A 229,560-nucleotide genomic window follows, 5' to 3' on the forward strand; every position below is an offset into this window, starting at 1 on the left:
ACCGCGGCCGGCCGCAGACCCGCGGCCGCCTGATCATCAACTGACGCTGAATCCCCAAAGAGAGCCGGCCTTCGCCGGCTCTCTTTGCTTTAGCGCTCTGGCATATTCGACGGAGCTGGCTGGCTCATAGGCTGTGCCAATGCCGGCGGCATAGTCGAGCCATAAGGGGACGAAGCAGGGCCGATGGTGGACCAACCGCCGCGTCCCGCCTCGCAGCAAAAGGTGGAGTGCTTCCATGTCAGTGGCTCTTGAGAAGCAGGACGCTTCGGCCGACCAGCGGTCGCGGCGATCCGGCGGGCGTGAAGCGCGCCGTGCGATGCGGGCGGCACCGCTTGCCGACGACATCAGGCCGGTGCGGCCGGGCCTCGAAGGCGGCAGCTATGGGCCGCTCAGCGAAAACGACCGAGAGCGCATCCATGAGGCGGTGCTGACGCTGCTGGAAACGGTCGGCTTCGCCAACGCGATACCCTCCTGCATCGAGGCGCTGACCAGGATTGGCGCGACCTATGGCGACGATGGCCGCATCCGCCTGCCGCGGGCGCTCGTCCTCGACACGATCAAGAATGCGGCCCGGCATTTCACGCTGCACGGCCAGGACCCCAAGCACGACATGGTGATCCAGGGCAAACGCGTGCATTACGGCACGGCGGGCGCGGCCGTGCATCTGGTCGACGTCGAGAAGCGCGAATACCGCGAGTCCCAATTGCAGGACATCTACGACGCCGCGCGCCTGGTCGACGGCCTCGACAACATCCATTTCTTCCAGCGCACCATGGTGCCGCGCGACATTCCCGATCCGCTGGAGATGGACTTCAACACGCTCTACGCCTGCGTGATGGGGACCGCCAAGCATGTCGGCACCTCGTTCACGGTGCGCGAGAACGTCAAGCCGGCGCTGGAGATGCTCTATGCGATCGCCGGCGGCGAGGAAAATTTCCGCGCACGCCCCTTTGTGTCGAATTCCAACTGCTTCGTCGTGCCGCCGATGAAGTTCGCCGAGGACGCCTGCGGCGTGCTCGAGGCCTGCGTCGAAGGCGGCATCCCGATCCTGCTTCTGTCGGCTGGCCAGGCCGGCGCCACGGCGCCGGCGGCGATTGCCGGGGCGGTGGTGCAGGCGGTCGCGGAAGTGCTGATGGGCCTGGTTTATGTCAACGCCATCAAGCCCGGCCATCCGGCGATCTTCGGGACCTGGCCGTTCGTCTCCGACCTTCGGACCGGCGCCATGTCCGGCGGCTCGGCCGAGCAGGCCGTGCTGACCGCCGCCTGCGCCCAGATGGCGCAATATTACGACCTGCCGGGCGGCTCGGCGGCCGGCATGACGGATTCGAAACTGCCCGACATCCAGTCCGGCTACGAGAAGGGCATCACCAATGTGATGGCCGGCCTCTCCGGCCTCAACCTGGTCTATGAGTCGGCCGGCATGCATGCCTCGCTGCTCGGCTTCTGCCTGGAAAGCCTGATCATCGACAACGACATGCTCGGCCACTGCCTGCGCTGCGTGCGCGGCATCGAGGTGACCGACGAGGCGCTGTCGATCGACACCATCGCCGATGTCTGCCTGAAGGGCCCCGGCCACTATCTCGGCAACGAGCAGACGCTGAAACTGATGCAGACCGAATATTTCTATCCGGCCATCGGCGACCGCTTCTCGCCCAAGGAATGGAACGAGAAGGGCCGGCCCGACATCCTGCAAAGGGCGATCGCCGAGAAGAAGCGCGTGCTTGCCGAGCGCTTCCCGCGCCACGTGCCGAAAACGGTCGACGACAAATTGCGCGCCCGCTTCGGCGATATGATCAAGCTGCCGCGCGGCGGCATGGGCGGCTAGGCTGGGTAGAGCATCCTATTCGGCGCTTAGGCCGAAGCGCTCCACCACCTCGGCGCTGATCAGCTTTGCATGCAGCGCCATCAGCACGATCTGCGCATCGAGGCTGTCGCCGGCCTCGAGCGCTTCCTCGATGCGGCGCTCCGCGTCCAGCCTGCGCTCGCGGCCATTGGCCTGTTCGAACGTCTCTGGCCCGGCAACGCAATAGACGAACAGCTGCGCTAGCGAGGCGTAGGCCTGGGCCGGCGGCTCGTCCGGCCAGTGATCCTTCATCAGATTGACGATGGTGAGCTTGACGCCCTCCGGCACGAGCGCGGGATGGAGGTCGGCGCCGCGCAAGGCGGCATCGAGCGTCCGCAGATCGCCCGAGCGGCCGAACATGCCGAGGAAGCCTAGGGAAGAGCGCCGCTTCGTCATGGATGGTCCTGTCCGTTTGCCAGCATATGGCATCGCGCGCGCCGTTTTGCACAAGACGACGTATTGCCCAGAAGAGCCGGGCGCCTATCTGGCGGGGCTATGGTCACAATCTGATCTGGTTTCGCGGAGGCCACAGAGGGACCAGAGCAAATTCTGCGAGGAGTGCCATGAAGAAGACCTATCACGGCAGTTGCCATTGCGGCGCGGTGCATTTCCAGGCCGATCTCGACCTCGCCGAGGGCATTCGCAAATGCAATTGCAGCTTCTGCTGGAGACTTGGCTACCGCAAATCCTTTACCGCCTACCAGGCGCTCAGGGTGACGGAAGGCAGTGACCGGATGCGGGACTACAAGGCAAGCCCGTCCAACTGGCCGGAAGGCGACATCAACCACTATATGTGCCCGAACTGCGGCGCGAATGTCTTTTCGCGCGGCTATCTCGATTTCATGGGCGGGAATTTCTGGGCTGTGAACGTCGCCTGCCTCGACGACGTCAGCGAGGAGGAACTCGCTTCCGCACCGATCATCTACGAGGACGGTAAACGCAACAGGCAGGACCAGGCGCCGGAGATCACCGGTTACCTGTAAGCGCAGCCGGACAGCAGCCCTGGGTCAGCAAAAACGGCGGCTTGATCCACGATCAAGCCGCCGTTCGCGCGAGCGAGGTTGCCGGCGCTCAGTGGTTGTCGCGGGGCACACCCCTGGTGTGCGCGACATCCTGGTACTTCACTGCCGGCTTCAGCACCATGCCGGCGTCAAACTGGTCGACGATGCCGCGCTGGATCTCCTGCCACGGCGTCTGGTGCTGGGGATAATGGAAGCCGCCATTGCCCTGGAGTGCTGCGCGCCGCCTCGCGATCTCCTCGTCGCTGACGAGGATGTTGGCCGAGCCCTTCTTCAGGTCGATGCGGACGCGGTCACCGCTCTTGAGCAGCGCCAGGCCACCGCCTATAGCCGCCTCCGGCGAAGCGTTGAGGATCGAGGGCGAGCCCGACGTGCCCGACTGGCGGCCGTCGCCGATGCAGGCCAGCGAATGGATGCCCTTCTTGATGAGGTAGGCCGGCGGCTGCATGTTGACCACCTCGGCGCCGCCGGGATAGCCGACTGGGCCGGCGCCGCGCATGAACAGAATGGTGTGCTCGTCGATGCCTTGCGCCGGATCGTCGATGCGGGCGTGGTAGTCCTCCGGCCCGTCGAAGACCATGGCGTTGCCCTCGAAGGCTTCGGGATCCTTCGGGTTGGACAGATAGCGCTGGCGGAATTCCGGCGAGATGCCGCTGGTCTTCATGATCGCGGAGTCGAACAGGTTGCCCTTCAGGTTGATGAAGCCGGCATTGGCCTTCAGCGGCTTGTCGACGCTGTGGATGACCTCCGGGTTTTCGTTGGCGGCATCGCGGCAATTGTCGCCGATCGACTTGCCGTTGGCGGTGACCGCATCCGGATGCGGCAAAAGCCCGCCCTTCAACAGTTCGGCGACGACCGCCGGAACGCCGCCGGCGTGGTGATAGTCCTCGCCGAGATATTCGCCCGTTGGCTGCAAATTGACGATGAGCGGCACGTTGAGGCCGACCTTCTGCCAGTCGTCATTGTCGAGCGGCACGCCGAGATGGCGGGCAATGGCGTTGAGGTGGATCGGCGCATTGGTCGAGCCGCCGATGGCCGAGTTGACGACGATGGCGTTCTCGAACGCCTGGCGCGTCATGATGTCGGACGGCTTCAGGTCCTCATGAACCATGTCGACGATGCGCTTGCCGGTCTCGTAGGCGATCTGGCCACGCTCGCGATAGGGCGCGGGGATGGCGGCCGAGCCCGGCAGCTGCATGCCGAGCGCCTCGGCCAGCGAGTTCATGGTGGTGGCGGTGCCCATGGTGTTGCAGTAGCCGGTCGACGGCGCCGAGGAGGCGACGATGTCCATGAACTCGTCGTAATTGATCTCGCCCGCCGACAGGCGCTGGCGCGATTCCCACACGATGGTGCCGGAGCCGGTGCGCTTGCCCTTGTGCCAGCCATTCAGCATCGGGCCGACCGACAGCGCGATGGCCGGGATGTTGACGGTGGCGGCGGCCATCAGCAGCGCCGGCGTTGTCTTGTCGCAGCCGATGGTCAGCACGACGCCGTCGAGCGGATAGCCGTAGAGCACCTCGACAAGGCCGAGATAGGCAAGGTTGCGGTCGAGCGCCGCGGTCGGGCGCTTGCCGGTCTCCTGGATCGGATGGCACGGGAACTCGAAGGGAATGCCGCCCATCGAGACGATGCCCTCGCGCACGCGCTTGGCGAGCTCGAGATGATGCCGGTTGCAGGGCGACAGATCCGAGCCGGTCTGGGCGATGCCGATCAGCGGCTTGCCCGACATCAGCTCGGCGCGCGTCAGTCCGTAGTTCAGGTAGCGCTCGAGATAGAGCGCCGTCATGCCCGGATTGTCGGGATTGTCGAACCACTCCTGCGAGCGAAATTTTTTCTTCTTGGTGGGGGCGCCGGCCATCGTGGTCTCCGTATTTGTATGACAAATCGATATGACAATGCGCGGATGCAGGCAAGGGGCACGCGCCATCCGAACCCGCACTTTGGTGCGATAGACATAAGTCTGCCCCTGCGCTAGGGCTTCCGGGCAGTCTTTCCGGGAGGTTCTTGATGGCTTTGGTGATCGAAGGCGAGGAACGGATTGCCGCACCCCTGCAAAAAGTATGGGAAGCGCTGAACGACCCGGACATTCTGAGGGGCAGCATCCCCGGCTGCCAGAGCCTGGAAAAGAAATCCGACACCGAAATGGCGGCAACCGTCGTGCTGAAGATCGGGCCGATCAAGGCGACGTTCAACGGCGAGGTCGTGCTCAAGAACCTCAAGCCTCCGCATTCCTACACCATCCAGGGCGAAGGCAAGGGCGGCATTGCCGGCTTCGCCAAGGGCGGCGCCGACGTGACGCTGACCGCCGACGGCGCCGACACGACGGTGCTCAAATATGCGGCCAAGGCCGATGTCGGCGGCAAGATCGCCCAACTCGGCAGCCGCCTGATCGAATCGACGTCGAAGAAGCTCGCCGGGCAGTTCTTCTCGACGTTCGGCGAGAAGGTCGGCGGCTGACCCTCGCGCCGAGGGATCACTCGAACACGATCGAGGGCACCGCGGCTTCCGCCGCGCCACGCTCCTCATTGACCCTGTCCCAGACCTTTGCCGCAATGTCGCGGTAGATCTTCGCCTCGGCGCCTTCCGGCTTCGAGACCACCACCGGCGCGCCGGCATCCGAGCTTTCGCGAATGCCCATTTCCAGCGGCACCTCGCCGAGGAAGGTGACGCCCAGCCGCTCGGCCTCGCGCCGCGCCCCGCCATGGCCGAAGATGTCGTAGCGCTTGCCGGTGTCGGGGGCGAGGAAATAGCTCATGTTCTCGACGATGCCGAGCAGCGGCACGTCGACCTTCCTGAACATGTTGAGGCCCTTGCGGGCATCGATCAGCGCCAGGTCCTGCGGCGTCGAGACAATGACGGCGCCGGCGAGCGGCACCTGCTGGGCCATGGTCAACTGGGCATCGCCGGTGCCGGGCGGCATGTCGACGACCAGCACGTCGAGCGGGCCCCATTCGACCTCGCGCAGCATCTGGGTCAGCGCCGACATCACCATCGGGCCGCGCCAGATCATCGGCGTTTCCTCATCGACGAGGAAGCCCATCGACATCACCTTCAGCCCATAGTTCTGCATCGGCTTCAGGATCTTGCCGTCGACCGTCTGCGGCCGGCCGTGGATGTTGAGCAGCCTTGGCATGGACGGGCCGTAAATATCGGCGTCGAGGACGCCGACCTTGAGGCCGTTGGCGGCAAGACCGAGCGCCAGGTTGACCGCTGTGGTCGACTTGCCGACGCCGCCCTTGCCGGAGGCCACCGCGATGATCGCGTCGATGCCGGGCACGCCGCGCTTGCCGTGGCTGTGCGATGCCGGCGCCTGCGGCACGGGGCGCTGCGGCGCGGCAGCCGGCGCCGGCCTCGGCGCGGGACGCGGCGGCACCGGCGCTTCCATGCCGCCGCCCTTCTTCTCCGCCGTCAGCGCCACGACGGCGCCGGCGACGCCCGGAATGGCCTTCACCACGCGCTCGGCGGCGGCGCGCAGCGGCTCCATCTCCTGGGCGCGGGCGGCTGGCACGGTGATCGAGAAGAACACCTTCGAATCGGCAATGAAAATCTCCGAGACCAGGCCTAGGTCGACGATGTTGCCGGTGAAATCCGGCCCGTTGACCGTTTTCAGGCGCTCGATGACGGTTTCCTTGGTGACGGCCATGGTGTTTCCTCGGGGTTTTGGCGATGCAGATAGTGCAGTTTCCGGCAAGAACCAAGCCGTGGAGCAAAGGCTTGCCCGGCGTGCCACCGAAAACGACCGGCAGTGTCGGATTTGCCCGATGACGTTTCCGGTCGGCCGGCAGTTGACCGCCTGCCCATGGCCAATCGATCCGCGGGCCCTATCTCGGTTGCCACGAGCGGCGACACAACAAATCGGGAAGGAGACTGTCATGCTCGCAAACAGCAATGCAGCAGCCAATCTGGCGGTGAAAGACCTGGCGAGAGCCAAGACCTTTTATGAGGGAACGCTGGGTCTCAGGCAGGTGGACGACATGGCTGGCGAACTGGTCGTCTACAAAAGCGGCGACACGGTCATCAACGTCTATCATTCGGAATTCGCCGGAACCAACAAGGCAACGGCTGTGACCTGGAACGTCGGCGATGAAATCGCTCCTGTCGTCAAGTCGCTGAAATCGAAGGGCGTCGCCTTCGAGCACTATGAGATGCCCGGCCTGTCGCTGGACGGCGACATCCATGTCGGCGACGGCATGAAGGTCGCCTGGTTCAAGGATCCGGACGGCAACATACTGTGCCTCGCGGGCGAATAGGTCTTTGCGCCCCGCTCCGCGTCAGCCCACCAGGCGCGTGGCGAAATAGGTGAGCGCCGAAATGGCGGCGGTGGCCGGGAGTGTGACGACCCAGGCGACGACGATGTTGCCGGCAATGCCCCAGCGCACGGCTGAGACGCGGCGGGCAGCGCCGACGCCGATGATGGCGCCGGTAATGGTGTGCGTGGTCGATACCGGAACGCCGAGCCAGGTGGCGGCGAACAGCGTGATGGCGCCGCCGGTCTCGGCGCAAAAGCCCTGCATCGGATTCAGCCGGGTGATCTTCGAGCCCATCGTGTGGACGATGCGCCAGCCGCCGAACAAGGTGCCTAGCGCCAGCGCCGACTGACAGGTGATGACCACCCATAGCGGCACGTGGAAGGTGCCGCCGAGCATGCCTTGCGAATAGAGCAGCACGGCGATGATGCCCATAGTCTTTTGCGCGTCATTGCCGCCGTGGCCGAGCGAATAGAGCGAGGCGGAGAAGAACTGCAGGACACGGAAGCTGTTGTCGACGGCGAATGGCGTCTGGCGCACGAACAGCCAAGAGACGATGAGGACGAGCAGGAGCGCCAGCACGAAACCCGTCGCCGGCGAGAGCACGATGGCCGCGACGGTCTTGCCGAGGCCCGACCAGACGATGGCGCTTGTGCCCGCCTTGGCGACGCCGGCGCCGACCAGCCCGCCGATAAGCGCATGCGAGCTGCTGGAGGGAATGCCGGCGATCCAGGTGACGATGTTCCAGACGATGGCGCCGACCAGCGCGGCAAAGATCACGGCCGGCGTGACGATGCTGGCGTCGACTATGCCCTTGCCCACCGTCTCGGCGACATGCAGGCCGAAGAACATGAAGGCGATGAAGTTGAAGAAGGCCGCCCAGAACACCGCATAGTGCGGCCTCAGGACGCGCGTTGAGACGATGGTGGCGATCGAATTGGCGGCGTCGTGCAGGCCGTTCAGGAAATCGAAGAACAGCGCCACGGCAACGAGGCCAACCAGCAGGGGAAAGGTGATAGTGGCGTCCATCGCCTAAACGTTCTCGATCACGATGCCGCTGATCTCGTTGGCGACGTCCTCGAACCGGTCGACAACCTTCTCCAGCTCACCATAGATCTCGGAGCCGATCAGATAGGCCATCGGATCGCTGCGGCCGTGCCGTTTGAACAGATCCTTCAGCCCCTGCTCGTGCAGGTCGTCGGCGCGGCCCTCGGCGCGCATGACCTCCTCGGCAATGGCGTTGAGGCGAATGCTGTGGGCGCCGACCTTGCCGAGCAGCGGGATCGCCTCGGCGACCAGCTTGGCGGCGTCGACGATGACGGCGCCCATCTCCTGCATCAGCGGGTCGAACTCGGTCTTCTCGAACAGCTTCACCGTCTTGACGGTCTTGTGCATCATGTCGATGGCGTCATCCATCGACTGGATCAGGTCCTTGATGTCGCCGCGATCGAAGGGGGTGATGAAGGAGCGGCGCACGGCCAAAAGCACCTCGGCAGTGATGCGATCGGCCTCGTCCTCGAGATCGATGATCTTCTGGCTCCAGCGGTCGATGTCCTTGCCCTGCAGGAGCTGCTGCAGCGCCTCGGCGCCGCCGACCACCGTGCGGGAATGGCGTTCGAACAGGTCGAAGAAGCGATCTTCGCGCGGCAGCAGCTTGCGGAACCAGCCCAGCATGTCGATCTCCCGTCGTGTCTACACCTGTCACTGACATAACGCCGCAAGGCGCCCCGGGAAACAGTAAGCCGGCTGAAAAGATGTGGATGCCGGGCGACGGCAGATGCGACTTGCGGCGCAGGACAATTTCCCCGACCCTGCGCGGAACGCGCGGACAGAAGGTCCGCAACAGGCATCAAAGGCATGATCGACAAGCTGGAATTCTTCATCGCGCTCGCCAGGGAGGAACATTTCGGCCGGGCGGCGGAAGTGTGCGGCGTCACCCAGCCGACGCTGTCGGCGGGGATCAAGCAGCTTGAGGAGCAGCTCGGCGTCATGCTGGTGCTGCGCGGCTCGCGCTTCCAGGGGCTGACGCCGGAAGGCAAGCAGGTGCTGGTGTGGGCGCGCCGCATCGTCGGCGACAGCCGCACCATGCGCGAGGAGATGCGCGCGGCCCGGCACGGCCTGTCCGGCCGCATCCGCATCGCCGCCATCCCGACAGCGCTCGCCATGGTGGCGCGGCTGACGACGCCATTCCGGGCCAAGCATCCCGGCGTCACCTTCTCGGTGCTGTCGCGCACCTCGATCGAGGTGCTGTCGCTGCTCGGCAATTTCGACGTCGATGCCGGCATCACCTATCTCGACAACGAACCGCTCGGACGCGTGGTGAGCGTGCCGCTCTATGACGAGCGCTATCAGCTGATCACCGCGGTCGGAAATCCCTTTTCCGACCGCGACAAAGTGACGTGGGCGGAGATCAGCCAGCTGCCGCTCTGCCTGTTGACGCCCGACATGCAGAACCGCCGCATCATCGACCAGCATCTGGCAGAGGCCGGAGTGCAGGTGCGGCCGACGCTGGAATCGAATTCGATGATCGTGCTGTTTTCGCACATCCGGACCGGCAAATGGTCGTCCATCATGCCGCTCAACCTTGCGGAAACATTCGGCTTTTCCGAACCGATCAGGGCCATTCCGATCGTCGATCCGGACGCCAGCCACACGGTCGGCCTGGTGGCGGCGCCCGGCGAGCCGCACACGCCCCTGGTGCAGGCGCTGCTGGACGAGGCGATGACGCTTGCGGACGATTTCCGCGCCCATCGCTAGGCTAGACAATGCAGGTCGAGCGCGCTTGATAGAAAATTTCTATCAAGCAACGGGACAGCTTTATTGATTTCGGAGGTTTCCTCTGATTTCGTAAGGACTTAGCGATATTGCGCCGGGTGCGTGTCGTTGCCCCAAAACCGCTCTATATTTTGGGTGACACACATCGGGTCGCCACGACCAGGGAGGGCGCTGCATGCCAATGCAGCCTGCAAGTACCGAGATCGCATCGCGCGCAGCCGCGATCATAGATGAATTGAAGGACCTCGAAGGTCCGCTGCTGCCGATCCTGCACGAGATCCAGGAAGAATTCGGCCATGTGCCGCAGGCAGCGCTGCCGGTCATCGCCGACGGGCTGAACCTTTCCAGGGCCGAAGTGCACGGTGTCGTCACCTTCTACCATGATTTCCGCGCCCGCCCGGCCGGCCGGCATGTGCTCAAGCTGTGCCAGGCGGAAGCCTGCCAGTCGATGGGCTCGGATGCGGTCGCCGCCAAGGTCAAGCAATTGCTCGGCATCGGTTTCCACGAGACCACCCGCGACGGATCGGTTACACTGGAGCCGGTCTATTGCCTCGGGCTTTGCGCCTGTTCGCCGTCGGCGATGCTGGACGGCGAGGTGATCGGGCGGCTCGATGACGAGAAGATCGAAGAGATCGTCGCGGAGGTACGCTCATGATCCCGCGCATCTATATCCCCGGAGATTCCGGCGCGCTGGCACTCGGCGCCGAAAAGGTCGCCAAGGCGATCGAGAAGGAACTCGCGGAGCGCGGCGTCGAGGCCAAGATCGTGCGCAACGGCTCGCGCGGCGCCTATTTCCTGGAGCCGATGGTCGAGGTTGCGACGGCCGAGGGCCGCGTCGCCTACGGGCCGGTCAAGCCTTCCGACGTCAAGAGCCTGTTCGACAGCGGCTTCCTCAAGGGCGCGCCCCATAAGCGCTGGCTTGGCGCGCCGGACAAGATCCCCTTCCTCGCCAAGCAGACGCGGCTGACCTTCGCGCGCTGCGGCGTCATCGATCCGCTGTCGCTCGACAATTACAAGGCGCATGGCGGGCTGAAGGGCCTGCACAACGCCGTCGCCATGGCGCCCGCGGACATCGTCAAGCAGGTCACCGAATCCGGGCTGCGCGGCCGCGGCGGCGCCGGCTTCCCGACCGGCATCAAGTGGAAGACGGTGCTCGATACCGCTTCGGACCGCAAATACATCGTCTGCAACGCCGACGAGGGCGACAGCGCCACCTTCGCCGACCGCATGATCATGGAGGGTGACCCCTTCGTGCTGATCGAGGGCATGGCGATCGCCGGCATCGCCACCGGCGCGACCAAGGGTTTCGTCTATATCCGCTCGGAGTATCCGCATGCGGTGGCGACGATGAACAAGGCCGTCGAGATCGCCCGCAAGCACGGCGTGCTCGGCGTCAATGTGCTGGGCTCGCCCAACGCCTTCGACATGGAAATCCGCGTCGGCGCCGGCGCCTATGTCTGCGGCGAGGAAACCTCGCTTCTGAACAGCCTGGAAGGCAAGCGCGGCGTGGTGCGCGCCAAGCCGCCGCTGCCGGCAATCCAGGGCCTGTTCGGCAAGCCGACGGTGATCAACAACGTGATCAGCCTGGCCTCTGTGCCGATCATCATGGACAAGGGTGCCGCCTTCTACAAGGATTTCGGCATGGGCCGCTCGCGCGGCACGATCCCGATCCAGATTGCCGGCAACGTCAAGCATGGCGGCCTGTTCGAGACGGCCTTCGGCCTGACGCTGGGCGAGATCGTCGACGACATCGGCGGCGGCACGGCTTCCGGGCGTCCGGTGAAGGCGGTGCAGGTCGGCGGACCGCTCGGCGCCTATTTCCCGCGCGCGCTGTTCGACACGCCGTTCGACTATGAGGCCTTCGCCGCCAAGGACGGGCTGATCGGCCATGCCGGCCTCACCGTGTTCGACGACACCGCCGACATGCTGAAGCAGGCGCGCTTCGCCATGGAGTTCTGCGCCATCGAGAGCTGCGGCAAGTGCACGCCGTGCCGCATCGGATCGACGCGCGGAGTGGAGGTTCTCGACAAGGTCGCCTCCGGCATCGAGGCGGAGAAGAACCTCGCTCTGGTCACCGACCTCTGCAACACGATGAAGTTCGGATCGCTGTGCGCGCTGGGCGGCTTCACGCCCTACCCGGTGATGAGCTCGATCACGCATTTCCCCGAGGATTTCAAGCCGGCGCCGACGCGCGTGGCGGCTGAATAGGAGCTGGCAGATGAACATCAAGGCCGACTTCCCATCGCTCATCGAAGAGATCGACTACGGCACCCCGGAGTCGAGGGCGGAGAAACAGATCACGCTGATCGTCGACGGCCGCAGCATCACGGTGCCGGAAGGCACCTCGATCATGCGCGCGGCGATGGAGGGCGGGGTCGAGATCCCGAAGCTCTGCGCCACCGACATGCTGGATTCGTTCGGCTCATGCCGCGTCTGCCTGGTCGAGATCGATGGACGCGGCGGCACGCCGGCTTCCTGCACGACGCCGGTCGGCGAAGGCATGGTGGTGCGCACGCAGTCCGAGCGGCTCGATGCGATCCGCCGCGGCGTGATGGAGCTCTACGTCTCCGACCACCCGACCGGCTGGAACGAGACGGCCGGCACCGGCGCCAGCGAATTCGACGTGGTGGCGAAGTCGGTCGGCCTGAGCGAGAACCGCTACGGCGTCGAGGGCCGCAACCATGTCAAGGAAGAGAACGGCGTGGCGCCAGGCCATGGCTCGCTGGCCGTCGACTACATCGCCCGCGACGAATCCAACCCCTATTTCACCTATGATCCGGCGCAGTGCATCGTCTGCTCGCGCTGCGTACGGGCGTGCGAGGAGGTGCAAGGCACCTTCGCGCTGACCATCGAGGGCCGCGGCTTCGAGTCGCGCATGGTCGCCGGCATGCACGAGGATTTCATCGCCTCCGAATGCGTGTCCTGCGGCGCCTGCGTGCAGGCTTGCCCGACCGACGCGCTGCGCGAGAAGACGGTGCTCGAGAAGGGCATGCCGGAGCGCTCGGCGGTCACCACCTGCGCCTACTGCGGCGTCGGCTGCTCGTTCAAGGCCGAAGTGAAGGGTGACGAGGTCATCCGCATGATGCCCTACAAGGACGGCAAAGCGAACCACGGCCATAGCTGCGTGAAGGGCCGCTTCGCCTATGGCTACGCCACCCACAAGGACCGCATCCTGTCGCCGATGATCCGCGACAAGATCTCCGATCCGTGGCGCGAGGTGAGCTGGGAAGAGGCGATCGCCCACACGGCCAAGGAATTCCGTCGCATCCAGTATCAGTACGGACGCACCGCGATCGGCGGCATCACCTCCTCGCGCTGCACCAACGAGGAGACCTATCTCGTCCAGAAGCTGGTGCGGCAGGGCTTCCGCAACAACAATGTCGACACCTGCGCGCGCGTCTGCCACTCGCCGACCGGCTACGGGCTCGGCCAGACCTACGGCACCTCGGCCGGCACGCAGGATTTCGACTCGGTCGAATTCACCGACGTCGCCGTCGTCATCGGCGCCAATCCGGTTTCCGCCCACCCGGTGTTTGCCTCGCGGCTGAAGAAGCGGCTGCGCCAGGGCGCCAAGCTGATCGTGCTCGATCCGCGCCGCACCGAGATGGTCAAGTCAGCGCATATCGAGGCGGACTATCACCTGCCGCTGAAGCCCGGCACCAACGTTGCGGTGCTGACGGCGCTGGCGCATGTCATCGTCACCGAGGGCCTGTTCGACGAAGCCTTCATCCGCGAGCGCTGCGACTGGGCCGAGTTCCAGGACTGGGCGTCCTTCGTCGCCCTGCCGGAAAACAGCCCCGAGACCGTCGGCAAGCTGTCCGGCGTCGATCCCGAGTTGATCCGGGGTGCGGCGCGGCTCTACGCCAAGGGCGGCAATGGCGCGATCTACTACGGCCTCGGCGTCACCGAACACAGCCAGGGCTCGACCACGGTGATGGCGATCGCCAACCTCGCCATGGCCACCGGCAATATCGGCCGTCCGGGCGTCGGCGTGAACCCGCTGCGTGGTCAGAACAACGTGCAGGGCTCGTGCGACATGGGCTCCTTCCCGCATGAGTTGCCGGGCTATCGCCACATCTCAGGCGAGGCGGTGCGCGACATCTATGAGAGCCTGTGGGGCGTCAAGCTCGACGACGAACCCGGCCTGCGCATCCCCAACATGCTGGACGCCGCCGTCGACGGCTCGTTCAAGGGCATCTACATCCAGGGCGAGGACATCCTGCAGTCCGATCCCGATACCAAGCATGTCGCCGCCGGTCTCGCCGCGATGGAATGCGTCGTCGTGCACGACCTCTTCCTCAACGAGACGGCGAACTACGCGCATGTCTTCCTGCCGGGCTCGACCTTCCTCGAGAAGGACGGCACCTTCACCAACGCCGAGCGCCGCATCAACATGGTGCGCAAGGTGCTGGAGCCGAAGGCGCGCTACGCCGACTGGGAGGCGACGCAGGAGCTTGCCCGCGCCATCGGGCTCGACTGGAACTACCAGCATCCGTCCGAGATCATGGACGAGATCGCCAAGACGACGCCGAGCTTCGCCAACGTCTCCTTCGAGATGCTCGACCGCGTCGGATCGGTGCAGTGGCCCTGCAACGACAAGGCGCCGCTCGGCACCCCGATCATGCATGTCGATGGCTTCGTGCGCGGCAAGGGCAAGTTCATCCGCACCGAATATGTGGCGACGGACGAACGGACCGGCCCGCGCTACCCGCTGCTGCTCACCACCGGCCGCATCCTGTCGCAGTACAATGTCGGCGCGCAGACCAGGCGCACCGAGAACGTGATGTGGCATGCCGAGGACCGGCTGGAAATCCACCCGCACGACGCCGAGAACCGCGGCATCCGCGAGGGCGACTGGGTGCGGCTGGTGAGCCGTTCGGGCGAAACGACGCTGCGCGCGCTGATCACCGACCGCGTCTCGCCGGGCGTCGTCTACACGACCTTCCACCACCCGGACACCCAGGCGAACGTCATCACCACCGACTTCTCGGACTGGGCGACCAACTGTCCGGAATACAAGGTCACGGCCGTGCAGGTGGCGCCGTCCAATGGCCCGACCGACTGGCAGAAGGACTATAACGAGCAGGCGCGGCAGAGCCGCCGCATCGCTCCGCTGGAAGCGGCGGAGTAATTGTGTCGAGACATGGTCGACCCCCACTCCGTCGAGCTTCGCTCGACACCTCTCCCCCGATCGACGGGGGAGAGGAAAGGCGCGAGCCTTGGTCGGGAGTCGCCCTTCCTCTCCCTCCGGAGGGGGGAGAGGTGGCGCTGCGAAGCAGCGACGGAGTGGGGGAAGGCCCGGAAGAGCCATCGCCCGTTGAAGCAAGGTGCTTCCTAAGTGAGATAGCTGGCAGGCCAGAGGTTGGCGCCTCGTGACCCGCCCTCCTGTCTCTCAGACCTCTCGTCTCGCGCACCGCGCCAGCGGCACGACTGCGGCGAACCGCATGGTGCCGGAGGAGACGCCGGTGGCGTTCTCCTATGCCGGCACCACCCATGCGGTGATGATGGCGAGCCCCGCCGATTTCGAGGATTTCGCGCTCGGCTTCTCGCTGACCGAAGGCATCGTTGCCGATCCGCAAGAGATCGAGGCGATCGAGGTCGAGGATCTCGGCGCCGGCATCGACATCCAGATCAGGCTGAAGGACAAGGCCAACACGCGCTTCCAGGCAAGGCGGCGCAGGCTCGCCGGGCCGGTCGGCTGCGGGCTGTGCGGCATCGAATCCATCGAGGAGGCGATGCGTTCGGTCGACGCGGTCGGTTCGTCGAAGCTTACGCTTGACGCCGACGACATCACCCGCTCGGTCAAGCTCCTGTCGAAGGTGCAGCCGCTGCATACCGAGACCGGTGCCGTGCACGCCGCCGGCTTCTACGTGCCGGGCCAGGGCGTCGTCATGGCGCGCGAGGATGTCGGCCGCCACAATGCGCTGGACAAGCTGGCCGGCGCGCTTGCCAAGGCCGGCATCGACGGCGCGACGGGCGCCGTCGTGGTCACGTCGCGCGTGTCGGTCGAGATGGTGCAGAAGACGGCCGCCATCGGTGCGGCCATCATCATCGCCGTTTCGGCGCCGACCGCACTTGCCATCCGCACGGCCGAGGCCGCCGGCATGACGCTGGTGGCGCTGGTGCGCGGCGAAGATTTCGATATTTTCACCCACCCCGACCGGGTGGTTTCCGGAGTTGCCAAGCATGTCGCATGACGAAGACCACATCACGAGCACCAGGGAAAAGCTGGTGCGCATGGCCAACCAGATCGCAACCTTCTTCGATTCCAAGCCGCGCGAGGAAGGCATCACCGGCGTCGCCGAGCACATCAACAAGTTCTGGGAACCGAGGATGCGGCGGCAGCTGTTCGAGATGCTCGACGACGGCACCGAGACGTTCAACGAGCTGGTAGTGGCCGCCTCGGCAAAGATCAAGCGGCCCAAGACGTCCGAACAGGCCGACACGAGCATCGGTTACACCGGACCTGCGCAAGGCGAGAACAGTGCCTTGCACAAGTAACGCGGCCGTCGCTCCCGTTCACCAAAGACCTTATATTTTAGCTCTCTAAAGTTTGTCTGCCGCGGACGGCATAGCTCTGCTATGGTCGACGACAAGAAGTCGTCTGGCCGGCGGGGTGTTGCGTGAGGCCGATCGAGACCCGGTACGCCCGTAGCGGCGATGTGCGGATCGCCTATCAGGTGGTCGGCCAGGGCTCGTTCGATCTCGTCTTCGTGCCGGGCTTCATATCCAACCTCGACCTGCAGTGGGAGGATGAGGGCTACAGCCGTCTGCTGAAACGGCTTTCGGCATTCTCGCGGCTGATCCTGTTCGACAAGCGCGGCACTGGTCTCTCCGACCGCGTCGACAGCCGCCACCTGCCCAGCCTCGAGACCCGCATGGACGACGTGCGCGCGGTGATGGATGCCGCCGGCAGTGGCCGCGCGGCGATCCTCGGCGCCTCGGAAGGGGCGCCGATGGCGATGCTGTTCGCGGCCACCTATCCGGAGCGGACACGGTCGCTGGTGCTTTATGGCGGCTATGCGAATTTCCACAGATGGGTGATGCCGCCAGAGCGTCTCGAGGCCTTCATCGAGACCGCGGAAACGGCGTGGGGGACCGGCGCCACGCTGCCCAATTTCGCGCCGGGCCGGATCGACGACCCGCATTTCTCGCAATGGTGGGCGCGCTTCGAGCGGCTGTCGGCGAGCCCGACGGCGGCGGCAGCGCTGGCCCGCATGAATGCCGATGTCGACGTGCGCGGCATCCTCAGCACGACCAGCGCGCCGACGCTCCTGATCCATCGCCGCAACGATGTGCGGGTCGACCCCGAGGCGAGCCGCTTCCTTGCCCGCAAGATCCCCGGCGCCCGACTGGTCGAGATAGCCGGGCGCGACCATCCGGTGTGGACCGGCGACGTCGACCGCGTGGCCGACCTGATCGAGGAGTTCCTGACCGGCGAACCGGCAGTGGCCGACACCGAGCGCGTGCTTGCCGCACTGCTGGTGACGCGCATCTACGACACCGCCAAGCTCGGCGACCGCATGTGGAGCGAGCGCAGCCAGCGCTTCCAGGAAACCTGGCGGCTGCTGGTTGGCCGCCATGGCGGGCGCGCCGCCGGCACGCATGGCGAGTTGATGGTCTCGCGCTTCGACGGGCCGGGGCGCGCCATACGCTGCGCGGCGGCGCTGCGCGAGGCGGCGCAGCAGATCGGCGTGGCGAGCGCGCAAGGGGCGCATGTCGGCGAGATCGAGCTGCGCGGCCAGCCGGTCGGGCTCACGGCGCGCGTGACCCTGCAGCTTGCCAGCCATGCCGGGCGCGGCGACATCCTTGCCTCCCGGCTGGTTGCCGACCTCACCGTCGGCTCGGGGCTGCATTTCACTGAGGCCGGCCGCATCAGCCTCGACGAGCTGGACGAGCCGCTGCCGGTGGTGCACGCGACCTCGGAACAGCATCTGGAACCGGCCGGCCGGCCGAAGGCCAGGCCAGCCGAGCCGGCGACGCTGACGGCGCGGGAAAGCGAGGTGGTGAACCTGATCGCCGACGGCAAGAGCAACGCCGCGATCGCCGCAGAGCTCAGCCTCAGCGAACACACGGTCAAGCGTCACGTCGCCAACATCCTGCTCAAGCTCGACCTGCCGTCGCGGGCGGCGGCGGCGGCGTTTTCGGCCAGGCACACTGGCCCGTGCGGGCCATGAGAGCCATGGCGCTTTTGGGCGAAGCGGCGCAGCGCGGCAGAGCGCTAGGATTTTCTCCATGCAGGCCAGGCGGATTTCGCCGCGAAGCACCTGCCAATGGAGGATGAGATGGAGAAGTCGAACCGGACACTCAAATCGCTGGTGATCGCGGCAGGCGTTGGCGCGATCTTCACGCTTGCTCCCGCCAAAGCCGAAGACGCCTCGGCCACCGCTGCCTACAAAGACATCCAGGCGACGCTCGGTTCAGTGCCCGCCATGTTCAAGACGCTGCCTGACGTGGCGGTCGCCGGCGCCTGGGCCGAGATCAAGGGCGTGCAGCTCAATCCCAACACCGCTCTCGACGGCAAGACCAAGGAGCTGATGGGGCTTGCGGTGGCGGCGCAGATCCCCTGCCAATACTGCATCTACTTCCACACCGAGGCGGCCAGGCTCAACGGCGCGAGCGACGAGGAGATCAAGGAGGCGATCGCGATGGCGGCCATCGTGCGCCACTGGTCGACGATGCTCAATGGCAGCCAGGTCGATCTCGCCACCTTCAAGAAGCAGACCGACGACGTATTCGCCGCCGTCAAGGCGAAGTCGCAGTGAGGAATGCGTCTGCCCGGCGCTTGAGCCGGGCAGCGCCCCCGATCAATCGAACGTCCCGCCTTGCGGCGGGCCATGGAGGAGAAAATGTTGACCAAGACTCAACTGGTGGACGGCGCTGCCATCAAGAAGGCAATCGAGGGCCGTGACGGCAAGCTGCTGGCGAGCTTCTACACCGACGACGCGCTGGAAGGTGATCGACCGCAACAATCCGCCGAGCAAGCCGCGCGAAATCCGCGGCCGCGCGGCGATCACCACCTTCTGGGACGACATCTGCAGCCGTGCGATGACCCATAAGGTCGACACCACCATCGCCGATGGCGACAACCTCGCCTTCACCCAGGCCTGCGCCTATCCCGACGGCACCAAGGTGTTCTGCGCGGCGATGCTGGAGCTCAAGGCCGGCAGGATCGCGCGGCAGACCGTGGTGCAAGCCTGGGACGAGTAGCAAGCAGATCAACAGCGGCTGGGCCGCAAACTCGCAGGAGAACGACAATGTTCAGCGCCAGATGGCAGATCGACGCCAAGTTCGGCCACAAGCAGACCGTGCTCGACATGATGCGGCAATGGGAACGCGACGTCGGCTCGCAGGTCGGCATCTCAGATCTGAACTTCCAGATCATGACCGGATCGATCGGCGCGCATGAATCGAGGATCGAGTCGCATCACCAGGTGGAAAGCCTGGCCCAGCTGGAAGCGTTCTTCGCCAAGCTCGGCAAGATCGAAGCGCACGCCAAATGGGGCAAGGCGCTGGAGCCCTATGTCGTGTCGGGCACCAATGTCTGGCAGATCTTCCGGATCGTCGAATAGCGGCGGCCCCAATCGGCATGCCTGTCGCCCGCAACCGCTCCGGGGCGACAGACGTTGGTCCGGCCGTCAGCCCTTGCGGCCGAAACTGGTGCGCTGCCCCGAAAAGCGCGCCTCCCTGGCCAGCCCCGCTGCCGCCTGGCGGCCGGCCGGGCCCTGATTGGGCAGGGTGGCCTGCTTGGCCAACGCCGCAGCGATCATGGCGTCCGCCTGGCGGGCGCGCTCGGCGGCATTGCCTCCCGGCAAGCCTGCGGCCGCGGCATTGGCGCGCGACGGCCGCGGGCGCCTGAACGCGAGGAACAGGAGCAGAGTGCCGAGCGCCGCCGCGCCGGCGGCCAGCATGACACGCGTGCCGGTCATTCCGGCCCGCTCGATCTGTGTCGCCTTGGCGGGATTCTGAACAACCACGAGCTTATCGCCAACCTGTGGCTCACGGCCTCCGCTCTTGTTCAAGTCCATGGTCGCCTCGACGGCGTCCGCGCCGGCGCCGACGCGCAAGATGCCGGTGAATTTCTGTTTCACCGTCCATTCCTTGTCGGCATGGACCGACTTGAATGCTTCAACCAATTCGCATGGGATCGAGGCGCTGCTGACTGTCTTGTAGACGATCCTGTGCTGGGTCGATTCCATCAGGCATTCGACCGTGACCGCCGTGATTTCGGCCGGCACCTGCGGCCAGCCGCTCTTGGCGATGATGTCCTTGGCGCAGAAGAAGGCGACCAGCAGGCAGAAGCCGCCGATCATTGTCAGCTTGATCTTCGAGACAGTCATGCGCGAACCCCCTCGCCGCGTGGTTTCCCGTCAGCGAAGCTGCTCGCACAGGTTGAATATTCAGTAAATCGGCAACCGTCGCCATGCGGCGGCAGTTCAACAGACTTAACGGATGACAACCGGTGAGCTGAATACTTTAAGGATGGCAGTCCCGCCGCCATCCTTTTTTGCCCGAAGCCGCAACCTACATCAGGCCAAGCTGCTTGTAGAAACCGAGCGCATCGTAATAGTCGCTCTGGGTTGCGATCTTGCCGTCCTTGAGTGAAAACATCGAGGCCCCGGTGAAGGAGAACTTCTTGCCGGTTGCGGCGGTGCCGTCGGCCCAGGGGCCGGTGTTGGTGCCGGAAAACTCCCATTCGAAGGAGGCGCGGTCGCCCTCGATCACAGGCGCGCCCTTCATCGTCCAGACGGCGTCGGGGACGGCCTTGAGGAAATTGTCGATGACGCCGGCCTTGGCCGCTTCCTTGCCCTTGACCGGGGTGCCGACCGACGCGTCGTAGTAGGTGACGTCGTCGGCGAAATAGCCCGCGGCCTTGGCGGAATCATGGGCGTTCCACGCGGCGAGGTATGCCTCGATAACCGACTTCGCGCTGTCGTCGGCAAAGGCCGGCGCGACGGCAAGGAGCGTGGCGGCAATGGCTGCTGATGTCAGAAACTGGCGGCGATGCATCTTCTTCCTCCCTGGTTTTGAATGGTAGGTTCCCTGCGAATGGCGCTAGCCGTGGGCCACCATGACATGGCGGACGGCGGTGTAGTCCTCCAGCGCGTAGAGCGACATGTCCTTGCCGTAGCCGGACTGCTTCAATCCGCCATGCGGCATCTCGTTGGTCAGCATGAAGTGGGTGTTGATCCAGGTGCAGCCATATTGCAGGCGGGCAGCCGTCGCCATGGCGCGCGACACGTCCCTGGTCCACACCGACGAGGCCAGCCCATAATCGCTGTCGTTCGCCCAGTTCACCGCTTCGTCGACCTCCGAGAAGCGCGTGACCGAGACAACCGGGCCGAACACCTCGCGGCGCACGATCTCGTCCTCCTGCAGCGCGCCGGCAACGACCGTCGGCTGGTAGTAGAAGCCCGAGCCCTCGCCCGGCTTGCCGCCGGTGGTGATCTCGATGTGCTTCAGTTCCGAGGCGCGCTCGACGAAGCTCGACACGCGGTCGCGCTGGCGGCGCGAGATCAGCGGGCCAATCTCGTTCTCGGTGTCGTCCGGCCGGTTGTACTTGATGGTCGAGACGGCGGAGGAGAGGTCGGCGACCAGCTTGTCGTAGACCTTCCTGCCGGCATAGATGCGGCAGGCGGCGGTGCAGTCCTGGCCGGCATTGTAGTAGCCGAAGGCGCGCAGGCCGCTGACCACGGCGCCGAGATCGGCGTCGTCGAAGACGATGACCGGCGCCTTGCCGCCGAGCTCGAGATGCGTGCGCTTGACCGACTTGGCGGCCGCCTGCAGCACCTTCTTGCCGGTGGCGACATCGCCAGTAATCGAGATCATGTTGACCTTGGCATGGTTGATCAGCGCGTTGCCGACGCTTTCGCCACGGCCGAGCACGACATTGACGACACCTTCCGGCAGGATCTCGGCCAGGATCCTGGCCAGCTTCAGCGCCGTCAGCGGCGTCTGCTCGGACGGCTTGAAGACGACGGTGTTGCCGCCGCCGATCGCCGGCGCCAGTTTCCAGGCCATCATCATCAGCGGATAGTTCCACGGCGCGATCGAGGCGACGATGCCGATCGGGTCGCGCCGAACCATCGAGGTGTGGCCGGGCAGGTATTCACCGGCGACCTGGCCGGGCATCGAACGGACGGCGCCGGCAAAGAAGCGGTAGCAGTCGACGATCGCCGGGATCTCGTCATTGAGCACGGAGTTGATCGGCTTGCCGCAGTTCAGCGCCTCCAGTGCTGCAAACTCCTTGGCCTCGGCCTCGATGCGGTCGGCGATCTTCAGCAGATAGCCGGAGCGCTGCGCCGGCGTGGTGCGCGACCAACTGACGAACGCTTGTTCGGCGGCACTGACAGCAGCCTCGATCTGCGCCGGGCTGGCTTCGGGCAGGCTTAGAATGGTCGCCCCGGTCTTTGGATTGAGGATCGGCTCCTCGGTCTCGGTGCCCTTCTCGAAGGTCGAGCCGATCAGCATCTGGGTGTCCATAAGATTTCTCCTTGATCAGGAGCGAGTAGCGAATAGCGAGTAGCGAATTGGGTTGGCGGTCGACTTTTCCCTTATTCGCTATTGGCTATTCCCTATTCGCTGTTCTTCATTTGCCCGAACCAGCGATCTGGTCGCCGTCGCGGGTCAGGTAATAGGCAAAGAGGATCGGCAGCAGCGTCACCAGAACCACGACCATGGCCACGACATTGGTGACCGGGCGCTGGCGCGGGCGGATCAGCTCTTCCAGCATCCAGATCGGCACGGTCTGCTGCTGGCCGGCGGTGAATGTGGTGACGATGACCTCGTCGAAGGACAGCGCGAAGGCGAGCATGCCTCCTGCAAGCAGCGCGGTGGCGATGTTGGGCAGCACGACATGCCTGAAGGTCTGGAAGCCGTCGGCGCCGAGATCCATCGAGGCCTCGATCATCGAGCCGGAGGTGCGGCGGAAGCGGGCGACGGCATTGTTGTAGACGACGACGACGCAGAAGGTGGCGTGGCCGAGCACGATCGTCCAGAACGAGAAGGGGATGTCGGCCAGCGCGAAGGCCGAGCGCAGCGCGATGCCGGTGATGATGCCGGGCAGCGCGATCGGCAGGATGACCAGCAAGGAGATGGTCTCGCGGCCGAAGAAGCGCGTGCGCGAGACGGCGGCGGCGCACAGCGTGCCGAGCACCAGCGCGATCGCCGTCGAGATGGCGGCGACGCGGATCGACAGCGACAGCGCCTCCCACACATCCGGCCGGTTCCAGGTGACGGCGAACCATTGCGTGGTCAGCCCCGGCGGCGGCCAGACGAAGCTCTTTTCCTCCGTCGTGAAGGCGTAGACGAAGATCAGCAGGATCGGCAGGTGCAGGAAGAGCAGGCCGCAGGCGGCGGCGATCTTCAGGCCGAGCGGGGCGGAAGGCGAGCCGTCAGAGCGCATCGAAGGCCCCCATGCGCTTGGCGCCCCAGAGGTAGAAGCCCATGATGACGATGGGCACCACGGTGAAGGCGGCGGCGAGCGGGATGTTGCCGGCCGTGCCCTGCTGCGAATAGACGGCCTGGCCGATGAACAGGCGCGAGGTGCCGATGATCTGCGGGATGATGTAGTCGCCCAATGTCAGCGAAAAGGTAAAGATCGAGCCGGCGACGATGCCGGGCAGCGCCAGCGGGAACAGCACGTTGCGGAAGGTCTGGCCGGGCGAGGCGCCGAGATCGGACGAGGCCTCGACCAGATTGCCCGGCACGCGCTCGAGCGCCGCCTGGACGGGCAGGATCATGAACGGCAGCCAGACATAGACGAAGGCGATGAAGGTGCCGGTGAAGGACACCGACAGCGAGTTGCCGCCGACGATCGGCAGCGACAGCCAGGCATCGAGCAACCACAGAAGGTTCAGCTTGCCGAGCAGCCAGGTGAGGATGCCCTCCTTGGCGAGGATGAGCTTCCAGGCATAGACCTTGACCAGGTAGCTCGACCACAGCGGCAGCATGACGCCAAGATAGAACAGCGCCTTCCAGCGGCCGCGCGCGTAGCGCGCCGCGTAGTAGGCGATCGGGAAGGCGATGATCGCCGAGGCCAGCGTGACGAGCGCGGCCATCGTCACCGTGCGCAGGATGATGTCGAGATTGGCGGCCTGGAGCAGGTCGCCATAGGTCTTGAGCGTGAACTCGCGGTTGATGAGGCCCGAGAACTCGTCGATGGAGAAAAAACTCTGCGCCAGCAGGGCGAACAGCGAGCCGATATAGACGATGCCGAGCCACAGCACCGGCGGCAGCAGCATGAGGAGCAGCAACAGCTTCGGCCGGCGCCAGAACAGGTCGGAGAGCGCGCCGCGCAGGCCGCCGGTGCCCGGCAGGATGGCAGGGGCGGCGGGGTTGGAGTTGAGGGCGGCGATGGTCATGGGGCCACCGTTTGTTGTTGACTAATTGAGAGGTTGAGTTCCCGCCCACCCCCCTCTGTCCTGCCGGACATCTCCCCCGCAAGGGGGGAGATCAGCAGCTTGTCTGTCCTGCCGGTTCTGACGCGTTGCAAATTGGCGAAGCCGGTGGCGATAGCAAATCTCCCCCCGTGCGGGGGAGATGTCCGGCAGGACAGAGGGGGGTGCTTCGCGCAGACCTCAATCATGCCGGCTCGTCCATCAGATGCAGGTGGTCACGGTTGAAGGTGAGCAGCACCGCCTCGCCTTCCTCAGGCACCCCCATGCCGGCGGGCACCACGGCGTGAAGCCTTAGTCCATCGGCATCGAGCGCCAGCCTGGTGGTGGCACCGAGATAGTTGGTCGAGACCAGGCGGGCGGCAACGCCGTCGCCGCTCGCGTCGCGCGCGACACGGATGGATTCGGGGCGCAGACTCCCCCAGCGATGCTGGCCGCAATAGCGCTGGACGAAATCCGGCGGCAGCACGTTGGACGAGCCGACGAAGTCGGCGACGAAGCGTGTCCTCGGGCGCTGGTAGATGTCTTCAGGCGTGCCGATCTGCATGATCCTGCCGTCGTTGAAGACGGCGACGCGGTCGGCCATCGACAGCGCCTCGCCCTGATCGTGGGTGACGAAGACGAAGGTGATGCCGAGCGCCTTCTGCAGCGACTTCAACTCCTCCTGCATGTTCTCGCGCAGCTTGAGGTCGAGCGCGCCGAGCGGTTCGTCGAGCAGGAGCACCTTGGGCTGGTTGACGAGCGCGCGGGCGAGCGCGACGCGCTGGCGCTGGCCGCCGGAGAGCTGGCCGGGACGGCGGGCGCCATAGCCAGGAAGCCTGACCAGCGACAGCGCCTCTTCCGCCGCCTTATGGCGCTCCGGCTTGCCGACGCCCTTGACCATCAGCCCGTAGGCGACGTTGTCGAGGACGTTCAGATGCGGAAAGAGCGCGTAGTCCTGGAAGACGGTGTTGACGTTGCGGCGGTAGGGCGGGACGCCCTCGGCGCGCTCGCCGAAAATGGAGATCGAGCCCGAGGTCGGCTGCTCGAAGCCGGCGATCAGGCGCAGGCAGGTGGTCTTGCCGGAGCCCGACGGGCCGAGCATGGCGAAGAACTCGCCGGGCGCGATGTCGAGATCGACGGCGTCGACGGCGCGAACGCTGCCGAAATGGCGGGAGACTTTTTGAAAGGATACGGCCGAGGTCATGGGCTGTCAGTCAGTTGCCGATTTGGTTCTGTCGGATCGCGATAGCGCGCTGCTTCACCTCCCCCTCGATAGGGAAGGTCGCGGCGAAGCCGCGGGTGGGGTGGCTGGCACAGACCCCCACCCCGACGCTGCGCGTTTACCCTCCCCACAAGGGGGAGGGTAAAGCATCACCGTCCGCCGATGACGCCGATATAGTCAGACACCCAGCGGTAATAGGGAACGCACTGGTTGTTCTCGCTGGCGCATTTCGACACCGGCGTCTTCCAGAACTTGATCTTGTCGAAATTGTCGTAGCCGTTGGTCTTGCAGCCTTCGTCGCCTAGCAGTTCATTGCCCTTGCAGGCGGCGGGCACCACCGGCAGCGAGCCGAACCAGGCCGAGACATCGCCCTGAACCTTGGGCGACAGCGAGTGCTCAAGCCACATATAGGCGCAGTTCGGATGGGCGGCGTCGGCCTCCATCATGGTGGTGTCGGCCCAGCCGGTGACGCCTTCCTCCGGCACGGTCGAGGAGACCGGCTTCTTGGCGGCGACCAGCGTGTTGACCTGGTACGGCCACGAGCCCGAGGCGACGACGCCCTCGTTCTGGAAATCGTCGACCTGGATCGCGGCATCGTGCCAGTAGCGGCCGACAAGCGTGCGCTGGACGCGCAGCAGGTCGAGCGCAGCCTTGTACTGGTCTTCGGTCAATTCGTAGGGATCCTTGATGCCGAGCTCCGGCTTGTGGAACATCAGGTAGTTGGCGGCGTCGGCGATGTGGATCGGACCGTCATAGGCCTGGACGCGGCCCTTGTTCGACTTGCCGTCCGGCAGCTTCATCTCCTCGAAGACGACATTCCAGCTCTTGGGCGCTTCCTTGAAGACGTCGGTGTTGTACATCAGCACGTTCGGGCCCCACTGATAGGGAACGCCGTAGTGCACCTTGTCGACCGTAAACCAGGGGGCGTCTTTCAGCCGGTCGTCGACACTCTTCCAGCTCGGGACGAGATCGGTGTTGATCGGCTGCACGCGCTTGCCGGCGACGAGGCGCAACGAAGCATCGCCCGACGCGGTGACGAGGTCGAAGCCGCCCTCGTTCATCAACGAGACCATCTCGTCCGACGTGTTGGCGGTCTTGACGTTGACCTTGCAGCCGCTCTCCTTCTCGAAGGAGGTGACCCAGTCATAGCCCTTGTCGGTTTCGCCGCGCTCGATGTAGCCCGGCCAGGCGACGATGTTGACCTCGCCCTCGCCCTTGCCGAGTTCCTTGACCTGGGCGACGGCCTGGCCGGAGAAGGTCAGCGCGACCGTCAATGCAGTGCACGACTTCAGGAATGAATTCATCATCGATCTCCCATTTTGGCGCATGTCTCCGATAAGATCACGCGCACCCTCAAAACATTGAAGCGTCCACCGACCAGGAAAATGGGCGGCGCTCCAAGGGGCCGCACTCAGCGGCGGCTTTGGTTCCCTAACCGGAGGTTGCTGCGAAATTCCCGGTTTCGCAAATTCATTTATCAGAAAGCCGATATCGGTTTTTCCGATAGATAAATGCGCGAGCTTGTCAGGGGCGCTGGCGGACCATGCGCTGCGACTGGGCAAGGCCGATGAAGTCGCGCGCGGCCTGCGGCAGGCTGGAGCCGCGGCGCCAGACCATGCCGACCTGGACGACCGGCAAGGCGCCGGAAATATCGCGCGATTCGATGCGGTCGCCTTCCAGCGACCATGGCCGGTAGACGAGGTCGGGCAACAGCGCCACGCCGGCGCCGGTGGCGACGAGGCTGCGCACCGCCTCGACCGAGCGGGTGCGGAAGGCGACATGCGGCCTGGCGCCGAGCGCGGCGAGCAACTTGCCGGTGTTCTCCTCGATCTCGTCGACGGTCAGCATGATCAGCGGCTCCGACACGATGTCGCTGAGATCGATGATGTCGGCGCTGGCGAGTTTGTGGCTGAGCGGCACCCACAGGCGATAGGCCGAGACCTCGAGGATTTCCGACTGCAGCGCGGTGCGGTCGCGCAGGTTCGAGGTGACCATGACGGCGATATCGAGCTTGCCGCCGATCAAGAGGTGCTCGAGATAGTCGCCATTGTCCTCGATGGCCGAGACCTCGACACCGGGATAGGCACGACGGTAACGGGCGAGAAGATCGGACAGCACATAGCCGGCGACCAGCGAGGTGACGCCGAGCTGGAGGCGGCCGCCGGCCACCAGCTGGTCGCCGAAGAAGGCGCGGCGGGCGTCCGACACATCGGCGAGGATCTTGGTCGCGTGGCGCAGGAACTGGTGGCCCTTGTGGGTGATGTTGAGGCCGCGCGGATGGCGCTCGAACAGTTCGACGCCGAGGTCGCTTTCCAGTTCTTTGATCGCCTCGGTGACCGAGGATTGGGAGATGGAGAGGTTCTGCGCGGCGCCGGACACGGTGCCTTGCTCGGCGACGGCGACGAAGAATTGCAGCTGGCGGATGGTGAAAGCCATGGCGGGACTAAACACTGGCGCAGGGCGGAAGGAAAGCGGGCCACTTGGCGGCCCACACCATCGCTGTCGCGGTCTTAGCTGCCGTCGCCACCGGCTATGCTGATCCGCCCGCCGGCCTCGGCGAGCGCGGCGGCGATGTCGCGCGGCGGCGGCAGGTCGGTGGCGAGTTCGGAAAAGCCGTCGAAGCCGCAGACCCGGACCAGACCCTGGCGGCCGAACTTGCTTTGATCGGTGACCACCACCGAGCGCTGGCCGCGCGACAGCACCATGCGGGCGAACTCCGCCTCTTCCAGATCGTAGTCCATCAGGCCGGCAATGGCGTCGACCGCGCCGATGGAGATCACCGCGTGGCTGACGGAGAAGCGGCTGACGAAGTCGATGGCCGAGACGCCGAAGGCGGCGCCGGAATCGCTGCGCAACTCGCCGCCGGCCATGTAGACCTTGTTGCCGTTGACGGTGGCCAGCGTGCGGGCGATGTCGGACGAATTGGTGACAACGGTGAGCCGCCGGTGGCCGAGCAGCTCGCGGGCGAGGAACGAGGTGGTCGTGCCGGTATCGAGCATGACCGACTCGCCGTCGCGTATGGTGGCGGCGACCATGCGGGCGATGGCGCGCTTGGCGTCGGCATTCTCGCGCATGCGCCGCTCGAACGGCGCTTCGCCCGCCATTGCCGGCAGACTGACGGCGCCGTGCATCTTCAGGATCGAGCCGTCATTGGTGAGCGGCTTGACGTCGCGGCGCACGGTCTCCAGCGAGACTCCCAGCCGGTCGGCCAGGCTGGCGATGGTGATGGTGCCCTCCTCGTTGAGGAGCCGCAAAATCTCGCCATGCCGTTTCGAATGGATCATACGGGCTTCCAGGATTTTGACCGATTCTAAGGCAATCCTGCCGTTTTTAAAGGAAGCGCTTATACTTTCGGGCAAAACACCCAAAAAAAGTCACGGCTTTTGATTGACAGCCGACCAACACTGGCGTGAGATCGAAGAAAGGTGACAGGCTCGAAAGCGCCACGGGAAGGTGATGGCAGAGCCGCAATTCACGGACCAGATCGCCCGGAACGGGCCTGGTGCAAGGAATTTTCAGATCCGCGGGGGCGGATGCCGGGATCACAAACCTGGCCAAGGGGCTCGTCGGTGCGGTGCGGGATACCGGTCCTGGCGTCCCGCACCGACGAGATTTTCCCACTCCCCTCCGCCGTCGCCGCCCTGTCCGTGGCGCTTTGTCGAAGCTCAGCCTAACCAGGGATAGACCGTGACCGTCGAAGACCGCATCCGCGCCCTGCCCTGCTGGACCGGCACGATCGAGATTGAGCCGCTGCCGGGCGGCCTGAGCAACGCCAACTACCTGGTCCAGGACGCGGCCGGACGGCATGTGGTGCGCTTCGGCCAGGATTTTCCGTTCCACCACGTCTTTCGCGAGCGCGAGGTGATGACCTCGCGCGCGGCGCATGCCGCGGGCTTCGCGCCGGCCGTCCGCTATGCCGAGCCGGGCATCATGGTGACGCAGTATCTCGGCGCCAGGACCTATACCGCCGAGGACGTGCGCGCCAACATCGGCCGCGTCGCCGCCCTGATGCGCGGCTTCCACCGCGAAATGCCCAATCACGTCTCCGGCGCCGGTTTCATGTTCTGGGTGTTCCACGTCATCCGCGACTATGCGCGCACGCTGGATGAAGGCGGCAGCCGCAAGCGGGACGAATTGCCCCGCTACCTGACGCTCGCCGATGAACTGGAACGCGCGCAAAAACTGCTGCCGATCGTCTTCGGCCACAACGATCTTTTGCCGGCCAATATTCTCGACGACGGCAACAGGCTGTGGCTGATCGACTTCGAATATGCGGGCTTCAACACGGCGATGTTCGACCTTGCCGGCTCGGCCTCCAACGCCGGCCTGAGCGACGAGGAATCCTTCGCCCTGCTCACCGCCTATTTCATGAAGGAGCCCGACGATGCCATCCGCCGCTCGCATGCGGCGATGCAATGCGCCTCGCTGCTGCGCGAGGCGATGTGGAGCATGGTCTCCGAACTCTATCTCGACGCGCCCGGCATCGACTACGTCGCCTACACCGAGGAGAACCTGACGCGGCTCGACGCGGCGCTGGACCACTACCAGACCAAATACGGAAGGCTGAGCCCATGACCTTGCCCAGCCAGGCCGGGATCGTCGTCATCGGCGGCGGCATCATCGGCTGCTCGACGGCCTATCATCTGGCGCGCGACCACAAGGCCGATGTCGTGCTCCTGGAGCAGGGCAGACTGACCTCGGGCTCGACCTGGCACGCGGCCGGGCTGGTCGGCCAGCTGCGTTCGTCGGCCTCGATCACGCGCGTGCTGAAATACTCCGTCGAGCTCTACAAGGGGCTGGAGGCTGAGACCGGGCTCGCCACCGGCTGGAAGATGACCGGGTGCCTCAGGCTGGCCACCAATGCCGACCGCTGGACCGAGTTCAGGCGGCTGGCGACGACGGCGAAAAGCTTCGGCATGGATATGCAATTGCTGTCGCCGGACGAAGTGAAAAAGATGTGGCCGCTGATGGAGACCGGCGACCTCGTCGGCGCCTCCTGGCTGCCGACCGACGGCCAGGCGAGCCCCTCCGACATCACCCAGTCGCTGGCCAAGGGCGCGCGCATGCATGGCGCCAAACTGTTCGAGGAGGTGCGCGTCATCGGCTTCGCGATGAAGGACGGCCGCATCACCGCGGTGAAGACCGACAAGGGCGACATCGCCAGCGACAAGGTGGTGAACTGCGCCGGGCAATGGGCCCGCCAGGTCGGCGCGATGGCCGGCATCAACGTTCCGCTGCAGCCGGTCAAGCACCAGTACATCATCACCGAGAAGATCGACGGGCTGGCGACCGACGCGCCGACGATCCGCGACCCCGACCGCCGCACCTATTTCAAGGAAGAGGTCGGCGGGCTGGTGATGGGCGGCTATGAGCCGAACCCGCAGGCCTGGACGACGGGCGACGTTCCCAACGACTGGGAATTCCGGCTGTTCGACGACGACTACGATCATTTCGAGCAGCATATGGCGCAGGCGATCGAGCGCGTGCCGGCGCTGGCCCATGCCGGCGTCAAGCAGATGATCAACGGGCCGGAAAGTTTTACGCCGGACGGCAATTTCATCCTCGGCGTGGCACCCGAATGCGCCAACATGTTCGTCGGCGCCGGCTTCAACGCCTTCGGCATCGCGTCTGGCGGCGGCGCCGGCTGGGTGCTGGCGCAATGGGTGGTCGACGGCGAGGCGCCGCTCGACCTCGGGGTGGTCGACATCAGGCGCTTTTCCAACCTGCATCGCGACCGGCAATGGGTCTGCGACCGCACGCTGGAGGCTTACGGCAAGCACTACACGATCGGCTTCCCGCATGAGGAATATCTCTCCGGCCGGCCGCGCATCGTGTCGCCGCTCTATGAACGGCTGAGAGAGCATCGCGCCGTGTTCGGCTCGAAGCTCGGCTGGGAGCGGCCGAACTGGTTCGCGCCCCACGGCGTCGAGCCGGAGGACGTCTATTCGATGGGCCGGCAGAACTGGTTCCAGGCAGTCGGCGAGGAACATCGGCATGTTCGCGAGAAGGTCGGCATCTTCGACCAGTCGTCCTTCGCCAAGTACGAGATGACCGGCGCGGATGCCTTGAAAGCGCTCGACTGGATCTGCGCCAACGACGTCAACAAGCCGGTCGGCCGGCTGACCTATACGCAGCTTCTCAACACGCGCGGCGGCATCGAGGCTGACCTGACCGTGTCGCGGCTTGGCGAGGACAGGTTCTACATCGTCACCGGCACCGGCTTCCGCACGCACGATCTGTCGTGGATCGAGGACCATGTCGGCAAGGGGCTCGACGTGGCGCTGAATGATGTCACGGAGGATTTCGGCACGCTGACGCTGATGGGGCCGCGCGCCCGCGACGTGCTGTCGGCGGTGACGGACGCGGATGTCTCCAACACCGCCTTCCCGTTCGGCCATGCGCGCGAGATCCAGATCGCCGGCCATACGGTGAAGGCGCTGCGCGTCACCTATGTCGGCGAGCTCGGCTGGGAACTGCATGTGCCGATCGCGGCGACTGGCGAGGTGTTCGACGCGCTGATGGCGGCGGGCGAGGCGCACGGCATCCGCCCGATCGGCTACCGGGCGCTGGAATCGCTGCGGCTGGAGAAAGGCTACCGCGCCTGGGGTTCCGACATCACGCCCAACGACACGCCGCAGGAGGCTGGCCTCGGCTGGGCGGTGAAGCTTCGCAAGAACACCGACTTCGTCGGCCGAAGGGCACTAGAGGACGCCGCCGGCGAGGCGCTGAAGAAACGCTTTGCCGGCTTTACTGTCGACGACCCCGCGATCGTGCTGGTCGGACGCGAGACCATCCTGCGCAATGGCGAGCCGGTCGGCTACCTCACCAGCGGCGGCTATGGCTACACACTGGGCAAGAACATCGGCTACGGCTATGTGCGCAACGCGGCCGGCGTCGGCAACGATTTTCTCGCTTCCGGCGACTATGAGCTGGTGGTGGCGATGGAGCGGACGCCGGCAAAGATCCATCTCGAGCCGATGTACGATCCGGCCGGGGAAAAAATCAAAGCCTAGGGCCTCAGATCACGCGCAGGACCAGGCCGCGGCTGGGCACGGTGTCGGCCTCGCCGGGCATCGAGACATAGGGCGCGGTCTCTTCGACGCGGACGACCGTGCGCCCTGCCTCGAGCGCGGCGACGCGCTGGGCAAAGCCGGCCTCCCACAGCGTGTTCTTGACCGTGAGCACGATCACCCCGCCCGGCCGGCAGATGCGGATCAACTCGTCCAGACCCTCGGCCCCGACATGGCCTGAAGTGAAGACGCCTGCCGAGACGATGCCGGCATAGGCATTGTCCGCGAAGGGCAATGGCCCACCCATCGCCAGGCAGTGAAGCGCCGTGTAGACCCCTTTGGCGGCAGCCTTGTCCAGCATGCCTTGCGAAATATCGAGCGCCTCGACCTTGGGATAGCCGGTGATGGCGAGCCATTCGCCGATCAGGCCGGTGCCGGCGCCGGCATCCAGCAGCGGCGCGGCGCCGCGCGGCAGATGGCGGGCGATCAGCGCCAGGCAGATCGTCGGATGGCGATAACCGGCCGCCGACATGTCGGCGTCGTAGGTCTCGGACCAGCGGTCGTAAAGCGCTGCCACCTCTTCCGGCCGCTTCGCCGCGTAGGCCGCGGTGAGCGGTCCAAGAGGCTTGCTGTCTGCCATCTTTCTGTTGCCGCCGCCTGATCGAGTCGACTTTGATCGGATGATAGCCAAATGGCGAAAATTGTGGAACCGTTCCTCCATAAACAAGGTGAGAAGGTAAACACGGGGGCATAATGACGGACGAGGCACGCGCGGCATTGGCCGCGATTCCGGTGCTGGCGGGCTACCAGGGACCGCTGGAACGGCTCGGCGGCCTGACCAATCTCGTCTACAGGGCCGGCGATCTTTGCCTGCGCATCCCCGGCAAGGGCACCGAGGAGTATATCAACCGCGCCAATGAGGCGGTGGCGGCGCGCGAGGCGGCCAAGGCCGGTGTCAGCCCCGAGGTGCTGCATGCCGACGCCGGGACGGGCGTGCTGGTGAGCCGTTATGTCGCCGGCGCCGAAACGATGTCGCCGGAGAAGTTCAAGACGAGGGCCGGCAGCCCGGCGCGCGCCGGCGAGGCCTTCCGCAAGCTGCATTCATCCGGCGCGGTGTTTCCGTTCCGCTTCGAGCTGTTTGCGATGATCGACGACTATCTCAGGGTGCTGTCGACCAAGGATGTGGCGCTGCCCGCCGGCTATCACGACGTGGTGCGCGAGGCCGACAGCGTGCGCGCGGCGCTTGCAACCCACCCCATTCCAATTGTCGCCTGCCACTGCGATCCGCTGTGCGAGAATTTTCTCGATACCGGCGACAGGATGTGGATCGTCGACTGGGAATATTCGGGCATGAACGATCCGCTCTGGGACCTCGGCGATCTCTCCGTCGAAGGCAAGTTCGACGCCGCGCAGGACGAGGAATTGATGCTCGCCTATTTCGGCCGCGCGCCGAAGCCCGCCGAGCGCGGCCGCGTCGTCATCTACAAGGCGATGTGCGACCTTCTGTGGACGCTGTGGGGGCTGATCCAGCTCGCCAACAACAATCCGGTCGACGATTTCCGCGCCTATGCCGACGGCCGCTTCGCCCGCTGCAAGGCGTTGATGGAGACGGCGGAGTTCTCGCTGCACCTAGCGGCGATACGCAAGGGCTAGCCGCCCGAACTGCGAGCCCTAGTTCACGCTCTTCGGCACGTTCTCCGGGGGAACCACTGTCTCCACCACCTTCTGGCGATGGAAGATGAAGATGCCGGCGAGCACGACGATCGCCGAGCCGACCAGGATGCGAAGGCTCGGCACGTCGCCGAAGAAGGCCAGACCAAAGACGATCGCCCACAGAAGCAAGCTGTAGTGCAGCGGCGCCAGCGTCGAGGCGGGCGCCAGCTTCAGCGCCCTGGTGATCATCAGATGGGCGGCGCAGGAGACGACGCCGAGCAACAGCATGGCGCCGAAATCGAGCGCGGACGGTGTGCGCCAGGCCCCGATGGTCAAGACCCCGCCGACAACCAGCGTGCCGATGGTCTGCCAGGTGACGAGCGTTGTGTCGCTGGTGCCGCGCAGACGACGGCCAAGGATGATGGCGAAGCCGAAAGCGATGCTGCCGACCAGCGCAAAGCCGGAAGACATTGAGAAGGCGGCAGAGGACGGCTTCAGGATGATGAGCACGCCGCAGAAGCCTACCAGGATCGCCAGCCATCGCCGCCAGCCGACCTTCTCACCGAGCAGCAGGTGCGACAGCGCCGCGACATAGATCGGGCCGGCCATGTAGAAGCTCATCACGTCGGCGAGCGGCAAATAGACGACCGCGGCGTAGAAGAACCCGGTATCGAGCGTGGTCGCCACGACGCGCAGGACCTGCAGCATCGGCCGGTCGAGACTGAACAGCCTGCCCGTACCCTGGTTGGCGATCATCGGACCGAGCACGATGAAGGCGCCGATCGAGCGGATCAGCACCACCTGACCGACCGAGAAGGAGGCGACCAGCCATTTGCCCATCGCGTCGTTCAACGCGAACATGAAATCGCCGGCCAGCATCAGGAGGATGCCGGCGAGAAGCATGTTCTTGATCGTAAAGCCACGGGCGAAAGACTGAGCCATGGCGGGCGTCCTAGCTTCAAGCCGGGGATTTGACGAGCAAAATCCCGGCAATCCGTAAGACCAGCGGCGAAAATCGGCTGGTTCTAGCTGGATTTATGCCTTCGGTTGACATTTTGCGGCCTACCCGCGATCGACACGCGCGTTTCCTGCTTTGTCCGCTCCGCCACCACCTTGCCCCGGGCGATGACGCAGAGTCGTTCAGCGCGCAGGCGCACCGCCTCGATCGCATTGCCGGCATCGAGGACGACGAGGCTGGCGCGCTTGCCGACGGCCAGCCCGAGGTGGTCGAGGCCCATGATGGCGGCGTTGACGTTGGTGACCATGTCGAAACAGCGCGCCATGTCGGCCGGGCTCGACATCTGGGCGACATGCAGGCCCATGAAGGCGACGTCGAGCATGTCGGCGGTGCCCAGCGAATACCAGGGGTCGAGCACGCAGTCCTGGCCCCAGCCGACGCGGATGCCGAGCGCCAGCATCTCCTTCACCCGGGTCAGGCCGCGTCGCTTGGGGAACGTGTCGTGGCGGCCCTGCAGCATGATGTTGATCAGCGGATTGGGGATCGCCGACACGCCGGCCTCGGCGATCAGCGGCAACAGCTTGGAGACGTAGTAATTGTCCATCGAATGCATGGAGGTGAGGTGCGAGCCGGCCACCCTGCCCTGCAGGCCGAGCCGCTCGGTCTCATAGGCAAGCTGCTCGATGTGGCGCGACAGCGGATCGTCGGTCTCGTCGCAGTGCAGGTCGACCATGAGGCCGCGTTTGGCGGCGATTTCGCAGAGCTCGGTTACTGAGCGCGTGCCGTCGGCCATGGTGCGCTCGAAATGCGGGATGCCGCCGACAATGTCGACGCCGAGATCGAGCGCGCGGATGGTGTTTTGACGCGCCGTCGGCGAGCGGTAGAGCCCGTCCTGCGGGAAGGCGACAAGCTGCAGGTCGATATAGGGCGCGACGGTCTTCTTGACCTCGAGCAGCGCTTCGACCGCCAGCAGCCGGTCGTCGCAGACATCGACATGGGTGCGGATGGCAAGCAGCCCCATCGACACCGCCCAGTCGCAATAGGCGAGCGCACGCTCGCGCACCGCCTCATGCGTCAGCAGCGGCTTCAGTTCGCCCCACAGCGCGATGCCTTCGAGCAGCGTGCCGGAGGCGTTGATGCGCGGAATGCCGTAGGAGAGCGTGGCGTCCATATGGAAATGCGGATCGACGAAGGGCGGCGAGACCAGATTGCCACGCGCGTCGATCACCGTGCCCGCGGCGGCGGTCAGTTCGGGCTCGATCGCGGCGATCGTCTCGCCGGCGATGCCGATGTCGGCAACCCTTCCGTCCGGCAGCGTGCCGCCGCGCACGATCAGGTCGAAATCCATCTTCCGTCATCCCCTTGGTAGAATCAGCGCCATCCTGGCGCAAAAGAGGGTCTGCCGCAGCCGTTTCGTTCCGCAAGTGCGAAAGGTTCCATCCGGCGGCAACTCGCTCTATAAGCCGCCTCTCGCCCTCGTGGCGAATCCGAAATTCGCTCAGAGACTCCAGCTAGGCACGGGATCAGCCGTTTGTTTCGTTTCTTCCGTTCGTCGGAAAACCAGAGCCTCATCGCGAGGTTGGTGAGGGAATCCTTTCACCAACACAAGTTCGGCTATGGCGCCGCCATAGTTTCAATGCTGGTGGTGGCCGCCACGACCGCCGCCAGCGCCTGGATCCTCAGCGTAATCACCAATGAATTCGTGATCTACAAGAGAGTCGAACGCGTTAACTGGATAGCCTTTGCGGTCGCCGCAATCTTCATCGCCAAGGGCATCGCCAACTTCGTCCAGGCCTATTTCATGAGCCGGGTCGGCAACGCCATCATCGCCGACCGCCAGCGCAAGATCTATGACCGGATCCTGGCGCAAGGCATCGAGTTCTACCATTCGACCTCGTCATCCGACCTGATCACGCGCATGACCAACAACGCGCAGGCCGCACGCAGCGTCCTCGACCTCGTCGTCACATCCTATGTGCGGGATCTGGTGACCTTGATTGCCTTGGTGGCCGTCATGGTCTGGAAGCAACCGGCGTTGTCCCTGATCTGCTTCGTCGTCGGGCCGGTCGCGATCTACGGCGTCAACCGCATCCTGAAGCGCATCCGCAAGATTGCGTCGATGGAATTTCGCTCGCTCGGCCAGATCGTGCATGTGATGCAGGAAACGGCGATCGGGGTGCGTGTCGTCAAATCCTTCAACCTCGAAGGCGCGATGCGCAAGCGCATGTACAAGGCGGTCTCCGACGTCGAGAACCGCGCCAACAACATCGCCACACTGGAAGCCGCCACCAGTCCGGTGATGGAAACGCTTGCCGGGCTGGCGATCGCCGGTGCGATCTTTGTGAGCGGTTTCCTGGTTTTGCAGGGCGGTCAGATGCCGGGCAACATCATGGCCTTCATCGGGGCACTGCTGCTGGCCTATGAGCCGGCCAAGCGTCTGGCACGCGTGCGCATTTCGCTTGAGACCGGCATCGTCGGCGTGCGCATGATGTTCCAACTCGCCGATCGGCCGCTGACACTTGCCGAAAAGCCGGACGCCACACCGCTGCGACCGGGGCCCGGCGAGATCAGGTTCGAAGACGTAACTTTCGCCTATCCCGAGAGCGCGCCGGTCTTCAAAGACTTGAACCTCACCCTGGCGCCCGGCAAGATGACGGCGCTGGTCGGGCCGTCGGGCGGCGGCAAGTCGACGATCCTCAATCTGATCATGCGCATGTACGACCCGCAGAGCGGCAAGGTGGCGTTCGACGGTCAGGACATCTCGCATGCCACGCTCGCCTCTCTCAGGCAGAAGATCGCCTATGTCAGCCAGGACACGTTCCTGTTTGCCGGCACCGTCATGCACAACATCCGCCTCGGCCGTCAGGATGCGACCGAAGCGGAGGTGATCGCCGCCGCCAAGGCCGCCAACGCCCATGACTTCATCAGCGCCATGGCCAAGGGCTACGAGACAGAGGTAGGTGAGAACGGCTCGCTACTGTCCGGCGGCCAGCGCCAGCGTATCTCGATCGCGCGCGCCATGCTGCGCAATGCCGAAATCCTGCTGCTCGACGAGGCGACCAGCGCGCTCGATGCCGAGTCGGAAGCGCTGTTCCGCGACGCGCTGCAGCAGCTCACGGTCGGGCGCACAACCATCGTCATCGCGCACCGGCTGTCGACCGTGCATCAGGCCGACACGATCGTGGTGCTGGAGAACGGCAAGGTGCAGGAAAGCGGCCCGCACAAGACCCTGCTCAAGCAGGGCGGGCTGTATCAGAAGCTCTATGAGTATCAGCTGATGCCGTGAGCTTACCCTCCCCCTTGTGGGGAGGGTCGCTGCGAAGCAGCGGGGCGGGGGTCGGCGCCGCCCCTCACCCGGACCTTCGGTCCGACCTCCCCATAGGGGGAGGTAGGGGTCGCAGCTTAACCCTACTCCGGCACTTTCCGCACCGCACCCTTGTCGGCGCTGGTGGCGAAGGCGGCGTAGGCGCGCAGCGCGGTCGTCACCTTGCGCTTGCGCTTTTCCTCCGGCTTCCAGGCATCCGCGCCCTTGACCGCCATGGCCGAGCGGCGGGAATCGAGCTCGGCCTCGCTGACCGCGAGATGAATCTTGCGGTTGGGGATATCGATCTCGATCGTGTCGCCTTCCCGGACCAGGCCGATCAGCCCGCCTTCGGCGGCTTCCGGTGAGACATGGCCGATCGACAGACCCGACGTGCCGCCGGAGAAGCGGCCGTCGGTGATCAGCGCGCAGGCCTTGCCGAGGCCTTTCGACTTCAGATAGCTGGTCGGATAGAGCATCTCCTGCATGCCGGGGCCGCCCCGCGGACCCTCATAGCGGATGACGACGACATCGCCGGCCTTGATCTCATTGCCGAGGATCGCCTTGACGGAAGCGTCCTGGCTTTCGAACACCCTGGCCGGACCGGTGAACTTCAGGATCGACTCGTCGACGCCGGCGGTCTTCACGATGCAGCCGTCGAGCGCCAGATTGCCCTTCAGCACGGCAAGGCCGCCATCCTTGGAGAAAGGCGTCTGAGCCGAGCGGATGACGCCCGTCTCGCGGTTCGTGTCGAGGTCGTCCCAGCGGCGGTCCTGGCTGAAGGCGACCTGCGTCGGCACGCCGCCGGGGGCGGCGAGGAAGAAGTCGCGCACGTTCTGGCTGGAGGTGCGGGAAATGTCCCAATGGTCGAGCGCCTCTCCAAGCGTCGCCGTATGCACGGTCGGCAGGTCGCGGTTGATCAGCCCGGCATTGTCCAACTGGCCGAGGATGGCCATGATGCCGCCGGCGCGGTGGACGTCCTCCATGTGCACGTCGGACTTGGCCGGCGCCACCTTGCAGAGCACCGGCACCTTGCGCGACAGCCGGTCGATGTCTTCCATCGTGAAGTCGACCTCGCCCTCGTGCGCCGCGGCCAGGATATGCAGAACCGTGTTGGTCGAGCCGCCCATGGCGATGTCGAGCGCCATGGCGTTCTCGAAAGCGCCCTTGGAGGCGATGCTGCGCGGCAGGGCGCTTTCGTCCTCCTGCTCGTAATAGCGCTGGGCGAGATCGACGACGAGATGGCCGGCCTCGACGAACAGGCGCTTGCGCTCGGCGTGCGTTGCCAGCGTCGAGCCATTGCCGGGCAGCGACAGGCCGAGCGCCTCGGTCAGGCAGTTCATCGAATTGGCGGTGAACATGCCCGAGCACGAGCCGCAGGTCGGGCAGGCCGAGCGCTCGATGACCTTGACGTCCTCGTCGGAGATCTTGTCGTCGGCGGCTGCGACCATGGCGTCGACGAGGTCGAGCGCCTGCGTCTTGCCGGCCAGCACCACCTTGCCGGCCTCCATCGGTCCGCCGGAGACGAAGACGGTCGGGATGTTGAGGCGCAGCGAGGCCATCAGCATGCCGGGGGTGATCTTGTCGCAATTGGAGATGCAGACCATGGCGTCGGCGCAATGGGCGTTGACCATGTATTCGACGGAGTCGGCGATCAGCTCGCGCGACGGCAGCGAATAGAGCATGCCGTCATGGCCCATGGCGATGCCGTCATCGACGGCGATGGTGTTGAATTCCTTGGCGACGCCGCCCGCCTTCTCGATCTCGCGCGCCACCAGCTGGCCGAGATCCTTCAAATGGACATGGCCGGGCACGAACTGGGTGAAGGAGTTGACCACCGCGATGATCGGCTTGCCGAAATCCGAATCCTTCATGCCGGTGGCACGCCACAGGCCGCGGGCGCCGGCCATGTTGCGGCCGTGGGTGGTGGTGCGGGAACGATAGGCGGGCATGCAATTTTCCTTAGCTGGCTGGCCACGCTCGATGCGGAGCGCGGCGGCGCTGAATTCAGGTCGCAGGCGTTATAGACGCCGAAGCCTGGTCTGGCCACAATTTTGCGGCGCGCCAGATTTTCCAGGAAAATTCGATGCCATTGTCGGATCGCGCGCCGCGCGGCCGTCCTTGGACAGACGGCACGGAATGGCACCATTCCCGGAGTCAGCCGTTTCATCGTAAGAAGCAACCCGAGGAGCACGAGATGCAAAAGATCACCACCTGCCTGTGGTTCGACGATCAGGCCGAAGAGGCGATGAATTTCTACGTGTCCATCTTCAAGAATTCGAAGGTGCTGAGCGTGATGCGTTGGCCCGAAGGCCACGCCGATGAAGGCAAGGCGCTGGTGACCACGTTCGAACTCGACGGCGTGCAGTTCCAGGCGCTCAACGGCGGACCGCAATTCAAGTTCAACGAGGCGATGTCACAGTCGATCGACTGCAAGACGCAGGAAGAGGTGGACTATTTCTGGGACAGGCTCATCGAAGGCGGAGGCGAACCGTCGCAATGCAGCTGGCTCAAGGACAAGTTCGGAGTGTCCTGGCAGGTCGTGCCGGAGCAGTTGCCGCGGCTGCTTCTGGACCCGGACCGGGCCAAGGCCGGCCGCGTGATGTCGGCGATGATGGAGATGAGCAAGATCGACATCGCCAAGATCGAGGAAGCGGCGCGAGGCTGAGTGAAATCTCAAACGCCGGCGCCGCCCCTCAACCGCCCTTCGGGCACCTTCTCCCCGTGAACGGGGAGAAGGAAAAAGGAGTAACTACGCCGCCTTGTCGCGGACCTGGTAGTCCTTCACCGCGGCGAAGCGGATCGCCTTCCAGCGCTCGGCTTCGTAGTTGAGCGAAAAGGCGTGCTGGGCGAGGAACACAGGATCGTTGTCGAGATCGCGGGCGATGTCGCCGCGATGCGCTTCGATGAAGCGCTGCACCTCGGCCCTGTCGTCGGCCGAGATCCAGCGGCAGACGGAAAAGCGCGACATTTCGAAATCGACCGGCAGCGTGTACTCGATGTTCAGCCGTTCCTTGAGCACGTCGAGCTGCAGGGCGCCGACGACACCGACGATGGCAGGCGAGCCGTCCTCGGGCGAGAACAGCTGCACCACGCCTTCCTCGGCCATCTGGTGCAGGGCTTCCTTCAGCTTCTTGGCCTTCATGGCATCGCCGAGGCGGACGCGGCGCAGGATTTCCGGGGCGAAGTTCGGCACGCCGCGGAACAGGATCTCCTCGCCCTCGGTCAGCGTGTCGCCGATGCGCAGCGTGCCGTGGTTGGGGATGCCGACGACGTCGCCGGCGAACGCCTCGTCGGCGGTGACGCGGGTGCGGGCGAAGAAGAACTGCGGCGCCGACAGGCTCATCGGCTTGCCGGTGCGCACCAGCTTGGCCTTCATGCCGCGCTCGAGCTTGCCCGAACAGACGCGCACGAAGGCGATGCGGTCGCGGTGGTTGGGGTCCATGTTGGCCTGGATCTTGAAGACGAAGGAGGTCATCTTCTCCTCGGTCGCCTCGACCTTGCGGCTGTCGGCCTCCTGCGCGCGCGGCGGCGGCCCGAAGGCGCCGAGCGCCTCGATCAGGTCGCGCACGCCGAAATTGCGCAGCGCCGAGCCGAAATAGACCGGCGTCAGATGGCCCTCGCGGAAGGCGTCGATGTCGAGGGGTCTGCACGCTTCCCGCGCGAGTTCCAGCTCCTCGATGAAGGCTTCCCGCTCATTGTCGGGCAGCAGCCCGGCAACGCGGTTGGAATCGGGACCGTTGACCGGCGTGCGCTCCTTCTCGTCATCGCTCTTGCGCACGGCGTTCAGCGCCAGATGGTAGGTGCCCGAAAAGGTCTTGCCGCGGCCGATCGGCCAGGTGACAGGCGCGGTGTCCAGCGCCAGCTTCTGCTCGATCTCGTCAAGGATCTCGAAGGGATCGCGGCTCTCGCGGTCCATCTTGTTGACGAAGGTGATGATCGGGATGTCGCGCAGCCGGCAGACCTCGAACAGCTTCAGCGTGCGCGGCTCGATGCCCTTGGCGGCATCGATGACCATGACGGCCGAGTCGACCGCCGAGAGCGTGCGATAGGTGTCGTCGGCGAAATCCTCGTGGCCGGGCGTGTCGAGCAGGTTGAAGACATTGTCGTCATACTCGAAGGTCATCACCGAGGTGACGACCGAAATGCCGCGCTCGCGCTCGATCTTCATCCAGTCGGACCGGGTCTGGATGCGGTCCTTCTTGGCCTTGACCTCGCCGGCAAGCTGGATCGCGCCGCCGAACAAAAGCAGCTTCTCGGTGAGCGTGGTCTTGCCGGCGTCGGGGTGGGCGATGATCGCGAAGGTGCGACGGCGCGATACCGCGTTTTCGATGTCTTCTGCCAAGTCGTGGAATCCTGTCTGTGGCGCGGGCTTCTAGCAGCGCTTTTCCGGCCTGTCGACAGTTTCGGGCCGATCGGTCCGAGACGACCGGAAATCGGCCGCGCAGATCAGTTCCACAGCCAGCCGCGACCATTCTTGCTGCCGTAGCGGGTGACCAACGCGATCTCGGAGCGATCAATGCCGATGTCGCGCAGCAGGTGATCCGGAAATTCGTGAAGCCGCGCCCGGTCCCTGCGAATGCGGATGATGCGGGCGAAGGCGCCGACGCCGAAACGATCGATGGCCGTCACGAAGAAGCGCCAGCCGAAGGGCCGATCGATGGTGAATTCCAGTTCTTCAAGGGATGACATTGTCGTATTTCCTTCTGTTTGAACGATGGGAGATCGGGAGGGCCATGCAATGACCCTCCCGTTGCGGTGCCGGGTCTTGGCTGCGTCAGGACTGATCGTTGGCGCAGCTCACATAGGGGTTCCAGTCGGCGAACATGCCGGCCGGATTGTGCCGCCAGTGCCAGACATGCAGCTCGTAGTAGGGGTCCACCGGATGGACGCCCACGGTCGTCTTGCGCTGCAGGGTGCGGCCGAGGAACTCGGGAACGCCCTTGCCCTTCCAGTCCTTCTCGAAGACGATGTACTCCATGCCGACGAGCTGCATGGAGCCGTCCGGCTCCGGCTCGTAGGTCAGCACGTCCGGCTCGGCGAGCACGAGCTTGCCATCGCCGGCACGGCCCGGATGGATGAAGTGGACCCCCATCGTGCCGTGCTCGTCATGCCTCGTGCATTCGAAGAGCTGCTGGTAGCCTTCGGCCTTGGCGACCTCGATGTTGACGTACCTGGCCGCCATTTCCCGAGACCGGTTGAGCACCGGATCCGGCGTATCATGGGCATCCGCGGTGCCGCAGGCGAGCGCGGAGGCCCAGATGGCGCCGGACAACGCCGTGCCGAGGACGAGATTTGCGAAGAGTTTCACCACCCGTGCCTCCCCGTCAGGCGCTGGCGTGCGCCGTCGTCGGATCGAACAGGCGCTTCACCTGCGTGATCTTGGTGGCCGGGAAGCCGCTCATCTTGGCGTGGCGCTGGATGATCGCCTCGTCCTTGGCGAGATAGACGCAGAAGGTCTTGTCGTCGGTGACGAACGACTCCACCCACTGGATTTCGGGGCCAAGTTCGGCGAGGACGGCGTTCGAGGCCTTGGACGCGTCGCGGAGCTGCTCGCGCTCAAAGGTGCCGACCTTGGGAATGTCCCGTTCGATGATGTACTTCTGCATTTTCGTAGTCTCCTCATCTTGGCTTCAAAAGCCGGCTGGCGGCCCGACCAGGTCGCTGCCGGTGACATGCCTGGGGTTGCTGGGCTAAAGTGCCGCTTGGCTCGCCAGGCACGGGAAGAATGACAGGAGGGGCGGCCGACAGTCCTTACGCCGCGCTTATCTTCTCCTGATCCTTTGCCCATTGTCGTTGGAGGGAATGCTGCCGATGGGGGTCTATTGCTTCGGCGACTTCGAGCTGAACGAGGAATCCCGCGCCCTTCGCCTCGCCGGCAGGGAGGTCGAGGCGCAGCCGCTGGTCTTCGACTTCCTCGCCATGCTGCTGCGAAATCAGGAGCGGGCGCTGAGCAAGGACGAACTGCTCGAAACGCTGTGGCCGGGCGTCACGGTTACGGAGGCCTCGCTGCAGCGCGTGGCGAGTCTCGCTCGCAGCATCCTTCGCCAGGGCGGAATTGAAACGGCGCTGCGCAACTTGCCCCGGTTTGGCTACCGGATCTACCTGGATTCACCTGCCGCTCCGGAAAACAAGATCGTTCCGGCCGGCGAGGTCAGCAAGCCTTCGAGCCCCGGCTCGCCAATCCTTTTGGCACGCGCGGCCGTTGCGGCCAGAAAATGGCGTGAGGCCGCGGCCTCCTTCGCCGAAGCAGACGCCACCGACGAGTTGTTGACGGCCGATCTCGAAGAATGGGCATTGGCACTGGAGTGCATGGGACGGCCGGCGGAAGCCATTCCGCTCCTGGCGCGCGCGGTGACGGAGTACGGCGTCGCCGGCGAACGCCTGCGCGCGGCTTCTCCGGCAATCACCCTTGCCATGATCCATCTGGAGAGAGGAGAGCTTGCCGCCGCCAATGGCTGGCATAAGCGTGCCGCGCAGTTGATCGATGGCGCCACCGAGAGCAGGGAACATGGCCTCTGGTGCTGGATGGGCGCGCGCATCAAGGGCGCGGAAGCCGAGCCGGAGCACGCGCTTGCGCTCGCCGAGCAGGCTTTCGAGGTCGGCAAGCAGCTCGAGGACCCGGTCGTCGAGTCGCTCGGTCTCATCTATCGCGGCTTCTTTAAGCTTTGCCTTGGGGAAACAAGGTCCGGGCAGGAAGACCAGGATTTTGCCGCAGCGCTTGGTCTCTCCAGCGATGTCGACCCGATCGTCGGCGGTATCCTCTACTGCAACATTCTCTGGGCCTGCCGAAATTTCGGCGACTGGGCGAGAGCCAACCAATGGACCCTCAGCTACGAGGGGTGGTGCAGAGGACACGGGCTGGAGGAACTCACGGGCTCGTGCCGGCTGCATCGGGCCGAGGTGCTCGGCGTCCATGGCACGCTGAAAGAGGCGGAGACGCTGGTGCGTGCCGCGCTCGACCAGCTTGCGCTCGACGCGCCTTGGGCCACTGGCGATGCGCTGCGCGTCCTGGGTGACATTCATCTTGCCGCCGGCGATTTCGCCGAGGCCGAAACAGCCTATCGCGCGTCCCACGCCGCGGGCTGGGACCCGCAGCCCGGCCTTGCGCTGCTGCAGCTCGAGCAGGGACAGGCGGAGGCCGCTTTCAGCGCGCTCGAGCGGTCCCTGGTTGGGAACCGCTGGCCAACCCTGCAGCGGCGCGGCATGGTCCTTGCCACGCTCGCCAAGGTGGCGGCGCGGACCGATCGGCTGGAGCGCGCGAAGCAGGTGATCGCCGAACTGGAAAGCGAGCCCCACCGTTGGCCGATGGCCTCGATCCGGGCGTTGACTGCCGAGGCCAAGGCGGAACTGTTCATGCGGGAAGATCGCCTTGTGGAAGCGGCGTGGGAGCTGCAGACCGCATGCTCGCGCTGGGCCGAGATCGGCTCGCCGACCAGCTGCGCGGATGCCAGGCTTTCGCTCGCGGCGCTGCTCATCCAGCTGGGTGACCGCACCGGCGCGGAGCTGGAGCTCGGCACGGTGCTCGCGGTCGCGAAGAAAGTCGACTCGCCGCGCCTCATGCGGCGGTACGACGAGTTGAAAGGGCTGCTCGCCGGCACCAAGCAAGAGGCGCTTGGGTAGCGCATAGACGCCTTCTCGCTTGAGGTCGGCTCGGTGCGATGGCATGACGGGAAACCCCAATGGAGCCCGGCATGAGCAGCGCGAAAGAAGTCACCGTCATCGGCGCCGGCATCATCGGTGCCTCGATCGCCTGGCATCTGACGGGAGCCGGGGCGCGGGTGACGGTGATTTCGGATAGCGGCGCGGGTGGCGTCGCGACACCCAATTCGTTTGCCTGGATCAATGCCAGCTGGGGCAACCCCGAGACCTATTTCCGGCTGCGCCGGCGCGCCATGGCCGAATGGACAAGGCTGGCGAAGGATCTGCCCGGCCTGCCGCTCGCCTGGTGCGGCGGCCTGTGCTGGGACATGCCGGCGGACGAGCTCGAGGCCTATGCGGCCGAGCATTCCTCCTGGGGCTACGGCATCGAGCGCGTCGGCCGTGATCGGGTGGCCCGCATCGAGCCCAATCTTACCGAGCTTCCGGAGCTTGCGCTCTATGTGGCGGAGGAAGGCGTCGCCGAGCCGGTTGCCGCTACCAGGGCGCTGCTGGCCGATGCCGAGCGGCGCGGCGCGAAGTTGGCAACCGGAACCGTCACCGCCCTGGTGCGATCCAATGGCAAGGTCACGGGCGTGGAGATGTCCGGCGAGCAGCTTACCGCCGACGAGGTGGTGATCGCGGCCGGCGCCGGAGCTCCGGGGATCGCCGAAACAGTCGGGGTCAAGCTGCCGATCGAAACACCGCCCGGCCTGATCGTTCATTCGCGCCCTTACAAGAAGCTGCTCAACGGGCTGGTGCTGGCCGAGCGGCTGCACATGCGCCAGACGGCCGAGGGCCGCATCATCGCCGGCTCGGATTTCGGCGGCGCCGATCCGGGCGAGAATGCGGAGGACACGGCGCGCGAGCTGTTCAAGGCGACGAAGGCGATGCTGGGCGGCGCCGAGGGGCTGGAGCTCGATTTCCACACGGTCGGCTACCGGCCGACCCCGGTCGACGGCTTCCCGATCATCGGCCGCGCCGAGGGGATGGACGGGCTCTATGTCGCCGTCATGCATTCCGGCATCACGCTGGCGCCGGCGGTCGGTCTTTTTGCGGCCCGCGAAATCCTCGACGGCGAGCGCGATCCATTGCTTCAGCCTTACGGGCTTGGCCGCTTCTCTCAATAGCCGGTCGGCCTGCGATAGCCCCCAGCCAGTGGCGCGATCGCTGACGCGATGCCGAGCAGCCGCGTCTCGGACCAGCGCCTGCCAACCAGTTGCAGGCCGATGGGCAGGCCCTCGCTGTCGTACCCGCCGGGTATCGTCAGCGCCGGATGGCCGGAATAATTGAACACCGCGCCATAGGCTGGCAGCATCCAATAGTTCTCCTCTCTGCCGTTGACCTCGATCGCCGTCCCCGGCGCGCAATGCGGGAAGGCGGTGGTCATGGCGACCGGGCAGAGCAGCGCATCGCAGCTTTCGAAGAACCGGTCCCAGGCGAGAATCGAGCGGTCGCGGCGGGCGAGCGCCGCGAACCAGCGCGAGATGGGCGTCGGCTGCTCCGGCGGGTCCGGCTGCGCGGCCTCCAGCATCATGCCGATCAGCGCGCCGCCCTCGGCGAGATCGTCGTGCAGATCGAGCCTGGGCAACTTTGCCTCCTCGACCATGGCGCCTGCCGATCCGAGCTTCTCGCCAAGCTTTTCGACGGCGGCGCTGATCTCGTCAGCCACCGGGAAGCCAGGGAAGGTCGTGGCGACGGCGATGCGCAGCGTGCTGACGTCCGGCGTCTCCGTAGCCTCGACCGGCACCGGCGCAAGGTCGGTGTCGCCTCCGTCCGGTCCGGCGATGATCCGGTAGATCAGTGCCAGGTCCTCGGCGCTGCGCGCCAGCGGGCCGAGGCACGACATCAGCCGGACGCTGCGCGCCGTCCCGCCCGGATCGGGAAAAGCGCCGGCCAGCGAAACTCGGTGCTCGGTCGGCTTCAGGCCGTAGACACCGCAGAAGGCAGCCGGCAGCCGGATGGAATCCTGCATGTCGGTGCCGATCTCGAACGGCGTCATGCCCGCTGCAACCGCCGCCGCCGCGCCGCCGCTGGAGCCGCCGGCGGTGCGCGACAGATTCCAGGGGTTGCCGGTGCGGCCGAACAGTGGATTGTCCGATTGCCAGTCGCCGAGCATAGTCGCGACATTGGTCTTGCCGATCAGTATCGCGCCAGCCGCCTTCAGCCGCGCCACGACCGGGCTGTCCTTTTTCGCCACATAGTCGGCAAACGGCGGGAAGCCGACCGTGGTCTTCATGCCGGCCGTGTCGTGCGTGTCCTTCAGGGTGAAGGGCACGCCGTGCAGCGGACCCAGGGCGTCGCCGCGCGCCAGCGCAACGTCCGCCTGCCTGGCGCGCTCGCGAGCCCCTTCCCTGTCGAGGGTGACGATGGCGTTGACCGCCCCGTTGCTCCTGTCGATCTGCGCAAGATGCGCATCCAGCGCCGCCACGGCCGAGATTCTTCGCGCGGCGATCGCGGTGGCGAGCTCGATGGTCGAGGCGAAGGCGATGTCCATGACGAATGCTCCGGCTTGCTGGCCGCGCCTGCTGATCAAGATGGCGGACTGTGGCGCGGCTTCAAGCCGAGTTCAGCATCCGAGGATCGGCCTCGCTTGATCGGGATTGCGCAGGCATGCGCGGCCGGACGGTTCAACTCGCGAGCGCCAGCTCCGCCAGAGCCGGAGCAAAGGGCCGAACGACCATGCCATCGCGTGTAATCGTGACGAAGCTCGATGGCGGGATCGCCTGCCACTCGCCGCCTTCGCGGTCGAAGGGCTCCGAGACGATGCAGCGGCCCCTGCCAAAGGCCGAGGTGTAAAGCGTCGGCGCATGATCGTCGGTGGCGTAGCGCACGGCGTGCAGTGCCTTGCCGTCCGAGAAGGCGGCGGTGAGCTTCAGCGCCGGGTCCAGACCGGCGCGGCGCGAGGCGTCGAGCACGCGATTGGCGGCGCGCGTTGCCGCGCCATGCGGATTACGCGACAGGCCCTCGTCGATCATCAGCAGGAAGAACAGCTCGGAATCAGTGCTGCCCGAACGCCGGTCGTAGACGGCGTCCGAAAGCGAGTTCTCCAGTCCGCGGCGTATCCTTTCGAAGCCGTGGATCTGGCCGTTATGCATGAACAACCAGCGGCCGGAAATGAACGGGTGGCAGTTCATGCGGCTGGTGCCGCCACCGGTCGAGGCGCGGACATGAGCCAGGAACAGGCCGGATCTGATCTGCTGGCACAGGCTTTTCAGATTAGGGTCTGACCAGGCCGGCAGAATATCGCGATAGAGCCCAGGCTCGGGCCGCCCGCCATACCAGGCGAGACCAAAGCCGTCGGCATTGGTCGGCGATTTCGCCTCCCGCGCGTCGCGGCTCTGAACGATCAGCGAGTGGGAAGGTGCGGTGACGATCTCTTCAAGGAATATCGCTTCGCCGAGATAGGCGGCCCATCTGCACATTGTTGCGTCATCCTCTTTTGCGCATCCAACCGGGGCCGCGAATGAAAACCATTCGCCGCCGGTGAGACGCCAGAGATGACAGGAGGCCGGTTTGGCGTCCTTACGTCGCGCTGATGTTTTGCTGATCCTTTGCCCAAGGCAGGCCGGAAAGATGGCGGCGATCGCCGGGCGATTCCGGCCCGGACCGCACCGGTCTCGACGGATCGAGATCGTGTTTAGCCAACCAGCGCCAGCTTGTTCGCTGCAGGTGCAAAAGGCCGAATGCCCATGCCGTCCGCCGTCATGGTGACGAAGCTCGACGGCGGGATCGCCTGCCACTCGCCGCCGTCGCGGTCGAAGGGTTCGGAAACGATGCAGCGGCCCGCGCCGTTGCGGAAGACGGAGGTGTAGAGCGTCGGCGCATGATCGTCGGTGGCGTAGCGCACGGCATAGAGCGCCTGGCCGTTGGAGAAAGCAGCCGTCAGCTTCAGCGCCGGCTCGAGGCCAGCGCGACGCGAGGCTTCCAGCACGCGACTGGTGGCGCGCGAGACCGCGCCTTGCGGGTCTTCGGACAGACCCTCGTCGATCATCAGGAGAAAAAAGAGCTCGGAATCGGTGGTGCCCTCGCGCTGGTCGAAGACGGCGTCGCAGAGCGAATTCTCCAGCGCGCGGCGGATCTTCTCGAAGCCGCCGATCTGGCCGTTGTGCATGAACGACCAGCGGCCGGAGATGAAGGGATGGCAATTCATGCGGCTGGTAGCACCGCCGGTCGAGGCGCGCACATGGGCGAGGAACAGGCCGGACTTGATCTGCCGGCACAGGCTCTTCAGATTGGGGTCCGACCAGGCCGGCAGGATGTCGCGATAGAGGCCGGGCTCGGGCCGGTCGCCATACCAGGCGAGCCCGAAACCGTCGCCATTGGTCGGCGACTTGGCTTCCTGGGCGCAGTGGCTCTGGGCGATCAGCGAATGGCAGGGCGCGGTGATGATGTCTTCGAGGAAGACCGCTTCACCAAAATAGGCCGCCCACCGGCACATCGCATTCCACCGTTGCTAGGCGCGGTCCATCAGAGCCTTGGGCTCCTTGACCGCGTGTGAGCCTCTGTTGTGCGTCCGCTCATAGAGCTCGCGGACGATTCGGCTGGCGGTAGTCTCGAACAGAAATGGCAAGAAAGCGTGAACGAGCGCTGCGCCCGCGGCCATCGACAGGCGCGAGCAGAACCAGGCGGCGAAGGCCATGTGGCTGAAATAGGTCTCGCCCACCTTGGCCGGGTGAGAGGTGAACAGCTTCGAAAACGTCGTCATGGTGATCCCTCCTGCCGGGATGAGCCCCGATGCTGGGTATCGTGCCACGGGCCAAAGGTTCATCGATCCCAAATTGTCCTTGCGATGAGCAACAATTTGGGACATTCATCCCATGATGAGCATAGAAATCGATGAAATCGATCGAAGATTGCTAGCGGAGCTGCAACGCGACGGCACGTTGTCGGTCGATCAGCTGTCGGAGCGGGTGGCGCTGTCGCGCAATGCCTGCTGGCGGCGGGTCAAGCGACTGGAAGAGGACGGCGTCATCATCGGGCGCGTGGCGCTGGTCGATGCCGACAAGCTCGGGCTCGGCCTCTCCGTGTTCATCCTGGTCCGCACCTCCAACCACGATCCGGACTGGCTGCAGAAATTCCGCGCGGCGGTGACCGGCTTTGCCGAGATCACCGGCGTCTACCGCATGTCGGGCGATCTCGACTATGTGCTGAGAGCCCGCGTCGCCGACGTGAAGGCCTATGACCGGCTCTACCAGCGGCTGATCGCCAAGGTGGCGCTGTCGGATGTCTCGGCCTCCTTCGTCATGGAGGAGATCAAGGAGACGACCGTCGTACCGGTAGAGCTGCGCTGAGCAGGAACCGCCTCGAAAGAAAGGCGTTGATAGCGTTGCTGCCGGGTTGACCTTTCCGGCACTCGCGCCGATAGGAATGGGCTCATGCGCGCAGCTGTCTATCCCTCCTCCGTCATCGGCCCCTCCGTCGGTTTCGTCCGGCTTCCGCATGGCGAAGGCCTGCCACTGCCGGCCTATGAAAGCTCAGGCGCCGCCGGCATGGATTTGCGCGCCGCGGTGCCGGAAGACCGGCCTTTGCTGATCCTGCCCGGCAAACGCGCGCTGGTGCCGACCGGGCTGATCGTGGAAATTCCCGAAGGCATGGAAGGCCAGGTCCGGCCGCGGTCGGGCCTCGCTTTCAAACACGGCCTTACCGTTCTCAATTCACCCGGCACCATCGACAGCGATTATCGCGGCGAGGTGAAGGTGCTGCTGGTCAATCTCGGCGACGAGGACTTTGCGGTGACGCGCGGCATGCGCATCGCCCAGATCGTCTTTGCCGCGGTGACTCAGGTGGCGGTGGAAGAACGTTCCCTGGCTGGCAGCACGACGCGCGGCGGCGGCGGTTTCGGGTCTACCGGCACCGCTTAATGCGTGGGCCCTTTCCAAAGCTGGTCATCTTCGACTGCGACGGGGTCCTGGTCGACACCGAGAACCTTGCCAACCGGCGCCTCGCCGAGTGGCTGAGCGGCGCCGGCTTCGCCACCACCTTCGAATATTGCCGCAAGAACTTCTCCGGCCGCAGCATGGCCTCGGTGCAGAAAGAGATCGAAGCGGCGACCGAGGTCAGGCTCGGCGTCGATTTCGTCGATCGCTGGAACGCCGGCCTGCCGGACCTGTTCGCGCATGGCGTCGAGGCAATCCCTTATGTGCGCGACTTCATCGAGAAGGTGCGGGCCGCCGGTATCGCCTACTGCGTCGCCTCCTCGGCGCGGGTGTCGAAGATGCACATCACCCTCGGCCAGACCGGGCTGTTGCCGCTGTTCGAGCACGCCATGTTCTCTTCGACCATGGTCGGGCGCGGCAAGCCGTTTCCGGACCTGTTCCTCTACGCGGCAAAGACCATGGGCTTCGCGCCGGCCGACTGCATCGTCATCGAGGACAGTGTCGCAGGCACCGAGGCCGGCATCGCCGCCGGGATGCGCGTCTTCTCCTATCACGCGGACCCCTATTCCGATCCGCACGGCCTGGAAGAGGCCGGCGGCATCCTGTTCGACGACATGCGCGAACTGGCCGGGCTGGTGCCGATCCCCTGAGCCTATGTTCGACCTTGCCCCGGCTGTGCGCTGCAAAACTCCGTGCTAGCGTGCGCTCTTTCGAGGGGCACCCGCACATATGATTTCCATTTTGTATCGCTTCATTCTCGCTTGCCTGTTCTTGCCCTGGCTGTGGGCAGCGGCAGGCGCGCAGAACGCCAGCTTCCCGGAACTGAGCAGCGCCGTCCCTGGCCATAACGGCATCACCTATCTCGACCTTGCCAACATGGTCGCTCCAGTCCTCGCCGGCACTTCGCCGATCAAGATCCGCCCCATCAGCGGCGAGGCCGATGACGAGGCGCCGCCTTCGACCGGCGACCTGTCGAGCGCCGCCGTGCTCGACATCAAAGCCGGCGGCGAGGAGCGGCTGACGATGCTGTTCGACCTCGGGCAAGCCTCCGACAGCGCCGAGGGTTTCGCTGTGCTGGCTCTCTACGACCTCGGCAGCAAGCCGAAATTGCTCGACGCGGTCAATGTCGCCACCGATCGGAGCACGTTTTTTCGCGAACCGGCCAGGCTTTCGATCAGCGCCGGCGATAACGCCGTCGTCATCACCAGCACGCATTTCAATTCGAACCAGGGCTATGTCAGCACGTTGCTGCTCATGGTCCGCAACGACCGCTTCGAGCTGGTCGACACCATCAACACGTTCGATGAAAACTACTGCTACAAGCGGACGCAGGATCTTGCCTTCAAGACGCTCGCGGACGGCCGGCGCTATGCGGCGATCAAGGCGACGGTCACAGACGCCACCGTGCCGGGCGAGGACTGCGAGGGCGAGCAGCCCAAGGCCTCGTCGCACAAGATCTCCGTGACCTACCGCTGGAGCAAGAAAGCGTCGCGCTACGTGCCTGGCTCCAAGGCGTTCGAGCGTTTGTCAGCAGAGAACGAGAAACGCTTCTGAGCCAAACGCATTCGTTTGCCCGGCGAAAATCGGCGCGATAGACTTTCCCGGCAATTCGATGTCTGGAGGGAAGCATCCATGGACAAGGGCAAGATCTTTCGCGACCTGCACGCCTCGACCTTCGTCATGCCCAACCCCTGGGACATCGGCACGACGAAGCTTCTCACCTCCTTCGGCTTCAAGGCGCTGGCGACGACGAGCGCCGGCTTTGCCTTCTCGCGCGGCCTGCCCGACGGCGCGGTGACTTTCGACCAGATGATCCATCATTGCCGCGAAGTGACGGCGGCGACCAGCCTGCCGGTCTCGGCCGACCTCGAGCGCGGCAAGGGCGACAGCCCCGAACAGGCCGCCGAGACCATTTTCGCGGCCGAGGCGGCCGGGCTTGCCGGCTGCTCGATCGAGGACCACACCGGCGATCAGGAAAAGCCCATCTATGAATTTTCGCATGCGGTCGAACGCGTCGCCGCCGCTGTCGAGGCGGCGCGGGCGCTGAAGCACGATTTCGTCTTCACCGCGCGGGCCGAGAATTTCCTGTGGGGCCGGACCGATATCGACGATACGATCAAGCGGCTGCAGGCCTTCGAGCAGGCCGGCGCCGACGTGCTCTATGCGCCAGGGTTGAGCGACGTCGAGACGGTGCGGATCGTCTGCTCTGCGGTGAACAAGCCGGTCAACGTCATGGCGCGGCCAGGCTTCACCACCGCCGACCTCGCCCAGGCGGGCGTCAAGCGTATCTCGCTCGGACCGTGGCTGACCAACTTCGCCTTCGGCATGCTGGAGACGGCGGCGCGCGAGATCCAGCAGGACGGCACGTTCGGCTTCACCCGCTCCGCGATGCCGTTCGGCAAATTGCAATCGCTGTTTGGCAAGCCGGGCGACTGACGGCCGGATAGAGTCACGCCTTTTCCCGCGCCGATACCGCCTTGTGCAGGTTGACCATCATGGCGGCGGCGAAGAGCGGGGTCAAAAGATTGAGCAGCGGCACGGCGAGGAAGGCGGCAATGACCAGGCCGGCCAGGAACACCGTGCCGGCATGTTTCCTGCGCAGCGCCTTGGCCTCTGCCTCCGGGCGGAAGCGCATGGCGGCGAATTCGAAGAACTCGCGCCCGAGCAGGTAGCCGTTGACGATGAAGAAGGCGGCGATGTTGATGCCCGGCACGAGGAGCAGCAGCAGGGCGACTATGTTGCCGAGGACAACGACGCCGAAGAATTTTATCGCCAGCACCAGCGCGTGCAGCGCTGGCACGGGACGGCCCGGCGGATCATCCGGATAATCGATACGCTCGACCACTTCGGCGACGTCGTCGAGGAACAGGCCGGCGATCACGGCCGTCACCGGCGCGACAAGAAGAGCCGTCCCCATCGCCAGAAGGATGCCGGCGACAATGGCGCCCAGCCATCCGGCCCAGGACGGCAGGCCGGGCAGAAGCCCCTGCAGCCACGGCCAGGCCAGCCATTCGAGCAGGCTCTCGATGCCGAACCAAAAGGCCACCAGCGCCAGCAGGGTCAGCCCCAATGTCTTAAGGAAGACGGAGCGGAATTCGGGCGAGAACAGCCGGCTGGCGGCGGCGCGGGCAGCGTCGAGGATCACGGCGTCTCCAACCCCTCATCGACAAAGACGCTTCCGAGATAGGCACCCTTGTCGAGCAGCGCAACTATTGCGCAAGCTTCCTCTGCCGCGCGGGGATGGTCATCGCCGCGACGCCGACGACCACGAAACCCATGCCGAGCCAGGCCGTCGGACCGAGGCTCTCGCCCAGGAAGAGCGCGCCGATGCCGACACCGATCGGCACGCGCAGATAGGCCTGCGACGTGGTGCCGACCGAGCCCAGCGTGTGGATGAGGCGGAAGAAGATCGAGAAGGCGAGCGCGGTGGAAAAGACCGAAAGTCCAATCAGCGCAAGGATCGATGCGGTCGATGGCGAGAGCGCCCACGGCCGGTCGAAAACAAGGCTCAGCGGGATCAGGATCGCGGCGCCGCAGATCATCGAGCCGGCGGCCGGCAGCATCGGGTCGAGCCCTCTGAAGTTGCGTCCGAAAATGGCGGCACCCGCATAGCTGACGGTGGCGGCGATGACGGCAAGCTGCGCCCACAGCTGATGGCCGAGGCCGCCGAGCGCCTCCGTGCCGACGATCAGGCAGATGCCGGCAATGCCGGCGCCGACGCCGACCAGCTTGCGCAGCGTAACCGGCTCGTGGCGGGTGATCAGCGCCGTCAGAAGGAAAGTGAAGATCGGCGATGTGGCGTTGAGGATGGTGGCGAGGCCGGCATCGATGGAGCGCTCGGCGGCGGCGATCAGGGTGAAGGGTACGACGCTGTTCAGGCAGGCCTGGAAGGCGAAGCGACGCCAGGTTGCGGCGTCCCTCGGCATGGCGAGACCGCGCCAGCGGATGATGGCGAGCAGGAGGGCGCCGGCGATCAGCGTGCGCGCGGCGATGAAGGTGACCGGCGGGATCGTCTCGACGCCGACCTTGATGAAGCTATAGGACGCGCCCCACAGCACGGCCAGCACGCCAAGAAGAGCCAGTTCGGTGGTCATGTCGGTCTTTGCGGGCATTGCCGGTTCGCGCTTTTCAGAAACTTCGATCGGATCGCTTCTAGCCGACGGCCAGGCGGAAATGTTTCGATCCCGATGCAACCATAGCCGCCATCGTCACGGCCGATATGGTCCAGTTTGATGCGATGGCTGAAGCAGCCGGCGAATAAGCGCAGCCATTGGCCGGCATGGCGGAACCCGATGCCGATTTTCGGGGTAGGCAAAAGGACGGCAACTCGCTAGACCCGCGCCCGGCCGGCATGGCAGAAAGCCGGCAGGTTCCCAGGCGGAGAGATTGATGCCGGATTATGACGTGCTTTGCATCGGCAATGCCATTGTCGATATCATCGCCCAGTGCGACGACGCCTTCCTCGAGACCAACGGCATCATCAAGGGCGCGATGAACCTGATCGACACCAGGCGCGCCGAATTGCTCTACAGCCGCATGGGCCCGGCGATCGAGGCGTCCGGCGGTAGCGCCGGCAACACGGCGGCCGGCATCGCCAGCTTCGGCGGCCGCGCCGCCTTCTTCGGCAAGGTCTCGAACGACCCGCTCGGCGAAATCTACACCCACGACATCCAGGCCCAGGGCGTCGCCTTCGACACCAAGCCACTCCAGGGCCAGCCGCCGACGGCGCGCTCGATGATCTTCGTCACGCCGGACGGCGAGCGCTCGATGAACACCTATCTCGGCGCCTGCGTCGAGCTCGGTCCCGAGGATGTCGAGGCCGACAAGGCCTCCGGCGCCAAGGTTACCTATTTCGAGGGCTATCTGTGGGATCCGCCGCGCGCCAAGGAAGCGATCCGGCAGACGGCGAAACTGGCGCATGAAGCCGGACGCGAAGTGTCGATGACGCTGTCGGACTCGTTCTGCGTCGACCGCTACCGCGACGAGTTCCTCGACCTGATGCGCTCGGGCACCGTCGACATCGTCTTCGCCAACAGCCACGAGATCAAATCGCTCTACCAGACCTCGTCTTTCGAGGACGCGCTGGCGGCGATCCGCAAGGATTGCAAGATCGCAGCCGTCACCCGCTCGGAAAAGGGCTCGGTCATCGTGCGCGGCGACGAGACCGTCACCATCGAGGCAACGACGATCCGCGAACTGGTCGACACCACCGGCGCCGGCGACCTCTATGCCGCCGGTTTCCTCTACGGTTACACTGCTGGACGCAGCCTGAAGGATTGCGGCAACCTCGGCTCGCTGGCGGCCGGGCTGGTGATCCAGCAGATCGGGCCGCGGCCGCGGCAGAATTTGCGCAGCGCGGCCCAGCTGGCGGGGTTGCTTTAGGTCTCTTAGCTCTCCCCTTGTGGAAGAAGTCGGATTGCCCCGATTTATCCTTCACAAATCGGCTGGCAATCCGGGTGAGGTGGATGCTGGCGCCAAGCTGGAACACCCCTCAACCGTCTCGACGCTGCGCGCCGAACCACCTTCTCCAACAGGGGAGAAGGAAGAACGCGATTTGTCGCACGCCTGTCATAGGGCACACCTACACGCAGACTGAGGCGTCCCGTAACTGACATTTCGGGATGTCCAGTTGGGGTGCAAGAAATGCAAGACAGCAACCTGTCGGGTCGCTGTGTTTGTCGTTGCTGCCATTTTCGCTTCCTGCTGTAGCCATTTCAATCGGCCGCAGCTGGGGAGGAGCGCGCGTGGCCTGCAAGACAGATACATGACCAGATTTCAAAATCCGACGGATGCGATATCGCAGGATGCCCTGGCGGGCCTCGTGACCGAGGCGGTGCAACAGGCACTAATCCAGCATGGGGTCGTTCTTGACGCACAGACCCTGGGTTCAACCAGCGCCTTCGCCGGCAATGTTGCCGCAAGCCTGCCTTTCCTTCCGCAGGCACAGCGGCTCGCGATTGGCTCTTTCAAGGGCGAATGGAGCGCCTTGGCCTCGGAGTTGGTCCATGCAGTAACGGCCGCACAGCGCGACATGGCGAATACCTCGGATGACATCGCTGCTTTGGCATCGCCAGGCGACAGCCGGAAACCCGCTTCCCCCGACCCGCGCGAGCGAACCAACGATCTCCAATCGGTGCTGATCGAGGATTGGGCCGGCGAGGTCGCAGGGTCGACCTATCTGGAAGAGAATTTCCGCATACCGCGCTCGACCCTGCATCGCTGGCAACGGCGAAACGAGGTCATTGCCTTGCGCAAGGGTGGCCGCAAGCATGTCTTCCCGCTCGCCCAGTTCGTCGACGGCAGGCCGGCGCCAGGGATCAGCGAGGTGCTTTCGCTAATTGCCAATCCAAGGCTGGCCTGGTTCTGGCTGATCCGCCCTTCGCCCGATCTCGGTGGTCGCACTCCCATTGAAATGCTCAAGCACGACATGGTGCGCGAGGTGGTGCAGGCCGCACGCGAGTTTACATCGGCAGACAGTCTCAGCGGCGCTTCAGTCTGATTTTCGGCCTTCAAATCAAACGGTTGGCCAATTGTTGATGCCTCGTTCGTTAATCGACTAAATTCCTCTCATCAGATAGTCATATTTAAGTTTACTCTAGGTTGTTCAAATCTATCTCAACGTTGCATTTGTACTGTTTGTTCCGTTTGTGCCAAATTCGTTGAGATATTCGTGGTATTTGCGCAACAATACTTTTCGAAGAATCCAAAATCCCTTTTTCAAACATGATCTCTGTTGAATAGCGCTCCCGCTTGCGCCATGTCGGGGACGAAAAGGGCGGCGCGATGCGCGTCATTTTCAACAGTGGGGACGGGGCGGCAACGCTTGCCCTTCAGCAAAGATATCAAACCCGTTTAACTTTTGTCTGGAGATCAGAAAATGAACATCAAGAGCCTTCTTCTCGGCTCAGCTGCGGCCCTGATCGCAGTTTCCGGTGCGCGCGCCGCCGACGCCGTTGTCGTCGCCGAGCCGGAACCGGCTGAATACGTCAAGATCTGCGACGTGTACGGCTCGGGCTACTTCTACATCCCCGGCACCGAAACCTGCCTGCGCATCGGCGGCTATGTCCGCTACGACATCGGCATGGGCGACGTCGGCTCCTTCGACGGCGCGAAGTCCTTCGACCACCAGGACGGTGACCAGCAGGACACCTGGAAGAAGAATGCCCGCTTCACCTTCAAGACCTGGACCGGCCAGGAAACCGAGCTCGGCACCTTGAAGACCTACACCGAAATGCGCTTCAACTTCGGCAACAGCAACGGCTATGGCACCCTCGCCTCCGGCAATCCCGCCGTCGACAAAGGCGTCTCGGTGAAGTTCGCCTGGATCCAGCTCGGTGGTCTGCGCGTCGGTAAGGACGAGTCTGCCTTCGATTCGTTCATCGGCTACGCGGGCGCCGTCATCCAGGATACCCTGGTTCCGTACGGCGATTTCGACACCAACGTCGTCCAGTACTACTTCGACGCTGGCAACGGCTTCTCGGCCGTGGTCTCTCTCGAAGAGGGCTCTGGCGTCGTCGGGACGATCGACAGCTATGTTCCGCATGTCGTCGGCGGCGTGAAGTACACGCAGGGCTGGGGCGCCATCACCGGCGTCGTCGCCTATGACAGCAACTATGAAGAAGTCGCCGGCAAGGTCCGTCTCGACGTCAAGCCGATGGACAACCTGTCGCTGTTCATCATGGGCGGCTACGGCACCGACGACAATCTCAACGACGACGCCGGAAACGTCATCGACGCGCACGGTCGCGGCTTCTACAAGCAGTGGAGCGGCAACTGGGCAATCTGGGGCGGCGGCACCTATACCATCAACGAGAAGACCTCGTTCAACGCCCAGCTCTCCTATGACGAAGGCAAGAACTTCGGCGTCGCGGCCAACATTGCCTATGAAATCGTCAAGGGCTTCAAGATCACGGCCGAAGTCGACTACCTGCATGTCGGCGAGGACACCGTCACCAACTGGACCAAAGCCGACAAGGAAAACAGCGTCGGCGGCATCCTCCGCTTCCAGCGCTCGTTCTGATCGGTCCTACAGTCTCGAAAGAAGGGCCCGCAGCACGTCGCTGCGGGACCTTTCGTTTCAACCCAACCCGGCCTGCCTTAGCGCTGAATAGACCCGCTGGCGCAGATCGTCCGGCACCTGGCCGACGACCGCGTCGAACGAGGCGACCGTCAGCCCCTGGTCCATGCGCCTTGCCTCGGCGATGACGGTCCTGGCTTCCTCCGCGCGGCCGAGCGCGACGAGGGCGGCGGCCAGCCCCAGCCTCGACCAGGTCTCGCGCGCATTGAGCGCGGTGGCGCGCCGGGCGGCGGCCTCGGCGGCGGCGAAATCGTCCAGCCAATAGTGGCAGAACGACTGCAGCGTCATGAACATCGAGCCGAGCGGATCCCTGGGGTTCAGCCGCACCGCCTGGCCGATATGATGCAGCGCCTCGCGCGGCCTGCCCGACCAGAAATGCAATTGCGCCATGCCGAAATAGGCCTGCGCGAAACTCGGGCTGAGATCGATCGCCATCGAAAGATGGTGGGCGGCGCGCGGCCGATCGCCGACGAAGGTCAACAGGCGTCCGAGCACGACATGGCTGAAGGCGTCGCCGGCGTCTAGCGCCAGCGCCTTCTCGGCCTGCGCTATACCGGCGCCGAGCGTCTGCCCGACATCGGTAGTGAAGTGCCAGGTCACCGCCGACAGGCAGACATAGGCGAGGCCGGCATTGGGCAGGCTGAACCCCGGCTCCAGCTCGAGGGCACGCTCAAAATGCCCCTGCGCCAGCTGATGATCGTCCCTGGTGAACCGGTAGGCATGCGACATGCCGCGATGGAACAGTTCCCAGGCATCGAGATTTTCCGGCCGCTTGCGCGCCGCGCTTTCGCGCTCCGCCGCCCGCACCTCGGCGTCGATGTTGGCGATGATGCGCCTCACCACCTCGTCCTGCAGGTCGAAGACGTCCTGCGCCGGCCGGTCATAGCGCTCCGCCCAGACGCAGCGGTCGCCGGACGCATCGATCAGCTGCACGGCAACGCGAAGCTGGTCGCCGCCGCGCCGCACGCTGCCGGCAAGGATGTATCTGACGTCGAGGTCGCGCGCGGCGATGCCGGCCTCGCCGGCGCCGCTGGCATAGCCGACGGTCGACTGCGGCGCGATGACCAGGAAATCGCGCTGCCGCGACAATTCCGTGATGATGTCCTGCGAGATGCCGTTGGCGAGGAAATCCTGCTCGCCATCGCTCTTGCCGGCAAAGGGCAGGACGGCGATCGACAAGCCGCGCGGCCGCTCCGTCGGCCAGCTAGGGGCCGGGGTAGCCTGCTCCATTGGGGAAACAGGGCCGTCCGGCGGACGGACGGCCTCATCCCCCACCGAAGCAGCATCGGACGCGATCTTGCGCGAAAGCCGCACTGTTTCCTGCGACGGCTCGACGCCGAGCTCGCGCTTGAGCAGTTCGCGGCAACCCTGGAACTGGGCCAAGGCACGCGAGCGTTCGCCTGCCCTGGCGTAGAGGCGCATCAGCAGCCGGTGGCTTTCCTCGCGCAGATTGTCGATGGCGAGCAGGCGCTGGCCGACGGACTGTGCCTGCGAAAGGTCGCCGGCATCGGCCAACCGGAGCGCCATGCCTTCGAGAACGGTCTGCGCCAGATTGCGGCAGCGGGTGCGTTCGAAGGTCAGCCAGTCGGAGAACTCGGCGCTGGCCGACGGACGGCTTTCGAGGAATTCGCCGTAGCGCCAGATCGGAGCAGCGCCTTCGTCTATCCCGGCCGGGTTGCTGGCAAGGCTGGCGAGCCGGTCGGCGTCGACGGCAAGCGCGGCCGGATCGAGGGTGACGGCATCGCGGTCTCCGCCGAGCGCCTGCGGCCCGAGCGCGGCGCGCAGCGACGACAGCGCCTTCCTCAGGCTGCCGCGCGCCTGCTCCTCGTCGCGATCGCTCCAGAACAGCGCCGCGAGCTTGTCGCGGCCATGCAGCCGCCCGGCGGGCATGGCCAGATAGGCCAGCAGCAATTCGCATTTGCGTGTCGGCAGTTCGACGGGCTGCCCGGCCGCGTCGCGCAGCGAAAACCCGCCCAGCAGGCACAGTTCGAACGGCCCGCGATCGGTCGTCGGGCTCGCCCTGTCATGCGCCGGGACGCTTTCCCCCACCCGCCACAGCTCCTTTTCGCGACGATTTCCCGAAGATTTCACGCTTCGCGAACGCCGGCTTCCCGGCCGTCGCCGATATCCGGCCCATAGCGATCACGGAGATCGCGCCAAACCGGAGAAGACCAATGACCCTGCATAGCATGAAAGACACCCTGCCCCTAGCCGCGACGCCGGCGCCGGCCGGATGGATGTCCGGCATCCTGCGCCGCACCATCACGCGCTCAGTCAGCGACGCGGCGCGGGATGAAGCCGTTCGCCGCAGCCTGCGCCATGTCGCCGGCTTCGACGACCGTCTGCTCCGCGACATCGGCGTTGGCCGCGACGAGATCTTCAACGTCGTCGCGCTCGGCATCAAGCCGGCCAGTCGCCTCGGCTGAGCCAACCAAACAAACAAATCCAAGGAACGATGAGATGTTCACCAAGACAAATACGTCCAACCTCGCCGGCGCCGTCATCGTGCTGGCGGCGATCGCCGGTGCCGGCGCGCTTACGAGCGGCGCCCATGCCGGAGATTTCAAGGTCAAGCACGGCATCGCGCATGCGGTGACGCAGGGCGGCGGGGTAAACGTGCATGGCCGTCCTGCATCCGGCCCCGGCGGATTCAAGGCGGCGAGCAGGCTGCCGTCGCTGGTCGACAGGGTGCAGCCGCGCATCCACGCCAAGATCGACTGCGTGCCCAACGGCTGCAAGTCGGGTCCGCCCGACCTCTACAAGCACAAGAAACTGCCGTGCGAGCTCTTCGGCTGCAAGCCCGACCATGGTCATCATCACGGCCACCACAAGCACGGCGCCTGGGGCTGGGGCGGAGTTACCATCGTGGCCTCCGACCACGGCGGCTGCGGCTATGAATTCTGGAAATGGAAGGTGACCGGCTGGCGCTTCTGGAAGCACGCCTATCTCGCCTGCCGCGACTGGGAGTAGGGTTTCGCAACGCCTTCAAATGCCTTGCCTTCCCCTCGCCTTGCGGGGGGAAGGTTTTCGGCCGGTCGGTCCTACTCGATGGATGCCCGTCCGTCGGGGCTAGGCGATGCGACGCTGGCGGCGCGACGACTGGCCGCCGCTGGGCCCGGACTGCTCCAGCGCCAATTGGTCGGAAGTGACCAGCCGGCCACGGCCTTCCTTCTTGCCGACATACATCAGCCGGTCGGCGAGCGCGACCAGCGCGTCGGGATCGGCGGCTTCCGTCGGATAGATGGCGACACCGACGGTGCAGCCGACCTGGATGTCGCCGTTCGGGGCCGGAACCTTGATGCGCAGCCGCTCCAGCACGCGCTCCGCTACGCGCACCGCCTTCTCCCTGGCCAGGTCCGGCTTGCCTGAGAACAGGAAGGCGAACTCGTCGCCGCCGAGCCGCGCGACGAAGTCGGCGCTGCGCAGGATCGTGCGCAGCTTGTCCGACACGCGCTGCAAGAGCGCATCGCCGGCCTCGTGGCCAAGCGTGTCGTTGACCTCCTTGAAGCGGTCGAGGTCGATGAACAGCAGGCCCGCCGCATCGCCGGTTGCGGCGCAGCGGCCGATCACCGATTTGAGCTCGTTGTGAAAGGCGCGCCGGTTGGGCAGGTCGGTCAGGAGATCGTGGTTGGCCGAATGGTCGCTCTGCTGCTTGGCCAGCTCGATCTCGCGCTTTTGCACCGACAGTTCCTCGTTGGCGGCCTTGAGGTCGAGCAGCAGCTGGGCGTTGAGGTCCTCGACGACCTTGCGGTCGCTGATGTCGACGACGAAACCCTCGAGGAATTCGAGCTCGCCGGCCTCGTCCCAGACACCGCCGCCGATCTCGCGGACCCAGAGCGGCTCGCCGACCCTGGGTACGATGCGGTAGTCGACGTTCCAGTTGCAGCGCGCCTCGAGCGCGTTGTCGACGGCGGCGTAGACAGCGGCGAGATCGTCAGGATGGATGGCCGAGACGTAGTCGCGCACCGCATTGTGGATGAAATCGCTCGGCCGGTAGCCACTGACGGTGAATATGCCGTCGCTGATGTAGAGCATCGTGTAGGACTGGTCGTTGCGGCAGCGGTAGAGATAGCCGTCCATGCGACCGGTGATACTGAGCAGCGCGTCCAGCCGCTCGTCGTGGTGGCCCCCCTGGCCGACCGCGGATGCAGAAACCCCGTCATGCTTCATGGCCGCACCCCCGAGTTGGCGGTCTGAGCGCGCCGTAGATGCCGTTACGGCAAGTCGGCAAGAGGCCTTCTATATCAGGTGAGTATTATCAATCTGTTATGGCGAGGCGGCTTTAGCGCACCGCTTCTCAGTTGGTCGCCGTGTAGGCCGCGATCGCCGCCATGTTGACGATGTCTGAATCCTTGGCGTTCAGCGAGACGATCTGCACCGGCTTGTTGAGGCCGACCAGCAGCGGGCCGATGACGGTCGAGCCGCCGAGCTCCTGCAGCATCTTGGTCGAGATCGAGGCCGAGTGGAACGCCGGCATGATCAGCACGTTGGCCGGGCCGGTCAGCCGGATGAACGGGTACTGCGCCATGGCGCGGGCGTTGAGCGCCACGTCGGCCGCCATCTCGCCGTCATACTCGAAATCGACGCGGCGCTTGTCGAGGATGCGCACCGCTTCCTGCACGCGCTCGGAGCGCTCGCCCTGCGGATGGCCGAAAGTCGAGTAGGCGAGCATGGCAAGTCTCGGCTCGTAGCCCATGCGGCGGGCGAAGCCGGCCGCCTCCTCGGCGATGTCGGCGATCTGCTCGGCGTTCGGCATGTCGTGCACGGCGGTGTCGGCGACGACGACGGTGCGGCCCCTGGCGAGCACGATCGAGACGCCGATGACGCGGTGGCCGGGCTTGGCGTCGATGACGCGGCGGATGTCGTCGAGCGCAGTCGAATAGTTGCGGGTGACGCCGGTGACGATGCCGTCGGCATCGCCCAGCGCCACCATGCAGGCGGCGAAATGGTTGCGGTCGTTGTTGATCAGGCGCTGGCAGTCGCGGAACAGGAAACCCTTCCGCTGCATGCGCTCATAGAGATAGTCGGTGTAGATGCCGTTGCGGCGCGACAGCCTGGCATTGATGATCTCGATGCCCTGCTTGTTGAGCTCGATGCCGGCGTGCTTGGCGTTTTCCTTGATGACGTCGTCGCGACCGAGCAGGATTGCGGTGCCGAGGTTCTGGTTCACATAGGAGACGGCGGCGCGCATCACCTGCTCCTCCTCGCCCTCGGCGAAGACGATGCGCTTGGGCTGGCGGCGCACGCGGTCGTAGATGCGTTGCAGCGTCGAGGCGATCGGATCGCGGCGGGCGGAAAGCTCCTGCGCGTAGCGGCCGAGATCGAGGATCGGCTTGCGGGCGACACCGGACTCCATCGCGGCCTTGGCGACAGCCAGCGGGATCGCCGCGATGAGGCGCGGGTCGAACGGCACCGGGATGATGTAGTTGGGGCCGAATTTCGGGCGGTTGCCCTGATAGGCGGCGGCGACGTCGTCGGGCACGTCCTTGCGCGCCAGCTCGGCCAGCGCGCGGGCGGCGGCGATCTTCATCTCGTCATTGATGGTGGTGGCCCGGACATCCAGCGCGCCGCGGAAGATGTAGGGGAAGCCGAGCACGTTGTTGACCTGGTTCGGATAGTCCGAACGCCCCGTGGCCATGATGGCGTCGGTGCGGATTTCGGCCACTTCCTCGGGCGTTATCTCGGGATCGGGATTGGCCATGGCGAAGATGATCGGGTTCTTGGCCATCGACTGCACCATGGCGGTGGTCAGCGCGCCCTTGGCGGAGAGGCCGAGGAAGACGTCGGCGCCGTCCAGCGCCTCGGCCAGCGATCGCGCCTCGGTCTTGACGGCATGCGCCGACTTCCACTGGTTCATGCCCTCGGTGCGGCCCTGGAAGACGACGCCCTTGGTGTCGCACAGGATGATGTTTTCCGGCGAAAAGCCCATCGCCTTCATCAGCTCGATACAGGCGATGCCGGCCGCGCCGGCGCCGTTGCAGACCATCTTGGTGGTCTTCATGTCGCGGCCGGTTATCTCCAGCGCGTTGATCAGGCCGGCTGCGGAGATGATCGCGGTGCCGTGCTGGTCGTCGTGGAAGACAGGGATGTCCATCAATTCGCGCAGCCGCTGCTCGATGATGAAGCATTCCGGCGCCTTGATGTCTTCCAGATTGATGCCGCCGAAGGAGGGGCCGAGGAAGCGCACGCAGTTGATGAACTCGTCGGCGTCCTCGGTGTCGACCTCGAGGTCGATGGAATCGACGTCGGCGAAGCGCTTGAACAGCACCGACTTGCCTTCCATCACCGGCTTGGAGGCGAGAGCGCCGAGATTGCCGAGGCCGAGAATGGCGGTGCCGTTGGAGATGACGGCGACCATGTTGCCGCGCGTCGTGTAGTCGAAGGCGCGGCTCGGATCCTCAGCGATGGCGCGAACCGGAACGGCGACGCCCGGCGAATAGGCGAGGCTGAGATCGCGCTGCGTCGCCATCGGCTTGGTGGCGACGATCTCCAGCTTGCCGGGGCGGCCCATGGCGTGGAATTCCAGCGCCTCCTGCGCGCTGACGGACGGACCGCTGTTTTCGGTTTTCCTGGCCATGATCTCTTGATTTCCTCGCCGGTGCGGCGCCCTTGAGATGGGCGCCATGTTATTGAGCTTCCGGATTAAGGCCAGAGGCCGCCGCTGTAAACCGGCAAGCTCGGCAAAGCTCGCCCTACGCCGACGAAGCCGCTCAGGAACGTCCCGCAGCCGCCGCGGGTGCCGCGATCTCGCGCGCATGCTGGCGTACCGTTCCGTAGCGCCGCAACGACCCGGTTCCGGGAAAGGGCCATTGCGAAAGCATTGGCTCGGCGCTTCCCATGCGCTCGCGCAACGCCGACAGGAATTCCATCAGCTCCCGCCGCTGCGGCCACACCTTGGCCATGGTGCGGCTGCGGATCTCGTCGCGCGGTATGGCGCGGTCGCGCAAGGTTTCGACGGCGCGCCTGATGGCCGCCGGTTCGGGCTCGGCGATGATGCAATAGTCCGGATCGAAATAGACATCGCGGCCGCCGACGCTCGGCGTGCTCACCACCGGCAGCCCGGCCATGAGATACTCCATGCTCGAGCACATCGCCCCCTCGACGGCCGACAGGCAGAGCCCGACCGCGGCCTGAGCGTAGACGCGATTGACTTGTTGCGGCGTCAGCCGGCCGGTCCGGCCATCGACGATCGGATTGGCGATCCGGTGCAGCGGCGACTGCGCCTGCAGGCGCCGGATGAAGGCGCGGTCGCCGGCCGGCGGCAGTTCGCCGATCGAGATGGCAATATGGACCAGCCTTTCGATGTCGAAGCCGAGATAGTGGCGCTTGGTGTTCGAGATGCGGCCGTTGTAGACGGCATCGAATTCGACCGGGACATCCGGCAGCGGCCGAAAGATGTCCTCCGAGACCATCAGATTGTGGTTGGAGAAAATCGCCGTGCCCCCGACCGCGGCAACGAGGCGGCGCTCCGCCTCGTTGTTGCAGAGAAAAATCAGCTCGTGAAGCGGGAAGCGCTCGCGATACCAGGCGATGTCCTGGCCGAGCCTGGCGATGACGTGCGGCCGTTCGAGTGTCCAGCTCGGCATCAACAGGAATGCGGCGCGCCGAGAGGCAAGGTGCCTGCCGATCGCCGCAATCAAGCTGAGCGGGCGCTCGCCGCCGATCGGCATGTAGATCAGCAGCGGATCATGGCTGAGCACATAGATCGCGACCTTCATGCCGCCGCCGAGGCCGGACAGCGGGCCGTGGCCGGGAAGCATGAAAGGCAATCGCTTTTGCACCGACTGATTGAGACGGCCAAGCCTGTGGCCGGCGCGCCGCCGCAGGCGGTCGAGCGGCGTGCCGGCCGACCCGACCATCTCCTCGAATGATTCCTGACCGAACCTGTCCATCGACCCCGCCCCCGAGCTCCATGGATGATTATGCCGGCCACCGGCGCGTTGCAATGCCGGCACGCCTTGGCCGCCGCTGGCGGGAGCGACGCGGTCTTCCCCTGCTTTTCGAGCGGCCGGCATTAAACCCGGCAACCACATCTGCTAGCGTGCCCCAATGAACATGCACATGCCGACCGATAACGACGCTCCGGACACGATGGCGCCGGCGCCCGCCCTGGGCGGCGTCACGCCGATGATGGAGCAGTATATCGAGATCAAGGCGGCGAACCCGGATTCGCTCCTGTTCTACCGCATGGGCGATTTCTACGAGCTGTTCTTCGACGATGCCGAGAAGGCAAGCCGCGCGCTCGGCATCGTCCTGACCCGGCGCGGCAAGCACCAGGGCCACGACATTCCGATGTGCGGCGTGCCGGTGCATGCGGCGGATGACTATCTGCAGAAGCTGATCGCGCAAGGCTTCCGCGTCGCCGTCTGCGAGCAGACCGAGGACCCGGCGGAGGCCAAGAAGCGCGGCTCGAAATCGGTGGTGCGGCGCGACGTGGTGCGGCTGGTGACGCCCGGCACCATCACCGAGGACAAATTGCTGGCGCCGTCCGAATCGAGCTTCCTGATGGCGCTCGGGCGGGTGAAGGGAGGCAGCAACGATCATGCCTTCGCACTGGCCTGGATCGAGATCTCGACCGGGGTCTTCCGCGTCGCCGAGACCACCGCCGACCGGCTGCTCGCCGACATCTTCCGCGTCGACCCGCGCGAGCTGATCGTCGCCGAGCCGGTGTTTTACGACCCCGAGCTGAAGCCGCTGTTCGACGTCATCGGCCGCGTCGCCAGCCCGCAGCCGCCGTCGCTGTTCGATTCGGCCTCGGCCGCGGGACGCATCGCACGCTTCTTCGCGGTGGCGACGCCGGACAGTTTCGGGACGTTTTCGCGCGCCGAACTGTCGGCCATCTCAGGCACTATTGCCTATGTCGAGAAGACGCAGAAGGCCGAGCGGCCGCCGCTGTCGCGACCGGAGCGCGAGGAGAGCGGCTCGACGCTGTTCATCGACCCGGCGACGCGCGCCAATCTGGAGCTCTTACGCACGCTTTCGGGCAGCCGCGACGGCTCGCTGTTCAAGGCGATCGACCGCACGGTGACCGGCGGCGGCGCGAGGCTCTTGGCCGACCGGCTGATGGCGCCGCTGACCGATCCGGCGGCGATCGGCGCCAGGCTCGATTCGGTGTCGTTCTTCCGCGCCGAAACGCGGCTCTGCCAGGCGGCGCGGACGAGCCTGAAGAGCGTCGCCGACATGCCGCGCGCGCTGTCCAGGCTGGCGCTCAATCGCGGTGGTCCGCGCGATCTCGGCGCGTTGCGCGCCGGCTTCGAGGCGGCCGACGCAATCGTGCATCTGTTTGCGGCGACCACCCTGCCGCGGGAACTTGCGGCGGCGCTGGCCTCGATCAAGGCCTTGCCGCGCGATCTGCGCGACCATCTCAGCCAGGCGCTGGACGAGGAATTGCCGCTGTTGAAGCGCGACGGCGGCTTCGTGCGGTCGAGTTACAATGCCGAGCTCGACGAGATGCGGGCGCTGCGTGACGAGTCGCGCAAAGTGATCGCCGGGCTGGAGCGCTCGCTGATCGAGGTGACCGGCATCCGCTCGCTGAAAATCCGGCACAACAACGTGCTCGGCTACTACATCGAGGTCACCGCCAATCACCATGCAGCGATGACCGGCAGCGACGAGGCCAAGGGGCGCTTCATCCACCGCCAGACCATGGCCAACGCCATGCGCTTCACCACGACGGAGCTGGCCGAGCTGGAATCGAAGATCGCCAACGCCGCCGACCGGGCGCTGAGCATCGAGCTCGCCGCCTTCGACCGGCTGACGGCCGAGGTGGTCGGCGAAGCTGACAGCATCCGCGCCGGCGCCGAGGCGCTTGCCGCGCTCGACGTGTCGGCAGCGCTTGCGCTGCTTTCGGCAAGCGAGGCCTGGTGCCGGCCGGAAGTCGATTCCAGCCTCGCCTTCGAGATCCAAGGCGGCCGGCATCCGGTGGTCGAGCAGGCGCTGCGGCGATCGGGCGAAGGCCCGTTCGTCGCCAACGACTGCGACCTTTCGCCGGAAGGCGGCGCCAAGGCCGGCGCCATCTGGCTGCTGACCGGTCCCAACATGGGCGGCAAGTCGACCTTCCTCAGGCAGAACGCGCTGATCGCCATCCTTGCCCAGACCGGCTCCTTCGTGCCGGCCGAGCGCGCCCATATCGGCGTCGTCGACCGGCTGTTCTCGCGCGTCGGCGCCTCCGACGACCTGGCGCGCGGCCGCTCGACCTTCATGGTCGAGATGGTCGAGACGGCGGCGATCCTCAACCAGGCCGGCGAGCGGGCGCTGGTCATCCTCGACGAGATCGGCCGCGGCACGGCGACCTTCGACGGCCTGTCGATCGCCTGGGCGGCGGTCGAATATCTGCACGAGAAGAACCGCTGCCGCGCGATCTTCGCCACCCATTTCCACGAGATGACGGCGCTGGCCGGCAAGCTCCCGCGCCTCTCCAATGTCACCATGCGGGTCAAGGAATGGGAAGGCGAGGTGGTGTTCCTGCACGAGGTCGGCAAGGGCGCGGCGGACCGTTCCTATGGCGTGCAGGTGGCGCGGCTCGCCGGCCTTCCGGAAGCCGTGGTCGCCCGCGCCAAGGAGGTGCTGCACCAGCTTGAGGAAGGCGAGGTTTCGGGCAAGGCCAACCGGCTGGTCGACGACCTGCCGCTGTTTTCGGTGGCGGTGAAGCGCGAGGCGCCGAAGCCGGTGAAGAACGATGCGCTCAGCGAAGCGCTGGGCACGATCAATCCGGACGAGATGACGCCGCGCGAGGCGCTGGAAGCGCTTTACCGGCTGAAAGGATTGATCGGCAGTTAGCGCGAGAAGTCTCCGCTCAAAGAGATCTTTGACGGCCGCCGCCTTGGTGATTTAATATATCTTCACAAGAAGACATGAGCGCTCTTACGTTCTTTTCCGAGAGGATGTGCGTTCTCGCGACCTCATCCGCCAGATACATGAAAAGGATGCGATCCTCGCTATCATTGTTTTCATTTACGATACTTATCGAGGCATAATTCGTATTTCTTATGTCGTATCGATTTTCTGTTTTTATAAAATTGTATCCGTATCTTTTGAAGATCGACCTGATAACTTGTTTCAGCACAAAAGCGCTCCAGACAGACAGGCAGGCAGGCAAATTTGGTCCTCATCCGAGTCGGCGTACAAAAACCCTCGACGAGAGGCGACAAAGCCATAGCACGATCGACTTGACGCAATTGTACCGGTCGGTACAATCTCTCATCGAAATTGCCCAATGGAACACCGCCATGAGCCGTCCGCCGCTGCCGCCCTTTACCGCCGAAACCGCCGCACAGAAGGCGCGCTTGGCCGAAGACGCCTGGAACAGCCGCGACCCCGAACGGGTTTCGCTCGCCTATACTGAGGACAGTACCTGGCGCAACCGGGCCGAATTCGTCTCAGGCCGCAGCGAGATCGTCGGTTTCCTCACCCGCAAATGGACGCGCGAACTCGACTATAGGCTGATCAAGGAGGTCTGGACCTGGAACGAGAACCGCATTGCGGTGCGCTTTGCCTATGAATGGCGCGACGACAGCGGCCACTGGTTCCGCTCCTACGGCAATGAGAATTGGGAGTTCGACGCGGCCGGGCTGATGCGCCGGCGCGTCGCCAGCATCAATGACCTGCCAATCACCGAGGCCGAGCGCAAATATCACTGGCCGCTCGGCCGCCGGCCCGACGATCATCCGGGCCTGACCGAACTTGGCTTGTAAGGCGCCTATGCGCAGGATCGCGCCCGAGCGCGCCGATCTGCTCTCCATCATCGGCGAGGTCTTTCGCGAGCACGGCTATGAAGGGGCGAGCCTGGCTCTGATCGGCGCGGCGACGGGATTGGGCAAGGGCAGCCTCTATCACTTCTTTCCCGGCGGCAAGGAGGAGATGGCGAGAGCCGTCATTGCCCATATCGACGGCTGGTTCGAGGACAATGTCTTTGCGCCTTTGCGCGACAACGCTGATCCGCGGGCCGGGATCGAGCACATGTTCGAGGCGACGGACAGCTACTTCCGCTCGGGGCGCCGGGTTTGCCTCATCGGCGCCTTCGCGCTGGATGATTCGCGCGACCTGTTTTCCGGCCAAATAAGGGACTATTTCGGCCGCTGGGTCACGAGTCTCGCCGAAGCGCTGACGCGATCCGGGTATCGACCGGGCGAGGCCAGCGAGCTGGCCGAGGAAGCAGTCGCCGTCATCCAGGGTGCGCTCACGCTTGCCCGCGCCGCCAACGACCTCGATATATTTTCAAGGGCATTGCGGCGAGTGCGCATGCGGCTTGAGCCTCCGGCCAAGATCTAGCCGGAACCCCTACAAAGGCTCGAAGCGGAAGGCTGTTTCGGTTCGAAAAATCCGACCGACGCCCGGTGAATCGAGATGCGCTCCCGCCACGCACCAGGCATTGTCGGCGGCAAGGGCCAAGATATGCAGCCGGCTCGCCCGCGCCTGCTCCTGGTCGGCGTCGAATTCCCATGCGACCTCCGGCCGATCGAACTGAAGCGACGGCACATGCACGAGGTCGCCCCAAACCAACAATGTTCCGCCGTAGCTCGTGACACGAAAGCATGTGTGACCAATTTCGTGGCCCGGCGCCGCGACCGCCTCGACATTCGCGCTCAGGCGCTGCCCGGGGTCCAAAGGTTCTGCTCGATCATGGAAGCGGCTCAACCTCGCTACCGACCGGAACATGTCGAGCTCGGCTCGAGGCACGAGCAGCCGGGTGAGTTGCGGGAAACCGTCCCGACCATCCGGATGGACGATCCCGTGGATATGATCGAGATGGGTGTGGGTGAAAGCGACCGTCCGAACTCGGTCAATGGCGATCCTCGCCTCGCTCAGCGCCTGCGGAAGAAGCCCCATCGTCGGGTGCCAGGCGTTCGAGGACCCCGTGTCGATCAGCATGATGTCTTGGCCGTCGTCGATCGCAAAGGCATTGACCGACAATCTGAGCGCGCCGTCGAAGAGCGGCACCTGCGACGGGAGATCGTCGCCAAAGGGCTCGTCTCCCGGATGGCGCAGTCGGCGGATCGGCATGTCGACATAGCCGTCGCGCAACGACGTGACGCTAATGCCCCCGATTTTGTACGCCGTGTGATGCGGCCCGGCTGAGATTCGTTCCAACGCTTGCTCTCTTTACCACGATTGCGAATGCAGATTTCGGTCAGATCATCTCCAGCCCGCGCTTGCGCGTCGGCGGCGGGAAGGCGCGGTCGAGCTCGGCGAGATCCTCCGGCGTCAGCCTGATGTCGAGCGCGGCGACGTTCTGGCGGACGTGCTCGGGCTTGCTCGCCTTTGGGATGGCGATGACGCCCGGCTGCGCCATCACCCAGGCAAGCGCGATCTGCGCGGCCGTCGCATTGTGGCGGGCGGCAATGGCTTCCAGCCTGGCATTGCGCGCCAGCGCGCCCTGCTCGACCGGCGAATAGGCCATCAGCGGGATGCCGCGCTCTCGGCTCCAGGGCGCGAGATCGAACTCAGGGCCACGGCGCGAGAGATTGTAGAGCACCTGGTTGGTCTGGACGTTGCCGCCGTCCCGCAGGCCGACCAGTTCCTCCATCTCATCGGTGTCGAAATTGCTGACGCCCCAATGGCGGATCTTGCCGGCCGCCTTCAGTGCCTCGAAGGCCTCGACGGTCTCGGTCAGCGGCACGCTGCCCGGCCAGTGCAGCAGATAGAGGTCGATGCGGTCGGTGGCGAGGCGCTTGAGGCTGTTCTCGCAGGCCGGCCGGACGCCGGCGCGCGAGGCGTTGGAGGGCAGCACCTTCGAGACCAGGAAGGTCTCGTCGCGGCGCCCGGCAATGGCCTCCGCCACCACCTCCTCGGAGCCGCCGCTGGCATACATTTCGGCGGTGTCGATCAGCGTCATGCCGAGATCGAGCCCGAGCCGCAGGGCCTTCACCTCGTCGGCGCGGCGACGGGCGTCCTCGCCCATCTTCCAGGTGCCCTGGCCGAGCACAGGCAAGGGTTCGCCCGAGGGCAGCGTGGTGGTTCTGATGATAGATGCCATTGCAGGCTCTCATTGACGGCGGGATCGCATCACAGGCGAAGCAAGAAATCCAGTCCCAAGCCCCGCCCGGACTTCCGGCATGCTAAAATCTAGTCCGCCTGATGAGCCGCGAGCCAGGCCCGCATCTCCTTGATCTCGGCCTCCTGCGCCTTGATGACCGCTTCGGCCATCTTGCGGATCTCCGGGTCCTTGCCGTTGGCCAATTCCACCTTGGCCATGTCGATCGCGCCCTGATGATGCGGGATCATGCCGCGGACGAAGTCGACATCGGGATTGCCGGAATAGGCATTTGCCATCATGTCGGCATGCATCTTGTCCATCGCCGCCTTGTAGCCGGCGGTCGATGGGCTCTCCGCGCCCATCGCCATGCCGGACATGTCGTGCTTCATCTCCTGCGATTGCGCCGGAACGCTTTCGAGGAAGACGGCGAGCAGCATTCCCGCCGCCATCAAGAGCAGCACAATCTTCTTGGCCAAGGTCATCCATGATCTCCTGTTGATGGACTGTCGTATTTGGGGGCTTCGCTCAGAGTTTCAACGTTCTGAGGCGCAAGGCGTTGCCGATGACCGAGACCGAGGACAGGCTCATCGCCGCCGCGGCCAGCATCGGCGACAAAAGCGTGCCGGTGAGCGGATAGAGCACGCCGGCAGCTATCGGCACGCCGAGCACGTTGTAGAGGAATGCGAAGAACAGGTTCTGGCGGATGTTGCGGATCGTCGCCCGGGCAAGCGTGCGCGCCCTGACGATGCCGTTGAGGTCGCCCTTGACCAGGGTGATGCCCGCGCTTTCGACCGCGACATCGGCGCCGGTGCCCATAGCGATGCCGACATCGGCGGCGGCCAGCGCCGGCGCGTCGTTGACGCCGTCGCCGGCCATGGCGACGCCGGCGCCCTTGGCGCGCAGTTCCTCGACCAGCGCTCCCTTCTGCTCGGGCAGCAGGCCGGCGCGCACCTCGTCGATGCCAAGCTTGCCGGCGATGGCGCGCGCCGTGCGCTCATTGTCGCCAGTCGCCATGATGATCCGCAAGCCGCTGTCGTGCAGCGCGCCGATCGCCGCCGCCGTTGTCGGCTTGACCGGGTCGGCGACGGCGACGAGGCCGGCGAGCCTGCCGCCGACGGCGACGAACATCGCCGACTTGCCCTCGCTCCGCAGCGCGTCCGCCTGCGCTGAAATCGAGACCGTGTCGATGCCGAGGTCGGCCATCATCGCCGCATTGCCGAGCGCGACCTTGCTGCCGGCCACCGTGCCGGACACACCCTTGCCGGTGACCGCCTCGAAATCGCCGGCAGCGGCGACCGTCACGCCGCGTTCAACCGCGCCCTCGACGATCGCCTCGGCGAGCGGATGCTCCGAACCCTTCTCAAGCGCGGCGGCCAGCGCCAGCAGTTCGTTTTCCGCGATGCCGCCGGCGGCGAAGACGTCGGTGAGCTTTGGCCGGCCCTCGGTCAAGGTGCCGGTCTTGTCGACGATCAGCGTATCGACCGAAGCGAAGCGCTCGAGCGCTGCCGCCTCCTTGATCAGCACGCCGGCATGGGCGCCGCGCCCGGTCGCGGTCATGATCGACATCGGCGTCGCCAACCCCAGCGCGCAGGGACAGGCGATGATCAGCACCGACACCGCCGAGACGATGGCGAAGATCAGGCTTGGCTGCGGGCCGAGGATCGCCCAGGCGGCGAAAGCGGCGAGCGCGACCAGCACAACGGCCGGCACGAAATAGAAGGAAACGCGGTCGGCCAGGCCCTGGATCGGCGCCCGCGAGCGCTGCGCCTTGGCGACCAGTTCGACGATGCGCGACAGCGTCGTCTCGGCGCCGATGCGCTCGGCGCGCATGACCAGCGAGCCGTTCTTGTTGAGCGTGCCGCCGGTCAGGGCGTCGCCCCCGGTCTTCTCGACCGGCAGCGGCTCGCCGGTGATCATCGATTCGTCGATAGCCGAGCGACCCTCGAGCACGACACCGTCGACCGGAACGGCATCGCCGGGACGGATGCGCAGCCGGTCGCCGGCCTTGACCGTATCGAGCGGCACGTCGCTTTCGGAGCCATCAGCGCCGATCAGCCGCGCCGTCTTCGGCGCCAGGTCGAGCAAGGCGCGGATGGCCGAGCCGGTGCGCTCGCGGGCCCTGAGCTCCAGCACCTGGCCGAGGAAGACCAGCGCGACGATCACGGCGGCGGCCTCGAAATAGACCGGCACGGCGCCGCCATGGCCGCGGAACTGGTGCGGGAAGATGTCCGGGAACAGCGTGGCCGCGACGCTGTAGAGATAGGCCGCGCCGACGCCGAGCGAGATCAGCGTCCACATGTTGGGACTGCGGTTGAGGATCGACTCCCAGCCGCGATGGAAGAAGGGAAAGGCCGCCCACAGCACGACCGGGCTCGCCAGCACCAGCTCTGCCCATGTCTTTGTCCGGTCGTCGGTGAGGCTGTCGAAGCTCAGGCCGAGCATCGGCGCCATGGCGATGACGAGCAGCGGCAGGGACAGCACCGCGCTGATCCAGAATCGCCGGGTGAAATCGACCAGTTCGGGGTTCGGCCCTTCCTCGCCGGTCGGCACGCCCATCGGCTCCAGCGCCATGCCGCAGATCGGGCAGGCGCTCGGCTTGTCGCGGATGATCTCGGGATGCATCGGACAGGTGTATTGCGTGCCCTTCGGCATCGGCTGTGGTGCCGGCCGGTCGCCGAGATAATGGGCCGGCGCGGCCTCGAACTTGCCCTTGCAGCCGGCCGAGCAGAAATAGAAACCCTGGCCCTCATGGCGGACGAAATGCCTGGCGCTGGCGCGGTCGACGCTCATGCCGCAGACCGGATCGGTCGCGGTCAGGTATTTTTCCGGCTCGGCGACGAATTTGGCGCGGCAGCCCTCGCTGCAGAAATGACGGATGTGGCCACCGTGCTCGGCCGTCGGCTTGCCGGCGGCCGGATCGACAGTCATGCCGCAGACCGGATCGCGAATGACCGCCTCCGCGACAGGCGCGGCGGCCTTGGCGGAGCAGCAGCCGCGGGCATGGGCGTGGTGGTCATGGTCGGAATGGGCCATCTGGAATGCCTCTGATGTCTCGATCTGAGGCCGAGGTAGGGCTTCCAGTAACTGGAAGGTCAAGGGTCGGCCGCAATTTTTCTCGCCAGGCGCATTGTCGGACGGTAAAGGCAGGCAGATCATGCGGTGTCGTGACAGGGGGCCGCCCCATACCCAGCACCGCGAAAACGCGCTATAGACGCCGCCCGAAAGGCGAGGCCGACCTCAGCATATGGCAAAAATCTCCCTGAAACTCGACGAGCTGATCGACGGCGTGATGCTGCGCGGCGACATGACGAAGCTGACCGCGGCCCATGCCGGCGACGGTTCCGGTCAGGCGACGCGCGGCGCGGTTCTGCAGCTGCTCAAGGCTCGGCTGGCCGATGGCCGTAAGATCGCGGAAGCCATGCTGAGGGAGGATGGCGGCGGCACCGCCTGCGCTGCCCGGCTGTCGCATCTTATGGACGAGATCATCCGGGCGCTCTACGATTTCGCCGCGACGCACGTCTATCGCGTCAAGAACCGCTCTGCGGCCGAGCGCATGGCGGTGGTGGCGGTCGGCGGCTACGGCCGCGGCACGCTGGCACCTGGCTCCGACATCGATCTTCTGTTCCTGCTGCCCTACAAGCAGACGCCCTGGGGCGAGCAGATCGTTGAATACATGCTCTACATGCTGTGGGATCTCGGGCTGAAAGTCGGCCATGCGACGCGCAACATCGACGAGTGCCTGAGGCTGTCGCGCACCGACGTCACCATCCGCACCTCAATCCTGGAGGCGCGCTTCCTGTGGGGCGAACAGAAGCTCTATGACGAGCTTTTGACGCGCTTCGACCATGAGGTGGTGCGCACCACCGGGCCCGAATATGTGCAGGCCAAGCTTGCCGAACGCGACGATCGCCACGCCAAGGCCGGCGAAAGCCGCTATCTGGTCGAACCCAACGTCAAGGACGGCAAGGGCGGGCTGCGCGACCTGCAGACGCTGTTCTGGATCGGCAAATATTTCTACCGGGTGCGCACCGGCGAGGAACTGGTCGAGAAGGCCGTCTTCACCGAGGCCGAATACCGGGAATTCCTCAAGGCCGAGGATTTTCTCTGGGCGGTGCGCTGCCATATGCACTTCCTCACCGGCAAGGCCGAGGAGCGGCTGCATTTCGACATCCAGCGCGAGATCGCCGAGCGGCTCGGCTACACCAGCCATCCCGGCCTGTCGGCGGTCGAGCGCTTCATGAAGCACTACTTCCTCGTCGCCAAGGATGTCGGCGACCTCACCCGCATCTTCTGCGCCGCGCTCGAAGAAGAGCAGGCCAAGCACGTGCCTGGTTTCAACCGCATTTTCCTCACCTTCCAGCGTCGCAAGCGCAAGCTGGCCGGCACGTCCGATTTCATCGTCGACAATCACCGCATCAACGTCGCCGACGACATGGTGTTCGAGCGCGACCCGGTCAATCTGCTCAGGCTGTTCTGGTTCGCCGACAAGCATGGGCTGGAGTTCCACCCCGACGCGCTGAAGCTGCTCACCCGTTCGCTCGGCCTCGTCGGCAAGGCGCTGAGGCGCGACGAGGAGGCCAACCGGCTGTTCCTCGACATTTTGACTTCGGACCGCTACGCCGAGCTCAATCTCAGGCGCATGAACGAGGCGGGGCTGCTGAGCAAGCTGATCCCGGACTTCGGCAAGATCGTCGCCATGATGCAGTTCTCGATGTACCACCACTATACGGTGGACGAGCACCTCATCCGCTGCATCGGCGTGCTGGCTGAGATCGAGCGCGGCGACGGCGAGAAGGTGCACCCGCTGTCGCATTCGCTGATGCCGGGGCTGAAGAAGAGCCGCGAGGCGCTCTATGTCGCCGTGCTCCTGCACGACGTCGCCAAGGGGCGGCCGGAGGATCATTCGGAAGCCGGCGCCCGCATCGCGCGGCGCATCTGCCCGCATATGGGGCTGTCGGCCGCCGACACCGAGACGGTGGCCTGGCTGGTCGAGAACCATCTCGTGATGTCGATGACGGCGCAGACGCGCGACCTCAACGACCGCAAGACGATCGAGGATTTCGCCTCGATCGTGCAGTCGGTCGAGCGGCTGAAGCTGCTGTTGATCCTCACCGTCTGCGATATCAGGGGCGTCGGGCCGGGCGTCTGGAACGGCTGGAAGGGGCAGTTGCTGCGCACGCTGTACTACGAGACCGAGCTGCTCTTGACCGGCGGCTTCTCCGAAGTGTCGCGCGCCGAGCGCACTTCCGCGGCGCGCGAGCGGCTGGCCGAGGCGCTGGCCAACTGGCCGGCAAAGGAGCGCAAGCGCTATGTCGCCCAGCACTACGAGAACTACCTGCTGACCGTCGACCTCGCCGACCAGCTGCGCCATGCCGAGTTCGTCCGCGAGGCGGACGCCGCCGACAAGAAGCTCGCCACCATGGTCAAGACGCACGAGTTCGAGGCAGTGACCGAGATCACCGTCCTGGCGCAGGACCATCCACGCCTGCTGTCGGTTATCGCCGGCGCGTGCGCCGCCGCCGGCGGCAACATCGTCGACGCGCAAATCTTCACAACCTCGGACGGCCGGGCGCTGGACACGATCCTGATTTCGAGGGAATTCGACCTCGACGAGGACGAGCGCCGGCGCGCCGAACGGGTCGGCCGGCTGATCGAGGACGTGCTGTCGGGCAAGACCTGGCTGCCGGAAATGATCGAAAAGCGCACCAAGCCCAAGCGCGGCGCCAAGGTCTTCCGCATTCCGCCGCGCGCCGAGATCCGCAACACGCTGTCGAACCGCTTCTCGGTGATCGAGATCGAGGGGCTCGACCGGCCCGGCCTGCTCTCCGAGATCACCGGGGCGCTGTCCGATCTGTCGCTCGACATCGCATCGGCGCACATCACCACCTTCGGCGAGAAGGTCATCGATACCTTCTATGTCACCGACCTCACGGGACAGAAGATCGACAGCCCGACGCGCATGGCCACCATCCACAAGCGGCTGATCGAGACCCTGGACGGCACCGCGCCGGAGCGCGGCGGCAAGACCAGGGCGGCTGCCGAGTGACCATCACTTTGTCCCAATCGCACAGGCAGTCTCCCCGCGCATGAGCCTTGTCAAGAAATTCGCCACGGTCGCTTCCGGCACGCTGATGAGCCGCGCGCTCGGCTTCGGCCGCGAGATGCTGATGGCGGCGGCGCTGGGCACCGGGCCGGTCGCCGATGCCTTCAACGCCGCCTTCCAGTTCCCCAACACCTTCCGCCGGCTGTTCGCCGAGGGCGCCTTCAACGCGGCCTTCGTGCCGCTGTTCGCCAAGGAGATCGAGACGCATGGCACCGAGGGCGCCAAGCGCTTCTCCGAGGAAGTGTTCGGCGTGCTGTTCACGGCACTGCTGGCGTTGACGATCGCCATGGAGTTCGCGATGCCGCTGATCGTGCGCTACCTGGTGGCGCCGGGCTTTGCCGACACGCCGGGCAAGTTCGAGACGACGGTCACGCTTGCGACCATCATGTTCCCCTATCTCATCTGCATGTCGCTCGGCGCCATGATGGCCGGCATGCTGAATTCGCTGCGCCGCTATTTCGCGGCTGCGGTGGCGCCGGTCTTCCTCAACATCATCCTGATCGGCGTGCTCGGCTACGCCTGGTACAATGGGCTGGATGCGCACGACGTTGGTTTCGGCCTGTCCTGGGGCGTGCTTGCGGCGGGGGTGGTGCAACTCGCCATCGTCTGGGTGGCGGTGCGCCATGCCGGCATCTCGATCGGCTTCCGCAGGCCGAAGATGACGCCGAGCGTCAAGCGGCTGTTGATCCTGGCGTTGCCGGCCGCGATCACCGGCGGCATCACCCAGATCAACCAGCTGATCGGCACGGCGATCGCCTCGGCGCAGGACAGCGCCGTGTCCTCGCTTGCTTATGCCGACCGCATCTACCAATTGCCGCTCGGCGTCGTCGGCGTGGCGGTGGCGATCGTGCTGTTGCCGGAACTGTCGCGGGCGTTGAAGTCGGGCAACCTGATCGAGGCCGCCAACCTGCAAAACCGTTCGGTCGAGTTCACCCTGTTCATGACCTTGCCGGCGGCGGCGGCGCTGTGGGTGATGTCGGAGCCGATCGTGCGGCTGGTCTACGAGCGCGGCGCCTTCGCCGCCAACCATTCGACGCCGATCGTGGCCTCGATCCTGGCGATCTTCGGTCTCGGCCTGCCGGCCTTCGTGCTGATCAAGGCCTTCACCCCCGGCTATTTCGCGCGCGAGGACACGCGCACGCCGATGATGTTCGCCGCCATCTCGGTCGGCGTGAATGTCGCCACCGCCCTGTCGCTGTTTCCGTCGATGGGCGCGCCGGGCATCGCGGTCGCGTCGGCCGTCGCCGGCTGGGTCAACGCACTGATGCTGCTTGCCGTGCTGATCCGGCGCGGCCATTGGGGCCGCGACATCCCGCTGTTGAAGCGCATTCCGAGGCTGGTGCTGTCCGCCGTGATCATGGCGACCGCGCTTTACTTCGCGGAGCGGCATTTTGCGACGCAGATCGGACCCGGCTCACCGCTGGTCGTGAAAGCAACGACGGTGCTTGCACTGGTCGCCGGGGGTGCTGCGCTCTATTTCATCGCCGCCTTCGCGACCGGCGGCGCCGATTTCGGCATGATCCGCAGGAATGTGAAGCGCGGCGAGGCAAAGGCAGCGCCGCCGGTTACGGAACAGTCTCCAGATCCGTGAGCCTGAATTCGTCGGCCGTGGAAAGCATCGGAACGGCGTAGTGGCGTGCGCAAGCGTAGTGGAAACAGTCCGCCAGGTTCAGTCGGATGGCGTTGTTGCGAAACCGCGACGCGGCCTCGATGGATAGCGATGCCGCGTCCAGCGCCGGCGGCAGCTCGCGCAAGGCAATTGCGCGCTCTTCAAGAAAACGGGTCACAATCTCAGCGCTTCTGGCAACCGGTATTGCCAGCTTTTCCGGCCGGGATAGGGCCATTGAGGCTTCCCAGACAGCGATTGCGGAGGTGAATGGAGCCGAGGCGTCCACGACCGCTTGCGCGCAGCGCTCGGCCTCAGCTTCATTGCTCAGCATCGCAACGATAGCGGCTGCATCGACGAACATCAGTCCTCGCCGGACAGTTCATCATAGACCGAGCGGGGCAACGGCCTGCGCGCCTGCTCGCCCAACTCAATTCCAAACTCGGCCCTCAGCCGGGCTGCCGTCTCCAACGGCGTCTCGCGGTTGCGCCGCCGTTCGAGGGCTTCGCGCATGGCGATCACGATGGCCTCGGTGATGCCGACGCCCTCAGCTTTGGCGAAGGCGCGGGTTAGCCTGTCGGCTTCCTTGTTGTTGATATTGATGGTCATGACTACATTCTTTCGTGTAGCTTGAAACATGTAGCCACCGCATGCCAATGTCAATAGCCCGTTAATCGGCACGTTGGGTGCCTCTTGATCGGATGCCGGGCTTCGTCCATAAGCGCGCCCGTCGAAAGACTTTCGCCGCGCGCGAAACGGCCCTCCACAAGCCATGAGGACATCATGACCGCCTTCAAGCCACTCGTCTTTTCCGGCGTCCAGCCGACCGGCAATCTGCATCTCGGCAACTATCTCGGCGCCATCAAGAAATTCGTCGCGCTGCAGGACCAGTCCGACTGCATCTATTGCGTCGTCGACCTGCATTCGCTGACGGCGCAGCTCGTCCATGACGACCTTGCCGACCAGACCCGCTCGATCACCGCCGCCTTCCTCGCCTCCGGCATCGACCCCAAGAAGCACATCGTCTTCAACCAGTCGCGGGTGATGCAGCATGCCGAGCTTGCCTGGATCTTCAATTGCGTGGCGCGCATCGGCTGGATGAACAAGATGACGCAATTCAAGGACAAGGCCGGCAAGGACCGCGAGAACGCCTCGCTCGGCCTTCTCGCCTATCCGAGCCTGATGGCCGCCGACATCCTGCTCTACCGCGCCACCCATGTGCCGGTGGGCGAGGACCAGAAGCAGCACCTCGAGCTGACCCGGGACATCGCCCAGAAATTCAACAACGACTTCTCCGACCGCATCGCCGCACTTGGCGTCGGCGTCGAGATGCAGGTCGGCGAGGAGACGGTGAACGGCTATTTCCCGATCACCGAACCGGTGATCGGCGGACCGGCGGCGCGCATCATGAGCCTGCGCGACGGCTCGAAGAAGATGTCGAAGTCGGACCCGTCTGACCTGTCGCGCATCAACCTGACCGACGATGCCGACACCATCTCGAAGAAGATCCGCAAGGCCAAGACCGATCCTGAAGCCTTGCCGGGCGAGGTCGACGGGCTGGCCAGCCGTCCCGAGGCGGAAAACCTGGTCGGCATCTATGCCGGGCTTGCCGAAATCTCGAAGGCGGACGTGCTGAAGGAGTTCGGCGGCCAGCAGTTCTCGGTGTTCAAGCCGGCGCTGGCCGACCTCGCGGTGGAGAAGCTGGCGCCGATCGCCGGCGAGATGCGCCGCATCGAGGGCGACCGCGCCTATGTCGACGCGGTGCTGAAGGACGGCGGCGAGCGCGCCGGCAGGCTGGCGGAATCGACGATGCGGACGGTGCGCGACATCATCGGCCTGTTGCAGGACTGATCGATCCAATCTCGTCGATCGCTACCGCCATGAAGGCCGGCGGCTTGCCGCCGGTCTTTGGCGGTGGCAGATTGCGGCCGAATTGATACCGAGCAGACAGACATGGTCTCCAAACGTCTCAGCCGTGAAGTTGGCCACCGCCGCAAGTTCCTGGCGATCATCGACGACACGCCGGAATGCGAGCGCGCCGTCGCCTATGCCTCGAAGCGGGCGCAGAGCACCAGCGGCGTGCTGGTGCTGCTCTATGTCATCGAGCCGGACGATTTCCAGCACTGGCTGGGGGTCGAGAAGATCATGCGCGAGGAGGCGAACGCCACGGCGCGCGCCGCGCTCGATACCTACGCCAACAAGGTGCGCCAGAAGCTCGGCATCGAGCCGGAACTGGTGGTGCGCGAGGGCAAGCCGACCGAAGAGATCCACAAGCTGATCGAGGAAGACCAGGACATCGCCATCCTGGTGCTGGCGGCAGGCGCCGGCAAAGAAGGCCCCGGGCCGCTGGTCAGCGCCGTGGCCGGCAGGGGCGCCGCCTTCCCCATCCCGGTCACCGTGGTGCCGCAGAATCTGTCGGATGAGGAAATCGACAGCCTCGCTTGAGGCCTGCTGATATCCAGGTGAGGCCGGCCGGACCCGAATCTCGACACGCCTCGCCCTATGTACCGGAGGCTTGGCAAAAACATTCCGCCAGCCAGCCGTTGCGGCGACGCGTTTCGCTTGAATGTCCCGCCGATAGCGCCTATTTAGAACCATTCCAAACTATCCGCCCAAGAACGGGCATGGAGACCGCCATGTTCATCCAGACCGAATCGACGCCGAACCCGGCAACGCTGAAGTTTTTGCCTGGCAAGGAAGTGCTGCGCGAAGGCACCGCCGATTTCCGCGACGCCGACAGTGCGGCGAGCGCCTCGCCGCTGGCCGGCCGGCTGTTCGAGATCCCAGGCGTCACCGGCGTCTTCTTCGGCTACGACTTCATCACCGTGACCAGGGACGGTCCCGACTGGCAGCATCTGAAGCCGGCGATCCTCGGCGCCATCATGGAGCATTTCATGTCGGGCGCGCCGGTCATGACCAAGGCCGGCCCGGCGGCCGAGACCAGCGAGACCGGCGAATTCTACGACAAGGCCGACGAGGAACTGGTCATCACCATCAAGGAATTGCTCGACACCAGGGTCCGCCCGGCGGTTGCCCAGGACGGCGGCGACATCACCTTCCGCGGCTTCGAGAACGGCACCGTGTTCCTGCACATGAAGGGCGCCTGCGCCGGCTGCCCGTCGTCGACGGCGACGCTGAAGCACGGCATCCAGAACCTGCTTCGTCACTTCGTCCCCGAGGTGCAGCAGGTCGAGCAGGTCGCTTAGGCGCAAAGCTCTTCCGTCAGCAGGCAACAAAAAACCGGGCCGAATTGCCCGGTTTTCTGTTTGGGACGTCCATTTGTTGCCTAGACGGTCCGCGTACTCAACTTTTCAGGTGAACCATGACCCCCGAATACGGGGATCGTGGTCCCTACATCACGATGACCTTGGCTCCGACGGAGGTGCGGTTGTAGAGGTCGATGATGTCCTGGTTCATCAGCCGGATGCAGCCCGACGACATCGCCTTGCCGATCGAATTCCATTCCGGGCTGCCATGCAGGCGGTAGCCCATGTCGCCGCCCTTGTTGAACAGGTACATGGCGCGGGCGCCAAGCGGGTTCTTCAGGCCCGGATCCATGCCGCCAGCGAATTTGGCGAGTTCCGGCTGGCGCTTGATCATCTGCGAGGGCGGCGTCCAGGTCGGCCATTCGCGCTTCAGCGCGATGCGCGCTGTGCCGTGCCACTCGAAGCCTTCACGTCCGACGCCGATGCCGTAGCGTATCGCCAGCCCGTCGCCCTCGACGAAGTAGAGGAACTTGTTCTGGGTATCGACGATGATCGTGCCCGGCTTTTCCCTGGTGTCGTACTCCACTTCCTGCCGGTGGAAGCGCGACGGAACCTTCTCGATCGGGATGCGCGGCAATTGATAACCCGCATCGGTGACCGCGCCATAGTCGTTGGTGAACAGTCGCGCGCCGATGGTGCTGCAACCACTGATCGCGGTCGACATCGCCAAAGCAGCGACGATTGCAAGAGACTTCAAGCGCATGAATAGGTCCGATGCCCAGCCCGTTGATCGCGGCACGAGTCGGCCGCTTTTCCTGAAATCATTCATGCTGGCATTTCTTTTGCTTGCCAAGCGCGCGATGCCTATATGCAGGACCTTACCTGCCGGTAGATGCACAACTGCGTCTTTTCGGCAACAGGGCTCACAGGATTGTGAAGCAAAATCAATGGGGCCTCCGACTGGGGTCCGGATTGAGGAGAGCGCCATGAATGTCGGAGACGCCGCCGAGCGGTCCGGCCTGCCGGCCAAGACCATCCGCTACTACGAAGAGATCGGCCTGATCCGGCCGGCGCGGGCCGAGAACGGCTACCGCGACTATTCCGGCGACGATATCCACCGGCTGGCCTTCCTGCGCCGCGCCCGCAATCTCGGCTTCTCCATCGACGACTGCCGCCAGCTGATGGCGCTCTACCAGGACCGCGACCGCGCCAGCCACGACGTGCGCGAAATCGCCGCCGCCCATGTCAGGGCGATCGAGGAGAAGGTGCGCGAGCTGCAATCGATGCGCGCCACCTTGCAGACGCTGGTCCACGCCTGCCACGGCGACCACCGCCCGGACTGCCCGATCCTGGACGACATGGCGGGCTTGACCGTGGACGGCGAGCACAGCAAGACGGCGAACTGATCGCCGCAGCCACGACAGGATCGCCCGCTGCGGCAAGGCGGTGAACCCGCGTCATTCCGTAGAGGGGAAGACGCGGGCCAGGTTGCCACCTGTTGCAATCACCAGCGGCGAATGCAACCGGACACAACCATTAACGATGGCTAATGTCTAGGGTGGACCGGCGCGACCCCTACAGCCGGCGCGATCAGTTCGTCTTCATCGCAGCCGTTGCGTTAAGCGTCCCTGTTGGGTTCTGCCTCTACCTTTGGTTCGTCCTGACGGCCATCCACAATGAGCGACATGCATCCGCCGGGAAGGATGCGTCATTCATCCGGTGGAACGGGACAGGGCCGGTGAATTAGGCGCGAAGCTGCGCTTTCGCTTCCTGAGCGGCTTCGATAAGGAGGTCTAGGTCGTCTGTCCGCATCGGGGAGAAGGTCGAATCTTCGCCCGACTGTACGCTCATACGGCACGTCCGTTCGCCATCATCTGACTGGTAGATTTTGAACGAGATCGTGAGCCATTGGGCCCTAACGTTGTACTGGGCGATGAGCTTGCGCGACCAGAACCGCCGCCAACCGTTTACCAGCGATTGAAAAAGCAAGACGACCCCCGTTTCCCCCGAGATTGGAAGCTATCGCCGGGCGCTTGGGGTTTGTCAAAGATACAATCGCCCTTGGCTTACGGGTTCAAACCGTGAACAAAATCTGGCATGGTGCCGGTCATGCCCATCATCTCACCGATTCCCCTCAACCCCTTGATCGACGGTCGCCAGTCGGAGCGCGCCATGCTGGTGCGGCGCGGCGTGCAGCGGCTGCTTGCCGCAATGGGCGCGCATGTGCTGCCGGAACTGTCGCTCGCAACCGGCCGGCGCGCCGATCTCGTCGCGCTGACCCGCCAGGGCGACATCTGGATCATCGAGATCAAATCCTCGATCGAGGATTTCCGCGTCGACCGCAAATGGCCCGATTACCGGCTGCATTCCGATCGCTTCTTCTTCGCCACCCATCCCGGCGTGCCCTCGGAGATCTTTCCGCAGGAATGCGGCTTCATCCTCTCCGACGGCTATGGCGCCGAGATCCTGCGCGACGCGCCGGAGCATCGGATGGCGGCGGCGACGCGCAAGGCGCTGATGCTGAGGATCGCCCGCGCCGGCGCGGCGCGGCTTTTGGCGGCGGAGCTTGCCGGCGTTTCGGTGCCGGCGCTGGATGGCGAGAGCGAGTAGCGGCCGCTTACGCTTGCTATGAATTTCCATCGTTTGCGCCGCCCCTCATCTGCCTGCCGGCATCTTCTCCCCGTGAACGGGGAGAAGGGGCGTCGTCGCGCAGGATTTCGCCAATCACCAGCGCGGCGGGAGTTGAGCGCCGACGTGGTCCCAAGCCTCTTTCTCCCCGTTCACGGGGAGAAATGCCCGGCAGGGCAATGAGGGGCAGCGCGACGCTGGAAATTTCCCATCTGTTGGCGGGAGCCCGAAGCGCTATTCGATTTCCTCCTCCACACCCCCCGCCGGCGCCATGACCAGCACTGCCGCGCCGAGCAGCGCGGCGACCAGCGAGCCGGCGAGGATGCCGACCTTGACCGCGTCTTGCAGTGCTGCATCGCTGGCGAAGGCGAGCAGGCCGATGAACAGGCTCATGGTGAAGCCGATGCCGCACAGAAGCGATATGCCGATCATGTGCAGCCAGCCGGCATTGGCCGGCAAATCGGCGAGGCCGAGCCGGATGGCGAGCGCCGAGGATCCGAACACGCCGACCAGCTTGCCCAGCACCAGGCCGGCGGCGACGCCCAATGTCAGCGGCTCGACGAGGGCGGCCATGCTCAGGCCAGCGAGCGAGACGCCCGCATTGGCGAAGCCGAAGATCGGGATAACGATGAAAGGCACCAGTCTGTGCAGGCCGTGCTCCAGCCTGTGCAGCGGCGAATGCTCGATATCGTCGCCGATGCCGGCGGCGCGCTCGAGCGGGACGGTGAGCGCCAGAGCCACGCCGGCGAGCGTCGCGTGCACGCCAGATTTCAGCACAAGCACCCAGAGCACGGCGCCGAGCACGAGATAGGGGACCAGGTTCATCACCCGCATGCGGTTGAGCGCGACGAGCGCGGCGATGACCGCGAAGGCGGCGCCGAGATAGGCGAGCGAAAGACCGCTTGTGTAGAACAGCGCAATGATGATGACGGCGCCGAGATCGTCGATGATGGCGAGCGCGGTGAGGAAGATTTTCAGCGAGGCCGGCACGCGGTTGCCGAGCAGCGAGAGCACGCCGAGCGCGAAGGCGATGTCGGTGGCTGTCGGGATCGCCCAGCCGGAGAGCGCGGCCGGATTGTCGCGGTTGATCAAGACATAGACCAGCGCCGGAACCACCATGCCGCCGGCAGCCGCGATACCAGGCAGCACGCGGCGCGGCCAGGTCGAGAGCTGGCCGTCCAGCATCTCGCGTTTGATCTCCAGGCCGACCAGCAGAAAGAACACCGCCATCAGCCCGTCATTGATCCAGTGCGAGACGCTGAGCGGTCCGAGATAGGCGTGCAGGAGAGCGAAATAGGCTCCGGCGAGCGGCGAGTTGGCGACGATGAGGGCAAGCGCCGCCACCACCATCAGGATGATGCCGCCGGCCGCCTCGCCGTCGAGGAATTCGCGCAGGATGGATTTCGGCCGCTGCTCCAAATCCCGCACGTCGCCCTCCCTCATGCGCTGTCCACCGCGCGATGATGCGCAAACTTCAAGGGCCGGGCAAGCATCGATCCGGCAAACGGGTTCGGCTTCAAAGCCCCATCTCCTTTCCGAACGCCGGCGCTGCCCCTCATCGCCCTGCCGGGCACTTCTCCCCGTATAGAGACGGGGAGAAGGGGCTGGCCGCAGCCTCGGCGCCCATTCTGCAACGCCGAAGATTGGCGAAATCGGGGATGAGAGCGCACCCTCTCCCCGTCACTATACGGGGAGAGGATGCCGGCAGGCAGGTGAGGGGCGGCACCAACTTTCGAGAATTGGCAGCCTGCACCAAAAGTTGGAAACTCCGGAGCTGTTGCCCTGGCTCTGTCCGGGACTCCCAGTCACCGTGGCGCGCGCTTGGCGAGGATTCGCTGCAGGGTGCGGCGGTGCATGTTCAGCCGGCGCGCGGTTTCCGAGACGTTGCGGTCGCACATTTCGTAGACGCGCTGGATGTGCTCCCAGCGCACGCGGTCGGCCGACATCGGATTTTCCGGCGGCGCGGCGCGTTCGCCGGAGGTGCGGGTGAGCGCGGCGAAGACGTCGTCGGCGTCGGCCGGCTTGGAAAGATAGTCGATGGCGCCAAGCTTCACGGCGGTCACCGCGGTGGCGATGTTGCCGTAGCCGGTGAGGATGACGGCGCGGGCGTCGTCGCGCTTCTCGCGGATGGCGGCGATGACGTCGAGGCCGTTGCCGTCGCCGAGCCGCATGTCGACCACGGCGTAGGCCGGCGGATGGGCGCGCGCCTTGGCCACCGCCTCCTCGACGCTGTCGGCGGTATCGACCGCGAAGCCCCTGGTTTCCATGGCGCGGGCAAGCCGGGTCAGGAACGGCTTGTCGTCGTCGACGATGAGCAGCGAGGTGTCCTCGCCCTCAACCATTGCGCCAGTCGTTTCGTCTCCACTCATGGTGTCCAGAATTCCTGCTGACTTAAGCTTACGCAGATACAGTTCCGCGCCACTATTGTCCAATTTTTCGCGCCTGCAACGGGCACCGATGAGGCCACGATGCAGGTTAAAGCCGGGTTTCAGGCGGTATCGAACATGCTGGAGGACGATTCGGGGTTGAGAAAGACGCCGCGCGGCCAGGATATCTGCACCACCGCACCCTCGCCCAGCCCGCTCGAATTGCGGAAATCAAGCGTCGCGCCGGAGCGCTCCAGCAAGGTCTTGGCGATGAACAGGCCAAGGCCGAGGCCGCCGCCGGCCTCGGTGCCCTGGCGCGTCGACATATAGGGCTCGCCGATGCGGTCGATGATCTCCGGCGGGAAGCCCGGCCCATCGTCGGTAATCGAGAAGACGACGTCGGCGTCGTCCCAGCTCCAGCTGACGGTGACGGTCTTGCGGGCGAAATCGACGGCGTTCTCGACAAGGTTGCCCAGGCCGTAGATGACGCCGGGGTTGCGCCGCCCGACCGGCTCGGGGCCGATGCGCTCGCCCGGCCGCAGCTTGATCGAGATGCCGAAATCGCGATGCGGCGCAGTCACCTCTTCGACCAGCGAGGTCAGCGGCAGGCGCGACAGATGCGCTTCGCCTTCGGACGAAAGGCTGGTTAGCCGCTTCAGGATCTCGCGGCAGCGCTCGCTCTGCGAGCGCAGCAGTTTCACGTCCTCGCCGAATTTCTGATCCTTGCCGAGCGCCTTCTCCATCTCCTTGGCGACCAGCGTGATGGTGGCGAGCGGCGTGCCGAGCTCGTGCGCAGCGGCGGCGGCGAGCCCGTCCAGCGCCGACAGATGCTGCTCGCGCTGCAGCACCAGCTCGGTGGCGGCGAGCGCGTTGGCGAGCAGGCGCGCCTCCTCGGCGACACGGAAGGCGTAGATGGCGGTGAAGGCGATCGAGGAAAACACCGCCATCCACATGCCGGCGACGTAGATGAAGGGCATTTCCAGCGGCGCGCCGTCATACCAGGGCAGCGGCTGGTGGAAGAAGACCAGCAGCGTGGCCGTCACCATGACCAGCGCGCCCAGCACCGCGGTGAGGCGCAGCGGCAGCGACGCCGCCGAGATGACGACGGGCACGGACAGCAGCACCGAGAACGGATTGGTGAGACCGCCGGTCATGTAGAGCAGGCCGGCAAGCTGCAGACTGTCGAAGGTCAGGATGACGAAGGCCGAGAGCGGGGTGAGCCGATGCGCCGCCGGATAGCGAAAGGTCAGCCACAGGTTCATCCACGCCGAACAGGCGATCAGCGCGAAGCACATGCTGACCGACAACGGGAATTTCAGCCCGTAGGCGACGACAAGCACCGTCAGGCTCTGGCCGACGATGGCCAGCCAGCGCAGCCGGATCAGCGTGTTGAGGCGCAGCCGCTGGCTTTGCTGGAAGTCTGGTGAGCGCAGGATGTTGATCATCGGCTTACGATTATAGCCGCAGGAGGGTAAGCGCTAGTGGCGCCAATCGGCAACGCGTGTCGTCAACCAGGAGGCCCGTCAAAGCTTCTGCCAAGACTAGGTACCGCGCGGCTTGGCGCGGCTGGTGGCGGCGGCGGCGAGCGGGTTCTCCGGCCAGACATGACGGGGGTAGCGGCCGCGCATGTCGGTGCGCACATCGGCCCAGGAGCCGCGCCAGAAGCCCGGCAGGTCGCGCGTCGTCTGGATCGGCCGGTGCGCCGGCGACAGCAGCTCGAGCGTCAGCGGCACGGTTCCATTGGCGATCGCCGGGTGCTTGTCGAGGCCGAACAGTTCCTGCACGCGCACCGCCAGCACCGGCCATTCGCCGTCATAGCGGATCGGCACGTGGCTGCCCGACGGCGCATCGAAATGGGTCGGCGCCAGCGCGTCGACCTTGCGCTGCAGATCGTGCGGCACCAATGACGTGAGGCCCGCCGACAGGGCGCCGGAATTGATCGCGGCAAAGGACGCCGCGCCCGTCAGAAACGGCAGCAGCCAGTCGTCGAGACGGTCGAGAAGGGCGGCGTCGGACACATCGGGCCAAGGCGCGCCGAGGCCGCGATTGAGCCAGCCGAGGCGCTGGCGCAGCGTCTCCGCCTCCTTGCCCCAGTCGAGCAGCGACAGGCCATGCTCGCGCAGGGCATCGAGGATCGCGCGATCCGCGTCGGCGCCGGACGGCGCCGGCAGCATGCGTTCGGCCAGCGTGATGGCGCCGAGCCGGGCCGTCTCGCGCACGCGCACGGCGCGCCGGTCGCGGTCGAAGCTCGTCTCGCGGCGGGTCTCGATACTATCGGCTAACGCGGCGCGGATGTCGGCCTCGTCGACCGGAGCGGCGGCGGTGACGCGGGCATTCTGCGCCTTGCCCTGCAAATCGGCGACGACCAGCCAGGTCTCGCCGGCCAGCGGATCGGCGGCGTCGAGCATGGCGCCCGAGCCGTTGGCCAGCACGAAGCGGCCGCGCTCGCCGCGCGCTCGCGCCACCCGATCCGGCCAGGCATGGATGAGGAGCGCGCCGGCGGAAGCCGGTTCGTTGCTCCTTCCCCCGCCGGCCTGCCTTGCCAGCCGTTCGGCAAGCTGGCGGGCCGAGACGGAACGCGGCGACTTCTCGGTGCGAAAGCGCATCAGACGGCGTTCGAGATCGGCGCCGTCGCCGCCGAGCCCGCGCTCGGTGAGCAGCACGGCAAGGGTGGCCGCCGCCAGCGCATGGCCGGTTGCGGCGGCTTCGGCGACCATATGGGCAAGCCGCACCGGCAGCGCGAGCTTGCGCATGGCGGCACCGACGTCGGTGAGACGCCCGGCGTCGTCGATGGCATGCAGGGCGACCAGCAGGGCCCTCGCTTCGTTGAGTGCCGGAACCGGTGGCGGATCGAGGAAGGACAGGCTCGTGGGATCGGCGACGCCGAAGGCTGCGCAGTCGAGCAGCAGGCCGGAAAGATCGGCCTCGAGGATTTCAGGCGGGGTGAAGGCGGGAAGTGCTGCAGTCTGCTCGGCCCGCCACAGCCGGATGGCCACGCCTGCTTGCGTGCGCCCGGCGCGGCCGGCGCGCTGGTCGGCCGAGGCTCGGCTGACGCGCACCGTCTCCAGTCTGGTCAGGCCGCTGGCCGGCTCATAGCGCGGCAGCCGCGACAGGCCGGAATCGATAATGACGCGCACGCCGTCGATGGTGATCGAGGTCTCGGCGATCGACGTCGCCAGCACCACCTTGCGGCGGCCCGGCGACGACGGCCTGATCGCCGCGTCCTGCGTCTTGTTGTCGAGCTGGCCATAGAGCGGCACGATGTCGGTGTCGGCAGCGACGCGGTCCCGCAGCCGCTCCGCGGCGCGCTCGATCTCGCGCTGGCCGGGCAGGAAGGCAAGCAGGCTGCCGCTCTCGTCGGCAAGCGCCGAGCGGATCGCCCTGGCCATGGCATCCTCGATCGCGATGCCAGGCGCTCGCTCGTGATAGCGGATGTCGACCGGGAAGGCGCGGCCCTCGCTCTCGATCACCGGCGCGCCGGACAACAGTCTCGCGACGCGCGCGCCGTCGAGCGTCGCCGACATGACCAGCAATCGCAGGTCCGGTCGCAGCGCGCCCTGCACGTCGAGCGCCAGCGCCAGGCCGAAATCGCCGTCCAGCGAACGCTCGTGGAATTCGTCGAAGATGACCGCGGAGACGCCCGGCAGTTCCGGGTCGTCGAGGATCATGCGCGCGAGAACACCTTCGGTGACGACGAGGATTTTCGTCCGCGCCGAGGTGCGGTTCTCCATGCGCATCGCGTAACCGACCGTTCCGCCGGGCTCCTCGCCGAGCAGCTCGGCCATGCGGCGGGCGGCGGCGCGGGCGGCGAGCCGGCGCGGCTCCAGCAGGACGATCTTGCCGGCGCCGAGCCACGGCGCGTCGAGCAGCGCCAGCGGCACCAGCGTCGTCTTGCCGGCGCCGGGCGGCGCCACCAGCACGGCGTTGCTCTTTGTCGCCAGCGCTTCCCCGAGCGCCGGCAGCACGGCTGAGACCGGAAGCTCCGGCAAAGGGTTTGTCCTCATCGCGCCCGCATATCAGCGCCCATGGCCGGCGCGCAACAACGCGCTGCCGGCGCCTCAAAGCCTGGTGCGCGAAAACGGGTTCCAGCGCACCGTGCCCAGCCGCACCTCCTCACGCACCATTGTGAGCAGGCCAGATGCGCCGACCACGGCGAGACCGGTGAGCGTCAGCACGTCGGGATCACCGCCCGCCGACCCATTTCCCAACGATTTCAAGCCTCGGGCGCGCCATGTTGCAACGCAGCAACGAATTCGCTTGCGTTGTTTAGTAAAACGAGCATTACTAAACAAATTACTAAACATCGCCGGCGCTGAAGCGTGGCCATGTTTAGGCCCCTGAGGAGAGGGGTTTGAGGGCTCTTGAAACCGTCATCCGGACGTGTTTCGCAAATGGGAGGAAGGCATGAAATCGACCATGAAACTGACGTTGGGTCTGGCCTCGGCGATGCTTGCGTCGACCGCCGTCTCGAACGTCGCGCATGCGGAAGACCTGACGCTTTGCTGGGCCGCCTGGGACCCGGCCAACGCACTCGTGGAACTGTCCAAGGACTTCACCAAGGAAACCGGCATCGGCATGAAGTTCGAGTTCGTGCCGTGGACCAATTACGCCGACCGCTTCCTCAACGAACTCAACTCGCACGGCAAGCTCTGCGACCTGATCATCGGCGACAGCCAGTGGATCGGCGGCTCGGCCGAGAACGGCCACTACGTCAAGCTGAACGACTTCTTCGACAAGGAGAAGATCAGCATGGACGACTTCGTGCCGGCGACCGTGGTCGGCTATTCGGAATGGCCGAAGAACACGCCGAACTACTGGGCCTTGCCGGCAATGGGCGACGTCGTCGGCTGGACCTATCGCAAGGACTGGTTCTCCAAGCCGGAACTGCAGAAGGAATTCAAGGAGAAGTACGGCTGGGATCTCGGCCCGCCAGCGACCTTCGACCAGCTCAAGCAGATCGCCGAGTTCTTCCAGAAGCGTGAGATCGACGGTAAGACCGTCTATGGCGCATCGATCTACACCGAGCGCGGTTCCGAAGGCATCACCATGGGCGCCATGGATGTGCTCTACAGTTTCGGCTTCCAGTACGAGAACCCGAAGAAGCCCTACGAGATGGAAGGCTTCGTCAACTCCGAGAAATCGGTGAAAGGGCTGGAGTTCTACAAGGCGCTCTATGACTGCTGCACCCCGCCCGGCGCCTCCAACAGCTATATGGGCGAAGGCGTCGATGCCTTCAAATCCGGCCAGGTGGCGATGCACATGAACTTCGCCTTCACTTGGCCCGGCCTGCAGAAGGACGAGAATGTCGGCGGCGACAAGATCGGCTACTTCGCCAATCCCAAGGGCCCGGACGGCGACCAGTTCGCCCAGCTCGGCGGCCAGGGCATCTCCGTGGTCTCCTATTCCGACAAGCAGGAATCGGCGCTGAAATACATCAAGTGGTTCGCCAACAAGGACGTTCAGGCCAAATGGTGGTCGCTGGGCGGCTTTTCCTGCCTGAACGCCGTGGTCAAGGATCCCAAGTTCCCGGCCAGCCAGCCTTACGCACAGACCTTCCTCGACTCGATGGCCATCGTGAAGGATTTCTGGGCCGAGCCAAGCTACGCCCCACTGCTGCAGGCCTCGCAGAAGCGCTTCCATGACTATGTCGTGGCCGGCCAGGGTTCGGCCAAGGACGCGCTCGACGGACTGGTCAAAGACTGGACGCAGGTCTTCCAGGACGACGGCAAGATGTAAGGCTCCTCCCGAGCTTGACCCCAGAGCCGGATGATTTCGGGTCGAATAGACCTGAAATCATCCGCTCCGGACCAAAGAGTGGGTGAGCATGATGTCGTCCGAAAACCGCTTCACACTTTTCGGCATCATGCTCGTGGTCCCGTGCCGCCCTTGGCACGGGACGCAGTTCAGATAAATTCCATCGTCGAGACATCCAAGTGACCGAAGCAGGACTCACCATGCTCAATCGGACTGCGGACAACGTTGCCCGGGCCACGCCGGAGCCGTTGGCCCGCCGGGTCCGGGGCATCAGCGACAAGGGCCTCGCCTGGCTGTTCATCTCGCCGACGATCCTCCTGCTGCTTGCCATCAACATCTTCCCGCTGTTCTGGGCGATCTATCTGTCCTTCACCAACTTCCGGGCCAACCGCCCCAATGAGGTGGTGAAGAATCTCGGCCTGGCCAACTACAAGCGCATCCTGACCGACCAGGACATCTGGATCGCCATGCAGACGACGGCGCATTTCGTCTTCTGGACCATCCTCCTGCAGACGGTAATCGGCTTCACGCTGGCCTGGCTGATCGACCGCAAGTTCCGCGGCCATGCCTTCTGGACAACCATCATCCTCGTGCCGATGATGCTGTCGCCGGCGGTGGTCGGCAATTTCTGGCGCTTCCTCTACGAACCGCAGATCGGCCTGTTCTCCTACGTCATCTCCTTCGTCACCGGCATTCCGCCGACGAATGTGCAGATGCTGTCGAACGTCGAACTGGCGCCGTGGTCGATCATCATCGTCGACACCTGGATGTGGACGCCTTACGTGATGCTGATCTGCCTCGCCGGGCTGCGCTCGATCCCCGAATACATCTACGAGGCGGCCGAGGTCGACCGCGCCTCCAACTGGCGGCAGTTCTGGTCGATCACGCTGCCGATGGCGCTGCCCTTCATCATGCTGGCGGTGCTGTTCCGCGGCATCGAGAACTTCAAGATGTTCGACATGGTCAATCTCCTGACCGGCGGCGGGCCGGGCTCGACCACCGAGGTCGCGTCGATCACGCTGAAGCGGCAGGCCTTCGAGAGCTGGCGCACCGGCTATTCCTCGGCCTTCGCCATCATCCTTTTCGTCGCCGTGTTTGGCCTCGCCAACATCTACGTCAAGGCGCTCAACAAGGTGAAGCAGAGATGAGCCTGACATCAGCCCATTCCGTCGTCGCGCCCTCGGCGAATTCGAAGCTGGTCGCCGGCACGATCATCGTCGCCTATGCGCTGATCTCGATCGTGCCGCTGCTGTGGATCTTCGCCACCAGCTTCAAGACGCCGCCGGATTCGATCGCATATCCGCCGAAGATCGTGTTCCAGCCGAGCATCGAGGGCTATTGCAACCTGTTCACGACGCGCACCCGGCAGACGCCGGAATACATCAACTCGCTCGGACCGGCGACCGGCTTCTGCGACGAGACCGTGCGCAAGCGCAACATGGTGATCGCCGGCCCGTCCAACTTCCTGCCGCGCTTCGTCAATTCGCTGATCATCGCCTTCGGCTCGACCTTCTGCGCGGTGTTCCTCGGCACGCTCTCGGCCTACGGCTTCTCGCGCTTCAAGGTGCCTTTAGCCGACGACCTTCTGTTCTTCATCCTGTCGACGCGCTTCATGCCGCCGATCGCGGTCGCCATCCCGATCTACCTGATGTACCGCGAGCTCGGCCTCTCCGACACCGCGCTCGGCATGATCCTGCTCTACACGGCGGTCAACGTCTCGCTCGCGGTGTGGCTGCTCAAGGGCTTCATCGACGAGATCCCGCGCGAATACGAGGAAGCGGCGATGATCGACGGCTATACCCGCCTGCAGGCCTTCTGGCGCACCGTGCTGCCGCAGGCGACGACCGGCATCGCCGCGACTGCCATCTTCTGCCTGATCTTCGCCTGGAACGAGTACGCGTTCGCGGCGCTGCTGACCTCCGGCTCCGCCCAGACCGCGCCGCCCTTCATCCCGACCATCATCGGCGAAGGCGGCCAAGACTGGCCGGCGGTGGCCGCGGGCACGACGATCTTCCTGGTGCCGATCCTGGTCTTCACCATCCTGCTCCGCAAGCAATTGCTGCGCGGCATCACCTTCGGCGCGGTGCGCAAATGATTGATGTGGGAATAAGTCGACCCCCGCTCCGTCGAGCTTCGCTCGACACCTCTCCCCCGATCGACGGGGGAGAGGAAGGGCGCGAACTTCATTCAGCGAGGGTCCCTTCCTCTCCCTCCGGAGGGGGGAGAGGTGGCGCTGCGAAGCAGCGACGGAGTGGGGGAACCACCTGGCAACCATCTCTCCCCGTGAACGGGGAGAAGGAAGGGGGTGTCGCATGAGCCGCACTGTTGTCTCCAAGCGCTCCTCATGGCCCCGCTGGGCGCGGCGCGGCATGCTGGAGAATATCGCCACGGCGATCATCGCCATCGGCTTCCTGATGTTGTTCCAGCCCTTCGCGCTGTCGCTCTACACCTATTCCTTCATCACCATGCTTGCAGGCACCTTGATGTTCATCATCGTCTCGAAATTCCCGGAGTAGGACGATGGCCGAAATCCGCGTCCAACATCTTAGGAAAGCCTTCGGCGATTTCGTCGCCGTGCAGGATTCCAACTTCGTCGTCGAGGACGGCGAGTTCTTCGTCATGCTGGGGCCGTCGGGCTGCGGCAAGACCACGACCTTGCGCATGATCGCCGGGCTTGAGTTGCCGACCGGCGGCAAGATCCTGCTCGGCGGCGAGGACGTCACCATGCGCCGGGCGCGGGAGCGCGACATCGCCTTCGTCTTTCAGCTCTTCGCGCTCTACCCGCACATGAACGTGCGCAAGAACATCGGCTTCCCGCTCTTGGCGCAAGGCATGCCTTCGGCCGAGATCCGCCAGCGGGTGGAGGAGACGGCGAAGCTGCTCCGCATCGATCATTTGCTCAACAAATCGGTCTCCGGCCTTGCCGGCGGCGACCGCCAGCGCGTCGCGCTCGGCCGCGCCATCGTGCGGCGGCCGAAATGTTTCCTGATGGACGAGCCGCTCGGCACCCTCGATACCGAGTTCCGCGATCTGATGGTGCATGAACTGCGCGAGCTGCACAGCCGCATCCACGCCACCACCGTCTACGTCACGCACGACCAGATGGAAGCGATGTCGATGGCCGACAAGATCGCCGTCATGAACCACGGCATCATCGAGCAGTTCGGGACCCCGCGCGAGATCTACGACCGCCCGGCGACGATGTACGTCGCCGAGTTCATCGGCTCGCCGCCGATGAATTTCCTCAGGTTCGGCGGCGGCCTTGCCAAGGGCGCGAAGGAGATACTCGTGCAGGGCGCCAAGGTCACCGTGCCGGAGGTGCGCGAGGACATCGCACCCGCCGACATGGCGCTGGGCATCCGCCCCGAGCACATCCGCTTTGACGAGACCTCGAAATTGCGCGGCGCCATCTACGGCACCGAATATCTCGGCACCACGCAGATCGTGGCGGTGGAGACGGCGGACGGCATCATCAAGGCGCGGGTGCCGGCCGAGATCCGGCTCAATCCGGGCGAGCCGGTCGGCCTGTCGCTCAGCAGCGCTCGGCTGTCGCTGTTCGAGAAGGGCTCGGGCCGCGCGGTGAAGACCGCCATGTATGACAAGGCAGCGGAGGCGCGCCATGGCTGACGTGCACATCAAGGGCGTGAGCAAGAGTTTTGGCGAGACCGTCGCCGTCGACAATCTCGACCTGCAGATCAAGGACGGCGAGTTCGTCGTGCTGCTCGGCCCGACCGGCGCCGGCAAGACGACGACGCTCAGGCTGGTCGCCGGGCTGGAGCGGCCGGATAGCGGCACGATCCACATCGCCGGCCGCGACGCCACGGTGCTGTCGCCGGCCGAGCGCGACACGGCCTTCGTCTTCCAGCAATATTCGCTCTATCCGCACCTCTCGGTCTTCGACAACCTCGCCTTCCCGCTGCGCTCGCCGGCCCGCAAGCTCAGCGAGGACGCGGTGCGACGCCGCGTCGAGGAGGTGGCCAGGCTGGTGCGCATCCACCACAAACTCGACAACCGCTCGACCAAGCTCTCCGGCGGCGAGATGCAGCGCGTCGCCATCGGCCGGGCGCTGGTGCGCAAGCCGTCCATCTATCTGATGGACGAGCCGCTGTCTTCGCTCGACGCCAAGCTGCGCGCGGATCTCAGGCTCGAGTTGAAGCGCATCCAGTCCGAACTCGGCGCCACCATGCTCTATGTCACGCACGACCAGATCGAGGCGATGACCATGGCCGACCGCATCGGCATCCTCTCGGAAGGAGAGTTGGTGCAGATCGGCACGCCGCGCGCCATCTATTCGGAGCCGGCAAACCTTCATGTCGCCGCCCGCCTCGGCCAGCCGGCGATCAACCTTCTGCCTGCAGGGCTGCTGCCGGATGGGGGCGCGCCAACCGGTACCAGGACGATAGGCGCGCGCACCGAACACCTGTCGATCGAGAAGGCCGCCAACGGCCATGCCGACGGAGTCGTCGACTGGGTCGAGCATCTCGGCGACCAAAACCATCTGCATGTGACGGTCGGGCCGAAGAAACTGGTCACGCTGACCGATCCCGACACGCCGCTCGAGAGGGGAGACCTCGTGACGATCCGCTATCGCATGCCGCTTTATTTCGGTTCGGACGGACAGCGGCTGACGTAGCTGGCTCGATCGCAACATTCGCCACACATCGATTGACGACCGCAGATATTACGGACTGGACGAAATCCATGAAGCACTTTTTCAACCGCAAGGACTCGATCGTCACCGAAGCGCTGGACGGCTTTCTCGCCACCGCGGGCTCCGGCACGCTGGCGCGCCTCGACGGCTATCCGGAAATCAAGGTCGTGCTGCGCGCCGACTGTGACAAGACCAAGGTCAGCGTGGTTTCCGGCGGCGGCGCCGGGCACGAGCCGTCGCATGCCGGCTTCGTCGGCGCCGGCATGCTGACGGCGGCAGTCTCCGGCGAGATCTTCGCCTCGCCGAGCGTCGAGGCGGTGCTGGCGGCGATCCGCGCCACGACCGGCCCGGCCGGCTGCCTGCTGATCGTCAAGAACTACACCGGCGACCGGCTCAATTTCGGCCTCGCCGCCGAGAAGGCGCGCGTCGAAGGCTTTGCGGTCGAGATGGTGATCGTCGGCGACGACATCGCGCTGCCCGACATCGCGCAGCCACGCGGCGTCGCCGGCACGCTGTTCGTCCACAAGATAGCCGGGCATCTTTCCGAAACCGGCCGAGACCTGGTGTCGGTAGCAGCGGCAGCGCGGGCGGCGGCAAAGGACATTTTTTCGCTCGGCATCTCGCTCTCCTCGTGCTCGATCCCCGGACAGGCGCATGAAGACCGCTTCGGCGCCGAAGACGGCGAGCTCGGCCTCGGCATCCATGGCGAGCCGGGCGTCGAGCGCATCGCCTTGCAGAGCGCCAGCTCACTCGTCGCCATCATGGCCGAGCGCCTCGCCGCGCGGCTCGATCCGGGCAGCCGCTACGCGCTCCTGATCAACAATCTCGGATCGGTGCCGCCGCTCGAAATGTCGCTGATCGCCAATGCGGTGCTCGCCTCGCCGCTGGCGAAGGCGGTGACGCTGACGATCGGTCCCGGCCATCTGATGACCGCGCTCAACATGAACGGCTTCTCGCTGTCGCTGATCAGGCTGGATGCCGAACGCGAGGCGGCGCTGCTGGCGCCGGTCGGTCCGCATGCCTGGCTGCCGGCGAAGCCGGTTCGCCAGCCGCTCGTCGTGGCGGCGGCCAAGCCGGCGGTTCACGCCACCGCGAAGGCGGCGAGTCGCGACGCCGCCGCCGAGCGGTTGATCACCGTCGTTTGCGAGAAGCTGATCTCGCTGGAGGAGCCCTTGAACGGGCTAGACGCCAAGGCCGGCGACGGCGATACAGGGTCGACGGTGGCGACCGGCGCGCGCAGCGTGCTCGAGCGTCTCGACACGCTGCCGCTTGCCGACCGGGCGGCAGCGCTGGCGGCAATCGGCGATACGCTGGGGACCGCGATGGGCGGTTCGAGCGGTGTGCTTTTGTCGATCTTCTTCACCGCAGCGGCGCAGACTTTGGGTTTTGGCGCGACTCTGCCCAAGGCGCTGCTCGCCGGCCTCGACCGGATGACCTTCTACGGCGGCGCCAAGATCGGCGACCGCACCATGGTCGATGCGCTGGAGCCGGCGCTCAAGGCGCTCGATACGGGCGGGCTGGAAGCAGCCGCGACGGCCGCGCGGCATGGCGCGGAGGCCACTGCCGCGATGCGCAAGGCGAAGGCCGGGCGTTCCGCCTATATCGGCCGGCAGCTTGACGGCGTCGCTGATCCCGGCGCCTTTGCTGTAGCGGAAGTGTTCGCGGCCGTTGCCGCCATGTTCGCCCCGGCTTGAAGGACAGGCAATGGCCGCATCCGATTTCTCCAGCTTTATCGCGGCGGCGGCGGACACGATCGCGGCGCATGCCGAAGAACTAACCGCGCTCGACCAGGCGATCGGCGACGGCGACCATGGCCTCAACATGAAGCGCGGTTTTGAGGCCGTGCGCGCCGAGGCGGACGCTTTCGCGGCAAAGCCGCTGCCCGACGCGTTGAAGGCAGTCGGCACCAAGCTGGTGATGACGGTTGGCGGTGCCTCCGGCCCCTTGTTCGGCACGCTGTTCATGGCTCTGGGCAAGGAATTGCCGGTGGCGCCGGACCGCGACGGGCTGACGGTGGCGCTGGGCAAGGCCATCGAGGCGGTCGCGGCGCGCGGCAAATCGCAGCCGGGACAAAAAACCATGCTCGACGTGCTGCAACCGGTGTATGAGGCGCTGGCGCGAGGCAGGACTGGCAAGGAGATCGCCGATGTCGCCGACAGGGCGGCGGACGCCACCGTGCCGATGAAGGCGTTGCGCGGGCGAGCGTCCTTCCTGGGCGACCGCTCAATCGGGCATATGGACGCCGGTGCGCGCTCGACCGCGCTGCTGGTGCGCGCAGTCGCTGAAGCCGTCGAGGACCACCAATGAGCAATGTCGGTATCGTCATCGTGTCGCATTCGCCGCTGGTCGCCGAAGGCACGGCCGACATGGTGCGCCAGATGGTGGGTGACGAAGTGCCGCTTGCATGGTGCGGCGGAAACGGCCATGGCGGGCTCGGCACCAGCGTCGAGGCGATCATGGGCGCGATCGAAAAGGCCTGGTCGGAGGCTGGCGTCGCCATCCTCGTCGATCTCGGCGGCGCGGAGACTAACTCGGAGATGGCGGTCGAGATGATCGGCGAGCCGCGCTCGCACAAGATCGTGGTCTGCAACGCGCCGATCGTCGAGGGCGCGGTGATGGCGGCGACGGAAGCTTCCGGCGGCGCCTCGCTCAAGGAAGTGGTGGCGACGGCGCATGAATTGTCGCCGTCGTGAATGAACGGGAACCGACTGAATGTCCGCATCCGCCGAAGCCACCGTCCTGATCACCCACACCGTGGGTCTGCACGCGCGCCCTTCGGTGAAGTTCACCAAGCTCGCCAAATCGTTCGCGGCCGAGGTCGAGGTTGCCGTCGCCGCCAACGGCCCCTGGTTCGACGCCAAGAGCATCGTCAAGGTGATGGCGGCCAAGGCGCCTAAGGGAACGCTGCTGCACATCCGGGCCAAGGGCGACGGCGCGAGCGAGGCGGTCGACGCGCTGGTCGACCTGGTGCAGCGCGATTTCGACGAGGATGCGGACCATGCCCGGTCCGCTTGATGCCGACTTGCATGTCCGTCCGGCCGCAAGGAATGCGGACGATGCGCATTGAGGGTATCCCGGCTTCGGCCGGCTATGCCGAAGGGCGGCTGTTCGATCTCGACCGGCCGCCTGCCGCCTACACAAGCAAGTCGAGCGCGGCGGAGGAGATTGCGGCGCTGGAGACCGCGATCGGCAAGGCGGTAAGCCGGCTCAGCGCAATGATCGAAACCGCCGACGGCGATGCCGCCGGCATACTGGAATTCCATATCGCCATGCTGCAGGACGATGCGCTGAGCGCGCCGGCCTTCGCCTCGATCGGCTCCGGCCAGGCCGCCGATGTCGCATGGCGGGCGGCGCTCGACGCCGAAATCGCCGGCTACGACGCGTCAGACCAGGACTATTTCCGTGCGCGCGCCGCTGATCTGCGCGACATACGCGACCAGGTCCTGCGTGCGCTGAGCGAGGACGGGGAACCCACGGCACCCCTCGGCGCCATCTTTCATGGCGAGGACGTCGCGCCGACGCGCTTCCTCGAAATCGACTGGAGCGCCGGTGGCGGCATCGCGCTCAGGGCCGGCAGCACCGCCAGCCATGTCGCCATGCTGGCGCGTGCGCGCGGCGTGCCAATGGTGGTCGGGCTCGGCACCTTCCCGGCCAGCCTCGCAGGCATGGCGTTGCTCGATGCCGAGCATGGCGGGATGGTGCTCTCGCCCTCACCGGCCGAGATCGACGCCTTCCGGCAATCATCGTCCGCCTTCGCCGCGCGCCAGGGCGCGGCGCAGTCTTTCCTGACCCGGCCGGCGGTGACCAAGGCGGGAATCGCCGTGCGCGTGCAGGTCAACATCGCCAACCCTTCCGATGTCGACGGCATCGACATCTCGACCTGCGACGGCGTCGGGCTGATGCGGACGGAGTTCCTGTTCGGCAAGACGCTTCCGGACGAGGAGACGCAGTATCATGCCTACCGCAAGGTGCTGGAATGGGCAGGCGACAAGCCGGTGACCATCCGCACCGTCGACGCCGGCGGCGACAAGCCGGTTGCCGGCTTCACCGTCGCGGAGACCAACCCCTTTCTCGGCCTGCGCGGCATCCGGCTGTCGCTCAAGCGGCGCGACATTTTCCGGGTGCAGATCAGGGCATTGCTGCGCGCCGCCATCCACGGCAATCTGAAGGTCATGTTTCCGATGATCGCCACGCCCGAGGAATACAGCCAGGCCGCCGCGCTGTTCGCGGAGGAGCAGGCGAGCCTTGCCGCGCTCGGCGTCGCGCACACGATGCCGCCGCTCGGCATCATGGTCGAGGTGCCTTCTGTGGCGATTGCGCCGGAAGCTTTCGCGAACGTCGCCTTCTTCTCGATCGGCTCCAACGACCTGACGCAATATGTGATGGCGGCGGCCCGAGACAATGCCGCCGTCACCTACCTCAACTCGGTACGGCATCCGGCGGTTCTTAGGTTGATGGAAGCGGTGGTGCGCTTCGGACGCGAGACGGAGATCCCGGTCAGCCTGTGCGGTGATGCCGGCGGCGATCCGGCCGCCATCCCGGCGCTGCTCGAATGCGGCCTGCGCGACCTCTCGGTCGCCCCAGCCCAACTCGCAATGGCGAAAGCCGCCATTGCGGAAGTCCCGGTCTAGGTCCGGCATGGCCGAGGCGGAGAAGATACCCGAAGCCGGCTCGGAAGAGGCGATCCGCGCCTACAAGACGATCCTGTCGCACGTCATCGACCAGCGGCCGTCCGGCATGCGCCAGCGGCTGGCGGACGCGCTCGGCAAGCATCGCAGCTTCGTCACCCAGATCTCCAGCCCGGCCTATTCGATCCCGATCCCGTCAAAGCATCTGCCTTCGATCTTTTCCGTCTGCCATTTCAGCCCGGCCGAGCGCGACCAGTTCCTCACCGCCTATCACCAGGCGCATCCGGGCAAGATGTCGGCGGCCTCCGGCCTGCGCAAGACGCGCCATGTCTCGCTCATCGTGCCGGATTTCGGCGACGACAAGCAGAATGCGGCGCTCGACCGGGCGATCAACGACTTCATCCAGAAGATCACCAGCATCGCCGGCAAGGGCAGCGGCTAACCAAGCAATTCCGGGAAAAGCAGCGGTTTTCCGTTCGGAATTGCATAAAAATTCGAGACTGTTCCGGGAGGACAGCCATGAAGAAATTCATCAATGCGGTGGACACGGTGCTGACCGAGAGCCTCGACGGCTTCGTCGCCGCCCATTCGGATATCCTTGTGCTGGGTGACGAGCACAAATTCATCCGCCGCAGGGCGCTGAAGCCGGGCAAGGTGGCGCTGATCTCGGGCGGCGGCTCGGGCCACGAGCCCCTGCATGGCGGGCTGGTCGGCCACGGCATGCTGGACGCGGCCTGCCCCGGTCAGGTGTTCACCTCGCCGACGCCCGACCAGATGCTGGCGGCGGCCGGGGCCGTCGACACCGGCGCAGGCTGCCTGTTCATCGTCAAGAACTATGAAGGCGACGTGATGAACTTCGACATGGCGGCCGAAATGTCGGAAGGCGTGCTGCAGGTAGTGACCAATGACGACGTCGCGGTCGAGAACTCGTCCTACACCACCGGCCGGCGCGGCGTCGCCGGCACGCTGGTGGTGGAAAAGATCGTCGGCGCGGCGGCCGAGCAAGGCATGGCGCTGAAGGAGCTCAAGGCGCTCGGCGAGCGCGTCAACGGCGCGACGCGCTCGATGGGCGTGGCGCTGACCAGTTGCACCGTGCCGGCGGCGGGCAAGCCGACCTTCGAGATCGGCGACGGCGAGATGGAATTCGGTGTCGGCATCCATGGCGAGCCCGGCCGGCGGCGCGACGCCCTGAAGAGCGCCGACGCCATCGCCGAGGAAATCTGCGCGGCGATAACAGGCGACCTCGGCGGCCGCGCCAGAGGCCCGGCGCTGCTGTTCGTCAACGGCTTCGGCGGCACGCCGTCGATGGAGCTCTATTTGATGTACAACAGCGCCCGCAGGATTTTCGAGGCAAGCGGCGTGAGCGTTGCCCGCTCGCTGGTCGGGTCTTATGTCACGTCGCTCGACATGGCCGGCTGCTCGATCACGCTGACCATGCTCGACGACGAGATGACGACCCTGTGGGACGCGCCGGTGCATACGGCGGCGCTGCGCTGGGGGATGTAGCCTCCAGGGATACCTCTTCGCCAAGTCAAATCAGGCGTGAGCTTTGTTGCCGCCGCACTGGTTTCCATGGGGCTTTTCTGCAACCATATTCGCGACACTTTCCTTAATTGCGCAAACACCGAACGGGTTGATGCTGCCACCACTTGCGCCTGCCGACGAAAGACTGCTGCTGAACTACGCCGATCCGGAGGCGCGCATGGCCGTGGTTCCGGCGGCGGCAACCCTGTTGGCTCTGCTCGACAATGCCGAATTCCACGGCGTTCTGCCGATCATGCTGCGCAAGCTCAAGGAGCGCGGCGACGCCCATTTGCCGCAAGATGCTGCCCTGCTAGCGAGATTGACCGAACTGCGCGAGGCATCGACGCTGGTCACCGGCCAGTCCATGCTGCTGCAATATCATGGCGAGCGCATCATGAAGGCGCTGGCGGCGAAGGACATCCCAGCGCGGATCGTCAAGGGTCCGGTCTTCGCGCGCAAGCTCTACAAACATGTCTCGGATCGGCCGTTCACCGACATCGACATCCTGGTCGAGCCGGCCAGCATCAACGACGCCAATCAGGTGATCGCGGCCTCCGGCTTCGAGCTCCACAGCGGCGAAGCCCGGTCACACGATTTGCAGGAGTTCAAATGGCTGGAAAAGGAGAATTCGAGCCTGCTGATCGAACTGCACGGCAATCTGGTGCATGATTCCGGCATGCGGCGGCGGCTGTCGCTGGGTTTTCGCGAATTGCAGGCCATCGACGGCGACGGGACCGACACGCCGGCGGCGCTGCTGACCATCGCCATCGTGCATGCCGCCGGCGGACACAAGTTCCACCGACTGCAGCTATGCGTCGACGTGCTGCAGGGCGTGCGGGCCTTGCCATCACCGGAAGCGGAAGCGCAGTTGCTGGAGGCCGCGCGCATGACCGGCATCGAACTCGAACTGGCGACGGTGCTCGACGTGACCGGCCGGCTTTTCGACGAGGCGCGCGCGCTCGACCTCGCCGACCGGATCAAGCCTGATCTCGGCATCCGGCTGGCCAGGCGGCTGATCACCCGCGAGACCCTGCTCGGCGTCAATTCCAGGGACAAGATGCGCTCGCGGCTTCGTCGCGACGCCTTCCGCTGGATCCAGCGGCTGGCGAGGCCGAGGCCGTATCGTGCCTGATCACGCAGCAGCCCCGGACAAGCCGATCTCGGCCGTGTTCATCATCGAAATCACGCCGATCACGGCCCCGATGCTCGCCGGCTGGGTGGAGAAGGGCCACCGCATCGCCGCGATCGTCGTGCCTGGCCCACGGCCCGGCAAACAGTGGAGCTTCGGCACCTGGCGGCGACGCTGGAGACGCAAGCTTGTACTATGGCAGCATCTCGTTCCCGCCGAGGTGCCGCTGATCGAATTCGGCCGCCCGCATGACTGGGCGGCGATGTGCCAACGCCTCGCCGGTTTCAACGCGGACGTCCTCATCACTTTCGGGTTTCCTACCCTTATTCCGGAGACCGTGCTGAAGCTGTTCGCGAAGGGCGGGCTGAACCTGCATCCGGCGCTGCTGCCCAACTACAAGGGCCCGCACCCGATCGCGCGGCTCGTCCTCGATGGGCAAGATGAGACACATGGCGGGGTCAGTCTGCACAAGATGACGTCCGGCTTCGACGAGGGCGACATCCTGGCCCAGATCGCGTTTTCTCCCGGAGATTGGCAGTCGACGGCGACGCTGTCGCGGGCGCTGGCCAGCGGAATGAAAATGCTGGTGGCGGAGGCCGCGCCCGATCACAGCGCCGGCGTGCTCGATGGCATGCCGCAGCCGGAGGGCACCTTCACCTGGGCGCAAGTCGGCCGCACGCCGGTAGTGGTCGGCAGTCAATGGTCGAGCGCCCATGTCGCCAAGATCTGGCGCATCGTCGGGCGCGCCGTCGCCCTCTATGTGCCGATAGACGGGAAGCTCGCCCGGCTGGCGCACCCGATCCGCCGGCTCGGACCGGCGACAGGCGAACCGCCGGCAAGGCGGTGGGGCATGATCGAATTCGATTGCGCCGACGGCCGCGTCGCGCATCTTGCCTATAGTGGCTTCGCGCGGCAGCTGACGCGCTGGCAACGCGCGTTCGGCCGGCTTCGGCTCGGCCAGCGGTTCTTTGAAATACGCCGCTTTGGGGAGCGGACCGAAGGGTCGCGCTGAATCAGGCCGCGGACAGGGTGGACTGGATCAATCGCGCCGCATCGGCCGGCCGCGCGCCCACCTCCAGGGTGAAGGTCGGCACTGTGGTGACCAGCCTGGCGATCGCCGCCAGCCGGTGTTTCTGCACCTGCAGCAGGCCGGTCATGCCGGTCCTGACATTGTCGGCGGCCAGCGCGACCATGGCGTCGGTCCTGGCCATGGGATGAAGCCTGCTCTCGCCATCGGCGGAGCGGGCAAGATGCAGCAGCGCCGAGACCGGCCTGGCGGCAATGCTTTCGACGCGCAATATCTCGCCGAGGCGCTCGAGCGACACGGCCTGTTCGCCATTGCGGTCCCAGGAGGGGCCGAGGCAGGGCAAGACGAGCGGGACAAGTTCGGCGGTCTTGCGATGGATCTTCACATGGCGAGGCAGGCCCCAGGCAACCGCCTTGTCCGGCGCCACGTCGAGGATCATGGAGTCGTCGGCGCACAGGCCGAAGCCTTGCGAGGCCAGCGCCAGCGATGTCGTGGTCTTGCCGGTGCCGCTCGGCGCGTGGATGAGGACCACGGCATCGCTGCCCGGCAGCGTCAGGCCGGCGGTGTGCAGCATATACTGCCCACTGGCATCGAGCGCGGCATCCAGCACCAGCATCCACGCCGTCCAGGTGACGCTGACGCCCGGGCCGGTGCGGATTTCGGCCCGGCGCTGGCCGGCATGGATGGAAATCGTCTGCCGGCCGGGAAAGACCAGGTGGACGAGGTCGCCGCCATCGATCATCCGGCAATGGCCGTCCTCGGGCACTTCGCCGTCGAAGGCAAGCGTTCCCTCCGGCGTCTCGGCCAGCGTCGGTGTCTCGACGATGTCGATGCGAAAGCCGGCATCGACGGGTTCGGTGGCGCTCAGGCCCGAGAGCATCCGGTCGAGATCGCGCCAGAGTTCGGCGCGTTCGGCCGATATGCCGACGACCTGACCGTTGAGGGCGTAGCTGACGGAAGCGGTCAAACGGCGCGCGCCTTTCCCGGCTCGGCATGATGGCGGTAGATTTCGACCATGCCGGGAAGGCTGTCGCTGACCACCGGCCGGCCCTCGAGGCAGACCCAGCAATGCGCCGACAGGCGCGGCGCATGCAGCGATTGCGGATCGACGCCGAAGCGCAGGTCCGGATCGAAGCCGGCGAGACGCAGGAAGCGATGGGCGAGCAGGCCCTCCCTCAGGCATCTGCGGTCGCGCATCAGCCAGGGATGCCTGACCGCGCGGTTGACGCTGGCGACGATGTAGGCGGACGGCAGGCCGCGATAGGGAGTCGGCGACGTCAGCGGCGCCCATTTCAGCACCGCTTCGAAGTCGCGCTTGCCGACGAGGGCAGGCATCAGCCGCGCGCTGGCCCACAGATGGGCGCGAAACAACGCCCGCAGCAGCGGCCCGTCAGCCATCATGCACCGGGGTCGGCGAGGATGCCTTCCGCCACCAGTTCCGCGGCAAGCGCCGCCATGTCCTGGTCGAGCATATCCTTGTCGACCTCGAACTCGTCGCAAAGCAGATCGACGATCTGGTCGAGGCTGCGCGCGCCGTCAACCTTGTCGAGAAAGGCTTCGGTGGTGCCGTTGCAAGTATAGAGCTGGCCGCTGCGCGCCAGAAGCACGACGGCGCCATCGCCGACATGCTGCACCGAGGCGTCGTCGGCCAGCCGCAGAACCATCTCAGATGCGATTTCGACCATGGGCCATCTCCAGTCCATGCAAAAATGCTGGAGAGCCATTAGCGCGGCTAGGCGGTGCTGTCCATTGCTCTGACGGCCTGCCCGCGACGGGCTGCGGCCCGGTTCATGGCGACCCCGGAAACGACCGAGGACCGCAACTGACAATGAACGCCATTGCCCGGCAAGCTGGCAAAAACCGGGGGTGTTGCCTTCTTTCCCCTAAGTAAGCTATGGAATCGCCGGGGTTTGGGGAAAGGGTGACGAGTATGCGTTACAATTGGGATCGGGCTCCGACGGCGTTCGAACGCCATCGGAAGGCACTTGCGGCTGCGATACTGATCGCCGGCGGCGTCGGATTGATGCTCGCGGCCTTGCCGCTTTAAGCCGGCAAACAGTGCCGATAGTGAGGAACGGTGCCGTGGCACCGTCGCCAGGGTTTGCCTGCCCCGGCCGGGCCGGCGCTGTTCAGCGTCTGGCCTGCTACCGCGATGAAGCCGCCGGTCGCGACCTTCGAAGCCCTGGCTGAAGCGGAGCACCAGCACGGCGATGACCGCCGGCTTGCCCTCGGGCGCGAATTCGTAGGCCTCCGACAGGGACTAGGAGGTCGGGCAGTTCCCCGAGCCCGGCACCGCCTTGTCCTCGTGCAATATCTTCAACGGCTTGCCGTCCTGGCCCTGCAACGTCAGCCGGAAGCCGAGCGCCTTGCCCGATATGTCGCCATCTTGCTGTGTCTCGAAGCTCGCCGAGCAGTCCGCCGTGCTCGCTGCCTGGCCCAACGCATGGCGGGCAGCTACCGGCATGCCAAGGTGCCGGATATTTGCGACCGAGGCGAGATCGGCCATCGACGAAATTCGGGGAAGACATGGCCGGCCGGAAGGGCATAGGCTATTTGGGGGTGGCAAATTTTCCGGGGAGGAAGCTGGATGGCGTCACGCTACCACGAGGTCTATGAGAGCTGGAGGCGCGATCCGGTAAGGTTCTGGGCCGAGGCGGCCAAGGAGATCGACTGGTATTCACCGGCCGAACGCGTCTTCGACGCCGAGGCCGGCGTCTATGGCCGCTGGTTCACCGGCGCGACCTGTAACACCTGCTTCAACGCCATCGACCGCCATGTCGCCGGCGGCCGCGCCGACCAGGTGGCGCTGATCCATGACAGCGCGATCACCGGCACGATCCGGAAATACACCTATGCCGACCTCAAGCGCGAGGTGGTCGCGCTTGCCTCGGTGCTGAAGAACCGGGGCATCGGCAAGGGCGACCGCGTCATCATCTACATGCCGATGGTGGCGGAGGCGGCCATCGCCATGCTCGCCTGCTCGCGCATCGGCGCCGTGCATTCGGTGGTCTTCGGCGGGTTTGCCTCGCATGAGCTTGCCACCCGCATCGACGACGCCAAGCCGAAGCTGATCATCTCGGCATCCTGCGGGTTAGAGCCCGGCCGTGTCGTGCCCTACAAGCCGCTGCTCGACAAAGCGATCGAGATGTCGAGGCATAAGCCCGATGCGTGCCTGATCCTGCAGCGCGAGCAGCTGCGCTGCGAGCTGAAGGACCACTACGACATCGACTATGCCGACGCGGTTGCGCGCGAGCGGGCCGCCGGCGCCAATGTCGACTGCGTTCCGGTGCTGGCCACCGACCCGCTCTACATCATCTACACATCGGGCACGACCGGCCAGCCGAAGGGCATCGTGCGCGACAATGGCGGCCACATGGTCGCCTTGAAATGGACGATGGAGAACGAGTTCGGCGTCAAGCCCGGCGAGGTGTTCTGGGCGGCCTCCGATGTCGGCTGGGTGGTCGGCCACTCCTACATCGTCTACGGCCCGCTGCTGCATGGCGCGACCAGCATACTTTTCGAAGGCAAGCCGATCGGCACGCCGGACGCCGGCACCTACTGGCGGGTGATATCGCAGCATGGCGTGGTGGCGCTGTTCACCGCGCCGACCGCGTTCCGCGCCATTAAGGGGCAGGACCCGCGCGGCGAGTTCGTGCCGAAATACGATTTGTCGAAATTCCGCACGCTGTTCCTCGCCGGCGAGCGCGCCGATCCGGAAACCATCAAATGGGCCGAGCAGAAGCTCGCCGTGCCGGTCATCGACCACTGGTGGCAGACCGAGACGGGGTCGCCGATGACCATCAATCCGGCCGGTCTGGGGCTCTTGCCGGTTAAATACGGTTCGCCCGGCGTACCGATGCCGGGCTACGACATCCGCGTGCTCGACGATGCCGGCCACGAAGTGGCGCGCGGCACGCTGGGCAATGTCGTGGTCAAGCTGCCGCTGCCGGCCGGCTGCCTGCCGACGCTGTGGAACGCCGACGGCCGTTTCCGTCAGGCCTATCTCGAGGAGTTCCCCGGCTTCTACAAGACGGCCGACGCCGGCATGCTCGACGAGGACGGCTACCTCTATGTCATGGCCCGCACCGACGACATCATCAACGTCGCCGGCCACCGGCTGTCGACAGGCGCGATGGAGGAAGTCCTTGCCGCGCATCCCGACGTCGCCGAATGCGCCGTCATCGGCATCGCCGACGCCATGAAAGGCCAGGTGCCGCTCGGCTTCGTCGTGCTCAACGCCGGCGTTTCGCGCGATACCGCCCTCATTGAAAGCGAGGTGGTGGGACTGGTGCGCGAGCGCATCGGCCCGGTCGCCGCCTTCAAGACGGTGGTGACGATCAAGCGTCTGCCCAAGACCCGCTCCGGCAAGATCCTGCGCGGCACCATGCAGAAGATCGCCGACAAGGAGGAATGGACGATGCCGGCGACCATCGACGACCCCGTCATCCTCGACGAGATCACCGCGGCGCTGAAGGGGCGCGGCATCGGGGTTTAGCCGGCCTGCATCATCGCCTGCAACTGCGGGACCAGCCCCGGCGCAAGGGCGATTGCCAGCCGGTGACAGCGAGGCCCAAGACGGCTTAACTGCCGGTTCCCCACGCCTGAAGTAACGAACGAGTAATGTTCGCGCCGGTATGGAAATTCCGGCCGAGCATGATATCGAGGCTTCATGCGTGCCGTGTGACATGCTCCCTGAAACTGGGATAGACCCCTAGCGAGCATCGAGCCTCAATCCGTGAGCCTGTTCCAGCGATCGAGACGACCCCGGACCGCGCCGCGCGACCGCCTGGAAATGGATATGCAGGACACGGTCGTCTATGCAATCGGCGACGTGCACGGCTGCTACAGCGAATTGCGGTCGCTGGAGCAGAAGATCCTGCTCGATGCGCTGCCCTTTCGCGGCCGCAAGATCATCATCATGCTCGGCGACTATGTCGACCGCGGCCCGAACTCGAAGCGCGTGCTCGATCATCTCGTCGCGCCGGCGCCGAAAGGGTTCCTGCGCGTCTGCCTGGCGGGAAACCACGAGGTCGCGATGCTCGGCTATCTCGACGGCTATCTGTCGCGCGAGCTGTGGCTGGCGATCGGCGGGTTGGAGACCCTCTATTCCTACGGAGTCGACCCGGCGCGGCTCTCTGACCTCTACGGCTCAAGCGACGAGGTCGACCGACGCATCCGCGAAGCCATTCCCGCCAGCCATGTCTCCTTCATGCGCACACTGCCGGTGATGGTCTGCTCGCGGAAATTCGTCTTCGTCCACGCGGGCATCAGGCCCGGCATCGACCTCGTTGACCAGGACGAGGACGACCTGCTCAACATCCGCGCCGAGTTCTTCGAGCAGGCTCACCTTCTCGACCGCTGGGTGGTGCATGGCCACACGATCGTGGATGCGCCGAAGTTCGAGGGCCACCGGCTCGGCATCGATACCGGCGCCTTCCGGAGCGGCCGGCTGACCGCGGTCAGGATCGTCGGCAAGCACGGCAAGCTGCTGTCTTCGGCGAGTTAAGGAAGAGCACAGCGTCGCCGCTCTCAGATCGGCGCAAGGTCGGCCTCGGCGGCGGCGCCATAGGACAGCAAGTCGCCCTGCCATTTGCTGCGCTTGAGAAACTGTTCCCAGGTCAGCGCATTCGGATCGATCTTCCGACTCCAGGTCAGATCGCGCCCGGGAGCGTAGTAGCCATATTCGACGGCATATTCGACCATGCCCACCAATTCGCGCACGAGATGCTCGTTGCCGGCGAAACCCGGAAAATGGCGCAACAAGTCTTCGCGCGAGTATGCAGAGGCGTAGCGCGCGCGCTTGCCGGTGACGCGCACAAACGTGTCCACCATTTGCTGCGCCGAGATAAACTCGCCGATCACGGGCAGCGCCTCCCCGGCGTATCGCGCGGGGTGATCGAAGATCTCGCGCACCGCTGGACCGGCCGCAGTGAGCGGGTCGCAGAACGGCACGGGGACGTCCGGAGGCAAGTATATGGCGAAATCTATGCCGTCCTCCACACCTTGCGGCACGTAGTATTCCAGGAAATTGGTGTAATAAAACGCCAAGTATACAAACGAGCTGCGAATGGGTAAGTTGCGGATGTAATCCTCTACCTTTGCCTTGTCCGTGAAATGCGGTGCCCACTTGGTGCCGCCGGTGATCGCTTCGACATTTTCGAGCCCGCTGAAAACCACGTGTTCGACACCAGCGGCCACTGCCGCGTCGGCCAACTCCTTTCCGAGGTTGAGTTCGGGTTCCGCCGGCGGCACCTTGACGATCGGCGGCGTCATCAAGAACGCCCCGGCCGAACCTTTCAGTGCTTCGGTCAGTTCGGCCTGCCGGCCGAATTCCAGGGGCGCCACCACGACCTCGGCCCCCTTCTTCGCCAAGGCTTGCGCTGGTTGGCTGTCGAGACGGCGAGTCAGCGCACGCACGCGGTAGCGTCCACTGTCGAGCAGGGACTTGGCGACGCTGCGACCCTGCTTGCTCGAGGCCCCGACAACCGTGATCAGGGGTTTGGAGGTATCAATCTGGCTCATGCTGATTATATCCCGGCTTGAGGGCGAAATCGCTTCGGCCCCGGACAGACGATCACGCCTGGCCGCCGAAAAGCGTGCCGCGACGTTTGGCTCAGCAAGAGTCTCGGACGATTCTACCTATTTTTGAAATCGCATAAGTGATCGGCTACTATCCATTCCATGGATACCAAACGCCTTGATCTCAATCTGTTGGTTACGCTGGAGACGCTGCTGATCGAGCGCAACGTCACGAAGGCGGCTGCCCGACTGCATCTGAGCCAGCCAGCGGTAAGCGCCCAGTTGAACCGCCTCAGACAAGAGTTCGACGACCAACTGCTGATTCCCGCCCAGCGAGGGATGACGCCGACGGCCAAAGCAATGGAACTGCTCGACCCGTTGCGCCAAACCCTTGATCAAGTTCGCGCCACGGTCAGCTCGCATCGGAACTTCAATCCGGCGAAGGCCAGGCTGATCTTCGCGATTGCCTGTACGGACTATCTGCAAGCTGCGATCGTCAGGCCGCTTGTCGTGGAGCTCAGGACGCTAGCACCGGGCGTTCGCGTTGCGATACGCAATCTGGACCTGCCGCAATTGGAAGCGCAGATGGCGCGCGGTGATGTGGATTTGGCACTGATGACGCCGCAGGAGGCCCCGCAAGGTCTTCGCGCTCGACATCTATTCGATGAGCGCTACGTGCTTATCGGCCGCAAGAAGCATCCGCGGCTGCGGGAAGGAATCACGGTCGCTGAATTTGCCGAGTTGGAGCAAGTGGTCGTGTCCGTGGAAGGCGGCGGCTTCGCGACACCGGTAGACAGTGCCTTGGCCGCTCTCGGACACAAGCGTAATGTCGTGCTCTCCGCGGCTTCGTTCCTGTTCGTCCCCGAGATCGTGTCTCGCTCGGACTTCGTCGCGCTGGTCCCGGAACGGCTGGTGCGTGATTCCGCGGACAAGCTTGACGTGATGGACTGTCCGTTTCCCGTTGAAGGCTTTGCGGTGGGAATGGTGTGGCATGAGCGCAGCCATGGACACAGCGGCCAGCGCTGGATCCGTGAGACCGTAGTCTCGCTTGTCGCGCATGAATCCGCGTCTCGGGCGCGCCACGGTTCCAACTAGACCGGTTCGGCGTTCATTGAAACGCCGAACCGCTCTGTCTCTTTGGCGCGATTTTTCGGACGGAAAACCGTCCACGCCTTTTCAGGAATTGCGTCACGCAGCCTGTTTGGTGCGCGCGTCCGACTTCTCCAGATAGTAGGTCGAATAGCGGTCGAAGAATTTCTCGGAGCCACCGAGCGATCCGTATTTCGCCAGCCGCTTCAGATCGACCTTGTTGAGCACGGCGCCAATGATCTTGTTGGCGACGTAGGGCTCCGATTCCAGCATCGAGCGCACCATGGCGCGCGGCGTGCGGCCCCATTCGGTGACCAGCACGAATCCGTCGACGAGCGGCGCGAAGGCCTTGGCGTCAACCACGGGACCCAGCGGCGGCAGGTCGACGACGATGTATTCGAACGTCTCCTTGGCGTTGTCGATGAAGCGGCGCATGCCGGCCGAGGAGAGCAGCTCGCTGGTGTGCGAGAACTGGCCGCGCAGCACCGCCGGGATGATCGCCAGCTTGGTCTGCCGGTCGACCTTGCCGACCGACTGCCAGGTCTGGCCGCTGACCACCGCTTCCATCAGCCCTTGCTCGGTTTCCATGCCAAGGCTGCGGCTGAGCCCGGGATTGCGCAGATCGCCATCGATCAGCAGCGTCCTGGCGCCGTTGGCGGCCAGCAGCCCCGCCAGGTTCGCCGCCACCGTCGACTTGCCCTCGCCGGGCAGAAGCGAGATCACGCCGATGACACGGCTGCCCTGGCCTTCCATCACCACGTCGAAGGCGATCTTGGCGTTGCGCAGCGTTTCGGCGAACATCGATGCCGGCGCATCGATGCTGACCCGCATGCGCGCCCGTTTCTCCGCCGCCGACAGGCTGGCGACCTTGGGATCGGTTTCGGCGTCGTCGGGCTTGTTGTCCTTGCCCGACCTGCCGCCGCCGATCGTCGGCAGGTAGCCGAGGAATTTGAGGCCGACGCGGTCGCGGATGTCGTCGCCGGTCCTGAAGAAGCGCTCGTTGAACTCGTTCAGGCCGCCAAATCCGGCGCCAGCCAGCACGCCAAGCACGAGGAAGAGCGCCAGCACCTTGGACGTGCGCGGGCTGGCGGCAGAGAGCGGCATCGTCGCATCGGAAATGATGCGCACCTTGCCGACCGGGAAGGACTGCTGCTGCGAGGCCTCCTCATAGCGGCCGAGGAACGTCTGGTAGAGCGTGGTGAGCGCCGTCGCCTGCTGGGTCAGATCGCGCAGCTTGACCTGCGACTGGTTGTCGATGGAGCTCTTGCCGGCCGCGTCGGCGATCTTCTGCCTGAGCGCCGTCTCACGTGTCTGAGCCACCTCATATTCGTTGCGGTAATTTTCGGTAAGCTGCTTCAACTCGCCGAAGATCTGCGCCGACACATCGGCCTTCTCCTTGGCAAGCGCCACCGCCTGGGGATGGTCCGCGCCATAGTTGGCCGAAACGTCCTGCAGACGCTTGGCGATGGCGAGATAGCGGGTCTTGAGCGTCGTGATGACCGAGCTGCTCGGCTGATCGCTCGCGATGGCGGAATCGTTGAAGGCGTTGTCGGAGCCGCTATCGACGATCGCCTTGTATTGCTGATAGCGGGCGCTGGCGCGGGCCGTGTCGGCCTGCGCGACGATGAGCTGGGCATTCAGATCGGCGAGCTGCTTGTCGCTCATCAGCTGCCCGTCGCTGTTGGCGGACAGTCCGTGCTCGGCCCGGAACATCTCGACCGCCATCGACGCCTTCTGCGAGCTTTCGCGAAGCTCCGTCAAGCGGCCCTGCAGCCAGACCGCCGCGCGTTCGGTGGCGTCGAAGCTGGCGTTGAGCTGGTCGGCCAGATAGGCCTCGGAATAGGCCTTGGTGATCGCCGTCGCCAGCGCCGGATTCGGCGACTGGTAGGCGATGGCGATGACGTAGCTGCGGCCATTGCGCTGCGCCAGCACCTCGTTCTGCAGCTTCAGCACGGCGTAGTCGTGGCTCGCTTCCTTGATCATGGCGTCGCGCGTGGCGGCGTCGACATTCTCGATGCCGGGGAGCTGGTCGGCGGAGCTGCTGCGGAAATAGCCGATCACGCCGCGCACGAAACCGATGCCCTTGGCCAGAGCCGATTGCGGCGGGTTCATGAAGTCCTGGTTCTGATCGAGCTTCAGCTTGTCGACCACCACCGAAGCCAGGCGCGCCGAGTTGATGATCTCGATCTGGCTGAGCAAGGCGGCGTCCGTCTGCATGGTGACGGAAGCGGCGGAGATGTCGTCGACGACCTTGTTCAATCCCTCGTCGATCAGGACGCTAGCGACCGACATGTACTGCTTGGGCGTGGTCTGCAGATAGAGCACGCCGAGGAACAGGCCGATGACCGCGCACACGGCCACCACCTTGACCTGCCGAGCGGCCATGCCGAGCAGGCGTTCGATGTCGATGAAGTCCTCACCTTTTTCCGCGTCCGCGCTGGGCAATGGCATCCTCTTGTCGAGGGGAAAATTGGCATAGTTCATCGTCGGTCCAATTCCAGGTTGCAGGCTCTATCGGCCTTCGAAGATTGGCGTCGTCACCAGAAAAGACCACGCAACATTCATGCCAGAAAGCGCTTGGCCGGGTCGGCCAAGCGCGGCGGCGTCTGTCGCGCCATCATCGATACGCATATGCACCCAAAAGATGGGCATTATGCGGCTTCTTCCCGGCGCTCGTGCGTCCGGACGAATTGCTGCAGCATCTCGAAGACCGGTCCTTTCATGTCGTCGCGCGCCAGCGCAAAGGCGATGGTGGCCTCGATGAAGCCTTCCTTGGAGCCGCAGTCGAACATGCGGCCATTGAAGGGCTGGGCATAGAAGGACTGGCTCTGCGCCAGCCGCACCATGGCGTCGGTGAGCTGGATCTCGTTGCCGGCACCGCGCTGCTGGTTGCCGAGCAGGGCGAAGATCTCCGGCTGCAGGACATAGCGGCCGTTGATGTAGAAATTCGACGGCGCATTGGCGGGCGCCGGCTTCTCGACCATGGCGGTCACCTCGAAGCCGCTGCCGATCTCGGCGCCACGGCCGACGATGCCGTATTTGCTGGTCTCGCTCGGCTCGCAACGCTCGACGGCGATGACGTTGCCGCCGGTGCGCTGATAGAGGTCGACGGTCTCGGCAAGGCAGCCGCGGCCGCCGAAGGAGACCATGTCGGGCAGGAGCAGGGCGAACGGCTCGTCGCCGATCACCTCGCGCGCGCACCACACCGCATGGCCGAGGCCCTGCGGCGACTGCTGGCGGATGAAGGAGGTGGCGCCGGCGACGGGCAGCAGGCTTTCCAGCGACTGCAGCTGCGCCTTCTTGCCGGTCTGCTCGAGGGTCCCGATCAATTCAGGATGCAGGTCGAAATAGTCCTCGATGACCGCCTTGTTGCGGCCGGTCACGAAGACGATGTGCTCGATGCCTGCCTCGAAGGCTTCGTCCACCGCATATTGGACGACCGGCTTGTCGACCACGGGCAGCATTTCCTTCGGCATCGACTTGGTCGCCGGCAGGAACCGCGTTCCAAGCCCCGCCACCGGTATGACTGCCTTCCTGACTTTCTTCATCGCATAGTCCTTTTGAGAAGATCGATTTCAATATGCCGCAGGCTCCGAACCCACTCTCCGTCAGCCCGCACTCTCACCTCCCCGCCCCACGGCAAACTGTGCCGCAACCCTTCGCAGCCGGACGGCGATCGGCATGCTCATATGCCTGACCGCCGCCGGATCACTGAGCGCCGTCCATATCGCCTTGAGCGGCGACCGCGCCTTGATGTGCTGGACCAATGACAGGAACGAAGCCGCCCGGCGCAGGCTGCGGCCGCGCCTCAGGAACGCGGCCTGCGCCTTGCCTTCCATGGAATTGGAATAAGTGCTCGCGAAAGCGGCATCCGCCCCAAGCATCGCCTGGACATGATGCAGCTCCAGCACGCGGGAGATCGATCCGGTACGGATGTGGTAGACGTAGCCGGTCGTCGGCTCGACCACACATTTGCCGCCCCTGGCGAGCGCGCTGGCGAGCAGGATGTAATCCTCGCCGATGATCAGCTTCTCGTCGTAGCGAAGGCCGCTCTCCTCGAGGAAATCGCGCTGGAAGATCGGCTTGAGATAGCCGAGATTGAAGCGCGACTCGAAGACGATGTTGCCGGCGATGTAGTCGGCGAGCGAGATTTCGGCCAGGCCCTCGAGATAGTCGGCCGGGAACATCGTGTCCTCGGGCACGCCGTCCTCGCGCACGACCTGGAGGTTGTCGACCGCGATCACCGCGCCCGCCTTCTCGGCCCGCGCGATCATCGTGCATATCCGGCCGGGATAGACGGCATCGTCGGAATCGAGCACCGCCACCCACCGGCCGCGCGCGGCCTCGAGGCCGGCGTTCCTGGCGCCACCGGGGCCGCGATTGCGCTGAAGCGCGACGACGCGCACGATGTCCTCGGGATAGGAGCGCGCCACGTCGAGCGTCCGGTCGCGCGAGCAGTCGTCGACGACGATGATCTCCACGGAAACGTCGCGCTGGGCCATGGCGCTGGCGATCGCCCGGTCGAGCGTTGCCTCGGCATTGTAGGCGGCGATGACGAAGCTGACGTCAGGCTGCATGCTTGCCCCCTTGCTGCGGCGAGGACAGGCCGTACTGGCGGATCTCGCGCACGCCGACGAGGCCGCTGACGACGCCGACATGCATGATGCCGCGCAGCACGCTGCGGTTCCTGCGCACCGGGCTGATCGCGGTCAGCGCCGCCATGGCGAAGCAGTAGGCGGCCTTGGCCGAGGCGAGGCCGACTTGCGCGACGCGCCTGATGCCGCTCGCGCCGTGCCCGATGAGGTGTCCGTGCGTCTGCCCGAAGCGGAAGCGGCGGCGGCGCAGCCAGTCGAAGGCCGCCCTGGCATGCGGCACGACTTCCTCGACCAGCGCATCCGGCGCAAAGGCGATGCGGCCGCCGTCCCTGACCATGGTGTCGAAGAACTCGGTGTCCTCGCCGCCGGTCTGGCCACGCGCCAGGCTGAAGCGGCGGCCGCGCAGGCTCGCTTCGCTGGTTCTCAAGAGGACATTGCAGGTATAGCCGGTGCGGATCTCGCCGCGCACCCAGACCGGCAGGGTCGAGTGGAAATCGCCCTTGCGCATCCAGGCCGGCGCATCCGACCCGTAGCGCGCCCGCACCGGTCCGAGCACGGCGGTGGCGCCGCTCGCCTCGGCAGTCGCCACGAGCTCGGCCAGCCAGCGCACCGAAGCGGTCTCGTCGTCGTCGATGAAGGCGACAAGGTCCGACACGCTGGCGTCGAGGCAGGCGTTGCGGGCGATCGAGATGTTGCGCGCCGGCGCGTGGCGGTAGCGGATCGGCAGCTTCAGTTCCTGCGCCAGCGCCTTCACCAGCGGCTGAGCGCTCGGCTGGTCGTCATTGTCGGCGACGACCACGCCGATCTCGAAGCCGGCGGGCCTGTCCATGGCGGCGATGGAGCGCAGCGTGTCGGCAAGCTCGGGCCGCCGGAACGTGCAGACGCAGATATCGATGGAGCGGGTGTTGCCGACCATCACGCCACCCCGCGCTGCGATCGGCGCCCGAGGAGCTGCAGCCAGAAGCCGACGGACCAGCCGAAATGCATGACCATCGCCGACACGCCGACAAGCGTAAGTCCTGGGTTACGCTGCCTGATGGCGGTCGCGAGGCCGTAGCCGAGGCAGACCGCCGCCCACACCATGAACGGCACCGCCGCCAGCCAGTGGACGAAGGAGAAGGCGGCAAGCAGGACGACCGGGAACACCAGCAGCGGGATCATCTGCCGCAGCTTGGGCACCATGCGGTGCTTGAGCACGTTCCTGGCGCGGCCGCGGCCGTAGCCGAGATACTGGAAATAGAGGCTCTTCAGCGACGAGCGCGGATAATAGATCATGTGCGTCCTGCCGCTCATCCAGATGCGGTGGCCGGCCTGGCGCAGCCGGTAGTCGAGCTCGGCATCCTCATTGTGGCTGAAGGTCTCGTCATAGCCGCCGACCGCGGAAAAGGCCGCTATGCGCATCAACGCGTGGTGGCCGTGATCGACCCATTCGCCGGCCGACTGGTGCCGGTGCTTGGAGCCGCCGGTGCCGAGCTTGGAATTCTGTGCCGCCGCCACCGCCTTCTGCACCGCGCCGGTGCCGCTGGTCAGCATGGAGACGACGACCGAATCGGCGCCGGTGGCCGAAGCCTCCTCAACCAGCCGGTCGCAATAATCGTCGGGGTAGCCGCCATGCGCATCGATGCGGATGAGGTAGCGCGCGCCATCGCCATGGCTGGCGACCGCGAGATTGATCGCGGCACTCTGGATGCGCTTCGGATTGTGCATGAGCACGACCCGCGCATCGTGCCGGGCGATCCCCTCGACGATGCCAAGCGTCCCGTCGGCGCTGCCGCCGTCGGCAACGACGATCAGGGCGCCGAGCCTTTGCGCGGCGGGTTGCAACTGCTCGAGCAGCGCTCCGATATGGGCGGCCTCGTTCAGGCACGGAATCACGATCAGACTCGATGCTGGCACTGCGTTTGACGTCATGCGGTTCTTTCCATCCTATGCCAGCGCTTCGGCCGCGAAGGGCCCGGGCGCCGCCACAAGGCCGCGCAGCTTGTCGACGAAGGCGCGGCAGTCGCTGCGGTCGTAGCTCCAGGTCCTCGGATTGCGGGCCAGCACGCGGGTCTTGAGCTTGCCGAAGCGTTCCTGCTCCATCCGTCCGAGCGCCGTTTCGAGCCCTTCGGGCGTGGCCTCGGACAAGAGGACGCCGATGTCCTGCTGGTTGAGGAAACGGCCAGTTTCGGTGTGGCCCATCGAGATCGGCACGGCGCCGAAGCGGCAGCCCTCGTAAAGGCGGTTGGGCAGCAGCCATTCGGAGTTCTGCCCGGCTTCGAAGAAGTCGATGGCCCAGGAAAAATGCACGTCGCCATAGATCGCCGCCATGTCCTCCGGGTTGCGGTAGGGTCCGCGAAAGGAGAGCCAGGGCTCGGCCTCGACGAAAGCGTGGAAATCGGGAAATTCGGAGAGCGCCGGACGGCCGCGCAGGACGACCTCGAAACGTCCTTCGCGACGGCGGGTGAACTCAGCCAGCAGCTCCAGCGAGCGGCGGCAGCGCAGGGCGCCGAACCAGCCGATGCGCCAAGGGGGTGCGGCGGGACTCTGCGCCTTCAATCGTTCATCAACGGCCACGGCCGCGGTGTCGAAATATTTGTTCTCGACCAGTTCGACGGGCGCGGCGACCTGACCGAACGGCTTGAAATAATTGGCGATGAAGGCCGGAGACGAGGTCACGAGGAGCTTAACGTCGCGGGCGAGATAACGTTCCGCGCCGCGCAGCGCCTTGCCGACCAGATCGTCGCGCAGCACCAGGCGATGGATGTCGAGGCATTCGTAGACGAGCGGAACCCTGGCGCCGAGCGCGGCCTTGGCGCGGCGGGCAAGCGCCAGCATTTCGAGGTTGCGCGCAATAATGAGGTCGGGCCTCGGCATCGCCGCCAGCTTCGCGCCGATCCCGAACGCCGCCCTGGCGACCGCCGCCAGACGCTGGCCGAATCGGCCATCGCGCGTCGCGCCGAGATCGATCGGGCGCAATCCTTCGATGTCGGCAACCGGGCTGGTGGTGCGGCGGAAACCCGCCAGCGTCACCTTGGCGCCGCCTGCCCTGAGCATTGTGATCCGCCGGCGAACCGCCGGGTCGGATACGTCATGCACAAGGTACAAGACATGCAGCATGAAACTCGACCGCTGTTGGCCCACCCACGGCGAAGTTAGTACAGCTCTTGCTGCATCGCAACATTTTTGGTGCAGTGTAGCAAGAAAGCGAGCATTTTTGTTGCGCTGCAAAAAACATGCGTTAATCTTGGCTGTGCTCGAGCGCCAGCCAACCGTTGGCCCTATGCCGCGCTTGGACGGCTACACGGATGCCGACCAGATCCAGCTGCCTGACCGTAGAACCAACTCACGAATGGGGTGATACGATGAACATCGTCGTTGAAAACACAGTCTGCCTGAATACCGGGGATGCAGCAATTCTGCTGGCGATCCGCCATATCCTCAAGGCAGTTGTCGGCGACGAACCGCGGTTCTTCGTCTTCGACAGCCAGCCTGAAGTCGCCGCAAAACTCTACCCGAAGAAGGATTACCCGGATCTCGAATTTCACAAGCTGCTGTCGGAAACCATGTTCCGTTACAGCTACGGCAGCGGGCTGAAACACCGGCTAAAACCGCATTATAACCGGCTCGTCCTTCAGGTTTTGCAGCGTTTCGGCACCGAAACCTTCATCAGCCGCATCTTGTTCGGCGAAAGCGCCCGCCGCAGCCTCGATATCTATCGGAACGCCGGTCTCGTGGTCACGACAGGCGGCACCTATCTGGTCGAGAATTACAATCTCGAAAGGCGCCTGAACCAATTCCGTGTCGATGCGATCCTCGGTAAGGATCCGGTTTTCTTCACGCAATCCCTCGGTCCGTTCAACAAAAGTTACAATCGACAGGAACTGGGCCCGATCTTCGACCGGAGCCCGCTCATCCTGCTTCGCGACGAGCGCTCCAGAAACCACATACTGGACATGGTGAAGGAGCCCGGTAAGTGCCACGTCGTGGCCGATGCCGTCTTTGCGCTCGCCGATACGGACAGGATCGGGAAACGGCTGGCTTCCGCCCAACCGCCGGCGGAAACGGGCCGCGTCGCCATCTCCGTCCGCTACTGGAACTATGTCAATGACGGTGAAGGTGGCATGCGCCGCTATCTCGATTCGGTACGCGAAATCGCAACCATCCTCGTCAGGGATCACGGCAAGGAAGTGACCTTCGTCTCCACCTGCCAGGGCGTGCCGGAATACGCGCATGACGATTCCAAGACGGCGCGCGCAATCGTAGCTGAGCTTGATCCGGAGATCGCCAAGCATGTCAGCGTGGACGCTTCGTTCCACACCCCGGACCAGTTGATGGCGCTGGTGAAAGGCTTCGACTTCGTCGTCGCGACGCGCATGCACATGATGATCATGTCGCTTTGCGTCGGCACGCCGGTGCTGCCGATCGCCTATGAATTCAAGACCAAGGAAGTCGCCAAGCGCGTCGGTGTCGCAGACCTGTTGCTCGACATCGACACGGTGACGCCGCAGGAGGCAGCCGAAAAGCTCGGCAGGTTTGCCGCCAACCTCGACCAGTATCGCCGTACCAGCCTGCAGGCCGTGCTTGAAGAGCATGCTTCGGCAATGTCGGCCACAGGCTTGCTGAAGCCACTTATTCCAGGTGCTTCAGCGGATGTTGCGCGCGATGTTGGGAAGGGTGGCGGAAAGCATCCTACGCGATTGGGGAAAGATCAGCATCAAGACGAGGGCAAGCCCGTAGTTGAGGCATAGCGCCAGGGCCACGGCGAGAAGGTCTGATTGGGCCGTGAGCGACGCCGGCAGCCCCAGATAGGCCAGCCAGGCGAGCAGGGACGAGACGATGAAGAGCCCCTGCATGATCAGGAAATCGCCGGCAGTCACCGGGCCGACACGATGGACCAGCACGGCAAGCACCGGAACGCGCAGCACGTAGCCGCTGATCGCGTAGGCGGCCGCGACGCCGACAGCGCCCCAATGCAGGCCGACGATGAAGGCGGCGACCGTCGTCAGCGACGAGTAGATGCCCCACTGAAACATGGTTTTGGTCTTGCCCTGGCAGATGAATATCCACCCCGTGGTGCTTGAGACGGACTGCGTCAGGCTGGCGATGCCGAGCCAGGCAAAAATAGGCGCCACGGCGGTCCAGCGCGGCCCGAAAAGGAGCGCGACCACCTGATCCGAGGTCAGCGTCAGCGCCGCGATACCAGGCATGGTTACGGCCGCCAGCATCCAGTTGGTTCGCACGTAAAGGTCGCGAAACCGCGCCTTGTCCTCGTGAATTCGGCTGAGCAGAGGCACCATCACGCGCGTCAGCGGCTGGGTGATGTTCTGCAATGGAAACAACAGCAGCTTGTAAGCACGGTCGTAATAGCCGAGCTCGATTGCACCGGAATATTTTCCGATGAGGATGTTGTCGAGATTGCGCGAGAAAAAGTTGACGAGGTTGAAGCCGGTCAGATTGGCGCCGAACGACAATATATCGCCGTCGACCTTCAGGTCTGGCCGCGACGGCGTCCAACGGACCACCAGCCATGCTGCAGCCAGCGCAACGACTGCCGCGACAGCCGGCCCCAACACCAGCGACCAGTAGCCCATTCCCGCCCAGGCCGCGATCGCGGCGGCGAGAAGTCCGGCAGCGGCGGTTACGACATCGTTGAGCGCCAGCTGGCCGAATTGCAGGTGGCGGTTCATCAGCGCCAGCGGCACCGCGGCAATACTGCCAAGCAGCAGCGGCAGAGCAGAGGCAAGGGTGATGCCGAGCATGCGCTGATCGCCGTAGAAGGCGGCAATGGCCGGCGCGAGGGCTGCAACCACCACGGAACTGCCCAATCCGACAAGCGCGCTGACCCAGAAAACCTGATTGAGCTGTCGGTCGCTGATGTCCTTGCGCTGGACCAGCGCCTGCTGCAGGCCAAGGTTTTGCAGCAATCCGACGAAGGCGACGATCGGTCCGACGGACGCCACCAGGCCGAAATCCTCGGGCACAAGAAGTCGGGCCAGGATGATGACCGAGATGAACTGGATCACCATCTTGAAGCCTTGCGAGCCGGCCGTGACCAGCCCGCCTCGCAGGGCGACGCGGCCGAACTGAGGAGGCGGGTTGGCATTCATACGGGCGATCTCATCTTACAAAGCTGCGTTGCCATCTGGGCGAACCGCTCGTTGAGCATGTCCGCATTGAAATCCGCCTCGATCTTCTTTCGCGCAGCGAGCGCGATCGGCTCACACAGCTTTGGGTTCTCGGCGATCCAGGAGAGTTTGCCGGTCAGCGCCGCGACGTCCCGCTCGGGCGCGAGAAAACCTGTCTTCTGGTCCTCGATCAGCTCGGGAATGCCCGAATGATAAGTGCTGACCACCGTCAAGCCGGCGGCCATGGCCTCCATGAGGGCAACCGGTATGCCCTCGAGATCGCCATCGCGCGCGCCGACGCTTGGCAGAACAAACACATGGGCATCGCGCAGGCGCTGCTTGACCTCGGCATGCGGGCGTGGGCCGAGGAAAGTCACCCTGTCGGCGATGCCGAGATCGGCGGCAAGCCGCTTCAGCTCTTCCAGCAGTTCGCCGCCGCCGATCACCGAATAGATCCAGTCGCGGCGCGGCAGGGCGGCAAGCGCACGAAGCGCATACTCGATGCCCTTCTTCTCGGTCAGACGGCAAACAGAGATGAATGACAGCGTGTCCCGCTCCCAGGACCGCCACCGGTACTCTATCTCGCCAGGCCGCACGCCCATATGGTGCACCACGACCTTCGCTGGCGGTGCCCCGACATCGATCAGGGCGCTGCTGAAAAAGGCATTCACCGGCAGTTGGAGAACGCCTTCTTCGAACACGGTCTTGTAGCGTCCAAGCGTATTGTCATGCATCGGCCCGCCGACATCATTGCCATGGAATATCGTCACCAGCGGTGCGGAAATCCTGCCCCGCTTGATGACGCGGGCGACGCGCAGGCCGTTGGTGCCGAAATGCGCAACGATGACGTCGGCCTTCCGCAATTTGTGCGCGTTGACGAGATCGAGGGCGGTCGAGAGCTTGTCCCACAGCCTGCCTGACCATTTCCTGAGGAGTGGCCGATAGCGGCCGAGGCTACCCCACCAGCACACGACCTTGCCGGGCAGCGCCTGCCAGCGCCGATCGTCGATATTGTGTTCCTTGCCGAAGGTCGTCTCGTTGCAGACGACGCCGACTTCCATGCCGTGTTCAAGGCATCCGGCTATCTGGTCGAGGACGAAAGTCTCGGACAATGAAGGAAACTTGTCCACCACGAAGCAAATCTTCATCGGCAGGATGCGCTCGCGCGGATATCGACCAGGCGCCCCGTTCCGCACGACCACGCGGGACGTGCGCAAACCTTGCGGGATGGCTGTGGGAAATCATCTTCGACCGCGCCGGGAGCCGGTGTGCTCTCAATGACAGCCGGGCCGGAAACGTCGTGCCCGAGGCACAAGACATGCAGCATGAAACTTGACCGCTGTTAGGCCCACCCGCGGGGAACGTTAGTACAGGTCTTGCTGCACTGCAACATTTTTGCTGCAGCGTAGCAAGATTTCCCGCAACTTCACGCCGCCGTTGAATCAATCACTGAGGCGCAGTGTCAGCCGGCAGGCTGCCCGTAAGGACCTTGGCAAAGCTGATATGCCTGGTGGATTCATTTGCTGACCCTAGCGCGGCCAGTTGGGTAACGATCTGCGCAAAACGTTCATTCAGCATATCTGCGTTGAACTCTTCCTCGACCTTGCGACGAGCGGCAAGCGCGACAGCTTCGCATTCCTTCGGGTGTTCGGCGACCCAGGCAAGTTTGCCGGCAAGCGTCGAAACATCCCGCTCGGGTGCGAGAAATCCTGTCTCCAGGTCCTGGATGAGCTCGGGGATCCCCGAGTGAACCGTGCTGACCGCAATCAGCCCGGCGGCCATGGCTTCCATAAGCGCGACCGGGATGCCCTCCATGTCCCCGTTGCTGGCGGTGATACTCGGCAGCAAAAAGAGATGCGCCGCGCGAAGCCGTCGTTTCACCTCCATGTGGGGAAGACTGCCAAGGAATGTTACGCGTCCCGTCAAGCCCAGCTCCGCGGCCAGCCTCTCCAAATCCATCCGCAGTGGACCGTCCCCGATAATATCGTAGCGCCAGTCTATCTGCGGATGGGAGGCCGCGAGTGCGGCCAAGGCACGCAAGGCGAACTCGACGCCCTTCTTCTCCACCAGGCGGCAAACCGTTGTCACGATCAGCGGGGTGCCCTCCCACGATTCCCAGCGGTAGCTGATCTCGCGGGCATCGATTCCCATGTGGTGGACCGTAGTGCTCGCCGGGGACATGCCGGCTTCGAGAAGAAGCCCGCGGAAGAAATCGTTGACCGTCAGGTTCAAGGTCCCATGCTTGATGAGCCCAGCATATTGTGTTGCAAGCACTGCCTGCCGCGACGGGATGGCGACATCTGCGCCGTGAAAGATGGTTATGACCGGCGGCTTGAGGAACTTCCATTTCTTCAGCGCAGCAGCTCTCTCGCCGTTCTGTCCGAAGTGAGCGACAATCACGTCACAGCGGTTCAGGCGGCGCGCAAAAACCATATCAAGAGCGGTCGAAACCTTGTATCGCAGGCCCGGCGGCAGCCGCCGTACGAATTCGCGGATTCCAGCGGCCCAACTCCACCAATGCCGGGTTCTGGCCAGCAGCGTCGCCATCGGCTCGCTTTGCCGGTCTATTCGGTCGTCACCTTTCATCCTGTCGCACACGACCTCGACCTCGAAGCCGCGCTCCAGCAGCCCAGCCATCTGGTCCGCAACGAAAGTTTCCGAGAGAAGTGGGAATTCGCCCACGACAAAGCCCATGCGCATCGCCCGCCTGCAAGGTTGGGACTTGGCCAGACCCCCAAGCGGTCCGCGTCGCGCAAGCCCTAATGTAGACGGACAGAATACACGTTGATTGCTGCGATGCCACAAGAATATTGCACTGCAACATCACAAACGAGATAGCCAGGCAATGCCTGGAACCGGGGGCATGAGGCCTTGCGCAACAGCCCGCGCCCGCGGCGCTAGCGAGGCCTATCTGCGAGCGCGGATCCGGCTAGTGCATGTCGCCCCCAGGACGGGTTTCAGGCGGCACGCTCCAGCCCGCTTCGCCTGGCATTGTCGAGGACATTAAGGAATGTCGCGAACTGTTTGTCCGGATTCATCTGCGGCCGTTCTGAAAACAACAGCGCCGCTGCTGAAAGCCGGTCGTACTCGGCCTTGTCGTTCCACAATTGCCTGATCGTCGCAACCCAGTCGGCGAGCGGAGCGTCGTAGTCGAGCACGACGCCACCGGCGCCGATCGCTTCCGGCAGCCCGCCGCGCCGGGACCCGACGACAGGGATGCCGCTGCAATGGGCCTCGGATGCTACCCTGCCCCAGGCCTCTTCCCATTTGCTGGGCGCAAGCAGAATCTTCGTGCGGCCGTAGACCGTCTTCATATCGCTGGTGCGGCTTTCCAGGGTGGCGTTGCCCAGCGGAGCAATGGTTCTTTCGATCTCAGCCCGGTGGTCGTCGTCAAGCATCCAGCTCTCGACGAACAGGAACGGAATTTCAGGGCATTCGCCGGCAATGCGGACCGCCAGTTCGAATCCCTTTTCGTTGTAGGGGTTGATCATCGTCACGAACTCGCGGGTCGTCGGCGTGCTGTAAGTTCCGGGATTGATGGTGGGCGGAATCACCGTCGAATCGATGCCGAATTTTTCCTTGTAGGTGCGGGCGGTGAACTCCGAATTGGCGATGTAGAGCGCCGAGCGCAGTTCGCGCAGGTCGCCAGCCAGTTCATGGAATTCGACATTCCTCAGATAGACAACCAGCGGCACGCCCAGCGCCTGCAGTTCCCTGCCAATCGGCACCGACTTGTGGCACTGGACCACCGCGACATCGGGCTTCAACCGTTCGACCGCGAAGCCCGCCGCCTCCCAGGGGAACCATGCCCGCACCACCGGGTAACCGGGAAAGGTGTCGATGACGGCGCGCTGGCGGAGCAGTTTCATCTTGGCGCGCGCCTTGAAGCCGAACATGCCGTCGCCGAACAGCGCCGCCAGGACCGAGGCCTCATGACCGTTTTCGCGCAGCTGCTCGACCAGATGGTGCGTGCTCGACTGAACACCGCCGCTGAATTGTGGCGTGTAGCCGTTGCCGCCTGCAAACAGAACTTTCATGGACCCTGGCTCCTTGTTGTGCCGCCCTGCCCTCACGCCGCCATCCTGCCGATGCTGAAATATTCGATGCCGTAGCGGGCGATGACCTTGGGATCGTAGAGGTTGCGGCCGTCGAAGATCACCGGCGTGGTCAGCGCATCCTTCAGCGCATCGAAGGAGGGCGCGCGGAAGCTCTTCCATTCGGTGCAGATCAACAGCGCGTCGGCGCCGCGCAGCGCCGCTTCCTTGGTGCCGCAGAGCAAAAGGTCGTCGCGCAGGCCGTAGATGGCCTGGCATTCCTGCATTGCCTCGGGATCGTAGGCCTGCACGTTGGCGCCGGCCTGCCACAGCGCCTCCATCAGCGTGCGCGCAGGCGCCTCGCGCATGTCGTCGGTGTTGGGCTTGAAGGCCAGGCCCCAGAGCGCGAAGGTCTTGCCCTTGAGGTTGCCCTTGAAATAGCGGTGCACCTTGTCGAACAGCACCGACTTCTGCTCGTTGTTGCGCTCCTCGACGGCGCGCAGCAGCTTGGCGTCGAACTTGACGCCTTCGGCGGTCTTGATTAGCGCGCGCACGTCCTTTGGAAAGCACGAGCCGCCATAGCCGAGGCCGGGATAGATGAAGTGGTAGCCGATGCGCGGATCGGAGCCGATGCCTTTGCGCACCTCCTCGATGTCGGCGCCCAGTTGCTCGGCCAGGTTGGCCATCTCGTTCATGAAGCTGATCTTGGTCGCCAGCATGCAATTGGCGGCGTATTTGGTGAACTCGGCGCTGCGCACGTCCATCACGATCATCTTCTCGTGGTTGCGGTTGAACGGCGCATAGAGTTCGCGCATCACCGCCTCTGTATCCTCGCTGGACGTGCCGACGATGATGCGATCGGGCTTCATGCAGTCGGCGACGGCCGAGCCTTCCTTGAGGAATTCCGGATTGGAGGCGACGTCGAAAGCGAGATCCTCGCGTCCTCTCGCCTTAAGCGTTTCGGCGATCCGGGCCTTGATCTTCTCGCAGGTGCCGACCGGCACCGTCGACTTGCCGACGACGATCTTGGGCGCCTCCATCTCGCGGCCGATGGCCTCGGCGACGGCGAGCACGTATTTGAGATCGGCCGAACCGTCCTCGCCGGGCGGGGTGCCCACGGCGATCATCTGGATCTGGCCGTGCTTGACCGCGGCGACGGCGTCGGTGGTGAAGCGGATGCGGCCGGCCGCGTGGTTCTCCTTGACGAGCGCTTCGAGCCCGGGCTCGAAGATCGGGATCAGGCCCTGGTTGAGCCGCTCGACCTTTTTCTCGTCGATGTCGACGCACACCACCTGGTGCCCGACCTCCGCCAGCACCGCGGCCTGCACGAGGCCGACATAGCCAATTCCAAAGACGGTCAAATTCATTCGGTTTTGTTCCTGTTCAGGGCCGTCTTCGGTCCGGCCGGTTCAATGTTGCCTGGCCGTGATCCCCACGGCTGTTCCTGTTTGAGCGAACCTAAGGCCTGCGCGGCAAAATCGGTTCCTGGCTTTGCCGCGTCGACCTTGGGTTCGGATGATAACCCTAGTTGCTGTTGGCGCCGCTATTTATGCCGCACGCCAGCGATTCCTTGAACTGGCATGGTTCGCCCAATGCCGTGAACGCGACGCGCTCGACCTGCATTGTGACCTTGCGGCCAGGGTCCGAAAAGGGGCCCATCCAGTTGGTCAGCTTTTCGCTGCCCCAGAGGCTGAAGAATATCTTCTGCGAATGGGTCGGCAATTCCGCGGGGTTGGTCACTTCCTGGACCAGCTTGCCGTTGACGTAGAAGCGCAAGCGCTCCTTTTCCCAGACAAAGCCGTAGTCGTTGAAGCCCTTGTCGGTGCCACCCTCGACATCGGCGAGCTTCTCGTTCTTCGGCTTGCCGGAAATGTAGGTGTTGACCTGGACCTTCGAGGTGTCCTTGGTCAGGACCTCGAAGTCGATCTCGTCCCAGGGCTGCTTGTCGGCGGGACCGATGTAGGAAAAGAAGGCGGCGTTGAGGCCGGATCCGGTGTCGGTTTTCATGCGCGCTTCGTACGTGCCGTAGCCGTAGCGCTTCTTGGTCTGGACCTCGCCGCAGGCGAATTCGCGGTCCTTCACCTGGCGCTTCTCGAAACCGAGCGTCAGCACGCCGTCGGAAAGCTCGACCAGGCTCTTCGACCAGGTGCAATTCTGGTGGGGGCCGTTCGACCAGCCGTCGGAAACATACCAGCGCGAATGATCGAAACTGGTGAAATCATCGACGAATGAAGGCGCGCTCTGCACGTCCTGCGCACGCGACGGATGTGGGGCTGCGACCAGGCTTGCGGCAACGGCCAGAAGAAGCGCGCCTGCCGAGCAGAACCGCCGCAGGCCCGCTTGCCGCTGTGACGGCATCGCATCGGCCGCGACGATGGGGGTAGTCTTCGGATATGCGTTCATACCAACTCACCTTTGTGCTGTCCGCCCCAACCCAAAAGTCACCAAATGACCCGCCCGCGCGAGCCGCTTGAACCTCCGCCCCTAGAACTCCTTAACTGTGCCTCGTACCAAACCTGTGCCTGCGGACCCGTGTTCGCGCCGTCAGCGTCCGCCTGCCGACTTGACGAAACCGGTCCGCGAATCGGGACCTTGCGCACTCTCGTCGACAATCGCGTCGATCGAATGACGCAGTTCCTTCATCACGCCGTTCTGGCGGGCAAGCTCGGCGATGCGCCGCTCGCAATTCAGGATCGACTTCGTCAATTCGCTGACTTCCGACGACTTGCCTGTCGACGCCGAACCGTTCTCCATCGCCTCGACCAGGAAAGCGGCATTCGTCGCCTTCGTCCGGTAGCGATTCTCAAGCCCGGTCTTCTCCGCCTCGATCTCGCCGGCAATCTGATCGAGCAGCCTTGCCAGACGATCGAAGCGCTGGAGATCGGTCTGCCGGTCCCGGGCCGGATCCCTGGATCTGAAGCCGAATATCGAAGCCATCCGGTTGGCCTTCCAAAATTGCTGCACCGCAACATACACTGCCATTCCGGGGACGAGTAAGCAACCTCGGAGTTTGGCAATGGCGATTTTTTCGCGTTTTGGCCCACCGCGGCGCCGCGGTCCGGCTTACTTTTCAACAGCTTGCGCGTTGGCGGCCATGAGGAAGCGCATCGGCGGCACCGGCCGCTTGGGGGCAAGGCCGGCCTGGCGAAACAGCGCCTCGAACTTGTCGGCGGCAACGCCCAGGACGATAGGCAAGAGGTTCGACTGGCTGGCCAGCGCGTAGGCGGCGGCCGATGCCAGACCGCGCTCGGCCTTCACGTCGAGGAAATTGCGCAGCCGGTATTTGTCGCGCACGTGACGCTCGTGCTTTCTCAGCGCCGCCTTGGACGTTTCCGGCAGGCTGTCGATCGCAAGCAGCGCAAGGTCCGCATCGGCCAGGCGCTTCAGATCCTGCGTCTTGTGGCGACCGCTGAGCGAATCGGCGCGCACGATGGCGCCGTAGCCGCAGGACCGGATGACCTTGAAGCGCGCGCCGCAGGCGACCGCGCGGGCATAGAGCTCATAGTCCTCGCCGAGGCGCAGCTTCTCGTCGTAACGCAGCCCGTGGCGATCGAGGAAGGCCCGGCTGATGACGGGCTTCAGGAAGCCAAGCTCGCCGCGCTGCACGCGGCGCCTGGAGATGTTGCCTTCGACGAAGCGCTCGAAGTCGAGGAATTCCGGATCGGCCGAAAAGGGCGGGGCGACGACCTTGGAGACGTCGGTGGCCGTATCGTCCCTGATCAGCATGATGTTGTCGGCGGCGAAATCCCAGTCGGCGCTGGCGAACAGCCTGCGAAAACGGCCCTCGAGGAAGAAATCGTCGGCGTCGAGAATGCTGATGAACGGCGCGCTGGAGCCGGCAATCGCGGCGTTGCGGGCAAAGGACGGACCACGGTTGACGTCGAGACGCATGACCTTGAGCCTGCCGCTGCCGTCATCGGCGGCGTGCGCGACCTCGGCTGTGTCGTCGGTGGACGCGTCGTCGACGACGACGACTTCGGCCACCTCCGGCTCGCGCAGCGCCGAAGCGATGGCGGCCGGGATGGTCCGGGCGGCGTTGCGGGCGGCGATGATCACGCAAACCCGGGACATTGTACTGGACATCAATTCACCTCTCGATTGAACGAGTTCTTCCAAATTTGCTGCCCCTTGATGCCCAAGACGTTCGTCACCGGCCGCCCGCCTCGCCGACTGCCGGCCGTTCGAAAATGCGCCGGCTGAGATCGGCCGAGGCTGCCCAGCCGGCCTCGGCCAGATAGCGCACCGGCGCGCGGCCGCACAATTCCCAAAGCACCGTGCGGCGCTGCGGCCAGCGCAACGACGACAGCCAGGGCGCGATCACCATGTGGAGCAGGTCGGCATTGTCGATGCGCGACAAGATCCGCGTGGCGCGCTCCGACAGCAGCGTGCCCGCTCCACCAAGCAGCACGTCGGCGGCCCGAAGGCCAAGCAGCAGCGTGTCCGCCAGCCCCTGCCCGGTTGCGTAGTCGAGCACGTCCCGCTGCTCGGCCTCGCTCAGGCGACCGGCGCTCGCCCTGACGTCGCAGACATAGCCGGCGCAGGGTTCGCGGTTGAAGAACGCCTTGGCGACGTTGATGCAGGACAACAGCAATGTGTCGGAAGCCGAGATGAAGGGCACATGACCGCCGGCAATCCCGACCTCGCGCTTGCGCCGCAGGAAACCATCGGTGTCGCGGGGGCTCGGCGAGCCGGGCTGCTGCAGCCGGTAGTGGAGGTCGACGGTGGACGCCTTGGCGTCACCGCCGCGGATCATGTGCTGCTCGCCGAGAAAGCGCAGCCACCAGAGCGAGCGCGACTGGCCGGCGACCTCGTAGCCGATCGCGCGGAGCGCCTCGCGCGCCTTGGCGAAGCCCGCCTGCGAGACGAGGATGTCGACATCGCCCGACGGCTTCATGAAGTGATCGCCATAAAGCAGTTGCTGCTGGAACGGTCCCTTCAGGAACACGAAATCGATCTGCCGGTCGCGCAGCACCTGGTGGATGGCCAGCGAATCCATGATGCCGGACGAGTTCATCGAGACCGTGCGGCGGCGGTAGGTGTCGAGCCAGCCAAGCAGTTCGGACGACCCCTCGCCGGCCCCGGCACGGGACAAGGCCTTGAGAACGAAGATCGCGACCTTGTTCAGTCTGGCGATGTCGGCAACCCTGGCGATGGAGATGGACGGCGCCGCCGCCCCGCCTGCCACCGCGCCCATGCCGGGCGAGAAGAACAGCCTCAGGCAGGCCTGCACATAGGCGACCTCATCTGCGCAGTCGGCGGCGCGCAGCCTTTGGTAAGCACTTTCCTGCACGGCCATTCCCGACAAGGTCCTCGCAAAAATCCGCCCTACGCGTTTTATTGCAACTGCGAAGGAAAGCATCGCTAAAATCATCGCCGCCGTCCAGCTTTTCCTCCGGCGGGGCGGCTGGCTGCAACTGTAGCGTTTACACGCCATCGCGCGGCGGCGACACGCCTGGCGGTCCAGCCCAGGGTCCGGGATCGGCAAGAGTTAAGGGCATCGCGCACAAAATTCTACATGCCTAGAACGCAGGCAAGCGAGTCAAAGAATTTATCATAATCAAATCATATGCTTAAATAGACGTCACGGACGCGTCGTTGAATTCCGCTATGGGGCAAGGCCAGGAGGGCTCGTGCAAAAGGTTGATCACCAACCAAGGCAGGCGCAACCAAGAATTGATTAATGGTTGGTAAATCAGGCTTGACTCATTTAGGGTGCCATGCAGCTATTGCATTGCAGCATAGAAATGTGCTGCCGGCACTCGACAGGCCGTTTCCAGTCCTATCGGAGAGTAAAATGGAACAGAATGTTGAAAAGCAAGAGTACGAGACGCCGAGCCTGACGGTTCACGGTTCGATCGAAACGATCACGCAAGGCGGCTCGGGTACGACGGCGCTCGACGCGGCATTCCCCGCGCACACGCCTTTCGACCAACTTACGTTCTCTTGAGCTTGATTGTGTTCCGGGGCGAAGAAGTTGGGGCTCCGAATACATCTTCTCGGGGAGCCGGGGGATCCATTCCCCCGGCTTTCTGCCCGGAGCCAGAACTGTCCCGGTGAACCGGGAAGAGATCTCGGCTTCTGCTCGACCATGACCTCTCCTGGACGGATCGGCTGAGGTCGATCGATCCTGTCCCGGAACTGACGAAGCGTAGCGTTTTGTAGGGAGGTTTAGGATGACCTGGGATCCGGCGGATCAAGACCGCGTAACCGCCACCAGCGATGCCGTGGCTTGCGAATTCGGCAGCGGACTGGCGTTGCTCAACCTGAAATCGAACATCTACTACAGCCTGAACAGCGTCGGCGCCTATATCTGGGAACTGATCCAGGAACCGCGGCCGATCGCCGACATCCGCACCGCGGTGCAGACGCGCTACGACGTCGATCCGGAGCGCTGCAAGGCCGATGTCGACGGGTTGTTGAAAGGCCTGGCCGAGGCAGGGCTTGCGAGGCTCCACCATGAGGAACTTGTCTAGGCTCCTCTCGCTGAGCGGCCCGCAGATGCTGTTTCTGGCGCGCTGCCTGCTGGTGGTCGCCGCCGCGCGGCTGGGGCTGACGCTGTTTTCCTTCAACCGTGTTCGGAGCCTGGTGACGCGGCTCGACGCGCGCGAGGCGGCCAGCGTCGCCGATCTGAGACACATCGCCTGGGGTGTCGCGGCGGCCGCTCGCCTTGTCCCCCATGCAAGCTGCCTCACCCAGGCGCTGGCGGGCCAATACCTTCTCGCCCGCAAGGGCAAGGCCTCGAATATACGCATCGGCATCGAGCAGAACACGGGCGCCGAGCTGAAGGCGCATGCCTGGCTGATGAGCGGCAACCACATCGTGCTGGGCGGCTCGCTTGCCGGGTTCGCCCATCTCGTCGACCACGGTCAGTAGACGATGAGCGGCGTGGCCGGAATCCTGTCCAGGCGGAAGGGCAAGCCCGCCACCGCGGCCGACATCCAGCAGATGCTGGCGCGCATGCGGCACCGCGCCCGCGACGGCGCGTCGTGGTGGTCCGACACGATTATCACGCTTGGCCACGCCTGGCTGAACACGACGGGCGAGGCAGGACCGGGCCCGCTGACGATGGCCGGCGGCAGGCTGGCGATCACCGCCGACTGCCGGCTGGACAACCGCGACGAATTGCTGGCCAGGCTCGGTACACGGGACAGGTCGGTCGCCGACGCCACGCTGGTGATGCGCGCCTATCTCAACTGGGGCGAGGCCTGCCCCAGCTATCTGCAAGGCGACTTCGCCTTCGCCATCTGGGACAGCGAACGCCAGGCGCTGTTTTGCGCCCGCGACCATTTCGGGGTCAAACCCTTCTACTATCATGCGAGCGACCGGCGGTTTGCCTTCGCGTCGGAGATCGGACCGCTTCTCGGCCTCGATGAGGTCGGCACCCGCCTCAGCGAGCACCAGATTTCCGGCTTTCTCGCAGGGCTGCCGGATGATCCGCAATCCACGGCTTACACCGACATCTTTCGCTTGCCGGCCCGCCACAGCCTGACGGTGACGGACAGCCAGGTGGCGCTGCGCCGCTACTGGCAGATCGAGCCGTCGCGACGGCCGCTTCGATCGGATGCCGCCGAAGAATTCCGGCACCTGTTTTCGCAATCCGTCCGCAACCGCATGCGCGGCACCGATGCGGTTGGCGCGATGCTGAGCGGCGGCCTCGATTCCTCCTCGATCGCCTGCGTGGCCGGGCTGGAGAATACGGCGCGGAGAAAGCCGAAACTGCCGACCTTCTCGCTGATCTTCGAGAAGGGCTCCTCGATGGACGAAAAGCCCTTCATCGACGCGGTGCTTGGCAAGCCGAGCCTCGACGGCACGTTGATTGCCGTCGGCAACTATGCGCCGTTCGCCGAGTTCGAACGCATCCTGGAGGAGCAGGAAGGCACCTTCCTGGCGCCCGGCCTGTCGCTGACCCGCAGCATCTACCGGACCGCGGGCGCGAAGGGCGTGAAGGTGCTGCTCGACGGTCATGGCGGCGACGAGGTGGTGTCGCAGGGCCACGGCCTTCTGCACGAGCTGGCCATAGCCGGCAGGTGGATGGAGCTGTGGCGCGAATTGCGCGGCGCCTCCAACACCTATGGCGACGGCATGCTCGGCATGTACTTCAAATTCCTGACCGTCTACGGACCAGCCTGGCGGATCGCCAAACTGCGCGGGATGGCCAATCGCATCCTCGGCAGGTTGCGGCGCGGGCCGGCGCCGGCGCCGCGCGGTTGGGGCGGGCTGGTCAATCCGGAGCTTGCCCGGCGCACCGAGCTTGCCGAACGGTTCCACAGGGCCGGCTACATGCCGTCCAGCGTCAGCGCCAGCGAGGCGCTGACGCATCGCTGGATCCTGTCGACGGGGCTGGTGCCGCACGCCTTCGAGGTGCTCGACAAGGCCGCCGCCAATTTCGGCGTCGAGCCGCGCTATCCGTTCTGGGACAAGCCGCTGGTCGAGTTCTGCCTGGCGCTGCCGGGCGAGGAGAAGCTGAACCGGGGCTTTGGCCGCTACGTGCTGCGCCGCGCCATGGACGGCATCCTGCCGCCCGCTGTGCAGTGGCGACGCGACAAGATCGATTTCACGGCCAACCTGGTCAAGGGCATGGTCGGCAACCACCGCGACCTGCTGGACAGGGTGCTGGTGTCGGACGCCGGCCTGATTGAGCCCTATGTCAATCTGCCGGAGGTGACCGCCGCCTATGCCCGCATCCTGCGGCGGCCGGACGAGGCGGAGCCGCTTGACGTGCAATATGTCTGGCGCTCGACCTCGCTGTCGCTCTGGCTGCGTCAGGTCAAACTCGGCGGGAGCCACGCATGATGTCGTTCAACGGTTCGCTTGCGCACGATCTTCGACAGGACCCGGCCAGGCCGGCGGCCGAGAGCGGCCGGGAGCGCCGCTTCTACCGCGCCTATGGGCTGACGATCAGTTCGGAGGTGGCCCTGCCCGAGCTGGAGGCAACGGCGCCGGCAGCCGCCGACGTCGTGATCGCGGTCCGCCCGATCGACTATCCAAAACCCCGGTCCGAAGCCGGAATCGCCTTCCGCTTCGAGCCTTCGCGCCAGTATCTGGCCTGGGACGCGGTTGGCGCCTTCCTGGTCAGCGATGCCCGCCGCATCGACATCGAGCCGGCGCCCGGCATTGACGACCAGCTGATCGCCTTCCCGCTGCTGGGGCCGGTCATGGCGCTGCTGCTGCATCAGCGCGGCCTGCTCGTGCTGCATGCCAGCGCGATCGCCGTCGGCGGCAGCAGCGCGATCTTCATGGGCGACAAGGGCGCCGGCAAGTCGACCACCGCCGGCGCCATGATCAGCGCCGGACACCGGCTGCTGACCGACGATGTCGTGGCACTGGACCTGTCCAGGCCGAACGAACCGGTGATCGTTCCCGGCTTTCCGCAACTGAAGCTCGCCGCCGATGCCGCCGCCGCCATCCCGATCCGGCAAGCGGAAGTGCGTCCGCAAGCGCATCCGGCGATCGACAAGGCGCAGCATCGCCTGCATGGCGGATTTGCCGGCGACGCGGTTTTGGCAACGCGGATCTACATCCTGCAGCGCGGCGACAAGGCCGCGGCCTCGCGCCTGCCCGGGCCAGGCGCCCTGTCGGCGATCATCAAATTCTCCTACGTGACGCGCTTCGGCCGCGCGGCGCTGGTCGGCGACTTCGCCGCCACGCATCTGCGCCAATGCGCGGCGCTCGCCAGCCAGATCGGCGTATACCGCCTCGAAGTGCCGACCGGGTTGGAGCGCATCGGCGAGGCCGTCGCCCTGATCGAGCGCGACCTGGCGGCCGGCGACGGGGCCCGGTGAGGCGCGCCATGGCTTCGATCCTTCGCCTGTCGCTGTTTCGGGATATCGCCGGCTTCGGCGCCGTCATGGCCCGCATCGGCGGGCGGCGGACGTGGATCGCGCTCGCCTTCCTCGTCCTCGGCAGCCTGACCGAAGGCGTCTCGATCCTGCTGCTCATCCCGCTGCTGCATCTGATCGGCAAATCCGACCAGGATTTCGCCATCAGGCTGCCCGACAATGCGTTGCTGCACTGGCTGGCGCCTGGCGGGACGCTTGGGCTGGCGACGGTGCTTTGCCTGCTCGTCGGCCTCGTCGCGCTGCAGGCGGGCTTCAACCGCTTCAAGTCCGTTTACATGGCGCGGCTGCTCTACGACTTCGTCAACCGACTGCGCATGGATCTGTTCGAGGCCATCGGCAGGGCGCGCTGGGGCATCTTCGCGCGCACGCGCAGCTCCGATCTCGACCACGCGCTGACCGGCGACATCGACCGCGTGCAGGCCGCCGCCTTCTCGCTGCTGATGCTGGCGCAAACCGCCGTGCTGCTGGCCGGTTATCTGGTGGTGTCGCTGTTCATATCGCCGGTGATGACCTCGTTCGCCATCGTCATCGGCGTGCTGATGTTCATGGCGTTGCGGCCTTTCCGCTCGCGCGCGACCGCCTATGGCCGCGTGCTCACGGCCAATCGCCAGGACCAGTACCGCACGGTCTCGGAGTTCCTCGGCGGCATCAAGGTGGCCAAGAGCCTGAATGTCGAGGCGAGCTACTTCGCGCAGCTGCGCGCGACGCTGGAGAAGATGAGGGCCGACAACCTCAACTACGTGCGCAACAGCACGATCGGCACCGCTTTGTTCCAGGTGGCAAGCGTCATCGGCCTCAGCCTGTTCATCTACATCGCGCTCACCCGCTTCCACCTCTCGCTGGCCGAGATCGTCGTGCTGCTGCTGGTCTTCATGCGCATCGCGCCGCGCTTCATGGACATGCAGACGCAGGCGCAGCAGCTGCTGATCAACCTGCCGGCCTACGCCTCGATGCAAGGCCTGCAGACGCGCTTCGACGCCGAGCGCGAGCCGGCGAGCCAGGGCACGCAAGGCGCGAGGCTCAGCCTCGATGTCGGGCTCAACATACGCGATGTCTCGCTCGCCTATGGCGGCCTTGCCGATGCCGTGGAGGGCAAGGCGGTCGTCAGCGGCATCACCTTCGGCCTTCCCGCCGGCAAGGTCACCGCGCTGATCGGCCCCTCGGGGTCGGGCAAGAGCACGATCGCCGACATGCTGCTTGGCCTGCTCGAACCGACGCAAGGCAAGATCCTCGCCGACGGTGTCGAGATCGGGCCCGGAAACCGCAGGCTTTGGCGCGACCAGGTGGCCTATGTGCCGCAGGACGTGTTCCTGCTGCACGATACGATCGCGGCGAACCTCCGGCTCGCCGCGCCGCAAGCCAGCGACGCGGAGCTGTGGACGGCGCTGCGCTCGGCGCATGCCGCCGATTTCGTCGAGCGGCTGGAGCAACGCCTGGACACCGTGGTCGGCGATCGCGGCATCCGGCTCTCCGGCGGCGAGCGCCAGCGGATCGCGCTGGCGCGGGCATTGCTGCGCAAGCCGTCGCTGCTCATCCTCGACGAGGCGACCAGCGCCCTCGACTGGCAGAATCAATCGCTGATCGCCAAATCGATCGACGGGCTGCGCGGCACGATGACGATCCTGACCATTGCGCACCGGCCTTCGATGATCGCTTTCGCCGATTGGGTCGTGGCCATTGAGAACGGCCACATCGTCGAGGTCGGGCAGTATCAGCGCTTGAAGGCGAAATCCGGCAGCCGGCTGTCCAGGATGCTGTCCGGCGAGCAAGCGGAACGAGAGGTAGCCGACGCCGGCTGAGGGCGCTCGGTCGGCCGTTGCTGCGGGACGCCGCATTAGGGCGGTTCAGCGTTTCATAGAATCGCCGGCCCGCTCTACTGGCTACGCAATTATCCTGAAATTGTTCTAGCGGATGCTGCGCCTGGCGCTGAACTTCTCGCCTTCGGCAGCCTTCGGCGCGCCCAGGCTTCTTTCAGCCTCGCGCATCCTGTCGGCCGTGGTCGGCGCGCTCCTGGCAACCATGAGAAAGACCAGCACAAAATAGCCGGCCTGAATAATGGCGGCGCAGATCACGGCGCGCAGCACGATCGTGCCGAGCGAGGCGCCTTCGAAATAGGACCACGAGATCACGATCGCGAGGGCGAACAGCATCCCGAAGATGAATTTTGGCAGTGACATCTCCGTCGATCCATCAACCGACGCGAGCATGCAAAAGTGACGACTTACCCACCCGAGTATCCCCCCATGCGCCACGCGAGCTATTCCTGCTGCTCGCTTTCGACCGGTTGCTTCCGGCCTTCCCAACCTATCCAAACTCTAACAGGAACATTTTGCGACTCTATTAAGGCGGGGACCCGCGGGCAAGGCCAACGGCAAATAATTTCGAATGGGTTTTCGGCTTCGACTCTGCCATGCTGCGTCGCACACGCAGCCTTCACAGCCGATTGCGAAAAGCGGATTATGCTGCAGTAGAATTTACAATATTAATTAGTATTTTACCGGAATAACTTGGCCATACGAGTGATTCGGAGGTGAGTTTAAGCGATCCCCTCTGCGACAAGGAACGATTCGCCCAAAAATGGCCTCAAAAAGGCACTACATTTCCTGGTGTTGCTCATATCTTGTCACAAACGTGCCATAAAGATGAATTTTTGGGCAGCGCACGTTTATTATTTAGTCAATTCATGACGTGACTATTTCATCGCGATGGGAAATTGTGTGTTGCGCTGCAGCATTTTTTTGATATCGTGCCGTAAACCATTCGTTCAACGTATGGAGTTGCGGCATGAGGGATATTGCCAAGCCGGCCGATGCGGGTTTCTCGCATGCCGGCATTGATTTTCCGCCACCGATCGGCGGCCTGCTTAAGCGCAGTTTCGACATCGTCGGCTCATTGGCCGGGCTGGTGCTTCTCAGCCCGCTGTTCCTGATGGTCGCGATGCTCGTGAAGCTGTCCGACGGCGGGACTATCTTCTATGGCCACAAGCGCATCGGCCGCGGCGGCCGCATCTTCCCCTGCCTCAAGTTCCGCACCATGGTCCAGGACGGCGAGCGGGTGCTGGCCGCGCATCTTGCCGCCAATCCGGAGGCCAACGCCGAATGGATCGCGACGCGCAAGCTGAAGAACGACCCTCGCGTCACGCGTGTCGGCCAGGTGCTGAGGAAGCTCAGCCTCGACGAGCTGCCGCAGATCATCAACATCCTGCAGGGCGACATGAGCCTGGTCGGGCCGCGCCCGGTCGTGCGCGACGAACTGGAGATCTATGGCAGCGCGGCGGTCTACTATTTGAAGTCGCGTCCGGGACTTACCGGGCTGTGGCAGGTCAGCGGCCGCAACGACGTGTCCTATGACAGCCGGGTCGCCTTCGATCGGCACTATGTCGAGAACTGGTCGCTGTTCGAGGACATTCGCATCATCTTCAAGACAGTGCCTGCAGTATGGATGTCACGCGGCAGCTACTGAGCCGCAAGGCCGGGGCTCCGCAAGGGGCGCGGCCGCCTTCGATTGGGACGCCGTTTCGCATTGGATCGGGCGTCCGGCAGCAAGCTCATCGGGCGATGGGGCAAGCGGATCGGAAACGTTCAGTTGAAAACAGACATATTCGGACTCCTTCGCGACAGCCGTCTGTCGCCCCCCATGATGCCGGCGCGGCTTGCTGTCGCCGGCCTTGCGCTTCTGCTTGCCGTCCCGGCGATCGCCGGCGACTACCAGCTTGGACCGCAGGACAAGCTCAACATCCGCATCGCCGAATGGCAGACGGTGGAGGGCACCTTCCGCGACTGGTCGGCCATCAACGGAGAGTATTCGGTCGGCCCCGCCGGAACCCTGTCGGTGCCGTTCGCGGGCGAATTGCCGGCCGCCGGCAAGACCACCGCCGAAATCGCCGCGGCGATCAGCGAGACGCTGCAGCGTAAGCTTGCGCTTTCCGACAAGCCGGAAGCCTCGGTGGAAATGGTGCAGTTCCGGCCGTTCTACATTTCCGGCGAGGTGCAGAGCCCCGGGCAATTCCCGTACGTGCCGGAACTGACCGTATTGAAGGCGATCAGCGTCGCCGGCGGCATCCGCCGCAACGCGGAAAATGGCCCGCAGCAGGATCGCGACCTGATCACCGCCAAGGGCAATTTCGACATCTACGACGACCAGCGGCTTCGCCTCGTCGTCAGGCGCGCCCGCATCGACGCCGAGCTCGCCGACAAGACGACATTCGAGGCGCCGAAGGAAGTCGCCGACGATCCGAAGGTGGCGACGATCGTCGCCGACGAGATGGCGGTGCTGACCTCCGACCAGAAGAAGCTCAAGCTGAAGCTGCAGGCGCTGGATGATCTGAAGAACCTTCTGCAGAACGAGATCGAGTCGCTGCAGAAGAAGATCGTCAACCAGCAACGCCAGGTGGACCTCGCCAAGGAGCAGCTCGACAGCGTCGGCGCGCTGGCGCAGAAGGGCCTCGTCGTGCAGACGCGGGTGCTGAATTCGGAACAGACCATCGCCGACCTGCAGGGGCAGATCCTGGACTACGAGACGGCGATCCTCACTGCCAAGCAGTCGATGAGCAAGGCGACGCAGGACGCCACCGACGCCGAAAACACGCTGAGATCGAGCCTCGCTTCCGACCGGCAGCAGGTCGAAACCGACCTGAAGGAAGCAGAACTCAGGGTGGGCATGCAAAAGGGCCTGATGACCGTGGCCTCGGACCCCGCGACGCAGGCGGCCTTGACCAACAGCGATCAACCCGCGCTTCAGTATGTGCTGGTTCGGGTGGTCGACGGCAAGACGAGCGAGATCGCGGCGACCGAGGAGACCCCGGTGCTGCCGGGAGACGTGATCAAGGTGAAGCTGGCGCCGATGACCAGTCAGTAATGCATGCCGCCCAAAAGCGCGCAGCGCATTTGGGACAACGAGATCACAGGAACAACACCTGAGGCGCGACGCGGCTCGGGTGGTCGGCAGGCCGGACGAGTGGGGCGCCGGCAAGAGTTGAAAATGGCAGCATCGAGTGCCGCCCGGCGGGCGCAGGAGAGCCGCTGAAGAAGTCGCGCAGCGATCCGCTGATGAAGGCCACGAATGCAGCCGGCAACCCGTCACGTCTACCTCAATCTCGACGCGTTGCGCGGTGTGGCCGCGATCTGCGTGATGCTCTACCACTTTTCGCCGTTCATCGCCGACGGCAAGGTGCTGCCGTCGAGCTACCTGGCGGTCGACCTGTTCTTCCTGCTCAGCGGCTTCGTTATCGCCCACGCCTATGACCGGAAGATCGAGGCGGGGATGGGATTCGGATCCTTCCTGCTGGTGCGGCTGATCCGGCTCTATCCGCTCTACCTCGCCGGCACCTTGCTCGGCGCCTTCTACCTGCTGATCAAGAACACGCTGATGCCCGGCGACTACATGCCGATGTCCGACATCGCCATGATGCTGACGACGGGCATGCTGTTCATCCCGCTGGTCGGCAATGCCTATCACACGATCTTCCCGCTCAATCCGGCCTCATGGTCGCTGTTCTTCGAGCTGCTGGTGAACATCGCCTATGTGCTCCTGTTCTTCGCCCTGTCGAAGCGCGTGCTCTCGGCGCTCGTCGCCGGCAGCCTCGCGCTGTTGATCGTCGCCGCGGTGTTTTCCGGCACCCTCGATTTCGGCATGACCGGCGCGACCATCGCCAGCGGCCTGCCGCGCGTCGCCTTCTCGTTCTTCCTGGGTGTCCTCATCTGCCGGTCGATGGCGCAGGGAGGCACCGGCTTCCTGCAGAGCGGCTACTGGGCCGAAATGGCGCTGCTTCTGACGCTGGTGATCTTCGCCATAGCGCCGGCCGGCGGCGGCGCGCGCGCTGCCTATGATCTGATCTGCGTGGTGCTGCTGTTCCCGGTCATGGTGACGGTCGGGGCGGCGGCGCCCAACCGGCCCGGCCTGGCGAAGCTGTTTGGCTGGCTCGGGCGGATCTCCTACCCGATCTACATTATCCATACGCCGATGCTGATGATCATCGCGGGAGGGGGCAAGGCCGTCTCCATCGATCCGTTCGCCAACCATCCCTGGTTCGGCATCGCCATGGCGGGCGCCGTGATCGTCATCGCCGACGTCGCGACACGCATCTATGACGAGCCGGTGCGGCGCTTCCTGCAGCGGCTGACCCAGCGCTCGCGCGCCATCGCCTGAGTTTTTCTCAACGAGAGCAGGCGCTCAGCCGCTTGCGGGCTTCGCTTCCTGGATAGCGACGCGCGCGCGGTGCGGCCGCGCCGCCACGGGCGCCGGGCGCAACTTGAACAGGCCGTAATAGACGACGAACGAGGCCGTGAAATACGGGCCGAGGATCTCGACCTCGAAGAAGGAGCGGAGCAGCATCAGGCCCACCGCGCCGGCAAGCACGACCGAATCGACGCGCCAGTCGCGGAAGATCACCGACGAAACGTGTCCCCAGAAGGACCGCAGGATGACCAGGGCAATGAGCGTAACCCCGACGAAGCCAAGCTCGACCAGGGTCTCGATATAGGTGTTGTGGAAGTGGAAGCCGGTGCGGGTGGTGATGTAGAACTCGGCCCACAGCCGCTCGGCCTCGGCGAAGCCCTGCACCCAGTAGGCGGCGTAGCCATAGCCGAGAATCGGGAATTGCTGCGCGGCCTCCCAGCCCTGCTCCCACAGATAGGTGCGCCCGGTAAGCGTCGAATCCTTACCGAAGATGCCGAGCACGAAGTCGAGCAGGCCGAGATTGAGCGCAGCCATGACCGCGCCGACCAGCGCGCAGGTGCCGACCGTGAACAGCACCCGCCGATAGCGGCGCGACAGGACCTTGCTCACGCCGAGCAGCAGGACGACGCCGACGGCCGCCGGCAGCGACGCCACCGAGGTGGCGGAATGGGCGATCGCCAGCATATAGAGGGACAGCAGGCCGATCGGCGCCGTCCACACCAGGCTCTGCCAACCGCGCCGGTAGAAGATGGCAAAGACAAAGCAGAAATAGAGGCCGAGCGAGGCGAAGAAGCCGACCTGGTTCTTGGAGCCGAAGGCGCCGACGAAATTGGTGGTCCCGTCGATGGTGTCGAGCGCGTAGCCGCCGACGCGCAGCGAATAGAGCAGCACGAGGAAGATGCCGATCAGCGAGCCGACCACCAGCGTGCGGACACTGACCGTGCGCGCGGCGACATAGGCGCACAATATGTGCGAGAAATACTGCAGCGCCGCCCGCGCCGTTGTGCCGGGCGCATGCGACCAGAACACCGAGAAGCAGATATAGGCGGCGAACAGCAGCGGCAGCCAGGCGTCGGAGAGATGCCGCAGGAACCGCCGGTAGTCGACCAGGATCAGCGGCAGCCAGACCGCATAATAGGCGAGGATGAGAACCTTGCCGAAATTCGTGGAATAGGCGAAGGCGATGACCGAGATGGCAACGGCAAAGGCGCCGTAGACGGCATTCCTGTCCGGATCGATCAACAAGGATTTTGGAATCTTCATATCCCTACCGGATATCTCTTTCGCTGAGCCCTTGGGAGCAGGCTGTCAAAGGCCGGTGCGAAGCCCGGGGCATTCCCCGATCCGGGCTTCCATTGTGCAGTGCAATATAACTTACCGTCCTATCGTGCGGCACTCAACGACAAATGTTGTCGCGGGCAAATGAGCGCCTGCAAAGCCATATGGCACAAACGCATGGCGCGAATGCGGCGACGGCGCGTGTCGAGGCGCTGCCGGCCACCGTCGCGCGCCGGCGCTACCACAAGGCGCCGCCGGTGATCTGGATGTTTTCCATGGTGATGCCCCTGGCGGCGTCCGAGCACAGGAACACCGCGAGCGCGGCGATCTCCTGCGGCTGCAACATGCGGCCCTGGGGATTGCCCTTCCTGAGTTCGTCCATCGCCTCCTCGACGCTGCGGCCCTTGCCTTCGCGCGCCACCACCTGGGCGACGTTGCGGCGCATCAGCTCGGTCTCGACCCAGGTGGGGCTGATCATGACGCAGGTGACCCCGTGCGGCGCGCCTTCCAGCGCGACGCACCGGGTGAGGCCGAGCAGGCCGGCCTTGGAGGCGCAGTAGGCGGGATTGTCCTTCCAGCCGACGGTGGCGGCGGTGGAACCGATGTTGACGATGCGGCCCCAGCCGCGCTCGATCATGGCGGGCAGCACGGCGCGAGTGACGCGGAAGGCGCCAGTCAGGTTGGTGTCGACGATCTTGTCCCAGAGCGCGTCGGAATGACCGCAGACCGGCTGCTCGGCGGTGGTGCCGGCAGCGTTGACGAGGATATCGATCGGCCCGAGCGCGCCTTGCGCCTCGGCAACGAAACGGTTGGTGAGATCGCTGTCGCGCACATCGAGATGCGCGGCGTGCACCCTGGTGCCATGCGCGGCCAGCGCCGAGCGGACGCGTTCTATCTCTTCGGCGCCGGGATAGTAGGCGGCATCGGTCCCGCCCGAATCTGGAGCGGCCACGTAAGAGCCGACGGCGACGCTTGCCCCGGCCTGGGCGAGCGCGGTGGCGATGGCGAAACCCATGCCGGAAAAACCGCCGGTGACGATCGCGCTGCGGCCGGACAGATTGGTCATCGAGCACCTCCGGGATCAGACGGCTGCATAACCTCCCCGCCCATCGCCATCAACCTCCCTTGCTTGACGGCTCCAGCGGCTTGCCCAGCCAGTCGCGATAGAAGCCTTCGAGGTCCGGCTCGAAATCATGCACGATCGGATAGCCGGGCGCCGCCGCCTCGACCTCGTGCAGGGTACCGCATTCGGGGCAGATGAATTCCCGGATCTCCATCCATTCGGGATCCGGCAGGTCGCTGTTCGGGTAGATTTCGCGCAGCGTCTCCTCTGTGTCGCGCACGATGATCGCGGCCTTCAGCTTCCAGTTCCGGCGGTAGTCGCCGAAGGAATGGCCGCATTCGCATTTCGTCACCCGCTCGCCACCGCTCTGGCAGATGAAGAGGTGGTCGCCGACCGGCAGCAGGATCGGATCCTTCCAGCCGACGCGATCCTGCAGCACCGCGACATACTTGAAGAAGCGGTCGTCGTCCTTGTAGGCGCTCATGATGCGACGCGTCTGCGGCCAGGGCAGCGTGCCGGCTACCAGATCGGCGATGACTTCCTTGCTGTATGAGGTCATGTCCCTACTCCACGCCGAAGGTCGATTGGGCATCGACATCCCAGAAGGTCGAAAAATCCCTGGTGAAGCGCGCGGAAAGCTTGATCGCGCTGGCATACATCTTCTTCACCTCGGGCGCGAAATCGGCGGCCTTTACCCGCTCGCGCTCCTTGGCCATCCACTCGGAAACGGGCTTGGCGCGCGCCAGCCGCTTGGCCCGCATCTCGGCGCGATGGCGCTTGGTGGCTTCGATATTGGCGACCGGGAAGCCCTCCCCGTCCTCGTCGAGCACGATGCCGAAGATGCCTTCCGCCGCTTCCCTGGTGAGAAAGCCGTTCTCTACGTCCCAGGCGGTCTTGAGCGGATCACGCTCCAGCACGTCGCCGTAACCGCCGCCGCCATTGTAGGAATGGGTGAAGACGTCGCCGGTCTTGTGCGGCGCGGTGATGTATGGCCCTTCCATCGTCACATGCTGGCCTTCGAGCCGCACCTCCAGTTCCGAGCGATACGGATTGGTGCCGGTGTGGTGCGCCAGCGGCGCGCCTTTTTCGGCAAGCTCGAAGATGTTGGTGTCGCGCACCGCGCGATGTTTCTGGCAGGTCGGCGCCGGATAGCCGCCGCACAGGCCGCCATTGTCGAAGACGCGCGAGGAGTGCTCGGAGGTGACCAGCCGCAAATGGTCGGTCTTCGAAACCAGCCACGTCGACAGGAAGGAACAGCCGCCGCGATATTTGCCGGCGCCGCCGGAATTGGGAACGATGGAGCGGCCGATATAGAGCATCGGCATGTTCTGTTCCCAGATCTCGATGTTGCCCATGTCGGATTCCGGGTTCCAGCCGACATAGGCGGTGTCGAGACCGTCCTTGATGGCAAGTGCGCCGGAGCCGGCGGCGGCGCATTCGAAATGCGCCATGCCGAACAGCGTGCCGTACTGGCTCTGGCCGCCCATCTCGATCATCGGGCTGTTGACCTGGCCGACGAAAGCCTCCTCCACGAACCCGCGGGCGATGAAGGAGCGCGACAAGAGCCGCTGGAAGACGCCATAGGCGGGCAGCAGCAGCGCCCAGGAGGTGGCGGTCGCCACCATCTCGTTGTCCGGATTGGTCCAGGTGCCGTGCGGCAGCTTCAGCTCCGTCGCCATCCAGGCGCCGTCATTGACGAGACCCTCGAAATTCATGTGCTGGGTCAGGGTCACGAACATGCCGCCATCCATGCCGGCCGGCGTGCAGTTCATCGAATGGTAGCCCCAGGGCTGGGTGCCCTCGAAGTCCATGATGATCTTGCCGTCGGTGGTGATCTCCATCTCGATCGGCATGTTGTAGAGCCAGTCGGGATCGCCGAGCGGCTGATAGCCCGGCTTGCCGGCGGTGACATGGCCGTAGAAGGTGTGGCCGCGATAGATGCCGGGCACGGTGAGCTGGCGGGTGCGGGCGAGCTGGGCTCGGCGGCCCTCCTCGATGAACTCCTTCGACACCTGCATCCAGTAGTCGAGGCCGATCTCGTCGATCAGCGCCTTGACGCTCTCGCGCATGTCGATGCAGGAGGCGACCTTGGCCTTCTCGTCCAGCACCCAGTAGATCGGCATTCTGAGATTGCGTTCGCAGCGGATGACGTAGTCGCGGCGCAGCTCATCGTTCTCGCCGACCTTCTCGGCGCAGACGAACAGGCCTTCGGTGAAGCGCTCCTGCGCCAGCGCCACGTCGCCGCCAGGGGTGATGCCGCCGGCCTCGAGCTCGTGGCAGACGGCGCCGGCCCAGCCAACGAGCTTGCCGGAATGGAAGATCGGCACCACGTCCATCACGTCCGGCACCTGCACGGTGCCGATGAAGGCGTCGTTGTTGGCGAAGATGTCGCCGTCGCGGATCTGCGGGTTCTCCTCGTAGCCGTTGCGGATCATCCATTTGATGAAGCGGCTCATCGTGTGGACATGCACCATGATGCCGTTGGAGAGCGCGATCGCGTCGCCTTCCGGCGTGTAGATGGCGACGACCATCTCGCCGACCTCGCGCACGCCGGGCGAGGCCGAGATGCGGCGGGCCATCTCGCGCGCCGAAACGCAGTAGGCGCGCAGCTTGGTGTGCAGCGTCTCGAACTTCAGCGGGTCCTGGTTGCGCAGCTCGAGCTCGGTGATGCCGTCATAGCAGCCGGTCTCTTCCATCAGCCTTTCGGATTCGATCAGCCGCTCGCGGATGCGGAGCGCGGAGGCGGGTTTGTCCAGCATGGCGTTCGCCCTTCTCAAGCGTGGGAGTAGTGGAGCAGCGTCCATTCATCGACGAAGACGCGGTCCTGCGGGTGGACGACGAGCGTCGTCGCCGGATGTTCGATGATGGCCGGGCCGATGACTTCGTGGCCGGGCTGCAGCAAGTCCATCTCGTAGAGATTGGCCTTGTGCCAGCGGCCGCCGATATAGGCTTCGCGCAAGCCCTTGTGGGCGGCGGCCGGATCCGGCTTGCTGAGCGGCCGCTTGACCAGCATCGGTTTGACCTTGTCGGCGGTGGCGATCAGCCCGAGCTCGGTGATCGAGAAGCCGGCTTCGCCATAGCGCGAGACGCGGTGGTTGACCTTGGCGTAGACCGCCTCGAACTCGGCGATGACCCTGCGCATGTCGTCGGCCGAAGCGATCGCCGACAGCGGCGCCATCACCTCGACATCCTCGAGCTGGCCGGTGTAGCGCATCATCAGGAACGGCACGGTCCTGACCTTGTCCAGCGCATGGCCGTCGGCAACCATTTCGTCGACCGCCGCCCTGGTCAGATCGTTCCAGACGGCCGTGACCTTGGCGCCGAAGGCCTGCAGCTCGTCGTCGCTGGCGCGCGCGCCGATGTCGATCTGCGTCGACACCGAATGGCGGCGCATGAAGTCGGCGGTGGTGCAGCCGAAGGCCGAGAAGGCTGCGGCGAACTGGAAGGTGATGATGTCCTTGAAGCCGATGCCCCTGCAGCAGCCGGCAAGATGCAGCGGCCCGGAGCCGCCATAGGACAGAAGCGTGAACTCCGACGGATGGATGCCTTGTCCGGAGATGACGCGGCGCAGCGCGTTGTTGGCGTCGGCCTCGAGCATCTCGATCATGCCTTCGGCGGCTTCCTCGACGCCGACGCCGAGCACGCGGGCGCATTTCTCCTCAAAGGCCTTCCGCGCCTTCTCGACCTGCAGCACGACCTTGCCGCCGAGGAAGTAATGCGGGTTCAACCGGCCCAGAATGGCGTCGCAGTCGGCGATGGTCGGCTCGGTGCCGCCCTTGGCGAAGCAGATCGGTCCGGGATCGGAGCCGGCGCTTTCCGGTCCGAGCGAAACCTTGCGGGTGAGCGGATCGACCTTGAGGATCATGCCGGCGCCGGCGCCGATCGTATCAAGATGCAGCGTCGGCACGTTGAGCTTGAAACGGTCCATAAGCGGCTCGTTCTCGATCCGCGTCTGGCCGCGCGTGATGACGCCCATGTCGAAGGAGGTGCCGCCCATGTCCGAGCAGATCAGCGAGTCGTTGGCGATCAGCTTGCCGACATAGGCAGCACCCAGGATGCCGCCGATCGGCCCGGAGATCATGGTCTCGTGCAGGCGAGGATGGTTGATCGAGGTCAGACCGCCGAACGAGAGCAGCGTCTGCACGCCGTATTTGAAGCCGTATTTCTTGGAGACGTCCTCGATGCCCTTGAGCTGCTTGCGGCCGCGCGAAGTGGCGTAGGCCTCGATCAGCACCGAGTTCAGCCGCGACTGCTCGCGGATGACCGGACGCACCTGATGGCTGGTGTAGACGAGGATGTCGGCGCCGGCGGCGGCGATTTCCTCGCGGCAGATTTCGGCGATGCGCTTCTCATGCGCCGGATTGACGTGCGAGAAGACGGTCATGATGCAGATCGCCTCGACCTTGTCGGCGATCAGCTTCTTGGCCGCCGCGTGCGCCTCGTGCTCGTAGAGCGGCAGGATGACGTCGCCGAACTGGTCGATGCGTTCTGTCACGCCATGGGTGCGGCGGCGCGGCACCAGCGGATCAGGATGATGGTGGGTGACCGCATGCAGGCGGTCGGCATAGGAATAGTCCGCCCAGGCCTGCAGGCCGCGGCCCATCAGGATCATGTCCTCGAGGCCTTTGGTGGTGATCAGGCCGAGTTTGCGGCCGGTGCGCGACAACAGCGTGTTGAGCATGCCGGTGCCGGAGTAGAGCACCACGTTGACGCCCGAAAACAGGTCCTGCAGCGAGATGCCCCAGGCATCGGCCGCGTCCTCTGCCGAGGCGAGGAAGCCCTCGGCCTCGTTCTTCGGCGTGGTCGCCGACTTGCCGATCTTGAAGTGACCGTCCTGATCGACAAGGATCGTGTCGGTCATGGTGCCGCCGGCGTCGATGCCGATGACGATTGGATTGGTGGTGATCTGGTCCACGGGTCGCTTTCCCTTGCCGAGAATGACCGCAGGCTAGATTCGATCGGCCCGATCGCGCCATATGCCTAAAGACACAATGACGCTTGGGCCGGGTTCGCCGAGAAAAGGGCATGCGCATGGGCACTATCTGGGCGCCGCTGGCCAGGGCGATCGCCGCCACCGGCACGGACCGGCATGTCGACTGCCTGATCGACCTGATCGGCGCCGACATCGCGCATGACCTGGTCACGGTCACCCGCTATTCGGCGACGACGACACCCGAATTCGTCAAGCATCGGCGCTTTTCGGACGAGATGGTGCGACGCTATCTCGCCAGCTACTACATCTTCGACCCCTTCTATGCCTCCTGGCGGCAGGAGCGCCGGCTGGGCATCCTGCCTCTGAAGCATTTCGCCGACGACAGGGCCAAGCGCGGGCAATACATAGCCGGTTTCCTGGCGCAGTCGGAGATCTGCGACGAGGTCGGCATCATGCTGTCCGACGGCGGCGACTGGTGCCTCGGCATCTTCCTCGATCGCTCGACCGCGTCGTTCAAGGACAGCGAGATCGCGCTGCTCGTCGAGCGGTTGCCGGTGTTCGAGGCACTGCATGCGCTGGACATCAAGGCGCGCGGCAGCGCGTTTTCCCGAACATCGACCCCCACAGGCCCCGGTGCCTCGCCTCAGCAGAAACCGACTGTCCCGGCGAGCCTCTGGCCGGAACTTTCGCTGCGCGAAAGAGAGCTGGTCCAGCTGGTGCTGGCCGGGCATCCGACCGCCAACATCGCCGAGCGCCTCGGCATCACCGTCGGCACCGTCAAGAACCATCGCCGGCGGATCTATGAGAAGCTCGACATCACCACCGAGCGCGAGCTGTTCCTGCAGTTTTTCCAGCACCCGACAGAGAGATAGCGGCAAACACCGCATCGCACTGCCGTCGTTGCAATGAGATAGGTCATCCGCCTACGCTATGGGGAGTGTTCGTTGCGCCGGAGGGAACGGAATGGCCAAACCTCGTATCTTTCTCGGTTCGTCGGGGAAACAGAAGAAGCTGTTGCAGGCGCTGACGCGCGGCCTCGAGGACATCGCCCATGTCGAGCCGTGGACGACGGTTTTCAATCCCGGAACGACAACGCTGGGACGCCTCCTCGAGCTGACGCGCGAGGTCGACTTCGCCGCGTTCGTGTTCGCTCAGGACGACTGGACGAGCGCGGGCCAGCCGGAATCGACCGCCACTGTTCCCGCCCAGGCTTCGCCGCGGGACAATGTGGTGTTCGAGGCTGGGCTGTTCGGCGGGGTGCTGGGGATGCGGCGGACATTCATCCTGCATGCCAACGGCGCCAAGCTGCCGAGCGACCTGCTCGGCCTGACGTCGGTACGCTATGGCGAGGCCACGAGCGCCGCGGAGACGCGGGCGATCAACCAAAAACTGCGGAACGCCATCGAAAATGAGGGACGGGTCGCCCGTATCGAGGGATTCTGGTGGCAATTTTCCCTGACGGAGCGCACAGCGAGGGAGCCTTCCGCCGTCAGTCTGCTGAAAGTTTCGCGGGACCGCAACGGCGCGCTGGAGCTGAACGGCCGCTCATGGCAGGAAAATGGCAGCCTGTCAGCCCGATACTGGAGCGAGGCGACGAAGGAGAAGGGCGAGTCTGCTGGCATCTTCTACTATTGGAACGGCGAACGGCCCCTCGACGCAAACGCGCCGCAGCTCTACGGGACGGGCGAGATAAAGCTGGAGTCCGCCGATCGCGCATCCGGGTACTTCACGACGCGTTCGGATACGAACTCAGAGGTGAATGCACGAACCTCCGGCGTCTATTTGCGCGCCGATCCGGAGGACCTGACCATCCTGGACGGAAACGACAATCAGCGGCGCGTGGAATTGATCGCCGAGCGCCTGAACCACTGGAAATCGATCAAGAACATTTGACGTTGGGTTATCCCCCGGTCCACCCGACAGCTATAGACGGCGGACTGAACGCGGTCGCGCCGCCCGATCGAGATGCCTGCACAATCGCGTGAAGGGACTGGAAGCGGAAAGGGGCCAGGCGGCGGCGAATGCACCAATGCTTGACGAACGGGCTGTTCGGCTAAAGAGATTGGGCAGGGAATTTCATGGTCGCGGAACATTTGTCGGATGCAGCCCCGAATACTGACCGACTACGCAGTCCGGCTGCTGACGCAGGGCTATGTCTGCCTGCCGCTTCGTGCCGGCGGCAAGCATCTCGACCTCGCGGCGATGGGCTATGACCCCTTGCATCTGCCCAGCCAGCGCAAGGATCTGAAAGAGCTTGCCTTCTGTTCGATAAGCTTTCAGCTGTCGCAGAAACCGCCAAGCGCCGACGATGTCGGACGCTGGTTTGGCGACTTCTCCGGCAATGTCGGCCTGCTTGCGGGCCTGGCCAATCTGTTGATCCTGGATTTCGACGACATTGCCGCCTACCTGAGCTGGCGGCGCCGCCATGACGCCGTGGCAAGCCGCACACCGGTGGCAAGATCGCCGAGCGGTTTCCATGTCTATCTGCGGACACGCGAGCCGATGGTGTCGTCGAGCCTCTATTGCGGCTTACGCAGGATAGGTCACCTCAAGGCGCTTGGCGGCTATATCGTCGCCTGCCCCTCCGTGCTGAGGGACGGCTCATCCTATAGCTGGCTGGAGGGCCAGTCGCCCTTCGATGTCGAGCCGCAGCCGATCGAGAGCCTTGCCAGCCTGTCGCTGCGCCAGGTCTCGCCGTTCAAGCACTATTACGACCACATGCTGAAGCGCGGCTTCTTCGAGCGGCAATGAGCAGGGAAGCAGCCGCTGATATCACGGTCGTCATTCCGGCGAAGAACGCCGCCGCGACGATCGACGCCGCGCTGGGCAGCCTCGCCCCCGACGGCGCGCTGATCCGCGAGGTTCTGCTCGTCGACGATGGTTGCGACGATCGGACCGCGACCGTCGCGGCCGAAAGCGCGGTGCGGCACGGCTTGCCGCTGGAGGTCGTAGCCGGGCGCTTCGGCGGGGCGGGCGCCGCGCGCAATGCCGGCATGGCGCGCGCATGCGGCAGGTTCCTGTTCTTCCTCGACGCCGATGACGAGGTGATCGAGGGCGGCCTGACGCAACTGCGTGAGGCGTTCGAGCGCCATCCGAAAGCAGGCGTCGCGGTCGGGGCCAGCATCCGGCGCACGGCTGGGCGACCGGACAAGATGAAGACACCGCACGGCTACGCCAGCGACAGGACCGAGAATACCCGGCGCTACCTCCGCAACGAGCTGTGGCCGATCGCCATGGGGAGCGCGCTGGTGGCGCGAGCGGCGACGGCCGGCATCCGCTTTCCGGAGGCGATCGGCCTCGACGAGGACACGTGCTTCTGGACAGCCGTTCTGGCGCGCGCCGACGTCATCAGCATCGCGGCGCCGGTGCTCCTCTATCATCTCGATGAAACCAGGATGGCGCGGCGCTTCATCACGGCGCCGCGCGCGACGTTCCTTGCCGTAGCGCTGGCGCTGAACCGGCTCGCGGCTCACGGCGTCGACCGGAAGGCGCTGCAGTGGCGAAAGGCCTGGATCGCGCAGCGGATCGCGCGCCAGCTGATCAAGCACAGGATGATTGCCGACGCGGGCGGCATGATGCGGGCCGTGCGCGCGCACGAAGCGTTGGGCCGAGCCCGGAAGGCATGGCAATACCGCGCCCGCATCCGCCTGGCGCAGCTGGCCCCGGCAAGGCCCCCGGCGCCATCGCTTCCGGCATCCGGCAGACCGAGGCGGACCCTGGTGGTTTGCCACGAACCGGCCTTTCCGCCGGTGTCGGGCGCCGATCTGCGAAATTTCGACAATGCCATGGCGGCGGCCGAACTCGGACCGGTCCGCCTCGTCTCGATCCAGCCACGGGCCGATGATGCGCAGCCGCTCCCCAGCGCTATCAGCGTGGCCGCGCTGACGAATGCGGACGAACCGCGCGCTCCGGCGCTCGGCTGGCGGCGAGCCAGGGGCGAGGGCCGGATTCCGCACCCGGCGCTCACCCGCCTCAAGGCGCTCGTTCGCGAGTTCCGCCCCGACACCATCATCGTCGAGGGCATTGCGCTGTTCCGATTGCTTCGGCCGCTGCGACCGCTGGCCGGGCAGCTCGTCCTCGACATGCACAATGTCGAATCGGATCTCGCCGGACAATTGGAGCTGGCCGATGGTTCGCGGGTCAGCGCGCCCGGCCTCAAACGCCTCGAGCGAAAGGCCGCCGGGATCGTCGACAGGATCTGGGTCTGCTCTCGTCTCGACCGTGAAAGGCTGTCTTCCGGAACGGCGCCGATCGACATCGTTCCGAACGGCATTCCGCGGGCCGAGGCCATGCCGGCGGCGTTGCCGGCGCAGCCCACGTTTGCAGACGGGTTTCCGGTTGTTCTGCTTGTCGGCCATCTCGGATACAGGCCGAATGTCGAAGCCGCCGAGCGCCTGGTGCGCAACATCCTGCCGCGCATCCGGCAAGCGCTGCCGGCGGCGAGCGTTGTCCTTGCCGGCCGTGCGCCCAAGCCGGCCGTGCGGGCGCTCGCCGGGCTGGACGGCGTTTCGCTCGTCGAGGAACCGGGCGACACCAGGCCGCTCCTGGCCAGGGCTCACCTCAGCATCGTTCCGCTGTCGTCGGGCGGCGGCACGCGCATCAAGATCCTTGAGGCGATGGCTTGCGGCGTTCCGGTGGTGGCGACGCCGCTGGCAGTGGAGGGCCTCGATCTGATCGAGGACGAAGAGGTGCTGCTGTCGGAGTCGGACGAGGGGCTGGCGGAGATGGCGATCGCCCTGTGCAGCGACCCGGCCCGCCTCGCCCGACAGCGCGCTCGCGCGCATGCGACCGTCTGGTCACGATTCGGGCCGCAAGCCATAAGAGAGGCCGTCCGCGACGGCCTTGGACCGGACGGGGCCGGCCAATGACGACAACAGCGTCTTCAACGTCCCGCCCGATGAGCCGCCGATGATCCCCAAGATCCTGCACCAGACCTGGAAGACCGACAGCATCCCGGCTCGCTTCCAGGCCTATGTCGAGAGCTGGAAGCGGCTTCATCCGGATTGGACGGTGATGTTCTGGAATGACCGGATGCTGCTCGAATTCGTCGCCCGGCACTATCCGGACTTCCTGCCGATCTTTTGCAGCTATTCGCAAGGTGTGCTGCGCGCCGACGCGGGACGCTATCTGCTGCTGCATCATTTCGGCGGCGTCTATGCCGACATCGACTGCGAATGCGTGGCACCCTTCGACCCCTTGACGGGCGAGGATCGCATCGTGGTCTGCAGGGAGCCGGACACGCATGCGCGGGTGCAGGCGGGTTTCCGCGGACTGCCTTACCTGTTGTTCAATGGTACGATCGCCAGCCCGCCCGGTCACCCGTTCTGGCTGCATCTCCTGTCCTTCCTGCCGGGATTGGCCCACGCCAAGGAAGCGATCGACGCGACCGGTCCCAGCGTGATGACCTCCGCCCAGCTCTGCTATGGCGATCAATCGGCGTTCGCCATCCATCCTTCGGCGCTGTTCGCGCCGGTGGACTCGTCGGGGCGCAGAGACGGCGACGATGGGCCGACGCTGTCCATTCACCATTGGGCGGGCACATGGTGGACACCCATGCCGGCGCCGCGATGGCGGGACAGGGTCCGCACTCAGGTCTACCGATACTGGCACCAACTGAGCCGTGGCGCGTATCTGGATGAGGTGACGGCCAAGCGCAGCGTCAGCCAGGCGGTGCTTTCGGCGCCGCCGCCGACGGGCCGCAACGTCGCCATGCTGGTGCCGCTGCGCGACGCGGCCGACCATATCCGGCCGTTTCTCGACGCCGTCGGCGCGCTCGACTACCCGAAGGACAGGATCAAGCTGGTCTTCTGCGAGGGCGACAGCGCGGACGGAAGCTGGGAACGATTGCAGCGGGCGGTGGCGCCGCTTGCCGGGACATATCGCGACATCGTTCTGCTGCAGAAGCAGACGGGCACCAGCCTCGATCGCGCGAAGCGGGCGCGGCCAAAGCTGCAGCGCGCGCGGCGCGGCGCCATCGCCAAGGTGCGCAACCACCTGATCGACCATGGCCTGGCGCCGGATGATGACTGGGCGCTCTGGGTGGACATCGATGTCTGGCGGTTCCCGGACGATGTTCTAAGCCGGCTTGTCGGAACCGGTCATCGCATCGCGGTCCCGCATTGCGTGAAGATAGCCGGCGGCGACAGTTTCGACCTGAACTCCTTCATCAGCGTTCGGCCGGAAAAGGACTATCGCTACTATCGCCAGATCCATGGCGGCCTCTACCAGCCGCCGGCGCGGTCCTACAGCCGCCTCCATCTCAGCGATCTCAGGCATCTCGACATTGTCGGGCTCGACGGTGTCGGCGGAACCATGCTGCTCGTCGACGCGGCCCTGCATCGCGGCGGTCTGCGCTTTCCCGAAATCCCCTATCACGACCTGATCGAGACCGAAGCCTTCGGCGTGCTGGCCAACGAGCTGGGCATCCGGCCGGTCGGCCTGCCCAAACTCGAAATCCTGCACGTGCCTTGGTGAACGGCCGTGCCCGCCCCGCATCAACGGCGACGGTGCGCCTTCCACCAGCGGCGCAGCCTGGTGCGCAGGAAGGAAAGGCCGCCAAACGGCAGTGACGGGCGGCCGGCCGACAGGCCTTGACCTTGCTGAAGGCGCTGATGCACACGCTCGGCCAGCCGGCATTTGGCCGGCGTTTCCAGGAGCGCCAGGCGGCTGGCGAGGGGCCCCGGCAGCGGTTGCGAGCGCCAGGCGAAATAGGCTTCGTAGGCCTGAGGCGTCTCCAGCAGATGGCGGAGATAAGCGGCAAGCTCGGCCGGCGTGCCGAACGCCGTCGCGTCGATGTAGGAATTGGCGGGGACGAACTCGCCGACATTGGGGGCGCCGAGATAGACCGGCACGCTGCCTGCACAGAGCGGATCGAAGATCTTCTCGGTGACATAGTCGGGCGCGATCGAATTCTCCAGCGCCAGGCAGAAGTGGTATCGCCCTATGGTCTCGATCTTGGTCTGCGATCCGAGATCGGGGCCTTCGATCTGTCGCGTGGGACGATAGCGGCCATAGGAATCGACGCCGATATGCCCGGCAAGCTCGGCTGCGAACGCCCCACGGCCGCTAAGGTCGATGCTTGCGGACTGGAAACGCACCACCGGGGCGCTCTCGGTCTTGGACGGTATCGCGCTGTTGCGTATCGCCTCCCACCAGCTCGCCTCCTGAAGATAGGGTGTCCAGATGTCCGATCCGGACTCATGCGTCATCGTGAGATCGAAATGCCGCATGAAGCCGGGAGCGGCGGCGCGTGGATAGTTCTGCGGGTTCTCCATCGACCACGCGACCCATGTCTGGCCGGGATATTTGCGGGCGTCGCCGATCTCGCGGTAATCCGGAAGGTGGAACACCACCGCCGCGGCTTCGGCAAGGCGGCGGCGGTCATTGGTCCATTCGAATGGCACCGCGCAAGCGGGGATGGCCGATATGTCGACCGGCTTGCCGAAGAAGGTCGTGTAGAAAAGGATGAGCGGATGGTTCGATGGCATGAAGACGCTTTCAAAGCGCGGGAGCCGCTTTCGTATACGCTTTCGGCCCGGCTTTGGAAAAGGACCTCCGATTATCCGCTCGGCCAAGGCGGCCCTAGTCGTGAAGCTCCCTGGCGATGGGCGGACCGATCGAAAAATCCGAAAAGGTGACCTCGAAGCCTTCACGCTGCGGCGAGCAGCACATCATGCCGACATCGACCGATTTCGAGGCCGGGAAATAGGCGAGCCGCACCGGCCTCCAATGGCCGTCGGCGGCGTCCAGATACTGGATGCGGATAGCCTCGGCGTGGCGGGTCAAGCGGATCCTGACGCCGTTGGGATCGGCAGCAATGCTGACCAGCGACCAGTCCGAGGTATCGTTGGTAACGACGACCGAGAAATAGGCCAGCCCGTCGGTGTATTCGATGCCCGCCTTGATCCAGTGCGTTTCGCTCAGCCGCACCATCAGCCCGGCCTGGTCGTAGAGCACCCGATAGTCGCCCTTGACCGTGACCTCGGCGCTGAAATCGCCGGCGACCGGCCGATAGAGGAAATGGCCGTTGTCGTGCCGGAAGCCATAGAAGGTCTCGCGCCAGAAGTCGGTTTCCTTGCCGGTGCGCACATGCACGGTGCCGCCGGCAAAGTCGTGGTGCGGCGGCGGGTTGAGCCAGGTCAGGTCCGCTTTCCAATCTGTCGTCGACATGCTCGCCTGCCTGGTTCCTCCCGTCGTCGCCAGCTTGCCTTATTGTTTAGACGCAATTCCGGACGGAAGGCTACGGCGACGTCGCCGAGCTCAACCGTTTCACACTTTTCCTGGAATTGCTTTAGCCGGCGAATGTATAGGCCGTCTTCACGGTGGTGTAGAACTCCATGGCGTAGCGGCCCTGCTCGCGCGGGCCGTAGCTCGAGCCCTTGCGACCGCCGAACGGCACGTGAAAGTCGACGCCGGCGGTCGGCAGGTTGACCATGACCATGCCGGCTTCCGAATTGCGCTTGAAATGCGTGGCGTGCTTGAGGCTGGTGGTGCAGATGCCGGAGGTCAGGCCGAACGGCGTATCGTTGGCAACAGTCAGCGCCTCGTCATAGTCCTTGACGCGGATGACGTTGGCGACCGGTCCGAAGATCTCCTCGCGCGAGATGCGCATGGCATTGGTGGCGCCGACAAACAAAGCCGGCTGCAGGTAGAAACCCGGCGTCTCGCGGCCCAGCCGCTCGCCGCCGAAGGCAAGCTCGGCGCCTTCCTGGCGGCCGATGGCGATGTAGTCCTCGTCCTGTTTCAGCTGCGTGGCGTCGACGACCGGTCCGATCTGGGTCTTGGCGTCGAGCGCATCGCCGATGACGAGCTTCTCCATGCGCTCCTTCAGCGCGGCGACGAAGCGGTCGTGGATGCCGTCGGTGACGACGATGCGAGACGAGGCCGTGCAGCGCTGGCCGGTGGAGAAATAGGCGCCGTTGAGCGCGCAATCGACGGCGACCGCCAGATCGGCGTCATCGAGCACGACGAGCGGGTTCTTGCCGCCCATTTCGAGCTGGAACTTGCGCATGTGCTCGACGCTGGCGGCGGCGACGCGTTTTCCCGTGCCGACCGAGCCGGTGAAGGAGATGGCGTTGACGTCCGGGCTGTCGAGCATGGCCTGGCCGACCACCGAGCCCTTGCCCATGACCAGGTTGAGCACGCCCTTGGGCAGGCCGGCGCGGTGCAGGATGTCGACGATGGTCCAGGCGCTTTCCGGCACCAGCTCGGCCGGCTTGAAGACGATGGTGTTGCCGTAGGCCAGCGCCGGCGCGATCTTCCAGGCCGGGATCGCGATCGGGAAATTCCACGGCGTGATGATGCCGACCACGCCGACGCCCTCGCGGGTCATCTCTACGCCGACGCCCGGCCGCACGCTCGGCACCAGCTCGCCCGCCAGACGCAGCGTCTCACCGGCGAAGAAATCGAAGATCTGGGCGGCTCTTATCGTTTCGCCGATGCCTTCGGCCAGCGTCTTGCCTTCCTCGCGGGCGAGCGCGCGGCCGATCTCGTCTTTGCGCGCGGTGATCTCGTCGGCAGCCTTCCTCAGCACCGCGTGGCGGACGAGCGGCGCCGAGCGCGACCAGGCCGGGAAGGCCGCCTTGGCGGCGGCGATCGCCTGACGCGCCCCATCCGGTCCGGCGGAGGCATATTCGCCAACGACATCGCCGGTGTTGGAGGGGTTGATGTTGCGGGAGCCGGCCTCGCCCACCCAGTCGCCATCGATGAGGTTCTTACGAAACAGGGTCATGGTTTTTCCTTGTGAAGCTTTGCTGGCGGCCTTGTCCGCCGCGGTCATCTCTCAGTCAAGCCATTTATCAGACAAATGATGACGGCGAGAAGGCGGGCATGGATCGGAATAGCCGATGGCGCGGGCCGATGAAAGCCCGCGCCTGTCCGCCTTGCCGAACCGACATATGGGTGGTCAGGCCGGGAAGGTCCAGAACAGGCAGGCCAGCGTCGCCGCGGCAAAGACGACGAAGAACAGGCTTCTCAGCAGGATATTGCGGCGCAGCTCGTTCATGGCGAGGTGGGCCGCGACGATGGCCGCGACGAACAGGAAGCGCCAGTTGACCAGCGCCCACAGCACGCCGCCCTGGCCGAAGGCCCATCTGGCGACGAGGCAGCCGACGATGGTGGCAAACAGCGCGACCGTCGCCCAGAACAGCGCATCGGCGGCGTTGGTAAGCACGATGCTGGCGGCGCGCAATGGCAGGATCATCATGAAGAGCGCGCTGAAGAAATAGACGGCGGCCAGCGGAACGAAGGAGCCGGCATCGGCGATGCCGTCGAGGCGTTTCACGCCGAAAGCGCCGTAGGGATAGCCGTGCCTGGCGACCGCCAGCGAAAGCGCCATGAGCAGGGCGGTGAGCACCGCGACCAACGCGAAAGTGGTAAGGGCCTTGCTCATGCCGTTCCTGCTCCTGCTCTCCGGGCCATGACCGGGGACGAATCAAACAGGGACGATCTTAATCGAATGCGGTCGTAAAATTACCCGCAAGCTTCAAGGCAGCAGTAGGTGCCAGCCGGAGCCTCAAGGCCTCTGCGTCGCCGTGACCAGCTCGGCCTTGCGCCGCGCCGTCTCCAGCCCGACCGCGATGAAGCGGCGGGCATGGCGGGCGAGCTCCATATTGTCGGTCCACAGATTGCGCCAGATCGCCGTCTTCTTCGACAGGTTCTCGTCGACGATCTCCGAGGAAAAGGATTCGAAGCTGAGGTCGTCGTCGTAGCCGATGGCGGTCAGCGCATCGAATATCGCGGCGAAATCGATGCTGCCGGTGCCGAGGAAGCCGCGATGGCTCTCGCCGATATGGACATAGCCTATCTTGGCCGCGGCGTTGCGGATGGCCAGGGCGGCATCGGCCTCCTCGATGTTCATGTGGAAGGTGTCGAGGTGCAGGAAGATGTTGTCGGAGCCGGTGTCCTCGATGAAGGCCAGTCCCTGCGCGGCGGTGTTGAGCAGATTGCTCTCGAAGCGGTTGACGATCTCAAGGTTCAGGGTGACGCCGGCGGCCTTGGCCGTCTCCGCCACCTTGGCCAGCGTTGCGGCGCTGCGGGTCCACTGGTCGCGCGTCGGCGCCTCGGTCTGCAGGCCGTGGCTGGTCGACAGTATGCCGCCCACCTTGCGGCCGCCGAGATCGCGGGTGAGCGCGATGGTGCGGTTGAGGATGTCGACGCCGCGCGCGGCGACCGCCCTGTCGGCGCTCGAGATATCGCCGTCGGCCGGCAGCCCGATGCTGATCGCGACACCAAGATCGAGATCGGCGATGCGCCTGGCGAGCCGGCCGATATCGACATTGGCGGGGTCGAGATAGGAGAACTCGATCAGGTCGAAGCCGGCTTCCTTCGTGTTGGCCAGCGTGCGCTCGAGATCCGCTTGCGCCGAGCTCGCCGACCAGACGAAGGAGTGGATACCAATGCGCGCCATGATCGTCTCCATCTGCTCAAATCTATCGTGCCGCAGTGCGGCCCTTGCCGTTCTCGGCGCCGATCGCAAGATCGCGCCAGCGATCACGATAGCCGGCTAACCCGGCAAAGTGCGCGGCATCAACGGGCTCCGGCGTTTCGGCCGCCATGCCGCGACCGGCGCTCTCGAAGGCGAGCGCCGCGGCGCCCGTGGCGCTGCCTTCCAGCGTGGCGCCCTGCAGGAAGGGCTGGCCCGGTCGTAGCTGCGCCAGCAGGCTGGCGAGCAGGCCGCCCGCGTTCAGCCCGCCATCGACGATGACGGTGTCTTTGGAATGGATCAGGTCGAGCGACAGATCGACCATCAGCGCCACATAGAGCAGCGCCACCGCAGCGCGTTCTTCGCTGTCGGGCGCGCCGCCGATCACTTCGCCGACGCGATCAGGCATCGGACCGCCCGGCGCGAAGCTGGGCAGGGCCATTATGCCGGCGTCGATCACCCGCTGTATCGAAGCCGGCGATATCGCGCCTTGCCAGCCGGCGCTGATCACCGCGAATTCGCGCCCACCCATGAAACGGATGGTCGGCACCGGACCGCCGTCGACATCGACATTGACCAGCATGTCGCGGTCACGGTCGAGCACGTCCAGCGGACAATCGGGGTTGAGCACGACCACCCAGGTGCCGGTCGAGACCACGGTGAGCGATCCAAGCTGCTGCCGGCGATAGGCATGGAGCGCGGCATTGGAGTCATGGACGCCGTTATGGATGGCGATCGGCCTGCCGGCCTTGCCGAAGTTCCGCTCGCCGATAGCGGCGCCGGCGCGCCCGAAGGCCGGCATGCGGCCGCGCCAGCCCTCGGCATCGACCAGCGAGGAGAAGTCGCGCCGGCGCGGCGCCCACAGATGCGAATGGCAGCCGAGATAGGACACTTCCGAGACGGCGCGGCCGCCGAAACGCCAGCTCCAATATTGCGGATAGCCGAGGATCGATGTCGCCGAGGCGAAGGCGCCGGGCTCGACCTCGTTCAGCCACAGCATGTGGCGGCCATAGTTGAAGCCGAGCGGAAGGCGCGGCGAGAAGGTCTCAGAGAAATCCGGGATGCGGCGATCGATGCGCGCCGCGACCTCGGCAGGCGGCTCCTGTTCGTAATCGAGGATCGGATGCGTCAGTGCCGTATCATCGACCAGGGCGAAGGTGCAGCCATGGCCGGAGACCATCAGCCCTTCGACGCCGTGACTGTCGACCGCTTCGTCGACGGCAGCGAGCGCCCAGTCATGCAGTGCTGCCTCATCGAGCACGCTGAAGTTGCCCGCATGTGTCCAGACCGGCTTGGTCCGGCGCTCGCCGAGGATGCGCCCGTCCTCATCGAAGACGAACAGCTTCGAATTGGTCTTGCCGAAATCGAGCACGGCCAGTTTCACCGGATGGCTCCCGAGGACGTGGCGATGCGGACCGCGACGCCGGCATCTTCCAGCATGCGCGCGTCGGTGTCGGACAGGCCGTCATCGGTGACCAGCGTGCCGATGCGCGACAGCGGCAGCGCGACATTGCGGGCGTGGATCGACAGCTTGCGGCTGTCGGCCAGCACCACGATCTGGTCGGCGCACAGGCTCAAATCGACGATCGAGCGGACCAGCAGCGGGTGCGATTCCAGCACGCCTTCCTGGCTGAGCCCCTGGGCGCCGAGGAAGAATTTCGAGGCGTAGAAAGGTGCCGCCTGGGCGAGCGAATGGATGATGCCGGGCTCGCGATGCAGGTCGCCGCCGGCGATCGTCAGGCTGCAATGGCCGTGATCGCTGAGATAGGCGGCGAGCGGCATGGAATTGGTGAAGAGGCGGATGTTGCGGTCGCCAAGCCTGACGCCGAGATGGAAGCAGGTCGAGCCGCCATGGACGATGATCGCCTCGCCGTCGCGCACCATGGTCGCGGCAAGCGCGGCGATGCGCCGCTTGGCCTCGACCGCGAGATCGCGGTTCTCGTCATAGGGCCTGGCGTAGGCGATGCCGGCCTGCGCGGCGCCATCGAGTGCCGAGATGCCGCCATAGACCTTGCGCGCCTCGCCGGCGCCGTCAATCTTGTCGATGTCGCGCCGGATCGTCGCCGCCGAAACGCCAAGCCGCTGCTGCAACTCGCGCACCGAGGCGAAGGGGCGGTCCCGCAAGATCTCGACGATCTGACGTTGGCGGCCGGAGTCGCTCAACTTTTCCTCCCGGATGTCGCTTGGCGTAACTTACTCAAGCTGTAGGCGACAGCAAAGCCATTTCTGACGAAGGAAGATCATGATTGACGTAGATCGCTCGCATCTGCGATACCGACGTCGGTTCCCTTGCAGGGATTTCGAGCGGAAAGCGCGACGCGGCCGGCAGTTGCGAAGGACAGCGACATGGCGCCATTGGCCATAGGCATCGACATCGGCACCTCAGGCGCGCGCGCCGTCGCCATGCGTCCGGATTTCTCCATCGCCTCGCGCGCCGCCGTGCCGCTCGACCGCTTTGGCGCCAACGGCCGCGACCCCGCCGTCTGGTGGGCGGCGGTCGAGGCGACATTGAAGGAATTGCTCTCCGGCATCGACCGCGCGGCGGTGCGTTCGATCGCGGTCGACGGCACCTCGGGCACCGTGCTGCCGGTCGACTCCGTCGGACGGCCGCTGGCCGAGCCGCTGATGTACAACGACAAGGTTTTGGACGACGCGATCCTCGTCGTGATCGCCCGCGAGGCGCCGGAAGCAAGTGCTGCACATGGCGCGACATCGGGCCTCGCCAAGGCGCTGGCGTTCCAGTTCGTTCCCGGCGTTGCCAGGATGCTGCACCAGGCCGACTGGATCGCCGGGCAATTCTCGGGCCGCTTCGATGTCAGCGACGAGAACAACAGCCTCAAGACCGGCTACGATGTCGAGGCCGGCCGCTGGCCGGACTGGATCGCGGCGACAGGCATGCGCATGGAGCTGCTGCCCGAAGTCACCAGGCCGGGCAGCGTGACCGGCCGGCTCACCGCCAGCGCCGCCGGGCTGTTCGGCCTTGCGCGAGACGTCGTGGTGGTTGCCGGAACGACGGATGGCTGCGCCTCGTTCCTGGCCACCGGCGCCACGGCCGCCGGCGAAGGCGTCACGGCGCTCGGCTCGTCGCTCACCATCAAGATCCTCTCCGACCGGCCGATCTCGGCGCCACGCTACGGCATCTACAGCCACCGTCTCGGTGATGCCTGGCTGGCGGGCGGCGCGTCGAATTCCGGCGGCAAGGTGCTTGCCCAGCATTTTTCCGTCGCGCGCATCATCGAGCTGAGCGCCGCGATAGACCCGGCGACCGAAACCGGCCTCGACTACTATCCGCTCGGCATATCCGGCGAGCGCTTCCCCATCGCGGATCCGGCGCTGCCGCCGCGGCTCGAGCCGCGACCCCAGTCCGAAGCCGACTATCTGAAAGCCATGCTGGAAGGCATCGCCGGCATCGAAGCGCTCGGCTATAGGAGGCTTGCCGAGCTCGGCGCGCCAAAACTGACCTCGGTGCGCAGCGTCGGCGGCGGCGCCGCCAATGCCGCATGGACCGCGATCCGCCAGCGCAAGCTCGGCGTCGATTTCCTGGCCGCGCTGTCCGACGAAGCCGCCGCCGGCACGGCGCGGCTGGCGCTCAAGGGCGCAAGCGAAGCGGGGCTGCTGTGAGCGCGAAACAGGCCAGACATCTCGACGGGGTTGCCGCGCTGGCCGAGTGCTACAGCGTGTTCCTGCTAGACCAGTTCGGGGTGCTGCACGACGGACAGCAGCCGTATCCCGGCGCGGTGGAGACCCTGTCCGCGCTGAAGCGCGCCGGCAAGGCGGTGATCCTGATCTCGAATTCCGGCAAGCGGGCGGAGCCGAACGAGCGCCGCCTGCTGAAGCTCGGCTTCGAAGCTGGAAGCTGGGATCATTTCGTCTCCTCCGGCGAGGTGGCGTGGCGCGCCTTCCACGACATGGCGGCCACGGGCGCGCTGAGGGCCGGCACCAAATGCCTGCTGATCAGCCGCGACGATGACCGCTCGGCGATCGACGGGCTGCCGCTTGCTCTGACCGACACCGGCAACGACGCCGAGTTGGTGCTGATTTCCGCCAGCGAAGGCGATCGCTACGACCGCGATCACTATCGCACTCTGCTAGCTCCGGCGGCGGCGCGGCGGGTGCCGTGCTTCTGCACCAATCCCGACCGGATCATGCTGACGGCTGTCGGATCGCGCTTCGGCGCCGGCGAACTCGCCGATCTCTACGAAAGCCTCGGCGGCAACGTCACCCGCATCGGCAAGCCCTACCCGGCGATCTACGAGGCGGCGCTGGCGCTGGCCGGCAATCCGGATCGCGGCAGCGTGGTCTGTGTCGGCGACAGCGTCGAGCACGACATCGCCGGCGGCGCCGGCGCAGGCGTCGCGACCGCGCTGGTGCGGTCGGGGATATTGGCCGACGTCGACGACCTCAGCGCGCTCTTCGATCAAGAAGGCGCGTACCCCGACTATACGCTGCACGCGTTCCGCTGGCGCTGATCGGCCGGCTTACCCGATCCGGTTTCCATCTTTCGGATCGAACAGGTGCAGCGCCGCCGGATCGGCCGACAGCCGCACAATGTCGCCCGGCCTGACGTTGCTGCGCCCCATGACGAAGACGCAGGCCTGCTGGTTGGCGAGCCTGACATAGAACTGCGTCGACAGGCCGAGCGGCTCTACCACCTCGACCTCGCCTTTCAGCGCGCCATCGTCGGCCAGTCTGATGTGTTCCGGGCGCAGCCCGATGGTGAGCGCATCGCCATCCTCCAGAGGCAGCCCGTCCGGCAGCCTGAGCTTCTGGCCGTCGGCGAGCACGGCATCGACCTTGCCGGCCTTGGCGACCTTCGCCGGCAAGAAATTCATGCCGGGCGAGCCGATGAAGCCGGCAACGAAAGTGTTGACCGGCCGGTCGTAGAGTTCGAGCGGATGGCCGACCTGCTGCACGTAGCCGTCATGCATGACGACGATGCGGTCGGCCATGGTCATCGCCTCGACCTGGTCGTGGGTGACGTAGACCGAAGTGGTCTTGAGCTGCTGGTGCAGCGCCTTGATCTCGGCGCGCATATGGACGCGCAGCTTGGCGTCGAGATTGCTGAGCGGCTCGTCGAACAGGAAGACTTTCGGATCGCGCACGATGGCGCGGCCCATGGCGACGCGCTGGCGCTGGCCGCCGGAGAGCTGGCGCGGCAGGCGGCCGAGGAAACTGTCGAGGCCGAGGCGTTTGGCGGCAGCGCCAACCCTGCCATCGATGGTCGTCTTCTCGGCCTTCTTCAACAACAGGCTGAAGCCCATGTTCGACGACACGTCCATATGCGGGTAGAGCGCGTAGGACTGGAACACCATGGCGATGTCGCGGTCCTTGGGCGCCACATCGTTGACCAGCCGCTCGCCGATGCGGATCTCGCCGCCCGAAACCTCCTCCAGCCCGGCGATCATGCGCAGCAAGGTCGACTTGCCGCAGCCGGACGGGCCGACCAGCACGACGAACTCGCCATCGGCGATCTCGAGGTCGACGCCGTGCAGGATGCGCAGCGAGCCATAATCCTTCTCGACATGTTGCAGCGTGACGGAAGCCATCGATTATCCTTTGACCGCGCCGGCGGTGAGGCCGGTGACGAGATAGCGTTGCAGGAAGGCGAAGAAGATGCAGACCGGGATCAGCGCCAGGATGGAGGCCGCCATCATCTGCCCCCAGTCGACGGCGAACTTGCCGATGAAGGTGAGCAGGCCGACGGCGAAGGTTTTCTGGTCGTCGCTCGAGATCAGCATCAGCGCGAACAGCAATTCGCTCCAGGCGGCGGTGAAGACGAAGCCGAGCGTCGCGCCCATGCCGGGCAAGGTCAGCGGCACGATCACACGGCGCATTGCCTGTGCACGCGTGCAGCCGTCGATCATCGCCGCCTCCTCCAGATCCTTCGGGATGCCGTCGAAGAAGGACTGCATGAGGAAGGTGGCGAAGGCGGTGTTGAAGGCGGTGTAGATGATGATCAGCCCGGCCAGGCTGTTGGTCAGGCCGAGATCGCCCATGATGCGGTAGATCGGCGGGATGACCATGACCAGCGGGAAGGTCTGGGTCAGCAGGAGCAAGATGGCGAGCGTCGCCTTGCCGCGGAAGGCGAAGCGCGACATGGCGTAGCCCGCGAGCGTGGCGATGACCGTCACCAATGCCGCCGTCGACACCGAGACGATGACGCTGTTCAGGAAATAGCGCGGGAAGTCGGAGGCTTCGAGCACGGTGACGAAATTCTGCAAGGTCGTCTGCGACGGCCAGAAGGTGATGCCTTCGGAATAGAGCAGGCGTTCCGGCGTCACCGAGATCTTCAGCGTCCAGAAGATCGGGAACAGCGCGAAGATCATGTAAGCGGCGATTGCCGCGTAGAGGCCGATGCCGCCGGCGAGGCGCGAGGAGGTGGAGCGACCGGCGATCATCAGACATGCCTCACAAGCGTCCGGCGGATGGCGATCAGCCCCACCGCATAGGCGATCAGCAGCACCAGGAGCAGCACGGCGACCGCCGAGGCATAGCCCTTGTCCAGCGACTTGAAGGCGCTGACATAAATGTAGACCGGCACCGTGCTGGTCGATCCCGCCGGTCCGCCTTCGGTCATGACGAAGATCAGGTCGGCGAAGGTGGCGATCCAGATCGTGCGCAACATGACGGTGATGACGATGGTGGGCGCCAGGAACGGCAGCGTCACCTTGGTGAAGCGCTGCCAGGGCGAGGCGCCGTCGATTGCCGCGGCCTCGTGCAGTTCCGACGGGATCGACTTCAGCGCCGCCAGCAGCGTGATGGCGAAGAACGGGATGCCGAACCAGATGTTGGCGACAATCGGTCCCCACATGGCGGTGGCCGGATCGGAGAGCACATTGGTCGGTTCGGCCTTCAGCCCGAGCGCGAAGAGCCAGTGCGGCAGCGGCCCGATAATCGGGTTGAACAGCCAGGCCCAGGTGAGGCCGGAGAGGAAGGACGGCACCGCCCAGGGCAGGAACACCACCGCCTGCACCACCTTGCGGCCATAGAACGGCTTGTCGAGCAGCAGCGCCAGGCCGAGCCCGAGGAAGAACTGGAAGAACAGGCTGGCGACGGTCCACCACAGCGTGTTGATCAGCGCCTGACCAAGGACGGCGTCCGAGAGCATCGTCTGATACTGGCCGAGCCCGACATATTCCGACTTGAAGGCGGAGAATTTGCGGAAGGAATAGCTGATGCCGATGACCAGCGGCACCAGAAGCACAACGACAAGCAGGACGATAGCCGGCGAAAGATAAAGCCAGGGCTCGATCGCGGCCTTGCTCAGCCCGCTCTTGCGCGGCCGGGCGGCGGATCGGATTTCGGACACTGCGTAGGTCATACGGTGCTCGCGTTGGAGGGTGGGTGCCGGCGTTGGCGGCAGCGTCCTTCTCCCCGTTCACGGGGAGAAGATGCCGGCAGGCAGATGAGGGGCGGCGCGAACCTATGAAAGTATGGCGCTGCCCCTCATCCGGTCCTTCGGACCACCTTCTCCCCGTGAACGGGGAGAAGGAAGAAGGGTCACTTCTTGTTCTTAGCCAGCCAGTCCTGCTGCTCCTTGGTCAGGAACGCGGCCCATGCGTCGGCCGCCTCCTTGGCCGTCTTCTGGCCGAGCAGCACTTCCTGGAAGTTCTTGATCGCCACCTGGTCGACGAAGTTGCCGAGGTTTTCCAGATGCGTCGGCGGCGTCACCATTTCATATTTGGAGCTGTCGCTGAGCTCGGTGAACCAGCCCTTGAACTGCTCGGTCTTGAAATGGGCATCCTGGTCGGCGCCGTTGTGGATCGGCACGACGCCGACTTCCTTGGCCCATTCCAGATTGTCCTTCGGCGACAGCAGGGTGGCCATCAGCTTCCACGCATCGTCCTTGTGCTGGGAATTGGCGAACATCGCCCAGCCGGCATAGCCCAGCGTCGGGTAGGACTTGCCGCTCGGTCCGACCGGCAATGGCGCGACGGCGAAATCATCGGCGCTCATCTTGTCGGCGATGCCGAGCAGCGCATCCGGGTCCTGGTTGAGCATGGCGCAGGTGCCGGAATAGAAGCCGGTGACGGTCTCGTTGAAGCCCCAGCTCACGGCATCCTTCGGCGCCAGGCCGTTCTTGTACATGTCGGCCAGCATCTGCAGGCCCTTGACCGAGCCTTCGTCGTTGATGGTCGAGGTGCCGTCCTCGTTGAAGTAGCCGCCCTTGCCGGCGGCGATGTTCATGAACATGTGCATGCCGTTGAAAGCGCCCGGGCCGCCGCGCAAGCAGTAGCCATATTTGCCGGGGATGGCCGAGATCTTCTTGGAGTCCTCGACGAACTCGTCGAGCGTCGCCGGCGGGCCGTCGAGACCGGCTTCCTTGAACAGCTTCTTGTTCCAGAACAGAGCGTTCACATAGTAGCCGTAGGGGATCATGAACTGGGTGTTGTTGACGGTCGAGCCGAATTGCTTGGCGCGATCGCCGAGCGTCTTGGCGTCGTCCCACTTGGCCATGTAGGGACCGAGGTCTTCGAGCTGGCCGTTGTTGGCATAGAGGCCCATCCAGCGTTCCGGCATCTCGACGACGTCGGGCGTGTCGCCGGCCTGGACCATGGTGAGGAACTTCTCGAAGGCCTGGCCCCAGGGCAGCGAGACGAGCTCGACCTTGACGCCCGGATTGGCGGCCTCGAATTCGGCGATCTGCTTCTTGAGGAATTCGGTGCGCGGCGGGCTGGTGATGACCTCGACCATCTTGATTGTGCTGTCGGCCAGCGCGCCGCTGGCGGAAATCGCCAGGCCGGCGACGGCGGCAAGCATCAGCGTCAGTCTCTTCATGTTCAGGACTCCCATTTTGAACGCTCAGTTTATTTTTTTGCTTTGTCGAAGGCTTGGGCGATGTCGGCCCAGAGATCCTCGACGCTTTCCAATCCGACATTGAAGCGGATGGTTCGGGGGCTGACGCCGAAGCGCGCCATCGAATTCAAGCCCGGCGTCTGCTCGAGCGAGGCCTTGGCCGGCACGACCAGGCTTTCATGACCGCCCCAGCTGACGCCGATGCGGAAGAATTTCAGCGCATCGACGAAAGCGGGAATGTCGACATCCTCCGTCACCTCGAAGGAGAACAGCCCGGCATAGCCGGCAAGCGTCTTCTTGCCGGGATGGTTGGAATAGGCGGGATGGTTGACGCGCTCGACCTTGCCATGCGCCTTCAGCCGCTCGGCGAGGATGAGACCGCTCTTCATGTGATGCGGCAGCCTGAGCGGCAGGGTGCGCAGCCCGCGCAAAAGCAGCCAGCCTTCGAAGGGCGACAGCTTGCCGCCGAGCGAGGAATAGGTCTGCTCGTTGATGTGCCTGATGTGCGCAGCCGATCCCGCCACCACGCCGGCGACGGTGTCGCTGTGGCCGCCGAGATATTTCGAAGCCGAGTGCAGGACGAGGTCGACGCCGTGCGCGATCGGCTTCTGGAACACCGGCGTCGCCCAGGAATTGTCGATGGTGGTGACGATGCCCAGCTCCTTTGCCAATCGCGTCAGATGGGCGATGTCCTGCAGTTCGAACATCATCGAGGTCGGGCTCTCGAGGTAAAGCAGCTTGGCGCCGGGGAGTGCCGCCGCCACCGCGTCCGGGTCCGAGCCGTCGACATAGTCGACCTTGATTTGCAGACGCGGGAACAGCCGCTCGAACAGCCGGTAGGCATCGCCATAGCAGTTGCGCACGGCGACGATGCGCTCGCCGGCGCCGACGAAGGCGAGCACGGTGGCGCTGATCGCCGCCATGCCGCTGGAGAAGCCGCGCGCGGCTTCGGCGCCTTCCAAAGCCGCGACGCGCGCCTCGAACTCCATCACCGTCGGATTGTCGCCGCGCGAATAGATCGGTTGCTTTCTGCGGCCGGCGAAGGTGTCGGCCATGTCGGCATAGCTGGCGAAGGTGAACAGCGAGGTCTGGTAGATCGGCGGCACCACCGGACCGCCGGGGAACGGATCGTCATGCGCCAGCAGCGTCGCCGCCTCGGCCAGATAGTCGCTGCTGGAAAGGCCCGGGTCGAAACCGGTCGGGTGCTCGTTCATTTGCGGTCCGAAAGCTTGAGGTTGGCGGCGCCGCGCTTCAAATCGTCCTCGACGGTGGCGATGAGCTTCAGCGCCTCGACGCGGGCGCCGTCGGGGTCACGCGCGGCAATGCAATTGAAGATCGTGCGGTGATAAGGAAAGCTGGCATGGCCGAAATCGCGCACGCCCAGAGGATGTTCCCAGAAGCGGTGAAACATCTCGTACATGGCGGCGATGATCTGCTCGAACAGCGGATTGCCGGAGGCGCGGAAGATCGCCTGATGGAATTCCCAGTCCTCCTCCGACGACATGCCGGCGCGGGTCTGGAAGGCCTCCTCCATCAGGTCGAGCTTGCGCTCGATCTCGGCGAGCTCGGCCTTGCCGGCACGAATGGCGCAGAGCGCGGCGGCCTCCGCTTCCAGCGCGCGGCGGATCTCCAGCGTGGACATCAGGCCGGCGAAATCGTTACCGCCGGCAAGCGTCAGCGGCATGTGCAGCATGTCGGGCGAGACCGCGGCCTTGAGATAGGTGCCTGAGCCCTGACGGCGCTCGACGAGGCCGAGGCCCTCCCAGCGCGTCAACGCCTCGCGCACCGTGTTGCGGCTGACCTTGAGGCGCTCGGCCAGGATGCGCTCGGTCGGAAGCTTCTCACCGGGGCCGAGCGCTTCCTGCCTGACGAACCCCGCCAACGCCTTCAGCACCGCGTCGTCGCGGGCCGTCGTCTGGATGGGGGGCAAGTGATCGGTCACGCCGGCGGAGCCTAAAGTGGTTCAATGGTCCAACCAATTTCTGCACAGACCGACGGGCGAGTCAACAGCCGAGACGAGACAGGCCGAACGGCGCATGGATGCGCCATTCGGCCGGAAGGTTCAGCCGTGGGCGCGCGCCGGGGCATTGCGCCAGCGCGCGAACATTTCCTCGCGGACCCGCCGCGACGCCGCGAGCCGTTCCTTCGCCTCAGCCAACACGGCAGGCGATGCCTCGGCGGGCGTGCCCGACCTGAAGGGCGGAGCCGGGGCGTATTCGAGTGCAAGCTGCACGGTTTCGGCTTCGGCCTGTCCGAGCAGCCCCGCGACCAGGAGAAGACCGAAATCGATCCCCGATGTGACGCCGCCAGCGGTGATCAGCTTGCCGTCCTCCACGATCCGCTCGTCGACAGGGATGGCGCCGAATTCTTCCAGGAAATCATGCGCATACCAATGCGTTGTGGCGCGCTTGCCCTTCAACAGCCCGGCCGCGCCGAGCACCAAAGCGCCGCTGCACACCGAGGTGATGTAGCGCGCCTGCACCGCGCGCTCCCAGACGAAGTCGAGAACTGTCTGATCCTCCAGCAGTGCGTTGACGCCGCCGCCGCCAGGAATGCACAGCACGTCGAGAGGCCGGCAATCGTCGAAGGTGGCCGTCGGCGTGAGGGACAGCCGCGTCGAGGACATCACCGGATTGCGATCTTCCAGATCAATTCCAGCTCGGCGCCCTTGGCCGATGCCAGGACTTCATAGGGCCCGGTGAGGTCGAGCTGCTGAACATTGGGGAATACCAGGATGCCGAAACGAAGGGTCATGGGAATCTCCACAGGTTGACTCCGGACAATCTAAGGCATCATGCTTTGGCACGAACGCCAATCACCCCTCGTTTCAGGCCAAAGCCATGCGCCGTATCGAAATCCTTGCCTATCCCGACGTCCAGCTCCTCGATGTCAGCGGGCCGCTACAGGTGTTCGCCAGCGCCAACGACTTCAAGATCCAGGCCGGCGAACCGGCGGCCTATGAGGTCATGGTCGTCGCCGCCTCGCCGCGGATCAGGACGTCGGCTGGCCTCGTGCTCGAGGCTACGCTGCTGCCGCCGCATGGGTCCGGGATCGACACGCTGATCGTGCCGGGCGGATGGGGCGTCAACGCGGCCTGCGAGGATCGCGAGCTCCTGCAATGGGTGATCGGCCGCTCGCGCGATGCCACGCGAACAGCCTCGGTTTGCAGCGGCGCCTTCCTGCTAGCGACCGCAGGCCTGCTCGATGGCCGTCGCGCGGTTACCCATTGGGGACGCTGCGCCGAGTTCGCCCGGCGCTTTCCAGCGGTCCGGCTCGAACCCGACCCGATCTTCATTCGTGACGGCAATGTCTGGACATCGGCGGGGGTCACGGCGGGCATAGATCTCGCGCTGTCCTTCGTCGAGGCCGATCTTGGCCGACGCATGGCGCTTGCCGTGGCACGCCAGCTGGTGGTGTTCCTGAAACGTCCCGGCGGCCAGGCGCAATTCAGCCAGACGCTCAAGCTGCAGGAAGGCGACGAGCGCTTCGACCGGCTGCATGGCTGGATCCTGGACAATCTGGACGGCGACCTTTCGCTGCCGAATTTGGCCGACCGCGCCAACATGAGCCCGCGCAGCTTCTCGCGGCATTATCGCGAAGCGACGGGTCGGACACCGGCCCGCGCCATCGAAGAGATCCGAATCGAGGCAGCGCGGCGAATGCTGGAACGGGGACAGGCGATCAGCCAGACGGCCCGGCGCTGCGGCTTCGGCTCGGAAGAAACGATGCGGCGCGGCTTTCTACGCGTCCTCGGCACCAACCCGCGCGACTATCGCGAGCGTTTCTGATCGCGCCTTCTCGCCCTGAATGTTCGCTACAACGGGCTCTCGACCAGCCGATGTGACTGCACGGCGGCGCGACCGATTTCGGTCAGCGCGTAGATGCCGCGTTCGGCCCTGGCGAACCAGCCATAGTAATTGTGCAGCAGGATGCTCGCCGCGCGCGGCGAAAGCACTTTCAGGTCGCGCGGCCGCTTGGGACCATCGGCCATGGCGGCGGCACAAGCGAGCGCCTCCTGCCGGTAGGCGGTCATGATGGGCGTGCGCGTGCTGCCGCCGGTAGCCGGGTCGCCCTTGCGGCGATAATGCTCCTCCATCAGGCGCGAGCGCCGCCTGGGATCGCGCCGCGGCGGCAGGGCGGCGGGACTGAGCAGGAGTTCGACCTCGCCCTTGCCGCCGACGCCGAGCAAGCCGAAGCCAAGTCGCCGGCACAAGGCCCGGAAGCGGCGGTCGTGCTCGCGGCCCTTGCCGCGCGCCGACATAAGCGCGGCAAGCCAGACCTCGTCGCAGGCGGCGGCGCGATCGACCGCCTGGAGCACAAGCTCGAGATTGAACTGCAGTTTCAGTTCGCAGATGACGACCACCGGCGGCTCGCCTTCGCGCAGCCCGACCACGTCGCAGCCGCCGACTTCGCCCTTGACGGTGAAATCCAGGCTCTCGAGGAACCGCTTCACCGGGACGTAGAGGGACGTTTCCTGCATGCGGCGAGACATAGCCGATTCGGCCCGCGCCCGGACAGCGCCGCCAAAGTGAAGCCGGCCCGCACTATCGTGAAGAACCGCAGCGCGCGTTCGGCCTGGGTCGATCGCGGCCAACGCCGCGACGGGCCATTCACTTCGCCAGAAGGCTACTGCCTGGTGAACGAACCGGTGTAGGTCTGGCCGGCAAGCGCATAGCTGGCGGCCAGCGTTCCGTCGGGAAGCATTGTGGCGGTGACGTCGGCGCCGTTCGGCAGGCGCCCGAGCTTCAAAGTGCTGCCGACGATTTTCCCGGCGCCATCGGCCACTCCCGGCTTGTTGTCGGCCAGATCGCCCCACGCATAGGTGACAGTCACCTGCCCGCGCGGAGAAACCGTCAGCACGGCGAGCTTGCCTTCGTACATGCCGTCCAGCTGTCCGGCCCATATGCCCGAAAATGCGGCATACTTTGCCGGAACGCCCTTGCCGGGGGGCGTGACCACGACTGATGGATCCAAGACCGCCGAACCCTGGGGAGCCGGAACAGCAACCGCGGCAGCCACGGCAGGCTGGGGAGGTGGCGGTGGCGGCGCTTCAGGCGCCGACTGGCACGCGACGAGCGCGAATGCCGCGAATCCGAGCATCGGAAAAGGACTGTTTGGTGGAGCCAATCGGAATCGAACCGACGACCTCTTGAATGCCATTCAAGCGCTCTCCCAACTGAGCTATGGCCCCACTCCCGGCAGTCAGCCGGCGCCGTTTCCGGCGAAGAGATCCGGCGCGGGTTTGGATCCGCGCCGTCAAGTGCAGGCGGCTTCTAACCCCGCCTTCGGTCAAGATCAAGCCTTCAACGACCGCTTTTTCGTCACAGGCCAAAAAGGCCGGCAAACGGTCGCGCCCGGGGCCTGATCAGACCTCGTCGTCGTCGTCGCCGACGCCGATCATGTCAGAGACATCGTCGTCCTCTTCCTCTTCATTGGCAAGGAAGGTGTCGTCCTCGTCGTCGCCGAGGTCCACATCGTCCTCGTCGTCGCCGAGATCGGGAAGGTCGTCGCCGCCCTTGGCCTCTTCGTCGGCCTCCTCGAGCGAAACGACCTCGGCGCCCTCTTCGTCCTCGCCGTCGACTTCCTTGTCGGCAACTTCCTCGTCCTCTTCGAGGGCAGAAATCTTGCCATCCTCGAAATAGGAACGCGGATAGCTCTTGCCGGTATAGGGCGAGACAATCGGGTCCTTGTTCAGGTCATAGAATTTCCGACCCGTTTCCGGGTCGATGCGTTTGGTGCCAAGTTCAGCTTTTGCCACAGCAGGCCTCGTAGATAGAAGAGTGGTCCCCTTAACCGCAGTTTACGGCGCTGTCAAAGCCAAAAGCCGGCTTCGGGCCGACGCCGCAAAAGCCCGCAATCGCAGGCGTTGCACCAAGGGGATGACCATTCCCGTCCGCCGTGATACGAGACCGCCGCAACAAAAGAAAAGTGCCGGTGCGCCGGCGTTCCATCCAGGGAAAACCATGTCTCACGCTGCCGCTCCGAAACCGGCCACGGCCCGCAAATCATCAGCGCTTTCCGGCACGGCGCGCGTGCCGGGCGACAAGTCGATCTCGCACCGTTCCTTCATGTTCGGCGGCCTTGCCTCCGGCGAAACCCGCATCACCGGACTGCTCGAGGGCGAGGACGTCATGCGCACCGGCGCGGCGATGAAGGCGATGGGCGCGCATATCGAGAAGCGCGGCGCCGAATGGGTGATCCGCGGCACCGGCAACGGCGCGCTGCTCCAGCCCGAAGGCCCGCTCGATTTCGGCAATGCCGGCACCGGCTCGCGGCTCACCATGGGCTTGGTCGGCACCTATGACATGGAAACGACCTTCATCGGCGACGCCTCGCTGTCGGGCCGGCCGATGGGCCGGGTGCTGGAGCCGCTGCGCCAGATGGGCGTGCAGGTGTTGAAGGCGACGCCCGGCGACCGCATGCCGATCACGCTGCGCGGCCCCAAGCACGCCGCCCCCATCACCTACCGGGTGCCGATGGCCTCGGCTCAGGTGAAGTCGGCGGTGCTGCTGGCGGGCCTGAACACGCCGGGCATCACCACCGTGATCGAGCCGGTGATGACGCGCGACCACACCGAAAAGATGCTGAAGGGATTTGGCGCCAATCTGACGGTCGAAACCGACGAGCGCGGCGTGCGCCACATCTTCATCGAGGGCCAGGGCAAGCTCAGCGGGCAGACGATCGCGGTGCCTGGCGACCCGTCCTCGGCGGGCTTCCCGCTGGTGGCGGCGCTCATCGTGCCGGGCTCGGACATCGTCATCGAGAACGTGCTGATGAACCCGACCCGCACCGGCCTGCTCCTGACGCTGCAGGAGATGGGGGGCCGGATCGACATCCTCAACCCGCGCAATGCCGGCGGCGAGGACGTCGCGGACCTGCGCGTGCGCTCTTCGGAGTTGAAGGGCGTCACCGTGCCGCCGGAGCGGGCGCCGTCGATGATCGACGAGTATCCGGTGCTGGCGGTTGCGGCGAGCTTCGCCGAGGGCGAGACGCTGATGCAGGGGCTGGAAGAGCTGCGCGTCAAGGAATCCGACCGGCTTTCGGCCGTCGCCAACGGGCTGAAGCTCAACGGCGTCGACTGCACGGAAGGCGAAGCGACGCTTGCGGTGCGCGGAAGGCCGGGCGGCAAGGGGCTGGGCAGACACCCCAACGGGCCGGACACGACGGTAAAGACGCATCTCGACCACCGCATCGCCATGAGTTTTCTCGTCATGGGCCTGGCGAGCGAAAAGCCGGTGACCATCGACGACGCCAACATGATCGCGACGAGCTTTCCGGAGTTCATGGGGCTGATGAAGGGGCTGGGCGCGGAGATCGATGTCCAAGGCTGAACGCGGGCCGGGCTGGATAAAGAGGGACGACGGCAAGATCTTCTACAGAGCAAGCCGTTGGTCTCCGGCTTATGCTGTAAGCCAAGAGCAATTCGACCGCCTTCGATCGCTTACAAATTCAGAGTGGGTCCTTGCGTGGTCAACAATCTCGATACCCGCCTTCGCATTCTTTGCGTGGTTTCAAGGTTTCTCTACCCTCAACACTTTCGCTTACTGCCTCGTTGGCTATTGCATTGTGAACTCGGCTTACAGCGCCGTTTCCTGGCGCCGTCGTCAGCTGATCCTGCGGGACTCAACCCCCACAAGTGAGCATGTAGCTTTTCTCTCGCCATCGGATGTGATTTCAAGGATGCTGTCCGGTTTGAGCGTTTGGCAGAAACGACGCCTTCTCATCGTCGTTCTATGCGTAGTTGTGGGCAGCATAATTTCTCTTTCCCAAACCCTCTTTGGCTATTCACTGGGCTCACTTAAACCTGTTCATCCTATCGCTGCGTCGCTCGGCCTCTTGATATTTGTCCCAATGATGTTCCTGCTGATCAGTCATATATGGTTTGGCCTATTTGCGGACACATCCAGCATCGAGGATGATCGTGGCTAACATGGGCGATGCTAGATACGTGACCATAGCCATCGACGGGCCTGCAGGCGCGGGCAAAGGCACGCTTGCCCGCCGGCTTGCCGACCACTATCGGCTGAACCTGCTCGACACCGGCCTGACCTATCGCGCCGTCGCGCATGCGCTGCTGCAGCTCGGCCTGCCGCTCGACAATGTCTCGGCGGCGGAAACCGCGGCGCGGCAGGTGGATCTTTCGAAACTCGATCGCGCCGTGCTGTCGGCGCATGCGGTGGGCGAGGCCGCTTCCAAGGTCGCCGTTTTCCCGACTGTGCGGCGCATTCTGGTCGAAAAGCAGCGCGCCTTCGCCAAAACGCCGCCGGGCGCCGTGCTCGACGGGCGCGACATCGGCACCGTCGTGTGCCCCGACGCCGACATCAAGCTTTATGTGACGGCAAGCGCCGAGGTGCGGGCGAGACGCCGGCTGGCGGAGATCGAGAGCATTGGCGGCAGCGCCGATTTCGCCACCATTCTGGCCGACATCGAGCGGCGCGACGAGCGCGACATGGGCCGCGCCGACTCGCCGCTCAAGCCGGCCGCCGACGCGCACTTGCTTGATACGTCCGAAATGGCTATAGAGGCCGCGTTCCTGGCGGCCATGGCGATCATCGACGACGTCCTGGCCAAGAGAAACAAAGCCTGAGCCGGGTTTTTCCTCGTGTTTCCGTTGCCGGAGGCGAAGAAAATACCCATATCGGGCACGAACCAGCCTGCCAGCATTCTTCATGCGCCGGACTTGCCGCTTTGAGCGGCCAAGGGCTCTTCAGCCCGGAACGCCGGCAGGCTCACGCAACGCTAACCCACGGCGCCCGTCCCGCTCGATATGCGGGGCACTTCAGGAGAAACAATGTCAGCTGCTAATCCGTCTCGCGACGATTTCGCGAGCATGCTCGAAGAATCATTCACCGCCGGCCATTCCGGCGAGGGCCAGGTTGTCCGGGGCACGATCACCGCGATCGAAAAGGACATGGCCATCATCGACGTCGGCCTCAAGGTCGAAGGCCGCGTGCCGCTGAAGGAATTCGGCGCCAAGGGCAAGGAGTCGTCCCTCAAGGTCGGCGACACCGTCGAAGTCTATGTCGAGCGCATCGAGAACGCGCTTGGCGAAGCCATGCTGTCGCGCGAGAAGGCGCGCCGCGAGGAGAGCTGGGTGCGCCTCGAGGAGAAGTTCACCAAGGGTGAGCGCGTCGAAGGCGTCATCTTCAACCAGGTCAAGGGCGGCTTCACCGTCGACCTCGACGGCGCCGTGGCGTTCCTGCCGCGCAGCCAGGTCGATATCCGTCCGATCCGCGACGTCTCGCCGCTGATGCACAACCCGCAGCCCTTCGAGATCCTCAAGATGGATCGCCGCCGCGGCAACATCGTGGTGTCGCGCCGCACCGTGCTCGAGGAGAGCCGCGCCGAACAGCGTTCGGAGATCGTGCAGAACCTCGAAGAGGGCCAGGTGGTCGAAGGCGTGGTCAAGAACATCACCGACTACGGTGCGTTCGTCGACCTCGGCGGCATCGACGGCCTGCTGCATGTCACCGACATGGCATGGCGCCGCGTCAACCATCCGACCGAGATCCTCAACATCGGCCAGACGGTCAAGGTGCAGATCATCCGCATCAACCAGGAAACCCACCGCATCTCGCTCGGCATGAAGCAACTCGAGAGCGATCCGTGGTCGGAGATCGGCACCAAGTTCCCGATCGGCAAGAAGATCAAGGGCACCGTCACCAACATCACCGACTACGGCGCGTTCGTCGAGCTGGAGCCGGGCATCGAGGGCCTCATCCACGTTTCGGAAATGTCGTGGACGAAGAAGAACGTGCACCCCGGCAAGATCCTGTCGACGACGCAGGAAGTCGACGTGGTGGTGCTCGAGGTCGATCCGGCCAAGCGCCGCATCTCGCTCGGCCTCAAGCAGACGCTCGAGAACCCGTGGGAGGCCTTCGCGCGCACCCATCCGGTCGGCAGCCAGGTCGAGGGCGAGGTCAAGAACAAGACCGAGTTCGGCCTGTTCATCGGCCTGGAAGGCGACGTGGACGGCATGGTCCACCTCTCCGACCTCGACTGGACCCGTCCGGGCGAGCAGGTGATCGAGGAGTACAATCGCGGCGACGTGGTCAAGGCGCAGGTGCTCGACGTCGACATCGAGAAGGAGCGCATCTCGCTCGGCATCAAGCAGCTGGCCCGTGACACGGTCGGTGAAGCGGCGACTTCGGGCGAACTGCGCAAGAACGCCGTCGTCACCTGCGAGGTCATCGGCGTCAAGGATGGCGGTCTGGAAGTGCGGCTGGTCGACAGCGGCATCGAGACCTTCATCAAGCGCTCCGACCTCAGCCGCGACCGTGACGAGCAGCGCCCCGAGCGCTTCACCGTCGGCCAGAAGGTCGACGCCCGCGTCATCGCCTTCGACAAGAAGACCCGCAAGCTGCAGGTCTCGATCAAGGCGCTGGAAATCGCCGAGGAGAAGGAAGCGGTCGCCCAGTACGGCTCGACCGACTCCGGCGCCTCGCTGGGCGATATCCTGGGCGCGGCGCTGAAGAAGCAGGGCAACTAAAGCATTCCAGGAAAACCGCGCAGCGGTTTTCCGTCCGGAATTGCTTGGGCCTCTTCGCCCAAGCCAAACAAAAACCCCGCCGGAGCGATCCGGCGGGGTTTTTTGTTTGGCCGCTCGACTGACCCGATATCAGAGCAATGCCAGGAAAAGTGTGAAACGGTTTTCCGTCCGGAATTGCGTCAAAACAAAGAGATAGGGCGGTTCAGCGTTTCCATGAAACGATGAACAGCTCTAGGCCCTGCCGTAGAGCGGCACCAGCGTGCCGCTCATGGCCATATTGGTGGGCGAGGCGAGATAGGCGATCGCCTCAGCGGCGGCTTCGAGGCTCACCCATTTGGTGAAATCGGCGTCCGGCATGTCGGCACGGTTGGCCGGCGTATCGAGCGTCGAAGGCGCCACTGCGTTGACCAGTATGCCCTTGTGCTTCAGCTCCTCGGCCATCGCCACCGTCATCGCCGCGACCGCCGCCTTGCTGGCGGCATAGGCGACCATGCCCGAACCGCGCCGCGGATCGAGCCCGGCTCGCGCCGTGACGTTGACGATGCGCCCGGCCGTGCCCGAAGTCAGCATCGAGCGGATCGCGGCACGGCAACAGAGAAAGGTAGTGCGGGCGTTGGTGTCCATCATCTCGGCGAAGGAGGCCGATTCGATCTTCTCCACTGGCGCCATGGCAAAGCCGCCGGCGAGGTGAATCGATCCCCACAGGTCCGTCACCTGGTTGTAGAACGCCTCGACCTTGGTCGAATCCGACAGGTCGACATTGTGCGCCAGCCTGACGCGATCATGGGCGGCGAACGGAAAGTGCGGCGGCGCCGCGGCATGGGCGTTGGGGACATGGCAGACCGCGCCCTGCTCCAGGAGCTTGCCGACAACCGCGCCACCCAGCGCCCCCGTGCCGCCGGTCACCACGATATGCCTGCCGTCCAGTGTTTCCGTCATATTCGACTGCTCCAGTCCATTTCACGCTTGCGCCACGCCGGCGCCGAACCTCGCGCCTTTCGCGCTGTCACTCAACTGAAATTTCGTTGACGCTAATTCATCGTTTCAGTTCGCCGGCCAACCGTCGAGGATCGCATCCCAGAGCAGGCGTTTCTCGGTCGCCGGACGGTCGGCCTTGTGCGTCAGCTTGTGCAGCCAGAAACGATCATGGACCGCGCGATGCGCCGCCTCGTCGAGCGGCTCGAAGAGCAGCCATTGCAGCTCGTGCGGCCGGTCGGCGCCGACCTGCGGCCTGGCCAGGAACTCGCGCCGAAGCCGCCGATGCAGGAGAAGCGCAGCCTCGAAATGGTAGGGGAACATGAAGTAGTCATGGAGCCCGTCATGGGCCTTCCAGTAGTCGGCGAGGCCGCAAAGAACGGTCTCGACCAAGGGGTGCCCCTTGCGGGCGTGAATGAACCAGGTTTCCACGAGCCGGGGATGGCGACCGGTCTCGCGCAGGATGTAGAAATCCTCGCGCTCGATCTCCGGCGGCACAGGCTGCCGCAGCAGGATCGTGGCATCGAGCCATGTCCCGCCATGCCGGGCAAGCAGATCCAATCGGATGAAGTTGGAAAAATGCTGGCTGTTCATCAGCCCACGCCGCCGCTTGTCCCAGATATGGCCGGGCAGGTCGACATGGTCCTCGACGGTCCTGTCGTCGAGGACGACGAGCTCGCGCTCGCCCCTGTGGCGGGCCACCGAACGCAGGCAGGCCTTGACAACCGGCGGCGCCGCCTCGACGCCTTGCGCCCAGTATTGCCAGATCGGACCAAGGTCGCCAGGCGCGCCGGCGGAGCACCACCGCGAATGATCGACGGCGATGTGCCGCACCCGATGCAGCCGCTTGCGGGACCAGGTCATGCACAGCTTGGCGGCGCGCTTGCGCAGCGGCCAGGGCAAGATGCGCGAGGACGCTGCCCGGCGCAGCGGCGCAAGATAGGAAAGCCTGAGCGGATCGCGGAACGGCACTGCCTCGCTGAAGAACGAGCCCGCCGGGCCATCGCCTGACATCACGGCGCTCAATCCACCGTGACTTCGATGACCCGTGGCTTGCCTGCCGCGCGGGCGCGCCTTAGCGCATCCGCCAGGCCTTCCGTGCCGGCAAGCCGCTCGGCGACGATGCCATAGGCCTCGGCCAGCTTGCAGAAATCCGGCGGCGCGGGAGACACGCCGACCGGCTCGACGCCGACGTCGAGCATCGAGGTCTCGATCTCGCGATAGCCGCGATTGTTCCAGACGACGAAGATGACAGGCGCATCGGCATCGAGCGCCGCGCCGAGTTCCGGCAGGGTGAACTGGAAGCCGCCGTCGCCGGTCAAGCAGACGATGGAGGCCTCGGGCACGGCGAGCGCCGCGCCGATCGCCGCCCCCGGCCCGTAGCCCAGCGCGCCGAAGCCGGTCGCGGCGTTGAACCAGCCGCCCGGCCGGTCATGGTCGTAATAGAGGTTGGCGGCATAGATCGGCTGCGTCGAGTCGCCGACGATGATCGCGCCGGGCAAGGTGTCGCGGATCGTCTCCACGGCGCGCATCTGGCTGGTCAGGGCCGGGCTCAGTTCGGCGAGCGCGGCCTTTCGCGCGGCGGCCGCTCGGGCATCGCCGTCCTTTGCGGCGACATGAGCGGTACCGAGCTCGCCCAGCAGGGCACGAAGAGCCTCGGCGCAGTCGGCCTGAATCCCAACCGTCACCGGGCGGCGCACGATCTGGTCGGCGCCGATGTCGATGCGGATCAGATTGGCGGGCAGGACAAAGCCGCCATCGCCATAGCCGTCATAGTCGGTCGGGCCGAACTCGGTGCCGGCGGCAATGACCAGGTCGGCGTCCGCCATCAGCGCGCGCACCGGCTTGAGGCTGGGGCTCGCCGGCACGCACAGCGCGTGGCCGTGCAGCAGGCCGCGTGCGTTGGTCGTCTCGACGACCGGGGCGCCTAGCCTCTCGGCCAGCAGCCGCAACGGCGCCTCGGCCCATTTGGCGCCGCCGCCGGCCAGGATCAGCGGACGGCTTGCGGCCTTGCAGAGTTCTGCTGCCTGCTCGATCGCCGCCGTATCGGGCGACGGCGGCGGCGCATTGCTGAGCGAGGCGACGATGCCATTGCCGGGCTTGACCATGACGTTGGTCGGGATCTCGATGTGGACCGGCCCGGGACGCGATGACGAGAACAGCGCGAAAGCGCGCGCCAGCACGCCGGGAAGCTCCTCGGCCTCGGTGATCCGGTGCGAGAACAGCGCCACCTTCTCCATCATGCCGCGCTGGTCGGGCAGTTCGTGCAGGAAGCCGAGGCCCTTGCCAAGCGTGTCGGTGGCATTGACGCCCGAGATCACCAGCATCGGCACCGAATCGGCGCGCGCCTGGCCCATGGCGGTGATGGTGTTGGTCAGCCCCGGACCGGTGATGACGAAGGCGACGCCCGGCCGGCCGCTGGCGCGGGCATAGCCGTCGGCCATGAAGCCGGCGCCCTGCTCGTGGCGCGGCGTGACATGGCGGATCCGCGAACGTGCCAGGCCGCGATAGAGCTCGACGGTGTGGACCCCGGGAATGCCGAAGACCGTGTCGACGCCATGCGCCTCGAGCAGTGTGATGAGCGCTTCGCCGATGGTGGTCATTGTTCTCCTCTTTCTGGTGCAAGGCCGAGTTCGGCCTCGACAGCCCTGATGCCAATCGCCGCCAATTCGCCGGGCGCGAACATCTCGCCGGCCAGGCAGCCTTCGATCCAGAGCCCGTCTATGAGCGCGTTGATCGCGATGGCATGGTGACGCAGCTGGCTTGCGTCCGGTTTGCGCTGTTCTGCAGCGAGCACCTCGGCCACAACCGCTTCCACCTCGTTGCGAAAGCCAAGATAGCCCTCGCGGTGGGCATGGGCCAAGGTCGGATCCGCATTGGCGCGGCCGATGAACGTTGCCCAGAGCGAAAACACCCGCGCGTCGATGATCGGCGTGCTGAGGTTGGCGGTGACGAAAGCCGCAAGACGCCGGCGCGGCGAGGCACCTTCCATGACCAATGCTGCTTTGGCCTGCTCGGTCATGCGGCCGACCAGCGCCGCATATGCCGCCTGCAGCAATTCTTCCTTGCCGGGAAAATAATGCCGGATCAGCCCGGCGGTGACGCCGGCACGCAACGCGATGGTGCGCAAGGTGGCGCCCTGCAGGCCATATTCCGCCACGCTGTCCAGGGTCGCTTCGATCAAATCCTGCCGCCGCCGGTCCTCGCCTTCGCGACGGAACTTGCGGCGGGATGGCGCATTCATTGGCGCAGGATCGGCCGCGTCAGGCATGTCGGCCCGCCTTCGCAAGCGATGCAGAGCGCATCCGCCTCGAAGATCTCTACCGTGCAGCCGGCGGCTTCCATCGCGGCTTTGGTCTTGGGAAAGCCCGCAACGGCAATGACTTTGAGCGGGCTGGTCGGCAGCACGTTCAAGCTGAGGCCGTTGGAAGCGGCGAACTCTTCGGCGTCGCCTTCGACCAGCCGGATGCCTCGCGCCTTCAGCATCTGATAGAACGGGGCCGGCAAAAGCGGTGAATAGACCAGTGCGAGGTCGTCGGCCAGCGGGCTGATCACCGACATCAGATGCAGGCAAGCCTCTTCGCCCTGCCACAGCGGCAGATCAAAACCGTAGACGGAAATGCCAAGCGGCGTCAGCAGGTTTGAAACCTGCTGGATGCCTTCCTGGTTGGAGCGCACGCCGCGCCCGATCGCCAGCGTGCGGCTGTCCACCCATACGCAATCACCGCCTTCGACCTGGCCAGGTGCCTCGACGCGGCCCAGTATCGGAATGCCCAGTCTCCTGTAGGTTTCCTCATGCAACGAGGGCTCGCTGGCGCGCAATGACTTGCCCATGGACAGGATCAGCGCGCCGCGGTCGGTCATCAGCGACGGGTCGTGCGTGAACACCGAATCCGACAGGCCGTCGGCCTTGTCCTCTATCCATTCGATTTCGGCGCCGGAAGCCGCCACCAGTTCAGCAAGGACCGCGTGCTGCAAGGCCGCTTTCGCCGGGTTGAAGCCCGGGCCATAGTGCCAGGCAGCCCTGTTGGCGTCACGCATGGCGTTGGCCGCCGACCGCATCAGCACGCGCCGCAGCGGCGCCGCCATGGACTGTGATCCGAAAGCGCTCATCGATGCCCTTCTAAGATGAAAAAAACCGAGAAAATTTCATGAAAGGCTATTTATACACTTGCGCAACAAGGCCGCAAGTGCCGTAATGAGCGGGATTGACGGGCTCGCGCTGTTGGGTCCATGCTGAAGTCTGGAGCGGGACAGTGCAGCGTATGTTGATTAGCCGGATGGACGTTCGACGACCTGCCGTAGCCCCTGCAGAGGCCACCTGGTGAGCGCGGTGGAAGCTGCCGCAGTGCGATCCGGCGAGGCGCAGAGCGGCGCCGCCGAAGCCATCCATGTCGAAAAGCTGCACAAGAAATTCGGCCAGTTGCATGTGCTGAAGGGCGTGTCGCTGTCGGCGCGCGACGGCGAGGTGATCGCCATCATCGGCGGCTCGGGCTCGGGCAAGTCAACGCTCTTGCGCTGCATCAACTGCCTGGAGAACCCGACCAGCGGCATCATCCGCGTCAATGGCGAGGAGATCAAGCTGAAGGCCGACAGCCACGGCCACACGGTTCCCGCCGACCGCAAGCAGATCGAGCGCATCCGCTCCAGGCTGGGCATGGTGTTCCAGAACTTCAACCTGTGGAGCCACATGACGCTGATCGAGAACGTCATCGAGGTTCCGGTGCATGTGCTGGGCGTCAAGCGCGACGAGGCGATCGCCCAGGCCGAGAAGCTGCTCGCCCGCGTCGGGCTGGCCGAGAAGCGCGACGTCTATCCTGCCTATCTGTCGGGCGGCCAGCAGCAGCGCGCGGCGATCGCCCGGGCGCTGGCGATCAATCCGCGCGTCATGCTGTTCGACGAGCCGACCTCGGCGCTCGACCCGGAACTGGTCGGCGAGGTGCTGAAGGTGATCGGCGACCTGGCCCGCGAAGGCCGCACCATGGTGCTGGTCACCCACGAAATGAAGTTTGCCCGCGAGGTCGCGACGCATGTCGTCTATCTCTACAACGGGCTGGTCGAGGAGGAAGGACCGCCAGAACAGCTGTTCGGCGCGCCCAAATCCGAAAGGCTCAAGCAATTCCTCCGCAACGTCGGCTAGTGCTGGCGTGAAGCGGGGCGAAAACCGGGAACACAACAAAATGGGAGTCCTGAAATGAAAACTGTTCTGAGAGCATTTGCCGCGGCACTGCTTCTCGGCGTCGCCGCGATGGGCGTGGCCAAGGCCGATCCGGTCAAGATCGGCGTCGCCGCCGAGCCCTATCCGCCTTTCACCTCGCCGGATGCGTCGGGCAAATGGGTCGGCTGGGAGATCGATTTCATCGACGCCGTCTGCGCCGAGGAGAAACTTGATTGCGTGATCACGCCTGTCGCCTGGGACGGCATCATTCCGGCGCTGACCACCAAGAAGATCGACCTGATCGTCTCCTCGATGTCGATCACCGACGAACGCAAGAAGACGATCGACTTCTCGGACAAGTACTATAACACGCTGCCGGCGATCATCGGCCCGAAGGACAAGAAATTCGGCGCCACGCCGGACGACCTCAAGGGCAAGGTGATCGGCGTCCAAGTGTCGACCACACACGCGGTGTACGCTAAGAAGCACTTCACCGAGGCGCAGGAAATCAAGGAATACCAGACCCAGGACGAAGCCAACCAGGATCTCGCCGCCGGTCGCCTCGATGCGGTGCAGGCCGATTCGATCGCGCTTGTCGAATACCTCAAGTCGGACCAGGGCAAGGCCTGCTGCGACCTGAAGGGCATGGTGGCTCCGGACGACGAAGTGCTGGGGCCGGGCATCGGCGCCGGCGTGCGCAAGGAAGACACCGACCTGAAGGCAAAGATCAACGACGGCATCAAGGCGATCCGCGCCAACGGCAAGTATGACGAGATCACGAAGAAGTACTTCGATTTCGACATCTACGGCGGCCCTGCGCAGTCGAACTGACCGCTGATGAGCGAATGACCACGCGGCGCCTTTGCGCGCCGCGTGGGTTCGCCGCAACCTGTCCATGCAGGCTTTCCGCAGGTGTATCCACCGGGCGGTCCTGGCTCCAGCAATCCGGGGGCGAAGCTGATCGACGCATTTCTTCCGGCCTCGGCGGCCGGCATCATGGAACTCCTCTCACCCGTGCCGCCGGGCTGGGGCGGAACTCTGTTGGTCGGGCTGCTGCATTCGATCGAGATCGCGGTCGGCGCCACCTGCCTCGGGCTTCTGATCGGCACCGGCGGCGCCTATGGCAAGCTCTATGGCGGGCCGGTGGTACGCGACCTGCTCGCCGTCTATACGACGGTGGTGCGCGCCGTGCCGGAACTGGTGCTGATCCTGCTGCTCTATTATGCCGGCACAGACCTGATCAACCAGGTGCTGACGGCGATGGGCTATCAGCGCGTCGACATCAGCGGCCTTGCGGCCGGCATTTTCGTGCTCGGCTTCGTGCAGGGCGCCTATTCGACCGAGGTCATCCGCGGCGCCATCCTGTCCATTCCGCAAGGGCAGATCGAAGCCGCCCGCGCATATGGCACGCCGCCAAGCCTGCTTTTGCGACGCATAACGCTGCCGGCGATGCTGCCGTTCGCCATTCCCGGCCTTGCCAATCTGTGGCTGATCGCCACCAAGGACACGGCGCTGCTGGCAGTCGTCGGCTTCTTCGAGCTGACGCTCGCAACGCGGCAGGCCGCGGGCGTCACCAAGGCCTATCTCACCTTCTATGTCGCGGCGGGCGCTCTCTACCTTACGCTGTCGCTGTTCTCCAACTTGATCATCGGCCGCGTCGAGGCGTGGGCGCGGCGCGGCATGCCTTCGGTCAAGGAGGCGCGCTGATGGCCAACGAAGCCGTCGTCATCAACGCCGTGGCGCGCGCCTCGCTGTGGCTGCAGCCGCATCGCGTTGTGCTGATCCTGATCGCGCTGGGCCTGGTCCTCGGCGCCGCCTTCTTCATGCGCTGGGACTGGCTGCCGCAATATTGGGAAATGGGTCTCGTCGGCATCTGGCGGGCGCTGTGGATCCTGGCCGTCACCTGCACGCTGGGCTTCCTGCTGGCGGTGCCGCTCGGCCTGGCGCAGGCCGGCGGCCCGTTCTGGTTCGCCATGCCGGCCAAGGTCTTCTGCACCATCATCCGGGGCACGCCACTGCTGCTGCAGCTCTGGCTGCTCTACTACGGCCTCGGTTCGCTGTTTCCGCAATATCCATGGATTCGCGACTCCTGGATGTGGCCCTATCTCAGGCAGGCATGGCCCTATGGCGTGTTGGCGCTGACCTTGTCCTTCGCCGGCTATGAGGGCGAGGTCATGCGCGGCGCCTTCGCCGGCGTGCCGAAGGGGCAACTGGAAGCGGCACGCGCCTTCGGCATGAGCCGCTGGAAGATCTTCCGCCGCATCTGGCTGCCGCAGGCCTTTTACAGGGCGCTGCCGACGCTGACCGGCGAAACGGTGCTGCAGTTGAAATCGACGCCGCTGGTGGCGACGATCAGCGTCATCGACATCTTCGCCGTCTCGTCCAAGGTGCGGCAGGATACCTACCTCACCTATGAACCCTTGCTGCTGCTGGCGTTGATCTATATGGCCATCACCGGCATTCTCGTCTTCGCCTTCAGCCGGATCGAGGCGCGGATTCCGGTCAAGATCGGGTAGGAATTAGTGAGTGGTCATTAGGGAGTAGGACGCAGGCGCTCGCTTCCACTACTCACTAATCCCTACTCGCTACTCACTAAAGGCACTGCAATGCAACTCAGTCTCGACCAGGCAACAGGACTGTGCCGGATGGCGGCGCTCGGCGCCGGCGCCAATGAGGAAAACGCACAGTCGCTCGCCGCCTCGATCGTCGCGGCCGAGGCGGAAGGGCTTGTCGCGGTCGGACTGTCGCATTTCATCGATTATCTCGAAGCGATCGAAGCCGGTCGTATCGACGGCAATGCCGATCCGGTCATCACCAGGCCGGCGCTCGCGGTCTATCTTTCCGACGCGCGCGGCGGCCTCGCCCATACCGGCTTCGACCGCACGGTCGAGGATCTCGCCAAGGCGGCAAAACTGTTCGGCGTCGCCATCTTCTCGCAGAAGAACGCTTACACCTGCGGCGCGCTCGGCTATTTCACCGGGCGGCTGGCGGCACAGGGGCTGGTGTCTTTCGCCGCCACCAACGGGCCGGCGGTGCTGGCCGGCTCCGGCTCGGTGAAACCGGTCTACTGCACCAATCCGATGTCGTTTGCCGCTCCGTCCGCCGACGGATCGCCGCTCGTCATCGACCAGTCGTCAAGCGCCACCGCCTTCGTCAACATCCGCAAGGCGGCCGAGGAGGGCAGGAAAATCCCCGAAGGCTGGGCGCTGGACGCCACCGGCAACCCGACCACAGACCCGGCGGCCGCCATGAAAGGCGCCATGCTTGCCTTCGGCGGCCAGCGCGGCGCCAACATCGCGCTGATGGTCGAAGTCCTGGCGGCGGGCCTTTCCGGCGCCAACTGGTCGCTTGACGCGCCCTGGTTCACCGGCGGCCCGGACAGCCCGGGAACGGGCTTGTTCGTGCTCGCCGTCGAGCCCAAGCTGCTCGACCCCGATTTCGAGCAGCGCATGCGTGACCAGCTCGACCGCCTGCGCCGCCGCTATGGCGTGCATGTGCCGGGCCGCGGCCGGGCGGAGGCGGCGGAGAAGGCCGTGGCGCGCGGCATCAACGCGCCCAAGGCGGTGATCCAGCGCATCTCCGAATTCGCCGAGCGCTATTCGGCTTGAGCAAGTCATCAAACGGCCTAGGCCTGCCGGCGATAGGCACCCTTGCAGCGGCTTCGGTCTGTGCCTAACATAAGCACAGACAGAAAAGACTGTTTCCATGAATACCCGCTTTGCCGTTGCCGTCCATATTTTGACGTTCCTTGAGAGCCAGGCCGGCGCGCCGGCTACGTCGGAATTGATCGCGTCCAGCGTCAACACCAACCCAACCCTGATCCGTCGGCTTCTGTCGCAGTTGGCCAAGGCGGGACTGACAACATCGCAGATGGGGTCCGGCGGCGGGGCACTGCTTGCCCGACCGGCGAGTTCCATCACACTTCTCGATGTCTGGCGCGCAATGGATGCGGCGCAGGAAGTGTTTGCCATGCATGAGGCGCCGAACCCGATGTGTCCTGTCGGCAGAAACATCAAAAGGACGCTCGGACTAAGAATCGCGAGGGTCCGCTCGGCAATCGATGCCGAACTGGCCAAAACCACGATCGCCGCGATGGCCAGCGATGTTTCCCTGAACGCAGAAGAGCGCCTCACAGCGCTGCCCTGACCCGGCCGTCACGCTGAGAAATCGGCTTGACGCCAATATGTATCCATATTAGTCACATAAATGTGCAACTAATTTGGATACATATATGACTCCTTTAGCTCGCCGACACATGGCCGCCCTGGCGCTCGGCATCACCGCCCTTGCCACGCTTTCGGCCGCCATACCCGCAAACATCGCCCTGGCTCAAACGGAGACCGCTATGTCGATTCAGAAGAAGCAGGTCGTGGACCTGCTCAAAGCCATTGAAACCGCGGCCGCCGAGCCGGTCGGCGTGATCAATCCCGACAAGTACATCCAGCACAATCTCGGCGCGGCCGACGGCCTTGTTGGCTTCGGCGCCCTGCTTGCGGCGCTGCCTCCGGGCTCGGCGAAAGTGAACACGGTACGTGTGTTCCAGGACGGCGATCTGGTCTTTGCCCACACCGCGTACGACTTTTTCGGTCCGAAGATCGGCTTCGACATCTTCCGCTTCGAGAACGGCAGGATCGTCGAGCATTGGGACAATTTGCAGGAGACCGCCGGTCCCAATCCGAGCGGCCGTACGATGATCGACGGGCCGACCGAATTGAAGGACCTCGACAAAACCGAAGCCAACAAGGCGCTCGTCAGCGCATTCGCCTATGACATTCTTGTCAATGGCCGCATGGACAGGCTTGCCGGCTATTTCGATGGCAACGGCGAAAGCTACCGCCAACATAATCCGCAGATCGCCGACGGCCTTTCGGGGCTTGCCGCGGGGTTCGCGGCCTTGGCGAAAGCCGGAATTGCAATCAAATACGATCGCATCCACAAGGTGCTTGGAGAAGGCAATTTCGTCCTGGTCGTGAGCGAAGGCTCTCTCGGCGGAAAGCCGACTTCCTACTACGACCTGTTCCGCGTCGAGAATGGCAAGATCGCTGAGCATTGGGACACGATCGAGGCGATCCCGCCGAACGCTGAATGGAAGAATGGCAACGGCAAATTCTGAGATCGCCTAGCAGTTGAACCTTTTTGCCCGACGCCACGACCCATGCATGCCGGGGTGGGTGCCCGGCCGGTGGCATACAGTCGAATGTGTCCAGGGCTGAGGCGGGGCGTGTTTGCTTCACGCCAAACTTGATGCCGTCTCAGGTCAGGCCGTCTCGTCAGACCCTGTTTCGGCGCGTTCGTCACCCGGAAAACCCCGCTTCGGCGGGGTTTTCTGCGTTTCGGGCCTGACGCTTCTTCGTCATTCGCGGCGGCAACGGCCAATCGGTCGATGCGCGTATCGGCAGGGCGTTCTGACGAGGGCCGAAACAAGCTCGTGATTGGCTCCGCCCGCCCTTTGCCTTTGGCGCGAAACCGACTATGAAACGGCTTCAGCCAGCCCCAGTATCTGGGCCCATCGGGAAAGCGCGCCGGAGCCAGCCATGACCGAAATCCTGCAGATCCCAAAGCTCGTCGTCGTCTTCGGCGGCTCCGGCTTTGTCGGCCGTCATGTCGTGCGGGCGCTGGCCAAGCGCGGCTATCGCATCCGGGTGGCGTGCCGCCGTCCAGACCTGGCCGGCCATCTGCAGCCGCTCGGCAATGTCGGCCAGATCCAGCCGGTGCAGGCCAATGTGCGGGTGCGCTGGTCGATCGACCGCGCCGTGCAGGACGCCGACCATGTCGTCAACCTGGTCGCCATACTGCATGAGAGCGGACGGCAGAAATTCGGCGCCGTGCACGAATTCGGCGCCCGCGCCGTAGCCGAGGCCGCGCGCTCGGTCGGGGCCGGCCTCACCCATATCTCGGCACTGGGCGCCGACCTCAATTCGGCATCCGTCTACGCGCGCACCAAGGCGCTCGGCGAGAAGGCGGTACTGGAGACGATCAGCGACGCCGTGATCTTCCGGCCCTCAATCAATTTCGGCCCGGAGGACAGCTTCTTCAACCGCTTCGCCAACATGGCGCGCTACTCGCCGGTGCTGCCGCTGCTCGGCGGCGGCCAGACCAAGTTCCAGCCGGTCTATGTCGGCGATGTCGCCGAAGCCATCGCGCGCTCCGTTGACGGCAAGGTCGAGGGCGGCCGCGTCTATGAACTCGGCGGGCCGCAGGTGCTCACCTTCAAGCAGTGCATGGAAGAACTGCTCACCGTGATCGACCGCAGGCGGATCCTGGCGCCGGTGCCGTGGTGGGTGGCGAACCTGCAAGCCTCGATCCTCGGCCTGCTGCCCAACCCGCTGCTGACCAAGGACCAGGTGCTGCAGCTTCGCGAGCACAACATCGTGTCCGACCAGGCCACCAGGGAAAACAGGACGCTTGCGGGCCTCGGCCTGCAGCCGCAGTCGATCGGCACCATATTGCCGAGCTATCTCTGGCGCTTCCGCGCCGCCGGCCAGTTCCAGCGCAAACCCGCGGCCTGACCACAAGTCCAGACGGCTACGAGCCTCGCGCGGTGACCTGCATCGGCAGGCCGCCCTGCGGCTGCGTCGTCAGCTTCTGCACCGGCCATGGCCTGGTTTCGGCGGTGCTGTCGAAACGGAAGCGCGACAACAGGATGGCGAGCGCGATGATCGCTTCCTGCATGGCGAAGCTGGCGCCGATGCAGACGCGCGGGCCGGCGCCGAACGGCAGATACTGGAAGCGGTCGATCCGGTCGCGGTTTCCGGGATGGAAGCGCTCCGGCATGAAGGCGTCCGGCCTGTCCCACAGCTTGCGGTGCCGATGGACGACCCAGGGCATCACCAGCACGGCGGCGTATTTGGGTATGTGCAGGTCGTTCCAGGTCTCCGGCTCGATCGGCTCGCGGTTGATCGACGGCGCCGGTGGATAGAGCCTGAGCGCCTCCTCGAAGGCGGCGCGGGTGAGCGGCATGGCGTCCAGCCATTTCGTCGGATCGGGCTCGCGCGCCAGCACGTCGTCGATCTCGCGCTCGATCTTGTCGCGTTCCCAGGGCGCCTCGGCCAGGCAATAGAGCGTCCAGCCGAGCGCGCGGGCCGTCGTCTCGTGGCCGGCGCCGATGAAGGTGATGATGTTGTCCTCGACTTCGGCGCGGGTGAGCCCGTCCGGCCCCTCGGCCCTGAGCAGAAGCGTCAGGAAATCCTGCGGCGCATGATCGGGGTCGCGCTTCAATCGCTCCTCTCGCATCCTGACGGTGCCGGCGACGATGTCGCGGAAGTAGGCCATGGTCCTGCGGCCGCGGATCCGGGTGAGGCGCGGCAGCCATAGCGGAGCGCGCAAGAGGTCGAGCGGATCGACGCGGCCCATGGTCTCGAACAGGCGGTCGATCTCCTTGGCGAAGCTGCCGGGCTCGCCGGCGATCTCGCCGGAAAACAGCGTCTCGGCGAGGATGTCGAAGGTCAGCAGCGTCATGTCATGGGCGACGTCGGTGGTGCCGCCCGCCTCGTAGCGGGCGACGAACTCCAGCGTGCGCTTCAGCATCGGCTGGGCGAAGCCGAAAATGTGACGCGGCGTGAACACCGGCGCCATCGCCTTGCGCGAGCGCTTCCACACTTCGCCCTCGGCGGTGAGCAGGCCATCGCGCAGGATCGGGCGCAGGATCATCTGGCGCACCGTCGCCATCTTGTAGTTGCGGGCATTGTCGACCAGCACATGGCGGATGAGGCCGGGGTCGTTGGCGATGACCAGCGGCCCGCCGACGCCGTTCACCGAGATCCAGGCTTCGTTGTAGGTCGGCTCGCCCCACAGTTCGAGCGGATTGCGGTAGACGATGCGCATCATCTGCAGCGTCGAGGGCGGCGAGGTGCGCGGCTTCGGCGCCGGCGGCACGAAGGGGGCGGGCTGGGTGTCCATCGGCTTGCTCCGCTTGTCGCCTCGAATGTAGTGCCTGCCCCGCCCCGCGTCCATGCGGCCGAAGGGCCGGCCGTGATCGCCCTCGCCGCGGCAATGTCCGCTCTCCGGAATGTGACCGTCCGCTCGCCACGGCTTCTTGCCGCCCGCCGCCGCATGCCTTAGGGGGCAGTCACCGACAGATACCTAGCGCAGGAGCCCGCCTTGAAACACCGGCTGAACATCATCATCGGCAGCACGCGACCCGGCCGCGCCGGGCCGGTCTTCGCCCATTGGCTGGACGGCTTCGCGCGCGAGCATGGCAAGTTCGAGCCGGTGCTGACCGACATCGCCGCATTCGACCTGCCGATACTGGATGAGCCGCACCACCCGAGGCTTGCCAAATACGAGAAGGACCACACCAAGGCATGGTCGAAGGCGATCGATGCCGCCGACGCTTTTGTCTTCGTGGCGCCGGAGTACAACTATTTCGTTGCGCCGGCGATCGTGAATGCGGTCGACTATCTCTCGCGCGAGTGGAAGTACAAGCCCGCCGCCATCTTCAGCTATGGCGGCGTGTCCGGCGGCCTGCGCGCGGCGCAAGCCGTCAAGCCGCTGCTGACATCGGTGGGCGTAATGCCGATCCCCGAGGGCGTTGCCCTGCCGCTCTACCAGAAGCTGCTCGAGAGCGACGGCTCTTTCCGGCCGAGCGAGCAGGTGCAGGGCGGCGCCAAGGCCATGCTGGACGAGCTGTTGCGCTGGAGCGAGGCGCTGAAGCCGCTGCGCGCCGGCTAAGGCTCATTCAAGGCCGAACTACCCGGCTTGTTCGCGCCATAAAGAGATGAAATGCTCCGGCAGATGACCGGCCGGGGCGGTTTGGACTTTGCGTTTTCTTCTTGCGCTATTGCTGATCCTTTGGACGAGCGCCGCCACCCTGGCGGAGCGGCGCGTGGCGCTGGTCATCGCCGATGACGACTACCGGCTGATCCGGCCGCTCGCCAACCCCGTCAATGACGGCGAGGCGATGGAAGGCGCGCTGAAGAAGCTCGGCTTCGAGGTGGTGCTCGAGACCAACCGGGACCTGCGCCGCACGCGCCGGGCGCTCGACGATTTCCGCGAGGACGCCAGGGGCGCCGACGTGGCGCTGGTCTATTTCTCCGGCCATGGCGTCGAGATATCCGGCGACAACCGGCTGCTGCCCGTCGATGCCGATGCCTCCTCGCTCGACGCGCTGGAGAAGACCAGCCTGCCGCTGGAGGAGGTGCGCGAAGCGGTCGCCGCCACGGCCAAGGTCGGGCTGATCGTGCTCGACGCCTGCCGCAGCGATCCCTTCGCAGGCGCGGGCAGCGAGGGGCGTGGCGCGACGTCGCTGGCCAAGGACGCAGCCGACAAGGTCCGGCCGGGCCTCGGCCGCGTCGGCCGGGCGGAGAACATCCTGTTCGCCTTTGCCGCCGCCCCCGGCGAGACGGCCGCCGACGGAACCGGCCAGAATTCGCCCTTCACCGCGGCGCTGACGAAATACCTCGGCACCGACGGGCTAGAAATCCGCTCGGTGCTGACGCTCGTGCAACAGGAAGTCTACGACCTCAGCCGCGGCAAGCAGCTTCCCTATGTCGAAAACGGCCTGCCACAGCTCTTCTTCGCCGCCTCGACCAAGGAGCAGTTGCCGGAGCGCGAGCGGCTGCTGCTGGCCATGGCCGACGTGACGCCGCAGATGCGCGGCGAGGTCGAGCAGATCGCCAGCGACGCCGACATGCCGCTAGCGCCGCTCTATGGCGCGCTGATCAGCACCGACACCAGCCACCTTTCCGCCGAAAGCCTGAACGCCAGGCTGCGCGAGGCGGCGGATGCCTTCGTCAAGGTGCGCGGCGAGATGAAGACGCTCGCCTCGGACGACCCGCAGGTGACGGCGCTGCGCCGGCAGGCCGAGGAGCAGCTCTCGCTCGGCGCGTTCGACGCGGCGCGTGAAAAACTCGCGGCGGCGGCCGAGATCGACAGCACCTCGCGCAAGGCGCTGAAAGCCAATTTCGTCAGCCGCACGCTGTCTGAAGCCGCAACGCGCTATCTGTCGGCGGGCGCGGCGCGCGCCGACCTCGACTACACCGCGGCGATCAGGGACTACGAGGAGGTGCTGTCGCTTTTTGGCGAGGCCGGGCAGTCGGCGCTCAAGCTCGACGATGCCGACCGCCAGATCCGCACGCTGGACGAGCTCGGCAAGCTCTACATCACTGTCGGCAACACTGCCGCCGCGGGTCGCGCTTACGAGGCGCTGCTGGCCAATCTCGAGCAGCGCGTGCGCCAGGAGACCGACCCCAGCGTGCGGCGCGACCTCGCCGTCAGCCACACCAAGCTCGGCAATGTCAGGATGACGCAGGGCGACCTGCCGGGGGCGCTGGAGAACTACCAAACGGCGCGAACGATGCTGTCGGAACTGACGGCGGCCGATCCCGGCCGTCTGGATTGGTTCGGCGACCTTGCCATGAACGACGACAAGATCGGCAATGTGCTGGTGACGCAGGGCAATCTGGCCAGTGCCGCGCAAGTCTATCAGGAAAGCCTGTCGATCAAGAAGGAACTGGCCGGCCATGAGCCGGAGCGCGACGACCTGCAGCGCGAGCTGACGATCTCCTATGACGAAATCGCCGGCCTTGCCCGTAGCGCCGGCCGGCTGGACGATGCGCAGACGTCCTATGAGGAAAGCCTGCGGATCCGGCTGGCACTGGCCGCGAAGCAGCCGGACGACGCCGAGCGGCAGCGCGACGTCTCGGTCAGCCATGACACGATCGGCGACTTGAAGCGCGAGCGCGACGATGCCGCCGGCGCGCTCGCCGCCTACCGGGACAGCCTGGAGATCGTCGAGCGGCTGGCAAGCCGCGACCCCGACAATACCGAACTGCAACGCGACCTGTCGGTCGGCAACACCAAGGTCGGCAATGCGCTGAAGGACCAGGAGAACTGGCCGGCGGCGCTTTCTGCCTACCGGCAGGCGCTGGCTCAGGCCCAGGCGCTGGCCGACAGCGATCCGGACAATACGGAGTGGCAGCGCGACCTATCGGTCAGCCTGGAAAAGGTCGCCGGCGTGCTCGCCATCCAGGGCGACCGCAAGGGCGCGCTGAAACTCTATCTCGACAGTTTCACCATCGTCGACAGGCTGGCCAGGCTCGATCCCGCCAATTCCGACTGGCAGCGCGACCTGTCGATAACGCTGTCCGAGATCGGCATGCTGAAGGCCAAGCAGCGCGACATCAAGGGTGCGCGCAAGGCCTTCGAGGACAGCCTGGATATCCGCCAGCAGCTTGCCCAATCCGACCCCGAAAACGCCACCTGGCAGCGCGACCTGGTGGTCGCGATGATCGACTATTCTCAGGTCGCGACGAACCCGAAGGCCGTGCTTTCCGAGGCGCTCGAGCGGACGCTGGAGCTCGATCGCAGCGGCCGGCTGGCGCCGCGATACAAGTTCATGATCAAGTTTCTCCAGGATCGGCTGGCCAGGACAAAATAGCCTGCGGCGGGGCTAGCTCCGGACAGCCGGCTTTCCCGCCCGGAAATGCCGGCAAACCTTGGAAAAACCGGCATTTGCGCCTATATCTAGGACATCAAAACGGCGCGATTCGGAGCCAGTTTCCAGCGCTGGACCAGCAGCCATCAATCAGACAGGTTTTCATGAGCGATCAGACTGAAAGCGCCAATGGCGCGGAAGCCGAGTACGGCGCCGATTCCATCAAGGTTTTGAAGGGGTTGGATGCCGTCCGCAAGCGGCCGGGCATGTATATTGGCGACACCGACGATGGCTCGGGCCTGCATCACATGGTCTATGAGGTGGTTGACAACGCCATTGACGAGGCGCTGGCCGGCCATGCCGACCTGGTCTCGGTGACGCTCAACCCGGACGGTTCGGTCACCGTCATCGACAATGGCCGCGGCATTCCGACCGACATCCATCCCAGCGAAGGCGTCTCGGCGGCCGAAGTGATCATGACGCAGCTGCATGCCGGCGGCAAATTCGACCAGAATTCCTACAAGGTGTCGGGCGGCCTGCACGGCGTCGGCGTCTCGGTGGTCAACGCGCTCTCGGCCTGGCTGAAGCTCAAGATCCGCCGCAATGGCGAGATCTTCGAGATGGGCTTCACCCACGGCAATGCCGACGCGCCGCTGAAGGTCACCGGCAGCTACGCGCAGGACAAGCAGCCGGGCACCTATGAGGGCCGCAGCGGCAGCGAGATCACCTTCTTCCCGTCGGCCGAGACCTTCACCATGGTCGAGTTCGACTATGGCACGCTGGAACACCGGCTGCGCGAACTCGCCTTCCTCAATTCCGGCGTGCGCATCGTGCTGACCGACGCCCGCCACGCCGACCTCGTCCGTCACGAGCTGCACTATGACGGCGGCCTCGAAGAGTTCGTCAAATATCTCGACCGGGTCAAGAAGCCGCTGATCCAGACGCCGATCGCTATCCGGGCCGAGCGCGACGGCATCACCGTCGAGGTGGCGATGTGGTGGAACGACAGCTACCACGAGAATGTGCTGGCCTTCACCAACAACATCCCGCAGCGCGACGGCGGCACCCATCTGGCCGGCTTCCGCGCCGCGCTGACCCGGCAGATCACCGGCTATGGCGAGTCCTCCGGCCAGACCAAGAAGGAAAAGGTTTCGCTCACCGGCGACGATTGCCGCGAGGGCCTGACCGCCGTTCTCTCGGTCAAGGTTCCGGATCCGAAATTCTCCTCGCAGACCAAGGACAAGCTGGTCTCCTCCGAAGTCCGTCCGGTCGTCGAAAGCCTGGTCAACGAAGCGCTGGGCACCTGGCTCGAAGAGCATCCGAGCGAAGGCAAGGTGGTGGTCGAGAAGGTGATCCAGGCGGCGGCTGCCCGCGAGGCGGCGCGCAAGGCGCGCGACATCACCCGCAAGAGCACGCTCGGCGTCACCTCGCTGCCCGGCAAGCTCGCCGACTGCCAGGAACGCGATCCGGCGAAGTCCGAGATCTTCATCGTCGAGGGCGACTCGGCCGGCGGCTCGGCCAAGGGCGGCCGCTCGCGGCAGAACCAGGCGATTCTGCCGCTGCGCGGCAAGATCCTCAACGTCGAGCGCGCCCGCTTCGACCGCATGCTCTCGTCCGACATGATCGGCACGCTGATCACCGCGCTCGGCACCTCGATCGGCAAGGACGAGTTCAACGCCGACAAGCTGCGCTACCACAAGATCATCCTGATGACCGACGCCGACGTCGACGGCGCCCACATCCGCACGCTGCTCCTCACCTTCTTCTTCCGCCAGATGCCGGAGCTGATCGAGCGCGGCCATCTCTACATCGCCCAGCCGCCGCTCTACAAAGTGACGCGGGGAAAGAGCTCGCAATACCTCAAGGACGAAAGCGCCTATGAGGAATATCTGATCGATTCCGGGCTGGAGGAAGCCTCGCTGACGCTGGGTTCGGGCGAGGTGCGGACCGGCCAGGACCTGCACAGCGCCATCGACGATGCGCTGGCGGTACGCCAGCTGATCAACGGCCTGCACACGCGCTACAACCGCAGCGTGGTCGAGCAGGCGGCGATCGCCGGGGCGCTCAATGCCGATGTGCTTGCCGATCTCGGCCGCGCCAACGCCATGGCCGAGCGCGTCGCCAAGCGCCTCGACCTGATCGCCGAGGACACCGAGCGCGGCTGGACCGGCCGGCTGTCGACTTCCAATGACGGCGTCGGCGGCTATGTGTTCGAGCGCACGGTGCGCGGCGTCAAGGAATTCGTGCAGCTCGACGCCGGGCTGATCAATTCGGCCGATGCGCGCCAGCTCGACCGCTATGCCTCGCGCCTTACCGAGGTCTACAGCGAGCCGCCGGTGCTGCGCCGCAAGGAGGTCTCCGAGACCATTGCGGGACCGCTGGCGCTGCTCAACGCGGTGTTCGCGACCGGCCGCAAGGGCCTGACCATGCAGCGCTACAAGGGCCTGGGCGAGATGAACGCCGAGCAGCTGTGGGAAACCACGCTGGACCCGAACGTCCGCTCGCTGCTGCAGGTCAAGGTCACCGACGCCACCGACGCCGACTCGCTGTTCTCGCGACTGATGGGCGACGAGGTGGAACCGAGGCGCGAGTTCATCCAGGACAATGCGCTGTCGGTCGCCAATCTGGACATCTGAAGCCGGCTTATCTTCGTGCCTCGGCGCAGCAAATTGCTCGCCGAGGTGCCGCTAACTAACGGCTCGACTTCTCGATTGCGCTCAAGGTGGACAGTCGCCCGGCCGGTTTGCCAGCCCTATCCTGCATCGACGCCGAACATCTCCCTCGCCTGCTCGGCCGTATAGTAGCCCAGCCTGACATCCTCGGCGACCAGCTTCGGGTCACGCTCGCCCGGATCGCCATAGCCGCCGCCTCCCGGCGTGCCGACGCGCACGCGATCGCCAGCCTTGAGGGAAATGTCCTGCTCCTTGGACAGATGCGGCGGCACATGCGCCTCGCCGCCTCGGAACACGGTCACCGTATTGGGCGCGCCGTCCTTGCCGCCGAGCGCGCCTTGCGGGCCGAAGCGGCCATGGTCCATGACGAAGGAGGCGCGGGCATCGCCGCGCAGGATCTCGACCTCGTAGGCCAAACCGAAGCCGCCGCGCTGCTTGCCGGCGCCGCCCGAGCCTTCGCGCAGCGCATAGTGGCGGTAAAGCACTGGAAAAGCCTGCTCCATGATCTCGACCGGCGGCGATTTGGAGATGCCGATGGTCGAGCAGCCATTGGTCAGGCCGTCATGGCCGGCATTGCCGCCATAGCCGCCGCCGGAGATCTGGTACATGACATAGTCGCGGCCGCGCGCCGGATCGTTGCCGCCGAGCGCGAAATTGCCGCTGGAACCGGCTGGAGCCGCCGTCACCTTGTCCGGAAGCGCCTGCACCATGACCGCGAACACCGCCTCTGCGATGCGCTGTGAGACCTCCGCAGCGCAGCCTGAAACCGGACGCGGATAGCGGGCGTCGAGGAAGGTCCCTTCCGGCCGCTTGACGTCGAGCGGCTCGAAGGCGCCGGCGCTGTTCGGCACATCCGGGAATATATGGCGCATGGCGAGATAGACCGACGACAGCGTCGTCGCCAGCACGCTGTTCATCGGTCCGGCGCAGGGTTTCGAGGAGCCGGCAAAGTCGAAGGTGAGCGTGTCGCCCTTTTTCTCGACGGCGAGCGCAATCGTCAGCGGCTCGTTCACCACGCCGTCGGAATCGACGAAGGCCTTGGAGCGGTAGACGCCATCGGGAATGGCGGTGATGTTGGCGCGCATCTGGTCAGCGGCGCGGCGGCGCAGCTCGGCGATCGCCTCTACAACCGTTTCATCACCGTAACGATCGAGGATTCCGTTGAGCCTATCCTGCCCGATCAGGAGTGCCGCGGCCTGGGCGCGGATATCGCCGATGCGCTGGTCGGCGACGCGGATGTTGGAGCAGATGATGGCGTAGATCTCCGGATCGAGCGCCCCCTTCTTGAACAGTTTCACCGGCGGCAGCCGCAACCCCTCCTGCTCGACGGCGGTGGCCGAAGCGGAAAAGCCGCCCGGCACCGAGCCGCCAATGTCCGGCCAGTGGCCGGTGTTGGACAGCCAGCAGAAGATCTTGTCGCCGCGGTAGACCGGCATGACGAAGCGCACATCCATCAGATGGGTGCCGCCGAGATAGGGATCGTTGACGATGTAGATGTCGCCCGGCTCGGGCGCCAGGCAGCGGCCGTCGGCGATCATCTCGATCACGGTTCTCGTCGAATATTGCATGACGCCGACGAACACCGGCAGGCCCTGGCTGCCCTGCGCGATCAGCGAACCGTCGACCGCCGAATAGATACCGTCGGAGCGGTCGTTGGCCTCGGCGATGACGGGCGAGAAGGCGGCGCGGGAAAACGTCAAATCCATCTCGTCGCAAACCTGCTGCAGCGCCGCCTGCAGCACCGAAAGCGTGATGGTGTCGAGCGTGCTCATCTCAGGCCTCGCCGATGTCGATGATGATGTTGCCGTCGGCATCCGCGCGTGCCGTGTCGCCGGGCTCCAGCACCGTCGTGGCGTCCATCTGTTCGAGGATCGCCGGCCCTTCGATGACGGCGTCGAGCGGCAGCTTTTCGCGGGCGTAGACCGGCGTGTCGTGCCAGGTGCCGTGATACCAGACCGGCCTGGTCTCGCGCCGGGCTTCCTCGAGCGTCGCCGCGCGCCCCGCCGGGTCGATCAGCCGCGAGAGATCGATCGCCGGGCGCACGCCGGTGACCGAGGTGTTGAGATTGACGAGGTTGGCGCGGATCTCCGGCAACTCGACCTTGAAGCGGGCGAAATAGGCCTTTTCGAACAGTTGCTGCAGCGTGGCGCGGGTCACGGTAGACGACGGCAGCGGCACGTTGATGATGTGCGTCTGGCCAACGAACTGCATGTCGGCGGAGTGGGTGACGCGGATCGTGTCCGGCTTCACCGCTTCCTTGGCAATCAGTTCCTCGCCTTCGGTCCGGTGCCGTTCCAACACCTCGTGAAGCAAGGCTTCATCGAGCAGCGCCACCGGCTGGTTGATCGTGTTGACGAAGTCATGCCGGAGATCGGCGACGACGCAGCCGAGCGCGTTGGTGATGCCTGGCCGCGCCGGAACCAGCACCTTTGGCAGGCCAAGCTCGCGGGCGAGCGCCGTCGCGTGCAGCGGCCCGGCGCCGCCGAAGGCGAACAGCGCGAAATCGCGCGGGTCGTGGCCGCGCGCCACCGAGACCATGCGGATGGCGCCGGCCATCTTGATGTTGCCGAGCCTCAGGATTGCGCCTGCCGCCTCGACGCCCGAGAGGCCGGTGCGCCTGCCGATCCTGTCCTCGAATATGCCGGTGACGCGCTCGACGGTGACCGGATTGTCGACCGCGAGCAGCTTCTTCGGCGCCAGCCGCCCCAGCACAAGATTGGCATCGGTGATGGTCGGCTCGGTGCCGCCGCGCCCGTAGCAGATCGGGCCCGGATTGGCGCCGGCGCTTTCCGGGCCGATCTGGATCAGGCCGGCCGCGTCGACACGCGCGATCGAGCCGCCGCCGGCGCCGACCGTATGCACAGCCACCATCGGCACATGGATCGGCATCGCATATTCGATCTCGATCTCGTTCGACACCGCGGGCTCGGCATTGCGGATCAGCGCCACGTCGGTCGAGGTGCCGCCCATGTCGTAGGTGACGAGGTTCTCGTAGCCGGCGCGCTTGCCCGTATATGCTGCGGCGATGACGCCGGAGGCCGGGCCGGACATCACCGTCTTTGCCGATTCCCGGGTGACGAAGCGGGCCGAGATCATGCCGCCATTGCCGTTCATGATCAGGAAGTCGCGGGCATAGCCCTTCGCGGCGAGTTCCTTGCGAAGCCGCTCGACATAGCGTTCCAGGATCGGCTGCACCGAGGCGTTGACCGAGGCCGTCACGCCGCGCTCGAACTCGCGCGCTTCCGACAGCAGCGCATGGCCAGTGGTGATGTAGCCGTTCGGCCAGATCTCCCTGGCGATCTCGGCCGCGCGCCGCTCATGCGCCGGATTGGCGTAGGAATGCAGGAAGTGGATGACGAGAGACTCGCAGCCGGCCTCCAGCAGCTTCTTCACCGCGTCGCGCATGCCTGCTTCGTCGAGCGCGACGCGCACCGCACCCGAGGCCTCGACGCGCTCTGCGACTTCAAGCCTGAGATCGCGCGGAATGACCGGCACGAATGTCCCCGTCATGCCATAGGGCTGCGGCCTGGTGCGCCGGCCAAGCTCGATCACGTCGCGAAAGCCGAGCGTGGTGATCATGCCGGTCCTGGCCAGGCGGCGCTCCAGCACCGCGTTGGTGGTGGTTGTCGTGCCATGCACGATGAGGTCGATGCCGTCGATCGCAAAGCCGGTGGCGCCGAGCGCTGAAACGACCCCGAAAGCCTGGTTTTCGACCGTCGTCGGGGTCTTGGCGATATGCACCCTTCCGCCGTCCCTGCCGTCGATCAGGATGAGGTCGGTGAAGGTGCCGCCAACATCGATGCCGGCAACGACGCTGCCCAGGGAATCCCGCGGTTGCGCCGAAAAATTCTCTTTCATTGTCGAAACCCGAAATGCCCGGCCTACGGATATGGCTTGGTTTGGAACGGTGTTTTACGCTCGCATCTTGACGCCGAGATCATTTGTATACTAATAAATTTCCGACACAAGAGCTTACCGCTTGGCAGTGTACAAGGAGCGCATCGGAACCTGACCGGTTCGGGCGCGCAGGAGAAGGTTTGGCGCCAGCGCCGTGAGCCTGGGCCAGAAGGTTGGGTTTGATGAACACGACATCCGCGTTGAACGCCGCCGGCGCCAAGCCGCTGCAGTTCCCTATCCCGGCCAATGTCTATGCCGAGACCGTCGTCTCGGTGAAGCATTACACCGACCGCCTGTTCTCGTTCCGCATCACCCGGCCGCAGTCGCTGCGCTTCCGTTCCGGCGAGTTCGTCATGATCGGCCTGCCCAATGCCGAGAAGCCGATCTTCCGCGCTTATTCCGTCGCCAGCCCGGCCTGGGACGACGAGCTGGAATTCTTCTCGATCAAGGTGCCGGATGGTCCACTGACCTCCGAGCTGCAGAAGATCCAGGTCGGTGACACCGTCATCATGCGTCAGAAGTCGACGGGCACGCTGGTGCTCGACGCGCTGACGCCCGCCAAGCGTGTGTTTATGATCTCGACCGGCACCGGCATCGCGCCCTTTGCCAGCCTGCTGCGCGATCCCGACACCTATGAGAAGTTCGACCAGGTCATCCTGACTCATACCTGCCGCGACAATGCCGAGCTCACTTACGGCCAGGAGCTGGTGGCGGCACTCGAGAGCGATCCGCTGATCGGCGAGCTGACCGGCGGCCGCGTCACCCTCTACAACTCCACCACGCGCGAAGAGTCGGCGCGCATGGGCCGCATCACCGCGCTGATCGGCTCCGGCAAGTTCTACACCGACCTCGGCATCGACAAGCTCAATCCCGAGACCGACCGCATTATGATCTGCGGCTCGATGCACATGCTGAAGGACGTCAAGGAACTGGCCGAAAGCCTCGGCTTCCAGGAAGGTTCGCTCAGCCATCCCGCCAGCTTCGTCGTCGAGCGCGCCTTCGTCGGCTGAGCCGTAGCCGGGAGGCTTCAGCTCCTCCCAAATCCGTTTTGACCATGCGGTCAAAAATCAGCTGCTTTCGCGGCCTTTTTCCGCTATGAGCCTTTTGAGGACTCGTGGAGCTCTGCTTCACGGGCTATCTTCTTGCGTGTCGTCCAAAACCGTCGAGTGGTCTTGGGGAACGACGCGCACGAAGCATTAAGCGCAAGCCGCTGAATGGAAGGGCAGGAGATGAGCAGCACAATCCGCGACGCCGATCTCGGCACATCCAAGGTCACCTCGCTGCCGGCGCGCGCCGCCGCCAACACGCCCGTGCCGCAAGGCCATATTGCGCGCAATCCCGGCATGCGGCTCGATCTCGGCTTCCTGGAATCGGTGCGCAGCGTCAACCGCTCGGCGCTGGAGCGCCGCGTCGCGACGCTGACCAAGCGGCGCTCGATCAAGGCCGACAACCAGGCGGCGTGGCTGCTGCGCGCCGTCGCCTGCATGGACCTGACGACGCTGAACTCCAACGACACCGACGAGCGTGTGCGCCGGCTCTGCGCCAAGGCGATCAACCCGTTCCGCCGCGACATCGTCGAGGGGCTGGGCATTGAAGGCGAAACCATCCGGCCGGCCGCGGTCTGCGTCTACCATCCCTTCGTCGCCACCGCTGTCGACGCGGTCCGCGGCACAGGCATCCATGTCGCCGCCGTCTCCACCGCCTTCCCGCACGGTCTGGCACCGCTGTCGACGCGCCTGCAGGAGATCGAGGCCTCGGTCCGCGACGGCGCCGACGAGATCGACGTCGTCATCCCGCGCGGCCTGGTCTATGGCGCGAAATGGCAGGAGCTGTTCAACGAGATCGTCGCCATGCGCGAAGCCTGCGGCGAGGCGCATCTCAAGGTCATCCTCGGCACCGGCGACCTCGCCACACTGCGCAACGTCATGCTGGCCTCGATGGTGGCGATGATGGCGGGCGCCGATTTCATCAAGACCTCGACCGGCAAGGAGAGCGTCAACGCCACGCTTCCCGTCGGCCTCGCCATGGTGCGCGCCATCCGCGCCTATTTCGAGGAGACCGGCTACCTCATCGGCTTCAAGCCGGCCGGCGGCATTTCCACCGCCAAGGTCTCGCTCGACTGGCTGGTGCTGATGAAGGAAGAGCTCGGCCGGCCGTGGCTGGAGCCGGAGCTGTTCCGCTTCGGCGCGTCCAGCCTGCTCACCGACATCGAGCGCCAGCTCGAGCATCATTTGACCGGGCACTATTCGGCCAATCATCGCCACGCGATGGCCTAGCCCGCGAAGTCGCCCGCCAAGAACCAAAAACCTCCTGCGGTAGGAGCGCCCCATGAACATTCTCGAACGCTATCACGCCATGGAGTACGGCCCGGCGCCGGAGGCGCGCAACGAGGCGGATGCCTGGCTCGCCGCGCGCGATTTCTCAAAGGCGCTGTTCATCGGCGGCGAATGGAAGGCCGCCGCCGGCGGCAAGACCTTCGAGACCAGCGAGCCGTCCTCCGGCAAGCTGCTCGCCAAGCTTTCGGATGCCGGCGCCGCCGACATCGACGCAGCGGTAGCGGCCGCCACGAAGGCGCTGCCGAAATGGAGCGCCAGCTCAGTCTACCAGCGCGCCAAGGTGCTCTACGCCATCGGCCGCGCCATGCAGCGCCACCAGCGCCTGTTCGCGGTGCTGGAATCGATCGACAACGGCAAGCCGATCCGCGAGAGCCGCGACATCGACGTGCCGCTGGCCATCCGCCATTTCATCCACCATGTCGGCTGGGCGCAGGCGCTGGACAGGGATTTCCCCGATCACAAGGGTGTCGGCGTCGTCGGCCAGATCATCCCGTGGAATTTCCCGCTGCTGATGCTGGCCTGGAAGATCGCGCCGGCACTCGCCGCTGGCTGCACCGTGGTATTGAAGCCGGCCGAATTCACGCCGCTCACCGCCGTGCTGTTCGCCGAGATCTGCGAACGCGCCGGCGTGCCGAAGGGCGTCGTCAACATCGTCCAGGGCGGGCCGGAAGCCGGCGCGGCCATCGTCAATCATCCGGGCATCCAGAAGATCGCCTTCACCGGCTCTTCCGAGGTCGGCAAGATCATCCGCAAGGCGACCGCCGGATCGGGCAAGAAACTGTCGCTGGAACTCGGCGGCAAGTCGGCCTTCATCGTGTTCGAGGACGCCGATCTCGACAGCGCCGTCGAGGGCCTGGTCGACGGCATCTGGTTCAACCAGGGCCAGGTCTGCTGCGCCGGCTCGCGGCTGCTGGTGCAGGAAGGCGTCGCCGATGCCTTCATCGCCAAGGTAAAGGTCAGGATGAGCCGGCTGCGTCTCGGCAGCCCACTCGACAAGAACACCGATATCGGGCCGCTGGTCGACCGCAGCCAGCTCGACCGGGTCAAGGGACTGGTCGCCGAAGGAGCAAAACAGGGCGCCGTCTGCTGGCAGCCGGACGCGGCCTTGCCGTCTTCCGGCTACTACCACCTGCCGACGCTCGCCACCGGTGTTTCGCCGGCTAATATACTTGCCCAGGAAGAAGTCTTCGGCCCGGTGCTGGCAGTCATGAGCTTCCGCAACACCGAAGAAGCGATCGAGCTCGCCAACAACACACGCTATGGGCTTGCCGCCTCGGTGTGGAGCGAGAACGTCAACCTTGCGCTGCATGTCGCGCCACAGCTCAAGGCCGGCGTCATTTGGGTCAACGGCACCAACATGTTCGACGCCGCCTGTGGCTTCGGCGGCTACCGCGAAAGCGGTTTTGGCCGCGAGGGCGGACGCGAGGGCATGTATGAATATCTGGCGGCGAAGCTGCCGCTCGGGCCGGTCATCAAGGCAGCGGCCACCGCTTCAGCTCAGCCTGTTGAACAGGCCGATGGCACCGTCATCGACCGCACGGCAAAGCTGTTCATCGGCGGCAAGCAGGTCCGGCCGGACGGCAACTATTCGCTTGCCATCGCAACCGCCAAGGGCAGGCTTGCCGGCGAAGTCGGTCTCGGCTACCGCAAGGACATCCGCGATGCGGTTTCCGCTGCCCGAGCATGCAAGGCATGGCCGGAGGCGACCGCGTTCAATCGCAGCCAGGTGCTTTACTATCTGGCTGAAAACCTGTCCGGCCGCGCCGACGAGTTCGCCGCCCGCCTCGTCCAGCTGACCGGCGTGACGGCGAAGGCCGCGCGCGAGGAGGTCGAGCAGTCGATCGAGCGATTGTTCCTCTATGCCGGCCTGACCGACAAGTTCGAGGGCCGCGTGCACCAGCCGCCGGCGCGCGCCGTGACGCTTGCCCTGCACGAGCCGGTCGGCGTCGTCGGCGTCGTGGCGCCCGACAATCAGCCGCTGCTCGGCTTCATCTCGCTGGTGGCGCCGGCGCTCGCCATGGGCAACACCGTGGTCGCCGTGCCCTCGGAGCGCTATCCGCTGCTGGCCACCGATCTTTATCAGGTGATCGAATATTCCGACATTCCGGCCGGCGCCATCAACATCGTCACCGGCCGCGGCGCCGAACTCGCCGGCGTGCTGGCCAAGCATGACGATGTCGATGGGCTGTGGGTGTTCGCCGATGCCGAGACCTGCGCCAAGGCGGAGGCCGACTCCATCGGCAACCTCAAGCGCGTCTGGAGCGGCAACGGTCGCGGCCTCGACTGGGCCTCGGACGATGCGGCCGGCGAGGCGTTCCTGCGTCGCGCCATCGAGGTCAAGAACGTCTGGGTGCCCTACGGCGACTGACACCTGACAGGGTGCCGCGTTTGTCGCAGCCTTCGGGCTTGACGGGTTCAGAAATGTTCTTTAACGAGAAAAAACAATTGGCCTCCAGCAGACAGCCGCTCAGGCGGGACCATAGTGTCCGCCTGGCACATTGCGTCCCGCCTGGCTGCCGCTAAAACGCTCGCGAGAAGCTGGAGAAAAACAATGGCGGATCTGGCAGGCAAGGTGGTTGTCGTCACCGCGGCGGCGCAAGGCATCGGCCGGGCGAGCGCGCTGGGGTTCGCTAAGGCCGGCGCCACGGTCTATGCCACCGACATCAACGAGGCGCCGCTGGCCGAACTCGCCAAGACGCCGGGTATCAAAGCCCGCAAGCTGGACGTGCTCGACGACGCGGCCGTCAACGCCGCGTTCGCCGAGATCGGCCCGGTCGACGTGCTGTTCAACTGCGCCGGCTTCGTCCATGCGGGCTCGATCCTCGAGATGAAGGACGCCGACCTCGACTTCGCCTTCAACCTCAATGTGCGCGCGATGATCCGCACCATCCGCGCCGTGCTGCCGGGCATGCTGGAGCGCGGCGACGGATCGATCATCAACATGTCTTCGGTCGCCGGCGCCGGCAAGGGCGTGCCCAACCGTTTCGCCTATGGTGTGACCAAGGCCGCCGTCATCGGCCTGACCAAGGCGATCGCCGCCGACTATGTCGCCAAGGGCATTCGCTGCAATGCCATCTGCCCGGGCACGGTCGAGAGCCCGTCGCTGCAGGACCGCATGCATGCGCAGGGGGATTACGAAGCGGCCCGCGCCGCCTTCATCGCCCGCCAGCCGATGGGTCGCCTCGGCACGCCGGAAGAAATCGCCGATCTCGCCGTCTACCTTGCCGGCGCCACCTACACGTCGGGGCAGGCCTACAATATCGACGGCGGCTGGTCGATCTGACCTGGTCCGGCGCGGTCCGGATCGAGAAGTCTGAAAATCCCGCGCGCCGGCGGCCAGAAGCGGCGTCCGTGCTTGCCCGGGACCGGGGCGATGGGTACGGTCCGCCCGGTTTCCGCAAGGGAGCCATCGCCTCGGCGGAGAGTTTGCAAACGGCCACGGGCCGCAAGTAGGAGAAGGATTTAGATGAAACTGCTGCGCTATGGCGAGGTGGGGAGCGAACGTCCCGGCCTGCTCGATGCGGATGGGACCATCCGCGACCTCTCGGCCCACGTCGCCGACATCGGCGGCACGGCGCTTCATCCGACTTCGCTGGACATGCTGGCGAAGCTCGATGCGAAATCGCTGCCGGCGGTTTCCGGCAGCCCGCGCATCGGCGCCTGCGTCGCCGGCACCGGCAAGTTCATCTGCATCGGCCTCAACTATTCCGACCACGCCGCCGAAACCGGCGCCACGGTGCCGCCGGAACCGATCATTTTCATGAAGGCGAGCTCGGCAATCGTCGGGCCAGACGACGATGTGCTGATCCCGCGCGGCTCGGTCAAGACCGACTGGGAGGTCGAACTCGGCGTCGTCATCGGCAAGACCGCGAAATATGTCTCGGAAGCCGAGGCGCTGGATTATGTTGCTGGCTACTGCGTCTCGCACGACGTGTCCGAGCGCGCCTTCCAGGCCGAGCGCCAGGGCCAGTGGACCAAGGGCAAGAGCTGCGACACGTTCGGCCCGATCGGTCCGTGGCTGGTCACCAAGGACGAGGTGGCCGACCCGCAGAACATCAAGATGTGGCTGAACGTCAACGGCAAGACGATGCAGAATGGCTCGACCAAGACCATGGTCTACGGCGTCGCCTATCTGGTCTCCTATCTCAGCCAGTTCATGTCGCTGCATCCGGGCGACATCATCTCCACCGGCACGCCGCCCGGCGTCGGCCTCGGCATGAAGCCGCCGGTGTTCCTCAAGGCCGGCGACGTGGTCGAGCTCGGCATCGAAGGGCTGGGCCAGCAGAAGCAGACGTTCAGGGCGGACGCGTAAAGCGCCGCCTCCACTTCTCCCCTGTGGTATTGCGGAAGGAGAGAAGGCGGTTTCGCGCCCTTCCTCTCCCCCGTCGATCGGGGGAGAGGTGTCGAGCGAAGCTCGACGGAGTGGGGGTCGACTTGGCTCGACCATTGTCATTTCAAGCTAAGCAATGATCAGGCTCGTCAGCGGCGGCGCATTTGAGGACCTGCTTCCCCCACTCCGTCGCCGCTTCGCGGCGCCACCTCTCCCCCCTCCGGAGGGAGAGGAAAGACGCACCTACTTCAACACCTTCCCATCCGCTCCAAACCGATACGTCTTCGCCGGATCCGGCGTCGCGTAGAGCGTCGAGCCCGGCTCGGCGTTGTAGACTCCGAAGATGCGCACGGTGAGCAGCCCGGCCTTCTCGCAGTCGAGATAGAGGTTGGTGTCGGCGCCGAGATGCTCCGCATGCACCACCGTGCCCTTCCAGGCGCCTGATGTCGTGTCGACGGTCAGGTGCTCGGGCCGCACGCCGACGGTCTTGGCCGTCTCGCCGAGCCTGGCGCCGTCGATGAAGTTCATCTTCGGCGAGCCGATGAAGCCGGCGACGAATTCATTCGCCGGCGAATTGTAGAGCTCCATCGGGCCGCCGATCTGCTCGATGCGGCCGGCGTTGAGGACGACGATCTTGTCGGCCAGCGTCATCGCCTCGACCTGGTCGTGGGTGACGTAGATCATCGTCGCCTTCAGGCGGCGATGCAGCTGCGCGATCTCCAGCCTGGTGTTGACGCGGAGCGCCGCATCGAGGTTCGACAACGGTTCGTCGAAGAGGAACAGCTTCGGCTCGCGCACCACAGCGCGGCCGATGGCGACGCGCTGGCGCTGGCCGCCCGAAAGTTCGGCCGGACGCCTTTCCAGATAGGGTTCCAGCGACAGCATCGAGGACGCGATGCCGATGCGGCGGTCGATCTCGGCCGCCGGAGTGCCGGCCTGCTTGAGGCCGAGGCCCATATTGTTCTTCACCGTCAGATGCGGATAGAGCGCATAGGTCTGGAAGACCATGGCTATGCCGCGCTTGGCGGGCGGGGTGACGGAGACGTCCTGGCCATCGATGACCACCCGACCGGAGGTCGAATCCTCAAGCCCTGCGATGACCCTCAGCAGCGTCGACTTCCCGCAGCCGGAGGGGCCGACGAAGACGACGAACTCACCGTCATTGACCTCCAGGTCGATGCCTTTCAGCACCTCGACCGGCCCGAAAGCCTTTTTCACATTCTCGATGTTCAGCGAACCCACGGCGTCGTCCCTGTTTTGATTGGTTCTAGAGTTTGACGGCGGCGCCGCTGCGCACGCTTTCGTCGGCGGCGAGGCAGACGGCGAGCGACTTGACCGCGTCGTCCATATGCCTGGTGAGGTCGATGTCCTCGCGGATGGCCTTGAGCAGGAAGGCCTGTTCAAGGTCGCAGAGCTCCTGGTGGCCGGGCTCGCCCTCCATCGACAGCAACTCGTCCTGTTTCGCGAACCTGCCGTCCGGCCCGGTCGCGGCGCTGTGCAAGCGGATGGTCGAGGTCTTGGTGTGGGTGTCGATGTCGTCGGACTTGATGCCTTCCTTCATGACGATCGACACGCAGCCCCTGGGCGAGATGACGTCCTTCACGAAGAAGGCGGTCTCCGAGATCATCGGGCCCCAGCCGGCCTCATACCAGCCGACCGAGCCGTCCTCGAACAGCACCTGCAGGTGGCCGTAATTGTACATGGAAGGGGCGACCTCGTCGGTCAGCCTGACTCCCATGCCGCGCACCTCCACCGGATTGGCGTCGGTGATCTGCAGCATCACGTCGAGATAATGCACGCCGCAATCGACGATCGGCGACGTCGTCTGCATCAGCTGCTTGTGTGTGCCCCAGGTGTGGCCTGACGATTGCTGGTTGAGGTTCATGCGGAACACGTAAGGGCCGCCGAGCTTGCGCGCCTCGGCGATCAGCCTGACCCAGGACGGATGGTGGCGCAGGATGTAGCCGATCACCAGCTTCCTGCCGTTGGCCTTGGCGGCGGCGACGACACGCGTGGCGTCCGCCACGGTCGTTGCCAGCGGCTTCTCGACAAAGACATGGCAGCCGGCCTCGAACGCACGCACCGCATAGTCGGCATGGCTGTCGGAATAGGTGGCGATCGCGGCGACGTCGGGCTTTTCCTCGCGCAACGCATCCTCGAAGGAGCGCCTTATGCCGTAGCCGACGAGCCCGTCCTGCAGCGGCACGTCGGAGCGGTTGACGAGTGCTGCAATCTCGAAGCCCGGATTGGTGTGATAGGCCAGCGCATGGCTGCGGCCCATATTGCCGAGCCCGGCGACGACGACGCGAAGGGGTTTGTCGCTCACCTGGTTGCTCCACTTTTTCTTGAGAGGGTGTCACCCCACCCGGCGCTTCGCGCCGACCTCCCCATCAAGGGGAGGTAGGGCGTTGGCGTGAACATCCTCATTGCCGACGAAGTTGCTCTGAATAGAAACGAGGGGCGGTCGATGAAAAAGCGACGACCTTCTACCTCCCCTCGATGGGGAGGTCGGCGCGCAGCGCCGGGTGGGGTGAGGCACGGCCCCACGGAGAATTGGCGGTCCGCATTCACTTGACGGCTCCCGACGTGATGCCGCGGATCAGCTGCCGCGAGAAGATGACGTAGAGGATCAGCACCGGCAGGATCGCCAGCGACAGCGCCGCCAGGATCGCGTTCCAGTTGGTGACGAACTGGCCGAGGAAGAGCTGCGCGCCGAGCGTCACCGTCTTGGTCTCTTCAGATGGCGCCAGGATCAGCGGGAACCACAGATCGTTCCAGATCGGGATCATGGTGAAGACGGCGACGGTCGCCATCGACGGGCGCACCAGCGGCAGCACCAGCCGGAAGAAGATCGTGTATTCCGACAGGCCGTCGATGCGCCCCGCGTTCTTCAGGTCGTCCGACACCTGCTTCATGAATTCCGACAGGATGAAGATGGCGAGCGGCAGGCCTTGCGCGGTGTAGACCAGGATCAGCGCCGTCAGCGTGTTGACCAGCCCGCTCGCCACCATCAGCTGCAGGATGGCGACGGTACCGAGGCGGATGGGGATCATGATGCCGAGCGCCAGGTAAAGCCCCATCATCGTGTTGCCGCGGAAGCGGTACTCCGACAGCGCGAAACCGGCCATGGCGCCGAACAAAAGCACGAAGAACAGCGAGGCGACGGTGACGACGAGGCTGTTCTGGAAATAGTGGATGAAGTCGCCCTGGCCGATCACCGTGGTGTAGCCGATCAGGTCGAAGGTCTTCGGCGTCGGCGGCGTCAGCGGCGCGCCGAAGATCGCGGCGCGCGACTTGAACGAATTGACGATGACCAGAATGACCGGAAACAGCGCGATCGCCGTATAAGTCAGCAGGACCGCATGGGCGCCGATGGTGCGGGGAAGCGAATGGGTTGCAGTGCTCATGGCTCGCCTCCTCAGAACTGGTAGCGACGCAGGCGCGTCTGGATGAGGAACAGGTAGACGCAGACGCCGCCGAGGATGATCAGGAACATCATCGTGGCGATCGCCGCGCCCATGTTGGGGTCGCCGACCTGCAGCTGGAAGCCGAAGAAGGCGCGGTAGAGGAAGGTGCCGAGGATGTCGGTCGAATAGTTCGGCCCGGCGAGCGCTCCTTGCGCGGTGTAGATCAGGTCGAAGGCGTTGAAATTGCCGACGAAGGTGAGAATCGAGATGATGCCGATGGAGGGCAGGATCAGCGGCAGCTTGATCTTCCAGAACTGGGCCATGCCGGTGACGCCATCGCATTCGGCCGCCTCGATCACTTCGTCCGGGATCGACAGCAGCGCGGCGTAGATCAGCATCATCGGGATGCCGACGAACTGCCAGACCGAAACCAGGCTGAGCGCGGTCAGGGCGTATTGCTCCTTGCCGAGCCAAGGCGTGAACAGGCTCTTCAGGCCGACGAAGTCGAGCAAATGCGGCGCCACGCCCCACAGCGGCGACAGGATCAGCTTCCAGGCGAAGCCGACGATGACGAAGGACAGGATGGTCGGCACGAAGATCGCCGTGCGGTAGAAGGCGGCGAAGCGCAGCCTCGGGCTGGACAGCAGCGCCGCCAGCAGCACGCCGATCGGGTTCTGCACCAGCATGTGGATGATGAAGAACCAGACATTGTTCCTCAGCGCGTTCCAGAAATTGACCGACCAGTTGGGATCGCCGAACAGGGTGCGGAAATTATCCAGCCCGACGAAGACCTGGGACTGCTCGATGTTGCGGAACAGCGAAAGCTGCAGCGTGCCGGCGAGCGGCAGGATCATGATCGCCGTGTAGACAAGCACGGCCGGCGCCAGGAAGACGGCGATGTGCCAGCGGATCGGTCTTTTCGGTCGTGTTTGTGCGGCCATGAGTTCGGTCCCCGCCGTCTCTCTCGGTTCCAAATCGTATGATGCTAGATGATGCCTCTATGCACGGCCCGATCGTCCCCTGCGGGAGAGGACAAGGCCCGCGATTGCGACTTCGTCTTCCCCGCTGGATGAGAGGGTAAGACCGAGAGGCGGCGCCGACAATCGCTATCTAAAAACTGTCCGAATGCCGGCCGGGCAGATGCCCGGCCGGTCCGTTGCCTGAGCTCTTACTTCGCCGGCTTGTACCAGCTGTCGAGGCCGGTCTGCAGCTTCTTGGCCGCGGCCTCCGGCGTGTCGGTGCCGTTGATGACGTTGGCCGATTCAACCCATGTCTCATTCTCGAGGTTCGGCGTACCGCGCGACAGGATCTGGTAGGTCGAGCGGATGGTCGACTTGCACTTGCCGCGCCAGGAGACGAATTCCTGCGCCAGCGGGTCTTCCATCTTCACCGGCGTGTTGTTCAGGCTGAAGAAGCCCGGCAGCGCGTTGGCGTAGATGGTGGCGAAGTCCGGCGAGGCGACCCAGGACAGGAACTTCTTGGCCGCGTCGGCATTCTTCGACGCCGCGTTCAGACCCATGCCGATGTCGGTGTGGTCGGAGATGTAGCAGGTGTCGCCGGCCTTCTGCACCGGCGGCGGGAAGGCGCCCATCTTGAACTGCGCCTGGGTGTTGAACAGGCCGATCTCCCACGAGCCGGCCGGATAAATGGCGGCGCGGCCGAGCGTGAACAGGTTCTGGCTGTCCGGATAGGTCTGGGCCTCGAAGCCGTCGCCCAGATAGGGCTTCCACTTGGCCAGTTCCTTGTAGGGCTCGACCCAGTCGGCGTCGGTCAGCTTCTGGTCGCCCTTGATCAGCGCCAGACGGCCGTCCTCGCCCTTCCAGTAGTTCGGGCCGATGTTCTGGTAGCCCATGGTCGCGGCTTCCCAGAGGTCCTTGGTGCCCATCGCCATCGGAATGTAGGTGCCGTCGGCCTTGATCTTGTCGAGCGCGGCGTAGAACTCCTCATTGGTGGTCGGCACCTTGATGCCGAGCTTGTCGAAGGCGTCCTTGTTGTAGATGAAGCCGTGGATGACCGAGGCCATCGGCACGCAGAAGCTCGCCTTACCGTCGTCGGTCTGCCAGGCCGCCTTGGCGACCGGCGAGAAGTTCTCCATGCCGGGCAGTGCCGAGAGATCGGCGAGGTTGCCCTTCTTGAAGAGTTCCAGCGACTTGTCGAAGGGGCGGCAGGTAATCAGGTCGCCCGCCGAGCCGGCGGCGAGCTTGGCGCCGAGCGCGGCGTCATACTCGGTCGGCGCCGAAGGCGCGAACACCACCTTGATGCCGGGGTTCTTGGCTTCGAAAGCCGGGATCAGCTTGTCCTTCCAGATGGTCAGGTCGTCGCCGCGCCAGCTTTCGATGTTGAGCGTAACGTCATCGGCATAGGCCACCCCGGCGGAGCCGAGGATGCTGGTGCCGAGCAGAAGGGCCGTCAGTAGTTTGGTCGTCATTTTCAGTCTCCCTGTTGACCTTTTTCAGGTTCGGTTTTGATGAGAACAGAAGCCTAGCGCCCCTTGCTCCCCTCGCAAGCCCGTTTCACCCCGATGGAAATCGGGATGAAACAGGCCCTACTTCTTTGTTAGGGCATGATCTTTTCCGAAAAGCGGGTTCCACTTTTCGGGATCATGCCCCAGCGCGGAAAGCGCCGGCCGGAGCTTCCGCCCGGTCCCTTCCAGTATCTTCTCGGCCGTGTCGGCGTTGGCGGCGCCGGCGGCGAGCAGAATGGCGGTCTTGACCACGCCGCCGCTCTGTTCGAGCAGGCGCGCGGCATCGTCCCTGCCGCGCCCGCTGATGGCGGCGACGATGCGGATAGCGCGGTCGCGCAGCTTGATGTTGTCGGCGTTCAGGTTGACCATGTAGCCGTCATGGACATGGCCGAGATGGATGGCGGCCAGCGTCGACAGCATGTTGAGGGCGATCTTCTGGGCGGTGCCGGCGCCCATGCGCGTCGAGCCGGCAATCAGTTCGGGCGGCGTCTCGAGCACGATGGCAACATCGGCCGACCGGAACAGCGGCACGTCCCTATTGTTGGCGATGGCGATGGTTGCGGCTCCCCGGCTCCGTGCGTGCTCAAGTGCGGCGACCGCATAGGGCGTCGAGCCGCTGGCCGAAATCGCGATCAGGCAGTCGCGCTCGCCGATGCCGGCGGCGGCGACGGCGGCCGAGGCCTCATCGGTGTCGTCCTCCGGTCCGCCGGCAAGGGTGCGGAAGGCCTCGTCGCCGCCGGCGATCAGGATGGCGATGCGGTCTCGCCCGATGCCGAAGGTGCCGGGCAGTTCCAACGCGTCGGCCAAGGCCATCAGACCCGAACTGCCCGCCGCCGCATAGGCGAGCCTGCCGCCATCCTTCAGCCGCTCGGCGACGATTTCGGCTGCAGCGGCTATGGCGGGGATGGCGCCGCGCACGGCCTTGGCGGCCTCGATCTGCGCATCGGCAAGAAAGGAAAGGATGGCGTCCGGAGCCTGGATATCCAGCCCCTCGGCATTCTGGTGATGCGCTTCGGTGCGCTTCTCGGCCATCCGTTGTCCTCCAACTGACGAAACAATACCAAAAAAATACCACTTGTCCACACGGATTAACGAATTCGCCGCGCGAAATTCGGCTTGCCGGCAAAATATCGTGGTTTTTCAATAAAATACGCCTTAATCTTTTTGAAAGCGAAATTAACTCTTGGCTATTGGTATTTTATTGGTATTATCCGTCCGGAGGAGAAATCGCGTGAATTTCGTACTTGGCATCGATGGCGGCGGCACCAGCTGCAGGGCGGCCCTTGCGACCGCTGACGGCGTCGTGCTTGGCCGCGCCAAAAGCGGCGCCGCCAACATCCGCACCGACCTCACCGGCGCCAGGACCAACATTGTCGAGGCGGCACGGCAGGCCTTCGTCGCCGCCGGCAAGAATCCGGAACTCATCCCGCAAACGCCCGCCATTCTCGGCCTCGCCGGCGCCAATGTCGGCACTTACAGGCAGCAGCTCGAGGCGATCCTGCCGTTCAGCGCCAGCCGCGTCGAGACCGACGCCGAGATCGCGCTGGAGGGTGCGGTCGGGCCCAGCGACGGCGCCATGGCCATCCTCGGCACCGGCACCGCCTATATGGCGCGCAAGGCGGGCAAGTCACGCGCCATTGGCGGCTGGGGTTTTCAGGTCGGCGACCAGGGCAGCGGCGCGCGCATCGGCCGCGACCTGCTGGAACAGACACTGCTCGCCTATGACGGCATCCGTCCGGGCTCGCCGCTGACCGAGGCGATGCTCGCCGTCTTCCGCAACAACCCCGAGGACGTCGTCGAGTTCACCACCAATGCCAAACCCGGCGATTTCGGCGGTTTCGCGCCAAAGGTCTTCGACCATGCCGCCAAGGGCGATCTTGTCGCCAACTGGATCCTCGACAAGGCGGTTGCCGATGTCGAAGCCTCGCTCGGGGCGCTCGATCTTGCCGGCAATGCGCCGCTCTGCCTGCTAGGCGGCCTGGCGCCGCTCTATGCGCCGCGGCTTTCGGCGCGCTACCAGGCGCTGCTGAAGCCGGCGCTCGACGATGCGCTGGGCGGCGCCGTGCAGATGGCGGTGCGTATATTTGCGCGCGGTTCGGAGGTTGCCCAATGAGCGCCGCCGACCAGATCTTCGCCATGCTGAAGGAATCGTCGCAGAGCGGCGCGCCGCTCTATCTGCAGCTCAGGAAGAGCATCGAGGAAGCGGTCAATCGCGGCCTGATCGGGCCGGGCGACGCACTGCCGTCGGAGCGCGACATCGCCAGCAAGGCCGACATCTCGCGCGTCACCGTGCGCAAGGCGGTGCAGGATCTGGTCAAGGGCGGCATCCTCGTCCAGCGTCACGGTTCCGGCACCTTCGTCGCCCCGCGCATGGAGCGCGTCGAGCAGTCGCTGTCCAGGCTCACCTCGTTCACAGAAGACATGGCGCGGCGCGGCATGGTGGTGCGCTCGGCCTGGCTCGATCGCGGCCTCTACGCGCCCTCGCCCGACGAGACGATGGTGCTCGGCCTGTCGTCGAACGAGCTGGTGGCGCGCGTGGCGCGCCTGCGCATCGCCAACGACACGCCGCTGGCGATCGAGCGCGCGTCGCTCTCGGCCAGCGTGCTGCCCGATCCCGAGGCGATCGGCTCCTCGCTCTATGCCGCGCTGGAACTGACCGGCAACCGGCCGGTTCGCGCCGTGCAGCGCATCTCGGCCGCCAATCTCGGTGATGGCGATGCGCGCCTGCTGGAAGTGCCGCCGGGGGTTGCCGGCCTGCATATCGAACGTATTTCCTATCTTGCGAGCGGCAAGGTGATCGAATTCACCCGCTCGATCTACAGGGGCGACGCCTATGATTTCGTCGCCGAACTCCGGCTGACCGGGCCGGGAGAGGAGAGCCGGCCATGAGCGCGATCCCCACCCATATGCGGCGCGAGATCGAGGAGATCCCGGAGGCCACGGCCCGCCTGCTCGATGGCTCGGCCGCCGTGCTGAGCGAGGCCGGGCGCGGCATCCGCGAGCGCGATCCGAGCTTCGTCGTCACCGTGGCGCGCGGCTCGTCCGACCATGCCGCCACCTTCATGAAATACGCCGTCGAACTGACCGCCGGCCTTGCCGTCGCCTCGGTCGGCCCGTCCATCGCCTCGATCTATGGCGCCAGGCTGAGGCTTGCAGGCTCGGCCTGCCTGGCGATCTCGCAGTCGGGAAAGAGCCCGGACATCGTCGCCATGGCGGAGACGGCGCGGGCCGGCGGCGCGCTCACCGTCGCCATCACCAACACCGCCGATTCGCCGCTGGCGCGGGCGTCGGACTTTGCCATCGACATCCTGGCCGGGCCGGAGCGCAGCGTCGCGGCGACCAAGACCTTCGTCAATTCGGCGGTCGCCGGCCTGGCGCTGATGGCGCATTGCACCGGCGACGATGCGCTGCTCGCGGCATTGGCGCGCCTCCCGGAGCATTTCGAGAAGGCTATCGCCTGCGACTGGATGGCGCTGGCCGGCGCGCTGGAGACGCCGCGGTCACTGTTCATCCTCGGCCGCGGTCCGTCCGCGGCGATGGCCAACGAGGCGGCGCTGAAATTCAAGGAGACCTGCGGCATGCATGCCGAGGCCTACAGCGCGGCCGAGGTCATGCATGGGCCGCTGGCGCTGGTCGGGCCGGGCTTCCCGGTGCTGGCGCTCGCCGCGCGCGACGCTTCCGAACCGTCGGTCGCCGAGGCGGCCGACAATCTGGCCGGCAAGGGCGCGGCTGTGTTCGTGACATCCGGCAAAGCGACCAAGGCACGGGCCCTGCCCTATGTGGCGACCGGCCATCCGCTGACCGATCCGCTGGCGCTGATCGTGTCCTTCTATGGCTTCGTCGAGGCCTTTGCCCGCCATCGCGGCCTCGACCCCGATACGCCGCGCAATTTGCGCAAGGTGACGGAAACCGTATGAGCGACCGTTTCGCCCTCACTGGCGCCCGCATCTTCGACGGCGCCGACTGGCACTGCAATGCCGCCCTCGTGGTGAGCGGCGGCCTGGTCGAGGCCATCCTCCCCGCCGGCGCCATTCCGGCCGGCGTCGATCGCGTCGAGACCGACGGCCTGCTGGCGCCGGGCTTCGTCGACCTGCAGGTCAATGGCGGCGGCGGCGTCATGCTCAACGACCATCCCGACGTCGCCTCGATCGAGACCATTTGCCGAGCGCACGCCCCGTTCGGCACCACGGCGCTGTTGCCGACGCTGATCACCGATACGCCAGCGATCACGGCGGCTGCCGTCGCGGCCGGCGCCGCGGCGGCGCGGCAGAAGGTGCCGGGCTTCCTTGGCCTGCATCTCGAGGGCCCGCATCTTTCTGTCGCCCGCAAGGGCGCGCATGACCCGGCGCTGATCCGGCCGATGACGGACGTGGACCAGGCGGCGCTGATCGCGGCGCGGAAAGACCTGCCCGTGCTGCTGACCACGATCGCGCCCGAATCGGTCGAGCCAGCGCGTGTCGCGGCCCTGGCAAAGGCCGGCCTCATCGTCAGCCTCGGCCATTCCGACACCGGCTATGCCACGGCGAGCGCCTTCGCCGCGGCCGGCGCGACCGTGGTGACCCATCTCTTCAACGCCATGAGCCAGATCGGCAACCGCGAGCCGGGGCTGGCGGGCGCGGCCATCGACACAGGCGGGCTGTCGGCCGGCATCATCGCTGACGGCATCCATGTCGATCCAGCCACCATGGCTATCGCGCTGCGCGCGAAGAAGGGGCCGGGAAAGATCGTGCTGGTCACCGACGCCATGGCGACGATCGGCACCGACATGACGTCCTTCACGCTGAACGGCCGCACCATCTACCGCAAGGATGGCAGCCTCAGGCTGGCCGACGGAACCCTGGCCGGGGCCGATCTCGACATGATCTCGGCCGTGCGCTTCATGCACCGCGTCGTCGGGCTGGAGCTTGGCGAGGCGCTGCGCATGGCTTCGCTCTATCCAGCCGAGGCGATCGGCCAGGCGCACCGGCTCGGCCGCTTCGCCAACAGCACCGCAGCCGACATTGTTGGCCTGTCGGAGGATCTGGACGTGAAGAGCGTCTGGATCGGCGGGAAGAAAGTGTTCGGAGCGTAGGCCCTCGATCCCACCGTCAATTAGGAAACCAACGTTCGCAATTGGCCGCAGCCCTTCGCGCATCGTCATCGAAAACTATTGGCCGTAGAGATCCTTGTAGGTCTCGCGCAAAAGGTTCTTCTGCACCTTGCCCATGGTGTTGCGCGGCAGCTCGTCGACGAAGATCACCTGCTTCGGATGCTTGTATCGGGCGAGCCGGCCCGCGATGGCGTCGAGGACATCGGCCGCGCCGATGGCCGAGCCCGGCTTGCGCACCACGACCGCTGTGACACCCTCGCCGAAGTCCGGATGGGCGACGCCGATCACCGCGCTTTCGCTGACGCCGGCAAGCGCATCGATCTCGCCTTCGATCTCCTTGGGGTAGATGTTGTAGCCGCCGGAAATGATCAGGTCCTTGCCGCGCCCGACGATATGCACATAGCCGTCCCGATCGACGAGGCCGAGATCGCCGGTGATGAAAAAGCCGTCGGGACGGAATTCCGCCTTGGTCTTTTCCGGCATCCGCCAGTAACCGGCAAAGACGTTCGGACCCTTCACCTCGATCATGCCAACCTCGCCCTGTGCGAGCGACCCGCCGCCGTCGGGATCGGCGATGCGCAGCGAAACGCCCGGCAAGGGAAAGCCGACCGTGCCGGCGCGCCGCTCGCCATCGTAGGGATTGGAGGTGTTCATGTTGGTTTCGGTCATGCCGTAGCGCTCGAGGATGGCGTGGCCGGTGCGCTCGCGCCAGGCGGCATGCGTCTCGGCCAGCAAGGGCGCCGAGCCGGAAATGAACAGGCGGATGGTTTTCGCCGCCTGGGCGTCCAGGCCCTGTTGCTGCAGCAGGCGCACGTAGAAGGTCGGCACGCCCATCAGCGCGGTGGCGCGCGGCAGCAGCGAGACGATGCGGGCCGGATCGAATCTTGCCTCGAACAGCATCGAGGCGCCGGCCATCAGGATCACGTTGGTGGCGACGAACAGACCATGCGTGTGGAAGATCGGCAGCGCGTGGATCAGGACGTCCTCAGCGCTGAAGCGCCAATGCTCGACCAGCACGCGCGCGTTCGAGGCGAGGTTCTCGTGGCTGAGCATGGCGCCCTTCGAGCGGCCGGTCGTTCCCGACGTGTAGAGGATCGCGGCAAGGTCGTCCGGTCCGCGCGCCACATCGTCGAAATCCGCCTGATTTCCCGAAGCGCTTTCGGGCAGCGAACCGTCGCCGTGCTGGCCAAGCGTCGCCAGTGCCGCGCCGGACGCCTGCGCCAGCGGGCCGATATCGGCCGCTCTTGCCGGGTCGCAGACCACCAGCCGCGGTTCGGCATCGCCAAAGAAATAGCGGAGTTCCGGCAGTGTGTAGGCGGTGTTGAGCGGCAGGAAGACGGCGCCGGCGCGCAGGCAAGCAAGGTAGAGCAGCACCGCTTCCGGGCTCTTCTCGACCTGCACGGCGACGCGGTCGCCCGGCGCCACCCCGGATTGCACCAGCGCACGCGCCAGCTGCGCCGAGCGCGCCAGCATGTCGCCATAGGTGAGGGATCGCCCGTCATCCGTCTGCATGAGCAGCCGCCGAGGTGCCGTGACGCGGACGCGAAAAGCGTCGAAGAGGTGATTGCTCATTGTTGCTCCCGCGTGGCGCGGCGAATCCTGAATTCGCATCGTTTCGGCGAGAGCGAATATCAGATTTGAGCCTGGAAGAGCAGCTATTTGCGGCCGCGCAACGCCTTGGCCGCGGTTGCCTTGGGATCGCCGTCCTGGCTGAAACGCGCCATGCACATGGCCGCCGTCAGCCGGTAATGGTTGAGCAAGGCCTCGACCGCGCCGTCGGCGTCGCCATCGAGGGTGCGTTCGGCGATCTGGCGGTGTTCGGCAAGGTCGTCGCGCTCGTCTCCCGGGCCGTGCTGCGAGATCAGCCGGTAGCGGGAAGCCTGGTCGGAAAGCTGGTCGCAGAAACCGACCAGCCAGTGCGACCGGCAGCCCGCGATCAGCGCGCGATGGAAGGCACGATGCAGCTTCTCCCAGTCCGGATTGTTGGTCGAGGGCTCACCCGGCAGGCGGCGCTGGGCGCGCGCCAGGCGATGCAGCGCCAGCACCAGCTGCTCTTCCCATTCGCCGGTGCGGTGCTCGATCGATTCGCGCAGCGCCCTTTCCTCCAGCCAGCAGCGGGTGCGAGTCAGCTCATCCAGCTCGTCGGCGCTGACCGGCATGAGGAAGAAGCCGCGCTGGTCGTGGCGGCCGAGCAGGCCTTCCGAAGCCAGACGGTTAAGCGCCTCGCGCACGGGCGAAGCGCCGGCGCCATATCGCGAAACCACCCATTCGACCCTAAGCTTGCTTTCGGTCTCCAGCACACCGCGCAAGAGATCGTCCCGAAGTTGATGATAGACCGTGCTGGCAAGGGTGCTCTTGGGTCCGGCACCTTCATCGCCCGGATCGGCGGTTCCGTACGTCAATATCGCTCCTGTTGCCTGCCTTGGCCTGTTGTTGGTTCTTGTTGCGAAGCAGTCTCAATCCCGTACGCGTACTATACCGTGCCACACTTCGCGGCCTCAAGCGGAAGATGATGGTATTGGACTTAAAGAGGATAGAGCGCAGTGGCTCGCCGAAGTAACGGGCGGCTCAAGAATATTGAATTTTCTGAGAAGCTTGAGGCGCTGAACAGCGAAGCTACTCATTTCGGTGATCAATCAGACTGGGTATCCGGCCGCGATACGGTCAACGGCCAGGATCAGGCGGCGGCACGGTCCGCCGCGGTTCTGATCGCCTCGATGTTGGCCCGGTAGGCCTCGACGCTATCGCCCTTGAAGATGGCGGCGCCCGCGACCAGCACATCGGCGCCCGCCGCGGTGACCAGCGGCGCCGTCTCCGGCGACACGCCGCCGTCGATCTCGATGCGGATCGGACGGTTGCCGATCAGCGCCTTCACCCGCTTCACCTTGTCGACCATTGCCGGAATGAACGCCTGACCGCC

The 229,560-nt window shown here is 65.2% G+C and carries 205 protein-coding genes, 1 tRNA gene and 3 pseudogenes (2 of these 209 only partly in view); 103 read left to right on the forward strand and 106 right to left on the reverse strand.

Annotated elements, in window-relative coordinates; genetic code table 11:
• Together pdxR and PU724_RS09135 are read left to right on the forward strand one after the other, a co-directional pair.
• Positions 1 to 33, forward strand: partial view of a MocR-like pyridoxine biosynthesis transcription factor PdxR gene (gene pdxR, locus PU724_RS09130; protein WP_127309567.1) — the end only. It extends 1,461 nt beyond the left edge of the window; 33 of the gene's 1,494 nt are visible here — the last part of the coding sequence; its start codon lies beyond the left edge, outside the window; it ends in the stop codon at positions 31 to 33.
• A 202-nt stretch (positions 34 to 235) separates the two neighbouring features.
• Positions 236 to 1,825, forward strand: coding sequence for a trimethylamine methyltransferase family protein (locus PU724_RS09135; RefSeq protein WP_354420254.1), 1,590 nt, complete (start codon positions 236 to 238; stop codon positions 1,823 to 1,825).
• Between the two features lie 15 nt (positions 1,826 to 1,840).
• Here PU724_RS09135 and PU724_RS09140 read toward each other — a convergent pair whose 3' ends face one another.
• Entirely contained in the window at positions 1,841 to 2,239 is a 399-nt protein-coding gene (locus tag PU724_RS09140) for a hypothetical protein (protein WP_127282845.1), read from the reverse strand.
• 167 nt (positions 2,240 to 2,406) lie between these two features.
• Here PU724_RS09140 and PU724_RS09145 point away from each other — a divergent pair, with 167 nt between their 5' ends.
• The gene (locus PU724_RS09145) at positions 2,407 to 2,826 is read left to right on the forward strand and encodes a GFA family protein (RefSeq protein WP_354420255.1); all 420 of its coding nucleotides are present in this window, start codon (positions 2,407 to 2,409) and stop codon (positions 2,824 to 2,826) included.
• Between the two features lie 88 nt (positions 2,827 to 2,914).
• Here PU724_RS09145 and PU724_RS09150 read toward each other — a convergent pair whose 3' ends face one another.
• Positions 2,915 to 4,720, reverse strand: coding sequence for an IlvD/Edd family dehydratase (locus PU724_RS09150; protein ID WP_127282847.1), 1,806 nt, complete (start codon positions 4,718 to 4,720; stop codon positions 2,915 to 2,917).
• 149 nt (positions 4,721 to 4,869) lie between these two features.
• Here PU724_RS09150 and PU724_RS09155 point away from each other — a divergent pair, with 149 nt between their 5' ends.
• Positions 4,870 to 5,319, forward strand: a complete 450-nt coding sequence (locus PU724_RS09155; protein ID WP_127282848.1) for an SRPBCC family protein — start codon at positions 4,870 to 4,872, stop codon at positions 5,317 to 5,319.
• A gap of 16 nt (positions 5,320 to 5,335) precedes the next feature.
• On the opposite strand, the gene PU724_RS09160 is transcribed toward PU724_RS09155, so the two are convergent.
• Positions 5,336 to 6,505: an Mrp/NBP35 family ATP-binding protein gene (locus tag PU724_RS09160; RefSeq protein WP_127392620.1), complete on the reverse strand. Its 1,170-nt coding sequence runs from the start codon at positions 6,503 to 6,505 to the stop codon at positions 5,336 to 5,338.
• Between the two features lie 229 nt (positions 6,506 to 6,734).
• Here PU724_RS09160 and PU724_RS09165 point away from each other — a divergent pair, with 229 nt between their 5' ends.
• A complete protein-coding gene (locus tag PU724_RS09165) occupies positions 6,735 to 7,112 on the forward strand; it encodes a VOC family protein (protein WP_128273139.1) in 378 nt (125 codons plus the stop codon).
• Positions 7,113 to 7,133: 21 nt separating this feature from the next.
• Here the strand turns inward: PU724_RS09165 and PU724_RS09170 are convergent, their stop codons facing one another.
• Both PU724_RS09170 and PU724_RS09175 read right to left on the reverse strand, forming a co-directional pair.
• Complete coding sequence (locus PU724_RS09170; RefSeq protein WP_128273137.1) at positions 7,134 to 8,138, reverse strand: inorganic phosphate transporter; 1,005 nt, start codon at positions 8,136 to 8,138, stop codon at positions 7,134 to 7,136.
• A gap of 3 nt (positions 8,139 to 8,141) precedes the next feature.
• Positions 8,142 to 8,783 carry a DUF47 domain-containing protein gene (locus PU724_RS09175; protein WP_128273135.1) on the reverse strand — a complete coding sequence of 214 codons (642 nt, stop codon included), beginning with the start codon at positions 8,781 to 8,783 and terminating at the stop codon, positions 8,142 to 8,144.
• Positions 8,784 to 8,966: 183 nt separating this feature from the next.
• Between PU724_RS09175 and PU724_RS09180 the strand changes: the two genes are divergently transcribed.
• The 11 genes from PU724_RS09180 to PU724_RS09230 all read left to right on the forward strand — a co-directional run bounded on the left by PU724_RS09180 (position 8,967) and on the right by PU724_RS09230 (position 19,456).
• Positions 8,967 to 9,866: a LysR family transcriptional regulator gene (locus PU724_RS09180; protein ID WP_127282853.1), complete on the forward strand. Its 900-nt coding sequence runs from the start codon at positions 8,967 to 8,969 to the stop codon at positions 9,864 to 9,866.
• 193 nt (positions 9,867 to 10,059) lie between these two features.
• A complete protein-coding gene (locus PU724_RS09185; RefSeq protein WP_127282854.1) occupies positions 10,060 to 10,539 on the forward strand; it encodes a formate dehydrogenase subunit gamma in 480 nt (159 codons plus the stop codon).
• Positions 10,536 to 12,092 carry a formate dehydrogenase beta subunit gene (locus PU724_RS09190; protein WP_127309573.1) on the forward strand — a complete coding sequence of 519 codons (1,557 nt, stop codon included), beginning with the start codon at positions 10,536 to 10,538 and terminating at the stop codon, positions 12,090 to 12,092. Before PU724_RS09185 ends, PU724_RS09190 begins: the two co-directional genes overlap by 4 nt.
• Before the next feature lie 10 nt (positions 12,093 to 12,102).
• Complete coding sequence (gene fdhF / locus PU724_RS09195; RefSeq protein ID WP_354420256.1) at positions 12,103 to 15,015, forward strand: formate dehydrogenase subunit alpha; 2,913 nt, start codon at positions 12,103 to 12,105, stop codon at positions 15,013 to 15,015.
• A gap of 241 nt (positions 15,016 to 15,256) precedes the next feature.
• Positions 15,257 to 16,081: a formate dehydrogenase accessory sulfurtransferase FdhD gene (fdhD, locus tag PU724_RS09200; protein WP_354420257.1), complete on the forward strand. Its 825-nt coding sequence runs from the start codon at positions 15,257 to 15,259 to the stop codon at positions 16,079 to 16,081.
• A complete protein-coding gene (locus tag PU724_RS09205) occupies positions 16,071 to 16,385 on the forward strand; it encodes a formate dehydrogenase subunit delta (protein ID WP_128273125.1) in 315 nt (104 codons plus the stop codon). Before fdhD ends, PU724_RS09205 begins: the two co-directional genes overlap by 11 nt.
• 122 nt (positions 16,386 to 16,507) lie before the next feature.
• Positions 16,508 to 18,061 carry an alpha/beta fold hydrolase gene (locus tag PU724_RS09210; protein WP_354420258.1) on the forward strand — a complete coding sequence of 518 codons (1,554 nt, stop codon included), beginning with the start codon at positions 16,508 to 16,510 and terminating at the stop codon, positions 18,059 to 18,061.
• A 108-nt stretch (positions 18,062 to 18,169) separates the two neighbouring features.
• On the forward strand, positions 18,170 to 18,649 hold the full coding sequence (locus PU724_RS09215) for a carboxymuconolactone decarboxylase family protein (RefSeq protein ID WP_354420259.1): 480 nt from the start codon (positions 18,170 to 18,172) through the stop codon (positions 18,647 to 18,649).
• Positions 18,650 to 18,736: 87 nt separating this feature from the next.
• Complete coding sequence (locus PU724_RS09220) at positions 18,737 to 18,943, forward strand: hypothetical protein (protein ID WP_426213166.1); 207 nt, start codon at positions 18,737 to 18,739, stop codon at positions 18,941 to 18,943.
• Positions 18,918 to 19,094, forward strand: a complete 177-nt coding sequence (locus tag PU724_RS09225; RefSeq protein ID WP_354420519.1) for a hypothetical protein — start codon at positions 18,918 to 18,920, stop codon at positions 19,092 to 19,094. The genes PU724_RS09220 and PU724_RS09225 overlap by 26 nt, the downstream gene beginning before the upstream one ends.
• A gap of 47 nt (positions 19,095 to 19,141) precedes the next feature.
• Positions 19,142 to 19,456, forward strand: a complete 315-nt coding sequence (locus PU724_RS09230; protein ID WP_127282449.1) for a hypothetical protein — start codon at positions 19,142 to 19,144, stop codon at positions 19,454 to 19,456.
• Between the two features lie 66 nt (positions 19,457 to 19,522).
• Here PU724_RS09230 and PU724_RS09235 read toward each other — a convergent pair whose 3' ends face one another.
• From PU724_RS09235 to PU724_RS09275, 9 genes are all read right to left on the reverse strand, one after another.
• Positions 19,523 to 20,224, reverse strand: coding sequence for a hypothetical protein (locus PU724_RS09235; RefSeq protein ID WP_354420260.1), 702 nt, complete (start codon positions 20,222 to 20,224; stop codon positions 19,523 to 19,525).
• Positions 20,225 to 20,408: 184 nt separating this feature from the next.
• Positions 20,409 to 20,894, reverse strand: a complete 486-nt coding sequence (locus tag PU724_RS09240; protein ID WP_354420261.1) for an ester cyclase — start codon at positions 20,892 to 20,894, stop codon at positions 20,409 to 20,411.
• Between the two features lie 45 nt (positions 20,895 to 20,939).
• Positions 20,940 to 22,367 (reverse strand): gamma-aminobutyraldehyde dehydrogenase, encoded by a 1,428-nt coding sequence (locus PU724_RS09245; protein WP_354420262.1) that lies wholly within the window; start codon positions 22,365 to 22,367, stop codon positions 20,940 to 20,942.
• A 106-nt stretch (positions 22,368 to 22,473) separates the two neighbouring features.
• Entirely contained in the window at positions 22,474 to 23,289 is an 816-nt protein-coding gene (locus tag PU724_RS09250; protein WP_127282453.1) for an ABC transporter permease, read from the reverse strand.
• Entirely contained in the window at positions 23,279 to 24,247 is a 969-nt protein-coding gene (locus PU724_RS09255) for an ABC transporter permease (protein ID WP_354420263.1), read from the reverse strand. The genes PU724_RS09250 and PU724_RS09255 overlap by 11 nt, the downstream gene beginning before the upstream one ends.
• 220 nt (positions 24,248 to 24,467) lie before the next feature.
• Positions 24,468 to 25,466, reverse strand: coding sequence for an ABC transporter ATP-binding protein (locus tag PU724_RS09260; protein WP_354420264.1), 999 nt, complete (start codon positions 25,464 to 25,466; stop codon positions 24,468 to 24,470).
• A gap of 167 nt (positions 25,467 to 25,633) precedes the next feature.
• A complete protein-coding gene (locus PU724_RS09265) occupies positions 25,634 to 26,788 on the reverse strand; it encodes an ABC transporter substrate-binding protein (RefSeq protein WP_354420520.1) in 1,155 nt (384 codons plus the stop codon).
• A 220-nt stretch (positions 26,789 to 27,008) separates the two neighbouring features.
• Complete coding sequence (locus PU724_RS09270; protein WP_127282457.1) at positions 27,009 to 27,920, reverse strand: LysR family transcriptional regulator; 912 nt, start codon at positions 27,918 to 27,920, stop codon at positions 27,009 to 27,011.
• A gap of 74 nt (positions 27,921 to 27,994) precedes the next feature.
• Positions 27,995 to 28,768 carry a DeoR/GlpR family DNA-binding transcription regulator gene (locus PU724_RS09275; protein ID WP_292169320.1) on the reverse strand — a complete coding sequence of 258 codons (774 nt, stop codon included), beginning with the start codon at positions 28,766 to 28,768 and terminating at the stop codon, positions 27,995 to 27,997.
• A 403-nt stretch (positions 28,769 to 29,171) separates the two neighbouring features.
• Between PU724_RS09275 and PU724_RS09280 the strand changes: the two genes are divergently transcribed.
• Positions 29,172 to 30,059, forward strand: a complete 888-nt coding sequence (locus PU724_RS09280) for a phosphotransferase family protein (protein WP_127282459.1) — start codon at positions 29,172 to 29,174, stop codon at positions 30,057 to 30,059.
• Positions 30,056 to 32,497 carry a GcvT family protein gene (locus tag PU724_RS09285; RefSeq protein WP_354420265.1) on the forward strand — a complete coding sequence of 814 codons (2,442 nt, stop codon included), beginning with the start codon at positions 30,056 to 30,058 and terminating at the stop codon, positions 32,495 to 32,497. The genes PU724_RS09280 and PU724_RS09285 overlap by 4 nt, the downstream gene beginning before the upstream one ends.
• A gap of 4 nt (positions 32,498 to 32,501) precedes the next feature.
• Here the strand turns inward: PU724_RS09285 and PU724_RS09290 are convergent, their stop codons facing one another.
• A complete protein-coding gene (locus tag PU724_RS09290) occupies positions 32,502 to 33,134 on the reverse strand; it encodes a class I SAM-dependent DNA methyltransferase (RefSeq protein ID WP_354420266.1) in 633 nt (210 codons plus the stop codon).
• Between the two features lie 110 nt (positions 33,135 to 33,244).
• Here PU724_RS09290 and PU724_RS09295 point away from each other — a divergent pair, with 110 nt between their 5' ends.
• Complete coding sequence (locus PU724_RS09295) at positions 33,245 to 34,147, forward strand: phosphotransferase (RefSeq protein WP_354420521.1); 903 nt, start codon at positions 33,245 to 33,247, stop codon at positions 34,145 to 34,147.
• Positions 34,148 to 34,165: 18 nt separating this feature from the next.
• Here PU724_RS09295 and PU724_RS09300 read toward each other — a convergent pair whose 3' ends face one another.
• Complete coding sequence (locus PU724_RS09300; protein WP_354420267.1) at positions 34,166 to 35,089, reverse strand: DMT family transporter; 924 nt, start codon at positions 35,087 to 35,089, stop codon at positions 34,166 to 34,168.
• 83 nt (positions 35,090 to 35,172) lie between these two features.
• Positions 35,173 to 36,453 (reverse strand): amidohydrolase family protein, encoded by a 1,281-nt coding sequence (locus PU724_RS09305; protein WP_292169329.1) that lies wholly within the window; start codon positions 36,451 to 36,453, stop codon positions 35,173 to 35,175.
• Positions 36,454 to 36,636: 183 nt separating this feature from the next.
• Between PU724_RS09305 and PU724_RS09310 the strand changes: the two genes are divergently transcribed.
• Entirely contained in the window at positions 36,637 to 38,391 is a 1,755-nt protein-coding gene (locus PU724_RS09310; protein ID WP_128346844.1) for an ABC transporter ATP-binding protein, read from the forward strand.
• A gap of 122 nt (positions 38,392 to 38,513) precedes the next feature.
• On the opposite strand, the gene ilvD is transcribed toward PU724_RS09310, so the two are convergent.
• The gene (ilvD, locus tag PU724_RS09315; protein WP_320319720.1) at positions 38,514 to 40,358 is read right to left on the reverse strand and encodes a dihydroxy-acid dehydratase; all 1,845 of its coding nucleotides are present in this window, start codon (positions 40,356 to 40,358) and stop codon (positions 38,514 to 38,516) included.
• Positions 40,359 to 40,603: 245 nt separating this feature from the next.
• Between ilvD and PU724_RS09320 the strand changes: the two genes are divergently transcribed.
• The gene (locus PU724_RS09320; protein ID WP_127282467.1) at positions 40,604 to 41,074 is read left to right on the forward strand and encodes a VOC family protein; all 471 of its coding nucleotides are present in this window, start codon (positions 40,604 to 40,606) and stop codon (positions 41,072 to 41,074) included.
• An 84-nt stretch (positions 41,075 to 41,158) separates the two neighbouring features.
• Here PU724_RS09320 and PU724_RS09325 read toward each other — a convergent pair whose 3' ends face one another.
• The 4 genes from PU724_RS09325 to PU724_RS09340 form a co-directional block, all read right to left on the reverse strand.
• Positions 41,159 to 42,751 carry a peptide chain release factor 3 gene (locus PU724_RS09325; RefSeq protein ID WP_127282468.1) on the reverse strand — a complete coding sequence of 531 codons (1,593 nt, stop codon included), beginning with the start codon at positions 42,749 to 42,751 and terminating at the stop codon, positions 41,159 to 41,161.
• Between the two features lie 104 nt (positions 42,752 to 42,855).
• Entirely contained in the window at positions 42,856 to 43,098 is a 243-nt protein-coding gene (locus PU724_RS09330; RefSeq protein ID WP_127311896.1) for a YjiS-like domain-containing protein, read from the reverse strand.
• A gap of 85 nt (positions 43,099 to 43,183) precedes the next feature.
• A complete protein-coding gene (locus PU724_RS09335; RefSeq protein WP_135908834.1) occupies positions 43,184 to 43,717 on the reverse strand; it encodes a hypothetical protein in 534 nt (177 codons plus the stop codon).
• A 16-nt stretch (positions 43,718 to 43,733) separates the two neighbouring features.
• On the reverse strand, positions 43,734 to 44,015 hold the full coding sequence (locus tag PU724_RS09340; RefSeq protein WP_127282471.1) for a DUF4242 domain-containing protein: 282 nt from the start codon (positions 44,013 to 44,015) through the stop codon (positions 43,734 to 43,736).
• Positions 44,016 to 44,220: 205 nt separating this feature from the next.
• Here PU724_RS09340 and PU724_RS09345 point away from each other — a divergent pair, with 205 nt between their 5' ends.
• Positions 44,221 to 46,029 carry a winged helix-turn-helix domain-containing protein gene (locus PU724_RS09345; protein WP_354420268.1) on the forward strand — a complete coding sequence of 603 codons (1,809 nt, stop codon included), beginning with the start codon at positions 44,221 to 44,223 and terminating at the stop codon, positions 46,027 to 46,029.
• 71 nt (positions 46,030 to 46,100) lie between these two features.
• Complete coding sequence (locus PU724_RS09350) at positions 46,101 to 47,174, forward strand: NAD(P)/FAD-dependent oxidoreductase (protein ID WP_354420269.1); 1,074 nt, start codon at positions 46,101 to 46,103, stop codon at positions 47,172 to 47,174.
• Here PU724_RS09350 and PU724_RS09355 read toward each other — a convergent pair.
• The 4 genes from PU724_RS09355 to PU724_RS09370 all read right to left on the reverse strand — a co-directional run bounded on the left by PU724_RS09355 (position 47,168) and on the right by PU724_RS09370 (position 50,752).
• Entirely contained in the window at positions 47,168 to 48,541 is a 1,374-nt protein-coding gene (locus tag PU724_RS09355; RefSeq protein WP_354420270.1) for an amidase, read from the reverse strand. The genes PU724_RS09350 and PU724_RS09355 overlap by 7 nt on opposite strands.
• Positions 48,542 to 48,674: 133 nt before the next feature.
• The gene (locus tag PU724_RS09360; protein ID WP_354420271.1) at positions 48,675 to 49,469 is read right to left on the reverse strand and encodes a class II glutamine amidotransferase; all 795 of its coding nucleotides are present in this window, start codon (positions 49,467 to 49,469) and stop codon (positions 48,675 to 48,677) included.
• Between the two features lie 215 nt (positions 49,470 to 49,684).
• Positions 49,685 to 50,485, reverse strand: a complete 801-nt coding sequence (locus PU724_RS09365) for a class II glutamine amidotransferase (protein ID WP_354420272.1) — start codon at positions 50,483 to 50,485, stop codon at positions 49,685 to 49,687.
• A 15-nt stretch (positions 50,486 to 50,500) separates the two neighbouring features.
• Positions 50,501 to 50,752 carry a DUF6356 family protein gene (locus PU724_RS09370; RefSeq protein WP_127391730.1) on the reverse strand — a complete coding sequence of 84 codons (252 nt, stop codon included), beginning with the start codon at positions 50,750 to 50,752 and terminating at the stop codon, positions 50,501 to 50,503.
• Between the two features lie 115 nt (positions 50,753 to 50,867).
• Here PU724_RS09370 and PU724_RS09375 point away from each other — a divergent pair, with 115 nt between their 5' ends.
• The 5 genes from PU724_RS09375 (at position 50,868) to PU724_RS09395 (ending at position 54,359) form a co-directional block, all read left to right on the forward strand.
• Positions 50,868 to 51,338 (forward strand): Lrp/AsnC family transcriptional regulator, encoded by a 471-nt coding sequence (locus PU724_RS09375; protein WP_126056794.1) that lies wholly within the window; start codon positions 50,868 to 50,870, stop codon positions 51,336 to 51,338.
• Positions 51,339 to 51,422: 84 nt separating this feature from the next.
• Complete coding sequence (gene dut / locus PU724_RS09380) at positions 51,423 to 51,908, forward strand: dUTP diphosphatase (protein WP_354420273.1); 486 nt, start codon at positions 51,423 to 51,425, stop codon at positions 51,906 to 51,908.
• Positions 51,908 to 52,573, forward strand: a complete 666-nt coding sequence (locus PU724_RS09385; protein WP_128274710.1) for an HAD family hydrolase — start codon at positions 51,908 to 51,910, stop codon at positions 52,571 to 52,573. Before dut ends, PU724_RS09385 begins: the two co-directional genes overlap by 1 nt.
• A 79-nt stretch (positions 52,574 to 52,652) precedes the next feature.
• Positions 52,653 to 53,477 carry a hypothetical protein gene (locus tag PU724_RS09390; RefSeq protein WP_354420274.1) on the forward strand — a complete coding sequence of 275 codons (825 nt, stop codon included), beginning with the start codon at positions 52,653 to 52,655 and terminating at the stop codon, positions 53,475 to 53,477.
• Between the two features lie 78 nt (positions 53,478 to 53,555).
• Complete coding sequence (locus PU724_RS09395; protein WP_354420275.1) at positions 53,556 to 54,359, forward strand: isocitrate lyase/PEP mutase family protein; 804 nt, start codon at positions 53,556 to 53,558, stop codon at positions 54,357 to 54,359.
• Between the two features lie 13 nt (positions 54,360 to 54,372).
• On the opposite strand, the gene PU724_RS09400 is transcribed toward PU724_RS09395, so the two are convergent.
• A complete protein-coding gene (locus tag PU724_RS09400; protein WP_354420276.1) occupies positions 54,373 to 55,068 on the reverse strand; it encodes a sulfate transporter family protein in 696 nt (231 codons plus the stop codon).
• A gap of 64 nt (positions 55,069 to 55,132) precedes the next feature.
• Entirely contained in the window at positions 55,133 to 56,035 is a 903-nt protein-coding gene (locus tag PU724_RS09405; RefSeq protein ID WP_354420277.1) for a DMT family transporter, read from the reverse strand.
• 277 nt (positions 56,036 to 56,312) lie between these two features.
• Between PU724_RS09405 and PU724_RS09410 the strand changes: the two genes are divergently transcribed.
• The 3 genes from PU724_RS09410 to PU724_RS09420 all read left to right on the forward strand — a co-directional run bounded on the left by PU724_RS09410 (position 56,313) and on the right by PU724_RS09420 (position 59,943).
• Positions 56,313 to 57,305, forward strand: a complete 993-nt coding sequence (locus PU724_RS09410) for an adenosine kinase (RefSeq protein ID WP_127282484.1) — start codon at positions 56,313 to 56,315, stop codon at positions 57,303 to 57,305.
• A 382-nt stretch (positions 57,306 to 57,687) separates the two neighbouring features.
• Positions 57,688 to 58,422 carry an antitoxin Xre/MbcA/ParS-like domain-containing protein gene (locus PU724_RS09415; RefSeq protein WP_354420278.1) on the forward strand — a complete coding sequence of 245 codons (735 nt, stop codon included), beginning with the start codon at positions 57,688 to 57,690 and terminating at the stop codon, positions 58,420 to 58,422.
• 378 nt (positions 58,423 to 58,800) lie between these two features.
• A complete protein-coding gene (locus tag PU724_RS09420) occupies positions 58,801 to 59,943 on the forward strand; it encodes a porin (RefSeq protein ID WP_354420279.1) in 1,143 nt (380 codons plus the stop codon).
• Between the two features lie 57 nt (positions 59,944 to 60,000).
• On the opposite strand, the gene PU724_RS09425 is transcribed toward PU724_RS09420, so the two are convergent.
• Positions 60,001 to 62,049 (reverse strand): BTAD domain-containing putative transcriptional regulator, encoded by a 2,049-nt coding sequence (locus PU724_RS09425; protein ID WP_354420280.1) that lies wholly within the window; start codon positions 62,047 to 62,049, stop codon positions 60,001 to 60,003.
• Between the two features lie 125 nt (positions 62,050 to 62,174).
• On the opposite strand from PU724_RS09425, the gene PU724_RS09430 reads away from it, so the two are divergent.
• Positions 62,175 to 62,426 (forward strand): DUF1127 domain-containing protein, encoded by a 252-nt coding sequence (locus PU724_RS09430; protein ID WP_354420281.1) that lies wholly within the window; start codon positions 62,175 to 62,177, stop codon positions 62,424 to 62,426.
• Between the two features lie 34 nt (positions 62,427 to 62,460).
• Positions 62,461 to 62,970, forward strand: coding sequence for a hypothetical protein (locus tag PU724_RS09435; protein ID WP_354420282.1), 510 nt, complete (start codon positions 62,461 to 62,463; stop codon positions 62,968 to 62,970).
• Between the two features lie 99 nt (positions 62,971 to 63,069).
• On the opposite strand, the gene PU724_RS09440 is transcribed toward PU724_RS09435, so the two are convergent.
• The 3 genes from PU724_RS09440 to PU724_RS09450 form a co-directional block, all read right to left on the reverse strand.
• Positions 63,070 to 64,170, reverse strand: coding sequence for a diguanylate cyclase domain-containing protein (locus PU724_RS09440; protein WP_354420283.1), 1,101 nt, complete (start codon positions 64,168 to 64,170; stop codon positions 63,070 to 63,072).
• A gap of 127 nt (positions 64,171 to 64,297) precedes the next feature.
• Positions 64,298 to 66,577, reverse strand: coding sequence for an NADP-dependent malic enzyme (locus PU724_RS09445; RefSeq protein WP_354420284.1), 2,280 nt, complete (start codon positions 66,575 to 66,577; stop codon positions 64,298 to 64,300).
• 133 nt (positions 66,578 to 66,710) lie between these two features.
• Complete coding sequence (locus tag PU724_RS09450) at positions 66,711 to 67,892, reverse strand: glycosyltransferase (protein WP_354420285.1); 1,182 nt, start codon at positions 67,890 to 67,892, stop codon at positions 66,711 to 66,713.
• 157 nt (positions 67,893 to 68,049) lie between these two features.
• On the opposite strand from PU724_RS09450, the gene mutS reads away from it, so the two are divergent.
• From mutS to PU724_RS09465, 3 genes are all read left to right on the forward strand, one after another.
• Complete coding sequence (gene mutS, locus PU724_RS09455; RefSeq protein WP_426213141.1) at positions 68,050 to 70,779, forward strand: DNA mismatch repair protein MutS; 2,730 nt, start codon at positions 68,050 to 68,052, stop codon at positions 70,777 to 70,779.
• A 449-nt stretch (positions 70,780 to 71,228) separates the two neighbouring features.
• Positions 71,229 to 71,693: a nuclear transport factor 2 family protein gene (locus PU724_RS09460; RefSeq protein ID WP_354420287.1), complete on the forward strand. Its 465-nt coding sequence runs from the start codon at positions 71,229 to 71,231 to the stop codon at positions 71,691 to 71,693.
• Positions 71,694 to 71,700: 7 nt separating this feature from the next.
• On the forward strand, positions 71,701 to 72,270 hold the full coding sequence (locus tag PU724_RS09465; protein ID WP_354420288.1) for a TetR/AcrR family transcriptional regulator: 570 nt from the start codon (positions 71,701 to 71,703) through the stop codon (positions 72,268 to 72,270).
• A gap of 9 nt (positions 72,271 to 72,279) precedes the next feature.
• Here PU724_RS09465 and PU724_RS09470 read toward each other — a convergent pair whose 3' ends face one another.
• From PU724_RS09470 to PU724_RS09485, 4 genes are all read right to left on the reverse strand, one after another.
• Positions 72,280 to 73,089 carry an MBL fold metallo-hydrolase gene (locus tag PU724_RS09470; RefSeq protein WP_354420289.1) on the reverse strand — a complete coding sequence of 270 codons (810 nt, stop codon included), beginning with the start codon at positions 73,087 to 73,089 and terminating at the stop codon, positions 72,280 to 72,282.
• A gap of 40 nt (positions 73,090 to 73,129) precedes the next feature.
• Positions 73,130 to 73,975, reverse strand: coding sequence for an aldo/keto reductase (locus tag PU724_RS09475; RefSeq protein ID WP_354420290.1), 846 nt, complete (start codon positions 73,973 to 73,975; stop codon positions 73,130 to 73,132).
• A gap of 89 nt (positions 73,976 to 74,064) precedes the next feature.
• The gene (gene copM / locus PU724_RS09480) at positions 74,065 to 74,457 is read right to left on the reverse strand and encodes a CopM family metallochaperone (RefSeq protein WP_354420291.1); all 393 of its coding nucleotides are present in this window, start codon (positions 74,455 to 74,457) and stop codon (positions 74,065 to 74,067) included.
• 43 nt (positions 74,458 to 74,500) lie between these two features.
• Entirely contained in the window at positions 74,501 to 77,008 is a 2,508-nt protein-coding gene (locus PU724_RS09485; protein ID WP_354420292.1) for a heavy metal translocating P-type ATPase, read from the reverse strand.
• A 211-nt stretch (positions 77,009 to 77,219) separates the two neighbouring features.
• Between PU724_RS09485 and PU724_RS09490 the strand changes: the two genes are divergently transcribed.
• Both PU724_RS09490 and murJ read left to right on the forward strand, forming a co-directional pair.
• The gene (locus tag PU724_RS09490; RefSeq protein WP_354420293.1) at positions 77,220 to 80,021 is read left to right on the forward strand and encodes a [protein-PII] uridylyltransferase; all 2,802 of its coding nucleotides are present in this window, start codon (positions 77,220 to 77,222) and stop codon (positions 80,019 to 80,021) included.
• A gap of 40 nt (positions 80,022 to 80,061) precedes the next feature.
• The gene (murJ, locus tag PU724_RS09495; protein ID WP_354420294.1) at positions 80,062 to 81,669 is read left to right on the forward strand and encodes a murein biosynthesis integral membrane protein MurJ; all 1,608 of its coding nucleotides are present in this window, start codon (positions 80,062 to 80,064) and stop codon (positions 81,667 to 81,669) included.
• Here the strand turns inward: murJ and PU724_RS09500 are convergent.
• Entirely contained in the window at positions 81,644 to 82,048 is a 405-nt protein-coding gene (locus tag PU724_RS09500) for a type II toxin-antitoxin system VapC family toxin (RefSeq protein ID WP_127283977.1), read from the reverse strand. The genes murJ and PU724_RS09500 overlap by 26 nt on opposite strands.
• Positions 82,048 to 82,293: a type II toxin-antitoxin system VapB family antitoxin gene (locus tag PU724_RS09505; RefSeq protein WP_127283976.1), complete on the reverse strand. Its 246-nt coding sequence runs from the start codon at positions 82,291 to 82,293 to the stop codon at positions 82,048 to 82,050. Before PU724_RS09505 ends, PU724_RS09500 begins: the two co-directional genes overlap by 1 nt.
• 174 nt (positions 82,294 to 82,467) lie before the next feature.
• Between PU724_RS09505 and trpS the strand changes: the two genes are divergently transcribed.
• From trpS to PU724_RS09520, 3 genes are all read left to right on the forward strand, one after another.
• Positions 82,468 to 83,535, forward strand: a complete 1,068-nt coding sequence (trpS, locus tag PU724_RS09510) for a tryptophan--tRNA ligase (protein ID WP_354420295.1) — start codon at positions 82,468 to 82,470, stop codon at positions 83,533 to 83,535.
• 102 nt (positions 83,536 to 83,637) lie between these two features.
• Entirely contained in the window at positions 83,638 to 84,129 is a 492-nt protein-coding gene (locus PU724_RS09515) for a universal stress protein (protein ID WP_127283974.1), read from the forward strand.
• 191 nt (positions 84,130 to 84,320) lie between these two features.
• Positions 84,321 to 84,890 carry a NifU family protein gene (locus PU724_RS09520; RefSeq protein ID WP_354420296.1) on the forward strand — a complete coding sequence of 190 codons (570 nt, stop codon included), beginning with the start codon at positions 84,321 to 84,323 and terminating at the stop codon, positions 84,888 to 84,890.
• 145 nt (positions 84,891 to 85,035) lie between these two features.
• Here PU724_RS09520 and PU724_RS09525 read toward each other — a convergent pair whose 3' ends face one another.
• Positions 85,036 to 85,653, reverse strand: a complete 618-nt coding sequence (locus tag PU724_RS09525) for a L,D-transpeptidase (protein WP_127391408.1) — start codon at positions 85,651 to 85,653, stop codon at positions 85,036 to 85,038.
• 223 nt (positions 85,654 to 85,876) lie between these two features.
• On the opposite strand from PU724_RS09525, the gene cueR reads away from it, so the two are divergent.
• On the forward strand, positions 85,877 to 86,296 hold the full coding sequence (gene cueR / locus PU724_RS09530) for a Cu(I)-responsive transcriptional regulator (RefSeq protein ID WP_127283971.1): 420 nt from the start codon (positions 85,877 to 85,879) through the stop codon (positions 86,294 to 86,296).
• A gap of 703 nt (positions 86,297 to 86,999) precedes the next feature.
• On the forward strand, positions 87,000 to 87,500 hold the full coding sequence (locus PU724_RS09535) for an MmcB family DNA repair protein (protein ID WP_189556557.1): 501 nt from the start codon (positions 87,000 to 87,002) through the stop codon (positions 87,498 to 87,500).
• Between the two features lie 252 nt (positions 87,501 to 87,752).
• On the opposite strand, the gene nhaA is transcribed toward PU724_RS09535, so the two are convergent.
• The 5 genes and pseudogenes from nhaA to PU724_RS09560 form a co-directional block, all read right to left on the reverse strand.
• Positions 87,753 to 88,946, reverse strand: a complete 1,194-nt coding sequence (nhaA, locus tag PU724_RS09540) for a Na+/H+ antiporter NhaA (RefSeq protein ID WP_354420522.1) — start codon at positions 88,944 to 88,946, stop codon at positions 87,753 to 87,755.
• A 377-nt stretch (positions 88,947 to 89,323) separates the two neighbouring features.
• Positions 89,324 to 89,887 carry an ActR/PrrA/RegA family redox response regulator transcription factor gene (locus tag PU724_RS09545; protein ID WP_127283968.1) on the reverse strand — a complete coding sequence of 188 codons (564 nt, stop codon included), beginning with the start codon at positions 89,885 to 89,887 and terminating at the stop codon, positions 89,324 to 89,326.
• Between the two features lie 119 nt (positions 89,888 to 90,006).
• A complete protein-coding gene (locus tag PU724_RS09550) occupies positions 90,007 to 91,329 on the reverse strand; it encodes an ActS/PrrB/RegB family redox-sensitive histidine kinase (RefSeq protein WP_135857853.1) in 1,323 nt (440 codons plus the stop codon).
• A 96-nt stretch (positions 91,330 to 91,425) separates the two neighbouring features.
• Positions 91,426 to 93,888, reverse strand: coding sequence for an ATP-dependent helicase HrpB (gene hrpB / locus PU724_RS09555; RefSeq protein ID WP_354420297.1), 2,463 nt, complete (start codon positions 93,886 to 93,888; stop codon positions 91,426 to 91,428).
• A gap of 54 nt (positions 93,889 to 93,942) precedes the next feature.
• Positions 93,943 to 94,047 (reverse strand): annotated as a pseudogene (locus PU724_RS09560) (DMT family transporter); the annotation flags it as partial.
• Between the two features lie 241 nt (positions 94,048 to 94,288).
• Here PU724_RS09560 and PU724_RS09565 point away from each other — a divergent pair.
• From PU724_RS09565 to PU724_RS09635, 15 genes are all read left to right on the forward strand, one after another.
• Positions 94,289 to 95,620, forward strand: a complete 1,332-nt coding sequence (locus tag PU724_RS09565; RefSeq protein WP_127311667.1) for an ABC transporter substrate-binding protein — start codon at positions 94,289 to 94,291, stop codon at positions 95,618 to 95,620.
• Between the two features lie 218 nt (positions 95,621 to 95,838).
• Positions 95,839 to 96,786, forward strand: coding sequence for a carbohydrate ABC transporter permease (locus tag PU724_RS09570; RefSeq protein ID WP_127286273.1), 948 nt, complete (start codon positions 95,839 to 95,841; stop codon positions 96,784 to 96,786).
• Positions 96,783 to 97,733 carry a carbohydrate ABC transporter permease gene (locus PU724_RS09575; RefSeq protein WP_127286270.1) on the forward strand — a complete coding sequence of 317 codons (951 nt, stop codon included), beginning with the start codon at positions 96,783 to 96,785 and terminating at the stop codon, positions 97,731 to 97,733. Before PU724_RS09570 ends, PU724_RS09575 begins: the two co-directional genes overlap by 4 nt.
• 217 nt (positions 97,734 to 97,950) lie before the next feature.
• Positions 97,951 to 98,154: a hypothetical protein gene (locus PU724_RS09580; protein ID WP_127311618.1), complete on the forward strand. Its 204-nt coding sequence runs from the start codon at positions 97,951 to 97,953 to the stop codon at positions 98,152 to 98,154.
• A 4-nt stretch (positions 98,155 to 98,158) separates the two neighbouring features.
• Entirely contained in the window at positions 98,159 to 99,265 is a 1,107-nt protein-coding gene (locus tag PU724_RS09585) for an ABC transporter ATP-binding protein (protein ID WP_127311619.1), read from the forward strand.
• Entirely contained in the window at positions 99,258 to 100,271 is a 1,014-nt protein-coding gene (locus tag PU724_RS09590) for an ABC transporter ATP-binding protein (protein WP_292102843.1), read from the forward strand. Before PU724_RS09585 ends, PU724_RS09590 begins: the two co-directional genes overlap by 8 nt.
• Before the next feature lie 68 nt (positions 100,272 to 100,339).
• A complete protein-coding gene (locus tag PU724_RS09595) occupies positions 100,340 to 101,983 on the forward strand; it encodes a dihydroxyacetone kinase subunit DhaK (protein WP_354420298.1) in 1,644 nt (547 codons plus the stop codon).
• Between the two features lie 10 nt (positions 101,984 to 101,993).
• Complete coding sequence (gene dhaL, locus PU724_RS09600; protein WP_135857865.1) at positions 101,994 to 102,596, forward strand: dihydroxyacetone kinase subunit DhaL; 603 nt, start codon at positions 101,994 to 101,996, stop codon at positions 102,594 to 102,596.
• Positions 102,593 to 102,982: a dihydroxyacetone kinase phosphoryl donor subunit DhaM gene (dhaM, locus tag PU724_RS09605; RefSeq protein ID WP_127287338.1), complete on the forward strand. Its 390-nt coding sequence runs from the start codon at positions 102,593 to 102,595 to the stop codon at positions 102,980 to 102,982. The genes dhaL and dhaM overlap by 4 nt, the downstream gene beginning before the upstream one ends.
• 19 nt (positions 102,983 to 103,001) lie before the next feature.
• Complete coding sequence (locus tag PU724_RS09610; protein ID WP_128272513.1) at positions 103,002 to 103,304, forward strand: HPr family phosphocarrier protein; 303 nt, start codon at positions 103,002 to 103,004, stop codon at positions 103,302 to 103,304.
• 41 nt (positions 103,305 to 103,345) lie between these two features.
• Positions 103,346 to 104,920, forward strand: coding sequence for a phosphoenolpyruvate--protein phosphotransferase (ptsP, locus tag PU724_RS09615; protein ID WP_354420299.1), 1,575 nt, complete (start codon positions 103,346 to 103,348; stop codon positions 104,918 to 104,920).
• 7 nt (positions 104,921 to 104,927) lie between these two features.
• Positions 104,928 to 105,359 (forward strand): hypothetical protein, encoded by a 432-nt coding sequence (locus PU724_RS09620; protein ID WP_127309342.1) that lies wholly within the window; start codon positions 104,928 to 104,930, stop codon positions 105,357 to 105,359.
• Between the two features lie 77 nt (positions 105,360 to 105,436).
• Positions 105,437 to 106,423: a dihydroxyacetone kinase subunit DhaK gene (gene dhaK, locus PU724_RS09625; protein WP_354420300.1), complete on the forward strand. Its 987-nt coding sequence runs from the start codon at positions 105,437 to 105,439 to the stop codon at positions 106,421 to 106,423.
• Positions 106,424 to 106,553: 130 nt separating this feature from the next.
• A complete protein-coding gene (locus tag PU724_RS09630) occupies positions 106,554 to 107,573 on the forward strand; it encodes a nucleotidyltransferase family protein (protein WP_354420301.1) in 1,020 nt (339 codons plus the stop codon).
• A 70-nt stretch (positions 107,574 to 107,643) separates the two neighbouring features.
• The gene (locus PU724_RS09635; protein WP_354420302.1) at positions 107,644 to 108,582 is read left to right on the forward strand and encodes a formyltransferase family protein; all 939 of its coding nucleotides are present in this window, start codon (positions 107,644 to 107,646) and stop codon (positions 108,580 to 108,582) included.
• Position 108,583: 1 nt separating this feature from the next.
• Here the strand turns inward: PU724_RS09635 and PU724_RS09640 are convergent, their stop codons facing one another.
• From PU724_RS09640 to PU724_RS09655, 4 genes are all read right to left on the reverse strand, one after another.
• Positions 108,584 to 109,564, reverse strand: a complete 981-nt coding sequence (locus PU724_RS09640) for a phosphoenolpyruvate carboxykinase (ATP) (RefSeq protein ID WP_354420303.1) — start codon at positions 109,562 to 109,564, stop codon at positions 108,584 to 108,586.
• Positions 109,561 to 109,995, reverse strand: coding sequence for a lasso peptide biosynthesis B2 protein (locus tag PU724_RS09645; RefSeq protein ID WP_354420523.1), 435 nt, complete (start codon positions 109,993 to 109,995; stop codon positions 109,561 to 109,563). The genes PU724_RS09640 and PU724_RS09645 overlap by 4 nt, the downstream gene beginning before the upstream one ends.
• Positions 109,995 to 110,282, reverse strand: coding sequence for a PqqD family protein (locus PU724_RS09650; protein ID WP_127284763.1), 288 nt, complete (start codon positions 110,280 to 110,282; stop codon positions 109,995 to 109,997). Before PU724_RS09650 ends, PU724_RS09645 begins: the two co-directional genes overlap by 1 nt.
• Positions 110,283 to 110,857: 575 nt before the next feature.
• A complete protein-coding gene (locus PU724_RS09655) occupies positions 110,858 to 111,103 on the reverse strand; it encodes a hypothetical protein (protein WP_245511254.1) in 246 nt (81 codons plus the stop codon).
• Positions 111,104 to 111,184: 81 nt separating this feature from the next.
• Here PU724_RS09655 and PU724_RS09660 point away from each other — a divergent pair, with 81 nt between their 5' ends.
• Both PU724_RS09660 and PU724_RS09665 read left to right on the forward strand, forming a co-directional pair.
• Complete coding sequence (locus PU724_RS09660; RefSeq protein ID WP_135857880.1) at positions 111,185 to 113,092, forward strand: propionyl-CoA synthetase; 1,908 nt, start codon at positions 111,185 to 111,187, stop codon at positions 113,090 to 113,092.
• A 303-nt stretch (positions 113,093 to 113,395) separates the two neighbouring features.
• Positions 113,396 to 114,103 carry a metallophosphoesterase family protein gene (locus tag PU724_RS09665; protein WP_354420304.1) on the forward strand — a complete coding sequence of 236 codons (708 nt, stop codon included), beginning with the start codon at positions 113,396 to 113,398 and terminating at the stop codon, positions 114,101 to 114,103.
• A 23-nt stretch (positions 114,104 to 114,126) separates the two neighbouring features.
• On the opposite strand, the gene PU724_RS09670 is transcribed toward PU724_RS09665, so the two are convergent.
• On the reverse strand, positions 114,127 to 115,119 hold the full coding sequence (locus PU724_RS09670) for an NmrA/HSCARG family protein (RefSeq protein ID WP_354420305.1): 993 nt from the start codon (positions 115,117 to 115,119) through the stop codon (positions 114,127 to 114,129).
• Between the two features lie 159 nt (positions 115,120 to 115,278).
• Between PU724_RS09670 and PU724_RS09675 the strand changes: the two genes are divergently transcribed.
• The gene (locus PU724_RS09675) at positions 115,279 to 116,211 is read left to right on the forward strand and encodes a LysR family transcriptional regulator (protein ID WP_354420306.1); all 933 of its coding nucleotides are present in this window, start codon (positions 115,279 to 115,281) and stop codon (positions 116,209 to 116,211) included.
• A gap of 93 nt (positions 116,212 to 116,304) precedes the next feature.
• On the opposite strand, the gene PU724_RS09680 is transcribed toward PU724_RS09675, so the two are convergent.
• The 6 genes from PU724_RS09680 to PU724_RS09705 form a co-directional block, all read right to left on the reverse strand.
• Positions 116,305 to 118,689, reverse strand: a complete 2,385-nt coding sequence (locus PU724_RS09680) for a polysaccharide biosynthesis tyrosine autokinase (protein ID WP_127284768.1) — start codon at positions 118,687 to 118,689, stop codon at positions 116,305 to 116,307.
• Between the two features lie 167 nt (positions 118,690 to 118,856).
• On the reverse strand, positions 118,857 to 119,753 hold the full coding sequence (gene galU, locus PU724_RS09685) for a UTP--glucose-1-phosphate uridylyltransferase GalU (RefSeq protein WP_127391423.1): 897 nt from the start codon (positions 119,751 to 119,753) through the stop codon (positions 118,857 to 118,859).
• 60 nt (positions 119,754 to 119,813) lie between these two features.
• Complete coding sequence (locus PU724_RS09690) at positions 119,814 to 120,782, reverse strand: glycosyltransferase family 2 protein (protein WP_354420307.1); 969 nt, start codon at positions 120,780 to 120,782, stop codon at positions 119,814 to 119,816.
• Entirely contained in the window at positions 120,772 to 121,716 is a 945-nt protein-coding gene (locus PU724_RS09695; protein ID WP_354420308.1) for a glycosyltransferase family 2 protein, read from the reverse strand. The genes PU724_RS09690 and PU724_RS09695 overlap by 11 nt, the downstream gene beginning before the upstream one ends.
• Complete coding sequence (locus PU724_RS09700; RefSeq protein ID WP_354420309.1) at positions 121,716 to 122,711, reverse strand: glycosyltransferase family 2 protein; 996 nt, start codon at positions 122,709 to 122,711, stop codon at positions 121,716 to 121,718. The genes PU724_RS09695 and PU724_RS09700 overlap by 1 nt, the downstream gene beginning before the upstream one ends.
• Positions 122,712 to 122,726: 15 nt before the next feature.
• The gene (locus PU724_RS09705) at positions 122,727 to 123,899 is read right to left on the reverse strand and encodes a glycosyltransferase (protein ID WP_135857900.1); all 1,173 of its coding nucleotides are present in this window, start codon (positions 123,897 to 123,899) and stop codon (positions 122,727 to 122,729) included.
• Between the two features lie 245 nt (positions 123,900 to 124,144).
• Here PU724_RS09705 and PU724_RS09710 point away from each other — a divergent pair, with 245 nt between their 5' ends.
• Positions 124,145 to 125,530, forward strand: coding sequence for a polysaccharide pyruvyl transferase family protein (locus PU724_RS09710; RefSeq protein ID WP_354420310.1), 1,386 nt, complete (start codon positions 124,145 to 124,147; stop codon positions 125,528 to 125,530).
• On the opposite strand, the gene PU724_RS09715 is transcribed toward PU724_RS09710, so the two are convergent.
• The 9 genes from PU724_RS09715 to PU724_RS09755 form a co-directional block, all read right to left on the reverse strand.
• Positions 125,426 to 126,889 (reverse strand): lipopolysaccharide biosynthesis protein, encoded by a 1,464-nt coding sequence (locus PU724_RS09715; RefSeq protein ID WP_292170105.1) that lies wholly within the window; start codon positions 126,887 to 126,889, stop codon positions 125,426 to 125,428. The genes PU724_RS09710 and PU724_RS09715 overlap by 105 nt on opposite strands.
• Entirely contained in the window at positions 126,886 to 127,968 is a 1,083-nt protein-coding gene (locus tag PU724_RS09720; protein WP_426213145.1) for a glycosyltransferase, read from the reverse strand. The genes PU724_RS09715 and PU724_RS09720 overlap by 4 nt, the downstream gene beginning before the upstream one ends.
• 385 nt (positions 127,969 to 128,353) lie before the next feature.
• The gene (locus PU724_RS09725; protein WP_354420311.1) at positions 128,354 to 129,601 is read right to left on the reverse strand and encodes a glycosyltransferase; all 1,248 of its coding nucleotides are present in this window, start codon (positions 129,599 to 129,601) and stop codon (positions 128,354 to 128,356) included.
• Positions 129,602 to 129,864: 263 nt separating this feature from the next.
• On the reverse strand, positions 129,865 to 130,944 hold the full coding sequence (locus PU724_RS09730; protein ID WP_127286255.1) for a glycosyltransferase: 1,080 nt from the start codon (positions 130,942 to 130,944) through the stop codon (positions 129,865 to 129,867).
• Between the two features lie 32 nt (positions 130,945 to 130,976).
• The gene (locus PU724_RS09735) at positions 130,977 to 132,308 is read right to left on the reverse strand and encodes a UDP-glucose dehydrogenase family protein (protein ID WP_127286256.1); all 1,332 of its coding nucleotides are present in this window, start codon (positions 132,306 to 132,308) and stop codon (positions 130,977 to 130,979) included.
• A gap of 157 nt (positions 132,309 to 132,465) precedes the next feature.
• Positions 132,466 to 133,344, reverse strand: a complete 879-nt coding sequence (gene exoK, locus PU724_RS09740) for an endo-1,3-1,4-beta-glycanase ExoK (protein WP_354420312.1) — start codon at positions 133,342 to 133,344, stop codon at positions 132,466 to 132,468.
• A gap of 141 nt (positions 133,345 to 133,485) precedes the next feature.
• Positions 133,486 to 133,878, reverse strand: coding sequence for a hypothetical protein (locus PU724_RS09745; RefSeq protein ID WP_354420313.1), 393 nt, complete (start codon positions 133,876 to 133,878; stop codon positions 133,486 to 133,488).
• Positions 133,879 to 134,004: 126 nt separating this feature from the next.
• Positions 134,005 to 135,024 (reverse strand): glycosyltransferase family 2 protein, encoded by a 1,020-nt coding sequence (locus tag PU724_RS09750; RefSeq protein ID WP_354420314.1) that lies wholly within the window; start codon positions 135,022 to 135,024, stop codon positions 134,005 to 134,007.
• A gap of 64 nt (positions 135,025 to 135,088) precedes the next feature.
• The gene (locus PU724_RS09755) at positions 135,089 to 136,237 is read right to left on the reverse strand and encodes a nucleotidyltransferase family protein (protein WP_354420315.1); all 1,149 of its coding nucleotides are present in this window, start codon (positions 136,235 to 136,237) and stop codon (positions 135,089 to 135,091) included.
• Positions 136,238 to 136,735: 498 nt separating this feature from the next.
• Between PU724_RS09755 and PU724_RS09760 the strand changes: the two genes are divergently transcribed.
• The 6 genes from PU724_RS09760 (at position 136,736) to PU724_RS09785 (ending at position 142,579) form a co-directional block, all read left to right on the forward strand.
• Positions 136,736 to 136,888, forward strand: a complete 153-nt coding sequence (locus PU724_RS09760; protein ID WP_126056859.1) for a lasso peptide — start codon at positions 136,736 to 136,738, stop codon at positions 136,886 to 136,888.
• Positions 136,889 to 137,114: 226 nt separating this feature from the next.
• Entirely contained in the window at positions 137,115 to 137,414 is a 300-nt protein-coding gene (locus tag PU724_RS09765; protein WP_127311118.1) for a PqqD family protein, read from the forward strand.
• On the forward strand, positions 137,398 to 137,814 hold the full coding sequence (locus PU724_RS09770; protein ID WP_127391465.1) for a lasso peptide biosynthesis B2 protein: 417 nt from the start codon (positions 137,398 to 137,400) through the stop codon (positions 137,812 to 137,814). Before PU724_RS09765 ends, PU724_RS09770 begins: the two co-directional genes overlap by 17 nt.
• 3 nt (positions 137,815 to 137,817) lie before the next feature.
• The gene (locus tag PU724_RS09775; protein WP_354420316.1) at positions 137,818 to 139,734 is read left to right on the forward strand and encodes a lasso peptide isopeptide bond-forming cyclase; all 1,917 of its coding nucleotides are present in this window, start codon (positions 137,818 to 137,820) and stop codon (positions 139,732 to 139,734) included.
• Positions 139,731 to 140,723, forward strand: a complete 993-nt coding sequence (locus PU724_RS09780) for a phosphoenolpyruvate carboxykinase (ATP) (RefSeq protein WP_354420317.1) — start codon at positions 139,731 to 139,733, stop codon at positions 140,721 to 140,723. Before PU724_RS09775 ends, PU724_RS09780 begins: the two co-directional genes overlap by 4 nt.
• An 8-nt stretch (positions 140,724 to 140,731) precedes the next feature.
• Positions 140,732 to 142,579 carry an ABC transporter ATP-binding protein gene (locus PU724_RS09785; RefSeq protein WP_354420318.1) on the forward strand — a complete coding sequence of 616 codons (1,848 nt, stop codon included), beginning with the start codon at positions 140,732 to 140,734 and terminating at the stop codon, positions 142,577 to 142,579.
• A gap of 105 nt (positions 142,580 to 142,684) precedes the next feature.
• Here PU724_RS09785 and PU724_RS09790 read toward each other — a convergent pair whose 3' ends face one another.
• The gene (locus PU724_RS09790) at positions 142,685 to 142,957 is read right to left on the reverse strand and encodes an exopolysaccharide production repressor exox (RefSeq protein ID WP_135860368.1); all 273 of its coding nucleotides are present in this window, start codon (positions 142,955 to 142,957) and stop codon (positions 142,685 to 142,687) included.
• A 607-nt stretch (positions 142,958 to 143,564) separates the two neighbouring features.
• Between PU724_RS09790 and PU724_RS09795 the strand changes: the two genes are divergently transcribed.
• The 3 genes from PU724_RS09795 (at position 143,565) to PU724_RS09805 (ending at position 146,927) form a co-directional block, all read left to right on the forward strand.
• A complete protein-coding gene (locus PU724_RS09795) occupies positions 143,565 to 144,242 on the forward strand; it encodes a sugar transferase (RefSeq protein ID WP_127309729.1) in 678 nt (225 codons plus the stop codon).
• Between the two features lie 174 nt (positions 144,243 to 144,416).
• Entirely contained in the window at positions 144,417 to 145,637 is a 1,221-nt protein-coding gene (locus PU724_RS09800) for a polysaccharide biosynthesis/export family protein (protein WP_354420524.1), read from the forward strand.
• Positions 145,638 to 145,841: 204 nt separating this feature from the next.
• Positions 145,842 to 146,927 (forward strand): acyltransferase family protein, encoded by a 1,086-nt coding sequence (locus PU724_RS09805; protein WP_354420319.1) that lies wholly within the window; start codon positions 145,842 to 145,844, stop codon positions 146,925 to 146,927.
• A gap of 24 nt (positions 146,928 to 146,951) precedes the next feature.
• Here the strand turns inward: PU724_RS09805 and PU724_RS09810 are convergent, their stop codons facing one another.
• From PU724_RS09810 to PU724_RS09830, 5 genes are all read right to left on the reverse strand, one after another.
• Complete coding sequence (locus PU724_RS09810) at positions 146,952 to 148,220, reverse strand: O-antigen ligase family protein (RefSeq protein WP_320253558.1); 1,269 nt, start codon at positions 148,218 to 148,220, stop codon at positions 146,952 to 146,954.
• Between the two features lie 253 nt (positions 148,221 to 148,473).
• Entirely contained in the window at positions 148,474 to 149,301 is an 828-nt protein-coding gene (locus PU724_RS09815; RefSeq protein WP_354420320.1) for an SDR family NAD(P)-dependent oxidoreductase, read from the reverse strand.
• 49 nt (positions 149,302 to 149,350) lie between these two features.
• Positions 149,351 to 149,857, reverse strand: coding sequence for an acetone carboxylase subunit gamma (locus PU724_RS09820; protein WP_127391362.1), 507 nt, complete (start codon positions 149,855 to 149,857; stop codon positions 149,351 to 149,353).
• A 4-nt stretch (positions 149,858 to 149,861) separates the two neighbouring features.
• Entirely contained in the window at positions 149,862 to 152,057 is a 2,196-nt protein-coding gene (locus PU724_RS09825) for a hydantoinase B/oxoprolinase family protein (protein WP_127283218.1), read from the reverse strand.
• Between the two features lie 14 nt (positions 152,058 to 152,071).
• The gene (locus PU724_RS09830; protein ID WP_354420321.1) at positions 152,072 to 154,213 is read right to left on the reverse strand and encodes a hydantoinase/oxoprolinase family protein; all 2,142 of its coding nucleotides are present in this window, start codon (positions 154,211 to 154,213) and stop codon (positions 152,072 to 152,074) included.
• A gap of 110 nt (positions 154,214 to 154,323) precedes the next feature.
• Between PU724_RS09830 and PU724_RS09835 the strand changes: the two genes are divergently transcribed.
• The 5 genes from PU724_RS09835 (at position 154,324) to PU724_RS09855 (ending at position 160,705) form a co-directional block, all read left to right on the forward strand.
• A complete protein-coding gene (locus PU724_RS09835; RefSeq protein WP_127391359.1) occupies positions 154,324 to 155,103 on the forward strand; it encodes a helix-turn-helix transcriptional regulator in 780 nt (259 codons plus the stop codon).
• A gap of 91 nt (positions 155,104 to 155,194) precedes the next feature.
• Positions 155,195 to 156,124 carry a TIR domain-containing protein gene (locus PU724_RS09840; RefSeq protein WP_127283226.1) on the forward strand — a complete coding sequence of 310 codons (930 nt, stop codon included), beginning with the start codon at positions 155,195 to 155,197 and terminating at the stop codon, positions 156,122 to 156,124.
• Between the two features lie 207 nt (positions 156,125 to 156,331).
• Positions 156,332 to 156,982 (forward strand): bifunctional DNA primase/polymerase, encoded by a 651-nt coding sequence (locus PU724_RS09845; protein WP_354420322.1) that lies wholly within the window; start codon positions 156,332 to 156,334, stop codon positions 156,980 to 156,982.
• The gene (locus PU724_RS09850; RefSeq protein ID WP_354420323.1) at positions 156,979 to 159,099 is read left to right on the forward strand and encodes a glycosyltransferase; all 2,121 of its coding nucleotides are present in this window, start codon (positions 156,979 to 156,981) and stop codon (positions 159,097 to 159,099) included. Before PU724_RS09845 ends, PU724_RS09850 begins: the two co-directional genes overlap by 4 nt.
• A 40-nt stretch (positions 159,100 to 159,139) precedes the next feature.
• A complete protein-coding gene (locus PU724_RS09855; protein WP_354420324.1) occupies positions 159,140 to 160,705 on the forward strand; it encodes a glycosyltransferase in 1,566 nt (521 codons plus the stop codon).
• 20 nt (positions 160,706 to 160,725) lie between these two features.
• Here the strand turns inward: PU724_RS09855 and PU724_RS09860 are convergent, their stop codons facing one another.
• The 8 genes and pseudogenes from PU724_RS09860 to PU724_RS09895 form a co-directional block, all read right to left on the reverse strand.
• Entirely contained in the window at positions 160,726 to 161,307 is a 582-nt protein-coding gene (locus tag PU724_RS09860; protein ID WP_426213165.1) for a glycosyltransferase family 10 domain-containing protein, read from the reverse strand.
• A 153-nt stretch (positions 161,308 to 161,460) separates the two neighbouring features.
• A pseudogene (locus PU724_RS09865) lies at positions 161,461 to 161,718 on the reverse strand (glycosyltransferase family 10 domain-containing protein); the annotation flags it as partial.
• Positions 161,719 to 161,812: 94 nt separating this feature from the next.
• Positions 161,813 to 162,400, reverse strand: coding sequence for a DUF1349 domain-containing protein (locus PU724_RS09870; protein WP_292102938.1), 588 nt, complete (start codon positions 162,398 to 162,400; stop codon positions 161,813 to 161,815).
• A 121-nt stretch (positions 162,401 to 162,521) separates the two neighbouring features.
• Positions 162,522 to 163,961, reverse strand: a complete 1,440-nt coding sequence (locus PU724_RS09875; protein ID WP_354420326.1) for an aldehyde dehydrogenase family protein — start codon at positions 163,959 to 163,961, stop codon at positions 162,522 to 162,524.
• A gap of 174 nt (positions 163,962 to 164,135) precedes the next feature.
• Positions 164,136 to 164,621: a hypothetical protein gene (locus tag PU724_RS09880; protein ID WP_354420327.1), complete on the reverse strand. Its 486-nt coding sequence runs from the start codon at positions 164,619 to 164,621 to the stop codon at positions 164,136 to 164,138.
• Positions 164,622 to 164,744: 123 nt separating this feature from the next.
• Positions 164,745 to 165,638: a sugar phosphate isomerase/epimerase family protein gene (locus PU724_RS09885; RefSeq protein WP_354420328.1), complete on the reverse strand. Its 894-nt coding sequence runs from the start codon at positions 165,636 to 165,638 to the stop codon at positions 164,745 to 164,747.
• A 22-nt stretch (positions 165,639 to 165,660) separates the two neighbouring features.
• Positions 165,661 to 167,037, reverse strand: coding sequence for an FGGY-family carbohydrate kinase (locus PU724_RS09890; protein WP_354420329.1), 1,377 nt, complete (start codon positions 167,035 to 167,037; stop codon positions 165,661 to 165,663).
• The gene (locus PU724_RS09895; protein ID WP_354420330.1) at positions 167,034 to 167,816 is read right to left on the reverse strand and encodes a DeoR/GlpR family DNA-binding transcription regulator; all 783 of its coding nucleotides are present in this window, start codon (positions 167,814 to 167,816) and stop codon (positions 167,034 to 167,036) included. The genes PU724_RS09890 and PU724_RS09895 overlap by 4 nt, the downstream gene beginning before the upstream one ends.
• 183 nt (positions 167,817 to 167,999) lie before the next feature.
• Between PU724_RS09895 and PU724_RS09900 the strand changes: the two genes are divergently transcribed.
• Both PU724_RS09900 and PU724_RS09905 read left to right on the forward strand, forming a co-directional pair.
• Positions 168,000 to 169,274 carry an FGGY-family carbohydrate kinase gene (locus PU724_RS09900; protein WP_354420331.1) on the forward strand — a complete coding sequence of 425 codons (1,275 nt, stop codon included), beginning with the start codon at positions 168,000 to 168,002 and terminating at the stop codon, positions 169,272 to 169,274.
• On the forward strand, positions 169,271 to 170,122 hold the full coding sequence (locus tag PU724_RS09905) for a TIGR01459 family HAD-type hydrolase (protein ID WP_354420332.1): 852 nt from the start codon (positions 169,271 to 169,273) through the stop codon (positions 170,120 to 170,122). Before PU724_RS09900 ends, PU724_RS09905 begins: the two co-directional genes overlap by 4 nt.
• Positions 170,123 to 170,131: 9 nt before the next feature.
• On the opposite strand, the gene PU724_RS09910 is transcribed toward PU724_RS09905, so the two are convergent.
• The 7 genes and pseudogenes from PU724_RS09910 to PU724_RS09940 form a co-directional block, all read right to left on the reverse strand.
• Positions 170,132 to 171,199, reverse strand: coding sequence for an ABC transporter ATP-binding protein (locus PU724_RS09910; RefSeq protein ID WP_354420333.1), 1,068 nt, complete (start codon positions 171,197 to 171,199; stop codon positions 170,132 to 170,134).
• A gap of 3 nt (positions 171,200 to 171,202) precedes the next feature.
• Complete coding sequence (locus PU724_RS09915) at positions 171,203 to 172,051, reverse strand: carbohydrate ABC transporter permease (protein WP_127312080.1); 849 nt, start codon at positions 172,049 to 172,051, stop codon at positions 171,203 to 171,205.
• On the reverse strand, positions 172,051 to 172,974 hold the full coding sequence (locus PU724_RS09920; RefSeq protein ID WP_354420334.1) for a carbohydrate ABC transporter permease: 924 nt from the start codon (positions 172,972 to 172,974) through the stop codon (positions 172,051 to 172,053). The genes PU724_RS09915 and PU724_RS09920 overlap by 1 nt, the downstream gene beginning before the upstream one ends.
• A 179-nt stretch (positions 172,975 to 173,153) precedes the next feature.
• On the reverse strand, positions 173,154 to 174,431 hold the full coding sequence (locus PU724_RS09925) for an ABC transporter substrate-binding protein (protein WP_128272146.1): 1,278 nt from the start codon (positions 174,429 to 174,431) through the stop codon (positions 173,154 to 173,156).
• Between the two features lie 29 nt (positions 174,432 to 174,460).
• On the reverse strand, positions 174,461 to 175,663 hold the full coding sequence (locus PU724_RS09930; protein WP_354420335.1) for a PLP-dependent transferase: 1,203 nt from the start codon (positions 175,661 to 175,663) through the stop codon (positions 174,461 to 174,463).
• Positions 175,660 to 176,391 (reverse strand): FadR/GntR family transcriptional regulator, encoded by a 732-nt coding sequence (locus PU724_RS09935; protein ID WP_127311697.1) that lies wholly within the window; start codon positions 176,389 to 176,391, stop codon positions 175,660 to 175,662. Before PU724_RS09935 ends, PU724_RS09930 begins: the two co-directional genes overlap by 4 nt.
• A 120-nt stretch (positions 176,392 to 176,511) precedes the next feature.
• Positions 176,512 to 177,203: pseudogene (locus PU724_RS09940) on the reverse strand (DJ-1/PfpI family protein).
• An 86-nt stretch (positions 177,204 to 177,289) separates the two neighbouring features.
• On the opposite strand from PU724_RS09940, the gene PU724_RS09945 reads away from it, so the two are divergent.
• Positions 177,290 to 178,237, forward strand: a complete 948-nt coding sequence (locus PU724_RS09945) for a GlxA family transcriptional regulator (RefSeq protein WP_127391263.1) — start codon at positions 177,290 to 177,292, stop codon at positions 178,235 to 178,237.
• Positions 178,238 to 178,263: 26 nt separating this feature from the next.
• On the opposite strand, the gene PU724_RS09950 is transcribed toward PU724_RS09945, so the two are convergent.
• The 4 genes from PU724_RS09950 to PU724_RS09965 all read right to left on the reverse strand — a co-directional run bounded on the left by PU724_RS09950 (position 178,264) and on the right by PU724_RS09965 (position 180,207).
• A complete protein-coding gene (locus PU724_RS09950; protein ID WP_127284413.1) occupies positions 178,264 to 178,929 on the reverse strand; it encodes a DUF2161 family putative PD-(D/E)XK-type phosphodiesterase in 666 nt (221 codons plus the stop codon).
• Between the two features lie 146 nt (positions 178,930 to 179,075).
• Positions 179,076 to 179,408 carry a hypothetical protein gene (locus PU724_RS09955; RefSeq protein WP_292106988.1) on the reverse strand — a complete coding sequence of 111 codons (333 nt, stop codon included), beginning with the start codon at positions 179,406 to 179,408 and terminating at the stop codon, positions 179,076 to 179,078.
• Between the two features lie 156 nt (positions 179,409 to 179,564).
• Positions 179,565 to 179,640, reverse strand: a tRNA-Ala gene (locus PU724_RS09960).
• A 174-nt stretch (positions 179,641 to 179,814) separates the two neighbouring features.
• Positions 179,815 to 180,207 (reverse strand): TIGR02300 family protein, encoded by a 393-nt coding sequence (locus PU724_RS09965; protein WP_127284414.1) that lies wholly within the window; start codon positions 180,205 to 180,207, stop codon positions 179,815 to 179,817.
• 205 nt (positions 180,208 to 180,412) lie between these two features.
• On the opposite strand from PU724_RS09965, the gene aroA reads away from it, so the two are divergent.
• From aroA to rpsA, 4 genes are all read left to right on the forward strand, one after another.
• Entirely contained in the window at positions 180,413 to 181,780 is a 1,368-nt protein-coding gene (aroA, locus tag PU724_RS09970) for a 3-phosphoshikimate 1-carboxyvinyltransferase (protein WP_127311342.1), read from the forward strand.
• Positions 181,767 to 182,378 (forward strand): hypothetical protein, encoded by a 612-nt coding sequence (locus PU724_RS09975; RefSeq protein ID WP_135857924.1) that lies wholly within the window; start codon positions 181,767 to 181,769, stop codon positions 182,376 to 182,378. Before aroA ends, PU724_RS09975 begins: the two co-directional genes overlap by 14 nt.
• A 1-nt stretch (position 182,379) precedes the next feature.
• On the forward strand, positions 182,380 to 183,036 hold the full coding sequence (cmk, locus tag PU724_RS09980) for a (d)CMP kinase (RefSeq protein WP_135857926.1): 657 nt from the start codon (positions 182,380 to 182,382) through the stop codon (positions 183,034 to 183,036).
• Between the two features lie 204 nt (positions 183,037 to 183,240).
• A complete protein-coding gene (rpsA, locus tag PU724_RS09985) occupies positions 183,241 to 184,938 on the forward strand; it encodes a 30S ribosomal protein S1 (RefSeq protein ID WP_127284419.1) in 1,698 nt (565 codons plus the stop codon).
• Positions 184,939 to 185,169: 231 nt separating this feature from the next.
• Here rpsA and PU724_RS09990 read toward each other — a convergent pair whose 3' ends face one another.
• The 5 genes from PU724_RS09990 to PU724_RS10010 all read right to left on the reverse strand — a co-directional run bounded on the left by PU724_RS09990 (position 185,170) and on the right by PU724_RS10010 (position 190,026).
• On the reverse strand, positions 185,170 to 185,877 hold the full coding sequence (locus tag PU724_RS09990; RefSeq protein ID WP_127284420.1) for an SDR family NAD(P)-dependent oxidoreductase: 708 nt from the start codon (positions 185,875 to 185,877) through the stop codon (positions 185,170 to 185,172).
• 105 nt (positions 185,878 to 185,982) lie between these two features.
• A complete protein-coding gene (locus PU724_RS09995; RefSeq protein WP_354420336.1) occupies positions 185,983 to 186,927 on the reverse strand; it encodes a capsular polysaccharide synthesis protein in 945 nt (314 codons plus the stop codon).
• 8 nt (positions 186,928 to 186,935) lie between these two features.
• Entirely contained in the window at positions 186,936 to 188,516 is a 1,581-nt protein-coding gene (locus PU724_RS10000) for a 5-guanidino-2-oxopentanoate decarboxylase (protein ID WP_354420337.1), read from the reverse strand.
• Positions 188,513 to 189,157 carry a TetR family transcriptional regulator C-terminal domain-containing protein gene (locus tag PU724_RS10005; RefSeq protein WP_245478252.1) on the reverse strand — a complete coding sequence of 215 codons (645 nt, stop codon included), beginning with the start codon at positions 189,155 to 189,157 and terminating at the stop codon, positions 188,513 to 188,515. The genes PU724_RS10000 and PU724_RS10005 overlap by 4 nt, the downstream gene beginning before the upstream one ends.
• Positions 189,154 to 190,026, reverse strand: coding sequence for a dimethylarginine dimethylaminohydrolase family protein (locus PU724_RS10010; RefSeq protein ID WP_354420338.1), 873 nt, complete (start codon positions 190,024 to 190,026; stop codon positions 189,154 to 189,156). The genes PU724_RS10005 and PU724_RS10010 overlap by 4 nt, the downstream gene beginning before the upstream one ends.
• Positions 190,027 to 190,237: 211 nt before the next feature.
• On the opposite strand from PU724_RS10010, the gene PU724_RS10015 reads away from it, so the two are divergent.
• The 8 genes from PU724_RS10015 to PU724_RS10050 all read left to right on the forward strand — a co-directional run bounded on the left by PU724_RS10015 (position 190,238) and on the right by PU724_RS10050 (position 197,580).
• Positions 190,238 to 191,053: an ABC transporter ATP-binding protein gene (locus PU724_RS10015; RefSeq protein ID WP_127310147.1), complete on the forward strand. Its 816-nt coding sequence runs from the start codon at positions 190,238 to 190,240 to the stop codon at positions 191,051 to 191,053.
• A gap of 54 nt (positions 191,054 to 191,107) precedes the next feature.
• Entirely contained in the window at positions 191,108 to 191,902 is a 795-nt protein-coding gene (locus PU724_RS10020) for a transporter substrate-binding domain-containing protein (RefSeq protein ID WP_127310146.1), read from the forward strand.
• A gap of 210 nt (positions 191,903 to 192,112) precedes the next feature.
• Positions 192,113 to 192,778: an ABC transporter permease gene (locus PU724_RS10025; protein ID WP_354420525.1), complete on the forward strand. Its 666-nt coding sequence runs from the start codon at positions 192,113 to 192,115 to the stop codon at positions 192,776 to 192,778.
• Positions 192,778 to 193,587, forward strand: a complete 810-nt coding sequence (locus tag PU724_RS10030) for an ABC transporter permease (protein WP_354420339.1) — start codon at positions 192,778 to 192,780, stop codon at positions 193,585 to 193,587. The genes PU724_RS10025 and PU724_RS10030 overlap by 1 nt, the downstream gene beginning before the upstream one ends.
• Positions 193,588 to 193,677: 90 nt before the next feature.
• Complete coding sequence (locus PU724_RS10035; RefSeq protein WP_354420340.1) at positions 193,678 to 194,679, forward strand: Ldh family oxidoreductase; 1,002 nt, start codon at positions 193,678 to 193,680, stop codon at positions 194,677 to 194,679.
• A 97-nt stretch (positions 194,680 to 194,776) separates the two neighbouring features.
• A complete protein-coding gene (locus tag PU724_RS10040) occupies positions 194,777 to 195,217 on the forward strand; it encodes an Rrf2 family transcriptional regulator (RefSeq protein WP_127286875.1) in 441 nt (146 codons plus the stop codon).
• 199 nt (positions 195,218 to 195,416) lie between these two features.
• On the forward strand, positions 195,417 to 196,184 hold the full coding sequence (locus PU724_RS10045; protein ID WP_426213150.1) for a nuclear transport factor 2 family protein: 768 nt from the start codon (positions 195,417 to 195,419) through the stop codon (positions 196,182 to 196,184).
• 421 nt (positions 196,185 to 196,605) lie between these two features.
• Positions 196,606 to 197,580, forward strand: a complete 975-nt coding sequence (locus PU724_RS10050) for a complex I NDUFA9 subunit family protein (protein WP_354420342.1) — start codon at positions 196,606 to 196,608, stop codon at positions 197,578 to 197,580.
• Between the two features lie 16 nt (positions 197,581 to 197,596).
• On the opposite strand, the gene PU724_RS10055 is transcribed toward PU724_RS10050, so the two are convergent.
• Positions 197,597 to 198,970 carry a cytochrome P450 gene (locus tag PU724_RS10055; protein WP_354420343.1) on the reverse strand — a complete coding sequence of 458 codons (1,374 nt, stop codon included), beginning with the start codon at positions 198,968 to 198,970 and terminating at the stop codon, positions 197,597 to 197,599.
• Between the two features lie 201 nt (positions 198,971 to 199,171).
• Here PU724_RS10055 and PU724_RS10060 point away from each other — a divergent pair, with 201 nt between their 5' ends.
• From PU724_RS10060 to gyrB, 3 genes are all read left to right on the forward strand, one after another.
• Entirely contained in the window at positions 199,172 to 199,741 is a 570-nt protein-coding gene (locus PU724_RS10060) for an NADPH-dependent FMN reductase (protein ID WP_128271679.1), read from the forward strand.
• Positions 199,742 to 199,829: 88 nt separating this feature from the next.
• The gene (locus PU724_RS10065) at positions 199,830 to 202,448 is read left to right on the forward strand and encodes a caspase family protein (protein ID WP_354420344.1); all 2,619 of its coding nucleotides are present in this window, start codon (positions 199,830 to 199,832) and stop codon (positions 202,446 to 202,448) included.
• Between the two features lie 161 nt (positions 202,449 to 202,609).
• Entirely contained in the window at positions 202,610 to 205,081 is a 2,472-nt protein-coding gene (gene gyrB / locus PU724_RS10070; protein ID WP_127283418.1) for a DNA topoisomerase (ATP-hydrolyzing) subunit B, read from the forward strand.
• Positions 205,082 to 205,197: 116 nt separating this feature from the next.
• On the opposite strand, the gene PU724_RS10075 is transcribed toward gyrB, so the two are convergent.
• Positions 205,198 to 206,889 (reverse strand): hydantoinase B/oxoprolinase family protein, encoded by a 1,692-nt coding sequence (locus PU724_RS10075; protein WP_354420345.1) that lies wholly within the window; start codon positions 206,887 to 206,889, stop codon positions 205,198 to 205,200.
• A 1-nt stretch (position 206,890) separates the two neighbouring features.
• Positions 206,891 to 208,975, reverse strand: a complete 2,085-nt coding sequence (locus PU724_RS10080; RefSeq protein WP_354420346.1) for a hydantoinase/oxoprolinase family protein — start codon at positions 208,973 to 208,975, stop codon at positions 206,891 to 206,893.
• Positions 208,976 to 209,196: 221 nt separating this feature from the next.
• Between PU724_RS10080 and PU724_RS10085 the strand changes: the two genes are divergently transcribed.
• The 5 genes from PU724_RS10085 (at position 209,197) to PU724_RS10105 (ending at position 215,662) form a co-directional block, all read left to right on the forward strand.
• Complete coding sequence (locus PU724_RS10085; RefSeq protein ID WP_127393233.1) at positions 209,197 to 210,024, forward strand: ferredoxin--NADP reductase; 828 nt, start codon at positions 209,197 to 209,199, stop codon at positions 210,022 to 210,024.
• A gap of 219 nt (positions 210,025 to 210,243) precedes the next feature.
• Positions 210,244 to 211,290 carry a deoxyribose-phosphate aldolase gene (gene deoC, locus PU724_RS10090; RefSeq protein ID WP_127311996.1) on the forward strand — a complete coding sequence of 349 codons (1,047 nt, stop codon included), beginning with the start codon at positions 210,244 to 210,246 and terminating at the stop codon, positions 211,288 to 211,290.
• 52 nt (positions 211,291 to 211,342) lie between these two features.
• Positions 211,343 to 213,718, forward strand: coding sequence for an aldehyde dehydrogenase family protein (locus PU724_RS10095; protein ID WP_354420347.1), 2,376 nt, complete (start codon positions 211,343 to 211,345; stop codon positions 213,716 to 213,718).
• Between the two features lie 183 nt (positions 213,719 to 213,901).
• Entirely contained in the window at positions 213,902 to 214,633 is a 732-nt protein-coding gene (locus PU724_RS10100) for an SDR family oxidoreductase (protein WP_354420348.1), read from the forward strand.
• A gap of 183 nt (positions 214,634 to 214,816) precedes the next feature.
• Entirely contained in the window at positions 214,817 to 215,662 is an 846-nt protein-coding gene (locus PU724_RS10105; RefSeq protein ID WP_354420349.1) for a fumarylacetoacetate hydrolase family protein, read from the forward strand.
• Between the two features lie 261 nt (positions 215,663 to 215,923).
• Here the strand turns inward: PU724_RS10105 and PU724_RS10110 are convergent, their stop codons facing one another.
• From PU724_RS10110 to PU724_RS10135, 6 genes are all read right to left on the reverse strand, one after another.
• A complete protein-coding gene (locus tag PU724_RS10110) occupies positions 215,924 to 216,922 on the reverse strand; it encodes an ABC transporter ATP-binding protein (RefSeq protein WP_127283410.1) in 999 nt (332 codons plus the stop codon).
• 25 nt (positions 216,923 to 216,947) lie between these two features.
• Positions 216,948 to 218,006, reverse strand: a complete 1,059-nt coding sequence (locus PU724_RS10115; protein ID WP_354420350.1) for a Gfo/Idh/MocA family protein — start codon at positions 218,004 to 218,006, stop codon at positions 216,948 to 216,950.
• Positions 218,007 to 218,247: 241 nt separating this feature from the next.
• Entirely contained in the window at positions 218,248 to 219,087 is an 840-nt protein-coding gene (locus PU724_RS10120) for a carbohydrate ABC transporter permease (RefSeq protein ID WP_126056910.1), read from the reverse strand.
• A gap of 11 nt (positions 219,088 to 219,098) precedes the next feature.
• Entirely contained in the window at positions 219,099 to 220,028 is a 930-nt protein-coding gene (locus PU724_RS10125) for a carbohydrate ABC transporter permease (RefSeq protein ID WP_354420351.1), read from the reverse strand.
• Between the two features lie 227 nt (positions 220,029 to 220,255).
• Positions 220,256 to 221,515, reverse strand: a complete 1,260-nt coding sequence (locus PU724_RS10130; RefSeq protein WP_127311310.1) for an ABC transporter substrate-binding protein — start codon at positions 221,513 to 221,515, stop codon at positions 220,256 to 220,258.
• A 117-nt stretch (positions 221,516 to 221,632) separates the two neighbouring features.
• Positions 221,633 to 222,583: an N-acetylmuramic acid 6-phosphate etherase gene (locus tag PU724_RS10135; protein ID WP_354420352.1), complete on the reverse strand. Its 951-nt coding sequence runs from the start codon at positions 222,581 to 222,583 to the stop codon at positions 221,633 to 221,635.
• A gap of 199 nt (positions 222,584 to 222,782) precedes the next feature.
• Between PU724_RS10135 and PU724_RS10140 the strand changes: the two genes are divergently transcribed.
• The 4 genes from PU724_RS10140 to nagA are packed head-to-tail and all read left to right on the forward strand — an operon-like array spanning position 222,783 to position 226,622.
• A complete protein-coding gene (locus PU724_RS10140) occupies positions 222,783 to 223,664 on the forward strand; it encodes a glucosamine kinase nucleotide-binding domain-containing protein (RefSeq protein ID WP_127311308.1) in 882 nt (293 codons plus the stop codon).
• Positions 223,661 to 224,440 carry a GntR family transcriptional regulator gene (locus PU724_RS10145; RefSeq protein WP_127287221.1) on the forward strand — a complete coding sequence of 260 codons (780 nt, stop codon included), beginning with the start codon at positions 223,661 to 223,663 and terminating at the stop codon, positions 224,438 to 224,440. The genes PU724_RS10140 and PU724_RS10145 overlap by 4 nt, the downstream gene beginning before the upstream one ends.
• Complete coding sequence (locus PU724_RS10150) at positions 224,437 to 225,468, forward strand: SIS domain-containing protein (RefSeq protein ID WP_354420353.1); 1,032 nt, start codon at positions 224,437 to 224,439, stop codon at positions 225,466 to 225,468. The genes PU724_RS10145 and PU724_RS10150 overlap by 4 nt, the downstream gene beginning before the upstream one ends.
• Positions 225,465 to 226,622 carry an N-acetylglucosamine-6-phosphate deacetylase gene (gene nagA / locus PU724_RS10155; RefSeq protein WP_354420354.1) on the forward strand — a complete coding sequence of 386 codons (1,158 nt, stop codon included), beginning with the start codon at positions 225,465 to 225,467 and terminating at the stop codon, positions 226,620 to 226,622. The genes PU724_RS10150 and nagA overlap by 4 nt, the downstream gene beginning before the upstream one ends.
• Positions 226,623 to 226,697: 75 nt before the next feature.
• Here nagA and PU724_RS10160 read toward each other — a convergent pair whose 3' ends face one another.
• From PU724_RS10160 to rpe, 3 genes are all read right to left on the reverse strand, one after another.
• Positions 226,698 to 228,212, reverse strand: a complete 1,515-nt coding sequence (locus PU724_RS10160) for a malonate--CoA ligase (RefSeq protein WP_354420355.1) — start codon at positions 228,210 to 228,212, stop codon at positions 226,698 to 226,700.
• Positions 228,213 to 228,295: 83 nt separating this feature from the next.
• Entirely contained in the window at positions 228,296 to 229,042 is a 747-nt protein-coding gene (locus tag PU724_RS10165) for a GntR family transcriptional regulator (protein ID WP_354420356.1), read from the reverse strand.
• Positions 229,043 to 229,317: 275 nt separating this feature from the next.
• Positions 229,318 to 229,560 carry the final stretch of a ribulose-phosphate 3-epimerase gene (gene rpe / locus PU724_RS10170; protein WP_354420357.1) on the reverse strand. 435 nt of this gene lie beyond the right edge of the window, so the window shows 243 of its 678 coding nt (coding positions 436–678); its start codon lies beyond the right edge, outside the window — the gene reads right to left on this strand; its stop codon occupies positions 229,318 to 229,320.

This window comes from Mesorhizobium abyssinicae, assembly GCF_049887195.1.
Classification (GTDB): domain Bacteria; phylum Pseudomonadota; class Alphaproteobacteria; order Rhizobiales; family Rhizobiaceae; genus Mesorhizobium; species Mesorhizobium abyssinicae.

Bases quoted from the DNA above. Each gene is read 5' to 3' on its own strand.
- PU724_RS09135 (WP_354420254.1), top strand. From the start codon at position 236: ATGTCAGTGGCTCTTGAGAAGCAGGACGCTTCGGCCGACCAGCGGTCG.
- PU724_RS09140 (WP_127282845.1), bottom strand. From the start codon at position 2,239: ATGACGAAGCGGCGCTCTTCCCTAGGCTTCCTCGGCATGTTCGGCCGC.
- PU724_RS09145 (WP_354420255.1), top strand. From the start codon at position 2,407: ATGAAGAAGACCTATCACGGCAGTTGCCATTGCGGCGCGGTGCATTTC.
- PU724_RS09150 (WP_127282847.1), bottom strand. From the start codon at position 4,720: ATGGCCGGCGCCCCCACCAAGAAGAAAAAATTTCGCTCGCAGGAGTGG.
- PU724_RS09155 (WP_127282848.1), top strand. From the start codon at position 4,870: ATGGCTTTGGTGATCGAAGGCGAGGAACGGATTGCCGCACCCCTGCAA.
- PU724_RS09160 (WP_127392620.1), bottom strand. From the start codon at position 6,505: ATGGCCGTCACCAAGGAAACCGTCATCGAGCGCCTGAAAACGGTCAAC.
- PU724_RS09165 (WP_128273139.1), top strand. From the start codon at position 6,735: ATGCTCGCAAACAGCAATGCAGCAGCCAATCTGGCGGTGAAAGACCTG.
- PU724_RS09170 (WP_128273137.1), bottom strand. From the start codon at position 8,138: ATGGACGCCACTATCACCTTTCCCCTGCTGGTTGGCCTCGTTGCCGTG.
- PU724_RS09175 (WP_128273135.1), bottom strand. From the start codon at position 8,783: ATGCTGGGCTGGTTCCGCAAGCTGCTGCCGCGCGAAGATCGCTTCTTC.
- PU724_RS09180 (WP_127282853.1), top strand. From the start codon at position 8,967: ATGATCGACAAGCTGGAATTCTTCATCGCGCTCGCCAGGGAGGAACAT.
- PU724_RS09185 (WP_127282854.1), top strand. From the start codon at position 10,060: ATGCCAATGCAGCCTGCAAGTACCGAGATCGCATCGCGCGCAGCCGCG.
- PU724_RS09190 (WP_127309573.1), top strand. From the start codon at position 10,536: ATGATCCCGCGCATCTATATCCCCGGAGATTCCGGCGCGCTGGCACTC.
- fdhF (WP_354420256.1), top strand. From the start codon at position 12,103: ATGAACATCAAGGCCGACTTCCCATCGCTCATCGAAGAGATCGACTAC.
- PU724_RS09205 (WP_128273125.1), top strand. From the start codon at position 16,071: ATGTCGCATGACGAAGACCACATCACGAGCACCAGGGAAAAGCTGGTG.
- PU724_RS09215 (WP_354420259.1), top strand. From the start codon at position 18,170: ATGGAGAAGTCGAACCGGACACTCAAATCGCTGGTGATCGCGGCAGGC.
- PU724_RS09230 (WP_127282449.1), top strand. From the start codon at position 19,142: ATGTTCAGCGCCAGATGGCAGATCGACGCCAAGTTCGGCCACAAGCAG.
- PU724_RS09235 (WP_354420260.1), bottom strand. From the start codon at position 20,224: ATGACTGTCTCGAAGATCAAGCTGACAATGATCGGCGGCTTCTGCCTG.
- PU724_RS09240 (WP_354420261.1), bottom strand. From the start codon at position 20,894: ATGCATCGCCGCCAGTTTCTGACATCAGCAGCCATTGCCGCCACGCTC.
- PU724_RS09245 (WP_354420262.1), bottom strand. From the start codon at position 22,367: ATGGACACCCAGATGCTGATCGGCTCGACCTTCGAGAAGGGCACCGAG.
- PU724_RS09250 (WP_127282453.1), bottom strand. From the start codon at position 23,289: ATGCGCTCTGACGGCTCGCCTTCCGCCCCGCTCGGCCTGAAGATCGCC.
- PU724_RS09255 (WP_354420263.1), bottom strand. From the start codon at position 24,247: ATGACCATCGCCGCCCTCAACTCCAACCCCGCCGCCCCTGCCATCCTG.
- PU724_RS09260 (WP_354420264.1), bottom strand. From the start codon at position 25,466: ATGACCTCGGCCGTATCCTTTCAAAAAGTCTCCCGCCATTTCGGCAGC.
- PU724_RS09265 (WP_354420520.1), bottom strand. From the start codon at position 26,788: ATGAATTCATTCCTGAAGTCGTGCACTGCATTGACGGTCGCGCTGACC.
- PU724_RS09270 (WP_127282457.1), bottom strand. From the start codon at position 27,920: ATGGCTTTCACCATCCGCCAGCTGCAATTCTTCGTCGCCGTCGCCGAG.
- PU724_RS09275 (WP_292169320.1), bottom strand. From the start codon at position 28,768: ATGATCCATTCGAAACGGCATGGCGAGATTTTGCGGCTCCTCAACGAG.
- PU724_RS09285 (WP_354420265.1), top strand. From the start codon at position 30,056: ATGACCTTGCCCAGCCAGGCCGGGATCGTCGTCATCGGCGGCGGCATC.
- PU724_RS09290 (WP_354420266.1), bottom strand. From the start codon at position 33,134: ATGGCAGACAGCAAGCCTCTTGGACCGCTCACCGCGGCCTACGCGGCG.
- PU724_RS09300 (WP_354420267.1), bottom strand. From the start codon at position 35,089: ATGGCTCAGTCTTTCGCCCGTGGCTTTACGATCAAGAACATGCTTCTC.
- PU724_RS09305 (WP_292169329.1), bottom strand. From the start codon at position 36,453: ATGGATTTCGACCTGATCGTGCGCGGCGGCACGCTGCCGGACGGAAGG.
- ilvD (WP_320319720.1), bottom strand. From the start codon at position 40,358: ATGCCCGCCTATCGTTCCCGCACCACCACCCACGGCCGCAACATGGCC.
- PU724_RS09320 (WP_127282467.1), top strand. From the start codon at position 40,604: ATGCAAAAGATCACCACCTGCCTGTGGTTCGACGATCAGGCCGAAGAG.
- PU724_RS09330 (WP_127311896.1), bottom strand. From the start codon at position 43,098: ATGTCATCCCTTGAAGAACTGGAATTCACCATCGATCGGCCCTTCGGC.
- PU724_RS09340 (WP_127282471.1), bottom strand. From the start codon at position 44,015: ATGCAGAAGTACATCATCGAACGGGACATTCCCAAGGTCGGCACCTTT.
- PU724_RS09345 (WP_354420268.1), top strand. From the start codon at position 44,221: ATGGGGGTCTATTGCTTCGGCGACTTCGAGCTGAACGAGGAATCCCGC.
- PU724_RS09350 (WP_354420269.1), top strand. From the start codon at position 46,101: ATGAGCAGCGCGAAAGAAGTCACCGTCATCGGCGCCGGCATCATCGGT.
- PU724_RS09355 (WP_354420270.1), bottom strand. From the start codon at position 48,541: ATGGACATCGCCTTCGCCTCGACCATCGAGCTCGCCACCGCGATCGCC.
- PU724_RS09360 (WP_354420271.1), bottom strand. From the start codon at position 49,469: ATGTGCAGATGGGCCGCCTATCTCGGCGAAGCGATATTCCTTGAAGAG.
- PU724_RS09365 (WP_354420272.1), bottom strand. From the start codon at position 50,485: ATGTGCCGGTGGGCGGCCTATTTTGGTGAAGCGGTCTTCCTCGAAGAC.
- PU724_RS09370 (WP_127391730.1), bottom strand. From the start codon at position 50,752: ATGACGACGTTTTCGAAGCTGTTCACCTCTCACCCGGCCAAGGTGGGC.
- PU724_RS09375 (WP_126056794.1), top strand. From the start codon at position 50,868: ATGAGCATAGAAATCGATGAAATCGATCGAAGATTGCTAGCGGAGCTG.
- dut (WP_354420273.1), top strand. From the start codon at position 51,423: ATGCGCGCAGCTGTCTATCCCTCCTCCGTCATCGGCCCCTCCGTCGGT.
- PU724_RS09385 (WP_128274710.1), top strand. From the start codon at position 51,908: ATGCGTGGGCCCTTTCCAAAGCTGGTCATCTTCGACTGCGACGGGGTC.
- PU724_RS09390 (WP_354420274.1), top strand. From the start codon at position 52,653: ATGATTTCCATTTTGTATCGCTTCATTCTCGCTTGCCTGTTCTTGCCC.
- PU724_RS09395 (WP_354420275.1), top strand. From the start codon at position 53,556: ATGGACAAGGGCAAGATCTTTCGCGACCTGCACGCCTCGACCTTCGTC.
- PU724_RS09405 (WP_354420277.1), bottom strand. From the start codon at position 56,035: ATGCCCGCAAAGACCGACATGACCACCGAACTGGCTCTTCTTGGCGTG.
- PU724_RS09410 (WP_127282484.1), top strand. From the start codon at position 56,313: ATGCCGGATTATGACGTGCTTTGCATCGGCAATGCCATTGTCGATATC.
- PU724_RS09415 (WP_354420278.1), top strand. From the start codon at position 57,688: ATGACCAGATTTCAAAATCCGACGGATGCGATATCGCAGGATGCCCTG.
- PU724_RS09420 (WP_354420279.1), top strand. From the start codon at position 58,801: ATGAACATCAAGAGCCTTCTTCTCGGCTCAGCTGCGGCCCTGATCGCA.
- PU724_RS09430 (WP_354420281.1), top strand. From the start codon at position 62,175: ATGACCCTGCATAGCATGAAAGACACCCTGCCCCTAGCCGCGACGCCG.
- PU724_RS09435 (WP_354420282.1), top strand. From the start codon at position 62,461: ATGTTCACCAAGACAAATACGTCCAACCTCGCCGGCGCCGTCATCGTG.
- PU724_RS09440 (WP_354420283.1), bottom strand. From the start codon at position 64,170: ATGAAGCATGACGGGGTTTCTGCATCCGCGGTCGGCCAGGGGGGCCAC.
- PU724_RS09445 (WP_354420284.1), bottom strand. From the start codon at position 66,577: ATGGCCAGGAAAACCGAAAACAGCGGTCCGTCCGTCAGCGCGCAGGAG.
- PU724_RS09450 (WP_354420285.1), bottom strand. From the start codon at position 67,892: ATGGACAGGTTCGGTCAGGAATCATTCGAGGAGATGGTCGGGTCGGCC.
- mutS (WP_426213141.1), top strand. From the start codon at position 68,050: ATGAACATGCACATGCCGACCGATAACGACGCTCCGGACACGATGGCG.
- PU724_RS09460 (WP_354420287.1), top strand. From the start codon at position 71,229: ATGAGCCGTCCGCCGCTGCCGCCCTTTACCGCCGAAACCGCCGCACAG.
- PU724_RS09465 (WP_354420288.1), top strand. From the start codon at position 71,701: ATGCGCAGGATCGCGCCCGAGCGCGCCGATCTGCTCTCCATCATCGGC.
- PU724_RS09475 (WP_354420290.1), bottom strand. From the start codon at position 73,975: ATGGCATCTATCATCAGAACCACCACGCTGCCCTCGGGCGAACCCTTG.
- copM (WP_354420291.1), bottom strand. From the start codon at position 74,457: ATGACCTTGGCCAAGAAGATTGTGCTGCTCTTGATGGCGGCGGGAATG.
- PU724_RS09485 (WP_354420292.1), bottom strand. From the start codon at position 77,008: ATGGCCCATTCCGACCATGACCACCACGCCCATGCCCGCGGCTGCTGC.
- PU724_RS09490 (WP_354420293.1), top strand. From the start codon at position 77,220: ATGGCAAAAATCTCCCTGAAACTCGACGAGCTGATCGACGGCGTGATG.
- murJ (WP_354420294.1), top strand. From the start codon at position 80,062: ATGAGCCTTGTCAAGAAATTCGCCACGGTCGCTTCCGGCACGCTGATG.
- PU724_RS09500 (WP_127283977.1), bottom strand. From the start codon at position 82,048: ATGTTCGTCGATGCAGCCGCTATCGTTGCGATGCTGAGCAATGAAGCT.
- PU724_RS09505 (WP_127283976.1), bottom strand. From the start codon at position 82,293: ATGACCATCAATATCAACAACAAGGAAGCCGACAGGCTAACCCGCGCC.
- trpS (WP_354420295.1), top strand. From the start codon at position 82,468: ATGACCGCCTTCAAGCCACTCGTCTTTTCCGGCGTCCAGCCGACCGGC.
- PU724_RS09515 (WP_127283974.1), top strand. From the start codon at position 83,638: ATGGTCTCCAAACGTCTCAGCCGTGAAGTTGGCCACCGCCGCAAGTTC.
- PU724_RS09520 (WP_354420296.1), top strand. From the start codon at position 84,321: ATGTTCATCCAGACCGAATCGACGCCGAACCCGGCAACGCTGAAGTTT.
- PU724_RS09525 (WP_127391408.1), bottom strand. From the start codon at position 85,653: ATGCGCTTGAAGTCTCTTGCAATCGTCGCTGCTTTGGCGATGTCGACC.
- cueR (WP_127283971.1), top strand. From the start codon at position 85,877: ATGAATGTCGGAGACGCCGCCGAGCGGTCCGGCCTGCCGGCCAAGACC.
- PU724_RS09535 (WP_189556557.1), top strand. From the start codon at position 87,000: ATGCCCATCATCTCACCGATTCCCCTCAACCCCTTGATCGACGGTCGC.
- PU724_RS09545 (WP_127283968.1), bottom strand. From the start codon at position 89,887: ATGAGTGGAGACGAAACGACTGGCGCAATGGTTGAGGGCGAGGACACC.
- PU724_RS09550 (WP_135857853.1), bottom strand. From the start codon at position 91,329: ATGATCAACATCCTGCGCTCACCAGACTTCCAGCAAAGCCAGCGGCTG.
- hrpB (WP_354420297.1), bottom strand. From the start codon at position 93,888: ATGAGGACAAACCCTTTGCCGGAGCTTCCGGTCTCAGCCGTGCTGCCG.
- PU724_RS09565 (WP_127311667.1), top strand. From the start codon at position 94,289: ATGAAATCGACCATGAAACTGACGTTGGGTCTGGCCTCGGCGATGCTT.
- PU724_RS09570 (WP_127286273.1), top strand. From the start codon at position 95,839: ATGCTCAATCGGACTGCGGACAACGTTGCCCGGGCCACGCCGGAGCCG.
- PU724_RS09575 (WP_127286270.1), top strand. From the start codon at position 96,783: ATGAGCCTGACATCAGCCCATTCCGTCGTCGCGCCCTCGGCGAATTCG.
- PU724_RS09580 (WP_127311618.1), top strand. From the start codon at position 97,951: ATGAGCCGCACTGTTGTCTCCAAGCGCTCCTCATGGCCCCGCTGGGCG.
- PU724_RS09585 (WP_127311619.1), top strand. From the start codon at position 98,159: ATGGCCGAAATCCGCGTCCAACATCTTAGGAAAGCCTTCGGCGATTTC.
- PU724_RS09590 (WP_292102843.1), top strand. From the start codon at position 99,258: ATGGCTGACGTGCACATCAAGGGCGTGAGCAAGAGTTTTGGCGAGACC.
- PU724_RS09595 (WP_354420298.1), top strand. From the start codon at position 100,340: ATGAAGCACTTTTTCAACCGCAAGGACTCGATCGTCACCGAAGCGCTG.
- dhaL (WP_135857865.1), top strand. From the start codon at position 101,994: ATGGCCGCATCCGATTTCTCCAGCTTTATCGCGGCGGCGGCGGACACG.
- dhaM (WP_127287338.1), top strand. From the start codon at position 102,593: ATGAGCAATGTCGGTATCGTCATCGTGTCGCATTCGCCGCTGGTCGCC.
- PU724_RS09610 (WP_128272513.1), top strand. From the start codon at position 103,002: ATGTCCGCATCCGCCGAAGCCACCGTCCTGATCACCCACACCGTGGGT.
- ptsP (WP_354420299.1), top strand. From the start codon at position 103,346: ATGCGCATTGAGGGTATCCCGGCTTCGGCCGGCTATGCCGAAGGGCGG.
- PU724_RS09620 (WP_127309342.1), top strand. From the start codon at position 104,928: ATGGCCGAGGCGGAGAAGATACCCGAAGCCGGCTCGGAAGAGGCGATC.
- dhaK (WP_354420300.1), top strand. From the start codon at position 105,437: ATGAAGAAATTCATCAATGCGGTGGACACGGTGCTGACCGAGAGCCTC.
- PU724_RS09630 (WP_354420301.1), top strand. From the start codon at position 106,554: ATGCTGCCACCACTTGCGCCTGCCGACGAAAGACTGCTGCTGAACTAC.
- PU724_RS09635 (WP_354420302.1), top strand. From the start codon at position 107,644: ATGCTCGCCGGCTGGGTGGAGAAGGGCCACCGCATCGCCGCGATCGTC.
- PU724_RS09645 (WP_354420523.1), bottom strand. From the start codon at position 109,995: ATGGCTGACGGGCCGCTGCTGCGGGCGTTGTTTCGCGCCCATCTGTGG.
- PU724_RS09650 (WP_127284763.1), bottom strand. From the start codon at position 110,282: ATGGTCGAAATCGCATCTGAGATGGTTCTGCGGCTGGCCGACGACGCC.
- PU724_RS09655 (WP_245511254.1), bottom strand. From the start codon at position 111,103: ATGGCCGATCTCGCCTCGGTCGCAAATATCCGGCACCTTGGCATGCCG.
- PU724_RS09660 (WP_135857880.1), top strand. From the start codon at position 111,185: ATGGCGTCACGCTACCACGAGGTCTATGAGAGCTGGAGGCGCGATCCG.
- PU724_RS09665 (WP_354420304.1), top strand. From the start codon at position 113,396: ATGCAGGACACGGTCGTCTATGCAATCGGCGACGTGCACGGCTGCTAC.
- PU724_RS09670 (WP_354420305.1), bottom strand. From the start codon at position 115,119: ATGAGCCAGATTGATACCTCCAAACCCCTGATCACGGTTGTCGGGGCC.
- PU724_RS09675 (WP_354420306.1), top strand. From the start codon at position 115,279: ATGGATACCAAACGCCTTGATCTCAATCTGTTGGTTACGCTGGAGACG.
- PU724_RS09680 (WP_127284768.1), bottom strand. From the start codon at position 118,689: ATGAACTATGCCAATTTTCCCCTCGACAAGAGGATGCCATTGCCCAGC.
- galU (WP_127391423.1), bottom strand. From the start codon at position 119,753: ATGAAGAAAGTCAGGAAGGCAGTCATACCGGTGGCGGGGCTTGGAACG.
- PU724_RS09690 (WP_354420307.1), bottom strand. From the start codon at position 120,782: ATGCAGCCTGACGTCAGCTTCGTCATCGCCGCCTACAATGCCGAGGCA.
- PU724_RS09695 (WP_354420308.1), bottom strand. From the start codon at position 121,716: ATGGTCGGCAACACCCGCTCCATCGATATCTGCGTCTGCACGTTCCGG.
- PU724_RS09700 (WP_354420309.1), bottom strand. From the start codon at position 122,711: ATGACGTCAAACGCAGTGCCAGCATCGAGTCTGATCGTGATTCCGTGC.
- PU724_RS09705 (WP_135857900.1), bottom strand. From the start codon at position 123,899: ATGCTGCATGTCTTGTACCTTGTGCATGACGTATCCGACCCGGCGGTT.
- PU724_RS09710 (WP_354420310.1), top strand. From the start codon at position 124,145: ATGAACATCGTCGTTGAAAACACAGTCTGCCTGAATACCGGGGATGCA.
- PU724_RS09715 (WP_292170105.1), bottom strand. From the start codon at position 126,889: ATGAATGCCAACCCGCCTCCTCAGTTCGGCCGCGTCGCCCTGCGAGGC.
- PU724_RS09720 (WP_426213145.1), bottom strand. From the start codon at position 127,968: ATGGAAGTCGGCGTCGTCTGCAACGAGACGACCTTCGGCAAGGAACAC.
- PU724_RS09725 (WP_354420311.1), bottom strand. From the start codon at position 129,601: ATGGGCTTTGTCGTGGGCGAATTCCCACTTCTCTCGGAAACTTTCGTT.
- PU724_RS09730 (WP_127286255.1), bottom strand. From the start codon at position 130,944: ATGAAAGTTCTGTTTGCAGGCGGCAACGGCTACACGCCACAATTCAGC.
- PU724_RS09735 (WP_127286256.1), bottom strand. From the start codon at position 132,308: ATGAATTTGACCGTCTTTGGAATTGGCTATGTCGGCCTCGTGCAGGCC.
- exoK (WP_354420312.1), bottom strand. From the start codon at position 133,344: ATGAACGCATATCCGAAGACTACCCCCATCGTCGCGGCCGATGCGATG.
- PU724_RS09745 (WP_354420313.1), bottom strand. From the start codon at position 133,878: ATGGCTTCGATATTCGGCTTCAGATCCAGGGATCCGGCCCGGGACCGG.
- PU724_RS09750 (WP_354420314.1), bottom strand. From the start codon at position 135,024: ATGTCCAGTACAATGTCCCGGGTTTGCGTGATCATCGCCGCCCGCAAC.
- PU724_RS09755 (WP_354420315.1), bottom strand. From the start codon at position 136,237: ATGGCCGTGCAGGAAAGTGCTTACCAAAGGCTGCGCGCCGCCGACTGC.
- PU724_RS09760 (WP_126056859.1), top strand. From the start codon at position 136,736: ATGGAACAGAATGTTGAAAAGCAAGAGTACGAGACGCCGAGCCTGACG.
- PU724_RS09765 (WP_127311118.1), top strand. From the start codon at position 137,115: ATGACCTGGGATCCGGCGGATCAAGACCGCGTAACCGCCACCAGCGAT.
- PU724_RS09770 (WP_127391465.1), top strand. From the start codon at position 137,398: ATGAGGAACTTGTCTAGGCTCCTCTCGCTGAGCGGCCCGCAGATGCTG.
- PU724_RS09775 (WP_354420316.1), top strand. From the start codon at position 137,818: ATGAGCGGCGTGGCCGGAATCCTGTCCAGGCGGAAGGGCAAGCCCGCC.
- PU724_RS09780 (WP_354420317.1), top strand. From the start codon at position 139,731: ATGATGTCGTTCAACGGTTCGCTTGCGCACGATCTTCGACAGGACCCG.
- PU724_RS09785 (WP_354420318.1), top strand. From the start codon at position 140,732: ATGGCTTCGATCCTTCGCCTGTCGCTGTTTCGGGATATCGCCGGCTTC.
- PU724_RS09790 (WP_135860368.1), bottom strand. From the start codon at position 142,957: ATGTCACTGCCAAAATTCATCTTCGGGATGCTGTTCGCCCTCGCGATC.
- PU724_RS09795 (WP_127309729.1), top strand. From the start codon at position 143,565: ATGAGGGATATTGCCAAGCCGGCCGATGCGGGTTTCTCGCATGCCGGC.
- PU724_RS09800 (WP_354420524.1), top strand. From the start codon at position 144,417: ATGATGCCGGCGCGGCTTGCTGTCGCCGGCCTTGCGCTTCTGCTTGCC.
- PU724_RS09805 (WP_354420319.1), top strand. From the start codon at position 145,842: ATGCAGCCGGCAACCCGTCACGTCTACCTCAATCTCGACGCGTTGCGC.
- PU724_RS09810 (WP_320253558.1), bottom strand. From the start codon at position 148,220: ATGAAGATTCCAAAATCCTTGTTGATCGATCCGGACAGGAATGCCGTC.
- PU724_RS09815 (WP_354420320.1), bottom strand. From the start codon at position 149,301: ATGACCAATCTGTCCGGCCGCAGCGCGATCGTCACCGGCGGTTTTTCC.
- PU724_RS09820 (WP_127391362.1), bottom strand. From the start codon at position 149,857: ATGACCTCATACAGCAAGGAAGTCATCGCCGATCTGGTAGCCGGCACG.
- PU724_RS09825 (WP_127283218.1), bottom strand. From the start codon at position 152,057: ATGCTGGACAAACCCGCCTCCGCGCTCCGCATCCGCGAGCGGCTGATC.
- PU724_RS09835 (WP_127391359.1), top strand. From the start codon at position 154,324: ATGCGCATGGGCACTATCTGGGCGCCGCTGGCCAGGGCGATCGCCGCC.
- PU724_RS09840 (WP_127283226.1), top strand. From the start codon at position 155,195: ATGGCCAAACCTCGTATCTTTCTCGGTTCGTCGGGGAAACAGAAGAAG.
- PU724_RS09845 (WP_354420322.1), top strand. From the start codon at position 156,332: ATGCAGCCCCGAATACTGACCGACTACGCAGTCCGGCTGCTGACGCAG.
- PU724_RS09850 (WP_354420323.1), top strand. From the start codon at position 156,979: ATGAGCAGGGAAGCAGCCGCTGATATCACGGTCGTCATTCCGGCGAAG.
- PU724_RS09855 (WP_354420324.1), top strand. From the start codon at position 159,140: ATGATCCCCAAGATCCTGCACCAGACCTGGAAGACCGACAGCATCCCG.
- PU724_RS09870 (WP_292102938.1), bottom strand. From the start codon at position 162,400: ATGTCGACGACAGATTGGAAAGCGGACCTGACCTGGCTCAACCCGCCG.
- PU724_RS09875 (WP_354420326.1), bottom strand. From the start codon at position 163,961: ATGACCCTGTTTCGTAAGAACCTCATCGATGGCGACTGGGTGGGCGAG.
- PU724_RS09880 (WP_354420327.1), bottom strand. From the start codon at position 164,621: ATGAGCAAGGCCCTTACCACTTTCGCGTTGGTCGCGGTGCTCACCGCC.
- PU724_RS09885 (WP_354420328.1), bottom strand. From the start codon at position 165,638: ATGGCGCGCATTGGTATCCACTCCTTCGTCTGGTCGGCGAGCTCGGCG.
- PU724_RS09900 (WP_354420331.1), top strand. From the start codon at position 168,000: ATGGCGCCATTGGCCATAGGCATCGACATCGGCACCTCAGGCGCGCGC.
- PU724_RS09910 (WP_354420333.1), bottom strand. From the start codon at position 171,199: ATGGCTTCCGTCACGCTGCAACATGTCGAGAAGGATTATGGCTCGCTG.
- PU724_RS09915 (WP_127312080.1), bottom strand. From the start codon at position 172,051: ATGATCGCCGGTCGCTCCACCTCCTCGCGCCTCGCCGGCGGCATCGGC.
- PU724_RS09920 (WP_354420334.1), bottom strand. From the start codon at position 172,974: ATGACCTACGCAGTGTCCGAAATCCGATCCGCCGCCCGGCCGCGCAAG.
- PU724_RS09925 (WP_128272146.1), bottom strand. From the start codon at position 174,431: ATGAAGAGACTGACGCTGATGCTTGCCGCCGTCGCCGGCCTGGCGATT.
- PU724_RS09930 (WP_354420335.1), bottom strand. From the start codon at position 175,663: ATGAACGAGCACCCGACCGGTTTCGACCCGGGCCTTTCCAGCAGCGAC.
- PU724_RS09945 (WP_127391263.1), top strand. From the start codon at position 177,290: ATGCGCCGTATCGAAATCCTTGCCTATCCCGACGTCCAGCTCCTCGAT.
- PU724_RS09950 (WP_127284413.1), bottom strand. From the start codon at position 178,929: ATGCAGGAAACGTCCCTCTACGTCCCGGTGAAGCGGTTCCTCGAGAGC.
- aroA (WP_127311342.1), top strand. From the start codon at position 180,413: ATGTCTCACGCTGCCGCTCCGAAACCGGCCACGGCCCGCAAATCATCA.
- PU724_RS09975 (WP_135857924.1), top strand. From the start codon at position 181,767: ATGTCCAAGGCTGAACGCGGGCCGGGCTGGATAAAGAGGGACGACGGC.
- cmk (WP_135857926.1), top strand. From the start codon at position 182,380: ATGGGCGATGCTAGATACGTGACCATAGCCATCGACGGGCCTGCAGGC.
- rpsA (WP_127284419.1), top strand. From the start codon at position 183,241: ATGTCAGCTGCTAATCCGTCTCGCGACGATTTCGCGAGCATGCTCGAA.
- PU724_RS09990 (WP_127284420.1), bottom strand. From the start codon at position 185,877: ATGACGGAAACACTGGACGGCAGGCATATCGTGGTGACCGGCGGCACG.
- PU724_RS09995 (WP_354420336.1), bottom strand. From the start codon at position 186,927: ATGTCAGGCGATGGCCCGGCGGGCTCGTTCTTCAGCGAGGCAGTGCCG.
- PU724_RS10000 (WP_354420337.1), bottom strand. From the start codon at position 188,516: ATGACCACCATCGGCGAAGCGCTCATCACACTGCTCGAGGCGCATGGC.
- PU724_RS10005 (WP_245478252.1), bottom strand. From the start codon at position 189,157: ATGAATGCGCCATCCCGCCGCAAGTTCCGTCGCGAAGGCGAGGACCGG.
- PU724_RS10010 (WP_354420338.1), bottom strand. From the start codon at position 190,026: ATGAGCGCTTTCGGATCACAGTCCATGGCGGCGCCGCTGCGGCGCGTG.
- PU724_RS10020 (WP_127310146.1), top strand. From the start codon at position 191,108: ATGAAAACTGTTCTGAGAGCATTTGCCGCGGCACTGCTTCTCGGCGTC.
- PU724_RS10030 (WP_354420339.1), top strand. From the start codon at position 192,778: ATGGCCAACGAAGCCGTCGTCATCAACGCCGTGGCGCGCGCCTCGCTG.
- PU724_RS10035 (WP_354420340.1), top strand. From the start codon at position 193,678: ATGCAACTCAGTCTCGACCAGGCAACAGGACTGTGCCGGATGGCGGCG.
- PU724_RS10040 (WP_127286875.1), top strand. From the start codon at position 194,777: ATGAATACCCGCTTTGCCGTTGCCGTCCATATTTTGACGTTCCTTGAG.
- PU724_RS10045 (WP_426213150.1), top strand. From the start codon at position 195,417: ATGTCGATTCAGAAGAAGCAGGTCGTGGACCTGCTCAAAGCCATTGAA.
- PU724_RS10050 (WP_354420342.1), top strand. From the start codon at position 196,606: ATGACCGAAATCCTGCAGATCCCAAAGCTCGTCGTCGTCTTCGGCGGC.
- PU724_RS10055 (WP_354420343.1), bottom strand. From the start codon at position 198,970: ATGGACACCCAGCCCGCCCCCTTCGTGCCGCCGGCGCCGAAGCCGCGC.
- gyrB (WP_127283418.1), top strand. From the start codon at position 202,610: ATGAGCGATCAGACTGAAAGCGCCAATGGCGCGGAAGCCGAGTACGGC.
- PU724_RS10075 (WP_354420345.1), bottom strand. From the start codon at position 206,889: ATGAGCACGCTCGACACCATCACGCTTTCGGTGCTGCAGGCGGCGCTG.
- PU724_RS10080 (WP_354420346.1), bottom strand. From the start codon at position 208,975: ATGAAAGAGAATTTTTCGGCGCAACCGCGGGATTCCCTGGGCAGCGTC.
- PU724_RS10085 (WP_127393233.1), top strand. From the start codon at position 209,197: ATGAACACGACATCCGCGTTGAACGCCGCCGGCGCCAAGCCGCTGCAG.
- deoC (WP_127311996.1), top strand. From the start codon at position 210,244: ATGAGCAGCACAATCCGCGACGCCGATCTCGGCACATCCAAGGTCACC.
- PU724_RS10095 (WP_354420347.1), top strand. From the start codon at position 211,343: ATGAACATTCTCGAACGCTATCACGCCATGGAGTACGGCCCGGCGCCG.
- PU724_RS10100 (WP_354420348.1), top strand. From the start codon at position 213,902: ATGGCGGATCTGGCAGGCAAGGTGGTTGTCGTCACCGCGGCGGCGCAA.
- PU724_RS10105 (WP_354420349.1), top strand. From the start codon at position 214,817: ATGAAACTGCTGCGCTATGGCGAGGTGGGGAGCGAACGTCCCGGCCTG.
- PU724_RS10120 (WP_126056910.1), bottom strand. From the start codon at position 219,087: ATGAGCACTGCAACCCATTCGCTTCCCCGCACCATCGGCGCCCATGCG.
- PU724_RS10125 (WP_354420351.1), bottom strand. From the start codon at position 220,028: ATGGCCGCACAAACACGACCGAAAAGACCGATCCGCTGGCACATCGCC.
- PU724_RS10130 (WP_127311310.1), bottom strand. From the start codon at position 221,515: ATGACGACCAAACTACTGACGGCCCTTCTGCTCGGCACCAGCATCCTC.
- PU724_RS10135 (WP_354420352.1), bottom strand. From the start codon at position 222,583: ATGGCCGAGAAGCGCACCGAAGCGCATCACCAGAATGCCGAGGGGCTG.
- PU724_RS10145 (WP_127287221.1), top strand. From the start codon at position 223,661: ATGAGCGCCGCCGACCAGATCTTCGCCATGCTGAAGGAATCGTCGCAG.
- PU724_RS10150 (WP_354420353.1), top strand. From the start codon at position 224,437: ATGAGCGCGATCCCCACCCATATGCGGCGCGAGATCGAGGAGATCCCG.
- nagA (WP_354420354.1), top strand. From the start codon at position 225,465: ATGAGCGACCGTTTCGCCCTCACTGGCGCCCGCATCTTCGACGGCGCC.
- PU724_RS10160 (WP_354420355.1), bottom strand. From the start codon at position 228,212: ATGAGCAATCACCTCTTCGACGCTTTTCGCGTCCGCGTCACGGCACCT.